The sequence below is a fragment of the Cupriavidus sp. FW306-1B-F12B genome (assembly GCF_058781795.1).
Genome location: NZ_JBYSXC010000006.1, coordinates 1 through 227,421, shown reverse-complemented (window position 1 = coordinate 227,421; position 227,421 = coordinate 1). Strand labels below are relative to the sequence as shown.

At 67.1% G+C, this 227,421-nt stretch carries 204 protein-coding genes, 4 tRNA genes, 1 other RNA gene and 1 pseudogene (1 of these 210 only partly in view); 96 read left to right on the top strand and 114 right to left on the bottom strand.

Translation table 11 applies throughout. From position 1 onward, the window contains the following. A protein-coding gene (locus AC3WLE_RS13005; protein WP_492320967.1) for an NAD(P)/FAD-dependent oxidoreductase crosses the window boundary here: on the bottom strand, nt 1-1,087 show its 5' portion. 539 nt of this gene lie to the left of the window's left edge; only the first 1,087 of its 1,626 coding nucleotides appear in the window; it begins with the start codon at nt 1,085-1,087; its stop codon lies off the left edge, out of view. Between the two features lie 67 nt (nt 1,088-1,154). Beyond that, entirely contained in the window at nt 1,155-1,526 is a 372-nt protein-coding gene (locus tag AC3WLE_RS13000) for a hypothetical protein (protein ID WP_492320968.1), read from the bottom strand. Nucleotides 1,527-1,702: 176 nt separating this feature from the next. On the opposite strand from AC3WLE_RS13000, the gene AC3WLE_RS12995 reads away from it, so the two are divergent. Beyond that, on the top strand, nt 1,703-3,139 hold the full coding sequence (locus tag AC3WLE_RS12995) for an aminotransferase-like domain-containing protein (protein WP_492357351.1): 1,437 nt from the start codon (nt 1,703-1,705) through the stop codon (nt 3,137-3,139). A gap of 420 nt (nt 3,140-3,559) precedes the next feature. Beyond that, nucleotides 3,560-5,065 (top strand): sensor domain-containing diguanylate cyclase, encoded by a 1,506-nt coding sequence (locus AC3WLE_RS12990; protein ID WP_492320970.1) that lies wholly within the window; start codon nt 3,560-3,562, stop codon nt 5,063-5,065. Nucleotides 5,066-5,076: 11 nt separating this feature from the next. Here the strand turns inward: AC3WLE_RS12990 and AC3WLE_RS12985 are convergent, their stop codons facing one another. The 5 genes from AC3WLE_RS12985 to AC3WLE_RS12965 form a co-directional block, all read right to left on the bottom strand. Continuing rightward, complete coding sequence (locus AC3WLE_RS12985) at nt 5,077-5,334, bottom strand: putative hemolysin (RefSeq protein WP_492353009.1); 258 nt, start codon at nt 5,332-5,334, stop codon at nt 5,077-5,079. An 88-nt stretch (nt 5,335-5,422) separates the two neighbouring features. Continuing rightward, on the bottom strand, nt 5,423-6,325 hold the full coding sequence (lpxO, locus tag AC3WLE_RS12980) for a lipid A hydroxylase LpxO (RefSeq protein ID WP_492357078.1): 903 nt from the start codon (nt 6,323-6,325) through the stop codon (nt 5,423-5,425). A gap of 156 nt (nt 6,326-6,481) precedes the next feature. Further along, nucleotides 6,482-6,793 carry a hypothetical protein gene (locus AC3WLE_RS12975; protein WP_010809215.1) on the bottom strand — a complete coding sequence of 104 codons (312 nt, stop codon included), beginning with the start codon at nt 6,791-6,793 and terminating at the stop codon, nt 6,482-6,484. Between the two features lie 32 nt (nt 6,794-6,825). Then, nucleotides 6,826-8,268, bottom strand: coding sequence for a DUF2252 domain-containing protein (locus tag AC3WLE_RS12970; RefSeq protein ID WP_492357087.1), 1,443 nt, complete (start codon nt 8,266-8,268; stop codon nt 6,826-6,828). A 137-nt stretch (nt 8,269-8,405) separates the two neighbouring features. Further along, the gene (locus AC3WLE_RS12965; protein WP_492321710.1) at nt 8,406-8,849 is read right to left on the bottom strand and encodes a carboxymuconolactone decarboxylase family protein; all 444 of its coding nucleotides are present in this window, start codon (nt 8,847-8,849) and stop codon (nt 8,406-8,408) included. Nucleotides 8,850-8,991: 142 nt separating this feature from the next. Here AC3WLE_RS12965 and pdxR point away from each other — a divergent pair, with 142 nt between their 5' ends. Together pdxR and AC3WLE_RS12955 are read left to right on the top strand one after the other, a co-directional pair. Beyond that, the gene (gene pdxR / locus AC3WLE_RS12960; protein WP_492357079.1) at nt 8,992-10,440 is read left to right on the top strand and encodes a MocR-like pyridoxine biosynthesis transcription factor PdxR; all 1,449 of its coding nucleotides are present in this window, start codon (nt 8,992-8,994) and stop codon (nt 10,438-10,440) included. 158 nt (nt 10,441-10,598) lie between these two features. Further along, entirely contained in the window at nt 10,599-10,907 is a 309-nt protein-coding gene (locus tag AC3WLE_RS12955) for a hypothetical protein (RefSeq protein WP_010809219.1), read from the top strand. Between the two features lie 57 nt (nt 10,908-10,964). Here AC3WLE_RS12955 and AC3WLE_RS12950 read toward each other — a convergent pair whose 3' ends face one another. After that, entirely contained in the window at nt 10,965-11,648 is a 684-nt protein-coding gene (locus AC3WLE_RS12950; RefSeq protein ID WP_492321708.1) for a Fe2+-dependent dioxygenase, read from the bottom strand. A 152-nt stretch (nt 11,649-11,800) separates the two neighbouring features. Between AC3WLE_RS12950 and AC3WLE_RS12945 the strand changes: the two genes are divergently transcribed. Then, on the top strand, nt 11,801-12,082 hold the full coding sequence (locus tag AC3WLE_RS12945; protein ID WP_035819589.1) for a hypothetical protein: 282 nt from the start codon (nt 11,801-11,803) through the stop codon (nt 12,080-12,082). 144 nt (nt 12,083-12,226) lie between these two features. On the opposite strand, the gene AC3WLE_RS12940 is transcribed toward AC3WLE_RS12945, so the two are convergent. From AC3WLE_RS12940 to AC3WLE_RS12930, 3 genes are all read right to left on the bottom strand, one after another. Continuing rightward, nucleotides 12,227-12,302: transfer RNA gene (locus AC3WLE_RS12940), tRNA-Met, on the bottom strand. A gap of 180 nt (nt 12,303-12,482) precedes the next feature. Continuing rightward, on the bottom strand, nt 12,483-12,743 hold the full coding sequence (locus AC3WLE_RS12935; RefSeq protein ID WP_013955938.1) for a hypothetical protein: 261 nt from the start codon (nt 12,741-12,743) through the stop codon (nt 12,483-12,485). A 213-nt stretch (nt 12,744-12,956) separates the two neighbouring features. After that, nucleotides 12,957-13,033 (bottom strand) — tRNA-Arg (locus AC3WLE_RS12930). Between the two features lie 156 nt (nt 13,034-13,189). Between AC3WLE_RS12930 and greB the strand changes: the two genes are divergently transcribed. Beyond that, complete coding sequence (gene greB, locus AC3WLE_RS12925) at nt 13,190-13,753, top strand: transcription elongation factor GreB (protein ID WP_492321707.1); 564 nt, start codon at nt 13,190-13,192, stop codon at nt 13,751-13,753. Nucleotides 13,754-13,864: 111 nt separating this feature from the next. Here greB and AC3WLE_RS12920 read toward each other — a convergent pair whose 3' ends face one another. The 4 genes from AC3WLE_RS12920 to AC3WLE_RS12905 form a co-directional block, all read right to left on the bottom strand. Further along, nucleotides 13,865-16,276 (bottom strand): RelA/SpoT family protein, encoded by a 2,412-nt coding sequence (locus AC3WLE_RS12920; RefSeq protein WP_492321706.1) that lies wholly within the window; start codon nt 16,274-16,276, stop codon nt 13,865-13,867. 196 nt (nt 16,277-16,472) lie between these two features. Continuing rightward, nucleotides 16,473-16,676: a DNA-directed RNA polymerase subunit omega gene (gene rpoZ / locus AC3WLE_RS12915; protein ID WP_006578656.1), complete on the bottom strand. Its 204-nt coding sequence runs from the start codon at nt 16,674-16,676 to the stop codon at nt 16,473-16,475. A 105-nt stretch (nt 16,677-16,781) separates the two neighbouring features. Then, nucleotides 16,782-17,444 (bottom strand): guanylate kinase, encoded by a 663-nt coding sequence (gene gmk / locus AC3WLE_RS12910; RefSeq protein WP_010809225.1) that lies wholly within the window; start codon nt 17,442-17,444, stop codon nt 16,782-16,784. 31 nt (nt 17,445-17,475) lie between these two features. Next, nucleotides 17,476-18,411 (bottom strand): YicC/YloC family endoribonuclease, encoded by a 936-nt coding sequence (locus AC3WLE_RS12905; RefSeq protein ID WP_492321705.1) that lies wholly within the window; start codon nt 18,409-18,411, stop codon nt 17,476-17,478. Between the two features lie 187 nt (nt 18,412-18,598). On the opposite strand from AC3WLE_RS12905, the gene AC3WLE_RS12900 reads away from it, so the two are divergent. The 5 genes from AC3WLE_RS12900 to hemW all read left to right on the top strand — a co-directional run bounded on the left by AC3WLE_RS12900 (nt 18,599) and on the right by hemW (nt 23,294). Continuing rightward, nucleotides 18,599-19,645, top strand: coding sequence for a serine/threonine protein kinase (locus tag AC3WLE_RS12900; RefSeq protein ID WP_492321704.1), 1,047 nt, complete (start codon nt 18,599-18,601; stop codon nt 19,643-19,645). Between the two features lie 56 nt (nt 19,646-19,701). Next, nucleotides 19,702-20,616 (top strand): PP2C family protein-serine/threonine phosphatase, encoded by a 915-nt coding sequence (locus AC3WLE_RS12895; protein ID WP_010809228.1) that lies wholly within the window; start codon nt 19,702-19,704, stop codon nt 20,614-20,616. A gap of 96 nt (nt 20,617-20,712) precedes the next feature. Beyond that, complete coding sequence (gene rph, locus AC3WLE_RS12890; RefSeq protein WP_492321703.1) at nt 20,713-21,432, top strand: ribonuclease PH; 720 nt, start codon at nt 20,713-20,715, stop codon at nt 21,430-21,432. Nucleotides 21,433-21,447: 15 nt separating this feature from the next. Beyond that, entirely contained in the window at nt 21,448-22,065 is a 618-nt protein-coding gene (gene rdgB / locus AC3WLE_RS12885; RefSeq protein WP_492321702.1) for an RdgB/HAM1 family non-canonical purine NTP pyrophosphatase, read from the top strand. Beyond that, nucleotides 22,062-23,294: a radical SAM family heme chaperone HemW gene (hemW, locus tag AC3WLE_RS12880; protein WP_492357080.1), complete on the top strand. Its 1,233-nt coding sequence runs from the start codon at nt 22,062-22,064 to the stop codon at nt 23,292-23,294. Before rdgB ends, hemW begins: the two co-directional genes overlap by 4 nt. 78 nt (nt 23,295-23,372) lie before the next feature. Here hemW and AC3WLE_RS12875 read toward each other — a convergent pair whose 3' ends face one another. Beyond that, nucleotides 23,373-23,870, bottom strand: a complete 498-nt coding sequence (locus AC3WLE_RS12875) for an outer membrane lipoprotein (protein WP_010809232.1) — start codon at nt 23,868-23,870, stop codon at nt 23,373-23,375. Nucleotides 23,871-24,157: 287 nt separating this feature from the next. Between AC3WLE_RS12875 and AC3WLE_RS12870 the strand changes: the two genes are divergently transcribed. After that, nucleotides 24,158-24,247 (top strand) — tRNA-Ser (locus AC3WLE_RS12870). Between the two features lie 47 nt (nt 24,248-24,294). Here AC3WLE_RS12870 and AC3WLE_RS12865 read toward each other — a convergent pair. The 5 genes from AC3WLE_RS12865 to AC3WLE_RS12845 are packed head-to-tail and all read right to left on the bottom strand — an operon-like array spanning nt 24,295 to nt 28,203. After that, complete coding sequence (locus tag AC3WLE_RS12865) at nt 24,295-24,666, bottom strand: hypothetical protein (RefSeq protein ID WP_010809233.1); 372 nt, start codon at nt 24,664-24,666, stop codon at nt 24,295-24,297. Between the two features lie 40 nt (nt 24,667-24,706). Then, entirely contained in the window at nt 24,707-25,870 is a 1,164-nt protein-coding gene (locus tag AC3WLE_RS12860) for an osmoprotectant ABC transporter ATP-binding protein OsmV (protein ID WP_492357081.1), read from the bottom strand. Then, nucleotides 25,867-26,517: an ABC transporter permease gene (locus AC3WLE_RS12855; protein WP_492321714.1), complete on the bottom strand. Its 651-nt coding sequence runs from the start codon at nt 26,515-26,517 to the stop codon at nt 25,867-25,869. Before AC3WLE_RS12855 ends, AC3WLE_RS12860 begins: the two co-directional genes overlap by 4 nt. Nucleotides 26,518-26,527: 10 nt before the next feature. After that, nucleotides 26,528-27,460 carry a glycine betaine ABC transporter substrate-binding protein gene (locus tag AC3WLE_RS12850; protein ID WP_492357082.1) on the bottom strand — a complete coding sequence of 311 codons (933 nt, stop codon included), beginning with the start codon at nt 27,458-27,460 and terminating at the stop codon, nt 26,528-26,530. Between the two features lie 26 nt (nt 27,461-27,486). After that, the gene (locus AC3WLE_RS12845; protein WP_492357083.1) at nt 27,487-28,203 is read right to left on the bottom strand and encodes an ABC transporter permease; all 717 of its coding nucleotides are present in this window, start codon (nt 28,201-28,203) and stop codon (nt 27,487-27,489) included. A gap of 690 nt (nt 28,204-28,893) precedes the next feature. On the opposite strand from AC3WLE_RS12845, the gene AC3WLE_RS12840 reads away from it, so the two are divergent. The 6 genes from AC3WLE_RS12840 (at nt 28,894) to AC3WLE_RS12815 (ending at nt 35,443) form a co-directional block, all read left to right on the top strand. Then, a complete protein-coding gene (locus AC3WLE_RS12840) occupies nt 28,894-29,826 on the top strand; it encodes a pirin family protein (RefSeq protein WP_492357084.1) in 933 nt (310 codons plus the stop codon). Between the two features lie 315 nt (nt 29,827-30,141). Beyond that, on the top strand, nt 30,142-31,704 hold the full coding sequence (locus tag AC3WLE_RS12835; protein WP_010809239.1) for an ABC transporter ATP-binding protein: 1,563 nt from the start codon (nt 30,142-30,144) through the stop codon (nt 31,702-31,704). Next, nucleotides 31,697-32,806 carry an ABC transporter permease gene (locus AC3WLE_RS12830; RefSeq protein ID WP_492321717.1) on the top strand — a complete coding sequence of 370 codons (1,110 nt, stop codon included), beginning with the start codon at nt 31,697-31,699 and terminating at the stop codon, nt 32,804-32,806. Before AC3WLE_RS12835 ends, AC3WLE_RS12830 begins: the two co-directional genes overlap by 8 nt. A gap of 18 nt (nt 32,807-32,824) precedes the next feature. Continuing rightward, nucleotides 32,825-33,745: an ABC transporter permease gene (locus AC3WLE_RS12825; protein ID WP_010809241.1), complete on the top strand. Its 921-nt coding sequence runs from the start codon at nt 32,825-32,827 to the stop codon at nt 33,743-33,745. Between the two features lie 59 nt (nt 33,746-33,804). Beyond that, nucleotides 33,805-34,950 carry a BMP family ABC transporter substrate-binding protein gene (locus tag AC3WLE_RS12820; protein WP_492353018.1) on the top strand — a complete coding sequence of 382 codons (1,146 nt, stop codon included), beginning with the start codon at nt 33,805-33,807 and terminating at the stop codon, nt 34,948-34,950. A gap of 199 nt (nt 34,951-35,149) precedes the next feature. Next, entirely contained in the window at nt 35,150-35,443 is a 294-nt protein-coding gene (locus AC3WLE_RS12815; protein ID WP_492321719.1) for a YkvA family protein, read from the top strand. 75 nt (nt 35,444-35,518) lie between these two features. Here AC3WLE_RS12815 and AC3WLE_RS12810 read toward each other — a convergent pair whose 3' ends face one another. The 4 genes from AC3WLE_RS12810 to AC3WLE_RS12795 are packed head-to-tail and all read right to left on the bottom strand — an operon-like array spanning nt 35,519 to nt 38,718. Continuing rightward, entirely contained in the window at nt 35,519-36,496 is a 978-nt protein-coding gene (locus AC3WLE_RS12810) for a quinone oxidoreductase family protein (protein ID WP_035819617.1), read from the bottom strand. A 40-nt stretch (nt 36,497-36,536) separates the two neighbouring features. Further along, on the bottom strand, nt 36,537-36,929 hold the full coding sequence (locus tag AC3WLE_RS12805) for a methylglyoxal synthase (protein WP_492321720.1): 393 nt from the start codon (nt 36,927-36,929) through the stop codon (nt 36,537-36,539). Nucleotides 36,930-36,986: 57 nt separating this feature from the next. Then, nucleotides 36,987-37,775, bottom strand: a complete 789-nt coding sequence (locus AC3WLE_RS12800; protein WP_492321721.1) for an SDR family oxidoreductase — start codon at nt 37,773-37,775, stop codon at nt 36,987-36,989. Nucleotides 37,776-37,830: 55 nt separating this feature from the next. Beyond that, on the bottom strand, nt 37,831-38,718 hold the full coding sequence (locus tag AC3WLE_RS12795) for a DMT family transporter (RefSeq protein ID WP_492357088.1): 888 nt from the start codon (nt 38,716-38,718) through the stop codon (nt 37,831-37,833). Between the two features lie 218 nt (nt 38,719-38,936). On the opposite strand from AC3WLE_RS12795, the gene AC3WLE_RS12790 reads away from it, so the two are divergent. Further along, the gene (locus tag AC3WLE_RS12790) at nt 38,937-39,413 is read left to right on the top strand and encodes a MarR family winged helix-turn-helix transcriptional regulator (RefSeq protein ID WP_011614798.1); all 477 of its coding nucleotides are present in this window, start codon (nt 38,937-38,939) and stop codon (nt 39,411-39,413) included. 59 nt (nt 39,414-39,472) lie between these two features. Here AC3WLE_RS12790 and AC3WLE_RS12785 read toward each other — a convergent pair whose 3' ends face one another. Next, nucleotides 39,473-41,743, bottom strand: coding sequence for a xanthine dehydrogenase family protein molybdopterin-binding subunit (locus AC3WLE_RS12785; protein ID WP_492357085.1), 2,271 nt, complete (start codon nt 41,741-41,743; stop codon nt 39,473-39,475). 83 nt (nt 41,744-41,826) lie between these two features. Here AC3WLE_RS12785 and AC3WLE_RS12780 point away from each other — a divergent pair, with 83 nt between their 5' ends. After that, nucleotides 41,827-42,582 (top strand): TetR/AcrR family transcriptional regulator, encoded by a 756-nt coding sequence (locus AC3WLE_RS12780; RefSeq protein ID WP_492353430.1) that lies wholly within the window; start codon nt 41,827-41,829, stop codon nt 42,580-42,582. 27 nt (nt 42,583-42,609) lie between these two features. Here AC3WLE_RS12780 and AC3WLE_RS12775 read toward each other — a convergent pair whose 3' ends face one another. Genes AC3WLE_RS12775 through AC3WLE_RS12760 form a run of 4 tightly spaced genes read right to left on the bottom strand, consistent with a single transcriptional unit; the run spans nt 42,610 to nt 45,925 of the window. Beyond that, complete coding sequence (locus AC3WLE_RS12775; RefSeq protein ID WP_492353429.1) at nt 42,610-43,245, bottom strand: N-carbamoylsarcosine amidohydrolase; 636 nt, start codon at nt 43,243-43,245, stop codon at nt 42,610-42,612. Next, nucleotides 43,238-44,317, bottom strand: a complete 1,080-nt coding sequence (locus AC3WLE_RS12770) for a 2,5-dihydroxypyridine 5,6-dioxygenase NicX family protein (protein WP_492321439.1) — start codon at nt 44,315-44,317, stop codon at nt 43,238-43,240. The genes AC3WLE_RS12775 and AC3WLE_RS12770 overlap by 8 nt, the downstream gene beginning before the upstream one ends. Before the next feature lie 13 nt (nt 44,318-44,330). Then, on the bottom strand, nt 44,331-45,161 hold the full coding sequence (locus AC3WLE_RS12765) for an alpha/beta fold hydrolase (protein WP_492353427.1): 831 nt from the start codon (nt 45,159-45,161) through the stop codon (nt 44,331-44,333). An 11-nt stretch (nt 45,162-45,172) separates the two neighbouring features. Next, nucleotides 45,173-45,925, bottom strand: a complete 753-nt coding sequence (locus AC3WLE_RS12760; RefSeq protein ID WP_010812897.1) for a maleate cis-trans isomerase family protein — start codon at nt 45,923-45,925, stop codon at nt 45,173-45,175. 348 nt (nt 45,926-46,273) lie between these two features. Between AC3WLE_RS12760 and AC3WLE_RS12755 the strand changes: the two genes are divergently transcribed. From AC3WLE_RS12755 to AC3WLE_RS12730, 6 genes are all read left to right on the top strand, one after another. Then, nucleotides 46,274-47,434 carry an FAD-dependent monooxygenase gene (locus tag AC3WLE_RS12755; RefSeq protein ID WP_492357086.1) on the top strand — a complete coding sequence of 387 codons (1,161 nt, stop codon included), beginning with the start codon at nt 46,274-46,276 and terminating at the stop codon, nt 47,432-47,434. Between the two features lie 87 nt (nt 47,435-47,521). Then, the gene (locus tag AC3WLE_RS12750; protein ID WP_492356522.1) at nt 47,522-48,019 is read left to right on the top strand and encodes a (2Fe-2S)-binding protein; all 498 of its coding nucleotides are present in this window, start codon (nt 47,522-47,524) and stop codon (nt 48,017-48,019) included. A 50-nt stretch (nt 48,020-48,069) separates the two neighbouring features. Next, a complete protein-coding gene (locus AC3WLE_RS12745) occupies nt 48,070-50,943 on the top strand; it encodes a c-type cytochrome (RefSeq protein WP_492356521.1) in 2,874 nt (957 codons plus the stop codon). Nucleotides 50,944-51,571: 628 nt separating this feature from the next. After that, nucleotides 51,572-52,972: an MFS transporter gene (locus tag AC3WLE_RS12740; protein ID WP_492321435.1), complete on the top strand. Its 1,401-nt coding sequence runs from the start codon at nt 51,572-51,574 to the stop codon at nt 52,970-52,972. A gap of 200 nt (nt 52,973-53,172) precedes the next feature. Continuing rightward, complete coding sequence (gene upp / locus AC3WLE_RS12735; RefSeq protein ID WP_010812902.1) at nt 53,173-53,823, top strand: uracil phosphoribosyltransferase; 651 nt, start codon at nt 53,173-53,175, stop codon at nt 53,821-53,823. A 127-nt stretch (nt 53,824-53,950) separates the two neighbouring features. Then, nucleotides 53,951-54,115 carry a DUF3149 domain-containing protein gene (locus AC3WLE_RS12730; protein WP_010812903.1) on the top strand — a complete coding sequence of 55 codons (165 nt, stop codon included), beginning with the start codon at nt 53,951-53,953 and terminating at the stop codon, nt 54,113-54,115. Nucleotides 54,116-54,167: 52 nt separating this feature from the next. Here the strand turns inward: AC3WLE_RS12730 and AC3WLE_RS12725 are convergent, their stop codons facing one another. Further along, the gene (locus AC3WLE_RS12725) at nt 54,168-55,694 is read right to left on the bottom strand and encodes a helicase HerA-like C-terminal domain-containing protein (protein ID WP_492356519.1); all 1,527 of its coding nucleotides are present in this window, start codon (nt 55,692-55,694) and stop codon (nt 54,168-54,170) included. A 219-nt stretch (nt 55,695-55,913) separates the two neighbouring features. On the opposite strand from AC3WLE_RS12725, the gene AC3WLE_RS12720 reads away from it, so the two are divergent. From AC3WLE_RS12720 to rng, 8 genes are all read left to right on the top strand, one after another. Beyond that, nucleotides 55,914-56,639 carry a YebC/PmpR family DNA-binding transcriptional regulator gene (locus tag AC3WLE_RS12720; RefSeq protein WP_010812905.1) on the top strand — a complete coding sequence of 242 codons (726 nt, stop codon included), beginning with the start codon at nt 55,914-55,916 and terminating at the stop codon, nt 56,637-56,639. A gap of 84 nt (nt 56,640-56,723) precedes the next feature. Beyond that, complete coding sequence (purD, locus tag AC3WLE_RS12715; RefSeq protein ID WP_010812906.1) at nt 56,724-57,992, top strand: phosphoribosylamine--glycine ligase; 1,269 nt, start codon at nt 56,724-56,726, stop codon at nt 57,990-57,992. 179 nt (nt 57,993-58,171) lie between these two features. Beyond that, nucleotides 58,172-59,083 (top strand): oxygen-dependent coproporphyrinogen oxidase, encoded by a 912-nt coding sequence (gene hemF, locus AC3WLE_RS12710; RefSeq protein ID WP_492321433.1) that lies wholly within the window; start codon nt 58,172-58,174, stop codon nt 59,081-59,083. A gap of 10 nt (nt 59,084-59,093) precedes the next feature. After that, nucleotides 59,094-59,828 carry a nicotinate-nucleotide adenylyltransferase gene (locus AC3WLE_RS12705; RefSeq protein ID WP_492321432.1) on the top strand — a complete coding sequence of 245 codons (735 nt, stop codon included), beginning with the start codon at nt 59,094-59,096 and terminating at the stop codon, nt 59,826-59,828. A 61-nt stretch (nt 59,829-59,889) separates the two neighbouring features. After that, nucleotides 59,890-60,627: a ribosome silencing factor gene (rsfS, locus tag AC3WLE_RS12700; protein WP_492321431.1), complete on the top strand. Its 738-nt coding sequence runs from the start codon at nt 59,890-59,892 to the stop codon at nt 60,625-60,627. Nucleotides 60,628-60,680: 53 nt separating this feature from the next. After that, the gene (rlmH, locus tag AC3WLE_RS12695) at nt 60,681-61,160 is read left to right on the top strand and encodes a 23S rRNA (pseudouridine(1915)-N(3))-methyltransferase RlmH (protein ID WP_011614787.1); all 480 of its coding nucleotides are present in this window, start codon (nt 60,681-60,683) and stop codon (nt 61,158-61,160) included. A gap of 33 nt (nt 61,161-61,193) precedes the next feature. Continuing rightward, on the top strand, nt 61,194-61,808 hold the full coding sequence (locus AC3WLE_RS12690; protein ID WP_010812911.1) for a Maf family protein: 615 nt from the start codon (nt 61,194-61,196) through the stop codon (nt 61,806-61,808). Nucleotides 61,809-61,894: 86 nt separating this feature from the next. Continuing rightward, a complete protein-coding gene (rng, locus tag AC3WLE_RS12685; protein WP_010812912.1) occupies nt 61,895-63,361 on the top strand; it encodes a ribonuclease G in 1,467 nt (488 codons plus the stop codon). A 67-nt stretch (nt 63,362-63,428) separates the two neighbouring features. On the opposite strand, the gene AC3WLE_RS12680 is transcribed toward rng, so the two are convergent. After that, nucleotides 63,429-63,743 (bottom strand): hypothetical protein, encoded by a 315-nt coding sequence (locus AC3WLE_RS12680; protein WP_492321430.1) that lies wholly within the window; start codon nt 63,741-63,743, stop codon nt 63,429-63,431. Nucleotides 63,744-64,014: 271 nt separating this feature from the next. Here AC3WLE_RS12680 and AC3WLE_RS12675 point away from each other — a divergent pair, with 271 nt between their 5' ends. Then, complete coding sequence (locus AC3WLE_RS12675) at nt 64,015-64,527, top strand: hypothetical protein (protein ID WP_492321429.1); 513 nt, start codon at nt 64,015-64,017, stop codon at nt 64,525-64,527. A 12-nt stretch (nt 64,528-64,539) separates the two neighbouring features. Here the strand turns inward: AC3WLE_RS12675 and AC3WLE_RS12670 are convergent, their stop codons facing one another. Beyond that, complete coding sequence (locus AC3WLE_RS12670) at nt 64,540-65,130, bottom strand: peroxidase-related enzyme (RefSeq protein WP_010812915.1); 591 nt, start codon at nt 65,128-65,130, stop codon at nt 64,540-64,542. A 180-nt stretch (nt 65,131-65,310) separates the two neighbouring features. Between AC3WLE_RS12670 and waaC the strand changes: the two genes are divergently transcribed. After that, nucleotides 65,311-66,297 (top strand): lipopolysaccharide heptosyltransferase I, encoded by a 987-nt coding sequence (gene waaC / locus AC3WLE_RS12665; protein ID WP_010812916.1) that lies wholly within the window; start codon nt 65,311-65,313, stop codon nt 66,295-66,297. A gap of 58 nt (nt 66,298-66,355) precedes the next feature. Here the strand turns inward: waaC and msbA are convergent, their stop codons facing one another. Together msbA and AC3WLE_RS12655 are read right to left on the bottom strand one after the other, a co-directional pair. After that, a complete protein-coding gene (msbA, locus tag AC3WLE_RS12660) occupies nt 66,356-68,086 on the bottom strand; it encodes a lipid A export permease/ATP-binding protein MsbA (RefSeq protein WP_492321445.1) in 1,731 nt (576 codons plus the stop codon). 91 nt (nt 68,087-68,177) lie between these two features. Further along, nucleotides 68,178-68,951 (bottom strand): glycosyltransferase family 25 protein, encoded by a 774-nt coding sequence (locus AC3WLE_RS12655; protein WP_492351763.1) that lies wholly within the window; start codon nt 68,949-68,951, stop codon nt 68,178-68,180. Between the two features lie 299 nt (nt 68,952-69,250). On the opposite strand from AC3WLE_RS12655, the gene AC3WLE_RS12650 reads away from it, so the two are divergent. Further along, a complete protein-coding gene (locus tag AC3WLE_RS12650; protein WP_492351762.1) occupies nt 69,251-70,030 on the top strand; it encodes a glycosyltransferase family 2 protein in 780 nt (259 codons plus the stop codon). Nucleotides 70,031-70,067: 37 nt separating this feature from the next. Beyond that, nucleotides 70,068-71,141, top strand: a complete 1,074-nt coding sequence (locus AC3WLE_RS12645) for a glycosyltransferase family 4 protein (RefSeq protein WP_492356518.1) — start codon at nt 70,068-70,070, stop codon at nt 71,139-71,141. A gap of 19 nt (nt 71,142-71,160) precedes the next feature. On the opposite strand, the gene dnaE is transcribed toward AC3WLE_RS12645, so the two are convergent. Beyond that, entirely contained in the window at nt 71,161-74,673 is a 3,513-nt protein-coding gene (dnaE, locus tag AC3WLE_RS12640; protein ID WP_492356517.1) for a DNA polymerase III subunit alpha, read from the bottom strand. Nucleotides 74,674-74,880: 207 nt separating this feature from the next. On the opposite strand from dnaE, the gene AC3WLE_RS12635 reads away from it, so the two are divergent. After that, nucleotides 74,881-75,729 (top strand): sulfurtransferase, encoded by an 849-nt coding sequence (locus AC3WLE_RS12635; RefSeq protein ID WP_492356516.1) that lies wholly within the window; start codon nt 74,881-74,883, stop codon nt 75,727-75,729. Nucleotides 75,730-75,741: 12 nt separating this feature from the next. On the opposite strand, the gene AC3WLE_RS12630 is transcribed toward AC3WLE_RS12635, so the two are convergent. The 5 genes from AC3WLE_RS12630 to rpsP form a co-directional block, all read right to left on the bottom strand. After that, entirely contained in the window at nt 75,742-76,422 is a 681-nt protein-coding gene (locus tag AC3WLE_RS12630) for a CoA pyrophosphatase (protein ID WP_010812923.1), read from the bottom strand. A gap of 154 nt (nt 76,423-76,576) precedes the next feature. Next, nucleotides 76,577-76,969 carry a 50S ribosomal protein L19 gene (rplS, locus tag AC3WLE_RS12625; protein ID WP_492321423.1) on the bottom strand — a complete coding sequence of 131 codons (393 nt, stop codon included), beginning with the start codon at nt 76,967-76,969 and terminating at the stop codon, nt 76,577-76,579. Between the two features lie 75 nt (nt 76,970-77,044). After that, nucleotides 77,045-77,827, bottom strand: a complete 783-nt coding sequence (gene trmD, locus AC3WLE_RS12620; protein WP_011614780.1) for a tRNA (guanosine(37)-N1)-methyltransferase TrmD — start codon at nt 77,825-77,827, stop codon at nt 77,045-77,047. 42 nt (nt 77,828-77,869) lie between these two features. Then, on the bottom strand, nt 77,870-78,493 hold the full coding sequence (gene rimM, locus AC3WLE_RS12615; protein WP_492321444.1) for a ribosome maturation factor RimM: 624 nt from the start codon (nt 78,491-78,493) through the stop codon (nt 77,870-77,872). A 111-nt stretch (nt 78,494-78,604) separates the two neighbouring features. Next, nucleotides 78,605-78,859 (bottom strand): 30S ribosomal protein S16, encoded by a 255-nt coding sequence (gene rpsP / locus AC3WLE_RS12610; protein ID WP_010812927.1) that lies wholly within the window; start codon nt 78,857-78,859, stop codon nt 78,605-78,607. A gap of 152 nt (nt 78,860-79,011) precedes the next feature. Between rpsP and AC3WLE_RS12605 the strand changes: the two genes are divergently transcribed. The 5 genes from AC3WLE_RS12605 (at nt 79,012) to AC3WLE_RS12585 (ending at nt 82,702) form a co-directional block, all read left to right on the top strand. Then, nucleotides 79,012-80,139, top strand: a complete 1,128-nt coding sequence (locus tag AC3WLE_RS12605; protein WP_492321421.1) for a PQQ-dependent sugar dehydrogenase — start codon at nt 79,012-79,014, stop codon at nt 80,137-80,139. A 153-nt stretch (nt 80,140-80,292) separates the two neighbouring features. Next, nucleotides 80,293-80,694 (top strand): hypothetical protein, encoded by a 402-nt coding sequence (locus AC3WLE_RS12600; RefSeq protein ID WP_010812929.1) that lies wholly within the window; start codon nt 80,293-80,295, stop codon nt 80,692-80,694. A 292-nt stretch (nt 80,695-80,986) separates the two neighbouring features. Further along, the gene (locus tag AC3WLE_RS12595) at nt 80,987-81,142 is read left to right on the top strand and encodes a hypothetical protein (RefSeq protein WP_492321420.1); all 156 of its coding nucleotides are present in this window, start codon (nt 80,987-80,989) and stop codon (nt 81,140-81,142) included. Between the two features lie 137 nt (nt 81,143-81,279). Beyond that, complete coding sequence (locus tag AC3WLE_RS12590; protein ID WP_492321419.1) at nt 81,280-81,771, top strand: NINE protein; 492 nt, start codon at nt 81,280-81,282, stop codon at nt 81,769-81,771. Between the two features lie 22 nt (nt 81,772-81,793). Beyond that, nucleotides 81,794-82,702 (top strand): LysR family transcriptional regulator, encoded by a 909-nt coding sequence (locus tag AC3WLE_RS12585; RefSeq protein WP_492356515.1) that lies wholly within the window; start codon nt 81,794-81,796, stop codon nt 82,700-82,702. A gap of 296 nt (nt 82,703-82,998) precedes the next feature. Here the strand turns inward: AC3WLE_RS12585 and AC3WLE_RS12580 are convergent, their stop codons facing one another. Both AC3WLE_RS12580 and AC3WLE_RS12575 read right to left on the bottom strand, forming a co-directional pair. After that, complete coding sequence (locus AC3WLE_RS12580; protein WP_492356520.1) at nt 82,999-84,219, bottom strand: PA0069 family radical SAM protein; 1,221 nt, start codon at nt 84,217-84,219, stop codon at nt 82,999-83,001. Between the two features lie 11 nt (nt 84,220-84,230). Then, nucleotides 84,231-84,734: an Lrp/AsnC ligand binding domain-containing protein gene (locus AC3WLE_RS12575; protein WP_010812934.1), complete on the bottom strand. Its 504-nt coding sequence runs from the start codon at nt 84,732-84,734 to the stop codon at nt 84,231-84,233. Nucleotides 84,735-84,842: 108 nt separating this feature from the next. Here AC3WLE_RS12575 and AC3WLE_RS12570 point away from each other — a divergent pair, with 108 nt between their 5' ends. Next, on the top strand, nt 84,843-86,147 hold the full coding sequence (locus AC3WLE_RS12570; protein WP_492321417.1) for a D-amino acid dehydrogenase: 1,305 nt from the start codon (nt 84,843-84,845) through the stop codon (nt 86,145-86,147). Between the two features lie 77 nt (nt 86,148-86,224). On the opposite strand, the gene AC3WLE_RS12565 is transcribed toward AC3WLE_RS12570, so the two are convergent. The 8 genes from AC3WLE_RS12565 to AC3WLE_RS12530 form a co-directional block, all read right to left on the bottom strand. After that, entirely contained in the window at nt 86,225-88,009 is a 1,785-nt protein-coding gene (locus AC3WLE_RS12565) for an acyl-CoA dehydrogenase (protein WP_492356514.1), read from the bottom strand. Between the two features lie 98 nt (nt 88,010-88,107). Further along, on the bottom strand, nt 88,108-89,043 hold the full coding sequence (locus AC3WLE_RS12560) for an electron transfer flavoprotein subunit alpha/FixB family protein (protein ID WP_010812937.1): 936 nt from the start codon (nt 89,041-89,043) through the stop codon (nt 88,108-88,110). 18 nt (nt 89,044-89,061) lie between these two features. Next, nucleotides 89,062-89,811 (bottom strand): electron transfer flavoprotein subunit beta/FixA family protein, encoded by a 750-nt coding sequence (locus tag AC3WLE_RS12555; RefSeq protein ID WP_340523966.1) that lies wholly within the window; start codon nt 89,809-89,811, stop codon nt 89,062-89,064. A gap of 218 nt (nt 89,812-90,029) precedes the next feature. Further along, nucleotides 90,030-90,827 (bottom strand): MetQ/NlpA family ABC transporter substrate-binding protein, encoded by a 798-nt coding sequence (locus AC3WLE_RS12550; RefSeq protein ID WP_492321414.1) that lies wholly within the window; start codon nt 90,825-90,827, stop codon nt 90,030-90,032. A 47-nt stretch (nt 90,828-90,874) separates the two neighbouring features. Continuing rightward, nucleotides 90,875-91,528 carry a methionine ABC transporter permease gene (locus tag AC3WLE_RS12545; protein WP_010812940.1) on the bottom strand — a complete coding sequence of 218 codons (654 nt, stop codon included), beginning with the start codon at nt 91,526-91,528 and terminating at the stop codon, nt 90,875-90,877. After that, entirely contained in the window at nt 91,518-92,552 is a 1,035-nt protein-coding gene (locus AC3WLE_RS12540; protein WP_492321413.1) for a methionine ABC transporter ATP-binding protein, read from the bottom strand. The genes AC3WLE_RS12545 and AC3WLE_RS12540 overlap by 11 nt, the downstream gene beginning before the upstream one ends. 164 nt (nt 92,553-92,716) lie before the next feature. Next, nucleotides 92,717-93,520, bottom strand: coding sequence for an enoyl-CoA hydratase (locus AC3WLE_RS12535; protein WP_492351754.1), 804 nt, complete (start codon nt 93,518-93,520; stop codon nt 92,717-92,719). A 12-nt stretch (nt 93,521-93,532) separates the two neighbouring features. Further along, nucleotides 93,533-94,456 carry a histone deacetylase family protein gene (locus AC3WLE_RS12530; RefSeq protein ID WP_010812943.1) on the bottom strand — a complete coding sequence of 308 codons (924 nt, stop codon included), beginning with the start codon at nt 94,454-94,456 and terminating at the stop codon, nt 93,533-93,535. 149 nt (nt 94,457-94,605) lie between these two features. On the opposite strand from AC3WLE_RS12530, the gene mltB reads away from it, so the two are divergent. Continuing rightward, on the top strand, nt 94,606-95,712 hold the full coding sequence (mltB, locus tag AC3WLE_RS12525; protein ID WP_492356513.1) for a lytic murein transglycosylase B: 1,107 nt from the start codon (nt 94,606-94,608) through the stop codon (nt 95,710-95,712). A 71-nt stretch (nt 95,713-95,783) separates the two neighbouring features. Here the strand turns inward: mltB and cysM are convergent, their stop codons facing one another. The 11 genes from cysM to cmk form a co-directional block, all read right to left on the bottom strand. Beyond that, a complete protein-coding gene (gene cysM, locus AC3WLE_RS12520) occupies nt 95,784-96,686 on the bottom strand; it encodes a cysteine synthase CysM (protein ID WP_010812945.1) in 903 nt (300 codons plus the stop codon). Nucleotides 96,687-96,821: 135 nt separating this feature from the next. After that, entirely contained in the window at nt 96,822-98,123 is a 1,302-nt protein-coding gene (locus tag AC3WLE_RS12515) for a solute carrier family 23 protein (protein WP_492356512.1), read from the bottom strand. 237 nt (nt 98,124-98,360) lie between these two features. Further along, nucleotides 98,361-98,753: a ComEA family DNA-binding protein gene (locus tag AC3WLE_RS12510; protein ID WP_492321411.1), complete on the bottom strand. Its 393-nt coding sequence runs from the start codon at nt 98,751-98,753 to the stop codon at nt 98,361-98,363. Nucleotides 98,754-98,908: 155 nt separating this feature from the next. Then, the gene (gene rfaD, locus AC3WLE_RS12505; protein ID WP_010812948.1) at nt 98,909-99,904 is read right to left on the bottom strand and encodes an ADP-glyceromanno-heptose 6-epimerase; all 996 of its coding nucleotides are present in this window, start codon (nt 99,902-99,904) and stop codon (nt 98,909-98,911) included. 28 nt (nt 99,905-99,932) lie between these two features. After that, nucleotides 99,933-100,880, bottom strand: a complete 948-nt coding sequence (gene rfaE1, locus AC3WLE_RS12500) for a D-glycero-beta-D-manno-heptose-7-phosphate kinase (protein ID WP_010812949.1) — start codon at nt 100,878-100,880, stop codon at nt 99,933-99,935. A gap of 80 nt (nt 100,881-100,960) precedes the next feature. Continuing rightward, the gene (locus AC3WLE_RS12495) at nt 100,961-102,343 is read right to left on the bottom strand and encodes a UDP-glucose dehydrogenase family protein (protein ID WP_492321410.1); all 1,383 of its coding nucleotides are present in this window, start codon (nt 102,341-102,343) and stop codon (nt 100,961-100,963) included. 37 nt (nt 102,344-102,380) lie between these two features. Further along, the gene (gene lapB, locus AC3WLE_RS12490; protein ID WP_492321409.1) at nt 102,381-103,619 is read right to left on the bottom strand and encodes a lipopolysaccharide assembly protein LapB; all 1,239 of its coding nucleotides are present in this window, start codon (nt 103,617-103,619) and stop codon (nt 102,381-102,383) included. 3 nt (nt 103,620-103,622) lie between these two features. Further along, nucleotides 103,623-103,979 carry a LapA family protein gene (locus tag AC3WLE_RS12485; RefSeq protein ID WP_010812952.1) on the bottom strand — a complete coding sequence of 119 codons (357 nt, stop codon included), beginning with the start codon at nt 103,977-103,979 and terminating at the stop codon, nt 103,623-103,625. Nucleotides 103,980-104,254: 275 nt separating this feature from the next. Further along, a complete protein-coding gene (locus tag AC3WLE_RS12480; protein WP_010812953.1) occupies nt 104,255-104,677 on the bottom strand; it encodes an integration host factor subunit beta in 423 nt (140 codons plus the stop codon). 30 nt (nt 104,678-104,707) lie between these two features. Then, entirely contained in the window at nt 104,708-106,402 is a 1,695-nt protein-coding gene (gene rpsA, locus AC3WLE_RS12475) for a 30S ribosomal protein S1 (RefSeq protein ID WP_010812954.1), read from the bottom strand. A 166-nt stretch (nt 106,403-106,568) separates the two neighbouring features. Continuing rightward, nucleotides 106,569-107,237 carry a (d)CMP kinase gene (gene cmk / locus AC3WLE_RS12470; protein WP_492317444.1) on the bottom strand — a complete coding sequence of 223 codons (669 nt, stop codon included), beginning with the start codon at nt 107,235-107,237 and terminating at the stop codon, nt 106,569-106,571. Nucleotides 107,238-107,362: 125 nt separating this feature from the next. On the opposite strand from cmk, the gene AC3WLE_RS12465 reads away from it, so the two are divergent. Further along, entirely contained in the window at nt 107,363-107,599 is a 237-nt protein-coding gene (locus AC3WLE_RS12465; RefSeq protein WP_492317445.1) for a DUF2061 domain-containing protein, read from the top strand. On the opposite strand, the gene aroA is transcribed toward AC3WLE_RS12465, so the two are convergent. From aroA to gyrA, 7 genes are all read right to left on the bottom strand, one after another. Then, entirely contained in the window at nt 107,596-108,900 is a 1,305-nt protein-coding gene (gene aroA / locus AC3WLE_RS12460; protein ID WP_492351751.1) for a 3-phosphoshikimate 1-carboxyvinyltransferase, read from the bottom strand. The two genes, AC3WLE_RS12465 and aroA, sit on opposite strands and share 4 nt — an antisense overlap. A gap of 41 nt (nt 108,901-108,941) precedes the next feature. Next, nucleotides 108,942-109,838: a prephenate dehydrogenase gene (locus AC3WLE_RS12455; RefSeq protein ID WP_454750222.1), complete on the bottom strand. Its 897-nt coding sequence runs from the start codon at nt 109,836-109,838 to the stop codon at nt 108,942-108,944. A gap of 108 nt (nt 109,839-109,946) precedes the next feature. Further along, nucleotides 109,947-111,074, bottom strand: coding sequence for a histidinol-phosphate transaminase (hisC, locus tag AC3WLE_RS12450; RefSeq protein ID WP_492317447.1), 1,128 nt, complete (start codon nt 111,072-111,074; stop codon nt 109,947-109,949). Nucleotides 111,075-111,102: 28 nt separating this feature from the next. After that, on the bottom strand, nt 111,103-112,263 hold the full coding sequence (gene pheA / locus AC3WLE_RS12445) for a prephenate dehydratase (protein ID WP_010812960.1): 1,161 nt from the start codon (nt 112,261-112,263) through the stop codon (nt 111,103-111,105). Between the two features lie 108 nt (nt 112,264-112,371). Next, the gene (gene serC, locus AC3WLE_RS12440; RefSeq protein WP_492317449.1) at nt 112,372-113,529 is read right to left on the bottom strand and encodes a 3-phosphoserine/phosphohydroxythreonine transaminase; all 1,158 of its coding nucleotides are present in this window, start codon (nt 113,527-113,529) and stop codon (nt 112,372-112,374) included. A gap of 159 nt (nt 113,530-113,688) precedes the next feature. Next, entirely contained in the window at nt 113,689-114,252 is a 564-nt protein-coding gene (locus AC3WLE_RS12435; RefSeq protein WP_010812962.1) for a DUF2059 domain-containing protein, read from the bottom strand. 94 nt (nt 114,253-114,346) lie between these two features. Continuing rightward, on the bottom strand, nt 114,347-117,013 hold the full coding sequence (gyrA, locus tag AC3WLE_RS12430; protein WP_492317451.1) for a DNA gyrase subunit A: 2,667 nt from the start codon (nt 117,011-117,013) through the stop codon (nt 114,347-114,349). Between the two features lie 433 nt (nt 117,014-117,446). On the opposite strand from gyrA, the gene ompA reads away from it, so the two are divergent. From ompA to AC3WLE_RS12405, 5 genes are all read left to right on the top strand, one after another. Next, complete coding sequence (ompA, locus tag AC3WLE_RS12425) at nt 117,447-118,100, top strand: outer membrane protein OmpA (RefSeq protein ID WP_010812964.1); 654 nt, start codon at nt 117,447-117,449, stop codon at nt 118,098-118,100. 125 nt (nt 118,101-118,225) lie between these two features. Continuing rightward, entirely contained in the window at nt 118,226-118,984 is a 759-nt protein-coding gene (gene ubiG / locus AC3WLE_RS12420) for a bifunctional 2-polyprenyl-6-hydroxyphenol methylase/3-demethylubiquinol 3-O-methyltransferase UbiG (protein ID WP_492317452.1), read from the top strand. After that, on the top strand, nt 118,981-119,655 hold the full coding sequence (gene gph, locus AC3WLE_RS12415; protein ID WP_492356511.1) for a phosphoglycolate phosphatase: 675 nt from the start codon (nt 118,981-118,983) through the stop codon (nt 119,653-119,655). Before ubiG ends, gph begins: the two co-directional genes overlap by 4 nt. 83 nt (nt 119,656-119,738) lie before the next feature. After that, nucleotides 119,739-120,097: a transfer-messenger RNA gene (gene ssrA, locus AC3WLE_RS12410) on the top strand. Nucleotides 120,098-120,411: 314 nt separating this feature from the next. Continuing rightward, nucleotides 120,412-120,633 (top strand): DUF2188 domain-containing protein, encoded by a 222-nt coding sequence (locus AC3WLE_RS12405; protein WP_492317454.1) that lies wholly within the window; start codon nt 120,412-120,414, stop codon nt 120,631-120,633. Nucleotides 120,634-120,846: 213 nt separating this feature from the next. On the opposite strand, the gene AC3WLE_RS12400 is transcribed toward AC3WLE_RS12405, so the two are convergent. From AC3WLE_RS12400 to AC3WLE_RS12380, 5 genes are all read right to left on the bottom strand, one after another. Further along, nucleotides 120,847-122,568 (bottom strand): gamma-glutamyltransferase family protein, encoded by a 1,722-nt coding sequence (locus AC3WLE_RS12400; RefSeq protein WP_492317455.1) that lies wholly within the window; start codon nt 122,566-122,568, stop codon nt 120,847-120,849. A gap of 132 nt (nt 122,569-122,700) precedes the next feature. Beyond that, a complete protein-coding gene (locus tag AC3WLE_RS12395; protein ID WP_492317456.1) occupies nt 122,701-123,237 on the bottom strand; it encodes a DUF1097 domain-containing protein in 537 nt (178 codons plus the stop codon). Nucleotides 123,238-123,274: 37 nt separating this feature from the next. Next, a complete protein-coding gene (locus AC3WLE_RS12390; protein WP_492317457.1) occupies nt 123,275-124,543 on the bottom strand; it encodes an amidohydrolase family protein in 1,269 nt (422 codons plus the stop codon). A 135-nt stretch (nt 124,544-124,678) separates the two neighbouring features. Continuing rightward, a complete protein-coding gene (locus tag AC3WLE_RS12385; protein ID WP_492317458.1) occupies nt 124,679-125,329 on the bottom strand; it encodes a response regulator in 651 nt (216 codons plus the stop codon). Then, entirely contained in the window at nt 125,326-126,393 is a 1,068-nt protein-coding gene (locus AC3WLE_RS12380; RefSeq protein ID WP_492317459.1) for a sensor histidine kinase, read from the bottom strand. The genes AC3WLE_RS12385 and AC3WLE_RS12380 overlap by 4 nt, the downstream gene beginning before the upstream one ends. Before the next feature lie 412 nt (nt 126,394-126,805). Between AC3WLE_RS12380 and AC3WLE_RS12375 the strand changes: the two genes are divergently transcribed. After that, nucleotides 126,806-127,822, top strand: coding sequence for a fimbrial protein (locus AC3WLE_RS12375; RefSeq protein WP_492317460.1), 1,017 nt, complete (start codon nt 126,806-126,808; stop codon nt 127,820-127,822). Between the two features lie 64 nt (nt 127,823-127,886). Then, on the top strand, nt 127,887-128,288 hold the full coding sequence (locus AC3WLE_RS12370; protein WP_492317461.1) for a hypothetical protein: 402 nt from the start codon (nt 127,887-127,889) through the stop codon (nt 128,286-128,288). A 62-nt stretch (nt 128,289-128,350) separates the two neighbouring features. On the opposite strand, the gene AC3WLE_RS12365 is transcribed toward AC3WLE_RS12370, so the two are convergent. Both AC3WLE_RS12365 and AC3WLE_RS12360 read right to left on the bottom strand, forming a co-directional pair. Further along, nucleotides 128,351-128,845, bottom strand: a complete 495-nt coding sequence (locus tag AC3WLE_RS12365) for a cyanophycin metabolism-associated DUF1854 family protein (protein WP_018312457.1) — start codon at nt 128,843-128,845, stop codon at nt 128,351-128,353. Then, on the bottom strand, nt 128,835-131,126 hold the full coding sequence (locus AC3WLE_RS12360) for a cyanophycin metabolism-associated ABC transporter (RefSeq protein WP_492317463.1): 2,292 nt from the start codon (nt 131,124-131,126) through the stop codon (nt 128,835-128,837). The genes AC3WLE_RS12365 and AC3WLE_RS12360 overlap by 11 nt, the downstream gene beginning before the upstream one ends. Before the next feature lie 240 nt (nt 131,127-131,366). Here AC3WLE_RS12360 and cphA (AC3WLE_RS12355) point away from each other — a divergent pair, with 240 nt between their 5' ends. Together cphA (AC3WLE_RS12355) and cphA (AC3WLE_RS12350) are read left to right on the top strand one after the other, a co-directional pair. Further along, nucleotides 131,367-134,000: a cyanophycin synthetase gene (cphA, locus tag AC3WLE_RS12355; protein ID WP_492317464.1), complete on the top strand. Its 2,634-nt coding sequence runs from the start codon at nt 131,367-131,369 to the stop codon at nt 133,998-134,000. Nucleotides 134,001-134,046: 46 nt separating this feature from the next. Next, the gene (gene cphA, locus AC3WLE_RS12350) at nt 134,047-136,617 is read left to right on the top strand and encodes a cyanophycin synthetase (RefSeq protein WP_492356510.1); all 2,571 of its coding nucleotides are present in this window, start codon (nt 134,047-134,049) and stop codon (nt 136,615-136,617) included. A gap of 61 nt (nt 136,618-136,678) precedes the next feature. On the opposite strand, the gene AC3WLE_RS12345 is transcribed toward cphA (AC3WLE_RS12350), so the two are convergent. From AC3WLE_RS12345 to AC3WLE_RS12330, 4 genes are all read right to left on the bottom strand, one after another. Then, nucleotides 136,679-137,338: an amino acid ABC transporter permease gene (locus AC3WLE_RS12345; protein WP_492317466.1), complete on the bottom strand. Its 660-nt coding sequence runs from the start codon at nt 137,336-137,338 to the stop codon at nt 136,679-136,681. A 109-nt stretch (nt 137,339-137,447) separates the two neighbouring features. After that, a complete protein-coding gene (locus tag AC3WLE_RS12340) occupies nt 137,448-138,257 on the bottom strand; it encodes a transporter substrate-binding domain-containing protein (protein ID WP_492351745.1) in 810 nt (269 codons plus the stop codon). Nucleotides 138,258-138,457: 200 nt separating this feature from the next. Further along, nucleotides 138,458-139,369, bottom strand: coding sequence for a glutamate/aspartate ABC transporter substrate-binding protein (locus tag AC3WLE_RS12335; RefSeq protein ID WP_492351744.1), 912 nt, complete (start codon nt 139,367-139,369; stop codon nt 138,458-138,460). Nucleotides 139,370-139,490: 121 nt separating this feature from the next. Then, the gene (locus tag AC3WLE_RS12330; RefSeq protein WP_492351768.1) at nt 139,491-140,774 is read right to left on the bottom strand and encodes a D-amino acid dehydrogenase; all 1,284 of its coding nucleotides are present in this window, start codon (nt 140,772-140,774) and stop codon (nt 139,491-139,493) included. Between the two features lie 126 nt (nt 140,775-140,900). Between AC3WLE_RS12330 and AC3WLE_RS12325 the strand changes: the two genes are divergently transcribed. After that, nucleotides 140,901-141,881 (top strand): LysR substrate-binding domain-containing protein, encoded by a 981-nt coding sequence (locus tag AC3WLE_RS12325; RefSeq protein ID WP_492356509.1) that lies wholly within the window; start codon nt 140,901-140,903, stop codon nt 141,879-141,881. An 82-nt stretch (nt 141,882-141,963) separates the two neighbouring features. Then, nucleotides 141,964-143,283 carry a polyamine export protein PaeA gene (gene paeA / locus AC3WLE_RS12320; protein ID WP_492317470.1) on the top strand — a complete coding sequence of 440 codons (1,320 nt, stop codon included), beginning with the start codon at nt 141,964-141,966 and terminating at the stop codon, nt 143,281-143,283. Here the strand turns inward: paeA and AC3WLE_RS12315 are convergent. From AC3WLE_RS12315 to AC3WLE_RS12290, 6 genes are all read right to left on the bottom strand, one after another. Then, nucleotides 143,165-144,295: a phosphatase PAP2 family protein gene (locus AC3WLE_RS12315; RefSeq protein ID WP_492356508.1), complete on the bottom strand. Its 1,131-nt coding sequence runs from the start codon at nt 144,293-144,295 to the stop codon at nt 143,165-143,167. The genes paeA and AC3WLE_RS12315 overlap by 119 nt on opposite strands. Beyond that, nucleotides 144,288-145,217 carry a DUF1653 domain-containing protein gene (locus tag AC3WLE_RS12310; protein ID WP_492351742.1) on the bottom strand — a complete coding sequence of 310 codons (930 nt, stop codon included), beginning with the start codon at nt 145,215-145,217 and terminating at the stop codon, nt 144,288-144,290. Before AC3WLE_RS12310 ends, AC3WLE_RS12315 begins: the two co-directional genes overlap by 8 nt. Before the next feature lie 173 nt (nt 145,218-145,390). After that, a tRNA-Ser gene (locus AC3WLE_RS12305) sits at nt 145,391-145,480 on the bottom strand. 90 nt (nt 145,481-145,570) lie between these two features. Next, nucleotides 145,571-146,875, bottom strand: coding sequence for a serine--tRNA ligase (gene serS, locus AC3WLE_RS12300; protein ID WP_492356507.1), 1,305 nt, complete (start codon nt 146,873-146,875; stop codon nt 145,571-145,573). A 126-nt stretch (nt 146,876-147,001) separates the two neighbouring features. Then, nucleotides 147,002-148,369: a replication-associated recombination protein A gene (locus AC3WLE_RS12295; protein WP_492317685.1), complete on the bottom strand. Its 1,368-nt coding sequence runs from the start codon at nt 148,367-148,369 to the stop codon at nt 147,002-147,004. A gap of 69 nt (nt 148,370-148,438) precedes the next feature. After that, entirely contained in the window at nt 148,439-149,572 is a 1,134-nt protein-coding gene (locus AC3WLE_RS12290) for an ABC transporter ATP-binding protein (protein ID WP_492317485.1), read from the bottom strand. Between the two features lie 121 nt (nt 149,573-149,693). On the opposite strand from AC3WLE_RS12290, the gene AC3WLE_RS12285 reads away from it, so the two are divergent. After that, complete coding sequence (locus AC3WLE_RS12285; RefSeq protein ID WP_010812991.1) at nt 149,694-151,337, top strand: ABC transporter permease; 1,644 nt, start codon at nt 149,694-149,696, stop codon at nt 151,335-151,337. 108 nt (nt 151,338-151,445) lie between these two features. Next, nucleotides 151,446-152,117 carry a hypothetical protein gene (locus AC3WLE_RS12280; protein WP_492356506.1) on the top strand — a complete coding sequence of 224 codons (672 nt, stop codon included), beginning with the start codon at nt 151,446-151,448 and terminating at the stop codon, nt 152,115-152,117. Nucleotides 152,118-152,148: 31 nt separating this feature from the next. Here the strand turns inward: AC3WLE_RS12280 and AC3WLE_RS12275 are convergent, their stop codons facing one another. Next, on the bottom strand, nt 152,149-153,186 hold the full coding sequence (locus AC3WLE_RS12275) for a Fe(3+) ABC transporter substrate-binding protein (protein WP_340523034.1): 1,038 nt from the start codon (nt 153,184-153,186) through the stop codon (nt 152,149-152,151). Nucleotides 153,187-153,405: 219 nt separating this feature from the next. After that, nucleotides 153,406-153,732 carry a hypothetical protein gene (locus AC3WLE_RS12270; protein ID WP_492351739.1) on the bottom strand — a complete coding sequence of 109 codons (327 nt, stop codon included), beginning with the start codon at nt 153,730-153,732 and terminating at the stop codon, nt 153,406-153,408. Nucleotides 153,733-153,988: 256 nt separating this feature from the next. Here AC3WLE_RS12270 and AC3WLE_RS12265 point away from each other — a divergent pair, with 256 nt between their 5' ends. Beyond that, nucleotides 153,989-155,089: an NAD(P)-dependent alcohol dehydrogenase gene (locus AC3WLE_RS12265; RefSeq protein ID WP_492317488.1), complete on the top strand. Its 1,101-nt coding sequence runs from the start codon at nt 153,989-153,991 to the stop codon at nt 155,087-155,089. Between the two features lie 16 nt (nt 155,090-155,105). On the opposite strand, the gene AC3WLE_RS12260 is transcribed toward AC3WLE_RS12265, so the two are convergent. The 3 genes from AC3WLE_RS12260 to AC3WLE_RS12250 form a co-directional block, all read right to left on the bottom strand. Beyond that, nucleotides 155,106-155,543, bottom strand: coding sequence for a hypothetical protein (locus AC3WLE_RS12260; RefSeq protein WP_492317489.1), 438 nt, complete (start codon nt 155,541-155,543; stop codon nt 155,106-155,108). Between the two features lie 8 nt (nt 155,544-155,551). Continuing rightward, nucleotides 155,552-156,187 (bottom strand): outer membrane lipoprotein chaperone LolA, encoded by a 636-nt coding sequence (gene lolA / locus AC3WLE_RS12255; RefSeq protein ID WP_492317490.1) that lies wholly within the window; start codon nt 156,185-156,187, stop codon nt 155,552-155,554. Between the two features lie 148 nt (nt 156,188-156,335). Then, complete coding sequence (locus AC3WLE_RS12250; protein WP_492356505.1) at nt 156,336-158,672, bottom strand: DNA translocase FtsK; 2,337 nt, start codon at nt 158,670-158,672, stop codon at nt 156,336-156,338. 235 nt (nt 158,673-158,907) lie between these two features. Here AC3WLE_RS12250 and trxB point away from each other — a divergent pair, with 235 nt between their 5' ends. From trxB to AC3WLE_RS12235, 3 genes are all read left to right on the top strand, one after another. Further along, nucleotides 158,908-159,873 (top strand): thioredoxin-disulfide reductase, encoded by a 966-nt coding sequence (gene trxB / locus AC3WLE_RS12245; RefSeq protein WP_010813000.1) that lies wholly within the window; start codon nt 158,908-158,910, stop codon nt 159,871-159,873. Nucleotides 159,874-159,987: 114 nt separating this feature from the next. Beyond that, nucleotides 159,988-160,662, top strand: coding sequence for a Smr/MutS family protein (locus tag AC3WLE_RS12240; RefSeq protein WP_492317492.1), 675 nt, complete (start codon nt 159,988-159,990; stop codon nt 160,660-160,662). A 13-nt stretch (nt 160,663-160,675) separates the two neighbouring features. Beyond that, nucleotides 160,676-161,317: a trimeric intracellular cation channel family protein gene (locus tag AC3WLE_RS12235; RefSeq protein WP_011614676.1), complete on the top strand. Its 642-nt coding sequence runs from the start codon at nt 160,676-160,678 to the stop codon at nt 161,315-161,317. A 66-nt stretch (nt 161,318-161,383) separates the two neighbouring features. Here the strand turns inward: AC3WLE_RS12235 and glnK are convergent, their stop codons facing one another. Together glnK and AC3WLE_RS12225 are read right to left on the bottom strand one after the other, a co-directional pair. Next, complete coding sequence (glnK, locus tag AC3WLE_RS12230; protein WP_006162803.1) at nt 161,384-161,722, bottom strand: P-II family nitrogen regulator; 339 nt, start codon at nt 161,720-161,722, stop codon at nt 161,384-161,386. A 246-nt stretch (nt 161,723-161,968) separates the two neighbouring features. Continuing rightward, the gene (locus AC3WLE_RS12225; RefSeq protein ID WP_492356504.1) at nt 161,969-164,017 is read right to left on the bottom strand and encodes an NAD(+) synthase; all 2,049 of its coding nucleotides are present in this window, start codon (nt 164,015-164,017) and stop codon (nt 161,969-161,971) included. Nucleotides 164,018-164,201: 184 nt separating this feature from the next. Here AC3WLE_RS12225 and AC3WLE_RS12220 point away from each other — a divergent pair, with 184 nt between their 5' ends. Continuing rightward, complete coding sequence (locus AC3WLE_RS12220) at nt 164,202-165,455, top strand: GNAT family N-acetyltransferase (RefSeq protein ID WP_492356503.1); 1,254 nt, start codon at nt 164,202-164,204, stop codon at nt 165,453-165,455. A 16-nt stretch (nt 165,456-165,471) separates the two neighbouring features. Here AC3WLE_RS12220 and AC3WLE_RS12215 read toward each other — a convergent pair whose 3' ends face one another. Beyond that, complete coding sequence (locus AC3WLE_RS12215; RefSeq protein WP_492317495.1) at nt 165,472-166,044, bottom strand: cytochrome b; 573 nt, start codon at nt 166,042-166,044, stop codon at nt 165,472-165,474. 124 nt (nt 166,045-166,168) lie between these two features. Next, complete coding sequence (gene ppa, locus AC3WLE_RS12210) at nt 166,169-166,696, bottom strand: inorganic diphosphatase (protein WP_035822416.1); 528 nt, start codon at nt 166,694-166,696, stop codon at nt 166,169-166,171. 193 nt (nt 166,697-166,889) lie between these two features. On the opposite strand from ppa, the gene AC3WLE_RS12205 reads away from it, so the two are divergent. The 5 genes from AC3WLE_RS12205 (at nt 166,890) to AC3WLE_RS12185 (ending at nt 171,808) form a co-directional block, all read left to right on the top strand. After that, the gene (locus AC3WLE_RS12205; protein ID WP_492317496.1) at nt 166,890-168,326 is read left to right on the top strand and encodes an aldehyde dehydrogenase family protein; all 1,437 of its coding nucleotides are present in this window, start codon (nt 166,890-166,892) and stop codon (nt 168,324-168,326) included. Continuing rightward, entirely contained in the window at nt 168,319-168,561 is a 243-nt protein-coding gene (locus AC3WLE_RS12200; protein ID WP_010813008.1) for a hypothetical protein, read from the top strand. Before AC3WLE_RS12205 ends, AC3WLE_RS12200 begins: the two co-directional genes overlap by 8 nt. 60 nt (nt 168,562-168,621) lie before the next feature. Beyond that, nucleotides 168,622-169,380 carry an SDR family oxidoreductase gene (locus AC3WLE_RS12195; protein ID WP_492317497.1) on the top strand — a complete coding sequence of 253 codons (759 nt, stop codon included), beginning with the start codon at nt 168,622-168,624 and terminating at the stop codon, nt 169,378-169,380. An 81-nt stretch (nt 169,381-169,461) separates the two neighbouring features. Continuing rightward, the gene (locus AC3WLE_RS12190; RefSeq protein ID WP_492317498.1) at nt 169,462-170,769 is read left to right on the top strand and encodes an MFS transporter; all 1,308 of its coding nucleotides are present in this window, start codon (nt 169,462-169,464) and stop codon (nt 170,767-170,769) included. A gap of 655 nt (nt 170,770-171,424) precedes the next feature. Next, complete coding sequence (locus AC3WLE_RS12185) at nt 171,425-171,808, top strand: hypothetical protein (protein WP_492317686.1); 384 nt, start codon at nt 171,425-171,427, stop codon at nt 171,806-171,808. Between the two features lie 140 nt (nt 171,809-171,948). On the opposite strand, the gene AC3WLE_RS12180 is transcribed toward AC3WLE_RS12185, so the two are convergent. The 6 genes from AC3WLE_RS12180 to AC3WLE_RS12155 form a co-directional block, all read right to left on the bottom strand. After that, a complete protein-coding gene (locus AC3WLE_RS12180) occupies nt 171,949-177,792 on the bottom strand; it encodes a hybrid sensor histidine kinase/response regulator (protein WP_492363577.1) in 5,844 nt (1,947 codons plus the stop codon). Between the two features lie 145 nt (nt 177,793-177,937). After that, a complete protein-coding gene (locus tag AC3WLE_RS12175) occupies nt 177,938-180,133 on the bottom strand; it encodes a methyl-accepting chemotaxis protein (protein ID WP_492317500.1) in 2,196 nt (731 codons plus the stop codon). Between the two features lie 116 nt (nt 180,134-180,249). After that, the gene (locus AC3WLE_RS12170; RefSeq protein WP_492317501.1) at nt 180,250-180,810 is read right to left on the bottom strand and encodes a chemotaxis protein CheW; all 561 of its coding nucleotides are present in this window, start codon (nt 180,808-180,810) and stop codon (nt 180,250-180,252) included. Nucleotides 180,811-180,865: 55 nt separating this feature from the next. Further along, the gene (locus tag AC3WLE_RS12165) at nt 180,866-181,237 is read right to left on the bottom strand and encodes a response regulator (RefSeq protein WP_010813015.1); all 372 of its coding nucleotides are present in this window, start codon (nt 181,235-181,237) and stop codon (nt 180,866-180,868) included. A gap of 43 nt (nt 181,238-181,280) precedes the next feature. Continuing rightward, complete coding sequence (locus AC3WLE_RS12160; protein ID WP_492317502.1) at nt 181,281-181,772, bottom strand: response regulator; 492 nt, start codon at nt 181,770-181,772, stop codon at nt 181,281-181,283. 329 nt (nt 181,773-182,101) lie between these two features. Beyond that, complete coding sequence (locus AC3WLE_RS12155; protein ID WP_010813017.1) at nt 182,102-182,272, bottom strand: rubredoxin; 171 nt, start codon at nt 182,270-182,272, stop codon at nt 182,102-182,104. A 241-nt stretch (nt 182,273-182,513) separates the two neighbouring features. On the opposite strand from AC3WLE_RS12155, the gene hemL reads away from it, so the two are divergent. The 5 genes from hemL (at nt 182,514) to AC3WLE_RS12130 (ending at nt 186,855) form a co-directional block, all read left to right on the top strand. Further along, nucleotides 182,514-183,806 carry a glutamate-1-semialdehyde 2,1-aminomutase gene (gene hemL / locus AC3WLE_RS12150; protein WP_492353364.1) on the top strand — a complete coding sequence of 431 codons (1,293 nt, stop codon included), beginning with the start codon at nt 182,514-182,516 and terminating at the stop codon, nt 183,804-183,806. 100 nt (nt 183,807-183,906) lie between these two features. Further along, nucleotides 183,907-184,533, top strand: a complete 627-nt coding sequence (locus AC3WLE_RS12145) for a LemA family protein (protein ID WP_492317504.1) — start codon at nt 183,907-183,909, stop codon at nt 184,531-184,533. A gap of 13 nt (nt 184,534-184,546) precedes the next feature. Next, entirely contained in the window at nt 184,547-185,407 is an 861-nt protein-coding gene (locus AC3WLE_RS12140; RefSeq protein WP_492357897.1) for a TPM domain-containing protein, read from the top strand. Between the two features lie 20 nt (nt 185,408-185,427). Next, on the top strand, nt 185,428-185,931 hold the full coding sequence (locus tag AC3WLE_RS12135; protein ID WP_492357156.1) for a TPM domain-containing protein: 504 nt from the start codon (nt 185,428-185,430) through the stop codon (nt 185,929-185,931). Between the two features lie 360 nt (nt 185,932-186,291). Beyond that, nucleotides 186,292-186,855 carry a methyltransferase family protein gene (locus AC3WLE_RS12130; RefSeq protein WP_492357155.1) on the top strand — a complete coding sequence of 188 codons (564 nt, stop codon included), beginning with the start codon at nt 186,292-186,294 and terminating at the stop codon, nt 186,853-186,855. Nucleotides 186,856-186,940: 85 nt separating this feature from the next. On the opposite strand, the gene AC3WLE_RS12125 is transcribed toward AC3WLE_RS12130, so the two are convergent. Further along, entirely contained in the window at nt 186,941-188,209 is a 1,269-nt protein-coding gene (locus AC3WLE_RS12125) for an MFS transporter (RefSeq protein ID WP_492357154.1), read from the bottom strand. A gap of 81 nt (nt 188,210-188,290) precedes the next feature. Here AC3WLE_RS12125 and AC3WLE_RS12120 point away from each other — a divergent pair, with 81 nt between their 5' ends. Both AC3WLE_RS12120 and AC3WLE_RS12115 read left to right on the top strand, forming a co-directional pair. Beyond that, nucleotides 188,291-189,265 carry a LysR substrate-binding domain-containing protein gene (locus tag AC3WLE_RS12120; RefSeq protein WP_439671370.1) on the top strand — a complete coding sequence of 325 codons (975 nt, stop codon included), beginning with the start codon at nt 188,291-188,293 and terminating at the stop codon, nt 189,263-189,265. Nucleotides 189,266-190,561: 1,296 nt separating this feature from the next. Continuing rightward, nucleotides 190,562-191,938, top strand: coding sequence for a sigma-54 dependent transcriptional regulator (locus AC3WLE_RS12115; protein ID WP_439671369.1), 1,377 nt, complete (start codon nt 190,562-190,564; stop codon nt 191,936-191,938). Nucleotides 191,939-192,166: 228 nt separating this feature from the next. Here AC3WLE_RS12115 and AC3WLE_RS12110 read toward each other — a convergent pair whose 3' ends face one another. Beyond that, nucleotides 192,167-193,177: a glycosyltransferase family 2 protein gene (locus tag AC3WLE_RS12110; protein WP_492357153.1), complete on the bottom strand. Its 1,011-nt coding sequence runs from the start codon at nt 193,175-193,177 to the stop codon at nt 192,167-192,169. A 1,119-nt stretch (nt 193,178-194,296) separates the two neighbouring features. Here AC3WLE_RS12110 and AC3WLE_RS12105 point away from each other — a divergent pair. The 12 genes from AC3WLE_RS12105 to AC3WLE_RS12050 all read left to right on the top strand — a co-directional run bounded on the left by AC3WLE_RS12105 (nt 194,297) and on the right by AC3WLE_RS12050 (nt 205,775). Then, a complete protein-coding gene (locus AC3WLE_RS12105) occupies nt 194,297-194,482 on the top strand; it encodes a Flp family type IVb pilin (RefSeq protein WP_492357152.1) in 186 nt (61 codons plus the stop codon). Between the two features lie 84 nt (nt 194,483-194,566). Then, on the top strand, nt 194,567-194,740 hold the full coding sequence (locus AC3WLE_RS12100) for a Flp family type IVb pilin (protein WP_492357151.1): 174 nt from the start codon (nt 194,567-194,569) through the stop codon (nt 194,738-194,740). 55 nt (nt 194,741-194,795) lie between these two features. Then, nucleotides 194,796-195,329, top strand: a complete 534-nt coding sequence (locus tag AC3WLE_RS12095; protein WP_492357150.1) for an A24 family peptidase — start codon at nt 194,796-194,798, stop codon at nt 195,327-195,329. 79 nt (nt 195,330-195,408) lie between these two features. Then, entirely contained in the window at nt 195,409-196,830 is a 1,422-nt protein-coding gene (locus AC3WLE_RS12090) for a DUF8689 domain-containing protein (protein ID WP_492357149.1), read from the top strand. 43 nt (nt 196,831-196,873) lie between these two features. After that, on the top strand, nt 196,874-197,713 hold the full coding sequence (cpaB, locus tag AC3WLE_RS12085) for a Flp pilus assembly protein CpaB (RefSeq protein ID WP_492357148.1): 840 nt from the start codon (nt 196,874-196,876) through the stop codon (nt 197,711-197,713). 64 nt (nt 197,714-197,777) lie between these two features. Then, entirely contained in the window at nt 197,778-199,652 is a 1,875-nt protein-coding gene (locus AC3WLE_RS12080; protein WP_492357147.1) for a type II and III secretion system protein family protein, read from the top strand. A 34-nt stretch (nt 199,653-199,686) separates the two neighbouring features. Continuing rightward, the gene (locus AC3WLE_RS12075; RefSeq protein WP_492357146.1) at nt 199,687-200,025 is read left to right on the top strand and encodes a hypothetical protein; all 339 of its coding nucleotides are present in this window, start codon (nt 199,687-199,689) and stop codon (nt 200,023-200,025) included. Nucleotides 200,026-200,079: 54 nt separating this feature from the next. Beyond that, nucleotides 200,080-201,273 carry a CpaE/TadZ family protein gene (locus AC3WLE_RS12070; RefSeq protein ID WP_492357145.1) on the top strand — a complete coding sequence of 398 codons (1,194 nt, stop codon included), beginning with the start codon at nt 200,080-200,082 and terminating at the stop codon, nt 201,271-201,273. Between the two features lie 50 nt (nt 201,274-201,323). Further along, nucleotides 201,324-202,694, top strand: coding sequence for a TadA family conjugal transfer-associated ATPase (locus AC3WLE_RS12065; protein WP_492357144.1), 1,371 nt, complete (start codon nt 201,324-201,326; stop codon nt 202,692-202,694). A gap of 54 nt (nt 202,695-202,748) precedes the next feature. Then, nucleotides 202,749-203,726 (top strand): type II secretion system F family protein, encoded by a 978-nt coding sequence (locus tag AC3WLE_RS12060; RefSeq protein ID WP_492357143.1) that lies wholly within the window; start codon nt 202,749-202,751, stop codon nt 203,724-203,726. A gap of 77 nt (nt 203,727-203,803) precedes the next feature. Beyond that, complete coding sequence (locus AC3WLE_RS12055; protein WP_492357142.1) at nt 203,804-204,778, top strand: type II secretion system F family protein; 975 nt, start codon at nt 203,804-203,806, stop codon at nt 204,776-204,778. A 211-nt stretch (nt 204,779-204,989) separates the two neighbouring features. Continuing rightward, a complete protein-coding gene (locus tag AC3WLE_RS12050; protein WP_492357141.1) occupies nt 204,990-205,775 on the top strand; it encodes a metallophosphoesterase in 786 nt (261 codons plus the stop codon). A 145-nt stretch (nt 205,776-205,920) separates the two neighbouring features. Here the strand turns inward: AC3WLE_RS12050 and AC3WLE_RS12045 are convergent, their stop codons facing one another. The 6 genes and pseudogenes from AC3WLE_RS12045 to groES form a co-directional block, all read right to left on the bottom strand. Beyond that, a complete protein-coding gene (locus tag AC3WLE_RS12045) occupies nt 205,921-206,187 on the bottom strand; it encodes a hypothetical protein (protein WP_492357159.1) in 267 nt (88 codons plus the stop codon). Nucleotides 206,188-206,232: 45 nt separating this feature from the next. Continuing rightward, nucleotides 206,233-206,367: pseudogene (locus AC3WLE_RS12040) on the bottom strand (TadE/TadG family type IV pilus assembly protein); the annotation flags it as partial. Further along, nucleotides 206,360-206,851 (bottom strand): TadE/TadG family type IV pilus assembly protein, encoded by a 492-nt coding sequence (locus AC3WLE_RS12035; RefSeq protein ID WP_492357140.1) that lies wholly within the window; start codon nt 206,849-206,851, stop codon nt 206,360-206,362. The gene AC3WLE_RS12035 and the pseudogene AC3WLE_RS12040, both read right to left, overlap by 8 nt. A gap of 9 nt (nt 206,852-206,860) precedes the next feature. Next, on the bottom strand, nt 206,861-208,099 hold the full coding sequence (locus AC3WLE_RS12030) for a pilus assembly protein TadG-related protein (RefSeq protein WP_492357139.1): 1,239 nt from the start codon (nt 208,097-208,099) through the stop codon (nt 206,861-206,863). Nucleotides 208,100-208,821: 722 nt separating this feature from the next. After that, nucleotides 208,822-210,465: a chaperonin GroEL gene (gene groL / locus AC3WLE_RS12025; RefSeq protein ID WP_492317531.1), complete on the bottom strand. Its 1,644-nt coding sequence runs from the start codon at nt 210,463-210,465 to the stop codon at nt 208,822-208,824. 46 nt (nt 210,466-210,511) lie between these two features. Continuing rightward, a complete protein-coding gene (groES, locus tag AC3WLE_RS12020; RefSeq protein WP_010813047.1) occupies nt 210,512-210,802 on the bottom strand; it encodes a co-chaperone GroES in 291 nt (96 codons plus the stop codon). 398 nt (nt 210,803-211,200) lie between these two features. Between groES and AC3WLE_RS12015 the strand changes: the two genes are divergently transcribed. Next, the gene (locus AC3WLE_RS12015; protein WP_492357138.1) at nt 211,201-211,638 is read left to right on the top strand and encodes a hypothetical protein; all 438 of its coding nucleotides are present in this window, start codon (nt 211,201-211,203) and stop codon (nt 211,636-211,638) included. Between the two features lie 179 nt (nt 211,639-211,817). Continuing rightward, nucleotides 211,818-213,356, top strand: a complete 1,539-nt coding sequence (locus tag AC3WLE_RS12010) for an MltF family protein (RefSeq protein WP_492317533.1) — start codon at nt 211,818-211,820, stop codon at nt 213,354-213,356. Between the two features lie 20 nt (nt 213,357-213,376). Here AC3WLE_RS12010 and AC3WLE_RS12005 read toward each other — a convergent pair whose 3' ends face one another. From AC3WLE_RS12005 to AC3WLE_RS11995, 3 genes are all read right to left on the bottom strand, one after another. Continuing rightward, entirely contained in the window at nt 213,377-213,664 is a 288-nt protein-coding gene (locus AC3WLE_RS12005; RefSeq protein WP_340527535.1) for a helix-turn-helix domain-containing protein, read from the bottom strand. Between the two features lie 269 nt (nt 213,665-213,933). Next, nucleotides 213,934-216,192: a xanthine dehydrogenase family protein molybdopterin-binding subunit gene (locus AC3WLE_RS12000; protein ID WP_492357137.1), complete on the bottom strand. Its 2,259-nt coding sequence runs from the start codon at nt 216,190-216,192 to the stop codon at nt 213,934-213,936. A 16-nt stretch (nt 216,193-216,208) separates the two neighbouring features. Further along, nucleotides 216,209-216,673: a (2Fe-2S)-binding protein gene (locus AC3WLE_RS11995; protein ID WP_010813052.1), complete on the bottom strand. Its 465-nt coding sequence runs from the start codon at nt 216,671-216,673 to the stop codon at nt 216,209-216,211. 327 nt (nt 216,674-217,000) lie between these two features. Between AC3WLE_RS11995 and AC3WLE_RS11990 the strand changes: the two genes are divergently transcribed. Beyond that, nucleotides 217,001-218,089: an acyltransferase family protein gene (locus tag AC3WLE_RS11990; RefSeq protein WP_492317687.1), complete on the top strand. Its 1,089-nt coding sequence runs from the start codon at nt 217,001-217,003 to the stop codon at nt 218,087-218,089. A 9-nt stretch (nt 218,090-218,098) separates the two neighbouring features. Here AC3WLE_RS11990 and AC3WLE_RS11985 read toward each other — a convergent pair whose 3' ends face one another. Continuing rightward, nucleotides 218,099-218,986 (bottom strand): c-type cytochrome, encoded by an 888-nt coding sequence (locus AC3WLE_RS11985; protein WP_492317535.1) that lies wholly within the window; start codon nt 218,984-218,986, stop codon nt 218,099-218,101. Nucleotides 218,987-219,085: 99 nt separating this feature from the next. Next, complete coding sequence (locus AC3WLE_RS11980) at nt 219,086-219,484, bottom strand: nuclear transport factor 2 family protein (protein ID WP_492317536.1); 399 nt, start codon at nt 219,482-219,484, stop codon at nt 219,086-219,088. Between the two features lie 341 nt (nt 219,485-219,825). On the opposite strand from AC3WLE_RS11980, the gene AC3WLE_RS11975 reads away from it, so the two are divergent. From AC3WLE_RS11975 to AC3WLE_RS11960, 4 genes are all read left to right on the top strand, one after another. Continuing rightward, nucleotides 219,826-223,209 carry a diguanylate cyclase gene (locus tag AC3WLE_RS11975; protein ID WP_492357136.1) on the top strand — a complete coding sequence of 1,128 codons (3,384 nt, stop codon included), beginning with the start codon at nt 219,826-219,828 and terminating at the stop codon, nt 223,207-223,209. 47 nt (nt 223,210-223,256) lie between these two features. Continuing rightward, a complete protein-coding gene (gene hutC, locus AC3WLE_RS11970; RefSeq protein ID WP_492317538.1) occupies nt 223,257-224,003 on the top strand; it encodes a histidine utilization transcriptional repressor HutC in 747 nt (248 codons plus the stop codon). 189 nt (nt 224,004-224,192) lie between these two features. Next, nucleotides 224,193-225,887: a urocanate hydratase gene (gene hutU / locus AC3WLE_RS11965; RefSeq protein ID WP_492357135.1), complete on the top strand. Its 1,695-nt coding sequence runs from the start codon at nt 224,193-224,195 to the stop codon at nt 225,885-225,887. Between the two features lie 82 nt (nt 225,888-225,969). After that, the gene (locus AC3WLE_RS11960; RefSeq protein ID WP_492317540.1) at nt 225,970-227,268 is read left to right on the top strand and encodes an MFS transporter; all 1,299 of its coding nucleotides are present in this window, start codon (nt 225,970-225,972) and stop codon (nt 227,266-227,268) included. Nucleotides 227,269-227,421 lie beyond the last annotated feature (153 nt).

Below are 227,421 nucleotides of genomic sequence, written 5' to 3'. Positions count from 1 at the left end.
TGTACTGGCTCATGCCATTGGTCACCACCCGGCCCGGCTCGGAAGCTGCCGCCACCACCGTGCCGCCCGGGCACATGCAGAAGCTGTACACCGACCGCCCGTTGCTGCAGTGATGCACGACCTTGTAGTCGGCCGCGCCCAGCAGCTTGTTGCCGGCGAACTTGCCGAAGCGGCTGCGGTTGATCAGCCCCTGCGGATGCTCGATGCGAAAGCCCAGCGAGAACGGCTTGGCCTCCATGAACACGCCGCGCCTGTGCAGCATCTCGAAGGTGTCGCGCGCGCTGTGGCCGACCGCCATGATGACGTGGTCGGCTTCCAGGTATTCGCCGTTGGACAGCTTCAGGCCGCGCACCTGGCCGTTGTCGATGTCGATATCGTCGACGCGCGTCTCGAAGCGGATCTCGCCGCCCAGTTCGATGATCTCGGCGCGCATCTTCTCGACCATGCTGACCAGCCGGAAGGTACCGATGTGCGGGCGCGCCTTGTACAGGATGTCCTCCGGCGCGCCGGCGCGCACGAACTCGTTGAGCACCTTGCGGCCATAGTGCTTGGGGTCCTTGATCTGGCTGTACAGCTTGCCGTCCGAGAACGTGCCCGCGCCGCCTTCCCCGAACTGCACGTTCGATTCCGGATTGAGCACGCTCTTGCGCCACAGGCCGAAGGTGTCCCTGGTGCGCTCGCGCACTTCCTTGCCGCGCTCCAGGATGATCGGGCGGAAGCCCGACTGCGCCAGGATCAGGCCGGCCAGCAGGCCGCACGGGCCCATGCCGATCACCACCGGGCGCGGATGCGAGCTGCCCGCCTGCGCGCGCGCGACGAAGTGGTACGCCATGTCGGGCGTCACGCTCCAGTTCGGCTTGCCGGCCATGCGTTTGATTGCCGCGGCCTCGTCGCCGACCTCGATATCGATGATGTAGGTCAGCTTGATATCCGAGCGCTTGCGCGCATCGTGGGCACGGCGGAACACGGTATAGCCGATCAGGCCGTCTCCCTTGACACCGATCTGCGCGGCGCTGGTGCGCACGGCGGCGTCCAGGTCGCTTTCGGTATGGTCGAGCGGGAGTTTGACTTCACTTAGACGTAGCATGGGGAACCCGAGAACTGCGGCCGGGGGGTTGGGCACACCAATGTGCCAGGCCGGCCGGAGCGCAATTTTATAGGCTTTCGGGCGCGGAGTCGGGAATCTGGCGGGATTCGGGCTGTCGGGCCGGCCCGGTGCGGCGCCACGACAACGCCAGCCAGGCTTGCAGCCGGGGCAGCCAGCCCGGCGGGTCAGTGATCGACAATGCGCCGGCGCGGCTTGCCGACAGCGTCAGCCAGCCGCGCGCGGGCACGATCCACGTGTCGCCCGCGCGCAGGCGCCGCCGCGGTACGTAGCAGGTCTCGGCCAGCCATTGCGGCGGCCCGGCCAGCTCCAGCTCACCCGCGCCGGCATGCAGCATGGTGCCCGCCGCCACGCGCAGGCGCAGGCACTGGCCGGCCAGAAGCGGCACTACGGTTGATGTGTCGTTGAGATCGCTTTGCATGGCAGGACTCCGGTAACAGGCACAGGACTCCAGCCTATCGACCTGATCTCATCCGCGGCAGGCACACCCCGGAACCGCCTGGACCGGAACAGCCAAGCAAATTCAGCCCTGTTACGATACAGCCGCCACGCGTCTGTATCTGTACTGATGCGGCCAACCGCGCCACGATGCCCCCAATGGAATCCGCCCCGCTCTACCGCCAGGTTGCCGGCCACTACCGCCGCGCCATCGAATCCGGAACGCTCGCCGCCGGTGACCGCATGCCGTCGGTGCGCGCGCTGATGGCGCTGCACAGTGTGAGCCTGTCCACCGCGCTGCAGGCATGCAGGCAGCTCGAGAGCGACGGCTTGCTGGAAGCGCGGCCGCGCTCGGGTTATTTCGTCGCGGCACCGCTGCGTTCGCCGCTGGCGGCGCTGGCCGAGCCGGCCGCGGCCTTGCCTGATCCGGCGCAGTATGTCGGCATCCACCAGCGCATTTCCGGCTTGCTGGCGCGTGGCCAGCACCAGCATGTGCATACCAACCTGGGCGGCGCCTATTGCGCGCCGTCACTGTATCCGACCGAGGCGCTGCGCAGCGCCGCGACCCGTGCGCTGCGCCGGCATCCGCTGCTGTTCGGCGAAGCGGTCGAGCCCGAGGGCTACCAGCCGCTGCGCGCCGCGCTGGCGCGCCAGGCGTTGCGGGCGCGCGTGCAGCTCGCGCCGGAGGAAATCGTCATCACCAACGGCTGCACCGAGGCGCTCAACCTGGCCCTGCGCGCGGTGGCCGGGCCGGGCGACGTGATCGCGGTGGAATCACCGACCTACTACGGCCTGCTGCAGATCCTGGAAAGTCTCGGCATGCGCGCGCTGGAGATCCCGTGCAGCCCCCAGACCGGCATCTCGCTGGAGGCGCTGGAGCTGGCCGCGCAGCACTACGACAATATCCGCGCGGTGGCGGTGGTGCCCAACCTGCAGAACCCGCTCGGCTGCATCATGCCGGACGCGCACAAGGCGCGGCTGGTGCAGTGGTGCGAGGCGCGCGGCATCGCGCTGATCGAGGACGACTGCTTCTCGGCCACCGCCGACAGCGATGCGCCGCCGGCCGCGGCCAAGGCCTGGGATGGCAGCGGCAACGTGATCCACTGCGCCTCGCTGCACAAGGTGCTGGCGCCCGGCATGCGCCTGGGCTGGATCGCCGCCGGCAAATGGCAGGCGCGCGTGGAGATGCTCAAGTTCGGCCTGTCGCGGCCCAACGAGATGCTGTCGCAGATGGCGGCCGCCGACTTCCTGGCTTCCGGCGCGCACGACCGCCACCTGCGCCGGCTGCGCACCCGGCTGTGCGCGCAGCGCGAATGGTTCACGCAGGCCATCGCCGCAAGCTTTCCCGCCGGGACGCGGCTGGGGTCCCCGCGCGGCGGCATGCACCTGTGGGTGGAACTGCCCGCCCAGGTATCGTCCGAAGCGGTGTTCGACCAGGCGCTGCAGGCCGGCATCCGCGTGATGCCGGGCGTGATGTTCTCCAACGCCGGCCGCTTCGACCACTGCCTGCGCGTCAACTGCGGCACGCCGCGCTCGGCGCAGATCGAGCGGGCACTGGGCACGCTGGCCGCCATCGTGCAGCGGCTGGCGGGCTAGCCCTGGCGCTTGCCTGCCAATATCCCTCCCCTTTTGCTGGCGCCTCGCCTATCCTAAGAACCCATTTCATAATGAAGAAGGGGACGCGTTCAAGCCAGGCGCGGCGCAGGCTAGGCGCGGGCCGCCGGCCTTGGTCATTCCAAGGTCAAGGCCCGTAACAACGCATGCGCCGCGCCTGGCTTGAACCCGAAGGGAAGGCTGCTGCCGGGCCGCATGGCGTTGTTGCGGCCTCCTTGCGTGGAATAACCACGCCGCGTCGGCCACGCCTAGCCCTGCGGCCCGGCAGCAGCCTTCGCGCCCCTTCTTCATTATGAAATGGGTTCTAAGCGCTGGTGCGCAGGGCGGCCCGGCTGGTCTCCGGGGGCGAAGACCGACCACGGGGCGCCGTGCACCACGGGAAAAAGAAAAAGGAGAAAAGCCTTGAGCAGTGCATCCGCGGCAACGTCCGTCGGCAAGGGTGCCGGCAACCCTGCCGGCAACAACCTGGACGACTATCAAACCCTGTTCCAACTGGCACCTGTCTCGCTGTGGCTGGAAGACTTCAGCGCCGTGCGCGAGTATTTTGCGCAACTGCGCAAGGAAGGTGTCACCGACCTGCGCGCCCACCTGCGCGCGGACCCGCGGCAAGCGGCGCAGTGCTCGGCGCTGATCCGCGTGATCGACGTGAACCGGCGCACGCTGGAGCTGTTCCGTGCAGCCGATCTCGACGACCTGGTTGCCAACCTCGACACAGTCTTCCGCGACGACATGCTCGACCAGCATGTCGAGGAGCTCGGCCAGTTGTGGGACGGCGGCAATCGCTTCGCCAGCCAGACCGTCAACTACGCGCTGGATGGCGAGCGGCTCGACATCCAGCTCGAGGCCACGGTGTTGCCGGGCCACGAAGACACCTGGGAGCGCGTGCTGCTGTCGATCAAGGACATCACCCCGCGCATGCGCACCGAGCGTGAACTGCGCCGCAGCGAGCAGTATGCGCTGGGACTGTTCGAGCATTCGCCGGTGTCGCTGTGGGTAGAAGACTTCAGCGCGGTCAAGGTGCTGCTCGATGAAGTGCGCGGCGCCGGCATCACCGACTTCCGCACCTTCCTCAACGTGCATCCGGACTTTGTCTCGCGCTGCATGCAGGAGATCCGCGTGCTCGACGTCAACCAGCAGACGCTGCAGATGTTCGGCGCGGGCAGCAAGCAGGCCCTGCTGTCGCGGCTGGGCGATGTGTTCCGCGACGACATGCGCATCCATTTTGCCGAGCAACTGATCGACCTCTGGCACGAGAAGCTGTGGCAGCAGCGCGAAGTCATCAACTACGCGCTCGATGGCCGCGCCGTGGACGTCTTCATGCAGTGGTCGGTATTCCCCGGGCGGGAAGCGGACTGGGACCAGGTGCTGGTGTCGCTGACCGATATCACGGCGCGCAAGAAGGCAGAAGCCTATGTCGAGTTCCTGGGCAAGCACGACGTGCTGACCAAGCTCTACAACCGCGCCTACTATGAGGACGAGATGGCGCGGCTGGGCCGCAAGGGCCCGTGGCCGGTCAGCGTGGTGGCGGTGGACCTGAACGGCCTCAAGGTGGTCAACGACCAGTTCGGCCATGCCGACGGCGACGGGCTACTGCGCCGCACCGGCGAGGTGTTGAAGAAGGCGGTGGGCGAGCAGGCCTGCGTGGCGCGCATCGGCGGCGACGAGTTCATGATCCTGCTGCCCGGGCGCGACGAGCGCGGCGCCGCGACGGTGGTCGAGCAGATCGGCAAGGTGGTGGAGCTGAACAACCAGTTCTACCCGGGCGCACGCCTGAGCCTTTCCATCGGCCACGCCACCTGCCTGCAGGGCGACCGGCTGAACGAGGTCGTCAAGCTGGCCGACAGCCGCATGTATCAAGCCAAGCGCGACTACTACACCACGCTGGCCAACGAACGCCGCCGCGATTGAAGCCTAGCGGCTCAGCCCGGCGTGCATTCGCCGCGCAGCAGCGCCCACTCCTCGCATTGCTTGCCGGACGGGAAGGTGCAGATGCCGGACTGGCCGGCGGGTGTCGACACGATCTGCAGCTTGCCGCCGCGCTGCGTGCAGTTGACGGAGGCGGGGTTGGGCTTGCCGACGGCAGCGGCGCTGCCGGCGGCACGTTCTGCAGGTGTCGTGGTGCATGCGGCGGCGCCAAGGGCGGCGGCCAGCCACAGTGCTGCGGTACGGACGCGCATCAGGATCTCCGTGGGCAAAGGAAGCTCCCAAGTGGGTGCTCCCTCTCCCGCAAGCGGGAGAGGGGAGCAAACCGTCGGTTTTTGCTTCTTACAGGAAGACGATCAGCCCCACGCCCAGCACGATCAGGCCGAACTTGGTGACGTAGTAAAGCTGGCGGTTCCAGGCCTTGAAGCGGCGGCGATACTGGCCGCCCAGCCAGACAAAGCGGAACAACCGGTTGATCATGCCGGTCTGGTCGTGCTCGTCATTGGGCGAGCTGGCCGCGGTCATGACCTTGCGGCCCATCCAGTGGTTGAACTTCGCAGCCCAGCCGTAGCGCAACGGACGCTCGATATCGCAGAACAGGATCAGCCGGTTGGCATCGCTGCGGTTCTCGGCCCAGTGCAGGTAGGTTTCGTCGAAGACCACGCCCTCACCGTCGCGCCAGCTGTGGCGCTCGCCATCGACCTCGATAAAGCAGCGGTCGTCGTTCGGCGTGGCCAGGCCCAGGTGGTAGCGCAGCGAGCCGGCGAACGGGTCGCGGTGCGGGTTGAGCTTGCCGCCCGGCGGCAGCTCGGCAAACATCGCCGCCTTCACCGTGGGCAGCTCGCGCAGCAGCGCCACGGTCTTGGGGCAGAGCTCCTCGGCCGACGGGTGCTGGGCCTCGTACCACTTCAGGTAGAAGCGCTTCCAGCCGTACTTGAAGAAGGAATTGAAGCCGGCGTCGTCGTTCTTGTCCGCGGCCTTGATCTTGCGCATCGCGGCCAGCGCCAGCCCTTCGTCGCGGATCTCGGGCCAGGCGGCGCGCAGCTTTTCCAGGTCGGGGAAGTTGTCGACCGGGATGTACGGCGTGCGGGGCACGCCCGAGAACGCATACATGAAGCAGTTGATCGGGGCCACCAGGGCCGAATGGTCCAGCAGCTGGCGCCAGATGCGCAGGCGCACCTTGCCGCGGAAGTGCACATACAGGACGGCACCGAGGTAGCCCGCGACGATAATCCACTTGATCACCGAAATCCTCCTGGTCAGCCGCCTCCGCCGCGTGTCAGTCACAGCGCGGACCGGCTGGGTGAAAACGCGTATTTTAGCGAAACGGCAGAGCCGCCGCAGCTTGAGACGATTGCGGCACATGGCCCCGGTTCGGGCCGGGAAGTCAGGTTGGCGCGTTCAGGCCCCGCCGCGCGACTGCCGCGCGATGCGCTCGATCAGCGCCTGGGCGTCGTCGGGCAGGCCCTGCAGCCTCAGCAGGCGCGCGTTCAGCACCAGGTTTTCCAGCACCAGCTTGGCGGTCGAGGCCCACATCGTGGCCAGCAGCGCTTCCACCGGCAGGCCGGACGCTTCCATCTCGCTGGAGCGCTCGGCGATCAGCCGGCACGCCAGCCGGCGCAGCGCGGCGTCGTCGAACGGCAGGTCGGCGTAGTCGATGGGGTCTTCCTTCTCGACTTCCGTCATCAGTTGCAGCAGGGTGTCTTCTGTCATGGGCAGACTCCTGGCCTGGCAAGACGCGTGGGCTAAACGCGGAAATCAGCAGCCATGTCGGCATCGGTGCGCGCCTCGAGGCGCCCCGAACGGCACGCGGCGACAAACTGGTCATAGTCGCGCTCGACCTGGTCGGCATAGCCATTGGCATAGCCTACCATCACGTCGGCCATGCGGTCGCTGCGCCCCAGGTAGCCGCTGACCTCGGCGGCCAGGCCGCTGGCCTTGGCGTGCGCGCGGGCCAGCACCCAGCCACACAGCGAGGCATAGCGGCCGAACAGCTCGGCATCCATCAGCTCGATCTGTGCCGACAGCTTCATGTCGCGCAGCTGCCGCAGATAGAAGTGCCGCCCGAACGGCCCCTTGGTCCAACCGAGGAACAGGTCGCTCGCGGCCTGCATCAGGCGCTGGCCCTCGACCACGCGCCGGCCCTCGTGCGCGGTCGGCGCGCTCTTGAAGTAACGCGCCACCACCGACCTGGTGGCCTCCTTGGCCTGCAGGAACAGCGGCTTGTCATGCTGGTCCACCATCAGCTGCACCAGGCAGCGCGTGCCCACGCTGCCCACCCCGCCCACCTTGAAGGCCACATCATGGCGCGTGAAATGGCCGAGCAGCCGGCGCCGGTCGGGGGCCAGCGTGGACAGGTAGTCGTGGTAGGCCTGGTCCAGCGCCAGGTCCGCGTCGCTGGCGGCCAGCCAGTCGTCGCCCGGCCCGAACAGCGTCTGCTCGCCACGCACGTGGAAGATCGCCGGCGGCGCATCGAGTATCGACCAGCGGTCGCCGATGCGCTCGGCCAGCTTGGGCAACAGCGACTCGTGGGTGCGGTCGGCGGCGCGCTCCATGCCGCGCCGGATGCGTTTCTGGACTTCGGGCAAGGTTTCTTCTTCGAGCAGCCGCTCGAAGGTGATGCGGTCGTACCAGGTCTCGAGCATGCCCATTTCGCCATAGGCGAGCATGCGGCGCTGGTAGCTGCCCACCGCTTCGCGCACCACGTCTTCGGCCACAGCGGACTTGTGCCGCAGGTGGCGTGCCGCTACCACGAAGCTTGCGCACAGGCGCTTGAGGTCCCATTCCCACGGACCGGGGCTGGTTTCGTCGAAGTCGTTGAGGTCGAACAGCAGCGCGCGCTCGGGCGTGGCAAAGCCGCCGAAGTTGGCCAGGTGGCAGTCGCCGCAGATCTGCATATGCAGCCCGGAATCCGCGGTGCTGGCCAGGTCGTGCGCCTGGATGATGGCGCTGCCGCGGTAGAAGGCGAATGGCGACTGGATCATGCGGCCGTAGCGCAGCGGCACCAGCCGCTCAACCCGGCCCTGGCTGCTGATTTCCAGCAGTTCGACGGGGTCGCGGTCGACGTTGCCAATGGCCTCGTGCGCACCGCGCGGCACCTGCTGGCGGGCGGCCCTGCCGCGCTCGCGCCGGGCCTCGACCGTACCCTCGGCCCCGGCTTGCCCGCCCTCCTGACGTGTCGCCACCATGCCCCCCCATGCCGGCGCCGCCAGCGGTTGCCATTTGTGCAGCATCTGCAACAGAAGCTAATGCACTGCGCCGCGGCTTGTCAATCGGCAGGCCACGGCGCGGGTCAGGCTGAGGTCGGGCGGATGTGCGCCGTGGCTCAGAGCGCGGGCGGCTGGCGACGGAAACCGACGCCGAAGCGGTTCCATGCATTGATGGCCGAGATCAGCAGCGTCAGGTCCGCCATTTCCTTTTCCGAGAATTGCTCGCGCAAGTCCTGGTAGTCCGCATCCGGCGCCTGGCTTTGCGGCAGCAGCGTCAGCGCCTCGGTCCACGCCAGCGCGGCGCGCTCGCGCGGGGTGAACCAGCTCACTTCACGCCAGGCCGGCAGCAGGTTCAGGCGGCGCTCGCTTTCGCCATGCTTGCGCGCATCGGTGATGTGCATGTCCAGGCAGAACGCGCAGCCGTTGATCTGCGAGGCGCGGATCTTCACCAGTTCCTTGAGCGTGGTCTCCAGCGAGCAGCGTGCCAGGTAGACCTCCAGGCCAACCATTGCCTTGTAGGCGTCAGGGGCCACGTCTTGCCAGTTCATCCGTTCTTCCATGATCGATCTCCGCTTTGACAGGTTGGATTCGGCGGGCACTGGTGTCGCGCCCGTTGGGATGAAAGATAGACCCATCGATTGGCCCCGTACACCGCCAATTTCCGGCAGAATCAGTAGACCAATCCTGACCGACGCGTACCTTATGGAACTGCATCTCGCCCTGGACCAAGCCAGCGACCTGACCGCGCAGATCGTCCACCAGATCCGCGACGCGATCCAGGGCGGCCGGCTCGAGGCCGGCGCACGCATGCCGCCTACGCGCCTGCTTGGCACCCAGCTGGGCGTGGCGCGCAAGACGGTGACCACGGCGTATGAACGGCTGGTGGCCGAAGGCTGGCTGCACGCGCGCGTCGGCGACGGCACCTATGTGGCCGAGGGGCTGACCCGCCCGGCCGTGCGCATGGCGGCGGCGCCGGTGCTGCCGCCTGCCGTGCAGCGCTGGATGGCGGTACCGACGCCGTTCCTGGACTCCGGCGGCGGCGCGCGCTATGCGTTCCAGCCGGGGCAGGCCGATACCACGCGCTTTCCGCATGAAGCCTGGTCGCGCTGCGTGCGCGCGGCGCTGGCCGCCGAGCGCCAGCGCCCGCCCAGCGCCGCCGATCCGGCCGGCGAGATGGTGCTGCGCCAGGCCATTGCCCGCCATATCGCCTTCACGCGCGGCGTGCAGAGCATGCCGACCGACATCCTGGTCACGGGCGGCGCGCAACAGGGCATCGACCTGCTGGCCCGGCTGCTGCTCGGGCCCGGCGCCGTGGTGGCGATGGAGGATCCCGGATATCCAATGGCGCGTTCGTTGTTCCAGGGGCTGGGCGCACGGGTGGTGCCAGTGCCGGTCGATGGTGAAGGGCTGGTGGTGGAGGCGCTGCCGAACGATGCCACGCTGGTCTATGTCACCCCATCGCACCAGTCGCCGCTGGGCGTGCCGATGAGCCTGGCGCGGCGTCAGGCGCTGCTGGACTGGGCGGCACGCCGCCACGCGGTGATCCTGGAAGATGACTACGACAGCGAATTCCGCTACGGCGGCCAGGCGCTGGACGCACTGCAGACGCTGGACCGGCATGGCCGCGTGGTCTACCTAGGCACGTTCTCGAAGACGCTGGTGGCGAACCTGCGCGGCGGCTACCTGGTGATGCCGCCCTGGCTGATGCCGGCCGCGCGCAAGGTCAAGCACCTGATGGACTGGTACACGCCGACGCTGATCCAGCAGGCGCTGGCGCGCTTCCTGTCCGAGGGTCACCTGCTGCGCCATATCCGGCGCTCGCACGCGCGCCACGCCCAGCGCCGCGCCCGCCTGCTGGCGCGGCTGCACGGCGACCTGTCGCCGTGGCTGGAGCCGCTGCCGGCAATGGCGGGCTTCCACCTGGCGGCGCGGCTGCGCGTGCCGGTGGCGTCCGAGGCACTGGTCTCGACCGCGCGCCTGGCCGGCCTGGCACTTGCCACGCTCGATCCCTGCTATGCCACGCCCCCTGCTACCTGCGCGGGGCTGCTGCTGGGCTTCGGCGCCATCGACCTGCTGGATATCGATCCTGCCCTGGACCGGCTGGCAATGGTACTCTCTGCACTGGTACCTGAGCCGGCGCACGCCACGTGATGCGGGCCGCACAGGAGCGATACCAGGTGACGCATGCCGCGCGCATGCCATCACAGCGACATGGCGCCGCAGTCATGCTGGTATTTCGCAAACCGACGTGAACAAACCGGAAGCGTGCGGGTCTCATTCGCACTTTCCACACAACCAGAGTCGCGTTCATGACCAAGCGTTTGTTGTCCGCCATGCGTCAGTACGCATGGTTTGCCGGGGTGAAGCACCATGTCGTGCAGGGCGTCGAAGCCCTGGCGGAACTGCTCAAGTCCCCTTCCGCCGCGGCGCGCGCCGTCGCGGCCATCGTTGCCGAAACCGAGCACGGCGTTCAGGTCTGGGTCTCGTACTTCGGCAAGCCGCTGGATCCGCACACCAACTACGTGCTGTGGCCCAACCGCGCGCTGCGCCCCGCGCGGCGGCGCATCCAGCCCTCTCCGATCGAACTGTTGCAGATGCAGCGACGGCGCGACGGATAGCCGCGCCTGCTTGCTGGCTGACGTTATGCAGCGCCCTCGTGAGGGCGCCGCCGGCGTTCAGGCGTCCGCCCAGCGGCGCAGCAGGTTGTGATAGACCCCGGTCAGGCCGATCACCGATTCATGCGCCTGGCCGAGTTCCTGCGCCACCTGGCGGATACGCGCGTCCAGCTCGAACAGCAGCGCGCGCTGGCCATCGTCGCGCACCATGCTCTGGATCCAGAAGAACGATGACACCCGCGCCCCGCGCGTGACCGGCGTCACGTGGTGGATGCTGGTGGCCGGGTACAGCACCATATGCCCGGCCGGCAGCTTCACGCGCTGCTGGCCGTAGGTGTCCTCGATCACCAGTTCGCCGCCGTCGTATTCCTCCGGCTCGGTCAGGAACAGCGTCGCCGACAGGTCGCTGCGGATGCGGAAGCTGGTGCCGCGCAGGTAGCGGATCGCGTTGTCGACGTGGTTGGCAAAGGTATGCCCGCCCTCGTAGCGGTTGAACAGCGGCGGATAGACCTTCAGCGGCAGCGCCGCCGAGAAGAACAGCGCGTTATTGCCGAGCGCGTCCTGGATCAGGTCGCCCACCTGGCGCGCCGCCGGCGAGCCCTCCGGCAACTGCAGGTTGCGCTTGGCCAGCGCCGACTGGTAGCCCGAGGTCTCATTGCCGTCGGCCCACGCCGCCGCGTCGATGACCTGCCGGACTTGCGCCACCTGGGCCTTGGACAGTACGTCGGGAATCTGCAGCATCATGATGGCAATAATGTCGGGATGAATCGGGCAGGTGCACATTGTATGGGAAGCGCGGCAGGGACCCGAACAAGAATCATTACTGTTTGATCCTGTGCAGGCGGCGGGCTTCACTACAATGGGTTCTGTATCCCCGTCACCGACAAGGAGCCGACATGTCCGAACCGCTACACGATGAAGCGCTGGTCAATCTCTACCTGGAACGCATCTCGGCTCTCTCGGTGAGCGCCTTCGATGGTGCCGATGTCAGCGGCGAGCTCGATGCGGTGATGCGCGAAGCGGTAACCAAGTGCCAGGCCGCGGGCGGGCCGCAGGCGCAAGGAACACTGACGGTGCTGGCCACGCGGCTGCGTGAGCATGCCGACGCCGCGGAGCGTGAAGACCAGCCGCTGGTGCGCGATACCTTCAGGCGTGCGGCGGAACTGGTGCGCACCTAGTGGTGCAAGCGCACGAACGCTGCAAGGCATGCCTTTGGGTTGCGCGGAATGACATCGGAGCAGTGAGTGAGTCAGGCCGGACGGCCTTGAGAACAACGCCTTGAAGGACTGCGGCGAATGCCGCTGGATACTAATATAAGGCGTTGGTTGCGGGGGCAGGACTTGAACCTGCGACCTTCGGGTTATGAGCCCGACGAGCTGCCAACTGCTCCACCCCGCGTCTGAAGGAGACGGATTATGGGCGATTCATCCGCGCATGGCAAGCGCTATTTTGCCGTGCGCATGAAATCGTTCGTTCCCGCCTCGCGCCGTCATGCAATGCGCCTGGCTTTGCCACCTCAATAGCAATAGATCACGGCATGATATAAGCCGTTGCGCCAACCACAATGACGCGCAGCTCTTACTCGGCGGGCCCCAGCAGCCGGTCCACCAGGGCATAGCCCGCGCCGAAGGCAGCCACCTCCGCCGCATGGCGCGTGGCGAACTGCTGCGGGCCGCTGGCAAGCAACTCGGTATCGCCCGCGTCGGCCGGGTCGGCGCCTTCCTGCGACACGCGGACTTCATAGCCCCAACGGCCGATGCTGTCCTGCCCTTGCGGCGATACCAGGACATAGACATCCATGCCGCGGTACTCTTCAACGCGCCACTCTGCGTTTTCCATGCGCTCAGCTCCCAGGGTCGAGGTTGTGCCTGATTCGAGCCTAGGAGGCCGCACGCACGACCGCAAGGCGTGACGCAGCAATCGCAGGTCTGCGCGGGTGCAGGTGGAAAGCGGGAACGGTAGCCGCGGCGCGCAAGTCGAATGGCACGACGGCGAGAGGACGGAAGCGAAAGAGGGCTTCCGTTTCCGGAAGCCCTCTTCTTTCTGCATAGGTGGCGCGGCTGGCAGGATTCGAACCCACGACCCCTTGGTTCGTAGCCAAGTACTCTATCCAACTGAGCTACAGCCGCACGCGAGAAAAAGATTATAACCCAGTTTTTATTTTTGGGAAGCCCCTTCGCAACTTTTTTGTGATCTTTCTTTGGAAGGGGCGCAGCAGATGCCCGCCGGCGAGGTTCGCCTGTGGCGTTTTCCTATAATGACAGACCCAAGAAGTGATCCGGAACATGAACAAGGCATTTGTCAAAGAGTCGTCCGGCGACGAGGACGACGATCTCCCCGAAGGCGCAACGCCGCTACCTCCCGGCACCAAGAACTACATCACCGCCGAAGGCTACAACCGCCTGCGCAATGAGCTGATGCAGCTGATCGACGTCGACCGGCCCGATGTAGTGCAGATCGTGTCGTGGGCGGCCTCCAATGGCGACCGCTCGGAGAATGGCGACTATCTCTACGGCAAGAAGCGCCTGCGCGAGATCGACCGCCGCATCCGCTTCCTGACGCGCCGCCTCGACAAGGCGGAAGTGGTCGACGCGTCCCTGCAGGGCGACAACGACCAGATCTTCTTCGGCGCCACCGTCACCTACGCCAATCGCGCCGGCGAAGAAACCACCATCACCATCGTCGGCATGGATGAAGTCGACCTGGACAGCAACCACGTGAGCTGGATCTCGCCGATCGCCAAGGCGCTGATCAAGGCGCGCGAGGGCGACACCGTGGCGCTGCGCACGCCGGCCGGGGTCGAGCAGATCGATATCCTGGAAGTCCGCTACCCGTCGCGGAAACAATAGCCTGGAGTGGAGGCCGTTTTAGGGCGGCCCTGGCTAGGCGTGCGGCCGCAGACAGTACAAGTAGTACGGCAAGGCCGCGCAACGACGCCAGGGCCGTCCTAAAATGGCCTCCTAGCCGTCGTTGCGGTCGCGGAAGATGCGGATCACATCGGGGTTGCGCCGCAAGCCCCGCATCACGTTGGCCAGGTGCAGGCGGTTCTGCACCTGGATGATGAACTGCATATAGGTGGCTTCCTGGTGGCCGGCGTCCTGCTGCTCCATGGCCACGTGCGCGACGTTGGCGTCGGCGGCGGTCAGGTCCGCCGCGACGCGCGCGACGATGCCCTTGACGTTGCGCACCATCACCTTGATCGACACGTCGAAGGCGCGCGTGGTCTTCTTGGCCCACATCACGTCGATCCAGTGCTCCGGATCCTTGCTGTGCAGGCGCTTGGCGATCTTGCAGTCCTGCACGTGGATCTGCAGCCCTTCGCCCTTGCCCAGGTAGCCAACGATGGAGTCGCCCGGGATCGGGCGGCAGCACGCCGAGAAGATCATCGACATGCCTTCGTCGCCAGTGATCGGCACCGCGGGCGCTTCTTCGCCGGCGAAGGTCTGCACCGCCGCCAGCAGCGCGCTGTCGACATCGCCGGACAGCTCCTGGAGCAGGATCTCCATGCGCTTGGCCACCACCGCCGGCACGCGCCGGCCCAGTGCCAGGTCGGCAAAGATGTCTTCGCGCTGCTTGTTGCCGGTCCACTGCACCATGCGGTCCCACACCGACTGCGGCACCGCCTTGAGCTCGAAGCCGAGCTGGCGCGCCGACTGTTCCAGCAGGCGCTCGCCGAGCTGGATGGCTTCGTCGAGCTTGGTGGTCTTCAGGTAGTGGCGGATCGCCGCGCGCGCCTTGCCGGTGCGCACGAACGACAGCCACGCCGGATTGGGCTTGGAGTACGGCGCCGTCACCACCTCGACGATATCGCCGCTCTTGAGCTCGGTGCGCAGCGGCAACATCTCGTTGTTGATCTTGACCGCCACGCACTGGTTGCCCAGGTCGCTGTGCACCGCGTAGGCGAAGTCCAGCGCAGTGGCGCCGCGCGGCAGCGCGCGGATATGGCCCTTGGGCGTGAACACATAGACCGCGTCCGGGAACAGGTCGATCTTGACGTGCTCGAGGAATTCCTGCGAATCGCCGGTCTGGCTCTGGATGTCCAGCAGCGACTGCAGCCACTGGTGCGCCTGCTGCTGGATATCGTTGGCGTGGTCGGCCTGGTGCTTGTACATCCAGTGCGCGGCCACGCCGGCCTCGGCGATCTGGTGCATGTCGCGCGTGCGGATCTGGAACTCCACCGGCGTGCCGAACGGGCCCACCAGCGTGGTATGCAGCGACTGGTAGCCGTTGATCTTGGGGATGGCGATGTAGTCCTTGAACTTGCCCGGCATGGGCTTGTACAGCCCGTGCAGCGCGCCCATCGCCATGTAGCAGTGCATCTGCGTTTCCACCACCACGCGGAAACCATATACGTCCAGCACCTGCGAGAACGACAGCTGCTTGTCGTGCATCTTGCGGTAGATGCTGTAGAGCGTTTTCTCGCGCCCGGACAGTTCGGCCACGATGCCGGCGTCGGCCAGCCCCTTCTGCGCGGCTTCCAGGATACGCTTGACCACCTCGCGGCGGTTGCCGCGCGCGGCCTTGACGGCCTTCTCGAGCGTGGCGTAGCGAAACGGCGAGCCGACCTTGAAGGACAGCTCCTGCAGCTCGCGGTAGATCGTGTTGAGACCGAGACGGTGCGCGATCGGCGCATAGATCTCCATGGTCTCCAGCGCGATGCGGCGGCGTTTCTCCGGCGGCACGAAGTCGAGCGTGCGCATGTTGTGCGTACGGTCGGCCAGCTTCACCAGGATCACGCGCACGTCGCGCGCCATCGCCAGCAGCATCTTGCGGAAGCTCTCCGCCTGCGCCTGCTCGCGGCTCTGGAATTCGAGCTTGTCCAATTTGGTCAGGCCATCGACCAGTTCGGCGACCTTGGGGCCGAATTTCTCGGCCAGCTCGCTCTTGGTGATGCCCTGGTCTTCCATCACGTCGTGCAGCAGCGCCGCCATGATGGACTGCACATCCAGCTTCCAGTCCGCGCACAGCTCGGCCACCGCCACCGGATGGGTGATGTAGGGCTCACCGCTCTGGCGGTACTGACCCAGGTGGGCTTCGTCGGAAAACTGGAAGGCCTCGCGCACGCGCGCCAGATCGGGCGCCTTCAGGTACGCGAGTTTCTCCATCAGCCGGGTGATGGAGATGACCTGCTGGCGCGGCGGCACCGCCGGCTGCGAGGTCGGGCCGAAGAAGTGCCGGTATGACTGCGCCAGCACTGCGTCGATAAACAGGCTGTCAGCCGCCGGCGCCACATCCTGCATCGCGGCCAGCTCATCCTGCAGCGCCGCGCCCCTGGACTTGCCCGGCGCCAGCGCGGGCGCGACGGCACGCTCGCCGACGACATCGTCGCCGAGCGGATCGGGAAGATTGGGAGCGCCGGTGCGCGCGTTCACGGAGGGCTGGCCCGGAATGGTGCGCTTACGCGCCGTAGGCGGGGCCGCATCGCCAAGCGCCGGCGCCACGGCAGTCGGCGACGGCTGGGAGGGAGGCTTGGAGGGCGAATGCGGCGAAGGCATGGCGGCGGCCCCTGGAATCCGGCTGGATACGTGCTGGCACGATGCGAGGATAAGCCATGGGCCGCCTGACCAATCAGGTCGGGACCTTCTTCAGCATCTCGATGCCGACCTGGCCCGACGCGATCTCGCGCAGTGCCACCACAGTCGGCTTGTCCTTTGCTTCGACTTTGGGCGTGTGGCCCTGCACCAGCTGACGGGCACGATACGTGGCCGCCAGCGCGAGCTCGAAGCGATTCGGAATGTGTTTCAGACAATCTTCGACGGTAATACGCGCCATATCAAATCCACCTTGGGACAAAACCTTACGTTGGGTTGCTATTTTACAGCACGCGGCGGAAAACGCCGGCGGCGCCCCGCGCAGCTGTCATCGGCAGGCATCGGCTCAGTGGATGCCCAGCTCGATAAACAGCTCCGTATGCCGTGCTTTCTGCGAGGAAAACCGCAGCCGCGTGGCGCTGATCACGTTGCGCAACTGCTCGAGAGCATCGTCGAAGACCTCATTGATGATGACGTAGTCCGACTCCGAGGCGTGGGCCATTTCACTGCCCGCCGCCAGCAGCCGGCGCACGATCACATTGGGCTCGTCCTGGCCGCGTTTTTTCAGGCGCTCTTCCAGAGCCGTCAGCGACGGCGGCAGGATGAAGATCTCGACCGCGTTGGAAAAGCGCTGGTGCACCTGCTGCGCGCCCTGCCAGTCGATTTCCAGCAGCACGTCGTTGCCCTGCGCCATCTGCTGCTCGATCCACACGCGCGAGGTCGCGTAGTAGTTGCCGTGGACCTCGGCCCATTCCAGGAAGTCGCCGCGGTCGCGCGCGGCGCGGAACGCGTCGACCGTGACGAAGTGGTACTCGCGCCCGTCCTGCTCGCCCGGGCGCGGGGCGCGCGTGGTGTGCGAGATCGACAGGCGGATGGCCGGGTCCTGCGACAGCAGCTTGTTGACCAGCGTCGACTTGCCGGCTCCTGACGGCGCCACCACCATGAAGAGGTTGCCGGGGTAGACGGTATCGATGGCAGTGTGAGGCGCGGATTGAGGCGTTGGGCTCATGATGATTCTTTGGTGATTCCTGGGGCTGTCTTTATTCGAGATTCTGGACCTGTTCGCGCATCTGCTCGATCAGCAGCTTGAGCTCCATCGAGGCATCGGCCAGTTCCTTGGCGGCGGCCTTGGAGCCAAGCGTGTTGGCCTCGCGGTTGAGCTCCTGCATCATGAAGTCCAGGCGCTTGCCGGCCTGGCCGCCCTTCTTCAGGATATGCCGGGTCTCGTTCAGGTGCGCCTGCAGCCGCGACAGCTCTTCGGCGATGTCGATGCGGATGCCGTAGACGGTGGCTTCCTGGCGGATGCGCTCGGCGATCTCGTCGCGGCTCATCGACGGCATGCCGGTGGGCGCGGCCAGGTTGAAGGCTTCCTGCAGGCGCTCGGTCAGCTTTTCCTGGTGGTGCGCGATCAGCTGCGGGATGGTCGGCGTCAGGCGCTCGACGATCGCCAGCATGGCGTCGATGCGCTCCACCAGCGTCGCCTTGAGCGCGTCGCCTTCGCGGCGGCGGGCTTCCAGCAACTGGTCCAGCGCCTCGCGCGCGGCGCCCAGCACCGCCTCGCGCAGTGCCTCCTGCGACAGTTCCGGCTCGACCAGCACGCCCGGCCAGCGCAGGATCTCGCCCATGCGCAGGGTGCCGGCGCTGGCGAAGGTGGCGGCGACGGTGGTTTCCAGCGCGCGGATCTGCGCCAGCAGCCCTTCATTGAGGGCCAGGGTGGCGCCGCCGGTGTCGGTGCGCTGCAGGTTGATGCGGCATTCCAGCTTGCCGCGCGACAGCTCGGCCATCAGCATCTCGCGCAGGGCCGGCTCGAAGGCTCGGCACTCTTCCGGGGCCCGGAACAACAGGTCGAGGAAACGCGAATTGACAGTGCGGAATTCCACCGAAACGGACGCGGAGCGCCCGCTGGGCTCGCCTTGCGCGTTGGTCAATGGCGCCTGGCGCGTCGCCAGGCCATAGCCTGTCATGCTGTGGATCATTGGATGTTCTCGTGAATGGCGGCGGCCCCGGGCTGGCGACCCGAGCACGCCCGCCTCGAGCGCCCCGCAAGGGATCCTGGGGACGCTCTCAATACGTTGAAAGGAGGGCAACAATGCCCTTATTTGTGTTCTTTACAAGTGACCGATTAGCCCGGACAATCCGGAGGCAAATCAGGTCCCTATTCCCATGACAGAGCCAAAGGGCACGACACAACCGAAGAGTGCACCGCTGCCCGTCGGCACGCTGTTGTCCAACTATCGTATTGTAAAGAAGTTGGCCAGCGGGGGGTTCAGTTTCGTCTACCTGGCCACCGACGATACCGGCGCACCGGTTGCCATCAAGGAATACCTGCCGTCGTCGCTGGCGCGGCGCAACCCGGGCGAACTGATCCCCGTGGTGCCCGAGGAAAACGCCGCCGCGTTCCGGCTTGGCCTGAAGTACTTCTTTGAAGAGGGCCGCTCGCTGGCCCGCATCTCCCATCCCAGCGTGGTGCGCGTGGTGAATTTCTTCCGCGAGAACTCCACCGTCTACATGGTGATGAACTATGAGCTGGGCAAGACGCTGCAGGAGCACGTGCTGGCCGCCCGCCAGCAAGGCGGCCCCAAGGTGCTGCGCGAGCATTTCATCCGCAAGGTCTTCCACGACCTGATGAGCGGCCTGCGTGAAGTGCATATCCACAAGCTGCTGCACCTGGACATCAAGCCCGGCAACATCTACCTGCGCGAGGACGAATCCCCGATCCTGCTGGATTTTGGCGCCGCGCGGCAGACCCTGACCATGGAAGCGGCCCGCTTCCAGCCGATGTACACCCCCGGCTTTGCCGCGCCCGAGCTCTATGGCAAGCATTCCGACCTGGGCCCGTGGACCGATGTCTACAGCCTGGGCGCGACGCTCTACGCGTGCATGGCCGGCATGCCGCCGCAGGAAGCCAACCAGCGCGAAAAGGAAGACCGCATGGGCGATGCCCTGGCGCGGCTGCGCAGCAGCTACACCAACGGGCTGGTGGACCTGGTCGAATGGTGCCTGCGGCTGACGCCGGCCGAGCGCCCGCAGAGCGTGTTCCGGCTGCAGAAGGAGTTGCGCGAGCAGACCAACGCCCTCGGCGAACAGGCGCTGGCGCCGCAGACGCAAGCCCCGGCCCTGGCGCCGGCGGAGCGGCCCGCGGCGACATCGCGCTTCCTGACCCTGCTGCGCCGGCGTGACGAATCCGTCCCCGGCGCGAGCGTCGACTGAATCACAAATCTGGCGCCCCGCTTGCGGCCAGTCCACTGAATTCCCTGAAAGCCAACATGCGATTCTCTGTCTACCAGGAAAGCAGGAAAGGCGGCCGCCGCGTCAACCAGGACCGCATGGGCTATTGCTTCACGCGCGACGCGCTGCTGATGGTGCTGGCCGACGGCCTGGGCGGCCATGCGCACGGCGAAGTCGCCGCGCAGCAGGCGCTGCAGACGCTGGCGCGCCAGTTCCAGGTGCAGGCGCGGCCCACGGTGCGCAACCCGGCCGAGTTCCTGCAGGACACCATCATGCTGGCCCACCGCGAGATCCACCGCTATGCCGAGGCCAACCAGATGGCGGACGTGCCGCGCACCACGGTGGTCTGCTGCCTGGTGCAGCAGGGCCAGATCTACTGGGCCCACGCCGGCGACTCGCGCTATTACCTGCTGCGCAAGGGCCGGCTGCTGACGCGCACGCGCGACCACTCCAAGATCGAGAACCTGCTGCAGCAGGAGCGCGTGCTGCCGATGCACGTGGCCAACCACCCGGAGCGCAACAAGCTCTACAACTGCCTGGGCTCGCCCAACCTGCCGCTGATCGACCTGGGCGGCCCGGTGCGGCTGGAGCCGGGCGACGTGGCCCTGCTCTGCTCCGACGGCCTGTGGGGCGCGCTGGAAGAGCCCGCGCTGGTGGACAAGCTGTCGCGCCTGTCGGTGGTGCAGGCGGTGCCCGCGCTGATCGAGCAGGCGCTGCAGAACGCCGGCGAAGGTGCCGACAACACCACCGGCATCGCCATGATGTGGGAACTGGACAGCAATGCGGCGGGGCAGGATTCGGTCATGACCGACACCCTGCCGCTGAACGCCTTCACTACCTCGATCCTGGAGCGCACCGGCTCGGAAAGCGACCTGCTGTCCGAAGAGGAGATCGAGCGCTCGATCGCAGAGATCCGCGCCGCCATCGACAAGACCAGCAACCTGATGCGGTAATGCCTTGCCCCGGCGGCGCGCCGGGGCAACTGTGCAGCGCTCCAGGGCTGGCGGCGTTAGAATCGCGGTCTCTCCCCGATTCGGACAAACCATCCCATGCGACCCAGCGGCCGCGCAGCCGATGCGCTGCGTTCCATCAGCCTTACCCGCCACTACACCCGCCACGCCGAGGGCTCCGTCCTGTGTGCCTTTGGCGACACCAAGGTGCTTTGCACCGCCAGCGTGCTGGCCAAGGTGCCGCCGCACAAGAAGGGCAGTGGCGAAGGCTGGGTCACGGCCGAATACGGCATGCTGCCGCGCGCCACGCACACCCGCTCTGACCGCGAGGCCGCGCGCGGCAAGCAGACCGGCCGCACCCAGGAAATCCAGCGCCTGATCGGCCGCGCCATGCGCTCCGTGTTCGACCTGGCGGCGCTGGGCGAATACACCATCCACCTGGACTGCGACGTGCTGCAGGCCGACGGCGGCACCCGCACCGCGGCCATTACGGGCGCCTTTGTCGCCGCCCATGACGCGGTTTCGACCATGCTGCGCGATGGCCTGATCGTTGCCAGCCCGATCCGCGACCATGTTGCCGCGGTCTCGGTCGGCATGGTCGACGGCGTGCCGGTGCTGGACCTGGACTACGCCGAGGACAGCAGCTGCGACACCGACATGAACGTGGTCATGACCGGCAGCGGCGGCTTTGTCGAGGTGCAGGGCACCGCCGAAGGCGCGCCGTTCAGCCGCGCCGACCTGGACGCCATGACGCGCCTGGCCGAAGCCGGCATCGCCCGCCTGGTGCAGCACCAGCGCGAAGCGCTCGGCCTGGCCTGAGGAGCGGGACCCGCGATGCAACGCCTGGTACTGGCTTCCAACAACGCCGGCAAGCTGCGCGAATTCGGCGCGCTGCTGGCCCCGCTCGGCTTTGACGTGGTGCCCCAGGGCGAACTGGGCATTCCCGAGGCCGAAGAGCCCTTTGCCACCTTCGTCGAGAACGCGCTGGCCAAGGCCCGCCATGCCAGCCGGCTGGCCGGGCTGCCCGCGCTGGCCGACGATTCCGGCATCTGCGTGCAGGCGCTGGACGGCGCGCCCGGCGTCTATTCCGCGCGCTATGCGCAGATGGCCGGGCAGGCCAAGTCGGATGCCGCCAACAATGCCCACCTGGTCTCGCAACTGGCCGGCAAGCTGAACCGCCACGCGCACTACTACTGCGTGCTGGTGTTCGTGCGCCACGCCGAAGACCCTTGCCCGATCATCGCCGAAGGCCTCTGGCACGGCGAGGTCGTCGACGCGCCGCGCGGCGCGGGCGGCTTTGGCTACGACCCGCACTTCCTGCTGGCGCATCTGGGCAAGACCGCCGCCGAGCTGTCGCCCGAAGAGAAGAACACGGTCAGCCACCGGGCCCAGGCGCTGCGCGCGCTGGTGGCACGGCTGCAGGCCGATGCCGCGCAAAGCGCCACCCGATGATCCCGATCGTACCGGTCTCCGCGTCCGTGCCCGTCGACAGCAAGCAGCTCTGGCTCAAGCCCGGGCAGATCAGCCTGCCCGGCTCGCCGCCGCTGTCGCTGTACGTGCATATCCCGTGGTGCGTGCGCAAGTGCCCGTATTGCGATTTCAACTCGCACGCCGCACCCGGCGCCGACAACCACGAGATCCCGGAAGACATCTACCTGGACGCGCTGCGCGCGGACCTGGAGCAGTCGCTGCCGCTGGTGTGGGGCCGGCCGGTGCATACGGTCTTTATCGGCGGCGGCACGCCCAGCCTGCTGTCGGCGGCAGGCATGGACCGGCTGCTGTCGGACATCCGCGCGCTGCTGCCGCTGGATGCCGACGCCGAGATCACGATGGAGGCCAACCCCGGCACCTTCGAGGCCGACAAGTTCGCCAGCTACCGCGCCAGCGGCATCAACCGGCTGTCGATCGGCATCCAGAGCTTCAACGACCGGCACCTGCAGGCGCTCGGGCGCATCCACGGCGGTGCCGAAGCGCGCAAGGCGATCGACATCGCCCAGGCCAGCTTCGACAACATCAACCTGGACCTGATGTACGCCCTGCCCGGCCAGACGCTGGATGAATGCCGGCAGGATGTGGAAGCCGCGCTGTCGTACGGCACCACGCACCTGTCGCTGTACCACCTGACGCTGGAGCCCAACACCCTCTTCGCCAAATTCCCGCCCGCGCTGCCGGACGACGACAGCGCGTACGAGATGCAGGCCTGGATCGAAGCGCGCACGGCCGAGGCCGGCTACCGGCACTACGAAACCTCGGCGTATGCAAAGCCGCATCGCGAGGCGCGCCACAACCTGAACTACTGGCGCTTCGGCGACTACCTCGGCATCGGCGCCGGCGCGCACGGCAAGCTGTCGTTCCCGCATCGGATACTGCGCCAGATGCGGCACAAGCATCCGGCCACCTACATGGAGCGGGCGCTGGCCGGCAATGCCGTGCAGGAAGCGCGCGATGTCGGCGCCGACGAGCTGCCGTTCGAGTTCATGCTCAACGCGCTGCGCCTGACCGACGGCGTGCCGGCATCGAGCTTCCACGACTACACCGGGCTGCCGCTGCATACCATCAGCAAGCAGCTGGCCGAGGCGGAAAAGAAAGGGCTGCTGGAAGCGGACCTGACCACCATCCGCCCCACCGAGCTGGGCCGGCGCTTCCTCAACGACCTGCAGGAGATGTTCCTGAAGGACTGAGCGCCGACGAGCACCGGTACAAGAAAAGGCCACGCGATGCGTGGCCTTTTACATGCTGGCAAACGTCAGGCTGGCATGTCAGTACGGCGTTGCCATGTCATTGGCCACGCGTGCGCGCATGCCCACCTGCAGGTTGCCCAGGCTCGACTGGGTCACCGTGGCGATGCGGCCATCATCCAGGCGCACGTTGACGCGGTACGCGGTCTGGGTGTTGCTGCCCGCGCGCTTCTCGATCTGGTTGCCGGCCACGGCGCCGACCACGGCACCGCCGATGGTCGCCGCGGTCTGCCCGCGCCCGCCGCCGATCTGGTGGCCCAGCAGGCCGCCGGCCGCACCGCCGATCACGGTGCCGAGCAGGCCCGAGCTGCCTTGCGTACTGGTGATCGGTTCAATCGATTCCACGCGGCCGTAGTACACCGCGCCAGCCGGGGCCTGCGAGGTGTTGGGAGTCTGGTACCCCGGAGGCGGGGCGTTGTAGCCGGTGTTGTAGCCGCTGTCATACGGGGCGGCACAACCGGCCAGCACAGCCGCTGCAGCCACCGGAACGATCAGCCATTTCTTGCTATGGATTCGCATTTTGAGTTCTCCTCTGTTGCCAGGCGAAAGCCGGGGATGCGGCACACACCGCGCCATCCGGCACGACAATATGAGCGATGCCGGCGTGTGAAGGTTCCGTAATGTCAGACAGACGCCGACATCCGCGGCAGCGGATGTGGCAGGAAGTTTACGCGCGCTTGCGTGCCGCAACACAAGACCACCATCGATCCACGCGAGCCTTGTATAATGCGCGGCCTGACCGTCAGGTCTGCAGGCGGCAGCGCGCCGGGCCCATGCCCTTTCGCGCTACAATGCCCGCACTTCCAGGAAGCGTGGCCGAGTGGTTTAAGGCAGCAGTCTTGAAAACTGCCGATGGGGTGACCCATCCGTGAGTTCGAATCTCACCGCTTCCGCCAGACAAGAGAAACGGCCCGCACCAGTAACTGGTGCGGGCCGTTTTTCATTAGAGATCGCCGTGCAGGTCTTGCGTCAGCAGACGGTACGCCTCGGCTTCTGAAATCCTGAGCCGGTACTTGCACGCCAGCACGCGCGCCAGGCCATGCGCCGCGCCCGGCGGGCTGTGCCGCAGTTGTTCGCGGTAGGCCTCCACTTCATAGCGCAGGCGCCAGCGCCGGCTGGCCAGGTAGAGCACGCCCATCAGGCCCCAGCTGCGCCAGAACTGGCGCACATGCACCTTCTCATGCTCGATCAGCGCCTGGCTGGCGCCGGGGCGCAGCAGGATCAGCGGACCGGGCGTGAAGCCGTCAAACCCGCGCGGTATCAGCCAGCGGGTTTCGACGACCAGGCACAAGGGCGAGCGGCAATAGCGGAGCATGCACCTAGCATAGCGCGGATGCCGCCGCCCTGCCGCTGGCTCAGGCCGCCGCCCGCAGCGGCGCGGAGGCGGCCAGCCCCCCGGCCTGCCCGCGCGAACGTCCCGAGCTCAGGTACCCGGCGATCGATTCCTGCGTGACCTCGCCCAGGTAGGCGCCGTCAGCGCCCATCACCGGCAGCCAGCTGGTGTTGTGCTGGTACATGCGCGACAGCACGATGCGCAGGTGCTCGTCGAAGGCCGCGGTGACGGCGAACGGGCGCATCACATCACTGCACTGCCCCTTGCCGGAGCGCGCATCGCGGCGCGTGACGTAGCCCAGCGCGACCTGGGCGTCGTCCACCACCGGCAGGTGGCGCACGTCGGCATCGTCAATCACGCCCAGCGCTTCGGCCAGCGGCATGTCGGGGCGGCAGCTCGGCGGCATGGTGGCAGCGTCGCCGGCGCGTACCAGCAGCAGGCGCTTGAGGGTGTTGTCGTGGCCGACGAAGGCCTGCACGAACTCATCGGCCGGATGCGCCAGCAGCGCGTCGGGGTGGTCGAACTGCACCAGCTTGCCGCGGCGGAACACCGCGACCTTGTCGGCCAGCTTGATCGCTTCGTCGATATCGTGCGAGACCATGATCACGGTCTTGCCGAGCTGGCGCTGCATCTGCAGGAATTCGTTCTGGATGCTCTCGCGGTTGATCGGGTCGACCGCGCCGAAGGGCTCGTCCATCAGCAGCAGCGGCGCGTCGGCCGCCAGCGCGCGGATCACACCGATGCGCTGCTGCTGGCCGCCGGAAAGCTCGCGCGGATAGCGCGTCAGCAGCCGGTTGGGATCGAGCTGCACCATCGCCATCAGTTCACGCGCGCGCTCGCGGCACTGCTTCTTGTCCCAGCCCAGCAGGCGCGGCACCACCATGATGTTCTCTTCGATGGTCATGTTGGGGAACAGGCCGATCTGCTGGATCACGTAGCCGATCTTGCGGCGCAGGGTCACGCCGTCAAGGCCGCGCGTATCCTCGCCCTCGATGCGCACCGTGCCCGAGGTCGGCTCGATCAGCCGGTTGATCATCTTCAGCGTGGTGGTCTTGCCGCAGCCCGAGGGGCCGAGGAAGACGCAGATCTCGCCGCGCGGCACCGTCAGCGACACGGCGTCGACGGCGCGCGTTTCGGTGCCGTCTTTCTGCGGGAAGGACTTGGTGAGTTGGTCGAGTTCGATCATGTGCGGATTCCCTTTGGCGTCAGTGCCCGCTGCAACCACTGCAGGAAGGCGTCCGCCACGATGGCGAGCAGGCTGACCAGGACCGCGCCCACGGCCAGCTTGCTCATGTTGCTCTGGCTGATCGCCTGCAGGATCAGCACCCCAAGGCCACCCGCGCCGATGATGGCGGCAATGGTGGCAACCCCGATATTCATCACCACGGCGGTACGCACGCCGCCGAGGATCACCGGCACCGCCAGCGGCAGGTCCACCAGCCGCATGCGTTGCCAGGCGGTCATGCCGATGCCGCGCCCCGCTTCCTGGATGCCGGGGTCGACATTGGCCAGCGCGGTGTAGGTGTTGCGCATGATCGGCAGCAGCGAGTACAGGAACACCGCCGTCACCGCGGGCACGTAGCCAAGCGCATGGCCGAAGCGCGCGAAGATCGGGATCATCAGCCCGAACAGCGCGATCGACGGCAGCGTCAGCACGATCGTCGCCAGCGCCAGCAGCGGCGTGGCCAGCGCGCGGAAGCGCGTGATCACGATGCCCAGCGGCACCCCGATCAGGATCGCCAGCCCCACTGCCGAGCCCACCAGCGCCAGGTGCTCGCCGGTCATTTTCAGCAGCGTGGGCCAGCTGTGCTGCAGGTAAGAGAACAAGTCCATGCGGCCTCCCTCAGATCAGTCCGTGGCTGCGCAGGAAGTCCTCCGCGACCTTGTCCACCGGCTGCTGGCCGATGTCCACCTTGTAGTTCATGTCGGTCATGCTCTCGTTGTCGAGCTTGGCAGCGAGTGCATTGAGCAGGCCGGCCAGTTCCGGATGCTTGTCGAGCACCGGCTTGCGCACCACCGGCACCGCGTTGTACGGCGGGAAGAAATGCAGGTCGTCTTCCAGCAGCACCAGGTCGAAGCCCTTGACGCGGCCGTCGGTCGCATAGACCAGGCCCAGCTCCACCTGGTTGTTCTTCAGTGCGGTGTAGACCAGGCCCGGGTCGAGCTGGATCACGTCGCGGCGCGAGAACGGCAGCTTGTACAGCGCCTTGAGCGGCTCCAGGCCGTCCGGGCGCGCAGCGAATTCCATGTCGACCGCGAACGGGTGGCTGGCGTCGGGGCCGGCGCGGCGCATCTGCTCGGCAAAGCCCGACAGCGTGGTCACGCCGCTGGCCGCGCGTTCCTTCGGCATCGCCAACGCATAGGTGTTGTTGATGTTCGAGGCATCGAGCCACACCAGCCCGCGCGCGCCGTCCATCTGCTTGACGCGCTCGTAGCTTTCCCTGGCGCCGAGTTTTTCCTGGACCTTGTTGAACACGATCAGCGCGGTGCCGGTGTAGTCCCACACCACGTCGAGCTGGTTGCTCTCCATCGCCTGGCGCATCAGCGTGCTGCCCAGGCCGGCGGTCAGTTCGGTGGTGAGGCCCTTGGCGCGCAGGTATTTCGAAGTCATCGACGACAGCAGCAGCTGCTCGGTGAAGTTCTTGCCGCCCACGCGGATCGGCGTGGCCTCGGCATGCGCTTCAGGCGCAGTGGCCAGCGCCAGGCCCGCCGCAAAAGCGGTGACGGCAGCCACCACCAGGGCGACGCGCCGGGCGCGGCGGTGGATGAATTGCATCTGGTTTTCCATTTAGGTCCCCATGTTCAGCGCGCCAGCCCGCGCCGGCGCAGGTACAGCTGGCCGGCGGCGGCAAAGAGCGCGTCCAGGGCCAGCGCCAGCAGCGCCGTGGCGGCCGCGCCCAGCAGCAGCAGTGGCTGGTTGTTCAGGTAGATGCCCGGGAAGATCAGCTCGCCCAGGCTGTTGGCACCGATCAGGAAGGACAGCGGCACCGTGCCCACGTTGATGACCAGGGCGATGCGGATGCCGGCCAGCATCACCGGCAGCGCGTTGGGCAGTTCCACGCGCACCAGGCGCTGCACCGGCGTCATGCCGATGCCACGCGCCGCTTCCAGCAGCGTGGGCGAGACATTGCGCAGGCCTTCGTAGGTGTTGCGCACGATCGGCAGCAGCGAGGCCAGCCACAGCGCCAGGATGGCGGGCCGCTCGCCGATGCCGAGCACGGCCAGGGCCAGCGCCAGCACCGCCAGCGACGGCACGGTATTGCCCACGTTGAAGACCTGCATCAGGCGGTCGGCCCAGCGGCGCATGCACGCGCGGCTCAGCGCGATGCCGGCCGGGATGCCGGTGGCCAGCGCCAGCGTCATGGACAGCACCACCAGGCGCAGGTGGTCGGCCACGTCGTAGAGCAGGCGCTCCTGGTACTGGCGAATCACATCGACGCCGATCCATGCCACCAGTGCAGCCAGCGCGGCCAGCGTCAGTCCTGCCCAGGCGAGGGCCCGTGCCGATTGCTTTGACATACTCTCCCCTTTTCCGAAACCGAAAAGCGCGCAGCACGCCACTTCCCGGCAATGGAAAACAATATGGGCTGGTGCGTGCGGAGATAGGGCGCCACCAGTCCCGGTTCAGATTGCATTGCCGCCATGACCGGCACGATTGCCGGCGGACGGTCTGTGGATTCCTCCGCCGTGGGCGGGAAGTCCGATTGACGGGATGCCGGGTTGAATTGGCAGTCCCTGAAGCGGCGCAACCGGCGACGCAAAGTTGTTTGCGATCGATTGGCCAGTGGCAGCGCAAATATTGAAGTTTTCCGACGCGCCGCCGGTCCATCGGCCGTTGACTGGCAAGGGCTGGCGAGGTTTTGATACCCCCGCATCTCGCCTCAACGGATGACAAAGAGAGCGCTATTATAGCGATCTTCATCGATCCTGTCATCTTCCCGCATTTTTCCGGCCTTCCTGCGCCGATCTTGCGCGAATTGGCGGCAGTAGGACGGCATGTTCGGTCGTGCATTAGCCGACACATGGAGACTTCCCGGATCGTTCTGAAATCGCGGAAACCGGACAGCCAGTTGGTACGCCAGCAGAACAATCTGTTGCCCGGCGACCCTCTACTCTTTCCGCGCCAAAACACTAAATTGACGAGGTAGCTGAAACGACGGGAAACCGGCCCGGCCATTGCCGCGCGGAACCCGCCCACTGGAGAAAGACATGGACACCCTTGCCACCACCTTCGCCACCGTTCCCGCCGCCGCCGCCGAAACCGTGCAGCGCTCGCGCGCCGTGGACCGCGTGGTGCGGGGCATCGCCACCTCGGACGGCGCCGGCGTCAAGCTGACCCGCGTGCTGACGCAGAACCTGCAGCGCCGGCTGGACCCGTTCCTGATGCTCGATGCCTTCGGCACCGACAGCAAGGACGACTACATCGGCGGCTTCCCCGATCACCCGCACCGCGGCTTCGAGACCATCACCTACATGCTGGCCGGGCGCATGCGCCATCGCGACAGCGCCGGCAACGAGGGGCTGCTGCAGAACGGCGGCGCGCAGTGGATGGTGGCGGGCGCAGGCGTGGTCCACTCGGAAATGCCCGAGCAGGAAGACGGCCGCATGGAAGGCTTCCAGCTGTGGCTGAACCTGCCGGCCGCGGGCAAGATGACCGCGCCGTGGTACCGCGACCTGCCCGCCGCCGAGATCCCGACGGTGGCGCTGGACCACGGCGTCACGGTGCGCGTGCTGGCGGGCGCCACGCACGGCGTGGCCGGCGCGATCACGCGCCCGGTGACCGAGCCGGTCTACCTGGACGTGCACCTGCCGGCCGGCCAGACCTTTGCGCAGGCGCTGCCGGCCGGGCACAACGCGTTCGTCTACGTGTACCGGGGCGAGGTTTCGATCGGCAGCGGCGACGACCGCGCCGTGATCGAGGCCCAGCGCATGGGCGTGCTGGACAACGCCGGCCAGTCTGACGGCGTCATCGTCAGGGCCGAAGCCGACGCGCGCTTCCTGCTGATCGCAGGCCAGCCGCTGAACGAGCCGATCGCGCAGTACGGGCCGTTCGTGATGAACACGCAGGAGCAGATCTACCAGACCCTGGCGGATTTCCGCGACGGGCGCTTCGCCACCAGCGCCGCCACCACCGGCGCCTGAGCCCTGCCGGCGGGCGGCCGCCCTGGCCGCCCGCCGCTGCTCCAGTCCAGCCGCTGGCTCCGCAAGGGGCCGGCGGCTTTTTTTCGTGCTGTGGCCGGCACGCGACTTGCAACCACCCCCAAACCGTTGCAGGGACTGGAATGACGCCGGAATCGGCCCGCCCGGTGTCCTGTCACTTATATAATCCATCACCAATATCGGGCATCACCAAACCATGATGAATGCTGCAATGCGTCGCGGCGATGCTGCGCCACGCACTGCCGCGCTGTTGACTCATCCCACGTTGCTGCCATCACAACAACCCGAGCCGCCTCAGTGACATCACAACTCCCTCCCAGGCTGGCGCTGGCCCATATCAGCAAGCGCTACCCGGGCGTCGTCGCCAATGACGACGTCAGCCTCAGCGTCGCCCCCGGCGAGATCCATGCCGTGCTGGGTGAAAACGGCGCAGGCAAATCCACCCTGATGAAGATTATCTTTGGCGCGGTCCGTCCGGATGCCGGCGAGATGCACTTCAACGGGGCGCCGGTCACCATCAACAGTCCGCACGACGCCCGCAACCTGGGCATCGCCATGGTGTTCCAGCATTTCTCGCTGTTCGACACGCTGACCGTGACCGAGAACATCGCACTCGGCCTGCCCGCCGGACAGCAAGGCAACATGAAGCAGCTGGCCGAGCGCATCCGCGCCACTGCCGAGCGCTACGGACTGCCGCTGGAGCCGAACCGCCATGTGCATACGCTGTCGGTCGGCGAGCGCCAGCGCGTGGAGATCGTGCGCGCGCTGCTGGCCAATCCGCAGTTGCTGATCCTGGACGAGCCCACCTCGGTGCTGACCCCGCAGGCAGTGGAAACGCTCTTCGTCACGCTGCGCCAGCTGGCCGCCGAAGGCACCAGCATCCTCTACATCAGCCACAAGCTCGACGAGATCCGCGCGCTGTGCCATCAGGCCACCGTGATGCGCATGGGCAAGGTCACCGGCGTGTGCGATCCGCGCCAGGAAACCGCGGCCTCGCTGTCGCGGCTGATGATCGGCGGCGAGCCCCCGCGCGAGACGCGCGTGGCTGCCGAGCGCGGCCCGGTGCGGCTCAGCGTGCAGGGCCTGTCGCTGCCGCGCGCGCATGCCTTCGCCACCGAGCTGAGCCGGATCTCGCTGGATGTCCACGCCGGCGAGATCGTCGGCATTGCCGGCGTGTCCGGCAACGGGCAGCAGGAGCTGCTGGCCGCGCTGTCCGGTGAAGACACACGCGCAGACAACATGTCGGTGCAGCTCGGCGGCAAGCCAGTCGGCCGGCTCGATGCGCGCCAGCGCCGGCGCGCGGGCCTGGCCTTCGTGCCGGAAGAGCGCCTGGGCCGCGGCGCGGTGCCGGGCATGAGCCTGGCGACCAATATCCTGCTGTCGCACCAGACGCCACCCTATGTGCGGCAAGGCATGATTTCTCCCGGCGCGGCCACCGGGCTGGCTTCGGCCGTGATCAGCCGCTTCCGCGTCAAGGCCAGCGGGCCGCACGCGCTGGCGCGCAGCCTGTCGGGCGGCAACCTGCAGAAATTCATTGTCGGCCGCGAGATCGAAAGCGGCCCTAAGGTACTGATCGTGGCGCAACCGACCTGGGGCGTGGACGTTGGCGCCGCGGCGCAGATCCACAACGAGATCCTGGCGCTGAAGGCCACCGGCTGCGCCATCCTGGTGGTGTCGGAAGAGCTCGATGAGCTGTTCGCGATCTGCGACCGGCTGCACGTGATCGCCAAGGGCCGCTTGTCGCCTTCGGTGCCTGCCGAGACCGCGACGCGCGAGCAGATCGGCCTGTGGATGAGCGGACTGTGGCAAGGCGGGCCCGCCCAGGCGCAATCCGGCGCGGAGGTGGCAAGCCATGGCTGATGTGCGACAACTGCTGCCCCGCTCCCCCCTCTCGCTGGCGCCGCGTGGCCTGCCCTCGCGCACCATGGCCTATGCCTCGCCGGTGATCGCACTGGCGCTGACGCTCCTGTTCGGCGCGCTGCTGTTCCTGGTGCTCGGCAAGGACCCCGTGGCCGCGCTCAAGGTCTTCCTGGCCGATCCGCTGCGCGACCAGCGCGCCATCGGCGAGGTGCTGCTCAAGACCGTGCCGCTGGTGCTGTGCGCGCTCGGCCTGTCGGTGTGCTACCGCGCCAACGTGTGGAATATCGGCGCCGACGGGCAGCTGATTGCCGGCGGCATCTGCGCCGGCGCCACCGTGCTTTACTTCGATGTGCCGGGCCAGGCCATGAACGGCACCGTGGTGCTGGTGCTGGCCTCACTCGCCGGCATGGTCGGCGGCATGCTGTGGGCCTCGCTCACGGCGGTGCTCAAGGACAGGTTCAACGCCAACGAGATCCTGGTCTCGCTGATGCTCACCTATATCGCGCAGCAGCTGCTGCTGTGGGTGGTCAACGGGCCGCTGAAGGATCCCAACGGCATGAACTTCCCGCAGTCGAAGGTGTTCTCGTCCGAGTACCTGCTGCCCAACCTGATGTCGGGCTCGCGCCTGCATGCCGGCTTTGCCGTGATGCTGGTGCTGGTGGCAGTGATGACCGTGTTCGTGTTCCGCAGCTTTGCCGGCTACCGCCTGCAGGTGGGCGGCACCGCGCCGGCGGCGGCGCGCTACGCGGGTTTCTCGGCGCGCAGCGCGCTGTGGAGCGCACTGCTGATCTCGGGCGCCACCGCGGGCCTGGCGGGCGCGTTCGAAGTGACCGGCCCGATCGGCCAGCTGCTGCCGTCGATCTCGCCGGGCTACGGCTTCACCGCCATCATCGTCGCCTTTATCGGCCGGCTGCATCCGGTCGGCACGGTCTTCGGCGGCATCATGATGTCGCTGTTCTATATCGGCGGCGAGATGGCGCAATCGCGCCTGGGCCTGCCGTCGGCCATTGGCTGGGTGTTCCAGGGCATGCTGCTGTTCTTCCTGCTGGCCTGCGACACGCTGATCGAAAACCGCCTGCGCTGGCGCGCCACCACGGCCTGAGCGGAGCTACAGAACAATATGGAACAACTCGCTCCCCTTATCGCCACCGCCATCAACGCCGGCACGCCGCTGCTGCTGGCCGCGCTGGGCCTGCTGATCAACGAGCGCTCGGGCGTGCTCAACCTCGGCGCCGAAGGCATGATGCTGGTGGCCGCGGTGGCCGGCTTCATGGTCGGCTACCAGACCCAGTCGCCGCTGCTCGGCTTTGCCGCCGGCGCGCTCGCCGGCATGCTGATGGCCACGCTGTTCTCGTGGCTGGCGCTGGTACTGGCCACCAACCAGGTCGCCACCGGCCTGGCGCTGTCGATCTTCGGCACCGGCCTGTCGGCCTTCATGGGCCAGCGCTTTGTCGGCTTCGCCATGCCGGCGCAGGCCAAGGCCGTGCCCGGCCTGGCCGACCTGCCCTTCTTCGGGCCGGCCTTCTTCCAGCATCACTGGATGGTGTATTTCAGCCTGCTGCTGTGCTTTGCCATCATGTGGTTCCTGTTCCGCACGCGCGCGGGGCTGACCTTGCGCGCGATCGGCGAAGCGCCCGAATCGGCGCACGCGCTGGGCTACCCGGTGCGCACCATCCGCTTTGGCGCGCTGCTGTTCGGCGGTGCCTGCTGCGGGCTGGCCGGCGCCTACCTGTCACTGGTGTACACGCCGATGTGGGTCGAGAACCTGGTCGCCGGCCGCGGCTGGATCGCGCTGGCGCTGACCACCTTCGCCACCTGGCGCCCGGGCCGCGTGCTGGTGGGCGCGTGGCTGTTCGGCGGCGTGACCATCCTGCAGTTCTACCTGCAAGGGATCGGCGTGTCGGTGCCGTCGCAGTTCCTGTCGATGCTGCCCTACGCGGCCACCATCGTGGTGCTGGCGCTGATCTCGCGCAACCCGGCCTGGATCCGGCTGAACATGCCGGCCTCGCTGGGCAAGCCCTTCCGGCCCGGCAATGCCTGAGCCTCGAGTTTTTTGACGGAAATCCCTGAGCTACCAACAATTCATCACAAGGAGAAATCATGATCGTCACGCGCAGGAAGACCCTGGCGGCCCTGGCCGCCACCGCCTTGCTGGCCCTCGCGGGCTGCGGCAAGAAAGAGGCCGACAAGCCGGCCGAGACGGCGGGCGCGGCCTCCGCGCCCGTGGCCGAGCAGAAGGCCGAGCCGCTCAAGGTCGCCTTCGTCTATATCGGGCCGGTCGGCGATGCCGGCTGGACCTTCGCGCATGACAACGGCCGCAAGGCCGTGGAAGAGAAGTTCGGCGACAAGGTCAAGACCACCTTCGTCGAGAACGTGCCCGAATCCGCGGCCGACGCCGAGCGCGTGTTCCGCGACCTGGCCAGCCAGGGCAACAAGCTGATCTTCGGCACCACCTTCGGCTACATGGAGTCGATGCTCAAGGTCGCCAAGGAATTCCCGGACGTGAAGTTCGAGCACGCCACCGGCTTCAAGACCGCCGAGAACCTGGCCCAGTACGACGTGCGCACTTATGAAGGCGCCTACCTGGCGGGCGTGGTCGCGGGCAAGATGAGCAAGACCGGCAAGATGGGCGTGGTGGCATCGGTGCCCATCCCCGAGGTGATCCGCAATATCGACTCGTTCACGCTGGGCGCGCGCAGCGTCAACCCCAAGGCCACGGTCAAGGTGGTGTGGGTCAACAAGTGGTTCGATCCGGGCAAGGAGCGCGAAGCCGCCACCACGCTGATCGGCCAGGGCGTCGACATGCTGATGCAGAACACCGACTCCGCCGCCGTGGTGCAGACCGCGCAGGAAAAGGGCGTGCACGCCTTCGGCTGGGACAGCGACATGAGCAAGTTCGGCGACAAGGCCCATCTGGCCGCGTCGGTGATCTCGTGGGGCGTCTACTACAACAAGGTGGTGGAAGACGTGCTGAACAAGCAGTGGAAGAACAGCACCACGTGGTGGGGCCTGAAGGAAGGCATGATCGACCTGAAGAGCTTCAACGCCGATGTGCCGGCTGACGTCAAGGCGCTGGTCGAAGAGCGCAAGAAGGGCATCGCCGACGGCAGCGCGCCGATCTGGAAGGGTCCGATCAAGGACAACACCGGCAAGGAACAGCTGGCCAAGGACCAGGTGGCCGACGACGGCTTCCTGCATGGCGTGAAGTTCTACGTCGAAGGCGTGGAAGGCAAGATCCCGGGCTGATTGGTGCACCAGAGCCGCCCGAGCTTGCCCAAGCAAGGTGTTCTCCCTCTCCCCTCAGCGGGAGAGGGGAGCAAACCGCCAGCCTTGGCTATCCCCAAGGCATCTCCCTGCACCTCCGGAACTTGAAGCCGCCGATAACGGCCCAAGCTATCTGTGCATGCGCCAGTGACCGGCGCGCGCTATGTGAAGGAGGCCTCTCATGTGGAAGCGATTTTCGGCCCTGTGGACGCTGGTTCGCCGCGACGGCCGCCTGTTCTGGTACGCGCTGCGCCATCCGGACGCGCCGGCCTGGCTCAAGCCCGCGGCCATCGGGCTGCTGCTCTACGCAATCTCGCCGATCGACCTGATCCCCGACGTGGTCGCGGGCCTGGGCATTGTCGATGACGTGGTGCTGATTCCACTGGCGGTGCACCTGATCCTGAAGCGCCTGCCGCCGCATATCCTGCGCCAGGCGCAGACGCGCGCCACCGCCACCACGGTCCGGCCGCACTGACGGCATCGCTCAACGACAAAGCCCCGGGGCAGCGCCTGCCGCCCCGGGGCTTTTGCTTGCCTGGCTGGCTGTTGCTCAGTTCGGCAGCAGGATGGTCGAGCCCGTGGTCTTGCGCGATTCCAGGTCGCGGTGCGCCTGCGCCACCTCCGACAGCGCGTAGCGCTGGCGGATATCGATCTTCACCTTGCCGGTGGCCACGGCGTCGAACAGGTCGGCCACCATCGGCTCCAGCAGTTCGCGGTGCACCACGTAGGTCATCAGTGTCGGCCGCGTCAGCCGCAGCGAGCCCTTGTTGCCCAGCACCGACAGGTCAAACGGCGGCACCGGACCCGAGGCGTTGCCGAAGCTGACCATGGTGCCGCGCGGCGCCAGGCAGTCGAGCGAGCCCTGGAATGTGTCCTTGCCGATCGAGTCATAGACCGCCGGCACGCCCTTGCCGTTGGTGATCTCCCTGACCCGTTCCACGAACGACTCACGCGTGTAGACGATGGTGTGGGCGCAGCCGTTGGCGCGTGCCAGTTCGGCCTTCTCGTCGCTGCCGACGGTGCCGATCACGGTCACGCCGAGCGCCTTGAGCCACTGGCTGGCAATCAGGCCGACGCCGCCGGCGGCGGCATGCAGCAGCACCGTGTCGCCCGGCTGCACCTTGTAGCTGTCGCGGATCAGGTACTGCGCGGTCAGGCCCTGCAGCATCATCGCCGCGGCGGTGTCGAACGGGATCGCGTCGGGCAGCCGCACCACGATATCGGCCGGCATCACGCGCACCTGCGCGTAGGCGCCGGTGGGACGGCCGGCGTAGGCCACGCGGTCGCCCACGGCGACGTGGCGCACATCCTCGCCCACCGCTTCGACCACGCCGGCGCCTTCCATGCCCAGCCCGCCCGGCAGCGGCTGCTTGTACAGCCCGGTGCGGAAATAGACATCGATGTAGTTCAGGCCCACCGCCTCATGGCGCACGCGCACCTGGCCGGGGCCGGGCTCGCCCACTTCGACATCGACCCACTGCATGACTTCGGGACCGCCGGTTTGCTCGATCCGGATGGCTTTGCTCATCTGTGTCGCTCCTTCGCTATGGTGTTGTATCGGTGGGAATTCAGTTGCCGGCTTCAGCCTCGCGCGTCAGCCCGGCGATCAACAGCTCGGCAGTGGCCACGTTGGTGGCACACGGCACGTTGTGCACGTCGCAGGCACGCACCAGCGCGTTGATATCGGGTTCATGCGGCTGCGGCGTCATCGGGTCGCGCAGGAACACCACGGCGCGCACCAGGCCTACGGCCAGTTGCGCGCCGATCTGCAGGTCGCCGCCCCACGGCCCCGACAGCATGCGCGTCACCTCCAGCCCGACCTCGTCGATCAGGCGCCCGCCGGTGGTGCCGGTGGCCAGCAGCTCGCACTGCGAAAGGAAGGCGCGGTGGCGCGTGGCGAAGGCGACGATGTCGTCCTTCTTGTGGTCATGGGCGATCAGCGCGATGCGGGGGCGAGTCATCAGGGGTTCCTTGTTGCGGGGTCGGTGAACGTCAGGAAACAGGAGAAAGCAGCGGGATCAGAAGGTGCCCGGATAGGCGCCGCCATCGAGCAGGATGTTCTGCCCGGTGATGTAGCCGGCATGACGGCTGCACAGGAAGGCGCAGGTGGCGCCGAACTCGGCCGGCTCGCCGAAGCGGCGCGACGGGTTCGCCGCGGCGCGGCGCTGCGCCACCTCATCGACGCTCAGGCCAGCCTTCTTGGCCCCGCCTTCCATGGTCTTGAGCAGGCGGTCGGTGTTGAACGGGCCCGGCAGCAGGTTGTTGATGGTCACGCCGTGCTGCGCCACTTCGCGCGCCACGCCCGCGACAAAGCCGGTCAGGCCCGAGCGCGCGCCATTGGACAGGCCCAGCACATCGATCGGCGCCTTGACCGCGCCGCTGGTGATATTGATGATGCGGCCCCACTGGCGCGCGATCATGCCGTCGACGGTGGCCTTGATCAGCTCGATCGGGGTCAGCATGTTGGCGTCGAGCGCGGCCAGCCAGTCGCTGCGCTCCCAGTCGCGGAAGTTGCCCGGCGGCGGGCCTCCAGCGTTGTTCACCAGGATGTCGAGATCGCCCAGCTTGGCCACCGCGTCCAGTGCCGCCTTGCGGCCTTCGGGCGTGGTGATGTCGGTCGCCACCGCGATCACGCGGCGGCCATGGCGCGCGCGCAGGCCGGCGGCGGCCTTCTCCAGCGCCTCGGCGCCGCGCGCCACGATCACCACGTCGACGCCCTCGGCCGCCAGCGCGTCGGCGCAGGCAAAGCCCAGGCCCTTGCTGGCGCCGCATACCAGCGCATGCTTGCCGCGCAGTCCCAGATCCATGTCTTTCTCCTTTGTCTGTTGTCTTTGGCGGGCCAGCCCCGGGGCCGGCCCGGAATCACGTCTTTCTTGCCGACAGCAAATACATGCCGCCCATCACCAGCGCGCTGCCGGCCAGCTGCACGCCGCTGATGGGCTCGCCCAGCAGCCAGAAGGCCAGGAACAGGGTCGACACCGGGCCGATCATGCCCGCCTGCGACGCCATCGGCGCGCCGATGCGCGACACCGCCACCATGGTCAGCGACACCGGCAGCACGGTGCAGAACACCGCATTGACGAGTGACAGCCACATCACCGGAGCCGGCTGCGCCAGTTCCGCCACCGGCCGGCCCAGCACCAGGTACTGGATCACGCAGCAGGCGGTCGAGACGCACATCGCATACGCCACCAGCCGCAGCGAGCCGATACGCCGCACCAGCTCGCCGCTCAGGATCAGGTAGATACCATAGGTCATGGCGCTGCCCAGCACCAGCGCGCCGCCCAGCCACACCTGGCTGCCGCTGATGTCCAGGTCATGCGCGAATACCAGCACGATGCCGGCGTAGGCCAGCAGCAGCGACAGCCACTGGCGCATGGCGATCGGCCGGCGGAACACCAGCGCGGTGGCCAGCAGCACGAACGACGGCGTCAGGAACAGGATCAGCCGCTCCAGCCCGGCGGTGATGTATTGCAGGCCGATGAAATCGAGGAAGCTCGACAGGTAGTAGCCGATAAAGCCGAGAAACACCACGCGGCCGCGATCCGCCCACGACAGCGGCGCCAGCCGGCGCGACTGCCACCAGCCGATCGTCATGAACAGCGGCACCGCGAACAGCATGCGCAGCGTGATCACCATCACCGCATCGACGTTGTAGCGGTACATCAGCTTGGCGACGATCGCCTTGGCCGAGAACAGCACCGCGCCGACGGCGGCGATGACAAGGCCCGAGCGCTGCGGCGACGGCAGCGCGGCAGGTGCGGCGAGAGACTTCTGGGAGGCGGGCACGGGGAATACAGGGGGAAAGCGGGCGGGCACGTGGGCCCCGCGAAACGACCCGACGATTGTATTCGAAAAGACGCAATGGCATCGGGCGTCACCCCGGCGGCCCCGGCCACCTTCCCGGCCACCTTTCCTGCCCTCTTCCTCGGTATACTCTGGGTCACCTTACCCACTGCACCAGGTTCGTGCCCCAGCCCTCCGACCCGCCTTCCGGCAAGACCGCCGCAGACTACGACTTCACCGAACAGGTGGGCCACCTGCTGCGGCGCGCCTACCAGCGCCATGTGGCGATCTTCCAGCAGACCATCCCGGATTCGCAGCTGACCGCGGCGCAGTTCGTGGTGCTGTGCGCGGTCAGGGACCGCCAGCCGTGTTCGATGAACGAGGTGGTGCGCGCCACCGCCATCGACCAGGCCACGGTGCGGGGCATCATCGACCGGCTGAAGTCGCGTGAGCTGATTGCGGTGTCGCACGATCCCAATGACCGGCGCAAGGTGGTGGTGACGGTCACGCCCGACGGGCTGGCACTGATCGACGAGACCGTGCCGTTTGCGAAGGAGATCTCGGAGCAGACCTTCGGCAGCCTGAATCCGGCCGAGCGTGTGGCGGTGACTTACCTGCTGCGCAAGATGAGTGAGATCGACGAGGGGAACGGCGTCTAGGGTCCACGGACGCCGAGGGTTTTCTCCCCTCTCCCGCTTGCGGGAGAGGGAGCAAACAGTCAGCTTTTCAGCGCCGCCAGCACCGTCTCAGGGACGAACGGCGGCCGGCGCAGCCGCACCCCCAGCGCATCGAACAAGGCATTGGCAAGCGCCGGCGCGCCCGGCAGCGAGGCCGATTCGCCCGCGCCCAGCGGCGGCTCCGACTGGCGCGGCATCAGCACCACTTCAATCGGCGGGATTTCCGGGAAGGTCAGCAGCGGATAGCTGCCCCATTCGCGGCTGGCGACCCCATCCGCATCGAAGCGCACCTGCTCCTTCAGCACCCGGCTGATGGTCTGCACCACGTTGCCGTGGATCTGGTGGCGCACGCCGTCGGGATTGACCATCATGCCGGTATCCTGCCCGACCACCACCTTCTCGATGGTGATGCGGCCGCTGCCGGCATCCACCGCCAGGTCCACCACCCAGGCCGACCAGGCTGCGCCGAAGCCCGGGAAACGGCTGTGGATATAGCGGGCATAGGCCACGCCCCGGCCGCGCAGCCGGCCATCGGCATCCGCGATGCCCCGCGACCCGGCCACGCCCCGCTGCCAGCCAGCCGCTTCAGCCACGGCACGCAGCAAGGCCGCGGCACGTTCATCCCGCAGGTGCCGCAACCGGAAATCCACGGGATCGGCACCCGCCTCTGCCGCCAGCTCATCGATCACGCACTCATGCGCAAACGCATTGGGCAGCGCCGACACGCCACGCAGCCAGGACGCGCGCACGATCGCGGGAGTGTCGTCGCAACCGATGCGGCGCGCGCCATACGCGTATGGCGGCACGGCGGTGCGATCGCCCATCTCCAGCGTGCGCGGCGCGTTGGGCACGGCACCGGTCAGCACCAGCGCCAGCGTGGGCGCATCGTTGGACGGATAGCGGCTGGTGAAGTCATAGCCAAGCAGCGCGCCGTCCGGCCCCAGCGTAGCGCTGACGTCCATCAATTGGGCCGCGCCCTTGGGCTCCCACAGGTGTTCCTGTTCGCGCGATAGCTGCACGCGCACGGGCCGCCCGACCGCGCGCGCCAGCAGTGCCGCGTCGGCGCAGACATCGTCGGCGCAGTTGCGCCCGTAGCAGCCGGCGGCCTCCATGCGCACGACCTCGATGCGGTCTTCGCCGAGCCCGCACAGCCTGGCCAGGTCGATGCGCAGCACATGCGGGTTTTGCGTGCCGGACCACACCGTCAGGCCATCGTCATGCCAGTCGGCCACCGCGCATGACGGGCCGATCGAGCCATGCATCTGGTACGGCCAGACGAAGCGCCGCTGCAAGACCTTGCCGGCGCCGCTTGCCGGCGGCTCGCCGTCGGACAGCAACTCGCGCCGCGTGGCGGGGTTGGCGCGCAGCGCGGGCTCCGGATCGTCCAGCGCGGGCAGCGGCGGCACCGGCTTCCAGCGCACGCGCAGCCGGCGCGCGGCCTGCACCGCGTATTCCTCGCGCTCGGCCACCACGCCGACAAAATCGCCCCGCACCACCACATCGACCAGGCCGGGTATATCGCGCACGGAGTCGCGGTCGACTTCCAGCAGGCTGTTGCCGACAAAGTCGCCGCTGTCGCGCCCCGCATATGGGGGCCGCACCACGCGGCCATGCAGCATGCCGGGCACGCGCACGTCGTGGACAAAAGTCAGCGCGCCGCGCACCTTGCCGGGAATATCGACGCGGCCCGCGGCGCGGCCGACGATGCGGTAGGACTCGACCGGCTTGGTCGGTATGTCTTCGGCCAGCGGCAGTTCCAGGTGCTCGCCGGCAAGCAGCGCGCCATAGCCGATGCTGGCCTGCGTGCCGGGATCGCGGAACATGCCGTCCTCTGCCTCCAGCCTGCCGGCCTCTACGCCGAGGTGCTGCGCGGCACGCGCCTGCAGCCACGCACGGGCCTGTGCCGCGGCGCGGCGCAACGGCAGCGCCGAGATCTGGATCGATGCGCTGGCGATAGTGGGACCCTGGTTGGGGGTGGCTTCGGTATGGCCAAGCACCATGCGTACGCGTTCGAGCGGCACGTCGAGTTCTTCGGCCACGATCTGCGCCAGCGCCGTGCGGATGCCGGTGCCCAGGTCGACGTGGCCGTTGAAGGCCAGCACCTCGCCGCTGTCGCGCACGGCAATGAAGATGTCCGGCAGCGCCGGCACGTAGTCCGAAGCCGCGCCGGGCTGGCCCGGCGCGGGCCGCGGCGCCGCCTGCGGGGCGCGCGTCACCAGCAGCACGCCGGTGGCCTGCAGCAGCGCCAGCCGCAGCGTGCGGGGCGTGTCGGCGTCGGCCTGTGCCGCGGGTTGCAGGTTGGTTGCCGTCATCGTTCTGCCATCTCCTTCACCGGCTGCGCCCCGGGGCGCCCGTTATACTGCAAGCCAACAGTGGAATAGCCCAAGCATCGACCATGACGATCACGACCGCGCCCAAGCCAACCGCAAAGCGGGCGCCAGCCGGCACGCGGGCCAGGCAAGCGCAGGACAGCCGCGACCGCATCCTGAAGGCTGCGATCAAGGTCTTCGCCCAGCGCGGCTACGACGGGGGCCGCATCGAACGCATCTCGTCGCTGGCCAAGACCTACGACCGGATGATCTATTACTACTTCGGCAGCAAGGAAAAGCTGTTTGTTGAAGTGCTGGAGACCATCTACCTGCAGCTCAATGAAGCCGAGCAGCAGCTGGAACATGAGCTCGACGCTGCCGACCCCGTGCGCGCGCTGTCGCAGCTGATCGACTTCGTCTGGCAGTACTACCTCGACCATCCGGAGTTCGTCGCCATCCTGATCAGCGAGAACATGAGCCAGGGCAAGCACGCGAAGAAGTCGGTGCGGCTGCGCGAGATCTCCAGCTACGCGCTGTCGGTGCTCGACGGCATCCTCGCGCGCGGCAAGGCCGCGGGGCTGTTCCGGCCCGATGCGGGCGCGCGCGATGTCTATATGGTGATCGCTTCGCTTGGCTACTTCTACAACTCCAACCATCATACGCTCAGCGCCTTCCTGGGCGAACCCATGATGAGCCCGCCCGCGCTGGCGCACTGGCGCGATGTGATCCAGCAGACGGTGCTGCGCGCGGTGGCCGTGCCCGGCGCGGTGCCGGATGTGGATGTGGCGCCGCCGGCCGCGCCGCGCAAACCGGCCCGCGGCCGGCGCGCGGCGGCAGGCTGACGCCAGGCCTGGCCGCATCGCCACGCCTCAGGCGGCGGCGCGCACGCCGGCAACCTGCGCCAGCGCCTCGTCGCGCGTCAGCACGGTGGCGTATTTCTGCGCCATGTCGAACAGGTTGGCGTCATGCGGACCCAGCGCGCGGTCGCCTACGCAATCCGACACCACCAGCGGGCGGAAGCCCAGCGACATCGCGTCGACCACGCTGGCGCGCACGCAGCCGCTGGTGACGCACCCCGCCACCAGCAGCGTCTGCACGCCGCGCTGCGTCAGCCACGCCGCCAGCGAGGTACCGAAGAACGCCGACGGCACGGTCTTGCGCACCACCAGCTCTCCCGGCGCGGGGGCCAGCTCCGGCACGATCTTGCTGTTGTGGCCATCCTCCTTCAGCGTCAGCATGCCCGGTACCTTCAGCGTGAAGATATTGTGGTCGCTGTCGTCGTCGGCAAACACGATGCGGCTATGCGCCACCGGCCAACCCTGCTCGCGCGCGCTGCGCAGCAGCGGCTGGGTATTGCGGATCGCCTCGGGGATATTGCCGCCGCCGAACACCGCCGGATCGGCGAAGCCGTTGACGAAGTCGATGATCAGCAGGCCGTATGGGGCCTTCAGTTCCATCGACGCGCCGAAGCCCTGACGCTGGTAAGTCTGCACGGCGTCATCCATGGCGCGCGTCCTTGTAGAGAGAAGCGGCCGGCGCGTGGTGGCCGTCCATCACCTTGCCGCGCACCACCACCGGCTCGCCGTCCAGGCTGACGGTGCAGTGGCGCACCGGGATATCGATATGGCAGGCGGTGGTGCGGCTGCCGCCGGCTTCGTTGTTGGGACCGAACGAGCACAGGAAGTTGCCCTCGTAGGCACGCGCATCCATGCCGATGGTGGCCTCGCGGTCGTACATCGCCAGCGCCGACCAGCTGGCGCGCGGCTGCAGCCCCCAGCCGATATGCGACATGGCATAGGCCTCGGGGTCGTTGAACGAGGCCATGTAGTCGGCCAGCAGCTCGGCGTCCACGCCGCCTTCGATGCTGCGCACGTAGCCGGCTTCGACCGTGATGCGGATCGGCGCCTGGAGATAGGACTTCATCGGCAGCAGGATGTCGCCGCGGTCCAGCACGATGGTGCCGTTGGTGCCGCCCTCGTCCGGCCAGGTCAGCACGAAGCCGCTCGGCCAGTGGTCCCAGCGGCCGGGCTCGTCGACAAAGCCGTACTCGCTGATCGCCGGGAATTCGCCCAGGCGGCAGCGCAGGTCCATGCCGGCGTCGGACACGATATGCATCTCGCGCGCCTTGCCCAGCCGCGCTGTCGCCGCTTTGACGCGGGCGCGATCGGCCTCGGTCGGCACCAGCCGCGCCAGCACTTCGGGCGGCTCCACCGCGAGCAGGATCCTGGTACCTTGCGCCAGGATCTCGTGCTGCTCGGGCGAGAACAGCAGCGTCATCAGGTCCAGCACCAGGTCGCTCGCCTTGAGCGCAGCGATGGCGGCGGGATTGCCGGTGAGCGGCGTGGTACCGAGGTAGGCCAGCGCGTCGCGGCTGAGCGCCTTTTCGCCGTTGACCGGCGGCAGGTCGAGCCGGTTGACGATGGCGCCCATCGATGCCGCCGCCACCATCGCGGTGCGCAGCGTCTGCGGATGCGTGGCGGCGCCGGTCAGCACGGTGACGGTCTGTCCCGGCTCAAGCTTCGACAGCGTCAGCACCTGCTTCCACGCCGCGGTCAGGTCGTAATCGCTTACGGGCATGTTCGCTCCTTGATCAGTTCAGCGCCGCACCCAGGAAATCGCCGAAGGCGCGGTAGAAGCCGCCCTCGTCGTCCCACGGGATCATGTGGCCGGCGTTGGCGACATGCGCAAGCAGCAGCGCGGGCAGCAGCTTGCGCATCTCCTGCACGTCTTCCTCGCGGATCACGTCGCCGCGGCCGGCGGTCATCAGCAGGGCCGGCACGGCGACGTGCGGCAGGTCGGCGTGGATATCGTCCTCATGGAAGCCATTGAAGCTGGCCAGGATCGCGCGCTCGTCGCAGGTATGCAGCCATTGCGCGCGCAGGCGCAGCTGGTCCTCGGTCCAGGTCGGGCAGAAGCGGCGCATGCCTTCCACGTCGATGCCCTGCTGCGCCAGCCGGATCGAATCGATGTACCACGGCAGTTGCGACGGATACGGGCGGCGGCCCGGGCCCGACACCGGCGGATCGACCAGCACCAGGCGCGTCAGGCCTGCCGGCTTGCTGCGCGCGGCGCGGATGCCGATGCGCGCGCCCATCGAATGGCCGACGATGGCGTAGCGCTGCAAGCCAAGCGCTTTGGCAAACGCGATCACATCGGCAGCCTGCGCATCGAGGCAGTAGTCCAGCTCAGCGCCGGCCTGCGACAGGCCGCGGCCGCGCACGTCGAGCACATAGGTATCGAACTGCCGCCCGAACTGCTCGCCGACAAAGCCCCAGGTCACCGCCGGGCTGGTGATGCCCGGCACGATGATGACGGCATCGCGCTGCGCGCGCGCGCCGCCCTGCCCGCCATAGCGCAGGTAGTGCTGGCGGATGCCGTTGGCGTTCACGTTGGCGCCGTAGAGAAAGGTGCTGTCTGCCATGGCCGCCCCCTTCAGTACGCGCCCGACAGCAGCGCGCCGGCGCCCGGCACCACCGGCTCCAGCCCCAGCCGCTTCAGCAGCGCATAGGTGGTGGCGACGGCGGCGGTGACCACAGGCTTGCCGGTCATTGCCTCGACCTTGGCCACGGCCGGCAGCGACGGCATCTGCACGCACGCCGACAGCACGATGACATCGGCGTCGGCCGTATTCATCTGCGCGACGATCTCCGGCAGCCGCGCCGGGTCATGGCGGCCCACCTCAAGGTTGTCGGGGATTTCCAGCGCGCGGTAGTCGACCACCTCATAGCCTTCATTGCGGATGTAGTCGACCACCAGCTCGGTCAGCGGCTTCATATAGGGTGCCACCACGGCGATGCGCTTCGCGCCCATCACCTTGAGCGCATCCACCAGCGCGCCGGCGCTGGTGATCACCGGCGCGTCGCCGCCGTTCTCGGCGGTATGCGCCTGCAGGCGCTGCTCGGACACGCGGTGGTAGCCGTGGCCCATGGCCATGATGGCGACCAGGCAGGCGTAGCCGAGCACGTCGACGCGGGCGTCGCTCAGTTCCACCGCGCAGCGGTCGGATTCGGCGTCCATGGCCGCCAGCTCTTCCTTGACCACCTTCTTCATCCGCATCCGGCTTGAGTGAAAGGTGAAGCGTTCCGGGCGCACCAGCTGGCGCGCGGCCAGCATCGCCGGGATCTCGGTTTCCATGGTGGTGTTGGAGCTCGGCACGATCTGGCCGATTCGGAAAACTTTCTGCACTGTCGACTCCGTCATCTGTTTGTCTGTCTACCCTGCCTGCTTCGCCCTGGCGGCCCTGCATGCTGCGATTGATTGTAGTGTACACACTTTATCTAGGCAAACAGAATCTGCGTCGCCGCGAATTCACTCGTTCAGTGCATACTTAACTAACCAGTCCCTGTTTTTGCGCGCAAATTCACCGATATAGCGCGATGTGTGAGCGTCTTCACGTTTCAGTAAGGGTTTTCCATAGGTTAATCAATTTCTTCTTTTACTTTGATATTTTGAGTGTGTACACTCGTTTTCAACGGTCGGCCGAGTGGCCGCCCCAGCCCCCATCGACCTTGTGTCATTGCCAGGAGAAAGAACGTGCAAGGCAAACCGCGAATCGCAGTTGTCGGCGCCGGACTCGGAGGGACGGCCGCGGCCGCCCTGCTGCAGCGAGCCGGCTTCCAAGTCAGGCTGTATGAACAGGCACCGGCGTTCTCGCGCCTGGGCGCGGGCATCCATGTGGGGCCCAACGTGATGAAGATCATGCGGCGCATCGGCATCGAGGACGCACTCAACGACATGGGCTGCCACCCCGACTACTGGTACAGCCGCGACGGCCTGAGCGGCGAGGTGATCGCGCAGATCCCGCTGGGCGACTACGCGGAGCGCCACTACGGCGCCAGCTACCTGACCGTGCACCGCGGCGACTTCCACAAGCTGCTGACCGACGCCGTGGCGCCCGACACGCTGTTCTTCAACAAGAAGCTGGACAGCGTCACCGACCAGGGCGACGTGGTGCAGTTGCGCTTCATCGACGGCACGGTCGAAGAGGCCGACATCGTGATCGGCGCGGACGGCGTCAACTCGCGCATCCGCGAGACGCTGCTGGGCGCCGAGCCGCCCAAGTACACCGGCTACGTGGCGCATCGCGCGGTGTTCCCGATCTCGCGCGTCAAGGGCTTCACGCATGAGCGCTGCACCAAGTGGTGGACCGACGACCGCCACATGATGGTCTACTTCGATACCAGCAAGCTCGACGAGATCTACTACGTCACCGGCGTGCCCGAGCCCGACTGGGACATGAGCAAGAGCTGGGTGCCGAGCAGCATCGAGGAAATGCGCGCCGCATTCGACGGCTGGCACGAGGGTGTGCAGTCGCTGATCGAAGGCACCGTCGAAGTGACCAAGTGGCCGCTGCTGGAGCGCGACCCGCTGCCGTTGTGGAGCCGGGGCCGCCTGGTGCTGCTCGGCGATGCCTGCCACCCGATGAAGCCGCACATGGCACAAGGCGCCGCGATGGCGATCGAGGATGCCGCGATGCTTACGCGCTGCTTCACCGAGACCGGCGTGGACGACTTCGCCTCGGCATTCGCGCTGTATGAAGCGAACCGCAACGAGCGCGCAAGCAAGGTCCAGCTGGTCTCGCACAACAACACCTGGCTGCGCAGCAACGAGAACCCCGACTGGTGTTTCGGCTACGATGTCTTCAACGTGCCGCTGGTGTCGGCCGGGACCGGGACGCTGTCCGCAGCGGCCTGACGCCTGACCAACCCTGCCCGCCGCAGCCCCTCATCGAAGGGGCGCGGCGCAGCGATGCGTGATGTTCAAACCGCCCCCAAGCCCCCGATGAACACGCCCCGCCCCCTGACGCTGCAAGTCAATCACACCGAGCACACGCTGAGCGTGGCCCCTGACACGCCGCTGCTCTACATCCTGCGCAACGACCTGTGCTGCAACGGGCCCAAGTACGGCTGCGGCCTGGGCCAGTGCGGCGCCTGCACGGTGCTGGTGGACGGCATGCCGGCGCGCGCCTGCGTGCTGCCGGTCAGGGCCGTGGTCGGGCACGCCGTCACCACGCTGGAAGGACTGGGCACCGATGCGCAGCCCGACCCGGTGCAGCAAGCGTTTATCGACGAGCAGGCCGCGCAATGCGGCTATTGCCTGAATGGCATGATCATGACCGCCAAGGCGCTGCTCGCGCAGAATCCCGATCCCGATGAGGCCCAGATCCGCGAGGCGCTGCGCTTCAACCTGTGCCGCTGCGGCACCCACGTGGAAATCGTGCGCGCGGTGCAACGTGCCGCGATGCTGCAACGGCAAGCGGCCGCGGGGGCCGCATCGTGAACGAAGGACTCGTGCCCCAGGCCACCCCTGCGACCGCGGTCGCGGGCAGCATGCCGCCGCCCGCCGCCGACTGCCTGGTTGCCCGGGTGCTGACACCGCCTGGCCTGCGCTGGATCGACGGCAAGCCACTGGCGGCACGCCTGCTGGGCGCGCAGCGCGAGGCCGCGCTGGCGCTGCCGGGCGTGCGCGCGGTCGTCATCCGCAACAACTTTGCCGGCGTGGCGGCGGCTTCCGGCGCACAGGCCGCCGACGCAATCCAGGCGCTGCAGGCACGATGGTCCGCCCCGCCCCGCGCCGGCGACGCGCCGGTAACGCGCCACGCGCTGGCCCGGCGCGGCAATGCCGATGCGGTGCTGGCCGGCGGCGCTGCGCGCCACACGCAGCACTACCAGTGGCCGCTGGCCGGCACCCGCGGCGAGGCGTATTGCACGGCCGTCGCCGACTGGCGCGACGGCAAGCTGACCGTGTGGCTGCCGAGCACGCGCCCTGGCGCGCTGCGCGCCGAGCTTGCCGCGCTGCTGGGCATCGCGCAGCAACAGGTGGTGCTGGCCTGCTGGCAGGCGCCCGACGACCGCGCGGACCCCGCCCTGCTCGCGCCGCACGCCGCCGCCGACGCGGCGCTGCTGGCCCACGCCGCCGGACTGCCCGTGATGCGTCGGCTGTGTGCCGCCGACCTGGGTCTTGCCGATGCCGCGCTCGATATGCGCGTCGACACCGCGCTGGCCGGCACTGCCATCGAAGCCTACGCCGCAACGCTGGCGGGCACCGCCGCCCCGGCCGTACCGCTGGCGCTGTGGCTGACGCATACGGCATCGCCCGTGGCGGACGGCATCGATGCCGACCATGCAGGCGACACCGCCATGCCGCCCTATCGCATCCCGCATGTCGACCTGGTTGCGACAGGCAACGCCGCCGCGTTCGATGCCGCGCCACTGGCGGCCGCCCGGGCCCAGGTGTTCGCCCGGGAATCCCATCTCGACGAGCTTGCCGCCGCCTCCGGCACCGATCCGGTCGCGCTGCGGCTGGCGCATCTCGACGATGCGCGCGGCACGGCACTGGTACGGCAAGTGGCCGAGCGCGCCGCCTGGACGCCGGCCGCGCCCCGCGCCAACACAGCGGCAGGCAACGTACAGCGCGGCCGCGGCTTTGCCTATGCCCACACCATCGATCACGAAGCCGGGCAGACCTGGTCGGCATGGGTGGCCGAGGTCGAGGTCGACGGCACCACCGGCGAGCTGGCGGTCACGCGCGTGACGGTGGGGCATGACAGTGAATCGCTGCCGCGCGCGCAAGCCGCGCCGTCCGCGCGCTCGCTGGAGCTGGCCGTGGCCGATGCTGCCCTGCAGCTGACGTCGGCCACGCCCGCCTTCGACACCTGGCCGGCCGAGGCGCCATCTGCCAGCCAGGCGCTGCCAGCCGTGCCGGGCAGCGCCCTGCCGGAAGTCCGCCTGGCCGGCACGCTCGCTCCGCATGACGCGCTGGCTGCCAGCCCGACCGGCACCATGCCCGCCGCCGCGGCCGTGGCCAATGCCATCTACGATGCCACCGGCGTGCGCCTGCGCGCGCCGCCCTTCAGCGCCGACCGCATCCGCCTGGCGCTGGCCGAAGCCAGGCCCGGCAACCAGCGCAGTAAGCGCGGCTGGATCGCCGCAGCCGCCGCTGCCGCTGCGGGCGTGTGCGCCACGCTGCTGCCCTGGCGCGCGCCGATCGCACCGGTGGCGCCGCCCGAAGCGGGCTTCTATTCCGCCGCCACGCTCGAACGCGGCCGGCGGGTGGCCGCCGCGGGAGACTGTGCGGTTTGCCATACCGTGCCGGGCGGCGTGAAGAACGCCGGCGGCCTGCCGCTGGAGACGCCCTTCGGCACGGTCTACAGCACCAATATCACCCCGGATGTGCAGACCGGCATCGGCAACTGGTCCTTCGCCGCGTTCGAGCGCGCCATGCGCGAGGGCATCCACCGCGACGGGCGCCGCCTGTATCCCGCGTTCCCGTACACCGCATTCGCGAAGATCAGCGACGGCGACATGCAGGCGCTATACGGGTACCTGATGTCGGCAGAGCCGGTGAAAGCCGAAGTCCCGCAGACGCAGCTGGCGTTCCCCTTCAACGTGCGCCCGCTGCTGGCCGGCTGGAACCTGCTGTTCCATCGCAACGAGCGCTTTACACCGGACCCGTCGCGCTCCGCGCAATGGAATCGCGGCGCGTACCTGGCCGAAGGGCTGGGCCACTGCAGCGCCTGCCATTCGCCGCGCAACGCGCTCGGCGGCGAAAAGGGCGGCCGCCAGTACCTGACCGGCGGCAGCGCCGAAGGCTGGGAAGCGCCGCCGCTGACCGCGCTGTCGCAAGCACCGCTGCCCTGGACCGAAGCGGCGCTGTTCACCTACCTGCGCGGCGGCTATGCACCGCACCATGGCGCCGCGGCCGGACCGATGGCACCGGTGGTCGAGGAACTGGCGCAACTGCCTGAGTCCGACGTGCGCGCGATTGCGCACTACGTGGCCTCGTTCGGCACGCCAGCGCCCTCGCCTGCCGTACTGGCCGCACAGGCAGCGCAGATCGAGCAGCGCAGCGCGCAGGCCGCGCGCACCCTGGGCGGTCCCGGCGAACGCCTGTACCAGAGCGCATGCGCGGTCTGCCACCAGTCGGACCAGGGCATCGCCCAGTTCGGCGTCAAGCCTTCGCTGGCGCTCAATACGAACCTGCACAGCAAGCTGCCGGACAACGTGATCCAGGTGCTGCTGCAAGGCATGCCGGCACCGCCCAACAGCGAACTGGGGGCGATGCCGGCCTATGCCGACACGCTCGACGACCAGCAGATCGCGCAACTGACGCAGTACCTGCGCGCGCGCTTTGCGCCCGACAAACCCGCATGGCAGGACCTGGAGAACACCGTCGCGCGCCTGCGCGCGGCGCCTGCCCACTAGGACTAATCCAGACCTTGCGGGGCCGGCGCGCCGGCCTTCCGCATCCACGCTGACCGCACCTACGCCGTGCCTGGCAAGGCGCTTCGCCACCGGGCAGGGACACGTGCATTCCCGCGCCGGCGCCATGCGCGCCACGCGCGGGAAAACCCCGAGGAGGGAAAACGCAATTCGGCCTTGCCCGCCAGTTTCATGTAGCTTACGCTGAACGATCATGTAGTGCGCACTACATGAGTGCCGCGTGGCTCGCAGCGGTGCCTCCCCGCACAAGGACGGCGCGCCGCAAGCGGCAGACGAGACAACAAAACTAAAAGATTGGCCCTTTACATCACCGGAAGCGCTGGCCCGGGGCTTGCATAGTCCCCCGCAGCGCCGACCGGGAGGCCGGGCCTGGACCAACCAAGGGTAGACAACAAGGAGTGACTATGTCGTATCAGAACCAAGCAGGTGTCGCGAGCGTGCTACCAGGTTAGTTCCAGCCTCGCCAATTGGAGTACTCACCACGTTTCGTTGCAATTCGGTGCGACTGCCCCGGTGTGATCATCACGCATTAGTCAGTACCGTCTGGCCCCGCTTCGATAAACGTGTGCGTCCGAGTTCAAGAACCAGCCTATAAAGACAGGTAGACAACATGTCGTCATCAATTTCATCCATGGCAACAACGACCATCCCGGAAGTCACGCTAGGCTCGGCTCCGCAGCCCAGCGCGAGGGGAGCGTCGTCTCAAACCATCACGATCGAGCAAGGCATCCGCGCGGCCGGCGTCGGCCGGTTCCAGTATCGGCTCTTTGTCATCTTCGGCCTGGTCTGGCTCGCTGACGCGATGCAGGTGCTGTCGATCGGCTTCACCGCGCCGTCGATCGCGGCGACGTTTGGCATTCCCGTACCGACGGCCTTGCAGACCGGGACGATGTTCTTTGTCGGCATGCTGATCGGCGCTTTCGTGTTCGGCCGGCTGGCTGACAGGATCGGACGCCGGCCAGTGCTGATGATGGCGGTGGTCATCGACGCCATCTGCGGTGTCGCTTCAGCCTTTGCACCGGACTTCCAGTGGCTGCTGTTGCTGCGTTTCCTGACCGGCATCGGCGTTGGCGGCACGCTGCCGGTCGACTACACCATGATGGCCGAGTTCCTGCCCTCGGACCGGCGCGGTCGCTGGCTGGTCCTGCTGGAGTCGTTCTGGGCCGTCGGCACGATCCTGCTCGCCATTCTTGCGCTGATCGCCGTGTCGCGAGGCAATGATGCCTGGCGGCTGATCTTCCTCGTCACGGGCATCCCCGCCCTGGTCGGCGTGGTGTTCCGTTTCTTTGTTCCCGAGTCTCCGCTCTACCTGAATAAATCGGGACGCTCGGCCGAGGCGCGCGCGGTGCTGCAGCGTGTCGCCACCGCCAATCGCGTGTCCGTTGAAATCGGCAACCTGGAGCCGCAGCCGATGGAGCGCAAGTCGGTCTTTGCGCTGTTCGCGCGCGGATGCCGGCGCCGCACCATCTGCCTGCTTGCCGCCTGGGCGCTCATCTCGATCGCCTACTACGGCGTCTTCGTCTATCTGCCGGTCAAGCTGGCGGGCCAGGGCTTTGGCTTCATGCGCGGCCAGGTCTTCCTGATCGTGCTCGCGCTGGTGCAGCTTCCCGGGTTCGCGCTGGCCGCGCACGGCGTCGAGCGCTGGGGCCGCAAGCCGACCCTGATCGGCTTCCTGCTGCTCAGCGCGGCAGGCTGCATGCTCTACAGCCTGGGTACGTCCACCGCGCTTATCGTCGGCTCGACCCTGCTGATGAGCTTCTCGCTCCTCGGTACCTGGGGCGCCCTCTACGCCTTCACGCCCGAGGTGTACCCGACCGACCTGCGGGCCAGCGGGATGGGCACTGCGGGTGCGATGGCGCGCTTTGGCGGCCTGTTCGCGCCGTCCATCATTGCACCGATCATGGCCAGCCAGTTCACCCTCGCCCTTGCGCTGCTTTCGTCATTTCTTGCCGTGGCGGCAATCGCCATCTACATGGTGGATATCGAGTCGAAGAACCGCGCGCTCGACTAGCGCAAGGCGCCGCCGGACGCTCCCGGCAGTTCAGGGAGCCCGCCGGCGGCGCTGGCGTGGCGGGTCCCGAAAGCGAAGCCACGGGCAGGGCGGCCCGCTTCCATTACAATCCGGCTGCAACGGCGCGGCGCGTGGTCGACCCGATCTCGCCGCCCGCTTCACCTGCTTGCCCCTATCCCGCCGAGCCCTCGCCGCCAGCCATGAAACAAGACCCGCGCTTTCCCAACCTGTTCATCCTCGACCACCCGCTGATCCAGCACAAGCTCTCGCACATGCGCGACAAGGAAACGTCGACGCGCACCTTCCGCGAACTGCTGCGCGAGATCACGCTGCTGATGGGCTATGAGATCACCCGCAACCTGCCGCTGACCACGCGCCGCATCGAGACGCCGCTGGTGGAGCTGGACGCGCCGGTGATCGCCGGCAAGAAGCTGACCATCGTGCCGGTACTGCGCGCGGGCGTGGGCATGAGCGACGGCCTGGTCGAGCTGATCCCGTCGGCGCGCATCGGCCATATCGGCGTGTACCGCGACGAGCAGCACCGCCCGGTGGAATACCTGGTGCGCCTGCCCGACGTGGAGGACCGCAGCTTCATCCTGTGCGACCCGATGGTCGCCACGGGCTATTCGGCTGCGCATGCCGTGGATGTGCTCAAGCGGCGCGGCGTGAAGGACGAGGCCATCACCTTCGTTGCGCTGGTGGCGGCGCCCGAGGGCGTGGAGGTGTTCCAGAAGGCGCATCCGAACGTGCAGCTGTTCGTGGCCTCGCTCGACAGCCATCTCGACGAGCACGCCTACATCGTGCCGGGCCTGGGCGATGCGGGCGACCGCCTGTTCGGCACCAAGAACTGAGTGGCGCGCGGCGGGCTGGCTTGCGCTTGACCGGCCTCAATAGTCCGCGCCACAGGGCTCCCTACACTGGCGGCAGGCGCCGGCGAGACCTCGCCGGCGGCCATCGCCAAAGCAAAGGGAGCCAAGCATGGAAGCCTTCAAGATCCTGTTCAGTACCAGCACCGGCCTGATGAGCCTGGGCGTGATCGTCTTCATCATCGGCATGGGGTGGTTCTTCGCGCGGATGTTCGCGCGCAAGATGCGCGAGGATGCGGCAGCGGCCAAGGCGCAGCAACAAGCGCAGCGCCGCTAAGGAAAAGGGCCGCTTCGCGCGGCCCTTTCCGTCATTGCGTCAGTCCGGGTCTTTACTTCTTCTTGCCCAGCAGGCTCCCCAGCACGCCGCGGATCAGCTCGCGCCCGACCTGCGAGCCCACCGTGCGCGCGGCCGACTTGGCCATCGACTCCAGGATCGAATCGCCGCGGCCGGTCTTGCCGGTGCCCTTGGTCAGCGTGCCGAAGATGTCGCCGGCCGTGCCGAGCCAGCCGCTGTCCTGCTCGCCCGCTGGCTGCCCCGCCGGCGCGCCGCCAGCGCCCTTGCCGTTGCCATTGCCGACCGTCGCCACGCTGCCGCGCAGCTTTTCATAGGCGGATTCGCGATCCACGGTCTTCTCGTAGGTGCCCGCCACCAGCGAACTTGCAATCAGCTGCTTGCGCTCTTCCTCCGTCGCCGGGCCGATGCGGCTGCCCGGTGCCAGCACCCAGGCGCGCTCGGTCACGCAGGGCGTGCCCTTGGCGTCAAGGAACGACACCAGGGCCTCGCCCACGCCCAGTTCGCTGATCGCGGTTTCCAGGTCCAGCTTGGGGTTGGCGCGCATGGTGGTGGCCGCCACCTTGACCGCCTTCTGGTCGCGCGGGGTAAAGGCGCGCAGCGCATGCTGCACGCGGTTGCCCAGCTGGCCCAGCACGGTGTCGGGGATGTCGATCGGGTTCTGCGTGACGAAGTACACGCCCACGCCCTTGGAACGCACCAGCCGCACCACCTGCTCGATCTTGTCGAGCAGCGCCTTGGGCGCATCGTTGAACAGCAGGTGGGCCTCGTCGAAGAAGAACACCAGCTTGGGCTTGTCCAGGTCGCCGGCCTCGGGCAGCTTCTCGAACAGCTCGGACAGCATCCACAGCAAGAAGGTCGCGTACAGCCGCGGCGCGTTCATCAGCTTGTCGGCGGCCAGGATATTGACCACGCCCTGGCCCTTCTCGGTCTGGCTGAAGTCTTCCAGGTTCAGCATCGGCTCGCCGAAGAAGACGTCCCCGCCCTGCGATTCCAGCGCGATCAGCCCGCGCTGGATGGCGCCGACCGAGGCGGCCGAGATATTGCCGTACTCGGTGGTGAACTGGCCGGCGTTGTCGCCGACGTACTGCAGCATGGCGCGCAGGTCCTTGGCGTCGAGCAGCAGCAGGCCATTGGCGTCGGCAATGCGGAACACCAGGTTCAGCACGCCCTGCTGGGTGTCGTTCAACTCCAGCATGCGCGACAGCAGCAGCGGGCCCATGTGCGAGACCGTGGCGCGCACCGGGTGGCCCTTCTCGCCGAACACGTCCCACAGCGTGGTCGGGCACGCGCCCCATGCCGGCTCCGGCAGGTTCAGGTCGGCCAGGCGCTGTTTTAGCTTGTCGGACGGCTGGCCGGCCTGCGAAATGCCGGTCAAGTCACCTTTGACGTCCGCCATGAAGACCGGCACGCCCAGTCGCGAGAAGCCCTGCGCCAGGGTCTGCAGCGTGACGGTCTTGCCGGTGCCGGTGGCGCCGGTGATCAGCCCGTGCCGGTTGCCCATCTGCGGCAGCAGCACCAGTTCATGTTCGGCGTTCTTGGCGATGAGGATGGGGTCGGCCATGATGTTCCTGGGGTTTTGAGGTCTGGCACCGCGGGACTCGCCACGGCAGCGGCGCGGGCAGGCCCGCGTGATAAAATCCTGGGCTGATTATAGCCAGCCGCCAGGCATATCCGTCACCTGGCGCGCGCTGTCCGAGGGCTTTGCCACCCCGGCCACGGCGCGCATGGCAACCCCGCACAACATCACCGCAGATCACCGCATTCCGCTTCGGAGAGAATCATGGCCGGTCACTCGAAATGGGCCAATATCAAACACAAGAAGGCCGCCGCTGACGCCAAGCGCGGCAAGATCTGGACCCGCCTGATCAAGGAAATCACCGTTGCCGCCAAGCTCGGCGGCGGCGATGTCGACTCCAACCCGCGCCTGCGCCTGTCGATCGACAAGGCCATGGACGCGAACATGCCCAAGGACAACATCCAGCGCGCGATCCAGCGCGGCGTGGGCGGCATGGAAGGCGCCAACTACGAAGAGATCCGCTACGAGGGCTACGGCCTGGCCGGCGCGGCCATCATCGTCGACTGCCTGACCGACAACCGCACCCGCACCGTGGCCGAAGTGCGCCATGCGTTCTCCAAGCACGGCGGCAACATGGGCACCGAAGGTTCGGTGGCGTTCATGTTCACCCACTGCGGCCAGTTCCTGTATGCCCCCGGCACGCCGGAAGACAAGCTGATGGAAGCCGCGCTCGAAGCCGGCGCCGACGACGTCGTCACCAACGACGACGGTTCGATCGAAGTCACCTGCCCGCCCAACGATTTCTCGGCGGTCAAGGCCGCACTGGAAGCCGCCGGCTTCAAGGCGGAAGTGGCCGACGTGGTGATGAAGCCGCAGAACGAAGTCAGCTTTGCCGGCGACGACGCGGCCAAGATGCAGAAACTGCTCGACGCCCTGGAAAACCTGGACGACGTGCAGGAAGTCTTCACCAATGCGGTGATCGAAGACTAAGCTGCAACAAGCCCCCATCGGCGGCGCCCCGGACACAGCCCAGGCCGCCGCCTTTTAGTATGTGTTTCTTTTCTGGCAGTGATCATGAAAGTATTGGTTGTCGGCTCGGGTGGACGTGAACACGCGCTGGCCTGGAAATTGGCCCAGTCCCCCAAGGTGCAGGTGGTGTACGTGGCGCCGGGCAACGGCGGGACCGCGCTCGACAAGCGCCTGCAGAATGTTCCGCTGACCGACCCCGAGGTCATCGCCGCCTTTGCCGAGCGCGAGGGCGTGGCCTTCACCGTGGTCGGCCCCGAGGCCCCGCTGGCCGCCGGCATTGTCGATATCTTCCGCGCCAAGGGCCTGCGCATCTTCGGGCCGACCCAGGCTGCCGCGCAGCTGGAATCGTCCAAGGACTTCGCCAAGGCGTTCATGGAGCGCCACGGCATCCCGACCGCCGCTTACCAGACCTTCTCCGACGCCACCCAGGCGCACGCCTACATCGACGCCCAGGGCGCTCCGATCGTGATCAAGGCCGACGGCCTGGCCGCGGGCAAGGGCGTGGTGGTGGCGATGTCGCTGGAAGAAGCGCACACCGCGGTCGACATGATGCTGGCCGACAACAAGCTCGGCGACGCCGGCGCGCGCGTGGTGATCGAAGAGTTCCTGGACGGCGAGGAAGCCAGCTTTATCGTGCTGGTCGACGGCAAGAACGTGCTGGCGCTGGCCACCAGCCAGGACCACAAGCGCCTGCTGGATGCCGACGCCGGGCCCAACACCGGCGGCATGGGCGCGTATTCCCCCGCCCCGGTGGTCACGCCCGCGCTGCATGCGCGCGCGCTGCGCGAGATCATCCTGCCGACCGTGCGCGGCATGGAAAAGGACGGCATCCCGTACACGGGCTTCCTGTACGCCGGCCTGATGATCGACAAGGACGGCAACCTGAAGACGCTGGAATTCAACTGCCGCATGGGCGACCCCGAAACCCAGCCGATCCTGGCGCGCCTGAAGACCGACCTGGTCGATGTGATGGAGCACGCCGTCAACGGCAAGCTCGACAGCATCGAGCTGGACTGGGACCGCCGCACCGCGCTGGGCGTGGTGATGGCCGCCTACGGCTATCCCGACAGCCCGCGCAAGGGCGATGCCATCACCGGCATCCCGGCCGAGACCGACGACAGCGTGACCTTCCACGCCGGCACCACCCTCAAGGACGGCACCCTGCTGACGTCGGGCGGGCGCGTGCTGTGCGTGGTGGGCCTGGCCGACACCGTCAAGGCAGCGCAGCGCGCCGCCTATGCCGCGGTCGAGCAGATCCGCTTCGACGGCATGCAGTACCGGACCGACATCGGCTACCGCGCCATCAAGCGCTGATCCTTCCCGGCAAACGCCGTTCCGGCCGGCATGGCTGATCCGCCTTGCCGGCCAGCTTTGGACCTGCGCGACCCGCCGGCCGCCTCAGCCGGTACAATCGTGACAACGCTGTGACGCGCCCGGCAGCCGCCAAGGCTGCCAGGCTGCCCTCAGCCCGGTCCATCCGCTTTCCGCCAACCATGATCGATTCCCAGGCAGTCCGTGCCTATCTGCTCGGTCTGCAAGACCGCATCACCGATGCCATCGGTGCCATCGACGGCCAGCCGTTCCTGACCGACGCCTGGGAGAAACCGCCCACCGAACGCCTGCGCGGCAGTGGCCGCACCCGCATCCTGGAAGGCGGCGCGGTGATGGAGCGCGCCGGCGTGGGCTTCTCGCACGTGAGCGGCGACACCCTGCCGCCGTCAGCCACCGCCAATCGGCCGGAACTGGCCGGGCGCAGCTTCGAGGCCATGGGCGTGTCGCTGGTGTTCCACCCGCGCAATCCCTATGTGCCCACGGTCCATATGAACGTGCGCTGCTTCCTGGCGCTCAAGCCGGGGACCGAGCCGGTATGGTGGTTCGGCGGCGGCATGGACCTGACGCCCTACTACGGCGACGCCGGCGACTGCGCGCACTTCCACCGCACCTGCCAGCAGGCGCTGGCGCCCTACGGCGACGACCTGTACCCGCGCTTCAAGCAGTGGTGCGACGAGTATTTCTTCCTGCGCCACCGCAACGAGGCGCGCGGCGTGGGCGGGATCTTCTTCGATGACTTCTCCGCGCTGGGCTTCGAGCGCAGCTTCGCCATGATGCAATCGGTCGGCGACGCCTTCCTGGACGCCTACCTGCCGATCCTGCAGGCGCGCAAGGACACGCCCTACGGCGAGCGCGAGCGCGGCTTCCAGGCCTACCGGCGCGGGCGCTACGTCGAATTCAACCTCGTGTTCGACCGCGGCACGCTGTTCGGCCTGCAGTCGGGCGGACGCGCCGAATCCATCCTGATGTCGATGCCGCCGCTGGTGACCTGGCGCTATGACTGGCAACCGGAACCGGGCAGCCCCGAAGCGGCGCTGTACACCGATTTCCTGCCAGCGCGCGACTGGGCCTGACGCCTGACCTATGGCCAATCCAGCGCAACACCGCAAGCCCGCCGCCGACGCGGGAGAACCGCCGCAACCGTCCGCCCGCCCCTATCGCTTGGGTATCCTGGGCGGCACATTTGATCCTCCCCACGTCGGCCACCTGGCACTGGCGCGGCTGTGCATCGAACACCTCGGGCTGGATGAGCTGGTGTGGATACCCACCGGCCAGTCGTGGCAAAAAGGCGACGACGTGACCCCTGCCGCCGACCGCCTGGCCATGACCGAACTCGCCGCCGCGGCGCTTGGCGACAGCGGCGCCAAAGTCCGCGTGAGCCGCATGGAAGTGGACCGCGCCGGCCCCAGCTACACCATCGACACCGTACGCCAGCTGCGCGCCGAATACGGCCCCGAAACCTCGCTGTGCTGGCTGATGGGCGCCGACCAGCTGCTGCGCCTGCACACCTGGCACGGCTGGCAGGCACTGTTCGAACACGTGCACCTGTGCACCGCCACGCGGCCGCGCTTTGAACTGGCGGCACTGGAGGGTCCGGTGCTGGCGGCACTGGCCGAACGCCAGGCTGACACGCACCTGATACAATGCACGCCCTCCGGCCGGATGTGGATCGACCAGACGCTCGCCGTCGACCTGTCTTCCACCCACCTGCGCCAGCGGCTGGCAGCCGGCCAGCCGGCAGATGACCAACTGCCGCCCGGCGTGGCACACTACATTGCCAACCACGGGCTGTACCGCAACGCCCCGGCCAGGGCATGACCGGGGTTGCACCAGTCCCGGCGCCCACCCCCAACCGATCTCAGCTGAACAAGAAGACACCATGGATATTCGTAAACTGCAACGCGCCATCGTCGACGGCCTCGAGGATGTCAAAGCGCAGGACATCAAGGTGTACGACACCAGCCACCTGACTGAACTGTTCGACCGGGTGGTGATTGCCAGCGGGACATCCAACCGCCAGACCAAGGCGCTGGCAGCGTCGGTGCGGGATACGGTGAAGGGAGCCGGCGGCCATATCGTGGCGGTCGAGGGCCTGGAAACCGGCGAATGGGTGCTGGTCGACTGTGGCGACGCCGTGGTCCACATCCTGCAGCCGCAGTTGCGCCTGTACTACAACCTGGAAGAAATCTGGGGCGACAAGCCGGTGCGCATGAAGCTGGCCGCTGGCGGCCGCGGCCTGGCCAAGGCCAGCGAGCCGATGGACGAGGACGAGGAAGAAGCCCCGGTGCGCACCGTGCGCCGCGCCAGCAACCTGCGCCCCGCGCTGGCCCGCCTGCCCGAAGGCATGAAGGAGCCGTCGCCGCCGATGGGCCATGAGGACACCGACGCGGACGCCATCGCCACCATCCGCAAGCCGGCCCGCAAGACCGCCACCAAGACGGCAGCGACCAAGACCGCCGGCACCCGCGCCGCGGCGCCGCGCAAGACCGCTGCCGGCACCACCGCGCGCAAGACCGCAACCAAGACCGCGGCCAAGAAGGCCCCGAGCAAGACCGCTGCCAGCAAGACCGCAGCAGCCAAGCCGGCCGCGCGCAAGCGCACCACCCGCTCGGCCTGAGTCCCGGCGCGCGGCCGCCCGGCGGCCGCGCAGCATGACCCATCCCCTGCCCCATGCAACTGGTGATCGTGGCCGTCGGCCACAAGATGCCCGGCTGGATCGAGACCGGCTTCAGCGAGTACGCCAAGCGCATGCCGCCCGAGCTGCGCATCGAACTGCGCGAGGTCAAGCCCGAAACCCGCTCGTCCAGCAACAACGCCGCCACCGTGATGCAGCGCGAAGCCGCGCGCATCGAGGCGGTGCTGGGCTCGCTGTCGAAACAGTGTCGCATCGTCGCGCTGGATGAGCGCGGGCGCGACTTCACCACCGTGCAACTGGCCGCGCAGCTGACCGACTGGCAGCGCGAGGGCGGCGACGTGGCCTTCCTGATCGGCGGCGCCGACGGGCTCGATCCCGCCCTGAAAGCCCGCGCCAGCACCCTGATCCGGCTGTCCAGCCTGACCCTGCCGCACGGCATGGTGCGCGTGCTGCTGGCCGAGCAGCTGTACCGCGCCTGGTCCGTCACACAGAACCACCCCTATCATCGGGCCTGATCCCGGCTGTCGCCGGTAGGCCCCTCCGCCGCGATGCCCGACACCCTGCACGACTACCTTTACCTCGCCTCGCAGAGCCCGCGCCGCCGCGAGCTGCTGACCCAGCTCGGCGTGCGCTACGAACTGCTGCTGGCCGATGACGACGAGGATGCCGAAGCGCTCGAGGCCGTCCAGCCCGGCGAGACCCCCGACGACTACGTCCAGCGCGTCTGCGCGCTGAAGGCCGAAGCCGCGCTGCGCCGCCGCGAACGCCGCGCGCTGCCCGATGCGCCGGTGCTGACCTCCGACACCACGGTCTGCCTGGGCGGCCGCATCCTGGGCAAACCCGCCGACGGCGCCGATGCCGCGGCCATGCTGGGCGCGCTCTCGGGCAGCACCCACCGCGTCCTGACCGCCGTGACGATCGTGTCGACCACGGGCATGCGGCATGCGCTGTCGATCTCGGAAGTCACCTTCCGCCCGATGCAGCCCGCCGAGATCGAACGCTACGTCGCCAGCGGCGAGCCGCTCGGCAAGGCCGGTGCCTACGGCATCCAGGGCCGGGCGGCGGAGTTCGTCGAGCGGATCAGTGGCAGCTATTCAGGTATCATGGGCTTGCCCTTGTTTGAGACGGCGGCGTTACTTCGCCAGGCCCGCCTGCAGTTCTGAGCAGCGCCCTCCGTGCCCAGACAAGACCCGGCCCAGCGCCGGGCCACCCTATACAGCCGGGCCACCGGCGACGCGTTTCACCCGCTATGACTGAAGACATCCTCGTCAACATCACGCCCCAAGAGACCCGCGTCGCCATCGTGCAGCAGGCCGCGGTGCAGGAACTGCATGTCGAACGCACGCTCACCCGCGGGCTGGTCGGCAATATCTACCTGGGCAAGGTGGTGCGCGTGCTGCCCGGCATGCAATCGGCCTTTATCGATATCGGCCTGGAGCGCGCCGCCTTCCTGCACGTGGCCGACATCTGGCATCCGCGTGATGCCGACCGCAACAATTCCACCCCGCAGCTGGCCATCGAGAAGACCCTGTTCGAAGGCCAGGCACTCATGGTGCAGGTGATCAAGGACCCGATCGGCACCAAGGGGGCGCGCCTGTCCACCCAGGTGAGCATCGCCGGGCGTACCCTGGTGTACCTGCCGCAGGACCCGCATATCGGCATCTCGCAGCGCATCGAGGGCGAAGTGGACCGCGAGGCGCTGCGCAGCCGCGTGCAGGGCCTGGTGCCCGACGACGAGCGCGGCGGCTTTATCGTGCGCACCATTGCCGAGGAAGCGACCGACGAAGAACTCGGCAACGATATCGCCTACCTGCGCAAGATCTGGGGCGCGATCCGCCAGAACGCCACTACCCTGCCCGCGCCCAACCTGCTTTACCAGGACCTGAACCTGGCCCAGCGCGTGCTGCGCGACTTTATCAACGACGCCACCGGCGTGATCCAGATCGACTCGCGCGAGAACTACCAGATGCTGCTGGAGTTCGCCAAGGAATACACCCCGGCGGTGCTGCCGCGGCTGTCGCACTACACCGGCGAGCGCCCGATCTTCGACCTGTTCAATATCGACGCCGAGATCGAGAAGGCGCTGTCGCGCCGGGTGGACCTGAAGTCGGGCGGCTACCTGATGATCGACCAGACCGAGGCGATGACGACCATCGACGTCAACACCGGCGGCTACGTGGGCGCGCGCAACTTCGACGACACCATCTTCAAGACCAACCTGGAGGCGGCCCACACCATCGCGCGGCAGCTGCGCCTGCGCAACCTCGGCGGCATCATCATCATCGACTTCATTGATATGGAGAACGCCGAGCACCGCGACGCGGTGCTGTCCGAGCTGAAGCGAGCGCTCGCACGCGACCGCACCCGCATCACGGTCAACAGCTTCTCGCAACTGGGCCTGGTCGAGATGACGCGCAAGCGCACGCGCGAGTCGCTGGCGCATGTGCTGTGCGAGCAATGCCCGGTCTGCCACGGCAAGGGCCAGGTCAAGACGCCGCGTACGGCCTGCTACGACATCCTGCGCGAGATCATGCGCGAATCGCGCCAGTTCAACCCGCGCGAATTCCGCATCCTGGCCTCGCAGGAAGTGATCGACCTGTTCCTGGAAGAAGAAAGCCAGCATCTGGCGATGCTTGGCGACTTCATCGGCAAGCCGATTTCGCTGCAGGTGGAATCGACGTTCCACCAGGAACAGTACGACATCATCCTGATGTGAAGATGCCGGCGCAGGCATGGAAAGGCCCGCTCACTGGCGGGCCTTTCTGCATTCTGGCCGGACCAGGCTAGGGCCGGATCACGACTTGCGGACTCACCACGAAGGCGGGTTCGGGCTGGTAGTACACGGCCGGCGGCGGCTGGTACACGACCGGCCGGTCCTTGCACTTGCGCTCCTCCTTGTACTCGCCGTTGTCTTTCCACTTGCGCTTGATCTTGCAGTTGCCGACCCAGAATTCTTCCTTGTAGTCGCCGCCCTTGTACCGGCGCGCGTAGCGGTGATCATCATCGTCGTCCCAGTCGTCGTCGGCCTGGGCGGCGGCGGAGAAGGTGCCAAGGAGCACGGGCAATACGATGAGGGCAACAAGGGCGCGGGGCTTCATTTTTTGGCGGCGGCGAGCGATGGTTGAGAAAGGCTAGCACGCCGCATTCCGCATCTGTGTATCAAGCTGTTTACGAACGTAACCGCGCTGCAGCGCCTGCGCGTGTCCGCTAGCGTCCGTCTCCTTACGGACTCGGTGATGGTCCTACTCCAATTCCGTTTGCCATCCGCTATAACTAAGCCAACGTAGTCAGCGGCATCCGCACGGATGCCGCGCCCGGCTTGCCGCCCCGATGCGGGGCGCGGCCCGGTCGGCAAGCAAGGAGTCCGGCATGAACGCCACGAACCATGGGACCTGTCTGCTGGCCCTTCTGTTGTCGGTGGCGTGCGCGCCATTGCCGATTGCCAAGCGCGCCCCCGCACCGCCGCCCGAGGCGAAGGGCGAAGCGGTCGCCGCCGCGCCCAAGGAGCGCGCCACCCCGATCGCGAACAAGACCATCAACATTGCCGCCGCCTGCAAGCGCACCGAGGAAGACGGCTTCCGCGAAGACGCGCTGATGGACGTCAAGGCCAACGAGGTGCGTGCGCTCAAGTGGAAGCTATGGGTATCGCGGCGCGGCAGTTGCGAATTCAACCTGGCCGAGTTCCGCCAGGTCCGCGCGACCCCGCACATCGAACTGCAGGCCATCGACGGCAGCCAGTGCAAGCTGCTGGTGTGGCAGGATCCGCGCCGCGTGACGCTGGCCCATAACCGCTGCGAGAAGCACTGCACGCCCGGCATCTACGAGCAGGCGTGGCCGGTGCTGTTCGACCCCAAGAGCGGTGCCTGCGCCGAGGTGCGCTGAGCCGCTGCGGCGTTACTTCGCTTTCGGCACCCGGCCCATCAGGTAGAACTCGTCGTTCGGGCGCATGCTGACGGTGTTGGCCATCCGGTTCGACAGGCCGAAGAACGCCGTGATGGCGGCAATATCCCAGGCATCCTCCTCGGAAAAACCGTGCTCGCGCAGCGCAGCAAAGTCGGCATCGCCGACTTCATGCGACGCCTTGCACACCTTCATCGCAAAGTCGAGCATCGCGCGCTGGCGCTGCGGAATATCCGCCTTCAGGTAGTTCACCGCCACCTGGTCCGCCACCAGCGGCTTCTTCTCATAGATGCGCAGGATCGCGCCATGCGCCACCACGCAGTACAGGCACTGGTTGGCGCCGGAAGTCGCCACCACGATCATCTCGCGCTCGCCCTTGGTCAGGCCGCCCTCCTTGAGCATGAGCGCGTCGTGGTAGGCGAAGAACGCGCGGAACTCGTCGGGACGGTGCGCCAGCGCCAGGAAGACGTTGGGGACGAAGCCGGCTTTTTCCTGGACTTCCAGGATGCGGGCGCGGATGTCGTCGGGGAGGTCGGTCAGCGCGGGAACGGGGTAGCGGCTGATGGCGAATGCCGGGTCGGACATGGTGGTCTCCTGTTGGATAGGCGTCATCGATCGTGGGCTTCTGATGCAGATACTAACGGATCGGCATGAGTGTGGCGGGCGCCATGTCGCCCATGCATCGCACGGACACATGTCCCCTGCATAAGGCATACTACGCACCTTCCGAACCAGGCGGGCACACTGCCCACCATACTGTTCCTGATGAAACGTATTCTCATCGTCAAGCTGACCTCTCTCGGCGACATGGTGTTCACCCAGCCGCTGGTCGCGGACCTGCAGCGGGCCTTTCCCGGCGTCAAGATCGACTGGATCGCCGACTCATATTGCGCCGACGTGCCGCGCTGGAATCCGAATATCGAGCGTGTGATTTCCGCGCCGCTGCGCGGCTTCAAGAAATCGCGCAATTGGGCTGGCTTGCGTGCGATCTTCAGTGCGCTGCGTGAACTGCGCCGCGAGAAGTACGATGCGGTGCTGGACGTTCACGGCGTCTACAAGAGCGCCATCGTGACGTTCCTGGCACGCACGCGCAATCGCTATGGCTACCCCGTGGCAGAGTTGGGCGAGAGCGGCGCACGCTTCGCCTACAACCATGTGTTCCAGCCATTTGTCGAAGAAGATTGCGCGCGGCAGCGGATGCGCCGCGCCGTCAGCCGCGCCCTGGGCTATGAGCTGACCAGGGACATGGACTACGGCCTGGAGATGCCCGCAGACACGCCGGCGCCGGCCGCCAAGGGTCCGTACGCGATGCTGTTCCATGCCACCTCGAGCGAGGAAAAGAAGTGGCCGGTCGCCGACTGGATCAGCGTGGGCAGCGCGATCTCGGCGCGCGGGCTGCGCGTGCTGGTGCCCTGGGGCAACGACGCGGAGCGCAAGGAAGCCGAAACCATCGCCGCCAGCGTGCCCAACGCCGAAGTGATGCCACGCCTGAGCATCACCGGCGTGGCGCAGATGGTAGGCAAGGCATCGCTGGTGGTTGGCATGGACACCGGCTTCGTGCATATCGCCGATGCGCTGCGCCGCCCGACCGTGATCCTGTTCACGACCACGTCGCGCCACCTGTACGGCGTCGATGCGCCGGGCCGCGCGGTCTCGCTGGGCGGCGGCGGCGTGGTGCCGCGGCGGGATCAGGTGCTGGCTGCCATCGATGAAGTGCTGGGCGTGCAGCCGCCCGTCACCTCGCCAAACTGAGCACGAAGGAAACGACAAAGGCCGGCGCAAGCGCCGGCCTTTGTCGTTGGCAGGTCCGTTACCCTTGCTGCGTCGCGAACTGGATCCGGTGCAGCCCGGCGTACAGGCCGTTGGCCGCCAGCAGCTGCGCGTGCGTGCCCTGCTCCGCCACGCGGCCGTGGTCCAGCACGGCGATGCGGTCGGCGTTCTCGATGGTGGACAACCGGTGCGCAATCACCAGCGTGGTCCGGCCCTTCATCAGTTCCTCCAGCGCCGCCTGGACCTGGCGCTCGGACTCCGAATCCAGTGCCGAAGTCGCCTCGTCCAGGATCAGGATGGGCGCGTTCTTATACAGCGCCCGGGCAATCGCCAGCCGCTGGCGCTGGCCGCCGGACAACTTCATGCCGTTGTCGCCGATATTGGTGTTCAGGCCCTCCGGCAGCCCCTTGACCGTTTCCGTCAGGTAGGCGGCCGCCAGCGCGCGCTCAACGCGGGCCATGTCGATCTCGCTGTCGGATTGCGCGCCATATGCCACGTTGGCGGCGACGGTGTCGTTGAACAGCACCACGTCCTGGCTGACGAAGGCAATCTGGTTGCGCAGGTCCTTCAGCGACAACTCGGTCAGCGGCGTGCCATCCAGCAGGATGCGCCCGCCAGTCGGGTCGAAGAAGCGCGGCACCAGGTTGACCAGCGTGGTCTTGCCGCTTCCCGACGGACCCACCAGCGCCACCACTTCGCCCGGACTGACGCGCAGGTCAATGCCCTCCAGCGCGGCACGCGATGCTTCACCGTAGCGGAAGCCGACTTGCTCGAAGGCAAGTTCGCCACGGGCACGATCCAGCATCTTGCCACCGTCCTGCGGCTCGATCGGTTCATCGATCAGCCGGAAGATCATCTCGGCTGCGGTGATGCCGCGCGTCAGCGGCTGGTTGATGTCGGTCAGGTGCTTGAGCGGCGAGATCAGCAGCAGCATCGCCATCACAAAGCCGGTAAAACCGCCCACCGTGGTCTGGTTGGCCTGCGCCTGCACCATCGCAATGGTGATGATCACCGACAGCGCCAGCGCGGCCAGGAAGGCCGTGACCGGCTGGTTCAGCCCGCCGGCAACCGCCATGCGCATCGAGTAGTTCTTGAGCCGCTCGGCCACGGTGCGGAAGCGGCCCATCTCGTAGGCCTCGCCGCCGTGCAGCTTGACCACCTTGTAGCCGCCCACGGCCTCTTCCACGACATAGGCAGCGTTGTTGGTAAAGGCCTGGTGATCGCGGTTGAGCTTGCGCAGCCGGCGGTTGATCTTCGACATCAGGTAGCCGATCACCGGCAGGATCACCGCCACGATCAGCGTCAGGCGCCAGTTGGTATAGAACAGGTAGATCAGCAGCGCCACAACCGTCAGCGAGTCCCGCACCAGCGTGATAAAGACGCTGGTCAGGATCTGCAGCACCTGGTTGACCTCGAAGATCACGGCATTGATCAGCGAAGCCGCCGTGTTGCGGTGGAAGAACGACGCCGGCGCCTGCAGCAGGCGCTCGAACATCTGCAGGCGCATCTTCAGCAGCACGCGGTTCGAGATCAGGTTCAGCAGGTAGCCCGAGGCAAACTGCGCCAGGCCGCGGATCAGGGCCACGCCGGTCAGGATGGCGGGGACATGCCACAGCGTGCCGGCGTAGTCGCCGCCGAAGCCCTTGTCGAGCAGGTCATTGACAACTTTGGGGATCACCCCTTCGCTGCCCGCGACCACGGCCATGGCGAGGATAGCGCCGATGAAGATGCGTAACTCGGGGCGCAGGTAAGACCAGAGCCGGCTGGCCATGCTGGACGGCACGGCGGCACCTGGCGAAATGGGCGGTTTGGATGTGGTCACTGATATGTCTTGTGTGTGGAGGCGGCGTGCCGGCCCGGCGCTAGCCCGGCCGCTTCTGCCGGGCTACCCGAAGGAAGGGCCTGACGATGAGCTGGAACAGGAAGCGCTGATAGACGTAGCGGCGCAGATAATAGCCGATGCTGCGCTGAGCCTTGTCGGTGGCGTCCAGGTCGGCGCGATGCGTTTCGAGCGACGAGGTCTCGGCCAGCTCGGTCAGGCCGATGCAATATGGCACCACCGCACTGACCGACACCAGGCCCTGCTTTTCGAAGGCCGACCAGTAGTCGGCCGCGCACCACATCGGCTGCAAGCCCGCCAGCAGCCGTTGCGCTGCGGCGCGCGTCACCACGTAGCCGTGCGCGCGCCACCATTCGCCGTAGCGCCTGACCAGGCGTCGTTCACCGCCGAGCCTGCGGGCACCCCAGCGGGTGTACTTGTCGACATGGGACAGCAGCACCACCTCGGCCCGGTCCGGATCCAGACGCGACTCCAGGTCGGCCAGCACGGTTGCCAGGTCGGGGCCGGGCGAAGCATCGTCCTCCAGCACCAGCGCAAAGGCGGCGCCGTCGTCAAGCATCTTGCGGTATACACCGAGGTGGCTCAACCCGCACCCGACCTCGCCCCGGCTCATGGGGCGGTAGCGCGCGGCGGCGGCGGCGGCATCGTACTTGCTGGCCACTTCCTGCTCCGCCAGCACGCGGCCATCCACGGCCCGGAACACCTGGAACGGGATGCCAAGGCCCGCCAGCTGGCCGGAAATGCGCTCCCGGCGTTCCCGCGCGGAGTCGAGATTGATGACGTAGGCGCCGATCATGCGGCCAGCACCTGTGTGTCCGGTCTTGCCCGGATTGCAGCCGGCGACAGAGAGACCAATGCTGCACGCGCAGGCAGAAGGAAGACTTCTTCCATCCCGGCGGAACGGAACAATTGTGCTCGTATCATCAACTTGAGTTTCAGGAAGCGGCCCGCTAGCCGACTCGATGGCATCAGGGTGCGCGGAGGGCGCCATGCGCCAGTGCGGTAGAATACGCGGTCTCGATCCAGCGCCTGGCGCCGTGGGCGACTCCGGCGGCCCGTCGGTCTTGTCCGACCTGCGTGCCTCCCCTATGTTCCATGAGAGTCTCGGCCGTCATCATTACCAGGAATGAAGCTCACAATATCGGGCCATGCCTCGAAAGCGTGTCCTGGTGCGAAGAGGCGATTATAGTGGATTGGGCCAGCACGGATGACACTGTGGCGATTGCGCGTGCCGCCGGCGCCACCGTCATCCAGACCGACGACTGGCCTGGCTTCGGCCCGCAGAAGAACCGCGCGGTTGACGCCGCCACGGGCGACTGGATCCTGAGTCTCGATGCCGACGAACGTGTCACGCCCGCCCTGCGCGACGAGATCCTGGGCCATCTGAAGCGGGCCGACGCCCACGCGCTTGCGCTGCCGCGCCTGTCAGCGTTCTGCGGCACCTTCGTGCGCCACGCCGGCTGGTACCCGGACTATGTGACCCGCGTCTTCCGCAAGGGCCGCGGCCGCTTCACGGATGACCTGGTCCACGAACACCTGAAGGTGGACGATCCGGTCACCCATCTGCGCGAGCCGCTTGTCCATTACAGCTACCGCACACTGTCGGACGTGCTGCGCAAGATCGACAGCTACTCCAGCGCAGGCGCGCAGCAGGCCTACGCGCGGGGCAAGCGTAGTTCGGTGGCGTCCGCCGCGGGGCACGGCCTGTGGGCCTTCATCCGGACCTACGTGCTCAAGCGCGGCTTCCTGGACGGCAGCGCAGGCTTCGGCGTGGCGCTGATGAATGCGCAGGCAAGCTACTACAAGTACGCCAAGCTGGCGCAGTTGCAGGCCGACACCAGCCTCAAGGCAGCCGCCCCTGAGGTCACCCGTTGAGGCGGCCGGCCGCCCCTCCCCTTTATTCCATGCATCGATGAAAGTTGGCATCTCCTGCAATCGCTTCGGCGCTGGCGGCGGCCTGGAACGCTATGCGCTCGACATCAGCCGGGCCATGGCAGGCCGCGCCGGCACCGAGGTGTCGGTCTACGCGCGCCGCTTCGACGCCGGCGTGGCAGAGTCGGCCAGCATTGCCCCGCACCGGATCGTGGTGTCGTGGCTGCCTGGCAAGCTGCGCGACCGCTACTTCTCGTGGCGGCTGCAAGCGCGCCGTCCCGCGGACGAAGTGCTGATTGGCTGCAACCGCGTGCGCGGCTCCGATATCGCCATCTGCGGCGGCACCCATCGCGGCTATCTCGGCGCGCGCGGCACGACAGCGCGCCGCTCCGACCAGTGGCAGATCGACCTGGAGAGTGCGCAGTATGCTGGCGCGCACCGCGTGGTGGCACATTCGGCGCTGATGCGCCGCGAGGTGATCGAGCTGTACGGGATGCCGCCGGACCGCGTGGAACTGATCTACCCGCCGGTCGACACGCAGCGCTTCACGCCGGTCGACGCCGACGCGCGCGCCGCGTTGCGCCGTGAGTTCGGTTTCGGTGACGATGAGGTCGTGTTCCTGTTCCCGTCCTCGGGCCATGCCCGCAAGGGTTTCGACCTGCTTGCCGACTATTTCTCCAAATCGGACCTGCCGATCACGCTTGCCGTGGCCGGCCGTCCGGTCGGGCGCACCATCCCGCGGGTACGGGAACTGGGCTACAGCAGCCGCATCGACGCGCTCTACCGCGCCGCGGACTTCACCATCCTGGCGTCGGGCTATGAACCGTTCGGACTGGTCGGCGTGGAATCGGTGCTGTGCGGCACACCGCTGGTCTTTGCCGACAATATTGCCTGCCTGGAGGTGATCCGGCCGCAGGCGGTGCATGCCTTCGCACGCGATCGCGCCGAGACGCTCGACCGCGCGATTCGCGCCGCGGTCGACGCGGCACGCAGCGGCCAAGGCCGGCTGGCGGATCCGATGGCGATGCTCGACTACGATCCGGGCATCGAGGCCCACGTCGACGCGTTGCTAGCGCTGGCGGCCAGCGCGCGCGCCGCCCGGCAGGCGGCCTGAGACCGCCGCTGCCGTCGGTTTATTCGTAGAGGGTGCTGACGCTGTCCGGCGACAGTGCCAGCCGCAACGCGGTCAGCGCCTCGTCGGAGGGCACCACCTTCCAGTCCGCTCCGAGCATGGCCTCGCACGAAGCCGCCGCCGACTGGTAGTGGATGCGCACCGGCAAACCCTGTCCACCGCTGGCGCGGGCCAGGTGCGGCATCAGCAGTTCACGCAACATCCCGGTCGACGAATTCCCATTCATCGACAACCGCACGGCGCTGGCAAACTTGACGCGTGCGGCCACCAGGTCCATCACCGATTCCGCCGTAAACCTCACCCCACCGGTAAACGTATCGTGCCGCGCATTCCCCGTGGCGATCAGCAGCTCATCCTCGCGGAACATGTGCCGGTTGGCGTCGAACAGCTCGTTGAACACCGTCATCTCGACCAGCCCCGTGCCGTCGTCGAGCGTGACGATCACCATCTTGCCGCGCTGGGTCATCTGCGTGCGGACGCCGCTGATCACGCCGGCGATGGTCTTGCCGCGCACATCGCGGCCGAAGCCGCCGCCGTTGCCCTGCACTTCCTTTTCCAGCGCGGCCAGCGTGCCCTTGTTGAAGCGGCGCACCTCGTCGCGGTAGGCATCGAACAGATGGCCTGAGAAGTAGTAGCCGAGCGCCTGCTTTTCTTCCTGCAACGTGCGCTTGGGACTCCAGCGCGGTTCGTCGAGCAGCTCGGGGCGGTGCGCATCGCCGGCATCGCCCATCAGGTCGAACAGCGACACCTGGTTGGCGGACTCGGCCTTCTGCTCGGCGGCCTCCATCGCGATCGGCACCGAGGCCAGCAGCTGGGCGCGGTTGTCGTTCAGGCTGTCGAAGGCGCCGGCGCGGATCAGCGCCTCGATGGTGCGGCGATTGACCTGGCGGCGGTCGACGCGTTCGCAGAAGTCGAACAGATCGGTGAACGGCCGCTCCTCGCGCGCGCGCAGGATATCTTCGATCGCGCCCTGGCCGCTGCCCTTGATGCCGCCCAGGCCGTAGCGGATGGTCTTGGGATCGGTCGGCGCGAAGCGGTATTCGCTGGCGTTGACGTCCGGCGGCAGCACCGCGATCTTGTTGAGCTTGCAGTCCTCGTAGAGGATCTTGACCTTGTCGGTGTCATCCATGGCCAGCGACATGTTGGCTGCCATGAATTCGGCCGGATGGTGGGCCTTGAGCCAGGCGGTGTAGTACGCCAGCAGCGCATACGCGGCCGCGTGCGACTTGTTGAAGCCGTAGCCCGCGAACTTCTCCATCAGGTCGAAGATGTCGTCGGCCTGCTGCGCGGAGAGGCCGTTCTTGTCGGCGCCTTCGCGGAACATGACGCGATGCTGGGCCATCTCCTCGGGCTTCTTCTTGCCCATGGCGCGGCGCAGCAGGTCGGCGCCGCCGAGCGAGTAGCCGCCGATGATCTGCGCCATCTGCATCACCTGCTCCTGGTAGACCATGATGCCGTAGGTCTCTTTCAGGACGGGTTCGACGCGCGGATCCGGGTACTCCACCTTCTCGCGGCCGTGCTTGCGCGCGCAGAAGCTGGGGATCAGGTCCATCGGGCCCGGGCGGTACAGCGCCACCAGCGCGATGATGTCCTCGAAGCGGTCAGGCTTGGCGTCCTTCAGCATGCCCTGCATGCCGCGGCTTTCCAGCTGGAACACGGCGACCGTGTTGGCGGTCTTGAGGATATCGAAGGCGGGACTGTCGTCGAGCGGGATATGGCTGCAATTCCAGTCGGCCTTGCTCGGATCGAGGCGGCGGATATAGCGCTCGGCCCAGTCCAGGATGGTCAGTGTGGTCAGGCCCAGGAAGTCGAACTTGACCAGGCCGGCGGCCTCGACGTCGTCCTTGTCGTACTGGCTGACCACGCCGCTCATGCCGTCGTTCTGCGCGCCCTGCGTGTACAGCGGGCAGAAGTCGGTCAGCCTGCCGGGCGCGATCAGCACGCCGCCGGCGTGCATGCCGACGTTGCGGGTCATGCCTTCGACGCGCTGTGCCAGCTCCAGCAGCTGGCGCACTTCCTCCTCGTTGTTCTCGCGCTCGGTCAGCAGCGGCTCTTCCTTCTTGGCTTCCTCGATGGTGACCAGCTTGCCCGGCTTGAACGGGATCAGCTTGGCGATGCCATCGACAAAGCCGTAGCCGAGATCGAGCACGCGGCCCACGTCGCGCACCGCGGCCTTGGCCGCCATGGTGCCGAAGGTGGCGATCTGCGATACCGCGTCCTTGCCGTACTTCTCCTTCACGTATGTGATCACGCGATCGCGGCCGTGCTGGCAGAAGTCGATGTCGAAGTCGGGCATCGAGACCCGTTCCGGGTTCAGGAATCGCTCGAACAGCAGCGCGTACTTGAGCGGGTCCAGATCGGTAATGCCGAGCGCATACGCGACCAGCGAGCCGGCGCCCGAACCGCGGCCCGGTCCCACCGGCACGCCGTTGTTCTTGGCCCAGTTGATAAAGTCCGCCACGATCAGGAAGTAGCCGGGGAAGCCCATCTTGATGATGGTGCCGGTCTCGAACTCCAGCCGTGCGTAGTATTCCGGGCGCTTGGATTCGCGCACCGCCTCGTCGGGGAACAGCACCACCAGGCGCTTCTCCAGCCCGTCCTTGGCCATGTAGACCAGGTAGTCGTCCAGCGACATGCCGTCGGGCGTCGGGAACAGCGGCAGGCGCGGCTTGCCCAGTTCCAGCGTCAGGTTGCAGCGGCGCGCGATCTCGACCGCGTTCTCCAGTGCCGAGGGGATGTCGGCGAACAGCGCGCACATCTCGTCCTGGGTCTTGAAGTACTGGTCAGTGGTAAAGCGCCGCGTGCGGCGCGGATTGGCCAGCAGCTCGCCCTCGGCGATGCACACGCGCGCCTCGTGCGCGGTGTAGTCGTCCGGCGTCATGAACTGCACCGGATGCGTGGCCACCACCGGCAGTTGCAGTTCCGCCGCCAGTTGCACGGCCTGCTGCACGTAGGCATCGGTGCCGGCGTTTTCGGCGCGCTGCAGTTCGATGTAGAAGCGTTGCGCGAATACCGTGGACCAATGCTGTGCCGCGCGGCGCGCACCGTCGGCATTGCCGTTGGCCAGCGCCATGCCGATATCGCCACCCATTGCGCCCGACAGGGCGATCAGGCCGGTCGCGAGCGGCAGGTCGTCCTCGCCGGGTTCCAGGAACCAGGCCGGATCGATCTCGGCGCGGCCGCGGTGCTGGTTGCCCAGCCACGCGCGCGACAACAGCATGCACAGGTTCAGGTAGCCGCGGCGGTCCTGCACCAGCAGCAGCAGGCGCGACGGCTTGTCGCGGTCTTCGGCGTTGGTGAGCCAGACGTCGGCACCGACCACCGGCTTCACGCCCTTGCCGCGCGCCTCCTTGTAGTAACGGATCAGCCCGAAGGCGTTGGCGAGGTCCGTCAGGGCGAGCGCGCCCATGCCGTCGGCGGCAGCGGCCTTGACGGCGTCTTCCAGGCGGACGATGCCGTCCACGATGGAGTATTCGGAATGCAGGCGGAGGTGTACGAAGCGGGGTGCGGACATGGGCGACATTGTACCGGCTCGGGCCGCTGGCATGCCTCCGATATTGCGTGCAGGCGGCCTGGCGCGAGGGCCCGGCATAGCCGATCGGAGTGCTTGGGAATGCGCGGCGGCGGCGCCCGCACGCGTTATAATTTCGCCTTTCCAATCAGGCAGTTATCGCAAGCCGTCGGCGCCCTCCGGGACGCGGCCGTGCAGGCGCAGTCTCCCATGCAGATCGTCAATATTTCCGCTTACAAATTCGTCTCGCTGGACGACATCGAGACCCTGCGCCCGGCCATGCGCGAGCGCTGCGAAGCGGCCGGCCTGAAGGGCACGATCCTGCTCGCGCCCGAAGGCATCAATATGTTCCTGGCCGGGCCGCGCGCAGCCATCGACGGTTTCATGGCCTGGCTGCACGCCGATGCGCGCTTTGCCGATATCGCGCCCAAGGAAAGCCTGTCGGAAAACCAGCCCTTCAAGCGCATGCTGGTGCGCGCCAAGAAGGAAATCATCACCATGAAGATGCCGCTGATCCGCCCCGAGGAAGGCCGCGCGCCGTCAGTGCGTCCGGCCGACCTGAAGCGCTGGCTGGACCAGGGGCACGACGACGAAGGCCGCCCGGTGGTGATGCTGGACACGCGCAATGATTTCGAAGTCGCGGTTGGCACGTTCGAAGACGCCGTGGAATATGACATCGCCAAGTTCAGCGAATTTCCCGATGCAGTGGCGGCCCACAAGGCGGAACTGGAAGGCAAGACCGTGGTGTCGTTCTGCACCGGCGGCATCCGCTGCGAGAAGGCGGCGATCCATATGCAGGAAGTCGGCGTCGAGCGCGTGTACCAGCTTGAGGGCGGCATCCTGAAATACTTCGAGGAAGTCGGCGGCAGCCACTATCGCGGCGACTGCTTCGTCTTTGACTACCGCACCGCGCTGAACCCCAACCTGGAGCCGGCCGGTCCCAAGCAGTGCTTTGCCTGCCGCGCGGTGGTCACGCCGCAGGAGCAGCAAAGCCCGCACTACGTGGTCGGCAAGAGCTGCCCCCACTGCATCGGCAGCAAGGACCAGGCCGCAGCGTAAGAAGCCGGCGGCTCAGGCCGCCAGCAGGTGGTAAAGATTGCGCAGCATGCCCGCGGTGGCACCCCAGATAAAGCGGTGGCCGCCAGTCTCGCGCGGATAGGGCATGGCGTAGAACACCCGCTCGCCGTCGACCCAGCGGAACAGCCGCCGTTCATGGTGGGACGGGTCCATCAGGAACGCGAGCGGCACCTCGAAGACATCGGCAACCTCCGAGGCATCCGGGCGCAGCGTGAAACCGTCGCGCACCAGCCCTACCACGGGGCTCACGTGGAAACCGGTGCCGGTGATGTAGTCCGGCAGCGCACCCAGCACTTCGACATAGTCGCGCGCCAGCCCCACTTCTTCCTCCGTCTCGCGCAGCGCGGTGTCGATACGGTTGACATCCCATGACTCCTGCCGCCCGCCCGGGAAGCTGATCTGCCCGGCATGCGCGCTCAGGTTGGCATTGCGCTGCGTCAGCAGCACCGTCAGGCCGTCATGGCGCTCCACCAGCGGCACCAGCACGGCGGCGTCGCGCAGCCCGCGGCTGCGGTCATAGACGCGCGATTCATCGGTCAGCTCCGGCGCCCAGGCCGGCGGCACCCGGAAGCGGTGCCGGATAAAGTCCACCTCAAGCCGCGGCGCGCTCAGGGCGCCGTTGCGCAGGTCGGTGTCGATGACGGGGAGGGATTCGGGATCGAAAGCAGGACGCATAACATCGCAAGTATGACAGAAGCGCGCATTCTGGCGCTGCAGCAAAAACGCCTGCCGCTTCCATCGTTTGTGCCGCGCCAATGCAAAAAGGGCACCCCGGGGGTGCCCTTCCTGAGGAAACGCTGGCCGGGCTGCCCCGGCCGGCGTGCCCAGCTTACTGCGCAGCCTTGGCAGCGACAGCAGCCTTCGACACCAGCTTCTCCTTGATACGTGCGGACTTGCCCGAACGCTGGCGCAGGTAGTACAGCTTCGCACGACGCACGTCGCCGCGACGCTTCACTTCGATGGCAGCGATCAGCGGCGAGTACAGCTGGAACGTACGTTCCACGCCTTCACCCGACGAGATCTTGCGCACGATGAAGGACGAATTCAGGCCGCGGTTGCGCTTGGCAATCACGACGCCTTCGTAGGCCTGCACGCGCTTGCGGTTACCTTCCACCACGTTCACGCTGACGATCACGGTGTCGCCAGGTGCGAATGCGGGGATGGTCTTGTTCGCGGTCAGACGCGCGATCTCTTCCTTCTCGATCTGCTCGATGATGTTCATCGTTTTTTCTCCGTAGCCATCGTGCCGGCGTTGTATGCCCCAGGCATTGCCCGGGCCCCGGCAGAGGATGGGGTTTTACCTGGCGGGGGTCTCCCCCCGCCCTTCCTTCGCCGCCCATTCCGACAAGAACTTTTCGTCGGCCCGGGTCAGCAAACCTTGTTTGCGAGCGGCCTCGATCAGATCGGGGCGCTTGCTCGCGGTATTGGCCAGCGCCTGCTGGCGCCGCCATTTCTCGATCTCGGCGTGATGGCCCCCGAGCAGGATCTCGGGCACCCGCACGCCTTCATATTCTTCCGGCCGCGTGTAGTGCGGACAATCCAGCAGGCCGTTGACGAAGCTGTCCTGCACGGCCGACTGCGCATCGCCCAGCACGCCGGGCAGATGCCGCACCACGGCGTCGATCAGCGCCATCGCCGGCAGTTCGCCGCCCGACAGCACAAAGTCGCCGAGGCTGATTTCCTCGTCCACGCGGCGGTCGATCAGCCGCTGGTCGATGGCCTCATACCGGCCGCACAGCAAGACCAGGCCCGGCCGTTCGGCCAGCTCCATCACCTTGGCATGCGACAGCGTCTTGCCCTGCGGCGACATCAGCACCACATGCGGCTCTGGCACGCCGGCCTGCGCCTGTGCCGCCACCGCGGCATCGATCGCGTCATCCAGCGGCTTGGCCAGCATCACCATGCCGGGGCCGCCGCCGTAAGGACGATCGTCGATGGTGCGGTAGTTGTCGACCGTGAAATCACGCGGATTCCAGGTACGCAAGCCATAGCGCTGCTGCTTGGCCGCCCGGCTGGTGATACCCCAGTCGGTCAGCGCGCGAAACATGTCGGGAAACAGCGTGATCACATCGAACTGCATCCGCTCTCTCCCTTCCGAACCCTGCACCGCGAAGGCACGGGTTCAGTAATCGAGCCCCCAGTCGACCACGATGCGCTTGCCCGCGGTATCGACCGAGCGCAGGAACGCATCGACAAACGGGATCAGCCGTTCACCGGCCTTGCCGTCAGGGAGCACGCAGGCCACCTGCAGGATCTGGTGGGCACCGTTGTCGATCAGCCCGGACACCTCGCCCAGCAACTCGCCTTGCTCGTTGCTGACGGCGCAGCCGATCAGGTCGACCCAGTAGAACTCATCTTCTTCCGGCGCGGGAAAATCCGCACGCCGGATCCACACGCGACGGCCCTTGAGCGCTTCCGCAAGATTGCGGTCGGCCACGCCGGACGCTTGCGCCACGACGGTGCCGCTGTGCTCGCGCGACTGCGCGATCTTCACGCAGACGGGCTGGGCACGCGACGCATCGGCCGCCACCAGCCCCGCCTGCGGCGGTGCCAGCAGCCACCAGCGGCGGGCATGCAGCAGGGCCGAAGCATCATCGGCATGCGGCAAGACCTTGATCCAGCCGCGGATGCCGTAGGCAGCGCCAATATAGCCGACCTCCACCAGGTCTTCCGGCAGGGGGTCGGCATACAGGAGCGCCGCGGGCAGTTTGCAAGCCTTTTGCGGCTCGCCCTGGGGCTGAACCAGCGGTCGGTTCAGCGGCCGGGCGGCGCCCTGCTTTCGTTCAGTCACGTGTGCAATAAGAACGCGCCCGGCCGGCCGTAAAAACGGCTCGACGGGGCGCGCTGCAGGCGACTATCAGGCAGCAGCCTTGGCGGCGCCTTGCTTGACCAGGCGGGCAACGGTCGGCGACAGCTGGGCGCCAACACCTTGCCAGTAGGCCAGGCGGTCTTGCGCCAGGCGCAGGCCTTCTTCACCTTCCGTAGCCAGCGGGTTGTAGAAACCAACGCGCTCAATGAAACGACCATCGCGACGGTTGCGCGAGTCGGTGGCGACGATGTTGAAGAACGGGCGCTTCTTGCTGCCGCCGCGAGCCAGACGGATAACGACCATGGAATGATTCCTCAGAAAACGGGGTGTTCGAGGACGTTCGAACACGAAACGCAAGAGTATAGCCCAATTACCGAGGCCAAACAAACACTTAGGTGATTGACGCGCGCCTGCCGTGCAGGCATCGTGGCAAAAACCGCGACAGGAGGCCCGACATGCGCCCCGTTCTGCACTTCATGGCCCGCACCTTACGGCCGGCTTCCCTGCTCGCCATTGTACTGCTGGCAGGCACCGGGTCCGCGCCGGCCGCCCTGCCGCTGGACCAGGTCCGGCTGCCGCCTGGTTTCCGCATCGAGGTGCTGACGCAGGACGTGCCGGGCGCACGCGCCATGGCGATGTCGCCGTCGGGCACGCTCTTCGTCGGCTCGCGCAGCGAAGGCAAGGTCTACGCGGTGACTGACGCGCTGGGGGCCCGGCCGCGCGTGCGCACGGTCGCCACCGGGCTGCGCATGCCGGTCGGCGTGGCGTTGCACGACGGCAGCCTGTATGCGTCCTCGCTGTCGAAGATCGTGCGGATCGACCATATCGAGGCCAGCCTCGACCAGCCGCCGGCACCAACGGTGGTGAGCGACCGCTTCCCGACAGACGGGCATCACGGCTGGAAATTCATCGCCTTCGGCCCCGACGGCTACCTCTACGTGCCGGTCGGCGCGCCATGCAATATCTGCGCGCCGGACGAGAACCGCTACGCCAACATCATGAAGATGAAGCCCGACGGCAGCGACCTGCAGGTAGTGGCACGCGGCGTGCGCAACACCGTCGGCTTCGACTGGCACCCGGCCACGCGCGAGCTGTGGTTCACCGACAACGGCCGCGACCGCATGGGCGACGACGTGCCCGACGACGAGCTCAACCGCGCCACCGCTGCCGGCCAGCATTTCGGCTACCCGTACTGCCATGCCGGCACGGTTGCCGATCCCGAATACGGCAGCCAGCGGCCCTGCGCCGAGTTCGTGCCGCCGGTGGCTCGCCTGGGCGCGCACGTCGCGGCCCTGGGCATGCGCTTCTACACCGGCACGCAATTCCCGGCGGCCTACCGCAACAACGTCTTCATTGCCGAGCACGGCAGCTGGGACCGCAGCGAGCCGTCCGGCTACCGCGTGGTCCGCGTGGCGCTGGACGATGCCGGCAAGGCGGTGCGCCAGGAGGTGTTCGCGCAGGGCTGGCTGCGCGGCGGCAGGCCGTGGGGCCGCCCGGTCGACGTCCTGGTTGCGCCGGACGGTTCGCTGCTGGTCAGCGACGACCTTGCCGGGGCCATTTACCGCATCCGCTACCGACCCTGAATCCCGCTGAAAACCCCACGGAACGGGGGTCTGGGTGGCCGAAACAATCCGTTACACCGGTAACGGGATTGGCATAGGCGCCCCGATGGCCCATGCGTACCATGAACCCATCTTCCAACAGCAACACAGCGCGTCAGGAACCTGGGAATCCGCATGCTCACCCGCTCTCTCCTGCGCGACCTGGTGGCTGGCATCCTGGTGGCCTCGGGCCTGGTCGGCGCGGTTGCCACCAGCCATGCCCAGGTCGCGTTCTGGCAACAAGTACGGCCCGATAGCCGGTCCGCACGGATGCAGCCGCAGCCCCGCGACGGCTGGCAGATGGCCAGCGTGCGCGCCGAGAGCCGCGAGCACGTGCAAGCCCAGATCGACCGCATGGAGGCACGTGCCCGTGCCGACGATCGCCTGAGCGGGCGCCGCGCCGCACTGGCTGGTGCCCGCGACGACAACCGCGGCCGGGGCCAGGAACGCGACAACCCCAATGAAGCCCGCAACGACTCCCGGCCAGGCAACGTCGGCCCCGGCTGGCAGGCACGTGGCCGCGACAATGGCCGATAAAGGTCACTGCTGACGGCTGTCGGCACACCCCCGCCCGTCGCCGCACTGCCCAACGGTCTTGCGGCGGTTCGCGGAACTCCGCCCCCGCTCCCCCGGTCTCTATTCAAGTGTGCGCCCCGCTTTGCGGGTGCCACGCACAGGCTGCCGCCCGGCGCTGCCCGGGGCTCACAGCGTGCCGTCCAGTGCAGACGGCAATCGAACTGACCTGCCTCTGCCCGACACCTCCTGCCGGACCCGATCAAGACGGCCCGGGCGCAGCCTCCAGAAAGACAATAATTCTGTGAGGTTTGTCATGTCACCCCTTCTTAGCGACCTGGCCGAACACGCGGGCCAGTTATCGCTGTCAATCCTGTTCATGGGCCTCCTGACCCTGGTCCTCTACGGCGAAACCCATATCAGCGAGCACGCGGTGGCCTTCCTGGACGGCCTGCAGTCCGGCTGGCATTAGCGCCGTCCTGCGCGTCTTCTGACGCACTTCCCTTTCTTGCGCTGACTGCCGGCGTACAATGTGGGCCGGCCGGTACCCGTGTGCCGCCGTTCCTGTGCCGGTGCATTTGCCGGCCCGCAACCGCCGGAAATCCGACCATGCCTGCAGCCACGCCAGCCCGCCATGCCTCCACACTCGCCTCGCCGCCCGCCCGCGGCAAATCGAAGCTGCTGACCGTGGCGCTGGCGTTCCTGTGCGGCAGCCTGGGCGCGCATCGCTTCTACCTGGGCGGCCTGCGCGATCCGTATGGCTGGGTGCACCTGCTGGCGCTGCTGGCAGGCGCGCTCGGCGTGGCCTCGATGGCGACCGGCGCGGGCAGCCCGGCGCTGAACTGGACCTTCGCCGTCGCCGGCGGAGCCTCCGTCATCAGCGCCTTCCTGGCGGCCATCGTCTACGGACTGCGCCCGGACGACAAATGGGACGCACGCTTCAACCAACTCGGCAAACCTACACGCTCCGGCTGGCCGGTAGTGATCCTGGTGATCCTGTCGCTGCTGATCGGCACCGGGCTGCTGATGGCAGGGCTGGCGATCAGTTTCCAGACCTTCTTCGAATCGCAGGTCGAGGCCGCCCGCGCGTTGTCGCAATAGCGGCCGCGGCGGCATTGGCGCCGTGCATTTCGACCTGCTCGACATTGCCGTCTTCGTCCGCGCCGCGGCGCTGGGCAACCTGTCGGCCGCCGCACGCGACCTGGGCTTGTCCACCTCCAGCGCCAGCGCCCGCCTGGGCCGGCTGGAACAGTCGCTGGGCAGCCGCCTGCTGCATCGCACCACACGGCGGCTGGCACTCACCGCCGACGGCGAGCGCTTCCTGCCGCATGCGGAGCAGTTGCTTGCCACCGCGGATCTGGCCAGCGCATCGGTCGGCACCAGCGCCGAGCGCCCGCGCGGGCAGTTGCGCGTGACCGCGCCGGCGTCCTTCGGGCGCCAGCATGTCTCGCCAGCGCTGCCCGAATTCCTTGCCGCCTATCCCGATATCGTGCTTGACCTGCGCCTGACCGACCAGGTGATCGGACTGGTCGATGCCAGCATCGACGTGGCGCTGCGCATGGGCGTGCTGCCCGATTCCACGCTGGTGGCACGCGCGCTCGCACCCAGCCACCGCGTGATCTGCGCCTCACCCGCCTACCTGCAGCGCCACGGCGTGCCGCGCCACCCGGACGACCTGCGCCAGCACAACTGCCTGGTGCTGGCCGACCAGTCGGCGTGGCGCTTCAATACGCCACTGGGCGAGACCGTGGTGCACGTGCGCGGCAACCTGCGCGTGGATAACGGCGAAGTGCTGCGCGACGCGGTGGTGGCCGGCGTCGGCATCTCGCTCAAGTCGACCTGGGATGTGGGCCCGCTGTTGCGCAGCGGCGCGCTCGTGACAGTACTGGACGAATACCCGGTGGTGCCGGCAGTGTCGATCTGGGCAGTGTTTCCCAGCCGGCACCTGGTACCGCCCAAGACACGCGCCTTCGTGGATTTCTTCGCCGACCGCTTCGGCAACCCGCCCTATTGGGACCGGCCCGATACCTAGAGCGCACTGCGCGCTTGCGCACGATCAAGGCCGGCGCAAACGGCGGTTCTCCTTTCCGCCAATTCGCCCATACTGGTAGAGCCGTCCGATTCCGGCGGCGTCACGCGCGGCGGGGCCACACCCTGGCGCAAAGGAGCAAGCATCGACATGCCAACCTATGAGGAAGGACGCCTGGCGGCGATCGCTGTCAGGCTGGCGCTGTCCTCGGGACTGCCGCCATCGAGCGCGAAGGCCGCGCTGGAACTCGCCAGCAGCATGATCGGCGACCAGCAGGCCACCGAACGCGCCCGGAAGACTCAGAACAGCGAACCCTGCGGATCGTCCTTGCCGCGGGGCCCCCTGACTGGCGGGCGGAAACGCGACGTATCCAGCTCGAACCGGTTGTAACGAAACCCTAGCCGTTCGGCGGCCTTGTAGAAACGCTGACGCAGCAAGTCCGCCCACACGCCCGTACCGCGCATGCGCGAGGCAAAGCTGGCATCGTAGGCTTTGCCCTCGCGCATGTCGCGCACGCGGTTCATCACCCGTTCCGCACGCTCGGGAAAATGCGCCAGCAGCCATTCCTCGAACAGCGGCCGCACTTCCCAGGGCAGCCGCAGCACGATGTAGTTTGCATAGACGGCGCCCGCTTCGTGCGCCGCTTCCAATACACGCTCAAGGTCGGGTTCGGTGATGAACGGGATCACCGGGGCGATGCTCACACCCACCGGGATGCCGGCGTCGGTCAGCGTGCGGATGGTGCGCAGCCGGCGTGACGGCGTGGCCGCGCGCGGCTCCAGCGTGCGCGCGATACCGGCGTCCAGCGTGGTGATGGTGACCGCCGCCACCGCCAGCCGCTTCGCCGCCATCGGCGCGAGCAGGTCGATATCGCGCTCGATCAGAGACGACTTGGTAATCAGCGCCACCGGGTGGTCGCACTCGTTCAGCACCTCCAGCACGCCGCGCGTGATGCGCTGTTCGCGCTCGATCGGCTGGTAGGCGTCGGTGTTGACGCCCAGCGCGATGGTCTCGCAGCGGTACGACGGCCGTGCCAGCGCCTCGCGCAGCCGCTCGGCGGCGTTGGTTTTGGCATAAAGCTGCGTTTCAAAGTCCAGCCCCGGCGACAGGTCCAGGTAGGCGTGCGTCGGCCGGGCGAAGCAGTAGATGCAGCCGTGCTCGCAACCGCGGTAGGGGTTGAGCGAGACATCGAACGGGATGTCGGGCGATGCATTGCGCGTCAGGACCGAACGGGCGCGCTCGATATGGACTTCCGTGCGCAGCGGCGGCAGCGGGGCGGCTTCCGGCGACGGTGCGGCCTTGATGGTACGCGGTGCCTCTTCCGGTGCACTGCCCCAGCCATCGTCGAACGCTTCACGCAGGTCGCGCTCGAAACGCCCCTGCAGGTTGCTCACGGCGCCCCGGCCCTTGCGCGCCACGGGCGGCCGCGGGCCTGCCTGCGGCGCGAGCGCGTCGGGGTCGGCGTCGGGCCGCGTCGGGCGGCTGCTGGCAGGCTTGGGTTTCGGCGGGGGGCGCTCCATGCTGGCCTTGGTCACACTGCCTGGCTCTTCTCCTCGACGGAAATCGCCAGCGTCTCCTTGATCTCTTCCATCACCACATAGCTTTTCGACTGCGCTGCGCCGGGCAGCTGCAGCAGGATGTCGCCCAGCAGCCGGCGGTATTCACCGATCTCGCGGATGCGCGCCTTGATCAGGTAGTCGAAATCGCCCGATACCAGGTGACATTCCAGCACTTCCGGGATACGCAGCACCTCGCGCCGGAACTGCTCGAACATATTGCCCGACTTGTTGCCCAGCGAGATCTCGACGAACACCAGCAGCGCGCTGCCCAGCAGCGCCGGGTTCAGCCGCGCGTAGTAGCCCATGATGACACCATCGCGCTCCAGGCGCTTGACGCGCTCGATGCAGGGCGTGATGGTCAGGCCGACCGCCTCGGCCAGGTCCTTCATCGACATCCGGCCGTCGCTCTGCAGCGCCGTCAGGATCTTGCGGTCGAGCCGGTCGAGGGTGCGCATGGGCTGGCGACTCGTTCTCATGAGTTTTTCCTGTTTTCCTGAGAAATTCGATAACAATGACTGGATTGGATTCAATAGTATAGAGATAAATCCTTTATCAACTTGTCACCGCAGTTGGAGCCCCCGGACATGCGCGTTCTCGTACTAGGCAGCGGCGTTATTGGCGTCACCAGTGCGTGGTATCTGGCCAAGGCCGGTCACGAAGTGACCGTCGTCGACCGCGAGGCCGGGCCCGCGCTCGGCACCAGCTTTGCCAACGCGGGGCAGATCTCGCCCGGCTACGCGTCGCCGTGGGCGGCGCCGGGCGTACCGCTGAAGGCGATCAAGTGGATGTTCCAGGAACACGCGCCGCTCAGCATCCGTCCGGACGGCACGCTGTTCCAGCTGCAATGGATGTGGCAGATGCTGCAGAACTGCAGCGCCGAACGCTACGCCGTCAACAAGGAGCGCATGGTGCGGCTGGCCGAATACAGCCGCGACTGCATCCGCGCGCTGCGCGCGGAGACGGGCATCGCTTATGAAGGCCGCCAGCAAGGCACGCTGCAGGTGTTCCGCACCGACGAGCAGCTGCAAGGCGCGGCCAAGGACATCGCCGTGCTGGAAGAAGCCGGCGTGCCTTACCAGTTGCTTTCGCGCGAGGAACTCGCCGCGAGCGAACCGGCGCTGGCCGCCGTCCGCCACAAGCTGGCCGGCGGCCTGCGCCTCCCCAACGATGAAACCGGCGACTGCGCGCTGTTTACGCAACGGCTCGCAGGCATGGCCGAGCTGCTGGGCGTGAAACTCCTGTACAACCGCTCGATCGACAGCCTGATGACCCAGGGCGATGCCGTCACCGGCGCCGTGGTCGACGGCCAGCCGATGGATGCCGACCTGGTGGTGGTGGCGCTGGGCAGCTGGTCGACGCAACTGGTCAAGCCGTTCCTGCATGGCATGTCCAACCTGCCGGTGTATCCGCTCAAGGGCTTCTCGATCACGGTGCCGCTGAGCGATCCGTCGCGCAGCCCGGTGTCCACCGTTCTGGACGAAACCTACAAGGTTGCCATCACCCGCTTCGACGACCGCATCCGGGTGGGCGGCATGGCGCAGATCGTCGGCTATGACCGCAGCCTGGATCCGGCCAAGCGCCGCACGCTCGAACACGTGGTCACCGACCTGTTCCCGGGCGCCGGCGATGTCAGCCAGGCCACCTTCTGGACCGGCCTGCGCCCGATGACGCCGGATGGCACGCCGATCGTGGGCCCGACCCAGGTGCGCGGCCTGTGGCTGAACACCGGCCACGGCACGCTCGGCTGGACCATGGCCTGCGGCTCGGGCAAGCTGCTCTCGGACCTGGTCTCGGGCACCTCGCCGGCGATCCGCGCCGACGACCTGTCGGTGGGCCGCTACCTGAAGCCGGCGCGCCATCGCCTGGCGCCCAGGCCGGCCACTGCCTGAAACAGGCGCTGCCTCGATAAGCAAAAAGGGCGACCCCGCGGGGCCGCCCTTCTTCTTTCCGGCGACTGTCAGGCCGCTCAGAACTGCTCGGCCGTCATCGCATTCACCGGTGCCGCACCACTGACGATGGCATCGCGCAAAGCCGACGACTGCGACAGGATGTGCTCCGCAAAGAAATGCGCGGTGGCGATCTTGGCGTCATAAAAGCCCGGATCCTCGGCCCGCTTCGCATCGGCGGCCAGCATCGCACGGCCGAACTGCCAGCCAGAGAACACGATGCCGCACAGCTTCAGGTAAGGCACACTGCCGGCAAAGACGGCGTTCGGGTCCGACTTGGCATTGGCCACGACAAACGCCACCACGTCTTCCAGCGCCGCGCGGCCCTTGGCCAACTGCGACTGCACAGCGGTGAACGCAGCGCAGCCATGCTTGCCCAGCGCAGCCTCGGTCTCGGCGATCTGCGCGCAGATCGCACGCGCCACGGCGCCGCCGTCGCGCACGGTCTTGCGGCCGATCAGGTCGTTGGCCTGGATTGCCGTGGTGCCTTCGTAGATCGGCAAGATGCGCGCATCGCGGTAGTGCTGCGCCGCGCCGGTTTCCTCGATAAAGCCCATGCCGCCGTGCACCTGCACGCCCAGGCTGGTGACATCGATCGACAGCTCGGTGCTCCAACCCTTCACCACCGGCACCAGGAACTCATAGAAGGCCTGGTTCTGCTGGCGCACCGCTTCGTCGGGATGCTGGTGCGCCGCGTCGCTGGCGGCCGCGGCCACGTAGGCCACGGCGCGCGCGCCTTCGGTCAGCGCGCGCATGGTCATCAGCATGCGCTTGACGTCCGGGTGGTGGATGATGGTCACCGCCTCGCGCGCCGAACCATCGACCGGGCGGCTCTGCACGCGCTCGCGCGCAAAGGCCACCGCCTGCTGGTAGGCGCGTTCGGACACGGCGATGCCCTGCATGCCGACCGAGAAGCGTGCCGAGTTCATCATGATGAACATGTACTCGAGGCCACGGTTCTCTTCGCCGACCAGCGTGCCGGTGGCGCCGCCATGGTCGCCGAACTGCAGCACTGCCGTGGGACTCGCCTTGATGCCCAGCTTGTGCTCGATCGAGACGCAATGCACGTCGTTGCGCTCACCGGTGCTGCCGTCGGCGTTGACCATGAACTTCGGCACGATGAACAGCGAGATGCCCTTGACGCCCTCGGGCGCGGTGGGCGTGCGCGCCAGCACGAGATGGACGATGTTCTTCGCCATGTCATGCTCGCCGTAGGTGATGAAGATCTTGGTGCCGAACACCTTGTAGGTGCCGTCGCCCTGCGGCTCGGCGCGGGTGCGCACCGCGGCCAGGTCCGAGCCGGCCTGCGGCTCGGTCAGGTTCATGGTGCCAGTCCACTCGCCCGAGATCAGCTTGGGCAGGAAGGTGGCCTTCTGCTCATCCGTGCCGGCCGTCAGCAGCGCTTCGATGGCACCATCGGTCAGCAGCGGGCACAGCGCGAACGACAGGTTCGCGGTGTTCAGCATCTCGTTGCAGGCGGTGGCGACCAGCTTGGGCAGGCCCTGGCCGCCAAACTCCTGCGGATGCAGCACGCCCTGCCAGCCGCCCTCGCCGAACTGGCGGAAGGCCTCCTTGAAGCCGGGCGTGGTGGTGACCACGCCGTCCTTCCAGCTGCTCGGGTCCAGGTCGCCGGCGCGGTTCAGCGGCGCGACGACCTGCTCGTTGAACTTGGCGGCCTCGTCCAGCACTGCCTCGGCCGTTTCCGGCGTGGCTTCCTCGAAGCCCGGCAGTTTGCTCACGGCCTCTAGCCCGGCCAGCTCGTTCATGACGAACAGCATGTCCTTGATCGGCGCACGGTAAGTCATCGATGTCTCCCAACATGTATGAAAAAGCCGTTCGCGGGTCACCCCCGGAACGGCTCGTACTTGCTACCAGTGCCGGCCGCCTGGCGGCCGGCAAGGCATCAGCCCAGTGCTGCCACCAGCTCCGGCACCACGGTGTTCAGGTCGCCCACCAGGCCGTAGTCGGCCACGGAGAAGATCGGGGCTTCGGCATCCTTGTTGATCGCGACGATCACCTTGGAGTCCTTCATGCCGGCCAGGTGCTGGATCGCGCCGGAGATGCCGACGGCGATGTACAGCTGCGGCGCGACGATCTTGCCGGTCTGGCCGACCTGGTAGTCGTTCGGCACGAAGCCGGCGTCCACGGCGGCGCGCGAGGCACCCAGCGCGGCGCCCAGCTTGTCGGCCAGCGGCGTCAGCACCTTGGTGTAGTTCTCGCCCGAACCCACGCCACGGCCACCCGAGACGATGATCTTGGCGGCGGTCAGTTCCGGACGGTCGCTCTTGGCCACTTCGCGCGAAACAAACTGCGAAACGCCTGCGTCGGCCACGGCCGGCAGGGTCTCGACGGCAGCCGAGCCACCTTCGGCTGCGGCGGCGTCAAAGGCGGTGCCGCGCACGGTGATGACCTTGATCTTGTCTTCCGACTTGACCGTGGCAATGGCGTTGCCGGCGTAGATCGGGCGCTCGAACGTGTCCGGGGCGTCGACCTTGGAGATTTCCGAGATCTGGGCCACGTCCAGCTTGGCAGCCACGCGCGGCAGGATGTTCTTGCCGTACGGGGTGGCCGGAGCCAGGATGTGCGAGTAGTCGTTGGCGATGGCCAGCGCCTGCTCGGCCACGTTCTCGGCCAGGCCGTCACCGAAGTACGGGGCGTCGGCCAGCAGGACCTTGGTCACGCCGGCGATCTTGGCGGCGGCATCTGCCGCGGCCTTGGCGTTGGCACCAGCCACCAGCACGTGCACGTCGCCGCCGCACTGGGCAGCGGCAGTCACGGTGTTCAGCGTGGCGGCCTTGATGGATTGATTGTCGTGTTCAGCAATGACGAGTGCAGTCATGTTATTTCTCCCCCGCGCTCAGATAACCTTGGCTTCGTTCTTCAGCTTCTGCACCAGCGTCGCGACGTCCGGCACCATCACACCCGCGCTGCGCTTGGCAGGCTCGACCACCTTCAGGGTCGACAGGCGCGGCTTGACGTCGACGCCGAGGTCTTCCGGCTTGACGGTATCGAGCTGCTTCTTCTTGGCCTTCATGATGTTCGGCAGCGTCACGTAGCGCGGCTCGTTCAGGCGCAGGTCGGTCGTGACCACGGCCGGCAGCTTGAGCGACAGCGTTTCCAGGCCGCCATCGACTTCACGCGTCACCGAGGCCTTGCCATCGGCAACCACCACCTTCGAGGCAAACGTGGCTTGCGGCAGGCCGGCGAGCGCGGCCACCATCTGGCCAGTCTGGTTGGAGTCGTCGTCGATGGCCTGCTTGCCCAGGATCACCAGTTGCGGCTGTTCCTTGTCGATCAGCGCCTTCAGCAGCTTGGCCACGGCCAGCGGTTGCAGGTCTTCGTTCGATTCCACCAGGATGCCGCGGTCGGCACCGATGGCCATCGCGGTGCGCAGGGTTTCCTGGCACTGCGTGACACCGCACGAGACGGCGATCACTTCGGTGGCAACGCCGGCTTCCTTCAGGCGCACGGCCTCTTCCACGGCGATTTCGTCGAAGGGGTTCATGCTCATCTTCACGTTGGCCAGATCGACGCCACTGCCGTCCGGCTTGACGCGGACCTTGACGTTGTAATCCACCACCCGCTTGACTGCGACGAGTACTTTCATGCGCTCACTCCACTGATAGCTGATAGTCAGAAATATTGTTCGCTCGTCATTATAACCACCGGGTTGGCGGCTCTCCTGTTTTTCGAACGATCGTACTATTTTATCGGCAAAATGATGCCGGGCATAGCCCGGCAGATCCCAGCCGTCCAGCGATTGTGCCGCAAACCGGGGCTTGCGGGCATCGTCTGATTGGATGAAAACCTCAAAGTGACGCCGGCTTACCAGGCGGTAATGACCGAGTCCTTGAAGGTCGATGTGACGTATTGCTTGATTTCCGGCGAATGGTAGGCCTTCACCAGCTTGGCCACCCAGGGCTTGCTCTTGTCGGCCTCGCGGATCGCGATCAGGTTGGCATAAGGACCCTTCGGGCCTTCGATGGCGATGGCGTCCTTGACGGGCGACAGGCCGGCCGATTCCGCGTAGTTGCCGTTGATGGCGGCGGCATCCAGGTCATCCAGCGAGCGCGGCAGCTGCGCGGCGTCCAGCTCGACGATGCGGATCTTCTTCGGGTTCTCGACGATGTCCAGCGGCGTGGCCTTCAGGCCGGCGTTGGGCTTTAGCTTGATCACGCCCTTGCTCTGCAGCAGCAACAGGCCGCGCCCGCCGTTGGTGGGATCGTTGGGCACGCCCACGCGCGCGCCCTGCTTGAGCTGGTCGAGCGACTTGATCTTCTTGGAGTACACGCCCATCGGGAAGGTCACGGTATAGGCGATATGCGCGAACTTGTAGCCGCGGTCCTTGATCTGGGCTTCCAGGTACGGCAGGTGCTGGTAGCTGTTGGCGTCCAGGTCGCCGGCAGCCAGCGCGGCGTTGGGCTGGATGTAGTCGCTGAACTCGACCACCTGGATGTTCAGGCCGTCCTTGGCGGCGACCTTCTTCACCTGCTCCATGATCTGGGCGTGCGGGCCGCCGGTCACGCCGATCTTGATCGGCTTTTCCTGGGCGACGGCGCCAGTGGCCAGCGTTGCGCCGATCGCGGCGCCGAGAATCCATTGCAGCAGGTTGCGACGTTGCATGATATGCGTTCCTGTTTCAGAAAATAATTGGCTTGGGCAGTGGCTGACTAGCGGTGGCTGATACGGCGGACAAGCCAGTCGCCGAAACTCTGCACGGCCTGCACGAACACGATCAGGATCACCACCACCGCCACCATGACCTCGGTGATATAGCGCTGGTAGCCGTAGCGGATGCCCAGGTCGCCCAGGCCGCCGCCGCCGATCGCGCCGGCCATGGCCGAATAGCCGACCAGGCTGACAAAGGTGATGGTCAGGCCGGCGACGATGCCGGGCATGGCCTCGGGCAGCAGCACCTTCCACACGATCTGGCGGGTGGTGGCGCCCATCGACTGGGCGGCCTCGACCAGGCCCTTGTCGACCTCGCGCAGCGCGCTTTCCACCAGGCGCGCGATAAACGGGATCGCCGCGATGGTCAGCGGCACGATCGCCGCGGTGGTGCCGATCGACGACCCGACGATAAAGCGCGTGAACGGGATCACCACCACCAGCAGGATGATGAACGGGATCGAGCGCACCGCATTGACCACCACGCCGATGCTGCGGTTGAACAGCGGATGCGACAACACGCCGCCGCGGTTGGTCAGGTGCAGCAGCACGCCCAGCGGCACGCCCAGCAACGAGCCGACCACGCCCGAGATTGCCACCATCAGCAGGGTCTCGTTGAACGAGGTCAGGAACAGGTCAAACATTTCAGACCACATGCTCGAACTCCTCCACCACGACGCCTTGCGCCTGCAGGTACTCCATCGCCGCCTTCACGTCGGCCAGTTCGCCCGTGGCCATGATCGCCAGCGAGCCGAAGGCCTGGCCCTGGATCTCGTCGATATGGCCATGCAGGATATTGAAGTCCAGCCCGTAGCGGCGGATCGCCTGGGCCAGCACCGGCTGGTCCACGCCCTCGCCGGTGAAGGCAAGGCGGTAGACGTGGTCGCGCCCGTTGCCCAGCCGGCTTTCCACGCGCTTGAGCACGCTGGCCGGCAGTTCCTGCGAGATGACGTCGCCGATCATGGCGCGGGTGACGTCGTGCTGCGGGCGCAGGAATACGTCGATCACGCGCCCGGTCTCCACCACCTGGCCGGCTTCAAGCACGGCCACGCGGTCGCAGACCTGCTTGATGACTTCCATCTGGTGCGTGATCATCACGATGGTCAGGCCCAGGTCGCGGTTAATTTGCTTGAGCAGATCCAGGATGGAGCGGGTGGTTTCGGGGTCCAGCGCGGAAGTGGCCTCGTCCGACAGCAGCACCTTGGGCTTGCTGGCCAGCGCACGCGCAATGCCCACGCGCTGCTTCTGCCCGCCGCTGATCTGCGCCGGATAGCGGTCCTTCAACGCCGACAGGCCCACCAGGTCCAGCAGCGGCAGCACCGTCGCGGCGATCTCGGCCTTGGGCTTGCCGGCCAGTTCCAGCGGCAGCGCCACGTTCTCATACACCGTGCGCGAAGACAGCAGGTTGAAGTGCTGGAAGATCATGCCGATCTCGCGGCGTGCCAGGCGCAGCGCGCCCGTGTCCAGCGCGGTCAGTTCCTGGCCCGCGACGATCACGCGGCCGCTCGAGGGCCGGTTCAACAGGTTGATGGCGCGTACCAGCGTGCTCTTGCCGGCGCCGCTGCGGCCGATAATGCCGAAGACCTCGCCCGCCGCTATCGACAGGCTGACGTCCCGCAATGCATGCACGTCGCCAGACGCGCCCGGGAAGCGCTGCGACAGTCCTTGCAGTTCGATCATGGAAAGGTGACCAAAAGAAAACGGCAACAGGCGAGGGATCTCCAGCGCTGTTGCCGCTCGTTATTTTTCTGAAGCGCGTATTTTATGCGATTCGCTTCATACCATAAACGACTTTTTACCGATGTCTTTATACGCTCCCGGCATATAAACGCCGAAAAAGTCGCCTATGAGCCACGCCAGGACGGCGAGCGCTTGTCAATGAAGGCCTGCACCCCCTCCAGCGCCGACTCGTCCATCATGTTGCAGGCCATGGTCTGGCCGGCGAGCTGGTAGGCGGCCTCGATGCCCATTTCCAGCTGGCGGTAGAACAGGCCCTTGCCGGCGGCCACCGCGGCGGCCGGCTTGGCGCAGATGCTGGCGGCCAGGCGCGCCACCTCTTCGTCGAGCTGGCCAGCGGGCACCACCCGGTTCACCAGCCCGCGCTCGCGGGCGGTTTCGGCGTCGATCATGTCGCCGGTCAGCAGCATCTCCATCGCCTGCTTGCGATGCAGGTTGCGCGACAACGCCACCCCGGGCGTCGAGCAGAACAGGCCCAGGTTGACGCCGGACACCGCAAAGCGCGCATCGTCGGCGGCCACCGCAAGGTCGCACATGGCCACCAGCTGGCAGCCCGCCGCCGTGGCGATGCCCTGCACGCGCGCAAGCACCGGCTGCGGCATCTTCTGGATCGCCATCATCATGCGCGTGCAGCGGTCGAACAGGCGCCGGTAGTAGTCGTGCGACGGCGAGGCCCGCATCTCGCGCAGGTCGTGCCCGGCGCAGAAGGCCTTGCCGGCGCCAGCCAGCACCACCACGCGCACGGTGTGGTCCGACGCCAGCCGGCCGAGAGCGTCGGTCAGCGCGTCGAGCAGCGTTTCTGACAGCGCATTGAACGCCTGCGGCCGATTCATGGTCAGTCGCACCACGCCCGCGGCATCGCGCGTTTCGGTCAGCAGCGGCGCGTCCACGCGCGCATCGTTCTCGGCCATGGCCATGCTCTCCTATCGTTCCAGCAGCACCTTCAGGTGCGCCAGCACGCTGCGGCCCAGCGCGCTCAGGTTGTAGCCCCCCTCCAGGCAGCTGACGATGCGGCCCTGTGCATGGGCGCGCGCAACGTCCACCAGCTGGCCGGTGATCCAGGCGTAGTCCTGCTCCACCAGGCCCATCTGGCCCAGGTCGTCCTCGCGGTGCGCGTCAAAGCCGGCGGAGATAAACAGCATCTGCGGGCGGAACTCATTGAGCCGCGGCAGCCAGATGGTCTCGACCACTTCGCGCACGGCCATGCCGTTGGTATAGGCCGGCAGCGGGATGTTGACCATATTGGGAGCAAGATGCTCGGTGCCGCTGTACGGATAGAACGGGTGCTGGAAGATGCTGCACATCATCACCTGCTCGTCGCCACGGAATGCCGCTTCGGTGCCGTTGCCGTGGTGCACGTCGAAATCGATGATGGCCACGCGCTCCAGCCCGTGCGCCCGCAGCGCGTGGCGCGCGGCGATGGCGACGTTGTTGTAGAAGCAGAAGCCCATCGCGCGGTCAGGCTCGGCGTGGTGGCCGGGCGGGCGCACGCAGCAGAACGCGTTCTCGAACTCGCCCGCGATCACCGCATCGGTGGCCGCCACCGCCGCGCCCGCGGCCAGCGTGGCGGCGGCGAGCGTGTGCGAGTTCATCGAGGTATCCGGATCGATCGCGTGATAGCCGCTGGCCGGGCTGGCGCGTTCGAGCGAATCGACATAGTCGGGCCGGTGCACGCGCTCAAGCTGCTCGCGCGTGGCGGGCGGGGCTTCGCGGCGCTCCAGCAGCCCGTCCAGGCCGTGCGAAATCAGGTGATCCTCGATCGCCTGAAGGCGTTCCGGGCACTCCGGATGGAAATGCCCCATCTCGTGCCGCTGGAACTCGGGGTGCGTGTAATAGCCTGTCGGCATCTCTTATCGTCGCGATGTTGTCTCCAATCGCTACGTTAGCACACGCCAGCCCAAGCCACCCAGCGGCGCCGGCGCGCGATGTCGTGACGGCTTGCCCATAGTTGCCGCAGTGGCATCCGCTATACTCGGTGCGACTTGCAAAGGACATCATGACCGACACCCAGCGCTCACTGCGACGCCCCCTGCTGGGCGCCGCGCTTTCCGCTGCCGCACTCGGACTCTGCGGCCTCTCCCCCAGCCTGCTCGCCGCGGGCAAGCGCCGCGTCAGCATGCGCGAGGAAGAGATCGAACCCGGCCGCTACCGCGACAATCCGCAGACCCGCGCATTTATCGACGAGATGGTGGCCCGCCACCGCCTTGACCGTGGCATGCTGCAGGAGTGGTTTGGCCAGGCGGCCTATTCCGCCACCGTGGTGCGCCTGATCATGCCGCCCGCCACCACCGGCCGCAAAAGCTGGCGCACCTACCGCTCGCGCTTTATCGAGCCGATCCGCATCAACGCGGGCGTGCGCTTCTGGCAGGACAACCGCGACACGCTGCGCCGCGCCGAAGCCGAGTTCGGCGTGCCGGCATCGGTCATCGTCGGCATCATCGGCGTGGAAACCATCTATGGCCGCGACATGGGCACCTTCCGCGTGCTCGATTCGCTGTCCACGCTCGCCTTCGACTACCCGGACACGCCCAACCGCGAAGCCCGCACCACGCTGTTCCGCAACCAGCTGGCCGACTACCTGCTGTGGTGCCGCGACACCCGCACCGACGTGTACTCGGTGCTGGGCTCCTTCGCGGGCGCGATCGGCATCCCGCAGTTCATGCCGACCAGCCTGCGCGAATACGCCGTCGACTACGACAACAACGGCCGCATCGACCTGCGCAACAGCCCTACCGATGCCATCGGCAGTGTCGCGCGCTTCCTCCAGCTGCACGGCTGGGAGCCGGGCCGCCCGGTGGTGTGGCGCATTGCCGGCGACGCCGGCAGCCTGGGTGTCGCCACCGCGGCGGCCGACGGCGAGCCGTGGCCAACGCGCACGCTCAACCAGCTGACCCGCGCCGGCCTGCGCGTGGACGAGCCGATCGACCCCGCGCGCGAAGGCGAGACCGGCGTGCTGGTGGTGGACTTGCCCACCCCCGACCAGCCCACGGAGTACCTGCTCGGCCTGCGCAACTTCTACGTGCTGACGCGCTACAACCGCAGCTTCTTCTATGCGCTGGCGGTGTACCAGCTGGGCGAGGCGGTCAAGGCGGCGATGGGCTGATGCCAGCTGCCCGCCAAAGCAAGAAAGGCCTCGCATTTGCGAGGCCTTTCTTGCTTTGGCACCGGTTCAGGTCACGCCGGGAACACGCCGGTCGACAGGTAGCGGTCGCCGCGGTCGCACACCACGAAGACGATAGTGGCGTTCTCCACTTCCTCGGCAATGCGCAGCGCCACGCAGAGCGCGCCCGCGGCCGAAATGCCGCAGAAGATGCCCTCTTCGGACGCCATGCGCCGCGCCATGTGCTCGGCATCGCCCTGGCTCACCGGCTCGGTGCGGTCGATGTAGCTGGCATCGTAGATCTTGGGCAGATACGCCTCGGGCCACTTGCGGATGCCCGGGATGCGCGAGCCTTCGGCCGGCTGCGCGCCGATGACCTGGATCTCCGGGTTCTGTTCCTTCAGGTAGCGCGACACGCCGGTAATGGTGCCGGTGGTGCCCATCGCCGAAACGAAGTGGGTGATGCGGCCGTCGGTATCGCGCCAGATCTCCGGCCCGGTGCCCTCGTAGTGCGCCTGCGGGTTGTCCGGGTTGGCGAACTGGTCGAGGATCACGCCCTTGCCGTCGCGCTCCATCGAATCCGCCAGGTCGCGCGCGTACTCCATGCCGCCCTTGACCGGGGTCAGGATGATCTCGGCACCGTAGGCCGCCATGCTCTGGCGGCGTTCGAGGCTCAGGTCCTCGGGCATGATCAGCACCATCTTGTAGCCGCGGATGGCGGCCGCCATGGCCAGCGCGATGCCGGTATTGCCGGAAGTCGCCTCGATCAGGGTGTCGCCCGGCTTGATGCGCCCGCGCGCCTCGGCCCGGGCGATCATCGACACCGCGGGGCGGTCCTTGACCGAACCGGCCGGGTTGTTGCCTTCGAGCTTGCCGAGGATCACATTGCCGCGCGCGTCGTTGGCGGCACCGGGGATGCGCTGCAGTCTGACCAGCGGCGTATTGCCGATGGTGTCTTCAATTGTCTTGTAGGCCATGGAGCGAGGGGTCGCGAAAGGGGGTCGCAAACGGGGGATTCCAATTCGCCGGCCATTGTAATCCAGACACCTATCCCTCGCCGGCAGGCGGGATTTACGCTGCCCCCCGCCCGCCTGCGCCCATCCTGCCCTGGCTCAGCCCTCTTCGTGGTTGCCTTCGCCCAGCAGGTGGTACAGCAGGATGCAGCCGAAGGTGGCGGTCCCGATGCCGCCCAGCGTCATGCCGCCCAGTTTCAGCGTCAGGTCGCCGGCGGCCACGGTCAGCGTGGCGCCGACCGTGATCAGGTTGCGCGAGCTGGAGAAGTCCACCTTGTTCTGCACCCAGATCCGGCCCGCCGTCGCCGCGATCAGGCCGAACACGACGATGGTCAGCCCGCCGATCACCGGACCCGGGATGGTCAGGATCAGTGCACCGAACTTGGGCGAGAAGCCCAGCAGGATGGCCACCGCGGCCGCGACCACGAAGATCAGCGTCGAGTAGATCTTGGTGACCGCCATCACGCCCATGTTCTCGGCATAAGTGGTCACGCCGGTGCCGCCGCCGCTGGCCGACAGCATGGTCGCGATGCCGTCGCCGATAAAGGCACGGCCGATATACGGGTCCAGGTTGCGCCCGGTCATCACGCCGATGGCCTTGATATGGCCCAGGTTCTCCGCCACCAGCACAATCGCCACCGGGGCGATCAGCAGCATGGCGCTTAACTCGAAGGTCGGTGCGGTGAACGCCGGCAGCCCGAACCAGCTGGCCGCAGCCACGCTGGAGAAGTCGATCGGCTTGCCCAGCCCCATCACGTTGGTGCCCAGGTAGTAGGCGAGGTAGCCGGCCAGGCCGCCGATCAGCACCGGCAGGCGCCCGATCATGCCGGGCGCACGCACCGCCACCAGCCCCACGGCCACCACCGTCAGCAGGCCCACCCAGGTATCGAGGGCCGCGCCGCTGACTGCCTTGACCGCCACCGGGGCCAGGTTCAGCCCGATCGCCGCGACGATGGCCCCGGTCACCACCGGTGGCATCAGCTTTTCGACCCAGGCGTAGCCCACCGCCTGCACGATCAGGCCGATCACCGTGTACAGCGCACCGGCGGCGATGATGCCGCCCAGCGCCACCGGGATATTGAGGTTGGGGCCGCTGCCCGCGTAGCCAGTGGCGGCGATCACCACGGCGATGAAGGCGAAGCTGGAGCCAAGATAGCTCGGCACCCGCCCGCGCACGCACAGGAAGAAGATCAGCGTGCCGATGCCGGAAAACAGGATGGCGATATTCGGGTTGAAACCCATCAGGATCGGTGCAATGGCGGTCGAGCCGAACATCGCCACCACGTGCTGGATGCCGGCCAGCAGCGCCTGCCCGGCGGGCAGCCGCTCATCCGGCCCGATCACGCCTTCGGTCTTGAGCCGCCATTGCGGCAGGAATCCCGCGTCCTCGCCATTCGCCATACTGTTCTGCTCCCTGTGGTCCGGGCTGGCCGCCTGGTCGGCGGCCGCCGCGTTTGTGCCTGGTTGTTTGGTAGATGCGTGCCTGTCGGCAGCCGCGCGCGGCAGATCCTGCCGGCGCGGCGTCCGCATGATACTCCGCCGCCACGGGGCGTGCGAAGCGGCAAGGGTCTAGCACAACCCATACCAGCAAGGAGAGCGCCCGGCCACGCGGCAGCCGGGCGCCAGCCCATGCGCCTGCTAGCGCGCCGGCTTCGCGGCCGCCGTGGGCGCTGCCTTACCGGCTTTGGCTGGGGCCGGGACCGCCGCCGCTGCCGGCGCCGCTGCTGCGGCTCCCTTCGGGCCAATGGCGAGGCCAGCGTCCTGCAGCTTCGCCACGGACTTTGGCCCGATGCCGCTGACGCGCTCGGCCAGGTCCGCGGCGTCCTTGTAGGGCCCACGCTTGTTGCGTTCGTCGATGATGTTGCGGGCGGTGGCGGCTCCCACGCCCTTGACCGAGGTCAGCGCCGCCTCGTCCGCCGTGTTGACATCGATGGCGGCATGCGCGGCACCGCCAGCGAACAGGCAGATGGTTGCAGCGAAGGAAACCAGGGAAAAACGCCGGGCAAGTTGCCGGACCCAATGCTTGAACATGAAGGCTCTCCTTTCCTGTGGATGGTCTGAGGTACCACCCCCGCCGGGGCGGCGAGGTCAGGTCAGGATAGGGGCGGGCCGCAGCGGCGGCCCATGCGGCAACAAAAGTTGACACCGGCCGCACGAAAGCGTGTCGGCCGGCTGCGCGCCGATTGTCAGCCGGCGCGTTCGATCAGCCAGCGGCAGTAGCGCGCCACGCCTTCCTCGACGGACAGGAACGGCTCGCTGTAGCCGGCGCTGCGCAGCTTCGACACATCCGACTGCGTAAAGCACTGGTACTTGCCGCGCAGCGCATCGGGGAACTTGACGTACTCGAGCAGGCCTTCCTGCACCAGTTCATCGAGCGACAGGCGCGGCTTGCCTTCGGCCTCGCGCAGGGTGTTGACCACGGTGGCGGCGATGTCGTTGAACGGCTGCGCGCGGCCGGTGCCGAGGTTGAAGATGCCGGACTTGTCCGGATGGTCGAAGAAGTGCAGGTTGACCTTGACCACGTCCTCGACCGAGATGAAGTCGCGGCTCTGCATGCCGGGGGCATAGCCACCGTACTCGCCGAACAGCTTCACCGTGCCGTCGGCGCGGAACTGGTTGAAGTTGTGGAAGGCGACCGAGGCCATGCGGCCCTTGTGCGTTTCACGCGGGCCGTACACGTTGAAGTAGCGGAAGCCCACGATCTGCGACAGCGCCGACGGCAGCCGGCGCCGCACGATCTGGTCGAACAGGAACTTGGAGTAGCCGTACACGTTCAGCGGGCGCTCGAACTCGCGGTCTTCGCGGAACACCTGCGAAGCACCGTAGGTAGCCGCCGACGACGCATACAGGAACTGCGTGCCCTGTTCCAGGCAGCTCTCCATCAGAGACAGCGTGTAACGGTAGTTGTTCTCCATCATGTAGCGGCCGTCGGTCTCCATGGTGTCGGAGCACGCGCCTTCATGGAATACCGCCCGCACCTTGCCGAACTCGCCGCGGGCAAAGCGCGCGAGGAAGTCCTGCTTGTCCAGGTAGTCGGAGATCTCGCAGTCGACCAGGTTGTGGAACTTGTCGGCACGGGTCAGGTTGTCGACAGCGATGACGTTGGTCTCGCCGCGGTCGTTCAGGCCTTTGACGAGGTTGCTGCCGATAAAGCCAGCGGCGCCGGTGACGATGATGGTCATGGTCGGATCAGGATGGGGGCGCCACGCCTCACGGGGCGGCGCCGAACAATTCAGAATAAGAGACGACGGCGGTACCAAGCTTGCCCACCACGATGGCGCCGGCACGATTGGCATGCTGCACGGCTTCCTTGAGCGGCACGCCGGCACCCAGCATGGTGGCGAGCGTGGCGATCACGGTATCGCCCGCACCCGATACATCATAGACCTCGCGCGCCTGGGCGGAGACGTGCAGCACCTCGGCCTCGGTGTAGAGCGTCATGCCCTCTTCCGAGCGCGTCAGCAACAGCGCCTCAAGCTGCAGCCCGCGGCGCAGGTTCTGCGCGCGGATGGTCAGGTCGGCCTCGGTCTTCCAGGCGCCGACCACGGCACGCATCTCGGCCCGGTTGGGGGTGATCAGGGTGGCGCCGCGGTAGCGCGAGTAGTCGTCGCCCTTGGGGTCGATCAGCACCTTGCGCCCGGCCGCGCGGCTGGCGTCGATCATGCGCGTGACGTGGGTCAGGCCGCCTTTGCCGTAATCGGACAGCACCAGCACCTGGTAGTCGTTGATCAGGGCCAGGAAACGGTCCTGTACCGCGGCCAGCACTTCATGCGCCGGCGCGCTCTCGAAATCCACGCGCAGCAACTGCTGCTGGTGCGCCACCACGCGCAGCTTGATGGTGGTGTTGAGCTTAGGATCGCGGTGCAGGTAGGGCTGCACATGGCTCTCGCCCAGCAGCGCTTCAAGCGTGCGGGCCGGCTCGTCGTCGCCGACCACGCCCAGCATGCCCACGCGTGCGCCCAGCGCCGCGGCGTTGCGGGCCACGTTGGCGGCGCCGCCCAGGCGCTCGTCGCTGCGCTTGACCTGCACCACCGGCACCGGTGCTTCCGGCGAGATGCGCTCCACATCGCCGAACCAGTAGCGGTCCAGCATCATGTCGCCGACCACCAGGATATGGGACTGCCGGATCTGCTCCTGCGGAATGACGGTCTTGTTCATGAAGATCCTTGGCAATATCGCGACGGCCGCGGCCGCCGCGTTAGCTTATCGGTTGATGAGTCCGTTGACCCGCCGGCGCCTCATTCGTTCACGGCCTGCCGGGTCGGGCGGCCGATGGCGTGGTACTCCACGCCGGTCTCGACCATGGCCTCGGGCTCATACAGGTTGCGCCCGTCGAAGATCACCGGGGCCTTCAGGCGCCGCTTGATCTGGCCGAAGTCGGGGCTGCGGAACACCTTCCATTCAGTCACGATCACCAGCGCGTCGGCGCCGTCCAGCGCATCCATCTGGTTCTCGTGGAAACTCACGCGCGCGGCGCCGCCCGGCAGGTCGGCCAGGTCGGCATCCAGCACGCGCCGGGCTTCGGCCATCGACACTGGGTCGTGCATGCGCAGCGACGCGCCGCGCGACACCAGTTCGCGCGCCAGCACGCGCGACGGCGCTTCGCGCATGTCGTCGGTATTGGGCTTGAAGGCCAGGCCCCACACGGCAAAGGTGCGCCCGCTCAGGTCATCGCCGAAGCGGCGCACGACCTTGTCGCCCAATACGCGTTTCTGCGCGCCGTTGACCGATTCCACCGCTTCCAGCACGCGCATCGGCTTGCCATGGTCGGCGGCAGTGCGCATCAGCGCCTGCACGTCCTTGGGAAAGCATGAACCGCCGTAGCCGGCGCCGGCATACAGGAAGCTGTAGCCGATGCGCGGGTCCGATCCGATGCCCATGCGCACCAGTTCGATATCGGCGCCGACCTCGTCGGCCAGGTTGGCCAGCTCGTTCATGAACGAGATGCGCGTGGCCAGCATCGAATTGGCGGCGTACTTGGTGAACTCGGCCGAGCGCACGTCCATGTAGAAGGTGCGCTCGTGGTGCCGGTTGAACGGCGCGTAAAGCTGGCGCATGGTGGCCTGCGCGTGGCGGCCGGCGACGTCGGCGCTGCAGCCCAGCACGATGCGGTCCGGGCGCATGAAGTCCTCGACCGCGGCGCCCTCCTTCAGGAACTCGGGGTTCGACACCACCGAGAACTGCAGGTCCTCCAGGCTGCGCGCGGCCAGCTCCGCGCGGATCGTGGCGGCCACGCGGTCGCCGGTACCCACCGGCACGGTGGACTTGTCGACCACGACCTTGAAGCCGGTCATATGGCGGCCGATATTGCGCGCCGCCGCCAACACGTACTTCAGGTCGGCAGAGCCGTCTTCGTCCGGGGGCGTGCCCACGGCGATGAACTGCACATCGGCGTGCTCGACGCTGGCCGCCACGTCGGTGGAAAAGGTCAGCCGCCCGGCGGCACGGTTGCGCTGGATCAGCTCCTGCAGGCCCGGCTCGTAGATCGGCACGCCGCCTGCGTTAAGCAGCGCGATCTTCTGCTCGTCCAGGTCCAGGCAGAACACGTCGTTGCCAAGTTCCGCCAGGCAGGCGCCGGTGACAAGGCCGACATAGCCGCTGCCGATGATGGTGACTTTCATAGCGTCAATTCAATTCTGTTGCACAGGCCGCCCGGGCTCAGCCGAGCGTCTCGGAGCGCCGCGGGGCATAGGTTTCCCAGCGGTTGCAACCCGGGCATTGCCAATAGAAAAGCCGGGCGCGGAAGCCGCACTCGCGGCAGGTGTAGCGCGCGAGGTTGCGCGTGCGCAGCTGCAGCAGGTCTCGGATGGCCGTGGTTTCCTGCGCTTGCTCGCCATTGCCGTCGTTGCCGTCGGCACCCTCTGCCGGGGCATCGGCACCCGCCGGCTGCGCGGACGGGGCGCCGGCCGTGACCACCGCCGCCTGCGCCTCGAAATACTTGGTCAGCGCCAGCAGCGTGGGCTGGCGGCGCAGCTGTTCGCGCATCAGGCGCGCGGCGGCTTCCGGGCCGTTCACGTCCAGTTCCGCCTTGTAGGCGGTATCGAGCACCTCCGGCGCCAGCTTGCCCTTGAGCAGGCCGCGCAGCCATTCCAGCGCGGCGCCCTCCTCCTGCAGGCTGGCGTAGGCCTTGACCACGCGGTCCGCCACCAGCGGCAGGAAGGATGCATCCTGCCGCTCGATGCCAAGCCAGTGGCCAAGCGCCGCGCGGGCGTCGCCCGCGGCCGCGGCCACGTCGCCCAGCAGGATCGGGGCGCGCACGTTGGCAGGATTCTCGGCAACGGCCTGGTTGAGCCACTTCACCGCATCTTCGGGGCGCTTGCGCTGCAGCGCGTCCTGCGCCAGCTCGCAGCAGAACTGGGCAATCTGCAGGCTGTAGCTGGTCTGCTCCAGCGTCTGCAGCTCGCGCGCGGCCTCGATCGCCTTCTGCCACTCCTTCTCCACTTCGTAGAGCTCAAGCAGCACGCGCTTGGCCGACGCCGCGTACGGGCCCGACATCAGCCGGCGCAGCGATTCCTCGGCACGGTCCAGCAGGCCGGCGCGCAGGAAGTCCTCGCCCAGTTCAAACAAGGCATGCTCGCGCTCGGGCTCGGGCAGGTCGGGGCGGGTCGCCAGGTTCTGGTGCACGCGGATGGCACGCTCGGTTTCGCCGCGGCGGCGGAACAGCGCGCCCAGCGCGAAGTGCAGCTCGGTGGTTTCCGGGTCCAGCCGCGCGACCTCGATAAAGGCGTCGATGGCCTTGTCGGGTTGCTCGTTGAGCAGGAAGTTGAGGCCCTTGAAATACGAGCGCGGCAAGGCGCCCTGCTCGCTGATCAGCTGGCGCACATCGAAGCGCGCCGCCATCCAGCCAAGGCCAAAGACAAGTGGCAGCGCCAGCAGCCACCAGGTTTCAAACATCATGGATCAGACCTTCGGGCCGACTACGTTATAGGGAACAGGCTTGCCGTCGCGCGGCGCGGCGGCTGCTGCCGAGGTTGGCGACGGCGGCGATGCCGCTGACGCGCTCGCCTGCGCGCCGGCATCGGCCAGGGCGCGGCGCAGCCGGGCAAGCTCCATGCGCTGGCGCATCAGGTTGGGCGCGATCGATGCCAGTGCCGCGACCGCGCCGAGCACGAAGGCCGCGAACAGGATCAGGATCAGCGGGGCATGCCAGACGGCATTGAAGAACAGCTGCAGCGAGGCTTCGGCGGTATTGCGCAGCGCCAGCACGAACAGCAGCACGAATACGACGATGCGGACGATCCAGGCGAACAGTTTCATGCGGTTGGCAGCGTTTCAGCGTGACGTGGAAGCGGCACCGGCGCACTCGCGCGAGGTCCGGCAAAGACCCCGGCATTGTAACGGATACGCTTCACCTATTCGGTAACCGGGCCGTAATGCGGCCCGGGCTGCGGCCCGGCGCCAGACGCCGGCAAGCCGCTTGCGCACGATGCGCCACCCGTCTCGGTGCGCGCGTAAGGCCGGCAGAAATAGAAAAAGCGCCCCGAAGGGGGGCGCTTTTTTCAACCACACAAGCAGCAGGCAAAACCCGGCAATCAGGAAGAGCGGACAAAATTCAGCCCACCCTCGTGCAATCCCGCCGCTGCAGCGGGAGCGCTGCCCTGGCCTACCTTGCCCGGCACGGCCTGGGCCGTGCCGGCGGCATGACCGTTGCCATTGGCGCCCGGAGGCGCCGGCTGGCTGCGGTCAACCCGTTCGCGCAATTCCTTGCCCGCCTTGAAGTGCGGCACCCGTTTCTCGGGAACCAGCACACGCTCGCCGGACTTGGGATTGCGCCCCACGCGAGGCGGACGCTTGTTCAGACCAAAACTGCCGAATCCGCGGATCTCGATGCGGTGGCCATCGGCCAACGCCTCGGACATCGCGTCGAGTATCGTTTTGACCGAGATGTCCGCGTCCCGCAGCAGCAGCTGGGGGAAGCGGGCAGCCAGTTTTTCGACGAGCTCCGACTTGGTCATGGGCATACGCGCAAGCGCGGGGGCCTGCGATTACTGGTTGTCCTGGCCGAGCTTGGCCTTCAGCAGGGCGCCGAGGTTGGTCGTGCCAGCCGTGCCGGTGTCAGCCTGGAACTTCTGCATCGCTTCTTGCTGCTCTGCGCTGTCCTTGGCCTTGATCGACAGGTTGATGTTGCGCGACTTGCGGTCGACGTTCACCACCAGGGCGGTGATCTGCTCGCCTTCCTTCAGCACGTTGCGGGCGTCTTCCACACGGTCAGCGGAGATTTCCGAAGCACGCAGGTAGCCTTCCACATCGTCAGCCAGCTGGACCACGGCGCCCTTGGCGTCAACCGCCTTGATGGTGCCCTGAACCAGCGAACCCTTGTCGTTGGCCGAGATGAAGTTGTTGAACGGATCGCCCGACAGCTGCTTGATGCCCAGCGAGATGCGTTCCTTGTCGACGTCGATGCCCAGGACCACGGCTTCGACTTCGTCGCCCTTCTTGTACTTGCGAACGGCTTCTTCGCCAGTCTCTTGCCACGACAGGTCCGACAGGTGCACCAGGCCGTCGATGCCGCCCGGCAGGCCGATGAACACGCCGAAGTCGGTGATCGACTTGATCTGGCCGGCCAGCTTGTCGCCCTTCTTGTGGTTACGCGAGAAATCGTCCCACGGATTGGCCTTGCACTGCTTCATGCCCAGGCTGATACGACGCTTGTCTTCATCGATATCCAGCACCATGACTTCGACTTCGTCGCCCAGCTGGACAACCTTGGACGGGGCAACGTTCTTGTTGGTCCAGTCCATTTCCGACACGTGCACCAGGCCTTCGATGCCGGCTTCGATCTCGACGAACGCGCCGTAGTCGGTCAGGTTGGTCACCTTGCCGAACAGGCGGGTGCCTTGCGGGTAGCGGCGCGAGATGCCGACCCACGGATCTTCGCCCAGCTGCTTCACGCCCAGCGAGACGCGGTTCTTTTCCTGGTCGAACTTGAGGATCTTGGCGGTGATTTCCTGGCCAACCGACAGCACTTCGCTCGGGTGGCGGACACGGCGCCAGGCCAGGTCGGTGATGTGCAGCAGGCCGTCAATGCCACCCAGATCCACGAATGCGCCGTAGTCGGTGATGTTCTTGACGATACCGTTGACGATGGCGCCTTCCTTCAGGGTTTCCATCAGCTTCTGGCGCTCTTCGCCCAGGGTCGCTTCGACCACGGCGCGGCGCGACAGCACCACGTTGTTGCGCTTGCGATCCAGCTTGATGACCTTGAATTCCAGGGTCTTGCCTTCGTACGGGGTGGTGTCCTTGATCGGGCGCACGTCAACCAGCGAACCCGGCAGGAACGCGCGGATGCCGTTGACCATCACCGTCAGGCCGCCCTTGACCTTGCCGGTCACGGTACCCGAGATGATCTCGCCGTCTTCCAGCGCCTTCTCGAGGTTCAGCCACGATGCCAGGCGCTTGGCCTTGTCGCGGGAGAGGATGGTGTCGCCATAGCCGTTCTCGAGCGCATCGATGGCCACGGAGACGTAGTCGCCGGCCTGCACTTCGAGTTCGCCCTGGTCGTTCAGGAACTCCTCCACCGGCACGAATGCCTCGGACTTGAGGCCGGCATTGACGACCACGAAATTGTGGTCGATGCGCACGACTTCAGCGGAGATCACTTCGCCAGCCTTCATATTGGAGCGGGCGACGGATTCCTCGAACAGTGCGGCAAAGGATTCGTTAGTTTGCAGGTCGGACATAAACGTAAGGTGAAATCCGCAATACGCTGGCCGGCGCGACTATCGCGCTCAGTCTGCCAGTGCAGCGGGGTCAGGTTTGACACAAGCCAGCCACAAGCCTTGCCCGGGCTGGCGCCATCTGGTGCCGTCGGGGTACACCGCTTCTACTGATGCGCCCGCATGCATCTCATGCATCGGGCCGCACAGCGGCAAACCACTCCAGCACCTGCGCCACTGCCTGGTCCACCGTCATATCGGAGGTATCCAGCAGCTTTGCATCCTCGGCGGGACGAAGCGGCGCGGCGGTGCGGGTGCGATCCCGTACATCGCGCGCTTCAAGGTCACGCAAAAGGTCTTCAATATTAGCAGAAATTCCCTTATCAATCAATTGTTTATAGCGCCTGCGAGCGCGCGCCTCAACACTTGCGGTCAGGAACACCTTGAGCGGCGCATCCGGGAAGATCACAGTGCCCATGTCGCGGCCGTCGGCGACCAGCCCCGGCAGCTTGCGGAAGCTGCGCTGCAGCTGGGTCAGCGCGTCGCGCACCGGCTGGTGCACGGCGATGGCCGAGGCCCGGTTGCCGATCGCCTCGGCACGGATTGCCAGGCTGACTTCCTCGCCTTGCATCCAGACGCGGTCAGGGCCGAACTTCACATCGAGGCGGGAAGCGATCTTTGCAAGCGCGTCCACGTCCGCCAGGTCAATCCCGGCGCGGTCGCTGGCCAGCGCCACGAGCCGGTACAGGGCGCCGCTGTCGAGCAGGTGAAAGCCCACGGCGTCCGCGACCTTGTGCGCGACAGTGCCCTTGCCCGAGGCAGTCGGCCCGTCAATGGCGATGACGTTGACGATAGTCATTGTTTATAAAACCAAGAGAAACGATTGATTGTGAATTCAATTGAGAATCATTATCATTTGATTCATGGCACTTCGCCGCAGCCGCGGCACCATGCCCTTTCCGTCCAGTCGCGAGGCAATCTACCATGGCAAAAACCCTGACTTTCGGCATCATGCACCTCGGCATCGCTTTCAGCGTGACGTATGCGCTGACCGGCAGCCTCGCCATCAGCGGTGCCATCACCTTCATCGAGCCGGCCGTCAATACCGTGGCCCACTACTTCTTCGACCGCTACTGGGAGAAGCGCGAGCGCCGCCAGGCCGGAACTGCCCGCGACCGCGCCCCGGCGCAGCGCGACCACGCCAACCTGGCCAGCGCTTAGACGGTCACGCCCGCAAACACGCTGAAGTAATCCGGGAACGTCTTCGCCACACAGCCCGGATCATTGATCCGCACCGGCAGCGGCCCAAAGGCTGCCAGCGAGAAGCACATCGCCATGCGATGGTCATCATAGGTGCCAATGCCGTCGGCCGGAGTCTGCCACGGTTGCGGCGGCGTCACACGCAGATAGTCGGCCCCTTCTTCCACGACTGCGCCGAGCTTGCGCAGTTCCGTCGCCATCGCCGCGATACGGTCCGTTTCCTTGACGCGCCAGCTGGCGATATTGGTCAGCGTGGTCGTGCCTTCGGCAAATAGTGCCGCCACCGCCAGCGTCATCGCCGCATCGGGGATATGGTTGCAGTCCAGCTCGATGCCGTGCAGGCGCCCGTCGTCGCGTTCCGTGCCGCGCACTTCGATCCAGTTGTCACCTGCCATCACATTGGCGCCCATGCGGTTGAGCGCCTCGGCGAAGCGCACATCGCCCTGGATGCTGGCCATGCCCACGCCTTCCACCCGGACCGGGCCACCGCCGATCGCACCGGCCGCCAGGAAGTAGGAAGCGGACGACGCATCGCCCTCAACAAAGATCTCGCCTGGCGAGCGGTAAGCCGCGCCGGCCGGCAGCACGAAGCGCTCCCAGCCCTGGCGCTCGACCTCGATGCCGAAGCGCGCCAGCAGGTTCAGCGTGATCTCGATATACGGCTTGGAGATCAGCTCGCCTACTACTTCGATCTCGATGCGGCCGCTGTCGGATTGCGCCATCGGCAGGCTCATCAGCAGCGCGGTCAGGAACTGGCTCGACACATCGCCGCGCACGCGGATCGGCGCGTCGATGCGAATGCCGGCCGGCTGGATATGCAGCGGCGGAAAGCCTTCATTGCCAAGGTAGTCGATCACGGCGCCCACCTGGCGCAGGCCGTCGACCAGGTCGCCGATCGGCCGCTCATGCATGCGCGGCACGCCCGACAGCTTGTAGCTGCCGCCCTGCAGCGCAAGCGCGGCAGTCAGCGGGCGGATCGCGGTGCCGGCATTGCCCATGAACAGTTCGGCCGACTTGTTCGGAAAATTGCCCCCGGCGCCGGTGACGATGTAGTCGTCGCCTTCCTGCCGCCACGCCACGCCGAGCGTGCGCAACGCTTGCAGCATCACGCGGGTGTCGTCGGAATCGAGCAGGTCGCGCACGCGGGTTTCGCCCGTGGCCAGTGCGGCCAGCAGCAGCACGCGGTTGGAGATGCTCTTCGAGCCCGGCAGCCGGACGGTGCCGTTGGCGCGGGTCAGGGGGCCTAGCGTCAGGTGTTCCATGGTTTTCGTGGGCGCCGGGGCGCCGCGGTCAGGCTATTGGTTCAGGGTTCGGTATGGTTGCCCGCGGCACGCTCTGCGCCCCAGGCCAGCCGGGTCTTGCTGGCGCGCGCGAAGATGCGTTCGAGCGCGTCGCCGTCGCCCTTCTCGATCTGCGCCTTCAGGTGCGCCAGCACCGACTGGTAGGTATTCAGCTCACGCAGCAGCGCGTCGCGGTTGGCCACGCAGATGTCGCGCCACATCTCAGGCGACGAGGCCGCGATGCGCGTGAAATCGCGGAAGCCGCCGCCGGCGAAGCCCAGCTTCAGCGCGGCATCTTCCGCATTGGCGACCTGCGCCACCAGCGCGTACGACAGCACGTGCGGCAGGTGGCTGACCGCGGCAAACACCGCGTCGTGCTGCACTGCCGACATCACATGGCATTCTGCGCCGGCGCTTTCCCACATGGCGCGCACCGCGGCGACATCGGCGCGCGAGTTTTCCTGCAGCGGGCACAGCACGGTCTTCTTGCCGAGGTACAGGTCCGGCAGCGCCGCCTCCACGCCGTTGAGCTCGCGCCCGGCGATCGGGTGTGCCGGCACGAACTGCGCGACCTTGTCGCCGAGCGCCGTCTTGGCCGCCATGATCACGTCTGACTTGGTGCTGCCGGCATCGGTGACGATGGTGCCCGGCTGCAGGTGCGGCTCCAGCGCGTGCAGCAGCGCAAAGTTCTGCGCCACCGGCGCGCACAGCACGATCACGCTGGCGCCGCGCGCGGCATCCGCCAGCGTCGCGGCCTCGTCGATCACGCCAAGATCCAGCGCCTTCTGCAGCGACGCCGGCGAGCGCCCCACCCCGACCACCGTGCCCACCACGCCGGCGCGCTTGAGCGCCAGCGCGAGCGAGCCGCCGATCAGGCCGACACCGACAATGACAACACGGGAAAAATGCAATGCACTCACAATCTCAGGCCGCTAGGGGCAGTGGCTCGGACCAGGCCGAGGTAAATCGATGATTGGCAACGAGGCAGGCAAGCAGCCTGCAGCGAAACGCCGCGATTGTAGCCGCGCTCACGCCAGCGCCCGCTCCAGCGCCGCGATGAAGGCTGCGTTCTCCTCGGCCAGGCCGATGGTCACGCGCAGCCAGCGCGGCAGGTTGTAGTTGCCCACCGGCCGCACGATCACGCCCTGCTTCAGCAAGGCCAGGTTGACGCGCGCGCCGGCGCCGTCGTCATCGCCCACGCGCACCATCACGAAGTTGCCGGACGACGGCACGTATTCCAGCCCGAGCCGGTCGAAGGCATCGGTCAGCTGGCGCTTGCCGGCACGGTTCAGCTCGGCGCTGCGGCGCAGGAACCCGGCATCGCCCAGCGCCGCGATGGCCGCGGCCTGCGCCACGCTGTTGACGTTGAACGGCTGGCGGATGCGGTTCAGCAGGTCCGACAGCTCCGGTTGCGCCACCGCGTAGCCGATGCGCAGGCCCGCCAGGCCATAGGCCTTGGAGAACGTGCGCGACACCATCAGGTTCGGGTAGCGGCGCACCCAGGCGAGCGAATCATATTGCTGGTCGGCATCCAGGTATTCGTTGTACGCCTCGTCCAGCACAACCACCACATTGGCCGGCACCCGCTGCAGGAAGGCTTCGATCTGCGCGGCCGGCACGAACGTGCCGGTCGGGTTGTTCGGGTTGGCGATAAAGACCAGGCGCGTATCCGGCGCGATCGCCGCGGCCATCGCCTCCAGGTCATGGCCGTAGTCGCGCGCGGGCACTTCGATGGCGCGTGCGCCGATCTCCTGCGTGGCCAGCGCGTAGACCGCGAACGAGTACTGGGCATAGACGATCGACTGACCCGGCTCCACCAGCGCATGCGCGGCCAGCTCCAGGATGTCGTTGCTGCCGTTGCCCAGCGTCAGCCAGTCGGCGGGCACGCCGAAGCGCGCCGACAGCGCGCCCTTCAGCGCAAAGCCGTTGGAATCCGGGTAGCGGCCGAGTTCAGCCACCGCATCGGCGACCGCGCGGCGGGCCGACTCGGGCATGCCGAGCGGATTTTCATTAGAGGCGAGCTTGACGATGCCGGCCTCGTCCAGGCCGAACTCGCGCGCGACTTCCGAAATCGGCTTGCCGGCAACGTACGGCGAAATCGCCCGCACATAGCCGGGTCCGAACACCGTGCCGCCTTGCTTACCCTGCTCTGCCATCTCGTCTCCTTGTTCTTGCCTGGCTGCCTTACTTGCTCGACGGATACGAGCCCAGCACCTTCAGGTAAGCCGCGTTGCGGCGCAGCTCTTCGATCGCGCGCGCCACTGCCGGCTCATGCTGGTGCCCTTCCACGTCGACGTAGAAGTAGTACTCCCACGCGCCGCTGCGCGCCGGGCGCGACTCGAAGCGGCACATTGAAACACCGTTCTCCGCCAGCGGCGCCAGCAGCTGGTACACCGCGCCGGCCTTGTTGGGCACCGACAGGATCATCGAGGTCTGGTCGCTGCCCGACGGTTCGGTCTCATAGCGGCCGATCACGGCAAAGCGCGTGCGGTTGTGGGGATCGTCCTGGATATGCGTGCGCACGATATGCAGGTGATAGCGGTTGGCGGCGGACTCGCCGGCAATCGCGGCCACGGTCGGGTCTTCGCTGGCCATGCGCGCGGCCTCGGCATTGCTCGACACCGCCTGGCGCTCCAGGTGCGGATAGTTGGCGGTCAGCCAGTGCTGGCACTGCGCCAGTGCCTGCGCATGCGCGCGCACCACCGTGACGCCCTGCATGTCGGGCGTGGATGCCATCAGGTTGTGGTGCACCTTGAGCGCGATCTCGCCGCTGATCTTCAGCGAGGTCTGCAGGAACAGGTCGAGCGTGCGCGACACCGCGCCCTCGGTGGAGTTCTCGACCGGCACCACGCCGTACTCGACCGTGCCCGCCTCGACGGCACGGAACACCTCGTCGATGCTCGGGCAAGGCACGCCCGACACCTCATGGCCGAAGTGCGCATACAGCGCCTGCTCGGAGAACGTGCCGGCCGGGCCGAGGAAAGCCACTTCCAGCGGCTTTTCCAGCCCGCGGCATGCGGACATCACCTCGCGCCAGATCGCCGCAACGCTTTCGCCCAGCAACGGGCCGGGGTTGGCGCCCTGCACCTTGCGGATCACCTGCAGCTCGCGCTCCGGGCGGAACACCGGCGCGCCGTACTTCTTCTTGACCTCGCCGACCTCGAGTGCCAGCTTGGCGCGGCGGTTCAGCATCGCCAGCAGTTCGCGGTCAACGGTGTCGATCTGCTCGCGCAGCGGGCTCAGCTCGACCGACAGCTTGCGCTCGGCTTCGCTCAGGTGGCTATCGTTCTGCTGCTCGTTGGGCGGCGTCTCCTCGCGCGCGGGGGTGCGGTCTTGGCTTGTCATTTTGTATGAATCCGGTGGGCCGCCGGGGCGCGGCGGCCGGAGAAAAACTGACCTCTGCCTGCCGGCGCACTGTGCCTGACGTGCGCGGGCAGCCAGCGGGAATGCGCGTCAGGCGGACGTACGCTCGAACTCGCGCATGAAATCGACCAGCGCCATCACGCCTTCCAGCGGCATCGCGTTATAGATGCTGGCGCGCATGCCGCCCACGGTCTTGTGTCCCTTGAGCTGCACCAGGCCGTTGGCCCGCGCCTGCTGCAGGAACGCTTCATTGCGCGATTCGTCGCCCAGGAAGAACGGCACGTTCATGCGCGAGCGGCAGCTCGGATGGATCTCGTTGCGATAGAAATCGCTCTGGTCCAGGTAGTTGTACAGCGCCGACGCCTTGGCGATATTGCGCTGCTCGATCGCGGGCACGCCGCCCTGGCGCTTGAGCCACTTGAAGACCAGGCCGGCGATATAGATCGCATAGGTCGGCGGCGTGTTGTACATCGAGTTGTGCTCGGCCACCAGGCGCCAGTTGAATGCCGACGGGCACAGCGGGTGGGCATGACCGAGCAGGTCGTCGCGCACGATCACGATGGTGACGCCGGCCGGGCCGATATTCTTCTGCGCGCCGCCGTAGACCACCTGCACGCGCGACCAGTCGATCGGGCGCGACAGGATATGGCTGGAAGCGTCCGCCACCACCACGCGGTCGCCCTTGACCTGGCCGATATCGGGAATGTCCTGGAACTCCACGCCGACGATGGTCTCGTTGGTGCACAGGTGCACGTAGCCGGCATCGTCCGACAGTTTCCAGTCCGCAACGTCGGGGATGCGGTGGAATTTCTGCGCCTCGCTGGTGGCAGCGATATTGACCGCGCCATAGCGGCGGGCTTCCTGCTCGGTCTTGACCGACCAGGTGCCGGTGACGACGAAATCGGCCTTGGGCTGCTCGGCGCTGCGCAGCCGCATCAGGTTCAGCGGCACGATGGCGTTTTCGCCGATGGCGCCGCCTTGCAGGAACAGCACCTTGAAATTGGCGGGGATGTGCAGCAACTCGCGCAGGTCAGCGATCGCTTCGTTATGGATGCTTTCGAATTCGCGGCTGCGGTGGCTCATCTCCATCACCGAAACCCCGGTCCCGTGCCAGGACAGCATCTCCTCGGCAGCCTGTTGCAGCACTTCGGCGGGCAGCGCCGCCGGGCCAGGGGAGAAGTTGTAGACACGTTCGGCCAATGCACGCTGCATCATGCCGGCAAGAGCGGGATTCTGGGGATCGTTCATGAGACGGGGAATGGAAAAATGGCTGCCGGTGTTACCCAAGCAGCCATTATCCCTCAAACCCGCGCCCCGTTGGGCACCCGGGGCCAGGCCCCGGGGCCGCACTTGCCTGCAAGGCTGCAGGCGGGCGGCGGTCTGATTCAGTCGCGGATCACGCCAGCATCACTTCGAAGCGGCGGTGATTTCCTTCTCTGCGGCGTCGCGCATCGACTTGCCGACCTGCGGGCCGTACTTCTGCATCATCGAACCCCAGATCTCCTGGGTCGCCTTGCCCTGGTTGGCCATGAACTTCTGGCCGGTCGGCGACTTAAGGAAGGTGGTCAGGTCCTTGAGTTCCGCCGTCGAGTAGTACTTGCCGAAGGCATCGTAGTGCGCCTGGATCGCGTCCTTGCGGAAGCCATCGGTGCTGAACGCCGAGCCGGCGCCGTCAACCATGCGCTGCACCGCGCCGTTCTTCTTCAGCTTTTCGACAGCGGCCTGCTTCTGCTTGTCGTTCAGGGTCTTGTTCTCGACCAGCACTTGTTCCAGCACCAGCGGAGCTTCCTGCTTGGCGCCTTGCTGCCAGTTTTCGGCCTGGCCCTTGACGGCCTGGTCAGCCTGCATGACGGAAAGCAGTTCCTTGATGGCTGCTGTCTTTTCCGCATCCTGCGCATGGGCGTGCTGCGCCATCATGAAGGTCGGAACGAAAGCGGCCAGAACTGCGATACGTCGATAGGTTTTGAGCATTGTGACTCCCTGGTAAATACGTCCGTTTTAGTCCGGACAGCCGCGAGGCGAGTTCCGGCTGGCGTCCTATTGTTGCAACAATTTACGATTTGTCTTACGGATTAGCGTCCAAGTCGGCCCCGGCAGCACCTTCTGCACCGTCGGCGTCTTCAGCCTCGTCGCCACCGGCACCGTTGTCGGCATCGCTTTCGACGATGCGCTGCAGCCCGGACAACTTGGTGCCTTCGTCAACGTTGATCAGCGTGACACCCTGCGTGGCGCGGCCCATTTCGCGGATTTCAGCCACGCGGGTACGGATCAGCACGCCGCCGGTGGTGATCAGCATGATCTCATCCTCGGGCGAAACCAGTGCTGCCGCCACCACACGGCCATTGCGCTCGCTCGTCTGGATCGCAATCATGCCCTTGGTGCCGCGGCCGTGTCGAGTGTACTCAGCAATGGGGGTGCGCTTGCCGTAGCCGTTCTCGGTCGCGGTCAGCACGCTGCCGCGCATGCCCGCCTCAGCCTCTTCGGCGGTCTCGGCCGGCGCCACCAGCATGGCGATTACGGTCTGGCCGTCTTCAAGGTTCATGCCGCGCACGCCGCGCGCCTGGCGGCCCATCGGACGCACGTCGTTCTCGTCGAAGCGCACGGCCTTGCCGGCATCGGAGAACAGCATCACATCGTGCTGGCCGTCGGTCACGGCCGCGCCGATCAGGTAGTCGCCCTCGTCCAGGTCGACCGCAATGATGCCGGCCTTGCGCGGATTGGAGAACTCGGTCAGGGCGGTCTTCTTGACCGTGCCGCGGGCGGTGGCCATGAAGATGAAGTGCTCGGCGTCAAACTGCTTGACCGGCAGGATCACATTGATCTTCTCGCCTTCGGACAGCGGGAACATGTTGACGATCGGGCGCCCGCGCGAGTTGCGGGAGCCCTGCGGCACCTCGTACACCTTCAGCCAGTAGAGCCGGCCGCGGTTGGAGAAGCACAGGATGTAGTCGTGGGTATTGGCCACGAACAGCGTGTCGATCCAGTCGTCTTCCTTGGTCGCTGCCGCCTGCTTGCCGCGTCCGCCACGCTTTTGCGCGCGGTACTCGGAAATCGGCTGGCTCTTCATGTAGCCGCTGTGCGACAGCGTGACCACCATGTCCTGCGGCGTGATCAGGTCTTCGGTGTCCAGCTCGGTCGCGTTCAGCTCGATCTGCGAACGGCGCTCGTCGCCGAATTCGGCGCGGATAGCGGTGAGTTCGTCGATGATGATGGCAGTAATACGCTCCGGCCGCGCCAGGATATCCAGCAGGTCGGTGATTACCGCCATGATGTCGCGATATTCCTGGACGATCTTGTCCTGTTCGAGCCCGGTGAGGCGTTGCAGGCGCATTTGCAGGATTTCCTGCGCCTGGCCATCCGACAGGCGGTACAGGCCGTCTGCCTGCATGCCGAACACCGGCGGCAGCCCGTCCGGACGATAGGAGGCGCGGCCGCCCGGGGTCTCGCCTTCGGCGCGCGCAAGCATTTCGCGGACCAGGGCCGAATCCCATGCCTTCGCCATCAGTTCCTGCTTGGCGATCGGCGGCGTCGGTGCGGCCTTGATGATGGCGATGAATTCGTCGATATTGGCCAGCGCCACGGCCAGGCCTTCCAGCACGTGGCCGCGCTCGCGCGCCTTGCGCAGCTCGAACACCGTGCGGCGGGTGACGACTTCGCGCCGGTGCGCCAGGAAGTACTCCAGCATCTGGCGCAGGTTCAGCAGGCGCGGCTGGCGGTCGACCAGCGCCACCATGTTCATGCCGAAGGTGTCCTGCAGCTGGGTGTTCTTATATAGGTTGTTGAGAACAACCTCAGGCACCTCATTGCGCTTGAGCTCGATCACCACGCGCATGCCAGACTTGTCCGACTCGTCGCGGATGTCGGAAATGCCCTCGATCTTCTTTTCAGTGACCAGTTCGGCGATGCGCTCGAGCAAGGTGCGCTTGTTGACCTGGTAGGGCAGCTCATCGACGATGATCGCCTGGCGCTGGCCGCGGTCGATGTCCTCGAAGTGCGTCTTGGCCCGCATCACCACGCGGCCGCGGCCGGTGCGATAGCCTTCGCGAACGCCCTGGATGCCATAGATAATCCCGGCGGTCGGAAAATCAGGCGCCGGAATCAATTCAATCAGCTCATCCACCGTCGCCTGCGGGTTGCGCAGCAGGTGCAGACAGCCATCGACGATTTCATTCAGGTTATGTGGTGGGATATTGGTGGCCATGCCCACCGCAATACCGGACGAACCGTTGATTAGCAGATTGGGAATACGCGCCGGCAGAATCGAAGGCTCTTTTTCAGAGCCGTCGTAGTTGCTGTCGAAATCGACGGTTTCCTTGTCGATGTCGAACAGCATCTCGTGGGCGATTTTCGCCAGGCGGATTTCGGTATAACGCATGGCCGCGGCGTTATCGCCGTCGACCGAACCGAAATTACCCTGGCCGTCGACCAGCATGTAGCGCAGCGAGAAGTCCTGCGCCATGCGGACGATGGTGTCGTAGACTGCGGTATCGCCGTGCGGGTGATACTTACCGATCACATCACCGACGATACGGGCCGACTTCTTGTAGGGTCGGTTCCAGTCGTTGTTGAGCTCGTGCATCGCAAACAGCACGCGCCGGTGCACCGGTTTCAGGCCGTCCCGCACATCAGGAAGCGCCCGGCCCACGATCACGCTCATGGCGTAATCGAGATAGGAGCGGCGCATTTCCTCTTCGAGGGAGACCGGAAGGGTTTCTTTTGCGAATGGATCCATTGCGGCGTGGTTTATGCGGCAGGTTTAAGCGAATGACAGGCCCTTTAGCGCGCGGCACGGTGGGCGCCTGACGGCTGGGCAACGTGCCATTCTAACATGCCGCCACCCCCCGCCTGCCGCTCTCCGGACAGCCCTTGCGCACACCTCCCGAGGCCCTGACTGAAACCCGGAATCCCTGATGCCACAAGGCTTTGCGGGCGATACAAGACCCATGTTGCACAAACACCACAGGCCCAAAACCCATGCGGCGAATCGAATATATTTACTTCTTAGGAAACGACCCTTGTGGCACAATTCCCCAGCGAAGAGCCAGACATTGTTCGAAGTGGAGCATCCACCACATCGAGAATGTTATACTCCGAAGAATGTATGACTTGTTTTCGTCCATTTGCTCGCAGTAACCCTGCGGTGATCTCATCCTGAGAGGAGAAATATGAAAAAATTTGCCAAGCTCGCGCTCGTTGCAGCTACCGCAGTAATGGCTGCATCCGCTCAAGCTCAGTCCGTCCCTTATGAAAAGAAGGCAGTGAACGACAACTGGGGCAACGGTACGAGCGAGTACGTGTGGAAGAATGGCACGAACGAGCTCTGCTGGCGCGACAGCTCCTGGACCCCGGCCACCGCCAACGCGCTGTGCGACGGCGCCCTGGCCCCGGCCGCACCGGCACCGGCACCGGCTCCGGTGGCTCCTCCGGTCGTCTCGAGCGAGAAGGTCACTTTCGCTGCTGACACCCTGTTCGACTTCGACAAGGCTGTCCTGAAGCCGGAAGGCAAGGCCAAGCTGGACGACCTGGTCTCGAAGCTGCAAGGCATCACCCTGGAAGTCATCATCGCCGTTGGCCACACCGACTCGTTCGGTTCGGACAAGTACAACGATCGCCTGTCGATCCGTCGTGCTGAATCGGTCAAGGCTTACCTGGTGAGCAAGGGCGTTGAAGCCAACCGCGTCTACACCGAAGGCAAGGGCAAGCGCCAGCTGAAGGTCGATCCGAAGTCGTGCAAGGGCAACCGCAAGTCCCAGATCGCCTGCCAGCAGCCGAACCGCCGCGTGGAAGTCGAAGTGGTCGGCACCCGCAGCGCACGTTAATCGGATTCTTTCCGACGACGAAAAGCCCAGCGCAAGCTGGGCTTTTTTTTTGGTACAGTTGCCCGGACTGTCCCTCTCTTCCCTTCACACCGCCGGCGCGGCTAGTGCCGCCGGCCCCGCATACGATGACGTTGCAATCGCAAACCCTTTCCGCAGCCGGTGCCGCCAATCAGGACCTGCCGCGCCGCAATGCCGATCCGAAGGAAATCGACAAGTTCAGCGAACTGGCCCACCGCTGGTGGGACCCGGAAAGCGAGTTCAAGCCGCTGCATGAGCTGAACCCGCTGCGCCTGGGCTGGATCGACGGCATCGCCGGCCTGGCCGGCAAGCGCGTGGTCGACGTGGGTTGCGGCGGCGGCATCCTGTCCGAAAGCATGGCACGCCTGGGTGCCACGGTGCGCGGTATCGATCTCTCGACCAAGGCATTGAAGGTAGCGGACCTGCACAGCCTGGAGACCGGCGTTGCCGTCACCTACGAAGAGATCGCCGCAGAAGCGCTGGCCGCACGTGAACCGGCGAGCGTCGATGTGGTGACTTGCATGGAGATGCTGGAGCATGTGCCCGATCCGGCGTCGATCGTGCAAGCCTGTGCCACGCTGGTCAAGCCCGGCGGCTATGTGTTCTTCTCGACCATCAACCGCAACCTGAAGGCCTACCTGCTGGCCATCGTCGGCGCGGAATACGTGCTCAATATGCTGCCGCGCGGCACGCACGACTACGACAAGTTCATCACGCCGTCCGAGCTCGCGCGCTTTGCCCGCCAGGCCAGGCTGGACCTGTTGGAAATGCGCGGCATGACCTACAACCCGCTGTCGCAGGTGTATGCGCTGGGCCGCGACACCGATGTGAACTACATGATGGCGTTCCGCCGGGTGGCAGCATGAGGGCCGGCATTGCAGGGGTCTTCTTCGACCTGGACGGCACGCTGGCAGATACCGCGCCGGACCTGGCGGCGGCCGCCAACCGGCTGGTCGTCGAACGCGGCCAGGCGCCGGTGGCCTATGAAAAACTGCGTCCCCTCGCCTCGCACGGCGCGCGCGGACTGCTGCGTGCAGCCTTCGGCCTGCGTCCGGAGGATGCAGAGTTCCCGGCGCTGCGCGATGTCTTCCTGGACTACTACGAGGCCGACATCGCGGTGCACACGCGCCTGTTCGACGGCATGCCGCAAGTGCTGGCCGCGCTCGAGGCAGCGGGCATCCCGTGGGGCATCGTCACCAACAAGATCGCCCGCTTCACCGTGCCGCTGGTCGCCGCGATCGGCCTGGCCCCGCGCGCCAGCGCGGTCGTCAGCGGCGACACCACGGCCCACGCCAAGCCGCACCCCGCCCCGCTGCTGCATGCCGCGGCAAGCGCCGGCGTCGACCCGCGCCAGTGCGTCTACGTGGGCGATGACCTGCGCGACATCCAGGCCGGCAAGGCCGCCGGCATGATCACCGTCACCGCCGCCTATGGCTATTGCGGCGACGCCGAACCGCCCGAGACCTGGGGCGCCGACCACCTGATCCGCCACCCGGCCGAGCTGATCCCGCTGCTGTTGCCCGCCGCGGTCGCCTGATTGTGTCGCAGGGGTATCCTGGCCGAGCCAGGAACTCCCCGCGACAGCTTGCGTCCAACCGGGTACAATCCAGCTTCCTCACTGGGGCCGACCTGGTTTCGACGTGGGTTACAAAGCAGTGGAGGGCATACCGAGGACCCGTCACCTCGTTAATCAATGGGAATGCAATAACTGCTAACGACGAACGTTACGCACTGGCCGCTTAATTGCGGCCGTCCTCGCACTGGCTCGCTGACGGGCTAGGGTCGCAAGACCACGCGAGGTCATTTACGTCAGATAAGCTCCGGAAGGGTCACGAAGCCGGGGACGAAAATCTAGTGACTCGCCGTTGCAGAGCGTGTTCGTCCGCGATGCACCGGTTAAATCAAATGACAGAACTAAGTATGTAGAACTCTCTGTGGAGGGCTTACGGACGCGGGTTCGATTCCCGCCGGCTCCACCAGTATTCAGTCCGATGCAATACCAGCAGGTCTAGAAACCCGCGCAAGCCCAAGGCTTCGCGGGTTTTTTCTTTGGCGGCCGGATCCCCCGCCATCTGCCTTCCAGGACGGCATCCGTATCGCACCGCCGCGTTTGCAGTTGTTTGCAGTCATTACCCCAGCGCTGGCCTACGCTGGAATTGCTGCAGGCCGGGCAACGCACGGCATCAGCAACACAGTGCTCCACAGGCGGGCTGGCCTGGCACCGGCTCCCGTTGCCAGGCCCTTTCTCCACGCCCGCGCGAACGCACATCGTCCACATGAAACGGAGTTGGCGATGCCAATCAAGTCCATCGAGGTCATGCTCACGCGAGACGCGCAGTGGGCCCTGGAATACGACCGCGATAACCCCGGACCGGTCTACCCGTCCCGCGATGCCGCGATTGCCGCAGGCCTGCAGCTGGCGATGACCCACGATGCTGTCCTGACGATTCATGGCATCAATGACAAATCGGACGCGTTCGATTTCAGGGAATTGCACGCTCCTTTGCTCCATTGATGGTTGGTGCTATCAGCGCGCAATGGAAAGCAACATCCCCAGAATTGGGGATGCCCGGATCGCGTAGCGGCACCATCATGGCATGCGGGCGTACTGCGACTCGCCCGCTACCACTTGTGGCCCTCGTCCTCCCTGGCCGAGGGCTTTTTCTTGGGTGACGCACCGGCACCGCGCAGCGTCAGCGGGAAGCGCGGCAGGCGCTGGTGCGCCGGTTTATACCCCCAGCGCCCGGCCATCGCTGCGCGGGTCGTGCGCGCCGGCAAGCTGCCCGCCGGCATCGATCCGGATCGCACCCGGATGGCCGGCCAGCTGGCTTTGCGCAGGGATCGGGCTCAGTTGATGGCCGCGCGCGGCAAGCTCGCTGAACACCGGCAGGCCGGCATCCTGTTCCAGCTTGAGGCTGTCGCGGCTGTCCGAGAAGGTCTTGCCCAGCAGGAAGCGCGGGCGGCGCAGAGCCGTCAGCGGATCCATGCCGTAGTCGATCATCCGTGTCAGCACCGCGGCCAGTGTCTGCGGCTGGCCGTCGGCGCCTTGCGTGCCGTACAGCAGGTGCGGCCGGCCCTGCTTCAGGTAGATGCCGGGATTGAGGGTATGGAACGGCCGCTTGCCGCCGCGCAGCACGTTGGGGCTGGCGGGATCGAGGCTGAACGATGCGCCGCGGTTGTGCCAGAGCACCCCCGTGTCGCCGACGACCAGGCCGCTGCCCCAGTCGAAATAGACGGTCTGCAGCATGCTCACGCAGCGGCCCTCGCGGTCGGCGGCGCCGATGTAGACCGTGTCGCCGGGCTTGAACACATGCGGCCACGCCATGGCGCGGTCCATGCGGATGCGGCGCGCGTGGGCATCGAGATTGGACCTGGACAACAGCCGGTCCAGCGGCACGTCGACAAAATCGGGATCGGCGACATAGCGGTTGCGGTCCAGGAACGCCAGCTTCACCGCCTCGACCAGCAGGTGGTAATAGTCTGCGCTGCCTTCCGGGATACCGGACAGATCGAACCGGTCGAGGATGCCCATGATCTCCAGCGTGGTCACGCCTTGCGTGGGCGGACGCAGGCCGAGCAGTTCGCCGTCGCGGTAAGCGACGCGCAGCGGCACTTCTTCGCGCGCCTGGCAGCGCGCCAGGTCCTGTTCGCGCAACGGCGAGCCGGCCTTGGCCAGCCCGGCGGCAAGGCGACCGGCGAGGTCGCCCTCGTAGAATTCGCGCCCGCCTTGTGTCGCCACCCGGTCCAGGGTGCGGGCCAGCTCGGGCTGGCGGAACATTTGGCCCGGCCTGGGCATGCGCCCGTCTGGCATGAAGACCTGTCCGAAGCCATCCCAGCCTGACAGATCCGCCGAGCGGAACTCCTGCCAGAAGCACTGTGACGGCGTGACCGGGAATCCGTTGGCGGCGTACTCGGTGGCCCGCGCCAGCAGCGCCGACCACGACTGCGTGCCGCCCCACTGGTCCCGGCTGAAGGCAAAGGCGCGGTCCCAGATCGCAACGGTGGCGGCGGCAGTGAGGGCCGCTGCCGGGCCCCTCAGCGGAATGGTGCCGGCATAACCCGAGGTCTCGGACGCGGCCTGGCCGATGCCGGAGAACGTGCGCACATTGCCGCCGCGGTCGCTGACCACCAGGAAGGCGTCGCCCCCCAGGCCGGTAAAGTGAGGATATGTCACGCTCAGCACTGCACCGATGGCAATCGCCGCCTCGATGGCGTTGCCCCCGGCCTTCAGTACCTCAAGCCCCGCCTGGCTGGCCAGTCCATGCGGGCTCGTGACCATGCCCGTGGACGAATGCGCCAGCCCCGCGCGCCCGGATTGCGCCGGCTCCTGCGCCAGTTCCTGCCCGACAGCGGGCAATACTGTGCTGCCCGCCAGCGCGGCCGAGCCGGCCAGGAATGCCCGACGCGACGTGCCGGTGCCGCAAGGATCCACTTCACCCAGAAATTCCATACTCACTTCCCCCGGATACGCGGCGACCGTCCGACGCTGACATTCCCTACGCGCCGGCCGCCGCGATAACGATTCGATGATGGCGCCGGGTCAAGCCGCGCCTTGCACGCAGACCCGGCAGGACACGTCGGCTCAGGTCTCGGTCTTCCAGCCCTGCCATGGGCGTTCGGCAACGGATTCCGGCGCGGCATAGTGATGCTTGATCCAGGCATAGGCCGGCCCGAGCGCATTCATGGCGATCACCGCCCCGAGCGCGACAACGGGATCGCCCGGCACCGGGCCGAAGCCGCCGAACAGCGTTGCAAAATACGAGGCAAAGCCAAAGAACATGCCGGGGATGAAGCGCAGCCTGACGAACACGCGTGCGAGGTACATCATCGAAGCGTTGAGCGTGAACAGGATCACCATCTCCGCCACGATCAGCGCAGGGCCGGAGAACTGCTCGGCTGCCTGGCGGAAGCAAAGCACGATGACAAAGGCAAAGAGCGAGCCCACCGGCAGCGTCGGCCAGATCTTCTTCAGGTTCTCCGGCGTGGGACCGCCCATGGCAAAGGTCGCGGCCCAGCTGATGAAGATGGCCCATGGCGGCAGGTGCGAGGCATGCGCGGCGATGGGAACAGTGGTGATGGCAAGCAGTGAGGCCACGACTTCGGCAGGCAGCTTTCTCATGATCGACTCCTTGATGGACGGGGAACGGGCATTGCTGTCAGTGCGGGCAGCACCGGTGCCGATGGATCTCGCAGCGATGCTGCGTGACCACGGTGATCTTGCCGCGCTTCACCACCCAGAGCCGCGGCGGGATGTCGATCAGCGCATCGGCCACCTGGAAGGTATCGAGCACGACCAGGTCCGCCTGGCGCCCGACCTTGAGGCCATAGGTGTCGTGCAGGCCGATCGCGCGCGCGGCGTTGTGCGTGCCCATGTCGAGCACCGCGAGCTGGTGCTCGGGCACGCCGAACTGGGCCACGTGCGCCAGCATGTTGCCGATCTGCAGCATGTCGGCCTTGCCGAACGGGGTGAAGGCATTGCGGATATTGTTCGAGGAATACGCCACGTTGACCCCGCCGCTGTGCAGGGCCTTCACCGGCGTCAGCCCGCGGCGCTGGTTCTGGACGTCCTTGCGGCCGCCGAGATAGAGATCGGTGGCGGGCAGCGTGACGATGCTGATGCCGGCCTCGCGGATCTGCTCGATCAGCGGCTGCAGCTGCGCCGCGTCAAGCGCGCCCAGGCTCGTGACATGGCCCAGCGACACGCGCCCCTGGTAGCCGGCTTCGATGGTCTTCTGCGCGATATATGACACTGCGGCAAAGCGCTGGTCGCCGGTGTCGTCGGCAAAATCGGCATGCATATCCACCGGCGCGTCATAGCGTTGTGCCAGTTCGAAGACCATGTCGATATGGCGCATGGTGTCGGCCCAGCTCAGCTCGTTGTACGGACAGCCGCCGACCACATCGGCGCCCATGTCCATGGCCTCTGTCAGCAGCTCGCGGGTGCCCTGCGATTTCAGGATGCCCTCTTGCGGGAAGGCCACGATCTGCAGGTCGAGCAGATCGTGGTACTCCGATTTCAGCTCAAGCAGCGTCTCCACCCCGATCAGCCCCTGGATCAGGTCGACATCGGGATGCGCGCGGATCGCCACCGTGCCGTTCCTGACCGCCATGTCCAGCACCTGGCGCGAGCGGTCCAGCACATCCTGGCGCTGCTGCTTGCTTTTCAGGATACCGGTGACGCGGATGGCTTCGTCCAGCGTGCCGAAGCGCGCCGGCAGGCGGCGGTGCAGCAGAGCCTTGTCCAGGTGCAGGTGCGCTTCGACCAGCCCCGGGATGACGGCGCGGCCGCCGGCCTCGATCACTTCATGCGCCGGCACGTCGATGCCGGGCTCGATGGCTGCGATGCGGCCGTCGCGGATGGCGATATCGGTCAGGGGCGCGTCGTCGCGAACGCAGGCGTCCCGGATCAGCAGATCCAGCTGCATGGCTTGTCTCCTCAGGTCTTGTTATGCAGGCGAAGTCAGGGCTTCGCTACCTGAAGCGTAGGTGCCGGGCCGGCATCGCTACATCAGGATTGGCTGAATTCGACCTAAGGATTTTCCTAGACGCACCGCAGCAGACTAGGCCGCGTCCCCGGCTTCGGCGAGCAGGCCGTGGCGGATGGCGTAGTGCACCAGCCCGGCCGTCGATGCGATGTCCATCTTGCCGAGGATGTTGGCCTTGTGGGTGCTTACCGTCTTGGCGCTGAGCAACAGCGCCGCGGCGACCTCATTGATGCCCAGCCCCTCGGCCAGCATCTGGAACACCTGCAGTTCACGCGCCGTCAGCCGTGCATGCGGCAGCATGGCATCGGGCTGCCGGGCCTGGCTGAGGAGCTTGTCGGCAATCGCCGGCGAGACCGCGGTACCGCCGCGCGCCACCTTGCGGATGGCACCGAGCAGCTGGTCGGACTCGACATTCTTGGTCAGGTAGCCAGCCGCGCCCGCGCGGATAGCCTGCACCGCGTATTGCGACTCGCGGTACATGCTCAGCACCAGGACCGGCAGCGCCGGATAGCCGGCCCGTATCTGCTGGATCAGCAGGATGCCGCTGCGCCCCGGCATCGACATGTCCAGCAACAGCACGTCCGGCGCCTGCGCGCGCAGCAGCGCCAACACTTCGCAGCCGTCGGCGGCTTCGGCCACCACCTGCATGTCGGGCACGGTGGAGAAGATCTTCTTGAGCCCGTCGCGGATGATAGTGTGGTCGTCGGCAAGCATCAGGCGGATCATCTTGCCCCTCCGTTGCCGGCAGCGCCGGCATTGGGAATCTGCGCCTCGACCCGGGTGCCGCCGCCCTTCTCGCCGGTTACCGCCAGCTTGCCGCCCAGCATCAGCGCACGCTCGCGCATCCCCAGCAAACCCAGGCTGCGGCGATGCCCGGCCCTGGACGCATCGATGCCGCGGCCGTTGTCGGCAACCACCAGCCGCAAGGTTCCGCCGGCCTCGCTCAGTTCCACCCGCACGCGATCGGCGCGGCCATGACGGCAGGCATTGGTCAGCGCTTCCTGCGCGATGCGAAAGACCGCGGTGCTGAGTTCGGCGCCGAGCTCGCCAACGGGCTGCAGCGCCAGCTCGCAGGCGATGCCGCCGCGCTCGGAAAAGGACTCGGCCAGCCACTCGATCGCAGCGGTCAGCCCCAGCTCATCCAGCAGCGGCGGGCGCAGGTCTGCCGCGATGCGCTGCACCGCGTCCACCGTCGAATCCGCGATCTGCTTGAGCATCTGCAAATGCTTGCGGCACGCGTCGCCAGCATCGGGGCCCTGCTGCGCTTCGATAAAGCTCAGACCCAGGCGCAATGCCGTCAGGGACTGGCCAAGCTCATCGTGCAGCTCGCGTGAGATCCGGGTGCGCTCCGCCTCGCGCACGGACTGCAGGTAGGCGGACAACTCACGCAACTGCGCGCGCGAGTCCAGCAGTTCCTGCTCGGAGCGCTTGCGGTCGGTAATGTCGCGCGAGATGCCGACCGTGCCGACGACCGCGCCGTCCTGGCCCCGAATCGGCATCTTGATCGTATCGAACCAGTGCAGGCTGCCGTCCTGGCCGTGACGGCATTCCTCATAGCGCCGGCGGATGCCGCTGGCCACCACGGCCTTGTCGGTGCCCAGGTAGACCTGTCCCCATTCCTCCGACCACACCTTGTCCGGCGTGCTGCCCAGGATCTCGGCCTCGGACCGCCCGCATGCGGCCATGAAGGCGTCATTGACCAGGACGTAGCGGGAGCCGACGTCCTTCAGCCAGGCCTGGTCGGGTATGTTGTTCAGGATGGCCCGCTGCAGGTCGACATACGTATCCATGACTTCTCCTTGCCGGGCCCTTGCCTTGCCGGCAGGCGCCCGATTCATGACAGACAAGTATCGATTCATGCATTGCATTCATCAAACGGCATGGCCTGTCTGCATCCCCTCGCAGACTATAGCCAGCAACCGGCGGCCATGCGCTTGTCGTTTTCCTCAATGGCTGGACGAAAGCGAACGTCCGGATCACAGAGCCTTGCGGCATGGTGTGGATCAAGGAGCTGTTTGGCAGTTCTTCCGTTCCGGTGGCGTGAAATCTCTGACCCGGGTTTAAGGCAAGCCTTATTGCCGCCGGACTGCGCCAAACCTATCGTAGTAGCGCAACTTCAACCGGCATGCCGGAAAGCCGGAGGGCCGGCCCGCAACCTGGCCGTTTGTGCACGCCGCGCATGCCATCACGGCGAGCCCTGCTATGAACGGAAAACAACTAATCAGCACCCTGCGCCACTGGCTGGTGGTACTTGCATGCTTTGCGGTCCCGCATTTCGCTCATGCGACCTGCAGTGCCACGCCGGCAATGCCATATCTGCAGGCACTAAGCAACATTGCAGTCGCCGCCAACCTTGCCGTTGGCAGCACCATTCCCGGAACGGTGCACTACTATTCATTCAGCGGCACCTGTGCCTACGTGCCGCCGTACGTGGTGGCCGGCGCTCCCATCATCTCCTGCTACTACGGCAGCGGCACTGAAGTCATGCCCGGCGTCTACTCCACCGGCGTCGCCGGCATCGGCATCCGGCTGCGCAATGCCTCTGGCCAGCCCATGACGAATGCCGCTGGTGTCTGGTGCGATACCCGCGGCGCTAACCTGGGAAACCTGGACGCAAACCTGAACTATGCCGTGTCGGTATCGGTGGAATTTGTCAAGACCGGCCCGATCACCTCAGGCAATCTCGATCCAAGCCAGACCGAGTTCGGCTTCGGTGTCTACAACGGCAGCTTGGCCGGCGCGCTAGGCGGCTCTGGCAACAACTACATTGGCTTCTCCGGCAATGTGACCCCCCGGGAAATTGCCTGCAATCTCAACTACCCAACGGTGGTCAACTTGCCGACGATCAGCGCCAGCACGCTCGCGAGCGGGCGCGCGGGTGGCAGCACACCATTCGCCATCCAGTTGACCTGCAGCGGCGCGGCCATAGTCGGCATGACACTCGACGGCGCCGCAGGCACACCCGTGGTCTCGGCCGCAACCGGCATACTCGGCATCAGCGGTGGCGGGACGGGCGGCATGGCCAGTGGCGCTGGCGTGCAGATCGTCAATGCGAGCGGCACCGCGCCCGTTCCGCTGCAGGTGCGCAATGCGATGGGCAACATCACGGCCAACGTTCCCGCCACATACCGCTTCGGCGCGCGCTACATCGGACTGGGCGGCACGCCCTCCCCGGGGACGGTGTCGAGCGCGATGGTCTTTACCATGGATTATCAATAGCCGGCATGGAAGCGGCGCGCCGAAGGACTACAATAGCCGGCTGCAGTCCTTGAAGGCTTTCGCCATGTCTGACCATCCCCGCTTCACCATCAACCGTTCCATGGTCGCCCTGGTCCCGGAACAGCCGTTCCTGGACTGGATCCAGGCGGTCGATCCCCAGCCGGTGGCCGGCCTCACGCTAGAGCAGGTGCGCGAGGATCAGAGCGTGTTCCTGCTGCCGGAAGAACTGGCCGATACGCACGACAACGCCGTGCGCTGGGTCGAGAAGCGCTGGCAGGAATTCTTTGAATTCATGCTGGGCGAGTGGTTCGACGACTCGATGTGGCCCGAGGAACTGTCGCTGCAGATGTTCCGCGAGTGGTTCAGCGTGCGCTACCACTCGATGGTGTTCGACATGGCGCCTGACGTGCCGGTCATGCACGATGACTGGGACGACGCGGACGACGCGTCCGAGATGCTGCACTAGGGCCCGGATCGGGAACCCGGCCGGCAGAGCTCCGGCCCGGGGTCAGCGTCGCCAGGGACGCCTCAGAGGAAGCGGTCGAGGATCTTGCGGCTGTGCTTGTCCAGCGCCATCAGGTCGCGGATCAGGTAGTGGATGCCGTGCGTGTCCGATATCAGCAGCGTGCTGCCGGCCAGGCGCCGGATCGCCTCTTCGCCGCGCAGCACCAGTTCGGTCTGGCCGCGATCGGTCTGCACCGTCCACACGCTGGGCGTGGCATAGGTCGACACGCTGACGATACGCTGAATCTCCGGCATGAACTCGCGCGAGGCGAGTTCCGCTTCGATCATGCTGCGCTCTGCCAGCGGCAAATCCTCCAGCCGCGGAATCCACACCACTTCATGCCCGTCGGTGCTCATCAGGCCGATGCCGCCCTGCGGTGCGGAAATCGGGAAGGCGCGCACCGGCACCACGCCTTCGTGGACGGTGCCGTCCTCGGCGATCAGGACCAGGCGGCCAAAACGATTGCGATCTAGCGTAAACATGGGCGTCGGCGTGGTGGCGGGGATGTCATTGGGCATTGGCGGCCTCCGGCGTTTCGATCGCTTCGTCTTCGCCGTCCTCGGTGTCGACATTGCGCGCCTGCGCCTGGTACAGCTTGTAGTACGCACCTTCGCGCAACAGCAGCTCATCATGGCTGCCGACCTCGACGATCTGGCCGCGGTCCATCACCACCAGCCGGTCGGCCTTGCGCAGCGTCGACAGGCGGTGCGCGATGGCGATGGTGGTGCGGCCCTGCACCAGGTTGTCGAGCGCCTTCTGGATTTCCTTCTCGGTGGCGGTGTCGACCGACGAGGTGGCCTCGTCCATGATCAGGATGCGCGGGTTGATCAGCAGTGCGCGCGCGATCGAGATGCGCTGGCGCTCGCCGCCTGACAGCGCCTGGCCACGCTCACCGACCAGCGAGTCATAGCCGTGCGGCAGGCGCAGGATGAACTCATGCGCATGCGCGGCGCGCGCGGCGGCGATGATCTCTTCGCGCGTGGCGTCGGGCTTGCCGTAGGCAATGTTGTCGGCAATCGTGCCGAAGAACAGGAACGGCTCCTGCAGCACCAGGCCAATATGGCGGCGGTACTCCGACACCGGCAGCGAGCGGATATCGACGCCGTCGACGCGGATCGCGCCCTCGGAAACATCGTAGAAACGGCAGATCAGGTTGACCAGCGTGCTCTTGCCCGAGCCGCTGTGCCCCACCAGGCCAATCATCTCGCCCGGCTCGATCGACAGGTTCAGCCCGCGGATCACCGCGCGGTTACCGTAGCGGAAGCCCAGGTCGCTCATGTCGATGGCGCCTTCGACCTTGTCCAGCTTCGCCGGGCGCACCGGCTCCGGCACGCTCGACACATGGTCGAGGATGTCGAAGATGCGCTTGGCGCCGGCAGCGGCCTTCTGCGTCACCGAGACAATCCGGCTCATCGAATCCAGCCGGGTATAGAAGCGGCTGATATAGGTCAGGAACGCCACCAGCACACCCACCGTGATGGCGCTGTGCGACACCTGCCAGATGCCGAACACCCACACGATCAGCAGGCCGATCTCGGTCAGCAGGGTCACCGTCGGCGTGAACAGCGACCATACCGCGTTGACGCGGTCATTGATCGCCAGGTTGTGCTTGTTGGCCTCGCGGAAGCGCGACACCTCACGCTTTTCCTGGGCAAAGGCCTTGACCACGCGGATGCCGGGGATGGTATCGGCCAGCACATTGGTGATCTCGGACCAGATCCGGTCGATCTTCTCGAAGCCGTGGCGCAGGCGGTCCCGCACCAGGTGGATCATCCAGGCAATGAACGGCAGCGGCACCAGCGTGACCAATGCCAGCCACGGGTTGATCGATACCAGGATCACCGCCGTCATGAGGATCATCAGCACGTCGGTGGCAAAGTCCAGCAGGTGCAGCGACAGGAAGACGCAGATGCGGTCGCTTTCCGAGCCGATGCGCGCCATCAGGTCGCCGGTGCGCTTGCCCCCGAAGTATTCCAGCGACAGCTTTAGCAGATGTTCGTACGTGGTAGTGCGCAGATCGGCGCCGATACGCTCCGATACGCGCGCGAGCAGGTAAGTGCGCGCCCACCCCAGCGACCAGGCCACCAGCGCCGCCCCCAGCAATCCCGCCAGGTACAGACGCACCAGCCCGTAGTCGATTGGCACCCCGTTCTGGAACGGGATCAGCACCTTGTCCATCAGCGGCATGGTCAGGTACGGCGGCACCAGCGTGGCCGCGGTGGACAGCAGCGTCAGCAGGAAGCCCGCCAGCAGCTGCCACTGGTACGGCCGGGCAAAGCGCCACAGGCGCAGCAGCGCCCAGGTCGACGGCGGGGTTTCCAGCTCCCGGCTGCATTGGGGGCACTGTTCCTCGTCCGGCGGCAGCGGCGCCTTGCAGGTCGGGCACAGCACTTCGCCCGCCTCGCCGGCCGGGCGCGCGCCGGCGGCATCGCGCTGGAATTCGAACTGGTCGGCCAGCCGCAGCGCGGCCGGATTGTAACCAAGCGTGTATCGCCAGCTGGCCAGCCGGCCCTCTGGACCGCTCAGTTCCAGCGCGCCCACGCCCGCGTGGTCGGTGTGCGAGAGGCGCAGGGAGGTCCCGATGTTCCATTCCCGCACATTTTTTTCACCGGGAGCCCGGGCAACGATGCGCTGGTCGGTCACAACCAGCCACCCTTGGGTAAAATGCAGCTTCGCGTCGAGGTCCAGAACCAGTCCGGCCAGGACGGTCTCGCCGGGTCGGAGCCACGATCCGGATTCGGTCCGCCAGGGCTCGTCGGCAGCAGGGGCGGTAGGGACAGGCAGGGAGGACTGGGTCATGGATGGCGCGGCGTGCGTCCAGGGGGTACGGACATAACTTGAAACAAATTTAGGCCGGGCACGCTCTGGCGGCCCGCGAATTCGCCCGCAGTATACATAACGACGAACGCGCGGGTACTCCTGATGCACTGCACAATCACTTTTACACGAAGAAAGTCAACCCGCTCTGTGCTGTAACGTTACTGAAAGGTTAGGCTTCCATTTCTCGGGCGGTTCCGCCCACTGCCTCAAGCTAATTCAATGAAAAAGAAGGACATTGAGATTTTCGATGTCATGTCGCTGCGCGGCCCGAATATGTGGACATATCGGCCCGTACTGGAGGCATGGGTCGATATCGGGGAACTGGAGGACTTTCCCTCCAACACGATTCCGGGGTTCTACGAGCGCCTGTCGGCCTGGCTGCCGTCGCTGATCGAGCATCGCTGCAGTATCGGCGAGCGCGGCGGCTTCCTGCAGCGCGTGAAGGACGGCACCTGGCCCGGCCATATCCTGGAACACGTGACGCTTGAGCTGCAGAACCTGGCAGGCATGCCCGGCGGCTTCGGCAAGGCGCGCGAGACCCCGGTGCGCGGCGTCTACAAGGTGATCGTGCGCGCCTGGCACGAGCAAGTCACCCGCGTCGCCCTGTTCACCGCCCGCGACCTGGTCATGGCCGCGATCGAGGACCGTCCCTTCGACGTCCCCGCCGCCGTGGACAACCTGCGCCGCCTGGTGGACGAGCATTGCCTGGGCCCCAGCACCGCCTGCATCGTCGATGCCGCGGACGACCGCGACATCCCGGCGATCCGCCTGTCGGACGGCAACCTGGTGCAGCTGGGCTACGGCGCGCGCCAGCGCCGCATCTGGACCGCCGAGACCGACCGTACCAGCGCCATCGGCGAAAGCATCTCGCGCGACAAGGACCTGACCAAGAGCCTGCTTGAGTCCTGCGGCGTGCCGGTCCCCGAGGGCCGCATGGTCGATTCCCCGGCAGACGCCTGGGACGCCGCCGAGGACATCGGCGTGCCGGTGGTGGTCAAGCCCTATGACGGCAACCACGGCCGCGGCGTGTTCACCAACCTGATGACCCGCGAGGAAGTCGAGACCGCCTACGGCGTGGCCATCGACGAAGGCAACGGCGTCATCGTCGAACGCTTCATCCCCGGCAACGAGCACCGCCTGCTGGTGGTGGGCGGCCGCCTGGTGGCCGCCGCCATGGGCGAGACCGCGAGCGTGGTCGGCGACGGCAAGTCCACCATCGACGAGCTGATCGAGCTGCAGATCAATTCCGATCCGCGCCGCGGCACCACCGAGGATCATCCGCTGAACCGTGTGCGGCTGGACTCGGCCGCGCGCCTGGAACTGAAGCGCCAGGGCATGGACGCCAGCTCGGTACCGCCCGAAGGCCGCACCGTGCTGATCCAGCGCAACGGCAATGTCGCCTTCGACGTCACCGACCGCGTGCACCCGAGCGTCGCAGCGCATGCGGCGCTGGCCGCGCGCGTGGTCGGGCTGGACATCGCCGGCGTGGACCTGGTGGCCGAGGACATCTCGCGCCCGCTGGCCGAGCAGCGCGGCGCCATCGTCGAGGTCAACGCCGGCCCCGGCCTGCTGATGCATATCAAGCCGGCCGAAGGCACGCCGCGTCCGGTCGGCCGCGCCATCGTCAACCACCTGTTCCCTGAGTCCGATGACGACCAGGGCCGCATCCCGGTGGTGGGCGTGACCGGCACCAACGGCAAGACCGTGGTCGCGCGCCTGGTGGCGCGCCTGCTGCAGCTGTCGGGCAAGCATACCGGCCTGGCCTGCAGCGACGGGCTGTTCCTGGACCGCCGCCAGGTGGAAAGCGGCGACCGCGCCAACTGGGAATCGGGCCATCGCATCCTGATGAACCGCGCGGTCGAGGCCGCCGTGTTCGAGAACGACAGCGGCAGCATCCTCTCCGAAGGCCTGGCCTACGACCGCTGCCAGGTCGGCGTGGTCACCAATTTCGACCAGCCCGACCACCTCGGCGACTACTACGTCGAGGACGAGGACCGCATGTACAACGTGCTGCGCACGCAGGTCGACGTGGTGCTTGAGACCGGCGCGGCCGTGCTCAACGCGCGCGACGAACGCCTGGTGGAGATGGCCGGGCTGTGCGACGGCGACGTGATCTTCTTCGGCCTGACGCCGGAGCTGCCCGCGATCGTGTCGCACCGTGCCGCCGGCAAGCGCGCGGTGTACCTGCGCGAAGGCAAGATCGTGCTGGCCACCGGCAGCAGCGAAACCGCGCTGGTGGACGTGGCCGCGGTGCCGCTGACCTATGCCGGGCGCGTCGCGTTCCAGGTCGAGAACGTGCTGGCGGCCGTGGCCGCGGGCTGGGCGCTGGGCATTTCCAACGACCTGATCCGCGCCGGCGTGGTGACCTTCGATGTCGGCCAGGTCGACGTGCCGGGCCGCTTCACGCTGTTCGAGCGCAACGGCGCCACCGTGGTGGTCGACGACGCCCACAACGCGCCCGCGCTGGAAGCCCTGGCGACCGCGCTGGAGCGCTTCCCGGCCGAGCGCCGCATGGTGGTCTACGGCGCCGGCATGCAACGCCGCGACGAAGACCTGGTGCGCCAGGGCATGGCGCTGGGCCAGCATTTCGACCGCGTCTTCCTGTGCGAGGACCGCAGCGTCAAGCGCGCCCTGCCCGATGCCGAGGCGCGCGCGCTGCTCAAGCAGGGCCTGTACGAAGGCCGGCGCGTCACCAAGATCATCGACGAAGGCACGCGTGCCAGCGCCATTGAAACCGCCCTGAACCAGCTGGTGCCGGGCGACCTGCTGGTACTGCAGTGCGACGAGGCCGCCACCGGCGCCACCGTCGACCTGGTGCACCACTGGATGGGCCAGCCTGCGCGCCGCGCCTGACGCGGCCCCAAGCTCAACCGCGCATAGAAGACACGGAAACCGTTCTATGGAAGTCTCACGTATCCGGGCCCTGCGGGGCCCGAACCTGTGGTGCCGCCACACCGCCATCGAGGCGATCGTGGCCTGCCAGGATGCCACCAACATGCTGTCGGCGCTGCCCGGTTTTGAAGACCGGCTGCGCGCCCGTTTCCCCGAGATCGGGCCGCTGCGCCCGGACGAGGAGTCGGGCGAGCTGTCCCTGGCCCACGTGCTGGAAGTGACCGCGCTGCGCCTGCAGGCCGCTGCCGGCTGCCCGGTCACCTTCAGCCGCACCGCGCAGACGGTCGAGCCCGGCACCTACCAGGTGATCGTGCAATACAGCGAGGAAGAAGTCGGCCGGCTTGCGTTCGAGCTGGCCGAGGCCCTGTGCCGCGCCGCGCGCAACGACACCCCGTTCGACCTGGCCGACGCGCTGCACCGCCTGCGCGAGCTGGACGAGGACGTGCGCCTGGGGCCCAGCACCGGCTCCATCGTCTACGCCGCCGTGGCGCGCGGCATCCCCTACCGGCGCCTGACGCAGGGCTCGATGGTGCAGTTCGGCTGGGGCAGCAAGCAGCGCCGCATCCAGGCCGCCGAGACCGACCGCACCAGCGCCGTGGCCGAATCGATCGCGCAGGACAAGGACCTGACCAAGACCCTGCTGCACGCCGCCGGCGTGCCGGTGCCGCTGGGCCGCTCGGTGCGCAGCGCCGAAGAGGCCTGGGCCGCAGCGCAGGAAATCGACGCCCCGGTGGTGGTCAAGCCGCGCGACGGCAACCAGGGCAAGGGCGTGGCGGTGCGCATCCGCACCCGCGAGGAAGTGATGACGGCCTACGAGGTCGCCTCGGACATCAGCTCGGATGTGATCGTCGAGCGCTATATCCCGGGCCATGACTTCCGCCTGCTGGTGGTCGGCAAGCAGCTGGTGGCGGCCGCGCGCCGCGATCCGCCGCAGGTCATCGGCGACGGCGTGCATACGGTGCGCCAGCTGGTCGAGGAAGTGAACCGCGACCCGCGCCGCGGCGAGGGCCATGCGACCTCGCTGACCAAGATCCGCTTTGACGACATCGCGCTGGCCACGCTGGCCAAGCAGAACCTGACCGCCGATTCCGTGCCGGCCAACGGCACGCGCGTGGTGTTGCGCAACAACGCCAACCTGTCCACCGGCGGCAGCGCCACCGACGTGACCGACGACGTCCACCCGGACATCGCCGCGCGTGCCGTGGCGGCGGCGCAGATGGTGGGCCTGGACATCGCCGGCGTCGACGCCGTGTGCGAGACCATGCTCAAGCCGTTCGAGGAACAGGCCGGCGGCATCGTCGAGGTAAACGCCGCGCCGGGCCTGCGCATGCACCTGCAGCCGTCTTACGGCAAGGGCCGCGCGGTCGGCGAAGCCATTGTCTCGACCATGTTCTCCGATGGCGACGATGGCCGCATCCCGGTGGTGGCCGTGTCCGGCACCAACGGCAAGACCACCACGGTCCGGCTGATCACCCACATCATGGCCACCAGCGGCCTGCGCATGGGCATGACCGGCACCGATGGCGTGTATATCCAGGGCGAGCGCATCGACACCGGCGACTGCAGCGGCCCGCGCAGCGCGCGCAACGTGCTGCTGCACCCGGACGTGGACGCCGCCGTGTTTGAAACCGCGCGCGGCGGCCTGCTGCGCGAAGGCCTGGCATTCGACCGCTGCGACGTGGCGGTGGTGACCAACGTGGGCGAAGGCGACCACCTGGGCCTGTCCTACATCAACTCGGTGGAAGACCTGGCGGTGCTCAAGAGCGTGATCGTGCAGAACGTCGCGCCGCACGGCATGGCGGTCCTGAACGCAGCCGACCCGATGGTGGTGCGCATGGCCGACGCCTGCCCCGGCAGCGTCACCTTCTTCGCCCACGATCCCAACCAGCCGGCCATGGCCACGCACCGCGCGCAGGGCAAGCGCGTGGTGTTCGTGGACGGCGCCGACATCGTCGCGTCCGAAGGCGAGACCGAAGTGCGCATCGCTCTGGCCGAGATCCCGCTGACGCGCAACGGCACCATCGGCTTCCAGGTCGATAACGCGATGTCGTCGATCGCGGCCGCGTGGGCGCTGGGCATCGACTGGTCCATCATCCGCCGTGGCCTGGCCACCTTCGTCAACGACGCGCAGACCGCCCCGGGACGCTTCAACGTGTTCGACTACCGCGGCGCCACGCTGATCGCCGACTACGGCCACAACCCGGATGCCATCCTGGCGCTGTGCAACGCTGTCGAGACCATCCCGGCCAAGCGGCGCATGGTGGTGATCAGCGGCGCGGGCGACCGCCGCGACGACGACATCCGCCGCCAGACCCAGATCCTGGGCGGCGTGTTCGATGAAGTCATCCTGTACCAGGACCAGTGCCAGCGCGGCCGCGCCGACGGCGAGGTGCTGGCGCTGCTGCGCGAAGGCCTGCAGGGCGCGCAACGCGCCGGCCAGGTCGAGGAGATCCGTGGCGAGTTCCTCGCCATCGATACCGCGCTGTCGCACCTGCAGCCGGGCGACCTGTGCCTGGTCCTGGTGGACCAGGTGGAAGAGGCGCTGGGGCATATCGCCAGCCGCATCGCGCAGGGCTGACCGGCCCGGCGATAAAAAAAAGCCAGCTCCGCGGAGCTGGCCTTTTTCTTTTGCGCGCCGATCAGTGGCGCCCGGGCAGCGACAAGCGCCGCTCCAGCATATGCTGCACGCCCGACAGCCCGGTGCTCAGCACCCAGTAGATCGCCGCTACCGCCAGGTACAGGGGCAGCGGCTGGTAGGTGGCCGCGATCACCTCCTGCGCAGTGCGCAGCAGCTCGGTCACGGTGATGACCGATACCAGCGAGGTGTCCTTGATCAGGCTGATCAGGCTGTTGGACAGGCTTGGCACCGCCAGCCGCAGCGCCTGCGGGCCGATCACGTAGCGCAGTGCCTGCACCGGCGTCAGGCCCAGGCTGTAGGCTGCCAGCCATTGGCCGCGCGACACGCCCAGGATGGCCCCGCGCATGCTCTCGGACAGGTAGGCGCCGACGTTCAGGCTCAGCGTCAGCACGCCCGCGGGGGTGGGCTCCAGCGCGATGCCGATGCCCGGCAGCCCGTAGTAGACGACAAAGATCTGCACCAGCAGCGGCGTGCCACGCATGATGCTGACGTAGGTGCGCGCCACCGCCTTGAGCACGCGGCTATGGCTGATGCCCATCAGCGCCACCACCGTGCCCAGCATCAGCCCGAACACCATCGACCACAACGCGAACTTGATGGTCAGCAGCGCGCCCTGCAGCAGCACGGGCATGGAGTCGATGACGAGTTGGAGAGCTGGCATAAGGAAGGCTGAGGCGTGAACAATGAACGCGTGGCGCAAATGGCAAACGGCGCGGCAGCCCTCTGGCCGCCGCGCCGCGACATGATACCGCCCGGCTTACTTCACAGGCTTACTTCACCGGCTTGGTCACATCGGTGCCGAACCACTTCACCGACAGCTTGTTGAGTGTGCCGTCTTTGCGCAGGTCATCCAGCGCATGGTTGATGGCCTGCGCAAACTTGGGATTGTCCTTGCGGAACGGGATGGCGACTTCCGAACCCGCACCCGGCACCACCGCGCCCGGGCGCAGCGGCAGGTTGGCCGTCTTGATCAGGTAGCCCACCATCAGCCGGTCATTGAGCGCGGCATCCACGCGCTGCGCCGCCAGGTCGCGCAGGTATTCGGGCGCGCCGGGGTAGGTCTTGACGTCGATGCCCGCCACGGACTTGGCCAGGTCGTTGTAGTTGCTGCCCAGGCTGACGCCGAGCTTGTGGCCCTTGAGCGCTTCCAGCGACTTGAACTCGCGCTTGTCATCCTTGCGCTGGATCAGCTGCGCTTCGGAGTAGACATAGGGCGTGGAGAAATCCAGCACCTGCTTGCGCTGCGCCGTGGCGGCAACCTGGTTGACGATGACATCGAACTTGCCGGCCTGCAGGCCGGCAATGATGCCGCTCCACTCGGTGGTGACGAACTCCGGCTTCACGCCCAGCTTGCCCGCCACCGCACGCGCCACGTCCACGTCAAAGCCTTCCAGCTCGTTCTTCGCGCCGCGGAAGCCGAACGGCGGATAGGTGCCCTCCAGGCCGATCCTGAGCACGCCGGCCTGCCTGACGGTATCGAGCAGGTCGGCGGCCTGCGCCGCGGTGGACGCCAGCCCGGCGCCGGCAAGCAGCGAGGCAGCCAGCAGGGATTTGAGCCAGCCAGTACGAATCGATCGCATATGTTCTCCAGTGGATGCGGATAAGCAGTATGGGGGGCAGACAGAGCCGGAGGCCGCTTGTGAGGGCCGCCGGCCAGTTGTGCTGCTATGAGCCTATATCGGCCTCAACACTACCGCAAACACTATCGAGCGCTAAATATTGATTCATTATGGCTAAATAACCACCGGACCTGATACGCCCCTGCGTTGGCGCCCTGCCCTTACTGGTAGGCCTTGTCGTTGGGCGCCGCGAACAGCGCCTTCATGTCGGCCGAGAGCGGGTAGTTCATGTTGATGCCGCGCGGCGGAATCGGCGACATGAACCACTTGTTGTACAGCTTCTCGGCACGGCCGCTGGTCTGCAGGTCTGCGATCACGCCATCGGCCAGCTTCTTGAACGAGGGATCGTCCTTGCGGAACATGCAGGCGTAGTTCTCGGTCTGCAGCGGCGCGCCGACCACCACCCAGTCGGCTGCGCTCTTGGCCTTGGTGCGCTCGCCGTACAGCAGCGGCTCGTCCATGACGAAGGCAGCGGCACGGCCGGTCTCCAGGATCAGGAAGGACTGGCCGTGGTCCTTGGTGCTGATCAGGTTCATGTTCATGGCCTTCTCGCCGTTCATCTTGACCAGCAGGCGCTCGCCGGTGGTGCCGGCGGTGGTGACCACATTGCGGTCCTTCAGGTCAGTGAACTCCTTCACGCCCGAATCCTTCCTGGTCAGCATCTTGATGCCGTAGACAAACATGCTGTTGGAGAACGCCACCTGCTTCTGGCGCTCCAGGTTGTTGGTGGTGCTGCCGCATTCGATGTCGATGGTGCCGTTCTGCACCAGCGGGATGCGGTTCTGCGAGGTGATCGGGGTCAGGCGCACCTGCAGGCCGGGCATCTTCAGTTCGCTCTTCACCTTGTCGACAATCTGCAGCAGGATCTCGTGCGAATAGCCCATGACCTCCTTGCCATCGGTGTATGAGAACGGGATCGACGATTCGCGATAGCCAAGCGAGATCACGCCGCTGTCCTTGATCTTCTTCAGCGTGTCGCCATCGGCGGCATGGGCGGCGCCGGCGGCCAGCAGCAGCGTGGCGGCCGCAAGCGCGCGGCGGGTCGCGGATCGGTGGGTGTGCAGTGATTGCATGTGGCGCTCCTTGTAGTGGGGCTTGGTCATTGAGGCATGTTTCGTGGACGGCGTCGTGGCTTGCGGACGCACGGGTACGGCATGAACCAACACTTGCCTGCGGCGCTAGCGGGACAGGACACTAGGCGCACACAGCATCAAAATCCTCTGCTTCGATGGCCGGACGGCGCCCTGCCAGCCGGTCGGCCAGCAGGCCGGCGCTGCCCATCGCCAGCGTAAAACCGAGTGCGCCGTGGCCCAGGTTCAGCCATAGCCCGGACACGCGCGACGGCCCCACCAGCGGCAGGCCGTCCGGCGTGGCCGGGCGCAGCCCGGCCCACGGCTGCAGCTGCGCCAGCGGCAGCTCGGGCACGATGCCCTCGAACAGCGCGCGTGTCTGTGCCACCAGCGTGCCGACCCGCTCCGGGTCGATGCGGGTGCCGCCGCGCACCAGGTCGGCCATGCCCGCCACCCGCAGTGTATTGCCGATGCGCGCGTAGACGATCTTGTTGGCAAAGTCCGTCACGCTGATATGCGGCGCGCGCGTGCCGCTGGCCAGCGGCACCGTGATGCTGTAGCCCTTGAGCGGCCACAGCATCGGCCGCACGCCCAGCGGGCGCAGCAGCGGCACGCTGCCGATGCCGCCGGCCACGATCACCACGTCGGCCGGCACCACGCCGCTGGCGGTCCGCACGCCGGTCACGCGCCCGCCCTGCTGCACCAGCTCTTGCACCACGGTGCCGAAGCGCATCGACACCCCGGCGTGCGCCCCGTCTTGCAGCAACCGTGCCAGCGACAGGCAGAAGCGGTGGCAGTCGCCCACTTCCTCGCTCGGCGTGTAGATGGCGCCGGCAATCTCGTTGCGGATGCCGGCCAGCGCGGGCTCCAGCGCCACGCAGGCATCGCGGTCCAGCGCCTGCTGCTCGCAGCCCAGGCTGGCCTGGTAGTCCAGCAGCCGGCAGGCCGCGTCGAACGCCGCCGCATCGCGGTGCACAACCAGTTTGCCGCGCCGCGCAAAATCGAAACCGGCGCCAACATCGTCATGCTGGTGCCGGGCCACGAAGGCCTGCATCAGGTCGCGTGAATAGAACCCCAGCCGCAGCAGCTTGCGCGTGGTGGCTTCACTGGTGGCGGCATTGCAGGCGCCCATGAAGGCTGCCAGCCAGCGCCACTGCGCCGGGTCGGCCGCGGGCCGGAAGCGCATCGGCGAATCGCGCCGCAGCAGCCAGCCCGGCACCTTGGCCATCACGCCCGGCCCGGCCAGCGGCGCCACATAGCTGTAACTGAGCTGCCCGCCATTGGCAAAGCTGGTCTCCTCGGCCGGCCCGTCGTGGCGCTCCAGCACCGTCACCTGGTGGCCGTCTTCGGCCAGGCGCCACGCCGTCGTCATGCCGACCACGCCGGCGCCCACGATCACTACCTGCATTGCCATCCCTTGATTGCTTTTTCCCGATCCGGCAAAGCGTAGTGCAGGCGGCGCGGATTGCCCAATGCGAATACGTGCCAGAATATGTCATCAGGCTATGGATGCCTGCCCGCTTCCCGGATTGCCATGCGCTTGCGCCAGATCGAAGTCTTCCGCGCCGTGATGCTGACCGGCACCGTCAGCGAGGCCGCGCGCCTGCTGCACGTGTCCCAGCCGGTGGTCACGCGCGTGCTGCAGCACGCCGAGGCCTCGCTCGGCTTTCGCCTGTTCGAGCGGGTGCGCGGCCGGCTGCAGGCCACGCCCGAGGCCAATGCGCTCTATGGCGATGTCGAAAGGCTATATGGCGAGATCGAGCGCGTGCGCCGGGTCTCGGAAAGCCTGCGCCACAAGGGCGCCGGGCGGCTGCGCGTGGCCGCCACCCCCAGCCTGGCCAACCCGCTGCTGGTGCCGGCGGTGCGGCGCTTCTGCGCGCGCCACCCGGACACGCAGGTGCAGGTGCTGACCCACCATACCGACGAGATCGTCGGGGCGCTGCTGGCCAACCAGATCGACCTGGGCTTTGCCTTTGCGCCGCCGGGCCACGAGGCCATTTCCAGCGAGCCGGTGGCCAGCGGCCGCATGCTGCTGGCGGTGCCGCGCGGCCAGCCGCTGCCCGCCGGCGGGCGCCGCCAGGTGGTGCCGATGCAGCGGCTGATGGAGCGCGCCTTCATCGGCTATGACGACAACAGCTCGCTCGGGCTGCTGGTGCGCCAGACCCTGGCCCGGCACGCGCTGGAGCCGCGCTCGACGCTGGAGGTGCAGACCTATTCGCTAGCGCTGGCCCTGGTCGATGCCGGGCTGGGCGTGACCCTGCTGGACCAGTACACCGCGCTCAGCGCCAGCCCGGAGCGCGTCGCGCTGCATGACGTGGCGCCGGTGCTGCCGTTCGAGATCCAGATGCTGCGCGCCAGCCACCGCGCCGGCTCCAGCCTCGCCGACGACCTGCGCGCGCAGTTTGCGCTGGCCGCCGCGGAACTGGCCGCAACGCTGCCGCAGCGGCTGGAAGCGCCAGCCGCCAGCTTTGACGCCACGCCCCGGAGCCGCGATCGGGGTCCGCCTGATGTCTGATTGATGTCCGATTGACAGCCGCGCGCGGCGTGCACCATCATCAAGCCGCCTGCAGGCACAACCTGCGTGCGCCAAACCGCCTATGTTCGTCCTGACCCTGATCGCCCTTGTCCTTGTCAGCGCCTTTTTCTCGGTCTCCGAGATCGCGCTGACCGCCGCGCGCCGCACCAAGCTGCAAGTCTTGTCGGAGCGCGGCGATGGCCGCGCCACGCGCGTGCTGCGGCTCAAGGAAGAGCCCGGGAATTTCTTCACGATCGTGCAGATCGGCGTCAACAGCGTGGCCATCCTGGCCGGTATCCTCGGCGAGAAGCATGTGTCGGACCTGCTGCTGGAAACGCTGTCGCCCTATATGCAGGTGATCCACGCCCAGCGCGTGGCCAATATCGGCTCGTTCCTGATCGTGACGCTGCTGTTTATCCAGTTCGCCGACCTGATCCCCAAGCGCATCGCCATGACCTTCCCCGAGCGCTGCGCGGTGGCGGTGATCGACCCGATGCTGACGCTGCTGCGCGTGCTCAAGCCGCTGGTCTGGATCTTCAACGCCGCCGCCGATGCCACGCTGCGGCTGCTGCGCCTGCCGACCAAGCCGGTCGACCAAATCACCACCGAGGACATCGCCGCGATGGTCGATGCCGGCGCCGAAGCCGGCGTGCTGCACAAGCATGAACTCCACCTGATCGAGAACGTGTTCGAGCTCGAGTTCAAGAGCATTACCGCGATCATGACGCCGCGCGACGACGTGGTCTACCTGAGTCTCGACGAACCCGCCGACAGCGTGCGCCGCAAGCTGGTCAACCAGCCGCACGCGCAATACCCGGTGTGCGGGCACGACCTCGACGACGTGCAGGGCTATATCGATTCCAAGGACATCCTGCAGCTGCTGCTGGCCGACGAGAGCGCCACCGTGATCAACAATATCGGCCGCCACCACGACAAGAACGTGCTGGTGATCCCCGACACGCTGACCCTGTCCGAGGCGCTCACGCGCTTCCGCGAGATGCACCAGAACTTTGCCGTGGTGATGAACGAATACGGGCTGGTGGTGGGCGTCGTCACGCTGGACGATATCGTCGGCGCGCTGATGGGAGACATCCTGTATTCCAGCGAGGACGAGCAGATCGTGCGGCGCGACGACAGCTCCTGGCTGGTCGACGGCCTCACCCCGCTGGTGGACCTGAAGAAGGCGCTGGATCTGGACACCCTGCCCGGCGAGGACTATGTCGACACCGCGGCCGGGCTGGTGATCTATTCGCTCAAGCGCATCCCGAAGAAATCCGAGTCGATCACCGTGGCGGGCTATCGCTTCGAAGTGCTGGACATCGACCATCACAAGATCGACCAGCTGCTGGTGTCGCGCCTGCCGCAGGCGCCGGAAGCCGAAGCGCCAGCACGGCTGGCGTAGGCGCGACGGCCTGCCGGTAGCGCTCCAGCGTATCCGGCAGCCGGAACCACGCCACATAGCTGAACGCCACCACCACCGCTGCCGCCGCCACCGCGCCCAGCCGCCATGGCGCCACCGATTCCTTCGGCGCCGGCACGTGCAGCGTGCGGTAAGCCGTGCCGAGCAGCGCGATCCATGCCAGCCCCAGCGCATAACCTGCAGCGACGTCCGACAGCCAGTGCATGCCCAGGTACAGCCGCGATACCCCGATCGCCGCCACCGCCACCACGGTCAGTGCCAGCACCGGGATGCGCACGCGCCACGGCTGGCGCAGGCACATCAGGAAGGCCAGGAAGCCATAGGTGACCATGCTGCTGGTGGCGTGTCCGCTGGGGAAGGAATACGATTCCAGGCCGCTGTAGATGCTGGCCGGGCGCACGCGCGCCATGCCCAGCTTGAGCGCCATCACGCAGGCGCGCGCACCCAGCAACGCGGCGGCCCAGTACAGCGCCACGGTCCAGGCGCGCCGCCAGCACAGCCACGCGAACACCGCCACGCCCACCGCCAGGGAAATGCGCGCGCCGCCCAGTTCGGTCACGGCAACCATCGCGATGTCGAGCCAGTCGGTGCGCAGGGCACGCAGCCATGCAAACACGATCTGGTCGATGCGCACCACGCCCCCCCTTTCGGCGACCTCGCCGGCCAGCCAGAACAGGGCGCTGCCGCAGGCCAGCAGCACGGCACCGGCCAGCAGCACCACCAGCAGCTCGGCCATGTCGCGTTCGAGCACGCGCAGCGTGAGCGTGCTCAGCCGGCGCGGCTGTGCGGCCACGCGCGCGGACAGCGCGCCGCCCCCCCACACGCGCCACCGGTCCAGCCAGCGCACCACCGGCCGCAACAGCGCCACCAGCAGCGGCACCAGGCTCAGCAGCAGCACCGTCACCAGCGTGAACAGCGCCAGCAGCCCGAGCGCCGTGCCCGGCGTGAGCCAGGCCTCGGCGAAGGCGCTCGCGCGTGCCGGCACGTCAATCACGGGACGCGCCCGCGGCGCCGACGATGCGGGCGATATTGGCGCGAGCCGGCGCCTCGCAGTCGGCAAAGGCGTCGGTCAGGAAGAGTCGCGGGCGCTGCGCCAGCTTGCCCAGGAACGCCGCGCGGCGGCGCATGAATTCAGTCTCCAGCGCCTCCCCCTTGAGACCGGTGCGCGCGGCCAGCAAGGCGCGGTTCTCGGCGAACACGTCCTGGCTATGGGCATCGAGCATTTCCGGCGCCGCGGCCAGCCTGAGCAGGTCGAGATCGAGCACGGTGTCGGCGCCGGCAATGCTCGGGCCATGGCCGCGCGTATCGAGCACGATCTGCGCGGCACGGTCCAGCACCGCGCGGTCCTCGCCGGGCGCCACCGTTTCGATCAGCGCGGCTGAGGCGGCTTCGTTGTGCTCGCATCCCGCCACATAGACCGCGTCGTGGCACAGCACCGCCAGCGCCTGCGCGCGGTCCAGCGCAATGCCGCGCACGTGGGCGGTCTCGAACATCTCCAGGATATGGCGGCGGTCGTGGTAGTGCCGGTACGGCGTGTCGTGCAGCGCCAGCACATCGAGCACCGCCTGGCGCGGCAGGAAGTCCAGGCAGGCCAGCGCCGCGGGCCAGGCGGGCGCAAAGCGCGGCACCTCGCCCTGCGGCGTGGCCACCGGTTCGCTGAACACATCGGAGCGGCGCACCCACAGCAATGAGGGATCGCGCATCGCGCGATAGACCACCACCGGCGCGAGATCGGCCTCGAAGCGGCCGATGCCGACTGCCGTGTAGGCGCCGCCCTTGTAGTGTCGGTACGGCATGCCGGCGACCAGGTTGGGGTCGGCCGGCAGTTCGGCCGGATCGCCGTGGAAGACCGGTGCTGGGGGTTGGCTGGCGGGTGGCTGTGTCATGGTGCGGCATCCTGCGTTGCGGATCGCCATGATAGTGCACCTGGCAGTGCGTCCGGTATGGAGGCCGGTGCGGCGGCCCATGCCCGCCGCATGAAAACCGGCCGCGGAAAAAACAAAACCGACGCGCACTGTCGTGGGCGTCGGCCTGAGTTTTACTACACTGTTGTTGCCTGCCGGTGGTCGATTCCGACAGCTTCTTGTTTTGGCGGAGAGGGTGGGATTCGAACCCACGGTACCGTCGCCGGTACGCCTGATTTCGAGTCAGGTACATTCGACCACTCTGCCACCTCTCCGGTAACTTGTTGCCGTGTGGCGAAACCAAGATTATAGCCATGTCCGGCCAGCCGATGCAATAGGCTGGCAGCGGATTTTTTCGGTTCGCTTTACAGCTCCGGTTCCAGGCGGGTGATGCCGCCCATGTACGGCTGCAGCGCGGCCGGCACCGTGACCGAGCCGTCTGCGTTCTGGTAGTTCTCAAGGATCGCCACCAGCGTGCGGCCCACGGCCAGCCCGGAGCCGTTGAGGGTGTGCACCAGCTCCGGCTTGCCCTGCCCCGCGCGCATGCGCGCCTGCATGCGGCGCGCCTGGAAGTCGCCCATGTTCGAGCACGAGCTGATCTCGCGGTAGGTGTTCTGCGCGGGGATCCACACTTCGAGGTCGTAGGTCTTGGTGCTGCCGAAGCCCATGTCGCCGGTGCACAGCACGATGGTGCGGAACGGCAGCCCCAGCTTCTTCAGGATTGCCTCGGCGTGGCCGGTCAGTTGTTCCAGCGCCTCGAACGACTGCGCGGCCGGCACCACCTGCACCAGCTCGACCTTGTCGAACTGGTGCTGGCGGATCATGCCGCGCGTGTCCTTACCGTACGAGCCGGCCTCCGAGCGGAAGCACGGCGTATGCGCGACAAAGCGCAGCGGCAGCTTCTCGCCGGCGACGATGGCGTCGCGCACGATATTGGTCAGCGGCACCTCGGCGGTCGGGATCAGGTAGAAGTTCTCGATGCGCTCGCCGTCTTCGCTGCCGACCTTGCGCGGCACCTTGAACAGGTCTTCCTCGAACTTGGGCAGCTGGCCGGTGCCGCGCATCGAGGCGGCGTTGACCATGTACGGCACGTACATCTCGGTGTAGCCGTGTTCCTGCGTATGAGTGTCGAGCATCAGCTGGACCAGCGCACGGTTCATGCGCGCCAGGCCGCCACGCAGCATCGAGAAGCGCGAACCGGTGACCTTGACCGCGGTGTCGAAGTCCAGGCCCAGCTTCTCGCCCACGTCGACGTGGTCGCGCACGGCGAAATCGAACTGGCGCGGCTCGCCCACGCGGCGCACTTCGACGTTCTGGGTTTCGTCATTGCCCACCGGCACGCTTTCATGCGGCAGGTTGGGGATGGCCAGCATCAGCTCGGCCAGGTGCGCCTGGATCTCGTCCAGCCGCGCGGCCGAGGCCTTGAGCGTGTCGCCGATGCCGCCCACTTCCGCCATCACGGCCGAGGCGTCCTCGCCCTTGCCCTTGAGCATGCCGATCTGCTTGGACAGGCTGTTGCGGCGGGCCTGCAGTTCCTCGGTCTGGGTCTGCAGTTGCTTGCGTTCGGCCTCAAGTGCCTGGAACGCCGCAACGTCGAGTTGGTAGCCGCGCGTGGCAAGGCGTTGCGCCACGGCGTCGATGTCTTTGCGGAACAGCTGGATGTCGAGCATGTTGCTTTGGTGAAGTGCAGGGCCAGCGACATGCCGGCGGACCCGCCATTTTACTGCACCGGCCCCGTCCGGCGCGAACCGGGCGATGCCAGGCCAGAGGGCCGTGTCGCCGGCTCACGCCACCGCTCACTCCCCGCCCTTGCCGCCGTCCTTTGCCTTGGCCACGCGCTGCTCGCGATGCCAGGCGGCATCCAGCTCGCGCAGGTGGCGCAGCTTCTCGGCAATCTTGCCCTCCAGCCCGCGCGGCACCGGCTGGTACCAGTCCTGGGCCTTGAGGTCGTCCGGGAAGTAGTGCTCGCCGGCGGCGTAGGCCTCGGGCTCGTCGTGCGCGTAGCGGTAGGCGTGGCCGTGGCCAAGCTCCTTCATCAGCTTGGTCGGCGCGTTGCGCAGGTGCACCGGCACCGCGCGCGACTTGTCCTTGCCGACGAAGGCGCGAGCCGCGTTGTAGGCGTTGTAGCCGGCGTTGGACTTGGGCGCCACGGCCAGGTAGATCAGGGCCTGGCCCAGCGCCAGCTCGCCCTCGGGCGAGCCAAGGCGCTCATAGGTCTCGGCCGCGTCCAGCGTGATGCGGGCGGCACGGGGATCGGCCAGGCCGATATCCTCCCACGCCATGCGCACGATGCGCCGCGCCAGGTAGCGCGGGTCGGCGCCGCCGTCGATCATGCGGCAGAACCAGTACAGCGCCGCGTCCGGGTCCGAGCCGCGCACGGACTTGTGCAGCGCGCTGATCTGGTCGTAGAAGGCGTCGCCGCCCTTGTCGAAGCGGCGCAGGTTTTCCGACAGCGCGCTGCCCAGCAGCGCGGTATCGATCTGCGCGGCGCGGGCGGTGCGCGCGGCGCGCGCCACGATCTCGATATTGTTCAGCAGCTTGCGCCCGTCGCCATCGGCCGAGGCCACGATCAGCTGCAGCGCTTCATCCTGCCAGCTCAGGTCGCCCGCCTGTGCGCCAAGTTCTTCGCTGGCGCGCAGCGCCAGCTGGGTCAGCTCGGCATCGTCCAGGCTCTTGAGCACATAGACCGCCGCGCGCGACAGCAAGGCGCCGTTGACTTCGAACGAGGGGTTCTCGGTGGTGGCGCCGATAAAGGTGAAGAGCCCGCTTTCCACATGCGGCAGGAAGGCATCCTGCTGGCTCTTGTTGAAGCGATGGACCTCGTCGACGAATACCAGCGTGCGCCGCCCGTGCGCGCGGAACTGCTCGGCGCGCTCGACCGCCTCGCGGATGTCCTTGACCCCCGACAGCACCGCCGACAGCGCGATGAACTCGGCGTCGAAGGCACTGGCCATCAGCCGCGCCAGCGTGGTCTTGCCCACGCCCGGGGGGCCCCACAGGATCATCGAATGCGGCTCGCCGGACTCGAACGCCACGCGCAGCGGCTTGCCCGCACCGAGCAGGTGCTGTTGCCCGATCACCTCGTCGATGGTGCGCGGGCGCAGGCGCTCGGCCAGCGGTTGCCGGGAACGGTCGGGAGTATCGGAAAACAGCGTGTCCGCCACGGTATTCAAGCCTTGTGAATGCAGAACGCCACAGTGTAGACCATCGGCGCCCTGCCCCTGCGTGGCAGGCTAGGCGGCAAATGCCACCACGTCCTCGATCTCGACACGGATGCCGATGCGCTCGCCCACGGCATGGTTGTGGTGGGACGGCACCAGCGCCAGCACGCGGCCGCCGCTGGCCAGGCGCAGCGTGTACAGGATCTCGGCGCCGCGGAAGGCCTTGTGGACCACCTCGGCGCGCATCGGGCTGGCGTCGTCGTGGACGATGTCATCGGGGCGCACCAGCACGTCGACGGCGGCGCCGGCGGGCAGCGCCAGCGGCGCCGCGGGGCGCAGCAGGCCCAGTTCCAGTTCAATCTCCGCGGTCCCGCGCAACCGCCCCGCCATCAGCACGCCCTGCCCGATAAAGCCCGCGACAAAGCGCGATGTCGGCCGGTGGTAGAGGTCGTGCGCGCTGCCCCACTGCTCGATCACCCCGTCGTGCATGACGCCGATCTCGTCGGCCATGGCAAAGGCCTCGTGCTGGTCGTGGGTGACCAGGATCGCGGTGGTGCCCTGCGCCTTCAGGATCGCGCGCACCTCCAGGCTCAGGCGTTCGCGCAGGTCGACGTCGAGGTTGGAGAACGGCTCGTCGAGCAGCAGCAGCTCCGGGCGCGGTGCCAGCGCGCGCGCCAGCGCCACGCGCTGCTGCTGGCCGCCGGACAGCTCATGCGGATACTTGCGGCCCGCGCCGGCCAGTCCGACCAGCTGCAGCACCTCGTCCACGCGCGCCGCGCGCCCGGCGCGGCTGGCCCGCACCAGGCCGAAACCCACGTTGGCCGCCACGTCCAGGTGCGGGAACAGCGCATAGTCCTGGAACACCATGCCGATGCGGCGCTGCTCCGGCGCCAGCATCGCCCCGGACGACGACACGACCTGCCCGTCCAGCACGATGCGGCCATCCTGCAGCGGCTCGAAACCGGCGATGGCGCGCAGCACCGTGGTCTTGCCGCAGCCGCTGGGCCCCAGCAGGCAGGCGATATTGCCGCGCGCCACCGAGAACGACAGCCCCTTGACCACCACATGGCGGCCAAAAGCGTGACGGATCTGGTCGACCTCGATGACAGCGGCGCCAGCGCCAGTGACGTCAGCAACGCCTGCGCGGGTCGCCGGCCGGCTGCGGGCCTGGGCGCCGGGCAAGCGTGAATAGGAATCGGTTCGCATGTGCGCATTATAGGGACGCGGCCGGGGCCGGGAGCGCCTTTCGGGGCAAATGCGTGCCCCACATTGCTAGAATGCGGCAGCCCGCACGCTGTGCGCGGCACTTCCGCCCACTTTCCGACGCATGCTCCTGTCCAGCCGCCGCCGCTTCCATCCCCTGACCCTGGCCACCCTGGTGATGGCGCTGCTGATCGCCGTGCCGGTGCTGGTGATCGCCTCGGCAGTGCTGCTGCCTGCCGGCGACACCTGGCGCCACCTGATCGACACGGTGCTGGCGGAATACGTGCTCAACACCGTCTGGCTGCTGTGCGGCGTCGCCGTGGGCGTATTGCTGCTGGGGGTGACCACCGCCTGGCTGGTATCGACCTACCGTTTCCCGGGCCACGCCGTGATGGAATGGGCGCTGGTCTTGCCGATGGCGATGCCCGCCTACGTGATCGCCTATGCCTACACCGACGCGCTGCAGTTTGCCGGGCCGGTGCAGGGCTGGCTGCGCGAGCTGACCGGCTGGAAGGCGCGCGAGTACTGGTTCCCGGATATCCGCTCGCTGGGCGGCGCCATCGCCCTGTTCTCGCTGGTGCTGTACCCCTACGTCTACCTGACCGCGCGCGCCGCCTTCCTGCAGCAGACCCAGAACACGCTGGAAGCCGCGCGCCTGCTCGGCCACGGCACCTGGAGCCGGCTCTGGCGCGTGGTGCTGCCGCTGGCGCGTCCCGGCATCGTTGCCGGCACCGCGCTGGCAATGATGGAAACGCTGGCCGACTTCGGCACCGTCGCCTACTTTGCCATCCCGACTTTCTCCACCGGCATCTACCGCGCCTGGTTTTCGCTTGGCGACAAGAACGCCGCGGCGCAGCTGTCGGCATGCATGCTGCTGTTCGTCGCCGCCATCCTGCTGATGGAGCGCGCCAGCCGCGGCCGCGCGCAGGTCTACGGCAACCAGCGCCGCGCCGTGGCCTGGACGCTGGACGGCGCGCGCGGCTGGCTGGCGCTGGCTGTATGCATGGTGCCGGTGCTGCTGGGCTTCCTGATTCCCGCGCTGATGCTGTGCCGCATGGCCTTCACCGACGGCGATGCGCAGTTCGGCGCGCGCTTTGTCGGGCTGGTGCGCAACAGCTTCCTGCTGGCCAGCGCCACCGCGCTGGCCGCGGTGACGGTCGCGCTGGCAGTGGGCTACGCCGCGCGCGCGGCCAACGGCAAGCGCAGCTGGCTGATGCGCGGCCTGACGCGGCTGTGCGGCATGGGTTATGCGCTGCCGGGCTCGGTCATTGCCGTGGGCGTGCTGGTGCCGGTGGCGCGGCTAGACAACGCGCTGTCGGCCTGGCTGCAGCAGCAGTTCGGGCTCTCGGTGGGGCTGCTGCTGACCGGCGGCATCGCCGCGCTGGTCTATGCGCTGCTGGTGCGCTTCCTGGGCGTGGCGCTGCAGACCGTCAATGCCGGGCTGGGCAAGATCACGCCCAGCATGGATGCGGCCGCGCGCAGCCTCGGCCACGGCCCCGGCGCCACGCTGCGGCGCGTGCATTTCCCGATGCTGCGCGGCAGCCTGCTGACCGCGGCACTGATCGTCTTTGTCGACGTGATGAAGGAGTTGCCGGCCACCTTCGTGATGCGCCCGTTCAACTTCGACACGCTGGCCGTGCAGGCCTACAACCTCGCTGCCGACGAGCGCCTGACCGAGGCCGCCACCGCCTCGCTGGTGATCGTAGCCGTGGGCCTGCTGCCGGTGATCGTGCTCTCGCGCACGATCCGGCGCGAAGCGCAGCGCTGAGCCTCCCGCGCTTCTTGCCCTAAAGTCGCGCCGCAACGCGCCGATAGCCTTTTATGGCCCGGCGTCCGCCCGGGAGCGAACAGCGGCATGCCTGCCGCGCAAGAACCTATGCTGCGATATCACATCCTGCTGTTCAAGTTGAACCGGCTCAGCCGCAACAAGCTGAGCGGCGTGGAAGAAGTCTCGCTGGCCGGCCAGTTGGCGGAGAAGGTCAATTCGGCCGACACGGCCGCGCGCGTCATCGCCGACCTGTTCGATCACGCCAACCCGCAGGTGCGCCGCATCGCGCTCAACGCGATCCGCCGCGCGCGGCAGTTCTCGTCGCCCGAACTGCAGCCCGCGCTGGTGCGCCGCATGGCCGATGCCGAAGCGGTGCTGCGCCATGACGCCGTCTGGATCGTGCAGGAAACCCGGATGGATGGCGCCGAACTGCGCGCCGCGCTGCGCCGCCTTGCCGGCAAGGTGCAGCTGCCTTGGGACGCCGAGCGTGCCCGCGCCAATCCCGGCGACATCGCGCTGGCGGCGCAGGTGCGCGCACGCATGGCATTGGACAAGCTGCTGGAAAAGAGTGCGGCGCAGCGCAACCAGGCGCTGGCCGCGATGGCGCTGGGCGGGACGCCAGACCAGCCTTATGCGGAAGGCACGGTCGGACACAAGGGCCTGCTGCACCGGGCGCTGGTACGGCGCCAGGCGGGGCGGCGGCTCAACAGCAGCGTGAAGCTGACGTTCCGCAAGGTCGAGCCGACCGAGGGGACGGGGAACAAGCGGTTCCTGCTGTAGCAAGAACCGCTACTGCAAAGGCCGTGGCGGCTTACTTGAAGCCGGCGCGGTCCACCAGCTTCTGTGCCTGCGGCTGGTACTTGCCCAGTTCGGCCACGTTGATGGTGTCGGACTTGAACGTGCCCAGCGCTTCCAGCGCCGGGTTGCTGACCTTCACGCCCTGCACCACCGGCCACTCGTTGTTGCCGTCGGCAAAGTAGCGCTGAGCCTCGTCGCTGGCCAGGTACTCCAGGAACTTGACCGCCGCTTCCTTGTTGGGCGCATGCTTGAGCATGCCGCCGCCCGAGACGTTCATGTGCACGCCCTGGCTCGACTGGTTCGGCCACAGCACGCCCAGCTTGTCGGCCACGGCTTTGTCTTCCGGCTTGGTCGACTTCAGCAGGCGCGCGATGTAGTAGGTGTTGGCGATGGCCACGTCGCACTCGCCGGCGGCAACCGCCTTGAGCTGGTCGGTGTCGCCGCCCTTGGGCACGCGCGCCAGGTTGGCGGCCACGCCGCGCGCCCACTGCTCGGTGCGTGCCTCGCCATCATGGGCGATCAGGCTGGAGACCAGCGACAGGTTGTAGACATGGCCGCTGGAACGCGTGCAGACCTTGCCCTTCCACTTGGGATCGGCCAAGTCTTCATAGCTGGCGATATCGCCGGCCTTGACCGCGGTCTTGTTGTAGGCGATCACGCGGCCGCGCGCCGAGAAGCCGAACCATTCGCCATTGGGGTCGCGATAGTTGGCCGGGATGCGCGATTCCAGCGCCTTCGACTTTACCGGCGCAAACACGCCAGCCTGCTGGGCGCGCCACAGGCGGCCGATATCCACCGTGATGAACACGTCCGCCGGGCTGTTGGCACCTTCATTGCGGATGCGCTCCAGCAGCGGGTCTTCCTGGCCTTCGATGCGGTTGATCTTGATGCCGGTCTGCTTGGTGAAGTTGGCGTACAGCGCTTCGTCCGTCTGGTAGTGACGCGCGGTGTAGAGGTTGAGCACCTTTTCCTGCGCCGCCGCGGCGAGCGGCAGGGTCAGCAGGGCCAGCGCCGCAGCGCGCGGCAGCAAGGTTCGGATAGTGGTCTTCACGCGGTTGGCTCCCCAGCATGGTTTGGGCAGCCGCCGGGGACCCGAGGCCGCCCGGTTATTGGATTCCGGTCAGCGGGAAACAATATTGATTCTTGTTCAGGCGGTCAAATTACATTTCTGTCATGTTGACGCCCGTTGACCGCTCAAGATCAGGGAGATGCCCGCACTAACCTAATCGCCCCTTGTGCGAAGGCGAACCGGCAAGGCGGGCGCCGGATCTCAGCCGCGGCGTACCCAGACCACCTTGCCAGCCTTGACGCCGAGCGCGCGGCGTTGCGGGTTGTAGTCCATGGTGCCGGGGAACTGCTGGCCGTCGCGCTCGCCCAGGCGCCACGCGCAGCCCTGCAGCAGGCCGATGGCCTCGGCCTCGGGCTTGCCGACCAGGGCATCGTCGGCCAGCTTGTCGGCGGCACAGCCCTGCGGCGTGCCACGCGCGCCTTGCGGGCCGGTCGGCGCGGGCGCCGCGCAAGCCGCCAGCAGGGCCCCGCCCGCCGCCAGCATGGCGGACTGGCGCAGCCAACGGCGGATGGTTCGCTTCGCAATCATGTCGTTCTCCTGATGGGTATGGCGAGTATGTGGATGCTGGGACACGCGGCACACCGCGGCGTTCAGCTTCTTTGCACACCGATGTGAAACCTTTGCCAGATTGCCATGTATTGTGCACATTTTCTGTATGGCCTCGGCTTGATCTGGATAAACCGACCTATAACCCAGGCGTGCTATCAGTGAGGAAGCGGGCCGGCAACGTCCCGCACCACTCCACCCACCGCGCGTCCCCCTGCGCCTTCCCTGGGAGCAACGCATGACCGCAATGATGAAAGCCGCCGTTTTTGTCGAGCCTGGCCGGATCGAACTGGCAGACAAGCCAATCCCGGATATCGGCCCCAACGATGCCCTGGTGCGTATCACCACCACCACCATCTGCGGCACCGACGTGCACATCCTCAAGGGTGAGTACCCGGTGGCGAAGGGCCTGACCGTGGGCCATGAGCCCGTCGGCATCATCGAAAAGCTCGGCAGCGCGGTGACGGGATACCGAGAAGGCCAGCGCGTGATCGCCGGCGCAATCTGCCCCAACTTCAACTCCTACGCGGCGCAGGACGGCGTGGCCTCGCAGGATGGCAGCTACCTGATGGCCAGCGGCCAGTGCGGCTGCCACGGCTACAAGGCGACCGCGGGCTGGCGCTTCGGCAACATGATCGACGGTACCCAGGCGGAATACGTGCTGGTGCCCGACGCCCAGGCCAACCTGGCGCCAATCCCCGATGGCCTCACCGACGAGCAGGTGCTGATGTGCCCCGACATCATGTCCACCGGCTTCAAGGGCGCGGAAAACGCCAATATCCGCATCGGCGACACCGTGGCCGTGTTCGCGCAGGGTCCGATCGGGCTATGCGCGACCGCCGGCGCGCGGCTGTGCGGCGCCACCACCATCATCGCCGTCGACGGCAACGACCACCGGCTGGAGATCGCGCGCAAGATGGGCGCGGACGTGGTCCTGAACTTCCGCAACTGCGACGTGGTGGACGAGGTCATGAAGCTGACCGGCGGGCGCGGCGTGGATGCCTCGATCGAGGCACTGGGCACGCAGGCAACCTTCGAGCAGTCGCTGCGCGTGCTCAAGCCCGGCGGCACGCTGTCCAGCCTGGGGGTCTATTCAAGCGACCTGACCATTCCGCTGTCGGCCTTAGCCGCGGGGTTGGGCGACCACAAGATCAATACCGCGCTGTGCCCCGGCGGCAAGGAACGCATGCGGCGGCTGATCAATGTGATCGAGTCGGGGCGGGTCGACCTGGGCGCGCTGGTGACGCACCAGTACAAGCTGGACGACATCGTCGCGGCCTACGACCTGTTCGCCAACCAGCGCGACGGCGTGCTGAAGATCGCCATCAAGCCGCACTGACGGCGGCGCCTCGGGTTCAGCCCTTGGCCCGGGCGGCCAGCGCCTGCATGGCGTCGGCCGGCAGCGGCCCATGGCAGGTGCGCTCGCCGCCGGACTCGCCGACCACCAGCCATACCTGGTCCGGCTGGCCCTTCGGATGCAACAGCCAGGCCGGGCCGCGCGCATTGCTGCTGGGCGGCAGGTCTTCCAGCACGCCGGTGCTGGCCGACTGCAGCATCACCGCGCACTCGGTGGCGGGCACGCGCGTGGCCTTGAGGAAGCCCGGATTGCCCAGCACTTCGGGCAATCCCGAGTCCGGTGCGCGCAGGAAGGAATCGACATCGAACTTGCTGGCGCCGCCGCCGCTGCTGGCACATGCCGCCGTCAGCAGCGCGCCGGCACTGGCCAGCAACACGGCGCGCTGGCCGCGCCGGGAACGGATGGTGACTGCGGGACCTTCCTGCGGATCGTTCATGGCGGGCCTCACTGCTTCATCACATCGGCGCCCTTGGGCACCGTGAACCGGAATGCATCGGCCGCCAGCGGCGGGTTCTTCTGCATGCCCGTGAAGGTCAGCAGGGTGGTGTTGCCGAACGCGTCGCGCAGTTCCATGGCTTCAAGATTGCCGGCCTTGAAGCCGATGCCGATGCGCTCGAACTGCGTGTCCTTGGCCTTGGGCGTCAGCTCCAGCCACTCTACGCCGTCGCGGGTCGGGCCGTTCTTGACCATGAAGTTCTTTTCCAGGTCGTTGCTGCCGAACAGGATCGCCGCCGGGCTGGAGCCGAGTGCACCGTCGAGCTTGCGCTCGGTGACCTGGTTCAGGTCCTTGTCGTAGATGTACAGGGTCTGGCCGTCGGCCTGCAGCAGCTGGTCGTAGGGCTTGGTATAGCGCCAGGTGAACTTGCCCGGGCGCGAGAACACAAAGGTGCCGCTGGAGGTGCCGGTCACCTTGCCGTTGGCGCCCTGCCCCTTGACCTGGCGCTGCGTGAACTCGCCGCGCGCGCTCTTCACGCCGGTGACAAAGCTCTGCAACTGGTCAGTGGCTGCGGCATGGGCCGGCGCCTGGATGGCAAACATCGCCAGCGCGGCGCAGGCCGACACGATGATGCGGTTGCGCATGGTTCGGGTCCTGGTAGTTGTAGGGTGCGTTGCCTGCGCCGCGTCGGGCGCTGGCAACCTGTCCTTTTAGAGCCGCCGGCAGCCCGGGGATTCCGCGCGCCGCAAGCCGGCGGGTAACCGGATATTACGAAGGCTGCGCGAGCGGCGCTCAGTCATCTTCGCGGGCGGCACCGCCACCCTGCACCAGGATGTCGCGGTTGCCATTGCCCGACATGGCCGAGACCATGCCGGCCTTTTCCATGTCCTCCAGCAGCCGCGCGGCACGGTTGTAGCCGATGCGCAGGTGGCGCTGCACCAGCGAGATCGACGCGCGCCGGTTCTTCAGCACCACCTCGACCGCCTGGTCGTACAGCGGATCGGCCTCGCCGCCGCCACCGCCAATGCCGGCACCGCCGCCAAACCCGTCGCCACCGCCGGCGTCATCGGTCAGGCCGCCCTCGAGGATGCCCTCGATGTAGTTGGCTTCGCCGGATTCCTTGAGCTTTTCCACCACGCGGTGGACTTCCTCGTCCGAGACAAAGGCGCCGTGCACGCGCACCGGCAGGCCGGTGCCCGGCGCCAGGTAGAGCATGTCGCCCATGCCCAGCAGCGCTTCGGCGCCCTGCTGGTCGAGGATGGTGCGCGAGTCGATCTTGCTGCTGACCTGGAACGCGATCCGGGTCGGCACGTTGGCCTTGATCAGGCCGGTGATCACGTCCACCGACGGGCGCTGCGTGGCCAGCACCAGGTGCAGGCCGGCCGCGCGCGCCTTCTGCGCGATGCGGGCGATCAGCTCTTCCACCTTCTTGCCGACCACCATCATCAGGTCGGCCAGCTCGTCGATGACGATGACGATGGTGGGCAGCCGGTCCAGCGGCTCCGGGGCGTCCGGGGTCAGGCTGAACGGGTTGGGGATCCTTTCTTCGCGGGCCGCGGCCTCGTCGATCTTCTTGTTGTAGCCGGCCAGGTTGCGCACGCCCAGCTTGCTCATCAGCTTGTAGCGGCGCTCCATCTCGCCGACCGCCCAGTTCAGGGCATTGCCGGCCTGGCGCATGTCGGTCACCACCGGGCACAGCAGGTGCGGGATGCCCTCGTAGACGCTCATTTCGAGCATCTTCGGGTCGATCAGGATCAGGCGTACGCTTTCCGCCTTGGCCTTGTACAGCAGCGACAGGATCATCGCGTTGATGCCGACCGACTTGCCCGAGCCGGTGGTGCCGGCCACCATGCAGTGCGGCATGCGGGCCAGGTCGGCCACCATCGGCTTGCCGGCGATGTCCTTGCCCAGCGCCATGGTCAGGCTGGACGAACTCTCGTTGTAGACCTGCGAGCCGAGGATTTCCGACAGGCGCACGGTCTGGCGCTTCGGGTTGGGCAGCTCCAGCCCCATGTAGTTCTTGCCCGGGATGGTCTCGACCACGCGGATCGACACCAGCGACAGCGAGCGCGCCAGGTCGCGCGCCAGGTTCACCACCTGGCTGCCCTTGACGCCGGTGGCCGGCTCGATCTCATACCGCGTGATAACCGGGCCCGGGTAGGCCGCCACCACCTTGACCTCGACGCCGAAGTCCTTGAGCTTTTTCTCGATCAGGCGCGAGGTGAACTCCAGGGTCTCGGCGCTGACAGTTTCCTGGTGCGGCGGGATCGGGTCCAGCAGCGACAGCGGCGGCAGGTCCGAGTCCTGGATATCGGCAAACAGCGGCTGCTGCTTCTCGCGCTCGACGCGCTCATGCTTGGGCACCGCCTGCGGGCGCACGATCTGCACCGGCGCCGCCTCTTCGATGCGCACGCGCTGCACCTCGACGGTTTCCTTGCGCTCGGTCTTGGCGGCCTCGCCGATGATGCGGTCCTGCTTGCTCTCGCGGCGGGCCTTGAAGCCCAGGAACAGGGTCTCGACAAAGCCGCCGACGTGCTCGGCCACGGTCAGCCAGGAGAAATGGAAGAACAGCGACAGCCCGATCGCCAGCAGCAGCAACAGCAGCAGGGTCGCGCCGGTGAAGCCCAGCGCCACCTGCAGCCAGCCGCCCAGCAGGTCGCCCAGCACCCCGCCCGGCGCGCGCGGCAGCGCGGCGCGCAGCGGGTACATGCGGATCGCCTCCAGGCCCATGCTGGAGAACAGGGTCAGCCCGAAGCCGATCCAGCTGACGGTCACGCCCTGGCGGTGCAGGCCGGGATCCGCGCGCTCGGGCAGCTCGGCAGTCAGCGTGCGCCAGCCGCGCCAGCAGCGGCGCACCAGCAGCACCGCCAGCCAGTAGGCGGAAAAGCCGAAGATGAAGAACAGCACGTCGGCCACCCAGGCGCCGACGCGCCCGCCCAGGTTGTGGATATCGGCCACCTGGTTGGCATGCGACCAGCCGGGATCGGTCTTGCTGTAGCTGGCCAGCACGCACAGGAAACCCAGCGTGACGGCAAGCAGCAGGAACCAGCGGACCTCTCCCAGCAGTTTGCCGATGCGGGATGGCAAGGCTGAGGGATCGGTGCGGGTGGTCGTGGTAGCTCGGGCCATGCCTGGTTAAGACTCGCGTGTAAGGTGATTCCGGACGTGTTTCGGGCCGATGCCGGCAGCGGTCAGTGGTCGCTCACCAGGTGACTGACGGTCATCGTGGCGGCCATTTTAACGTGGCCCGAGACTATCGCACTCATTGGAATTTGCAACAGTGAGCAAATGCGGCTCCTCTTATAATGTCGCTTTCGAGCAAATGCCGGTGGGCAGCATGCCGCACCGGCCACAGGAACGCATCATGGCAAAACACGCAAAAGTGCTGATTCTCGGTTCTGGTCCCGCCGGCTATACCGCCGCGGTCTACGCGGCCCGCGCCAACCTGGAACCGGTGCTGATCACCGGCCTGGCACAGGGCGGCCAGCTGATGACCACCACGGACGTCGAGAACTGGCCGGGCGATGCCAAGGGCGTCCAGGGTCCTGAACTGATGCAGCGCCTGCTGGCGCACGCCGAGGAATTCAAGACCGAAATCATCTTCGATCACATCCACACCGCCAAGCTGGTGGACGACAACGGCCAGCCGGCCCGCCCCTTCCGCCTGATCGGCGACGCCGGTGAATATACGTGCGACGCGCTGATCATCGCCACCGGCGCCTCGGCGCAGTACCTGGGCCTGCCGTCCGAAGAGTCCTTCATGGGCCGCGGCGTGTCGGCCTGCGCCACCTGCGACGGCTTCTTCTACAAGAACCAGGAAGTGGCCGTGGTCGGCGGCGGCAACACCGCCGTGGAAGAGGCGCTGTACCTGTCGCATATCGCCAGCAAGGTCACCGTGATCCACCGCCGCGACAGCTTCCGCGCCGAGCCGATCCTGGTCGACCGCCTGCTGCAGCGTGAAAAGGAAGGCCGCGTGGTGATCCGCTACGACAGCGTGCTGGACGAGGTGCTGGGCGACGAATCCGGCGTGACCGGCATCCGCGTGCGCGGCACCAAGACCGGCCAGGCCGAGGACCTGAAGCTGGCGGGCGTGTTCATCGCCATCGGCCACAAGCCCAACACCGACCTGTTCGAAGGCCAGCTGGCCATGGAAAACGGCTACCTGGTGACCAAGTCGGGCCTGCAGGGCGACGCCACCGCCACCAGCGTGCCGGGCGTGTTTGCCGCCGGCGACGTGCAGGACCATGTCTACCGCCAGGCTATCACCAGCGCCGGCACCGGCTGCATGGCCGCGCTGGATGCCCAGCGCTTTGTCGAAGCCCTGAAGTAAGCACCGCCCCCTCCGCCGGCCGGGCCGCCACGGCCCGCCGGCGCGTCCCCCTGCGGCATCTCCTGCCGCCCCGCCAGTCGATATAATCTGCGCCGAGCCCCCGGAGATTTTTCAATGACGCACGGCGCCCGCAAACCCGACCGACCGCCCCAACGTTTCGGCCTGAACGACCTTGCCAGGCTGCGCGACACCCTCAAGGCCGATACCGAGCGCCGCGAAGCCGAGCGCGTGGCCGCCGAGCAGGCCGCCCGGCGCGCCCGTGAAGAGGCCGACGTCTTCCGCACCAGCGTGGGCCAGGTCAGCCAGCTGCGCGACCGCAACCGCGCCCCCGTGCCCGCCAGCAAGCCCGCCCCGGTGCCGGTGCAGTCGCGCCGCAACGACGAAGCCGTGCTGGCGGCCTCGCTGTCCGATGATTTCGACGTGGAAAGCCTGCTGGAAACCGACGAGACCCTGTCGTTCCGACGGCCCGGCATCGGCATGGACGTGATCCGCAAGCTGCGCCGCGGCGAATGGGTGCCGCAGGACAAGGTCGACCTGCACGGCCTGCGCAGCGACGAGGCGCGCGAGGCGCTGGCCGAGTTCCTGCGCCGCTCGGTGCGCAACGGCGTGCGCTGCGTGCGCGTGATCCACGGCAAGGGCCTGGGCTCGCCCGACAAGCTGCCGGTGCTCAAGGGCAAGGTGCGCAGCTGGCTGGTGCAGAAGGAGGAAGTGCTCGCCTTCGTGCAGGCGCGCGAGGCCGAAGGCGGCGCCGGCGCGCTGATGGTGCTGCTGCGCCAGCCGCGCACCTGACGCATCGCCACGGATGCACGTTCCGCTTGAATTGCTGATGGGGCGGCTGCCCCTGATCCTCCACATCATGGAGGTGATCGGCGTGCTCGCCTTCGCGGTCTCGGGCGTGGTCGACGCACGCAAGCAGCGCCTGGACGTGGTCGGCACCTTCGTGGTGGCCTTTGCCACCGCCTTTGGCGGCGGCACCGTGCGCGACGTGCTGCTGGACCGGCGCCCGTTCTACTGGGTCGACCACGAAGGCTACGTGCTGCTGATCTTCGTGATGTCGTTCGGCGCCTCGTTCGTGCTGCGTGTGGTCAGCCGCGTGGCCTCGGACCGGGCCATGATCGTCGCCGACGCGATCGGGCTGGGGCTGTTCTCGGTGACCGGCGCTTCGCTGGCGCTGGTGGCGCAGATGACGCCCACCGTGGCGGTGATGATGGGCATCATCTCGGCCGTGTTCGGCGGCGTGGTGCGCGACGTGCTGTGCAATGAGGTGCCGATGATCCTGCGCGACCGCTCGCCCTACGCCACCTGCTCCTTTGTCGGCTGCTGGATCTATGTCGGCATGACCTGGCTGGCGGTGCAGCAGGAAGCGGCGCTGCTGACCGGGGCGGTGGCGATCATCGCCATGCGGCTGGTGTCGGTGCGCTACGGGTGGAAGCTGCCCAGCTGAACCGCACGCACCAATGAAAACGCCGCCCTGCAAGGCGGCGTTTCGCTATCCTGGCCCACCCGAGGCTCAGACCGCGGCTTCGTCCTGCTCGCCGGTGCGGATGCGGATCACGCGCTCGATCTCGGTGACGAAGATCTTGCCGTCGCCGATCTTGCCGGTGTGGGCGGCCTTGACGATGGCGTCCAGCACGGTGTCCAGCTGATTCTCGGCCACCACCACTTCGATCTTGATCTTGGGCAGGAAGTCGACTACGTACTCGGCGCCACGGTAGAGCTCGGTATGCCCTTTCTGGCGGCCAAATCCCTTCACTTCGGTCACCGTCAGCCCGGTCACGCCGACGTCGGCCAGGGCTTCACGCACCTCGTCGAGCTTGAACGGTTTGATGATGGCGGTAATCTGCTTCATGACTGGCCCCTGTTTATCGTTTGTTCACGCGCCTAGCGGCGCATCGCCGCGGTCGCGGCGCTCTCCGGGTGGCATTTTACCAGCCCTTGGCCGCTTGCAATTCCGCCTGCCCCACAGCCGGCGCGGCCGCAGCATTGGCTAGCGCGCATCCGGGCACGCCCCGGCCCTGTGGATAAACCTGTGGACAGCCACTGGAGAAGCTGTGCACAAGCCGCCACCCAAGAGGCGGGGCTACCGGCGCTGCGCTCAATCCGGCACCTTCTCCAGGTCCGCCAGCCACACCACCGACTCTGAATCGCTCGGCGCGCGCCAGTCACCGCGCGGCGACAGCGATCCGCCCGAGCCCACCTTGGGCGCGTTCGGGATGCATGAGCGCTTGAACTGGCTGGTGCGGAAGAAGCGGTCCAGGAAGATCGCCAGGTTGCGCTTGATCTCCGGCAGCCCGTACTGGTTGCGCACCACATGCGGGCCATTGGGCCAGACGCCGCGCTCGCGGTCGCCCCAGGCATGCAGCGCCAGGAAGGCGATCTTGGACGGCGTGAAGCCGAAGCGCAGCGTGTGGTAGAGGTTGAAGTCCTGCAGCTCATACGGGCCGATGGTGCTCTCGGTCTTCTGCTCGGGGCCGTGGTTGCTGTCGCCCGGGACCAGCTCGGGGCTGATGTCGGTGTCGAGCACGGCCAGCAGCACGTCGGAACCGCCCTCGCCCACCTGCCCGCTCTCGGCCACCCAGCGCACCAGGTGCGAAATCAGCGTCTTGGGCACGCTGGCGTTGACGTTGTAGTGCGACATATGGTCGCCCACGCCATAGGTGCACCAGCCCAGCGCCAGTTCGCTCAGGTCGCCGGTGCCGATCACGATGGCGTGGTGGAAATTGGCCAGACGGAACAGGTGGTTGGTGCGCTCGCCGGCTTGCACGTTCTCGAAGGTCACGTCGTAGACCTTCTCGCCGGCGGCGTACGGGTGGCCCAGGTCCTTCAGCATGGCCAGGCACGACGGGCGGATATCGATCTCGGTCGCGGTGCAGCCCACCACCTGCATCAGCTGGCGCGCCTGCAGCAGGGTGCGGTCGCTGGTGGCAAAACCCGGCATGGTGTAGGCCAGGATATTGGCGCGCGGCAGGCCCAGGCGGTCCATCGCCTTGGCGCAGACCAGCAGCGCATGGGTGGAATCCAGCCCGCCGGACACGCCGATCACCACCTTGCTGATCTTGCTGGCCGACAGGCGCTGCACCAGCGCCTGCACCTGGATGTTGTAGACCTCCATGCAGCGTTCGTCGCGCTGGCGCGGATCGGCCGGCACGTACGGGAAGCGCGCCACGCTGCGCGCCAGCGGCAGCGACTTCTCCAGCGTCAGGTCGAGCAGGAAGCGCACCACGCGGAACTTGTCCACTTCTGCCTTGTGCCGGCGCACCGAGTGGCCGAAGGTGACCTGGTGCATGCGCTCGCGCGACAGCCGTTCGACGTCGATATCGGCGCAGAGCAGGTGCGAGGTATCGGCAAAGCGCTCGGATTCGGCCAGCAGCTCGCCGTTCTCGCAGATCAGCGCCTGGCCGTCCCAGGCCAGGTCGGTGGAGGACTCGCCCTTGCCGGCCGAGGTGTACAGGTAGGCCGCCAGGCATCGCGCCGACTGCTGCGAGACCAGCTGGTGCCGGTAGCCGGCCTTGCCGACCACGATATTCGAGGCCGACAGGTTGACCAGCACCGTGGCCCCGGCCAGCGCCGCGAACGACGACGGCGGGATCGGCACCCAGACGTCTTCGCAGATTTCTGCGTGGAAGCGGAAGTCGGGGATGTCTTCGACATCGAACAGCAGCCCGGCGCCGAACGGCACGTCCTGGCCCAGCAGCCGGATCGTCTCGACCGCGGCGTTGTCGGCGGCGCTGAACTGGCGCGCCTCGTAGAACTCCCAGTAGTTCGGCAGGTAGGACTTGGGCACCACGCCCTGGACATGCCCACGCGCCACCACCACGGCGCAGTTGAACAACTGGTGCTCGACCCGCAGCGGCATGCCGACGATCAGCGCCGCCGGCAGCTTGCGCGAGGCCTCGACGATGGTGGCCAGCGCCGCCTCGCAGGCGTCCAGCAGCGCGCGCTGGTGGAACAGGTCGTCGCAGGTGTAGGCGGAGATGCCCAGCTCCGGGAACGCCACCAGCACGGCGCCCTGCTGCGCCGCCTGCGCCGCCAGGGCAATGGTCTCGGCGGCGTTGAAGGCCGGGTCGGCCACCCGGCAGACGGGCACGCCCACCGCGACACGCGCAAAGCCGTGGGAATACAGGTTGAAAAACGGGTTCTTCATATCGGGCCTTGGTTATCGAACCATGCGGACCATGCCGCCGCCTGAGGCATCCCGGGATGCCTCGGCAAGCACTGGTGACGAGGATGCTCCATTTTACGACGCCCGCCCCGCGCCTGCCGTGCGGCGCAGCAACGGCGCATCGTTTCCGGTAGACTCGATCGATCCACAGACGGGAACTGGTGCAATGCAGTCTGAATCATGCGTGCCCGGCGAGGGCAAGGACCAGCGCCAGCCGGCACAGCACAAGCGCAAGTCGGCAGGCGACCCTGCGCAGGAATACCGTACCGAAATCATCTCCGACCTGGGCGAGATCGATGCCGCCGCCTGGGACGCCCTGGTGGCGCACCACGCCGACGCCACGCCGTTCCTGAAGCATGCCTTCCTGCACGCCCTGCACACCAGCGGCAGCGCCTGCGCCGAGACCGGGTGGAACCCGCGCTACCTGACGTTGTGGGCGCCGGCCAAGGACGGCCGCCCGGAACGGCTGGCCGCGGCCATGCCGCTCTACGCCAAGGCGCATTCCTATGGCGAATATGTCTTCGACTGGGCCTGGGCCGACGCCTATGCCCGCAACGGGCTCGAGTACTACCCCAAATGGCTGGCGGCAATTCCCTTCACGCCGGTGCGCGGCGCGCGGCTGCTGGCCGAAGACGCCCATGCGCGCCGCCTGCTGCTGCGGATGGCGCTGGCGCTGGCCGCCGAAAGCCAGATGTCGTCGCTGCACATCCTGTTCCCCGACGAGGCGGAAGCCGCCCTGATGCAGCAGGCCGGCATGCTGATGCGGCACGGCGTGCAGTTCCACTGGACCAATGACGGCTACGGCAGCTTCGACGACTTCCTGGCCACGCTGTCGCAGAAAAAGCGCAAGAACATCCGCGCCGAGCGCCGGCAGGTGGCGCAGGCCGGCATCAGCTTTCGGCGCCTGCGTGGCGCGCAGATCGACGACGACGCGTGGAAATTCTTCAACCGGTGCTATCGCCAGACTTACCGCGAGCACCATTCCACGCCCTACCTGAACCTGGATTTCTTCCGGCGCATCGGCGCCGCCATGCCGCAGCACCTGCTGCTGGTGATCGCCGAGCGCGACGGCCAGCCCATCGCCAGTTCGCTGCTGGTCTATGACGATACGCCGGAAGTCAGCACGCTCTACGGGCGCTACTGGGGCGCGCTGGAGCACTACGCCTGCCTGCACTTCGAAACCGCGTACTACCAGCCGCTGGAATTCTGCATCGAGCAAGGCATAGGCACCTTCGAAGGCGGCGCCCAGGGCGAGCACAAGATGGCGCGCGGCTTCCTGCCGGTGGCCACGCGCTCGGCCCACTGGCTGGCGCATCCCGCCTTTGCCGATGCCGTCGAGCGCTTCCTTGAGCGCGAGCGCCAGGGCATCGACGCCTACCTGGACGAACTGGGCGAACGCAACCCGTTCGCCCGCGCCTGAACACGCAAGCCGGCGCTCAGCGCCACATCCGCCGCAGCGTGTTGTCGCCCAGCATGTAGTGGTGGAACAGCGACGCCATCGCGTGCAGGCCGATCACCAGGTAGAAGGCGGTGCCCAGGGTCTCGTGGACCTCCTTGACGGTGTCCTTCAGTGCCGGGTCGGCCGCCACCAGCGCCGGCACTTCCAGCCCCAGCGAAGGCAACGCCAGCAGGTGGCCGCCAGCGTTCATCGCCAGCAGCCCCAGCAGCGGCTGGGCCAGGATATACAGGTAAAGCACCCAGTGCATGGCCTCGCCGGCCAACTGCATCCAGCGCGCGCCCGGCTCCGGCGCGGGCGCGCCGCGCACCAGGCGCCACAGCAGGCGCGGCACCGCCAGCAGCAGCACCAGCGCCCCCGCCCATTCATGGACTGTCATGGCCAGCGCGCGCGGCGGCGTGCCCTTGGCAAAACTGCCCTTCAGCTCGATCGCGGCATAGGCCAGCGCCACCAGCAGGAATACCGCCCAGTGGAAGCACACCGCCAGCCGGTCATAGCGACGCAGCGGCGACAAGGCCTGCGGCAATGCCTGGATTTCGGTGATGGGATTCATGAGGACTCCTCTTGTCAGCACCCGCATAGCGTAGCGCAAGGCGCTTGCCCGGATGCTGCCGTGCATCAAGCGCGCGGCAACAAAAAACCCCGCCGGAGCGGGGCTTCTTCAGCGGCGGTTCAGCTTACTTCTTGTAGTTGGCCACGCCGTCGGTGATTTCCTTGTGGGCTTCCTCGATGCCAGCCCAGCCTTCGACCTTGACCCACTTGCCGGCTTCCAGTGCCTTGTAGTGCTCAAAGAAGTGCTTGATCTGGTCCAGCTGGTTCTGCGGCACGTCCGACAGGCCCTTCATGTAGGCCGTGGCCGGCGACAGCTTGTCCACCGGAACAGCCACCAGCTTGGCATCCACGCCTGCCTCATCGGTCATCTTCAGCATGCCGAGTGCACGGCAGCGCACCACGGCACCGGCCAGGATCGGGAACGGCGACAGCACCAGCACGTCCACCGGGTCGCCGTCGCCCGACAGCGTCTGCGGGATGTAGCCATAGTTGGCCGGATAGCGCATGCCGGTGCCGATAAAGCGGTCGACGAACAGCAGGCCGGTTTCCTTGTCTGCCTCGTACTTCACCGGATCGCTCTGGGCCGAGATCTCGATGATGACGTTGAAATCGTTGGGGATGTCCTTGCCCGGGGACACGAGATTGAAGCTCATGCGGTTCTCCAGATGCCTGCGGTGTGTTGTTGGATGGCGGGCATTATAGCGGCTCATGCCTGACCGCAGGCTGACACGCGGGCCAGGCATGGCGCATTGCACGCTGGCCGCTGTCGGCGATAATGGCACATTCTTCAGCCGTCACTGAATAGCGCAGCCCCCGTGCTGCCCCCATGCCGCCCCGGAGCCACCCATGCACGCCCAGCACTTCGTCGCCAACCGCCTGATCGCGCCCGACAACGGCCTGCGCATCAAGGTCTTCGATCCGTCCAACGGCGAGCCGTTCGCCGAGATCGCACGCGGCAACGCCACCGATATCAACGTCGCCGTCCATGCGGCGCGCCAGGCCGCCGAAGGCGCCTGGGGCCAGATGGCGCCGGCCGAGCGGGTGCGCCTGCTCAACCGCGTCGCCGTGGCGCTAATCGCGCACGAGGACGAACTGGCCGCGCTCGAGGCCCGCGACACCGGCAAGCCGCTGCGCCAGGCGCGCGCCGATGCCCGCGCCGTGGCCCGCTATTTCGAGTTCTACGCCGGCGCGGTCGATAAGCTGCACGGCCAGACCATCCCCTACAACCCCGGCTACACCGTGCTGACCGTGCGCGAGCCGCATGGCGTGACCGGCCACATCATCCCGTGGAACTACCCGCTGCAGATCTTCGGGCGCAGCGTGGGCGCGGCGCTGGCCACCGGCAACGCCTGCGTGGTCAAGCCGGCCGAGGACGCCTGCCTGTCGCTGCTGCGCGTGGCCGAGATCGCCGCCGAGGCCGGCCTGCCCGAAGGCGCGCTCAATATCATCACCGGCTACGGCCATGAAGCCGGCGCCGCGCTGGCGCGCCACCCGGGCATCAACCATATCTCGTTCACCGGCTCGCCCCAGACCGGCAAGCAGGTGGCCCAGCTGGCCGCCGAGAACCACGTGCCGGTCACGCTGGAACTGGGCGGCAAGTCGCCGCAGATCGTCTTTGCCGATGCCGACCTGGATACGCTGGTGCCGGTGGTGGTCAACGGCATCGTGCAGAATGCCGGCCAGACCTGTTCGGCCGGCAGCCGCCTGCTGGTGGAGCGGCCGGTCTATGACGCGCTGCTCGACCGGCTGGCGTCGGTGTTCGAGTCGCTGCGCGTGGGCCCGTCCGAGCTCGACCTGGAATGCGGGCCGCTGATCAGCCGCAAGCAGCAGCAGCGCGTGTGGGACTTTGTCTCGGATGCGCAGCACGCCGGCGTGGCCGTGATGGCGCAAGGCCAGATCGTGGCCGAGGCGCCCGAGGCCGGCTACTACCAGGTGCCGATGCTGTTCCGCGACGTGCCACCCGCACACCGGCTGGCGCAGGAAGAAGTGTTCGGCCCGCTGCTGGCGGCGATGCCGTTCGACACCGAGGCCGAGGCCATCGCACTGGCCAACGGCACGCCCTACGGGCTCGTGGCCGGCGTCTGGACCCGCGACGGCGGGCGCCAGCTGCGCCTGGCGCACAAGCTGCGCGCGGGCCAGGTCTTTATCAACAACTACGGTGCCGGCGGCGGCGTTGAACTGCCATTCGGCGGCACCGGCCAGTCCGGCTACGGCCGCGAGAAGGGCTTCGAGGCCCTGTACGGATTCACCACCCTGAAAACCATCGCCATCCAACATGGGTAACATCAATTTCCTGTCCGTCGCCTTTGCCATCTTCTTTTTCTGGATGGCATGGCATGTCCGGAACAAGCGCGCCACCAATCCTTCCGGCATGCCGCGGCTGCAGGTCTTCAAGCGCAAGTGGGGCGACGTCGTCGGCGACCGCGTGCACTGGTGCCTGTATGTGGCACTGCCCTTCCTGCTGGCACTGATGATGGTTGCCAATGCCCTGCGCGGGCGGGGGCCGTTCTCGCACTAGGCATTGAGTACCCCGCAGCACGGATCACCAGAACATAACCACAACACCAGGAGACAAGCCATGAGACTGGCCAACAAGGTAGCGATCGTCACCGGCGGCGGTTCCGGGTTCGGCGAAGGCATTGCCCACACCTTTGCGCGCGAAGGCGCCAACGTGGTGGTCGCCGACCTGCGCGAGGAAGCCGCCGAACGCGTCGCCGCCGCGATCCGCGACGCCGGCGGCCGGGCCCGCGCGGTGCGCGCCGACGTTTCGCGCGAAGCCGGCACCGAGGCCATGCGCGAAGCCGCGCTGGCCACCTTCGGCGACGTCCATATCGTGGTCAACAACGCCGGCACGACCCATCGCAACAAGCCCATCCTCGAAGTCACCGAGGAGGAGTTCGACCGCGTCTACGCCGTCAACGTCAAGAGCATCTACTGGTCGGCGCGTACCTTTATCCCGCATTTCCGCCAGCGCGGCGGCGGCGTGTTCGTCAATATCGCCTCCACCGCCGGCATCCGGCCGCGCCCGGGCCTGGTCTGGTACAACGGCAGCAAGGGCGCGGTGATCACCGCCAGCAAGGCCATGGCCGCGGAACTCGGCAAGGACAACATTCGCGTCAACTGCGTCAACCCGGTGATCGGCGCCACCGCCCTGCTCGAAGAATTCATGGGCATGCCCGATACGCCCGAGAACCGCGCCAGATTCCTTGCCACCATCCCGATGGGCCGCATGTCGACCCCGCAGGACGTGGCCAACGCCTGCCTGTACCTGGCCTCGGACGAGGCTGCCTTTATCACCGGCACCTGCATCGAAGTGGACGGCGGCCGCTGCGTCTGAGCCGGTGCCGGCCACCTGCCTTCCCCTTTAGTCGTAGCTGTAAACGCGTCACACAGAAGCGCCATATCCTCAGGAGACAGCATGACAACAACCGCAGTAAACCCCGGCATCAGCGACGCCGCCTTTGAAGACGCCACCTACCGCAAGGTCAGCTGGCGCCTGGTGCCCTTCCTCTTGCTGTGCTACGTGGTGGCCTACCTGGACCGCGTCAACGTGGGCTTTGCCAAGCTGCAGATGCTCAACGACCTCCAGTTCAGCGAGACCATCTATGGCTTGGGCGCCGGCATCTTCTTTATCGGCTACTTCCTGTTCGAAGTGCCCAGCAACGTGATCCTGCACAAGGTGGGCGCGCGCATCTGGATCGCGCGCATCATGATCACCTGGGGCGCGATCTCGGCGGCGATGATGTTCGTCACCACGCCGACCATGTTCTACGTGCTGCGCTTCCTGCTGGGCATTGCCGAGGCCGGCTTCTTCCCCGGCATCATCCTGTACCTGACCTACTGGTACCCGGCCAACCGGCGCGGGCGCACCACCACCTACTTCATGACTGCGGTCGCGCTGGCAGGCGTGATCGGCGGGCCGCTGTCGGGCTGGATCATGCAGTCCTTCCACGGCCACAACGGCTGGTCCGGCTGGCAGTGGATGTTCCTGCTCGAGGGCATTCCGTCGATCCTGGTGGGGCTGTGGGTGCTGGCCTACCTGGACGACCGCATCGCCCACGCCAAGTGGCTGTCGCCGGAAGAGAAGGCGCTGCTGGAGCGCAATATCGCCAGCGAGGATGCGCACAAGGAAGACCCGCCGATCCGCACCGTGATGTCCAGCCCGCGCGTCTGGCTGATGAGCGCGATCTACTTCTGCTTCGTGATGGGCCTGTACGGCGTCAGCTTCTGGCTGCCGACCATCATCAAGCAGACCGGCGTCAAGGGCGCGCTCGATATCGGCCTGCTGACCGCCATTCCCTATGGCTGCGCAGTGGTCGGCATGGTGCTGGTGGCCTACAGCGCAGACCGCAGCGGCGAGCGCCGCTGGCATATCGCGCTGCCCGCGCTGGCCGGTTCGCTGGGCCTGCTGCTGTCGGTGCAATGGCATAGCGACACCACGCTGGCAATGGTGGCGCTGACGCTGGCCACCATCGGCATCCTGACCACGCTGCCGCTGTTCTGGAGCCTGCCGACTTCCTTCCTGGCCGGCACTGGCGCGGCCGCGGGCATCGCGCTGATCAACTCGCTGGGCAACCTTGCGGGCTTCCTCAGCCCCTATGCGGTGGGCTGGCTCAAGGACCTGACCCACAGCACCGATTCGGGCATGTACCTGCTGGCCGCCTGCCTGGTGGTGGGCGCGGCGCTGACGCTGTCGGTGCCCAAGCGGCTGGTGAGCCGGAAGTAGCCAGCTGCAAGCAGCACAAGCGAGCGCCGGCCCTTTTCCACGCGGAAAAGGGCCGGTTTTGCTTGCGGCACATGCAAAGTCCCTCGCACGCCGCTTGCGGGCCACAATGCGCCGTCGGCTGACGCGGATGTAGGACCAAGCCCGGCAGTGTTGCCCATCCGTGGGCCCTAGGATGGAAAGGAGACACCCGGAGTGATCCCACGGGGTCCTCCGGGGCATCTGATTCCGAAGCTCGCCCAAGGAGGCCACGATGCCGCAACTGCCCCCGTTTGCCCCTACCCGTTCGCTGGAACTTGTCGAAGCGCGCCTGGCACGGCGCTCGCGCGTCAAGCGCCTGGTGATCGCGCTCAGCGCCGGCGTGGTCGCGCTGCTGGCCCTGGTGCCGGCGGCCAGCCATGCGCAGGCGCCGGTGGTGGACGCCAACCCTGCGCCTGCCACACCGGCACCCGCTGCCCCGGCGCCCGCTGCCCCGGGCAGCACCATGGCGCCGACCCCGGGTGTCACGATGCCGGCCGCGCCGCCGGCAGAAACCATGCCCCCTGCCACACAGCCCGCACCGGGCATAGCGGCGCCTGCCACGGCAGCACCGCCGCCGACGGCGTCCCCGGCACCCGCGCCCACCGTCCCGCCGCCGGCCGCACCGGCGCCACCGCCGATGGCAGCGCCCGCGCAGCCACGTCCGCCGCTGACCACGCCGCCCCCGCCGCCGCCGCGTGATGCGATGGTGCAGCGTACGGCCGGCTCGGTCGCCTATATCTGCGGCGGTGTCGCCGAAGACGAGCAGGTCGCGCTGCAATCGGAAGCGCGCAAGTACAACATGAGCCTGCTGTTCACGCAGGGCGCGCGCGGCGAGTACCTGTCCGACGTTGACGTCAAGCTGATGCGCGGCGGCAAGGAAGTCGCCAGCTTTGTCGCCGACGGTCCGCGCTGCCTGCTGAAGGCGCCGTCTGGCACGTACAGCGTGCGGGCGACTTACCAGGGCCGGACCAAGAGCGCGACGGTAAGCACCGGCGGCAAGAACGCGCAGATGCGCTGGTAGTCAGTTGGGAGGGCGCGCCGGGTGGCGCGCCCGTGGAGGAGGGAGGAAAAAAGGCCCTTGAGTAAGCCGCTGTCCGTTGCATGCCAACCGCAGGCTCCCCTCTCCCGCTTGCGGGAGAGGGGAGCAAACCGTCAGCCCGCCTAGCCGTCCCCCAGCATCTGCCCCACCGACCCCGCCGTACCGGCCGCCCGCTCACCCAGCAACCGATGCAGCGTGCCCAGCAGCTCATCCTCGTTGTAAGGCTTGCCCAGGTACACGTTGACGCCGATCTCCTCGGCATAGCGGCGGTGCTTGTCGGCCGTGCGCGAGGTGATCATCACCAGCGGCATATGCGCGGTGCGCGCGTCGGAGCGCACGTTGCGGGTCAGGTCGAAGCCGTCCATGTGCGGCATCTCGATGTCGACCAGCATCGCGTCCGGCATGACATCCTGCAGTTGCTTGAGCGCATCCACACCGTCGCGCGCCAGCACCACCTGGTAGCCGGCGCGGCCCAGCAGGCGCTGGGTGGCCTTGCGCACGGTCAGCGAGTCATCCACCACCATCACGGTCGGCTGCACCGCCAGGCCGCGCACCGGCTCGGTGGTGCCGTCGCCCGCCAGTTCCGCGACCGCGCCCATCCGCGCCTGCACGGCAGGCGTCTGCGGCAAGGCCTGCGGCACCGGCTGGCCGCGTTCGCGCACCAAGCGCTGCGCCAGCACCACCGGGTTGTAGATCAGCACGATCTCGCCATCGCCCAGCGTGGTCGCGCCGGCAATGCCTTCCAGGCGTGCCAGGTGCGGGCCGATATGCTTGACCACCACTTCGCGGTTGCCGACCACATCGTCCACATGCACCGCCACGCGCTCGGCGCCGCTGCGCACCAGCACCACCGGCGAATACTTGCGCCCGGCCGCGACCGCGTTGCCTTCCTCCAGCAGCGCGCCGAAGTAGAAGAACGGCACCTCGGCGCCGGCCACAGTGAGGCGGCCCTGGTTGTAAGCGTCCAGCAGTGCCGGGGCGCGCAGCTGCTGGACCTGGTCGATCATGCCGCTGGGCACGGCATAGCGCCGCGCGCCCAGCGAGATCACCAGCACCTGCGTGATCGCCGTGGTCAGCGGCAGGTGCACGGTGAAGGTGGTGCCCTGCCCGGGCTTAGACTCCAGCGTGATGCGTCCGCCCAGCGCCACGGTCTCGGCGCGCACCACGTCCATGCCCACGCCGCGGCCGGCCAGCTCCGACACCGCGTCGGCGGTGGAGAAGCCCGGCGCAAAGATCAGCTCGGTCAGGCGCGCTTCGCTGGCGTCGTCGTCCGGCGCCAACAGGCGGCGCTCGACTGCGCGCGCGCGGATGCGCTCCAGGTCCAGCCCGCCGCCGTCATCGACGAAATGCAGCACCACCTCGTTGCCTTCCTGCTGCACCTCCAGTGTCAGCGCGCCGGTGGCGGCCTTGCCCGCGGCGCGGCGCTGCGCGGTTGCCTCGATGCCATGCACCACCGCGTTGCGGATCAGGTGCTCGATCGGGCCGGCCATGCGGTCCAGCACCGAGCGGTCGATTTCCACGGTGCCGCCCTTGATCAGCAGGCGCACTTCCTTGCCGGTCTCGGCCGCGGCCTGGCGCGCCACGCGATAGAGGCGCTCGGCCAGCGCGTCGAACTGCACCATGCGCGCCTGCATCAGCCCGCGCTGCAAGCCGCGCGTCAGGCGCGCCTGCGCCGCCAGGTCGCCGGCGGCGCGGTCAAAGCCGCGCTGCAGGTTCTGCTCGACGGTGGCCACGTCGTTGACCGACTCGGCCATCATCCGCGTCAGCTCCTGGAAGCGCGTGAAGCGGTCGAACTCGAGCGGGTCGAATTCCTGCTTGTGCTGCGCGTCGGCAATGCGCGACGCCATCTGCGATTCGGCCTGGATCTCGATTTCACGCAACTGCCCGCGCAGACGCGCGACGTTGTCGTTCAGTTCGCCCAGGTAGGCGCGCATCGCCTCCAGTTCGCTGTCCAGGCGCGCGCGCGTGGCGCCGACTTCGCCGGCTTCGTTGATCAGCGTGTCGAGCGCGCGCGCCTGCACGCGCACCAGCGCGCGTTGCGGCTCGGCGGGCACGGCCGGCGGCATCGCCACCATCACGTCTGCCGGCCCCGGCATGGCGGGCAGGCTGGCGGCGGGCACCGCCTCGACGACGGTATCCGCCTGCGGCAGCGGCGCATCGGCCTGCGCTTGCTCGGGCACCTCGGCCAGGCCGTTGACCACGTCCGGATCGTCCGCGGGCAGCAGGCGGCCAGTCGGCAGCGCCTCGACATGCGCCAGGATGCGGTCGTACCAGGCATAGAGCCGCTCGAACAGCTTTGGCCCGACGGCCTGCTGCCCCTGCCCGCGCAGACTGGCGTCGAGCAGCGTCTCCATTTCATGCGCGGCCTGGCCCAGCGCCATGGCACCCGCCATGCGCGCACTGCCCTTGAGCGTATGCAGCGCGCGCAGCACCAGGCCGCCGTGGCGCGAGTCTTCCGGGGCGGCTTCCCAGCCGCGCAGCAGCTTGCCCAGCTCGGGCAGCGTGCCTTGTGCCTCTTCCAGGAAGATCTGGACCAGCGCGGGATCCGGCGCGGCGCCCTCGTCCGCTACCGGCGCAGCGGGCGCCCGGTGCGGGGTCGGCAGCGCGATAACCACCGCGTCATGCGGCACGACCGGCGGCTGTGCGGCCTCCGGCCCGGGCAATGCCGGCGGCTCCGGCTGGTCTTCCTGCGCGGGCGGCAACTGGCCCAGCAGCTGCGCCACCGAACCATCCGGCTCGGCCGGCGCCTGCGGCACGGGCACCGCCACGCGCGGACGCAGCAGCGCGCGCTCGCCAAACTCAACCAGGCTGCGGCGCAGGCCGGCATCGGCATCCGGCCAGACGCCCGCGGCAAACTGGTGCAGCATGCCGCGCAGGCGCTCGACCGCCTGCTCCAGCAGGCGGAAGTCGCCCGGGTGCATCGCCACCGGGTGCGAGCCCAGCTGCAGCAGCAGGGCCTCGAGCGCCTCGGCGATCTCACGCACGGGCTCCAGGCCGACGGTGGACGCACTGCCCTGCAGCGTGTGGGCAACGCGCAGTCCCAGCTCGCTCGGGCACGGATGGCCTTCATGCCGCCATTCCGAGATGTCGGTGGCGAACTGGCGCAGCAGGTCGTCGGCCTCCTGCAGGTAGACGTTGTAGAGCGCCAGGCCGATGCGCACCGGCCCGATCACCTTGTAGTGGTCGTCCTCGTCCGACAGCCCCCCGGACAGGCGGAACGGGATCACATTGTCTTCGCCGTGCCCGACCGCATCGGCGCCGGTGTGACCGGCGGCTTCGGCGGCCGGCCCGGGTGGCGCTTCCGCAGCCGCGCCGGGCAGTACTGGCAGTTCATCCGCGGCCTGCGCGGCGCCCGGATCGCGCACCGCTTCGGCGGCTGCCACCAGCGGCGCGATGTCGTGCCAGGTCGCCGCGTCGCGATGCAGCTGTGCCACCCACGCCGACAGTTCGGCATGCGCGCGGCGCAGCAGCGACAGCAGCGCGGGCACCGGCTCGCGCGCTTCGGCAATCCACAGGTTCATGACCTGCTCGACCGCCCAGGCCGCTTCGCCATAGCGATGCAGGCCGACCATGCGGCTGGAGCCCTTGAGCGTATGGAAGGCGCGCCGCACGCGGCTGAGGGTATCGGCATCGTGCAGCGCCTCAACGCCCGAGCCGAGGTCGCCGGCGATACCGCCCAGCACCTCGTCGGCTTCGTTCAGGAAGATGCCGAGCAGTTCGGCGTCCAGCGCCGCCTTGTCGCCGTCAGCCGGCAGGCCTTGCGCCGCGGGCGGCGCGGCTGCGGGTGCGGCAGCCCGTGCCGGCTCGGCCAGTGCCAGTGCCAGCCTGTCGGCCGCATCATCGCTGCCGGCCAGCCAGGCATTGCATTGCATGGTGGCTTCGGCGGCCTGGCGGCGCAGCGCGGCATCGTCGTCGATGGTGGCCTGGTCGGCCAGCGCCTGCAGCGCGGCACGCAGGCGCTGCACTGGCGGCGCATCGGGAACGGGGCCAGCCTGGATCGCCTCGGCCGCGGCGGCGCGCGCGGCGGCCAGCGGATGCTGCGCAGCGCGCGGCGCATCGGGCTCGCCGGCCTCGGCAAGCGTATCGGCCCGCCGCACGCGGCCGAATTCCAGCGCATCGGCAAAGGCATGGACCGCGCCCAGCTCGGCTGCGACCTCGCCCAGCAGCGCGGCGCGCGCACTGGCATCGGCGAGTTCGCCCGAAACGGCCAGCCGCGCATTGACGGACTGCACCGCGGCGGCGGCCTGCGCGGCATCGTCCACCAGCGCTGCAGGCAGCGCGGCGGACGACTGCAATTGCGCCAGCGTGGCGCCAAGCGCGGCGAAGGCCTGGCACGCATCGCGCAGGTGGCCGGCGCCTTCGGCGCGGGCCGCGTTGCGGTCGAAGCTGTCCAGCCACGATTCGCCGCTGTCCAGCTGCGCCCGCAGCTGCGTCACGGCCTCGCTGCGCAGCGCCTGGGCGCGCGCCTCGTCGACCATGCCCGCAAGCCACGCGGGCGCGCTCGCGGCGGGATCGGCCAGGCATGTCGCCAGCGCCTCGCACTGCGCGGCAAAACGCGCCGCCGCCGGATGGGCGGATTGCCCGTGCACGCGCCACGGCAGCGCCAGCGCGCGCGCCAGGAACAACGCGATGCCGGCGGCGCCCAGCGCGTCGCCGCGGTGATGCTGCCCGCCGTGCATGGCCACCTGCGCCAGGCAGCGCTGCAGCGCCGGCTGCCCGAGCGGCTGCGCGGCTTCGGCCAGCGCGGCCAGTGCGGTTTCCCAGCCGGCCGGTTCGCCCGCGGCGGCGTGCTCGAGCCCGGCGGCGGCCTGCTGCAGGTTGCGCGTGTCGATCGGGTCGAGCCAGCCGTAATAGCGCTGGCGGAAGTCCGCATTGGCAAGCGCGTGCGCGGGATCGAGGCGGAACGCCGCGAGCGTGCGCGCAATATCGGCACGCAATGCGGCACGCGGCTCAGCCACGCCATCGTCGTCCTGGTCGCGGGCCAGGCCGGTGCAGACCAGCAGGAACACTGCATCGTTGAGCAGCGCCTGCGGCACGCGCACATGGCCCTGCAGATACTGGCGCAGCAGCAGGTTGGCGCGGCCCGCAAAGCGCTTGGCCAGCAGGTCCGAAGGCAACAGGCCAAGGCCCAGCACGCGGAACACCAGCGCCAGCACATGCCAGACCCCGCGGTCCGGGTGATCCGCCGCGCGGCGCGCCTCCTGCTCGTTGGCGCGCACCTCGTCCAGCGCCGCGCACAGCGGCAGCCAGGCTTCGCGCAGCAGCGCCGCGTCGGTGCACGACGCAGGCAGGCGCAATGCCTTGAGCAAGGCCGATTCAAACTGCTGGCGCGCACGCATGACCGGCGCCGGGCCCTTTGCCGGCAGCAGCATGCCGGGCAGCATCTGCAGCTCATCGAGCCACAGGTCGGCCGGATGCACGCGCTCTTCGCCCAGGTGCGCCAGCACGCCCGCATAGGGCTGGAACAGGCGCAGCGGCGTCTCATCGTCGCCGGCCATCAGGTCGTCGACATACTCGGCCAATGCCTGCACGCCGGCGCGGAATACCGCCAGCGCCTCCGGGCCGGCGGCAACGGTGCCGGCGTCGATGGCTTCGAGCAGGCGGCGCAGGGCCTGGCAATACGGATCGGTGCCGCGCAGCCCGACGATATGCACCGCGCCGGCGGCCTGGTGCAGGTGCTGGCCGGCCAGCCGCAGCGAGGTGGTGTCGCGCGCGCCCAGCGCTTCGGGCGCCTGGCGGACCTCGTCGACATAGTGGCCAAGCTCGGCGGCGGCGTCTTCGAGCGCGCTGCGCAGGCTCGGCGCAAGCCACGCCAGGCCGGACAGGTCGCGCGCGGGGGCGCCTGGATCGGAAACAGCTGGCGCGCTGGCGGACGGCGGCGCCGGAGCCGGCTCGGGCACGGCGCTGGCTTCAGCCGGTGCGCCGGCTGCGGCGCCATCGCGCGGGACAGGGAAATTCAGGGACATGACGGCTTCCAGTGCGGCGCCCGGAGGGCGGCCGCGGGCAACCTGCCGCAACAGGCGGCAGGCGCGGAGTTGGCATGGAGCGCGTGGCCGCTAAGCCCGGTAAGGCCGCGGTGCGCGGAAGCGGTCGCAGGCGTCATCCGGCCACTCAGGCGATCTTGAATCGCGACACGGAGTTGCGCAGCTCTTCGGTCAGCAGCGTCAGCTGGCGCACCGACTGCGCGGTCTGCCGCGTGCCGGTGGTGGTCTGCTCGGTGACCTGCAGGATGCGCTCGATATGGCGGGCCACGGTGGTGGCCAGGTCGGCCTCGTGCGAGGTGGACTGCGAGATCTGCTCGATCAGCTCGGCCAGCTGGCGCGACACGCGCCCGATCTCGACCAGCGCGGCGCCGGCATTGTCGGACAGCCGCGCCCCTTCCACCACGCCCTGGGTGCTGCGCTCCATGGCGTGCACCGCGTCCTGGGTATCGGTCTGGATGGTGCGGATCAGCGCGCCGATCTGCTTGGTGGCCTCGCCGGAACGCTCGGCCAGCCGCTGCACTTCTTCGGCCACCACCGAGAAGCCGCGCCCGGCCTCGCCCGCGGACGCGGCCTGGATGGCGGCGTTCAGTGCCAGCACGTTGGTCTGCTCGGTAATGTCCGAGATCAGCTCGACGATTTCACCGATCTCCTGCGACGACTCGCCCAGGCGCTTGATGCGCTTGGAGGTTTCCTGGATCTGCTCGCGGATGTCGTTCATGCCGGTGATGGCGTTCTGCACCGCCTGCTGGCCCTGCTCCGCGGCAGAAAGCGAGGCACGCGCCACGTTGGCGGACTCGGCCGCGCCGCGCGACACCTGCGTGATGCGGTCGGCCATCTCCACCACCGATTCGCCGGTCTGGCGGATCTGGCGCGACTGCTCTTCGGTGGTCGACACCAGCTGGGTCGAGGTGGACTGCACCTGCCCCGAGGCCTGCGTCACCTCGCCGGCGGTCTGCTGCACCCGGCCGACCAGCTCGCGCAGTTCTTCCACGGTGTAGTTGACCGAGTCGGCGATGGCGCCGGTGATGTCCTCGGTCACCGTGGCCTGGCGCGTCAGGTCGCCGTCGGCGATGTCCTGCAGCTCGTTCATCAGCTGCAGAATCGCCTTCTGGGTGTTGTCGTTGTTGCGCTTTTCGTCCAGGCGGCGGGACTCGGCCTCGCGCTCGCGCGCCTCGGCTTCCAGCGCGCGCATGCGTGAATCGCGCAGGTACAGCGCCGCCAGGCCTACCAGGCACAGCAGCGTCATGGCCGCGGACACCACGGTCGCGCCCAGCGTCACCGGGCGCACGCGCGCCGACTGCGCGTAGGCGCGCTGCAGCGCCGAGAGCTCGCCGCGCAGCGCCTCGTTGTCGTTGAAAATCTGCTGCTGCGCGCGCTTGGCGGCAATCAGGCCGGGCAGGTTCTGCAGGATGGTCTGCGTGGTTTTCTGCACCGCCTCAAAACGCTGCGACAACTGCTGCAGGTAGCCGCGCGTCTCTTCATCGGCGGCCGCCGACAGGCGCAGCGCCTCGCTGCCGTTGAGCAGGCCGTCCAGCGATTCGCGGAAGGTGTTGGTGTCCTTGCCCAGCAGGAATGCGGTTTCAGGGTTGACGCCTTCGCCGGCCAGGAACTCGTTCAGGTTCTTGCCCAGGCGCTGCGTCAGCATCACCAGCTGCGCGGACGCCGCCACCTCGCGCGCGTTGGCGCCGGACTGCAGCTTGATTGCCGCGACCTGTTCGGCGGATTCCAGCAGCTCGGGGTTGGAAGCGTTGAAGATCTGCAGCGTCTGGCCGATGGTGGTCAGCACGGGCTGCTGCGCCAGCACGTCGGCGGCGCTTTTCTCGGAGCGCTTCCACGATTGCATCGCGGTCTCGAGCAGCGGTTCGGCCGCGCCGGTGGTGGCGCGCACGCGCTTCTCGTCGCTGCCTTGCTGCAGCGCCTTCAGGTCGCCCGCCAGCGCGTCTTTCGACTGGCGCAGCTGGGTGAAGGCCTGCGCATTGCCCAGCAGCGCCACCGGCACCGCCTTGCCCAGGCGCTGCGAGTGCATCAGCATGTCGCCGGCGATCTCGATCTGCGCGGCGGCGTTGTTGGCGATGCGGTTGTCCAGGTACACCGAGCCAAGCAGCGCCACCAGCGACACCACCACGCCCACCGTCAGCAGCCGCTGCTGCGACGAGAACGGCATGCGTCCAAGCCAGCGCGTGACATGCTCCATTGGCGTGGCGCCCAGGCCGTCGGCGGATGGGGGTGCCGGTGCGGGTTCCGGGCCGCCGGCATAGGCCATGCCGGCGGCTGCTTCGGCTGCCGGCGTGCGCCGGCCCAGGCTGAATTTCTTGAAACCCATGGCACCCTCTTCCATTTAATCGTTGTCATGCCCGGCGGCTCGTGCCGGGTGCGGCAGGCCCTGGCCTGCGCGTCATTCTTGTTTCTTGTTATTGGCGCGGCGGCCGGCCCCAGGCCTCAGGCCGCAACCCGTCCCACCTGCAGGAAGGCCGGCGCGTCCAGCAGCGCGCGCACGTCCAGCACCTGCCAGTCACGCCCGTCGCGGTCGGCAAAGCGTTGCCCTTCCCATGCCGGCGTGCCGGCCGGTGGCGGCGCCGCATCGCCGTGCGGCAGGCTCAGGTCGGCGGCATGGCGCAAACCCGCCACGCGCGTGGCCAGGATCGCGCAGGCGCGCTCGACCTGGCGCGACAGCACCACGATCTTGCTGCCGGGCTGCAGCGGCGTTGGCGCGCCACCGCAGAACAGGCTGAAATCGATCACGCCCAGCAGGCTGCCGCGCGCATTGACCAGGCCGCTGTACCACGGCTGCGTCAGCGGCACCGGGCTGGGCGGGCGCATGTCGAGCACTTCGCCGGTATCGGCCAGCGGCAGCAGCCAGTTGCGCGCGCCCACCTGCAGCGCGAGGTAGCTGTCGGCCGCGGGCAGGCTGCGCGCCTCGCGCAGGCGCCGGGCCAGCATGGCCTGGTAGTCCTGCAGGCGGGTCTGGCGGGCGCGGAGGTCTTGGCGTGGCGCGTTCATCTGGCGGTCCCCGGAACAGGTGGCAGTGGCTTCCCGTACGGCCTGCGCTGGCAGCTCAGTGCGCCAGCGCGGCGATCTTGCCCAGCAGCTCTTCGCCGTCGACGGGCTTGACGATGTAGTCCGACGCGCCCTGGCGCATGCCCCAGATGCGGTCGGTGTCCAGGCCCTTGCTGGTGCACATGATCACCGGGATGTCCTTGAAGCGGTCGTCGCGCTTGATCGCGCGGGTGGCCTGGTAGCCGTTCTGGCCGGGCATCACCACGTCCATCAGGATCAGGTCGAAGCTCTCGGCCTGCAGGCGCGCGAAGGCCTGGTCGCTGTTGCTGGCAACCGAGACCTTGAAGCCGCGCTTGCCGAGCAGGTCGGACATGAACAGGGCTTCTGTGGGGGAGTCGTCGACGATCAGGATCTTGTTGATGGCAGTCATGAGGTTTTCCTTCGATTCGTACATGGCGTCGCGTGCATGCGCTTCAGGCAGGCAGCACGTGGCCCGCGGCCTGGCATGGCAGGCAGGCCTGCACGGCGTGCAGCAGCGCTTCGCGGGTAAAAGGCTTGGCAAGATGGTCGTGCGCGCCGACCAGGCGGCCGCGCGAGCGGTCGAACACGCCGTCGCGCGAGGACAGCATGATCACGGGGATGGCGTGAAAGCGCGGACTCTTCTTGATCAGGGAGCAGGTCTGGTACCCGTCCAGGCGGGGCATCAGGATGTCGCAGAAGACCAGGTCCGGGTGCAGCTCGCCCACCTTGGCGAGCGCCTCGAAGCCGTCTTCGGCCAGCACCACCTGGTATCCCGCCTGCGACAGGAAGATTTCCGCGGTGCGGCGGATGGTGCTGGAATCATCGATGACCAGCACCTTGCGGCGCGGCTGCGCCGTGGTGTCCGGAATGGAAACGCCAGGCGCCAGACCCTGGGCGCCGGCGGTATTGACCCGCTGGTATTCTTCTGTTTGAGCGACCCGCATTGTTGTTCCCGCGACCAGCTGCCCCTTGCGGAGCGCCGGCAAGCACTAGAGAACACCCGTGCGGAGCAGCGCGACCCATGCGCGCTCCGACGGACCCCCGACAATTCTTGTTTCCCTTCCAAGGCCGGGCTATGCCCGGCAGTGGCGGTGCGTGGAACCCGCACCTGCCTACCGTCCTCCCCACCAGCGGCAGGGGGACGGGCAGTCATTTTGCAACAGAGTGTGACAAGACGCCGGGGGGCCGTCAATCGGGGCCGGCCGCGGCCGGCCGGCGTTTTGTCGCATCGGCGCGACGCGCGCCCGGTTATTGTTCTTCTGGGGACGCCGCCTCAGATGGCGACCATCTCGAAATCTTCCTTGCGCGCACCGCATTCCGGGCAGGTCCAGTTGATCGGCACGTCTTCCCACCGGGTTCCGGGGGCGATGCCGTCTTCCGGCGCGCCTGCGGCTTCATCGTAGATCCAGCCGCAGATCAGGCACATCCAAGTCTTGTATTCCATAACAGGCTCTGGCCACTCTCCATTAAAATCCAGCGCAGATGGTACCGAAACCGTGCCGCCGGCGCCAGCCGGCGGCCGCCAGAATCGTGCCAGATCCGCCGTGTTCGCGCATGTTAGCGCCCTGTTAGCGCCTGATTGGCCGGCAATTGCAGCGAATTTCCGCTGTTTTTGCCGCATGTCAACGATAAGTCCCGGGGCCGCCGCACACGATCCCTGCAGTCCTTGTCCTCACCTCAACGCCATGTCCCGTAATCAGCAGCTCTTCGACCGCGCCCAGCAGACCATTCCCGGGGGCGTCAATTCGCCCGTGCGCGCCTTCCGCTCGGTGGGCGGCACGCCGCGCTTCATCACGCGTGCCGAAGGCGCCTATATGTGGGACGCCGACGGGCAGCGCTATATCGACTACATCGGATCCTGGGGCCCGATGATCGTGGGCCACGCCCACCCCGAAGTGGTGCGTGCGGTACAGGAAACCGCCGCGCACAGCTTCTCGTTCGGCGCCCCGACCGAGGCCGAGATCACCATGGCCGAGGAAATCTGCAAGCTGGTGCCGTCGATCGAGCAGGTGCGGCTGGTCTCCTCCGGCACCGAAGCCACCATGAGCGCACTGCGGCTGGCGCGCGGCTTCACCGGGCGCGACCTGATCATCAAGTTCGAAGGCTGCTACCACGGCCACGCCGACAGCCTGCTGGTCAAGGCCGGCTCCGGCCTGCTGACCTTTGCCGACACCACCCAGAACGCGCCGTCGTCTGCGGGCGTACCGGCCGACGTGACGCGCCACACCATGGTGCTGGAGTACAACAACGTCGAGCAGCTGGAACAGGCCTTCGCCAGGCACGCCGGCGAGATCGCCGCGGTGATCGTCGAGCCGGTGGCCGGCAACATGAACCTGGTGCGCGCCAGCGATGCCTTCCTGAAGGCCATGCGCGAGCTTTGCACCCGCGACGGCGCAGTGCTGATCCTGGACGAGGTCATGACCGGCTTCCGCGTGGCGCTGGGCGGCGCGCAGGCGCACTACGGCATCCGGCCCGACCTGACCTGCCTGGGCAAGGTGATCGGCGGCGGCATGCCGGCGGCGGCCTTCGGCGGGCGCCGCGACATCATGGCCAAGCTGGCGCCGCTGGGCGGCGTCTACCAGGCCGGCACGCTGTCGGGCAACCCGCTGGCGGTGGCCGCGGGCCTGGCCACGCTCAAGCTGATCCAGGCACCCGGCTTCTATGACCGCCTGGCCAGCCAGACCCGCAAGCTGGCCGACGGCCTGGCCGAGGCCGCCAAGGCCGCGGGCGTGCCGTTCGCGGCGGACGCTATCGGCGGCATGTTCGGGATCTACTTCCGCGAGGGCGTGCCGGGCAGCTTCGCCGAAGTGACCAAGAGCGACACCGCGCGCTTCAACCGCTTCTTCCACGCCATGCTGGATCACGGCGTCTACCTGGCGCCGTCGGCCTTCGAGGCCGGCTTTGTCTCGGCGCAGCACGACGACGCCATTCTGGCGGCCACGCTCGAGGCCGCGCGCAAGGCGTTCGCGGCGGGCTGAGGCCTTGCCAGGCAGGCGGCGCACCAGTGCGCAGCCTGCACCTCTGGCGACAAGGGCGGTGCGCTACACTTGGGTTTTCGTCCAACCCGCGGAGTCTCCGATGCGCGCTTCTTCGTCCCCCTCCTTGCCCGGCAGCTCGCCGATGCCGGTCTTGCGCTGGCTGCTGCTGGCGCTCATGGCCAGCCTGCTGTCCGCCTGCGGCTACAACGACTTCCAGGCCAAGGACGAGGCGGTCAAGGCCGCCTGGGGCGAAGTCATCAACCAGTACCAGCGCCGCGCCGACCTGATCCCCAACCTGGTCAACACGGTCAAGGGCTATGCCTCGCACGAGCGTGAGACCCTCGAGGCCGTGACCAAGGCGCGCGCCGCCGCCACCAGCATCCAGGTCTCGCCCGAGACCCTGAACGACCCCGAAGCCTTCAAGCGCTTCCAGCAGGCCCAGGGCGAGCTGTCCGGCGCGCTGTCGCGCCTGCTGGCGGTTTCCGAGAACTACCCGCAACTGAAGGCCGACGCCTCGTTCCGCGACCTGCAGTCGCAGCTCGAGGGCACCGAGAACCGCATCACCGTGGCCCGCCAGCGCTATATCGCCGCCGTGCAGCAGTACAACGTGCTGGCGCGCAGCTTCCCGACCAACCTGACGGCGATGATCTTCAAGTACCCGGTCAAGCCGTCGTTCACGGTGGACAACGAGAAAGCCATCTCCACGCCGCCCGCAGTCAAGTTCTGAGGCGCGCCACACCATGGGCCAAACCCCGCGCTCGCCCTGGCGGCACGCCTGGCTGGCGGCCGCCCTGCTCTGGCTGGCGGCCTTGCTGGCCGGCCCGGCGCTGGCGGCAGACGGCTTCGTCGCGGTGCCGCCGCTGACCCAGCGCGTCACCGACCTGACCGGCACGCTGACGCCACAGCAGCGCGGCGCGCTCGAGAACGTACTGGCGGAATACGAGCAGCAACGCGGCAGCCAGATCTTCGTGCTGATGGTGCCCACCACCGATCCCGAGCCGATCGACGCCTACAGCATCCGCGTGGCCGACGCCTGGCGCGCCGGGCGCAAGGGCATCGACGACGGCGTGATCGTGCTGATCGCCAAGGACAACCCGCCCGGGCTGCGCAAGATGCGGCTGGAGGTCGGGCGCGGCGTGCAAGGGTCCCTGACCGATGCCATGTCCAAGCGCATCCTGCAGGACGTGATGGCCCCGCACTTCCGCCAGAACGACTTCTACGGCGGGCTGGCGGCGGGGATCTCGGCGATCCAGGCCACCATCGACAAGGAAGGCCTGGCGGCACCGCAGCGCAAGGCGCAGCAATCGTCCGCGCTGGCCGAGTGGCTGCCGGCACTGCTGCCGCTGGCGATCATCGTGTTCTTCTTCCTCAGTGCCATCCTGCGCCGGCGCGGCCCGCAGATCGTCACCTCCCGGCGCGGGCGCGACGTGATCGCCGGCGGCCTCGGCGGACTGGGCGGCTACACCATGGGGCAGGACTGGGGCCGCCGCGGCGGCTGGGGTGGTGGCGGAGGATTTGGCGGGGGCGGTGACAGCGGCGGCAGTTTTGGTGGCGGGGGCGGCGGCGGCTTCGACGGCGGCGGCGCCTCGGGCAACTGGTGACAGCACAAGGAACGAAGACAATGCCGAATCTCCGACGTGCCCTGCACCATATCGCCACCACGGCCAGCGCAGCCCGCAAGCACTTTCCGGCCGAAGCCCAGCAGCAGCTGCATGCAGCCGTGCATGCCGGCGAAGCCAGCCACCGCGGCGAGATCCGCGTGGTGATCGAAGCCAGCCTGCCGGTGGGCGATGCCTGGTCCGGCGTCACGCCGCGCGAGCGCGCCCGCTTCCTGTTTGGCGCGCTCGAGGTCTGGAACACCGCGGACCATACCGGCGTGCTGCTCTATATCAACCTGGCCGACCATGCGGTCGAGCTGCTGGCCGACCGCGGCATCGACGCCTGCGTGGGGCCCGCCACCTGGCGCGAGCTGTGCGACGAACTGGTGCTGGGGCTCAGGCAGGACCTGTCGGTACGGCCGGTGCTGGCCACGGTGGCGAGCATCCATGCGCTGCTGGCCACGCACTTCCCCTCCGACGGCGGGCACAACCCGAACGAGCTGGACGACCGCCCGGTTTTTCTCTAGGGGCTGTTCAAATCGCCAAGTTTGGCCCAATCGCAATGGCGAACGATGTGACGGCCAGATAGCGATCCGCAAGCTCGTTGTCGATTTCCATCTGGCCTTTCCCTTGGCCTGCGCCATCGACCAGGCAATGGGCGGTTCATCGGCGAAACATCCTTTTGCCCGATAGGACGTCTGGCATTCGCAGGCTACGCTTGGTCAACAACTGCACGACAGCCAGTGAGGCGGAGCGCCAAGACTCCACCAAAACAAGGGGAAGCCATGCCAGAATGCCCAGCGGACAAGGCCCAAGGGGGCCCTGCGCCCAGAACAGAACTTCGAGAATTCCTCTTGGAGGCTAGTCTCAGAAGTACCACCGCCATCATGTTTGCAGCGTTCGCGTACGCGGCAATCCGGCACTGGCTCGCGGACCCGACGCGAATCACCTTGCTGCTGCTCGTGTTGGCAAACTGCCTGAACGTTGGCCTATCTCTATTCGCCCGGGTTCCGAAGAGACGAGACTGGAATCCGGTCACCGTCATCTGCTCGCTAGGCGCCACATACTATTTCCTCGCAATTCAGCTGGCGCCAGGGCAGCACCTTGTACCGGAATTACTTGGCGCTGGCCTCCAGGTCATAGGAATCACCTGGCAAATCTACGCAAAGATCTCGCTCCGGTTCTCGTTCGGAATACTGCCGGCCAATCGCGGAATCGTGTCGAGCGGGGCTTATCGATTCGTGCGACATCCGATCTACCTTGGCTACCTCATCGCCGACGTCGGCTTCTTGCTCACAAACTTCGGGCTGCAGAACTTGCTTGTCTATGCCGGGCTGTACGCGCTGCAGGCTGTACGGATAAATCGCGAGGAAAAGCTACTGTCCGACGACCCCGAATACTGTCGGTATCGTGAAAAAGTGCGATTCCGTGCGTTGCCAGGCGTGTTCTGAGTTGCCCAACTCTTCCTTGGAATTGCGATAGGCCGCCTACCGGGGGGACGACGAGGCGAAGGGGATTCACGTCGGGCAGTCCGCTTCAGCGCAGGCGGCGCGCACCCATCAGGTACCACACGGCCGCAGCTATTTGCAGCGCCACCAGTCCGCCCCACGCCGTCAGGTGTGCGGCCTTAGGATAGTGTCCGGCCGTGGAGGGCCACAGATCCAACACCAGCCCCACACCCACCTGGCAGGCAAAGGTGGACAGGAACACAGTCAGCGTCAGCGCCGTGGTAGCCCTTCCGATCAGCGCATCCGGAAAGCTGCGCGCCAGCACCGCATAGGTCAGGATGCCGCTGGAGCCGAACACGCCATAAGCCACCCACAGCAGCACCGGCGGCAGCGGGACCTGCGCCATCAGCAGCAGCTGGACCACGATAAAGGCGGTCATGCCAGTGCCGGCAAAGGCATACAGGCTTACGCCGACACGCTCCAGGTGACGCGCAGCCCAGCCCGCGCCGACGCAGCCGGCCATCATCGCGAAGCCGATCACCGAGACCAGTTGTGCGCTGCTGGCCGGATCGAAGCCGGGCACGTCGCGCAGGAACGCACCCACCCATAGCGTCTGCACCGCCATGAACACGCCCTGGTTGAGCAGTGTCAGCGGCACCACGCGCCAGAAACGTTCGCTGGACAGGATCTGGCGCGTGCCGCGCAGTTGTTCGCGCAGGCTTTCCTTGCCGGCGCGCGGCTTGTCGGGCACGCCGAACCACAGCAGCACCGCCATCGCCAGCGATATGCAGGTCAGCCCCATGCTGACCGTGCGCCAGTCAGTCAGTGACAGCAGCCACGACAGCGGCGCGCCGACCAGCACCGCGCCCAGGCCGCCGATGGCCATCACCACGCCGTTGAGCAAGGGCATGCGTGACAGCGGGAACCACATCGACAGCGCCTGGATGGTGGCGCCCAGGCACACCGACACGCCCACCCCGATCAGCAGCCGGCCGGCGGCCAGCCCGGCCATGCCGGGCGCCAGCGCGAACACCATCGAACCGGCCACCGCCACCAGCAGCATCACGGCCTCGGTGCGGCGCGGGCCGTAGCGGTCCAGCAGGATGCCCGCCGGCAACTGGGCGCAGGCAAAGCCAAGGAAGTAGAAGCTGGTGAGCAGGCCCAGGTCGCCGGCATTGAGCCCGAGCTCGCGCGTCAGGTGCGGCGCAAAGCCCAGGTTGACGCCGCGGAACAGATAGGACACCAGGAAGCCCAGCGAGAATACCGCCAGCACGCGCCAGCGGGCGCCGGCAGCAGCGCCAGGGGCAAATCGCGCTTGCGAGGGCGCGGAAGACAAGTTTGAAGTCGTAGTCGTCATGATGGCCCGAATTGTCGTTCCTCCGGCAAACCAAAGCCAACGAAAGATACCCGCGGCAATTGTGAGTAGAATTTGACGGCCATGGCCAAATCCCCCGCCAAACCCGCCCAACGCCCCGTCCACCTGCCGCCGCTGCAAGCGCTGCGTGCGCTCGAGGCTGCCACGCGCCACCGCAGCTTCTCGCGCGCGGCCGAGGAACTGGCCCTGACGCACAGCGCCATCAGCCACCATATCCGCGCGCTCGAGACCAGCCTGGGCACCAAGCTGTTCCAGCGCACCGGCAGCCAGATGACCCCCACCAGCGTGGGCGCGCGGCTGGCGGAACAGGTGCGCGGCGCGCTCGACAGCATCGAAAGCGCGCTGCGCGAGGCCGGCAACAGCGCCGCGCCGCCGGTAACACGGCTGCAGGTCAGCGTGATGGCCGACCTGGCCAATGCCTGGCTGATCCGGCGCCTGCCCAGCCTGCACGCCCAGGTGCCGTCGCTGGACCTGCACCTGCGGCTGCATGCGGAGATCACGCCGCCCGACCCGTACAGCGTCGATGTCGGCATCTGGCACCAGCGCATCGACCTGCCCGGTTTTGAATGCCACAACCTGATCGAGGACCATGTGATCGCGGTGGCCAGCCCGGCGCTGCTGGCGCGCTACCCCGGCTTCACGCTGGCCGACGTGCCGCGCATGCCGATGCTGCGCTTTGCGCTGCGCCCCTGGCGCGACTGGCTCGAAGCCGCCGGCCTGCCAGGCGACGAGCCCGAACGCGGCCCGATCTTCCAGGATGCCGGCCTGATGCTGCAATCCGCCGTCGCCGGGCTCGGCGTAGCCACTGCGCGCGCCCAGCTGGCGCACGATTACCTGGCCAGCGGCGAACTGGTGCAGATCGGGCCCACCCGCATCCCGTCCAGCCTCCATTACTGGGTCACCTGGCGCGAAGGCAATCCGCGCGAGAAGGCCATCCAGCAGTTCCATGCCTGGCTGGAGGAACAGGTCCGGCAGGAAGCCGGCCACGTCCACCCTGGCGCCGACGGCAACACGCCCGCCAAGCGGTTTCATGCATGAAATTGTTTGAGGCGCAGATGTTGGCAATACGAATCATTTTCGTCTAGACCAGTGAAATCAAGGGCTTGGCGGATGCCGCAAGCCTTCCGATGGCTTGCCGTACGCGCGTGCCGCGCCCTTGCCAGAGCCGTCCGGGTTTCACGAATGCAACCAGTTGGCACACCGTGCCAGCGTCCGTGAAAAATCTACCCGCCCCATCCAAAGAGATGAGATACGGCCGGGCCAGCCCGGCGCCGCATCGTGCAAACGCTTGTCAACGCGTCGATTCCGTCCACCCAACCGCGCCCGCAACCGCGTGCGCGGCGCCAAAAGGCTGAAGACAACCGCGGGACGCCGGGGTGGCTACCGAGGTACAGAGTTCAAAACGTTGTAACGGAAATGAAACTACCTGGCAGCTTCATTCGCGTGCTGCATTCGAGCCCTGACGCCTGTCCGTTTGAAATTTTGCTCTCCCTCCTTCGGATGGGCATTGCCGGTGAAAAGTAGGTTTTCCGGCACCCATTTGCCCGGCACTGTGATCCCTGTGTCTCATCGCCCGCCCACCAAATGCTGCGCCGCAATATAAAAATCCCGCCGGATGTATCAAAAGCGGAACGTTATTGATCGCCAGCAGCGGCTCAAAGCCAGCCGGAAATTTCTTTTTCCTTTTGTTATCAAAGAATTAGCCATATCTGGCACGTTCGTCGCACATATGTCCGCGCGAACAGAAGCCCGGAACAGGGGGATGTCTGAAACCGAAGCGGCAACACACTGGCACGCGTTCGCCGAAGATCAGTTTCAGGACGACCCCGCATCCCAGGGCGGATTCGGACTGGCGCTGTAAGCGTGGGCCACGCGGCAGGAACTGGCCCGCATCGGCTGGCCAGGTTGCAGGGGTCGTCGACAAGATTAGCGGAGGTCGTTCAGGAACACGGGCCGCAAGCGGACGAAAAGCGGCCCGTGGTACCTGGACTATGCGGCATGCCACGGATAAACGGGGCAGCACGCAGACAACAAGCGGACGCATCGGCCGAGCCGGCGTATCCGGACAAGAAACGGGGTGAAGCAACAGCCTGCCATGCAGGCGATGCGAAGCGGCAGCCGCCGCGACCGATACCAGGGAGGTGAGGTCGCGGCGGCGGCGAAAACGGGCCCACCGGCCCGCGCAGCGCAGCGCCGCCGGCAGCAACTTTTAGGGAGAGCGCCAGGCCGCGGCATTGACATGTTGTGGCAGGCGCGAGCCTTAGAGCCAACGAAGCCAGTGACCCGCGACAGCAGGCCGCCGGCTTTGTAAAAACAAAGATCCGGGGAAATTCTATGAGCGCGTACACCAACCGCCCGCTGCTGTACCTGTCGCAGCACCACGACGCCATGCTCTGCAGGATGCTCGCACAGCGTGGCTGGAAGATCAGCTTCGCCTCCAACCTGCAAGATCTCCACGCGCTGCCCCCGGGCAACCAGCCGCTTGCGGCGATGCTCGACCTGCAAGGCGGCTTCAGCGATGCCGACCTGGAATCGTTCGAGCCCTGGCTCTCGCTGCCGCATATCGGCTGGATCGGCATCATCGCCGGCCAAGAGTCCCTGACCGAATCCGCGCGCCGGCTGCTGGGCCTGTACTTCGTCGACTATTACACCGCACCGGTCGAGCACTCCCGCCTGGCGGAATCGCTCGGCCACGCGCTCGGCATGGCGCAACTGCGCCCGGGCGCCCAGCATGCCCGCCCCGGCACCGCACGCCCGGACGGCATGATCGGCAGCTGCCCGGCCATGCAATCGCTCTTCCGCGGTATCGAGAAGGTGTCGCGCTGGGACACGCCCGTGCTGATCTCCGGCGAGTCCGGCACCGGCAAGGAACTGGCCGCTCATGCCATCCACCGCGCCTCGGAGCGGGCCTCGCGCCCCTTCGTCGCGGTCAACTGCGCGGCGATCCCGCCCACGCTGCTGATGTCAGAGCTGTTCGGCTATGAGCGCGGCGCCTTCACCGGCGCGACCAAGCGCAAGCCCGGCCGCATCGAGATGGCACAGGGCGGCACCCTGTTCCTGGATGAAATCGGCGACATGCCGATCGAAAGCCAGACCAGCCTGCTGCGCTTCCTGGAAACCGGCCGCATCGAGCGGCTGGGCGGCACCGAATCGGTGGAGGTCGATGTGCGCATCATCTCGGCCACCCACGTCGACCTGGAAGCCGCGATCGCCGCCGAACGCTTCCGCGGCGACCTCTACCACCGGCTGTGCGTGCTGCGCGTGCGCCAGCCACCGCTGCGCGAACGCGGCAGCGACATCCTGCTGATCGCCGAACACGTGCTGGACAACGTGCGCAAGCAGTCGCCGGCACGCATCCGCGGCTTCTCGCCGATGGCGCTGCGCGCGATCCAGCAGCACAACTGGCCCGGCAACGTGCGCGAGCTGATCAACCGCATCCGCCACGCCGCCGCCATGTGCGAAGACGGCGTGATCCAGCCCGACGACCTGGAGCTGGCCACCCCAGCCGACGACCGCCCGCTCACGCTCGCGGCCATCCGCGAAGCGGCCGAGCAGACCGCGATCGTCGAGGCGCTGCAGCGGCATCATGAACGGCTGATCGACGTGGCGGCAGAGCTGGGGATTTCGCGGGTGACGCTATTCAGGCTGATGCGGGATTACAAGCTGCAGGTGAAGAAGGGGGATCTGGGGTTGATCTGCGTGCAGGGCTGACAGCGGCATGTCACCTTGCAGCGAACTTTCGGGCTCGCGCAGCGCCACGGCAGGCGTATCCACGCGCCGCCGCTGGCCGGCCAGTCTGGCGCCATCTGTACGCGCGTTCAAGCGGACAGACGATAAATCCGGCGTTCACGTCCATGTGTGCGCCGGCTACGGCCGCATCAGTGGCTACGCCCGTTGGAACAGGGCTGCAAGCCGCACCACCTCCTGGCCGACTGGCCCTTAGTTTTGCTTGCTCGCGACCAGGGAGATGACTCTGGCCTCCCTCCCCGCGCGCTCCTGTGGGCGGCGCGCCTGATAGCGTCGCCTGATCAGGTAAATCGGGCGCCCCTTCGATTCGTCGTGGATGCGGACAACATACTCCCCCATTACCCCCAGGCCGATTAGCTGCAATCCGCCTACCAACAGCATCAGCGTGAGCACCGGCGCATAGCCCGGCACGTCCACGCCAGATATGAGGTTGCTGGCAACGATGTATACGCCGTAGCAGCCTGCAAGCACGGCGCTGCAAATACCCAGGTACGTCCAGCTGCGCAGCGGCACTGCGCTGAACCCGGCAACACCCTCGAGCGCTCGAACCCGTGGCCCCCAGTCTGGACGTCCAGTCCGGCCCGCGTTGCCCAAAGGCTGTTCATACTGCACGGTCACCGTGTTGAAGCCGACCCATGCAAACAGACTCTTCATGAAACGGTGCCGCTCCGGAAGCTGTTTCAGCGCATTGACCACGGCACGGTCCAGCAATAGAAATTCGCCGACGCTCCTGGGGCTCTTCTGAGCCGACACATAATCCTGCAACCGGTAGCGGGCGATCCGGCCCAGTCGCTTCAAGACCGAGCCGTTTCCGCCCCCCTCGCATTGGGCCAGTACAACCTCAGCGCCTTGGCGCCACCGACGAACCAACGTCGGAATAAGCTCAGGCGGATCCTGAAGGCCGACATCGATCGGAATCACCGCGTCACCAATTGCCTCATCGATGCCGGCGGTCAGCGCCGCTTCTCTGCCAAAGCTGCGTGTCAGGTCCAGCACCCGTATCCTGGCGTCGCAGCGCGCCGCATCGACAAGCTTGGCCAGCGTGTCGTCCGAACTGCCGTCATTGACGCAAACGATCTCGCACTGCATGGCGGGAAGCAACTCCAGAATTGGCAGCACGCGCGCAAAGAATGCAGGCATCGCTGCCCCATCGTTGTAGCACGGCACTACCAGGGACAGCAGCCTGGCGTCATTGTTAGACATACTCTGTTTCCTCCCCGGCACGCACAGCAAGAAGCCTGGCTGCGAGCCACGCGCGGAAAATTGTCATCAGCGGGAAAGTCCGGCACAGCGGCGGCACGGACTCATGCTCTCCTCGCTCAGTGTTATCGCGCCATCTAGCAGAACGCAAGGCGGCGAGCATCTTCCGCACAGGCACGACCGCCGTGAATCATCGGCACGATTTGCGATGTTTCTGCTCTGAATCACGCGGCTCCACCTGTCGACGAGCCACGCGTACACAAGGATTGCAGCGAATCCGTCCGCCCTTCCGGGCTCGGGCGGAGGGTCAAGGGAACCGCTCGACGTTTCGCTCCAGAAACGCTGTCCCGACAGGCAGCGCCCTCGTCCATCAGACGGCCACACATTGAGACCAGCCGCCGCAGGCTGCAATCGCCTCCTTCGTCTGCGGTATGCGCGGCACGCATCCGTTCGCGCCACATCATGCTTTTGGCTGAAAGGAAAGCCTCGTCCTGACCAACCGTGCGCGCGGCGTTGCAACGCGCCCTCATCCATTGGTCGCCCCATCCACATTGGCTTGTGTGGCGCGCGTTTCCAGCCGGCAACGAAGAGCGGCCAAAACACCGCTTCAGAGACGGCAGGACCGGATCCGGGCACGCTCCGCTTCCCGGAAAGCCTTGTGGCAGAACGGTTTCTCGTGGGCTGGCCCGTGGATTGCCTATGTCCTGGCACGCAGCAACGCCATCAGGATCGAATTGCCGCGATGCCGGAGCAACTGGCCGGCACTAAGAACGATACGGGGAATTTCACCATGCCTGCCGTCCGCCAACCCGCGCTACCGCATCGGAACGCTTGCCACGCTGGCACTGCCCGCATTGGCCCCAGCGCACCGTTTCGCCGCATGGCCCGCATGGGGCATGCACAACGTGCGGCGCGATGCATGCACGCCTCCGCCGAACGCCGGTTGCAGGCACGCAGCCCACAGGGCGTGCGCGGCGGACCCGGCCGCTGGCCGTTCCACGCATGCGCGATCTGCGCACCGCCCTGCTGCCGCGTTCCCCGGCATTGATATCCGGTGCCGGAGTTGCCTGATCCGTAGTTCCGTAGTCCTGCAGTGCTTGTTCCCAACCCAAGGAGTTAGTCATGCAAAACCTGACCACCATGCTCAAGCAATTCATCCGTGATGAAGACGGTGTGACCGCCATTGAATATGGCCTCATTGCTGCGCTCATTGCAGTTGTCATCATCGCGTCGGTAAAGCTCGTCGGCACGGAACTGGTTGACGTGTTCACAGCAATTAGCGACGAACTCGCGGCTGTCGCCCCGTAATCGCCGATAGGCATGCAAGTAAGACCGGCCTCCTTCGGCCGGTCTTGCGGTGCACTTTCGGCCCACGAACACTGGAGATGCCAAATGCCCGAGCTCCTCGCCATCTCAAAGGATCTTCTGCATGACGACCAGGGCGTCTCCTCCATCGAGTATTCATTACTCGGCATCCTGATAGCGATGGCGATCATCGGCTCCGCCATCGTGCTCAGCGATACCGTGAAAGCCATGTATGAGTTGATCGCCTCCAAGATGCCTTGAGGCATCCGACTAGCGCATGCCCTGAACACAACCCAAGCTGCCAGCCACTATCGCTATGCAAGCCGCCACTGCCCTCGCCCCCCTCGTCGGCCCTGCCACGATCGGCATCGTGCTCACAGCCGCGGCCATCGACCTGGACCGGCGCCGCATTCCCAACTGGCTCACCTTCGGCGCCTGGATCACCGCACTGCCCGTGCTGGCAGCCATTCACGGCCTCGCTGCCGGGTCGCTGGCGTGGCTGTGTGGCTGGACGGTGGGCCTGGTGCTGTTTCTGCCCTTCTATCTAATGCGCGGCATGGCGGCCGGCGACATCAAGTTGATGGCAGCCGTGGGCGCCTGGCTTGGCGTAAGCATGGTGCTGAAAATCGCGTTGGCAACCTGCGTGATTGGTGGGGTCTGGGCACTGGTACTGCTGCTCGCTACAGGACAAGGACGGGCGACGCTCACCCGCGTGGGCCACATGCTGATCGCCACCCTGGTGCCTGGTGCCCGGCCGGTGCAACCTCAAGCTGGGGCTTCCGCCGGCTCCATACCCTACGGCGTAGCGATTGCCGCCGGGACGCTGACCATGCTCTTTGCCGGCACATGACACAGACGACACAACGCGCCGGCCAGTCGCAGGCGCCTTCAGGAACGAGAACACACTGAGCAGCGAACAGGGGACGGCAATGAACGAGCATCACGACACAGGTCACGCAGCACCACGGCTCCTCGAGCCCGTCGCGACCGGCAGGAATGCCCATGCCGAGCATGGCACGCTGCCGCTGCCGCCCTGGCACGTGCTGCCGCGCACGATTGCCGATACCGGCCTGGAGATCGCGCAGTTGCTTGGCTTGCTGATGAAGGCTGCCTACCAGCACCGCACCGTCACGCTGGCGGTACTGACCGACACGCTCAAGCTGCCGGCCCTGGTGGTCAATGAAATTGCCTCCGTGGCCGTGCGCGAGCGCCTGCTTGAAATCGCGCACCGCGGCGCCAGCGACCTCGATGTGCGCTTCCGGCTTACCGACGCCGGCTATACCCGCGCGGCGGAAGCGTCGGCGCGCTGCAGCTATGTCGGCACGGCGCCGGTTACGCTGGATGCATACCTCGATGCCGTCAAGCGCCACTCGGTCAACCACGCTTCCGTGACCAAGGCGGACGTCACCGCGGCCTTCCATGACTTGGTGATCCCGGTCCATCTGCTGGACGCTATCGGCATGGCACTGAACACCTGCCGCGCGCTGATGATCTACGGCCCGGCCGGCAGCGGCAAGACCTACCTGGCACAACGACTAGGCACGCTGCTGCCCGGCGCGGTGCCGGTGCCGCACGCCATCACCGTGGCCGGCGAGATCATCCAGGTGTTCGACCCGCTGGTTCATGTGCCGTTCGACGACAGCCAAGCCTCACTGGCGCGCCGCTCGCTGGACCGCCGCTGGGTCCTGTGCCATCGCCCGGTGGTGCTGTCGGGCGGCGAACTGACGCTGTCCATGCTGGACCTGCGCTATGACCGCACGTCCGGCTTTTACCAGGCGCCTCCGCACATGAAGGCCAACAACGGCATCTACATCATCGATGACCTGGGCCGCCAGATGGTTGGTGTCAGCGACCTGCTGAACCGCTGGATCGTGCCGCTGGATCGCAGCATTGACATGTTCACGCTGCAAACCGGCGTGCGCTTCTCGGTGCCGTTCGATGTCTGGCCCGTGTTCTCGACCAATCTCGAACCGTCGGAGTTGAGCGACGACGCCTTCCTGCGCCGCCTCGGCAGCAAGCTCTACGTGGGCCCGCTGTCGGTGGACGACTACCGCGAAGTCTACCAGCGCACCGCCGCTGACTTCGGGCTGGCCAGCACGGATGCGATGTTCGATTTCCTGGTCGACAGCCTGCACTACTCCAGCGATACGCCACTGCTGGCCTGCATTCCGCGCGACCTGCTGCGCCTGGTGGATTCAGGCGTGCGCTATCACGGGCAAGCCGCGCAGGTCACAGAGGCCGGCCTGGTGGCTGCCTGGCAGAGCTACTACGGACTGCGTACCTCGGCCGACGCCATGCCGCCACCTGGCGCCGGCCATCGATGGTCGGACGATCACCGCGCCGCAAGCTGAACTGCACCACCGAATACTCGGACAACTGTAGGGGAGAGTCATCATGAAGAACACACGTGCAATCCTGATGCTGCTGATTGCCCTGGTCGCCGGCGTGGCGGCAGTGGTGTCGGCGTCGCGATGGCTGGTCCAGCAGTCATCCAGTTCGGTCAGGCAGGTGGTGGTTGCCGCCAACGACCTCAATCTCGGGCAGCCGCTCAATGGCAGCCAGTTGCGGCTGGTCAGCTGGCCGGCGGGTAGCGTGCCGCCCGGTGCGTTCGAAGACCTCAAGGTGCTGGAGGGGCGCGTGGTGCGCACCAGCCTACAGCGCGGCGAGCCCGTCCTGGATGCCAAGCTGGCGCCTGTCGGCACCAAGGGTGGCCTCTCGGCGGTGATCAATGACGGCAAGCGCGCCATCACGGTCCGCGTCAACGATGTGGTGGGTGTGGCCGGCTTTGCGCTGCCGGGCAACCACGTCGACGTGATCGTCAATACCAACGAGGAAGCGAAGACCACGCAGAACAGCAGCATCTCGAAGATCGTGCTCGAGAAGATCCTGGTGCTGGCGGTAGCGCAGCAGGTCAGCCGCGACGACACCCAGCCTAAGGTAGTCAATGCGGTGACGCTGGAAGTCACGCCAGAGCAGGCCGAGAAGCTGGACGTGGCCCGCAGCGTCGGCACACTGTCGCTGGTGCTGCGCAACCAGATGGATGTGGCCGACATCAACACGGGCGGCGCAACCAAGGGGACTCTTCTGGGCAAGGCGCCCGAAGCACCCGTCAAAGTCGTCACCCAGACGGCGACGCGCACTGTGGTGAAGACCCGCACGGTTGCTGCGCCAGCACGCTCCGGCAATTGCATCGGCGTGCTGGCGGGCATGCAAGGCGGCATCGAGTGCTTCTGAGCGCGTACCACCAGCCATCCAACAAATTCTGAGCTGCAACAGCCTCTCCGGGGGGAGATTCAAAATGAACCAGAAACGATCCGAAGCTGCAGGCGGCACCCGCATCCTGGTGCTGGCCGCCATCCTCTGCACGCCGCTGGCCGCCGCGGCACAGGCTGCCATCGAGGCCGGCAACCTGACCAAGGCGACCGCGCCCGCCGCCAAGGCACCCCAGGGTCCGATGCAGATGACCATCAGCATGACGCCTGGCGGGGCCATTGCGGCCACCTCGGCCCCGCCCGCGCCGTCCGCGGAGGCGCGCGGCCCCAATTGCACTGGTGCGATCCGCAGCGAGTCAAGCGTGATGGTGCCGGTCGGCAAGTCGCAGCTGATCACGCTGCAGGAGCCGGTGCGCAACCGCACCCTGGGAAACCCCAACGTGGTCCAGGCCACGATGGTGTCGCCGCAGACCCTCTATGTGCTGGGCCGCAGCGTGGGCACCACCAACATGATCGTCCAAGGCCGCAGCGGCAGCTGCAGCATCATCAACGTGGTGGTCAATGCCGATGCCGGCGGACTGCAGACTTCGCTCGGCCAACTGCTGCCGGGCGAACCCGGCATCCGCGTGATGACGGCCGCCGACAACCTGGTGCTGACCGGCAGCGTCACCAACGCGCAGTCCGCGCAGCAGGCCATGGACATCGCCCAGGCGTATGCCAACGCTGCGCAGGGCGACGGCAGCAAGAATGGGAACGGCAACGGCAACAAAAAAGGCGGCGTGCTCAATATGCTGTCGGTCGACAGCCCGCAGCAAGTGATGCTGGAAGTCAAGGTGGCCGAAGTTTCCAAGACGCTGCTGAACCAACTCGGCTCGACGGTGAACCTGCAGGGCGGCTTTGGCTCCTGGAGCGGCGGGCTGGTGACGTCACTGCTGACCGGCGCCTCGACTGCGATCTTCGCCAGCAAGGCCAACAACCGGCCATTCGACATCGCTCTGGACGCGCAGAAGAATGACAGCCTAGTCAAGATCCTGGCCGAGCCTAACCTTGTCACCATCAGCGGCCAGGAGGCCAGCTTCCTCGCCGGCGGCAAGATCTACATCCCGGTGGCGCAGAGCAATGCGATCGGCGGCAACGCGACCATCACGCTGCAGGAAGAAGAATTCGGCGTCGGACTGAAGTTCACGCCTACCGTGCTGGCGAACGGCCGCATCCACCTGAAGGTGTCGCCCGAAGTGTCGGAGCTGTCGCCCACAGGCGCCACCGTACGCGGCAGCAGCCTGACCGGCCAGACCGTGCTGCCGGTGATCACCACGCGGCGCGCCTCCACCACTGTGCAGATGCGCGACGGCGAGAGCTTTGCCATCGGCGGCCTGCTGACTGACAGCGCGCGCGGCTCGCTCAAGGCGGTGCCGGGTGCCGGCGAGGTGCCGGTCCTGGGTACACTGTTCCGCAGCACGCAGTACCAGCAGGACCTGACCGAGCTGGTGTTCATCATCACGCCGCGCCTGGTCCAGCCGATGCAGACCAACAACTACCCGCTGCCGACCGACAGCTTCTCCACGCCCAACCCGCTGTCGCTGTACTTCATGGGCAATATGGAAGGCAGCGGCAAGCGTCCGCCGCAACCCGCGCCGGCACCGTCGCAGCCCGCCGCACCGGCCGCAGCGCCCGCCACGCCGCCCACGGCACCGCGCAGCGAAGGCGCGCCCGGCACCTCGGTCTCGGTCGTGCCGAATGGCAAACCGCTGGATGAGCCCGCGCCGCCCGCACAGGAACCAGTTGCCGCCGCAAGCACGCGCCCTGCCCTGCCAGCCCCGGCGCCCGCCCGCAACACGACGGCCGCGCCGTCTGTAGAGGACACCACCGCGCGCATCGCCCGCATCGAAGCCACCGCCGCCCGCCTGGCCCAGGCCAGGGCAGCGGCTACGGCCGGCCGCACCGCCTCGGGCGGCAACTGATCCGCCGCGCCACCAGCAGAATCGGAGAACGATCATGAACAAGACACTGAAGCTTTCGCGCGGCGCTGCCGTCCTGGTGCTCGGCAGCCTGGCCTGCCTGGGGCTGTCGGCCTGCATGACCTCGACGCCGGTGTGGGACGGCCAGCGCGGCGTGGCGCTGGCCACCGTCACGCAGATGCAGATCATCAATCCTGATGCACCCGCCGGGCTGCCGACCGTCACCGGCACTGACGGCAAGACGGCCGTGGCGGCGATGAAGAACTTCGACCGTTCGCTGTCAAAGGGCCAGCAAAGCGGCACGCCCGCCATGACTATCGACTTCGGCGCGGGCGGATATGGCGGCGTGGGCATGGGCGGCGGCGGCTCGCGCTGAGCTCAGTGCTCATGGAGTGAGGTTCGAAGATGACCGAAGAATGGAGATGACACCATGCTGAAGATCCTGATCGCATCCGAAGACGCCGACCGCCTGGCAGAGATCAACCGGCTCAGCGTCGTGGTCGGGAACTTCCAGGCCATGTTGCTGCAGGAGGGCCTGGCTCGCTTCCCGTTCCATGCCAATCGCCTGCGCATGGCCGATCTGCTGGTCCTGGAGCTGCCCGCCATCGGACCTGCCCAGATTCAGGCCATCGAAACCCTGCGCCAGCAGCATCCCGATCTGCCATGCATCCTGATCACGCAGGCACCGGGCACCGACGTACTGATCAAGGCCATGCGCGCCGGCATCCGCGACGTGTTGTCGTGGCCGCTGGACAAGGGCCAGCTGTCTGAGGCGCTCAAGCGCGTGGAAGCGACCCACGTGCCGCGCGTCCACGAGATCGCGCAAGTGATTTCCGTGATCTCCTGCAAGGGTGGCGCAGGCACCAGCTTCGTGGCGGCCAACCTCGCCGACGCGCTGGCCAGGCATCAAGGTAAGCGGGTGCTGGTGGTGGATCTGAACCGGCACTTCGGCGACCTCACCCATATCGTCAGCGACAAAACCCCGCCCTCGACGCTGCCCGACATCTGCGCTCAGATAGATCGCATGGACGCCTCCTTCCTTGATGCCTGCCTGGTCCACGTGGACAAAGGCTTCGACCTGCTCGCCGGGGCCACGGATCCTGTCAAGGCTACGCAGATCCAGAAGGACAAGCTGGAGTGGATCCTCGCCGTGATGCAGCCCAACTACGACTTCGTCGTCTTCGACATCGGCCAGAGCATCGATCCCTTGTCGATCAGCGTGCTGGACCAGAGCGACCGCATCTGCGTGGTGGCCGAGCCCACGGTCGCCTTCGGGCGTCCCGGCCGCCGCCTGGTCGACATCTTGCGCGCGCTGCACTACCCGGCGGACAAGATTCAGCTTGTGCTGAACCGCACTGGCCGCAAGAACGAACTACCGCGCGCGACGATGGAGGAAATCTTCGGCATGAAGGCGGCGATTTCCCTGCCCGACGATCCCTCGGCAGTGGAAGAAGCCGTGAGCCATGGCGAGCCTGTTGCCAAGCTGAGCCGGCGTAGCGCCATTGCACGTGCGCTGCAGTCCCTGTCCACGCAGCTGTTGGCCACGCCGGAACTCGAACGCCGTAGCCGCCCTGAACCTGTATCCCCGCTGCGCCGGCTGATGCTGCGTGCGAAGAGTACCTGATTGCAGCCGGCATGGTCCGGTCAACAGATTCCGACTTAAAGGAGCCCAACATGTCAATCCGCGAACAGCTGGCTGGTGCCGGCCCCGCACTCATCGCCAACGGCCACGCCGCGATCCAGTTTTCTGCATCCGCGGGGCCGGCCTCGCCGGGCTATCACACCCTCAAGCGCGATGTGCATGAAACCGTGCTGGACCGAGTAGAGCTTGAGCGGCTGGCGCGCTATCCGCAGGAGCAGGTAAAGCAGGAGATCGCAACGCTGGTCAACCTGATCATCGACGAGCAGAAGGTGCTGCTCAACGACAGCGAACGCCGCCAGCTGACCGTGGAGATCTATGACGAGATGTTTGGCTTCGGTCCTCTGGAGCCGCTGCTGAAGGATCCCACGGTGTCGGACATCCTGGTCAACACGGCGCGCCAGACTTATGTGGAACGACGCGGTAAGCTGGAACTGACCGACGTGCTGTTCTACGACGACGCGCACCTGATGAAGGTGATCGAGAAGATCGTGTCGCGCGTGGGTCGCCGCATTGACGAGACGAGCCCGATGGTGGACGCGCGCCTGCCGGACGGCTCGCGCGTCAATGCCATTATCCCGCCCTCTGCAATCGACGGGCCGCTGCTGTCGATCCGGCGCTTCTCCGTGAATCCGCTGCAAGTGTCCGACCTGGTCGAGCTGCGCAGCCTGACGCCGCCGATGGCGCAGATGCTGCAAGCGCTGTCGCAGGCCAAGGTCAACGTGCTGGTGTCGGGCGGCACCGGCAGCGGCAAGACCACGCTGCTTAACATCCTGTCGGGTTTTATCCCCGAGGACGAACGCGTGGTCACTATCGAAGACGCGGCCGAACTGCAGCTTCGCCAGCCCCATGTATTACGGCTGGAAACGCGCCCGCCCAATATTGAAGGCAAGGGCGAGATCACGCAGCGCGCGCTGGTGCGCAATGCCCTGCGGATGCGCCCGGATCGCATCATCCTGGGCGAAGTGCGCGGCGGCGAGGCGCTGGACATGCTCAACGCGATGAACACCGGCCACGAGGGCTCGCTCACCACCATCCACGCCAACACGCCGCGCGATGCGCTAACGCGCCTCGAGAACATGGTCAGCATGGCCGGCCTGACCATGCCCGCCAAGGCGATGCGCCAGCAGATCGCGTCGGCCATCACGGTGATCGTGCAGGCGGCGCGCATGACCGACGGGCGGCGCAAGATCATCAGCATTCAGGAGATCACCGGCATGGAGGGCGACATCATCAACATGCAGGAGATCTTTACGTTCCAGCGCACCGGCGTGGACAAGGACGGCACGGTGCGCGGGCACTTCCGCGCCACCGGCGTATATCCCAAGTTTGCCGAGCGGCTGCGCGTGTTCGGGGTGGGGCTGCCGGACGAGACTTATGACCCGGCGAAGCGCTACGAAGTCTGATTCCGGCACCGGACCAACAAGACCAACACGACAGAAACCCCCGGGGAGACGCACATGAGCATGATCTTCTATGCCTTCGGCATCCTGCTGTTCGCGGCCGTGGTGCTCTGTGTCGAGGGCATCTACCTGTGGTGGAACAGCACCCACGGCCCGGCGGCAAGGCGCATCGAGGCACGGCTCCGGGCACTGTCCGCGGGTGGACACGTCAGCGCTGAGCAGCTATCGATCCTGAAGAAGCGGCTGCTGGCCGGATCGCCACGCATGCAGCGCTGGCTGATGAGCGTGCCCCGCATCGGCGCGCTGGACCGCTGGCTGGAACAGTCCGGCAGCAGCTGGTCGGTAGGGCAGCTGCTGGGTTACTGCGCGATGGTATCGCTGTGCACGGTCGCGCTGATCCCGCTGGTGCCGGTGCCGGTGCCGCTGATGCTGGGCGGCGCGGCGCTGGCCGCGCTCTTGCCGGTGCTGCATGTGGTACGCCTGCGCGGCAAGCGGCTCAAGCAGATGGAGGCGCAACTGCCGGATGCCGTCGATATGATCAGCCGCGCGCTGCGCGCCGGCCACTCGTTCAGCGGGGCGCTCGGTATGGTCGGGCAGGAAATGAAGGCACCGATCGGGCCGGAGTTCCGCACCACCTTCGAGGAAATCAACTACGGCGTGGCGCTGGACGAGGCCATGACCAACCTCGCCATTCGCGTGCCGGTGGGCGACCTGCGCTACTTCGTGATCGCGGTGCTGATCCAGCGCGAAAGCGGCGGCAACCTGGCGGAGATCCTCGACACCATCGGCACCATGGTACGCGAGCGCCTGAAGCTGTATGACAAGATCCGCGTGCTGTCGGCGGAAGGCAAGATGTCCGCGTGGGTGCTGGGCCTGCTGCCTTTCTGCACCGCGGGGATGGTCATGGTGGTCAATCCGGGCTTCATGGAGGTGCTGTGGAAAGACCCGATTGGCTTGAAGATGGTCGGCGGCGCGCTGGTGTCGATGGTCTTTGGCGTGCTGTGGATGCGCAAGATCATCCGCATCCACGTATGAGGCCCCAAAGCCAGGACAGAAGAAACGCAGGGTCTCAACACGCAGGGCTTGGACAGCCATCCTGACGGGAGTCCATCATGCAAGGCATTATCCAGGGGTTTCAGGCAGGCCAGTTTGTCGTGCTGGCGCTGATTTTTGTGGCGGCGTTCGGCGCGGTGTTCGGCGTGCTCTATGTGTTCTCGCCGAACCGCATGCGCGGCCGGGCGGAGCAGCTCGCAGGCCAGGCGGGGCAACCCGGCGTGGACCCGGGCAGGCAGCAGGCGCTGATCGAGAAGCTCGTGCAATGGGCGCACCCCGTATCGCGGCTGTCGCTACCCAAGGAAGGCTGGGATAACTCGCAGCTGCGCGTGCGCTTCATGAACGCCGGATGGCGCAACGCCAGCGCCGCGCCGCTGTACTTTGGCGCCAAGACGGTGCTGGCCGTCACGCTGCCGATGATCGGGCTGGTGGCAGTAGGCGGGCGTCCGGGGTTCCAGGACCAGTACATGATGTTCTCGCTGCTCGCGGTGCTGGGCGCCATCGGCTACTACCTGCCGAATGTCGTGCTGGCGCGCAAGCTGTCGCAACGCCAGCGCACAGTGTTCGAAGAGTTCCCTGATGTCATCGACCTGCTGACCGTCTGCGTGGAGGCAGGCCTCGGGCTTGATGCGGCGCTGATGCGCGTGGCCGACGAGCTGGCGCTGCGCTGCCCGGTGCTGGCCGATGAGCTCCAGCTGATGCTGCTGGAGTTGCGCTCAGGTTTCTCCAAGGAAAAGGCACTGTCGAACCTGTCGCTGCGCACCGGCGTGGAAGACGTCGACAAGTTCGCCTCCATGCTGATCCAGGCCGACCGGTTCGGCACCAGCCTGGGCGAGTCCCTGCGCGTGCTGTCCGACATGCTGCGCACCAAACGCCGCATGCGAGCCGAGGAGCAAGCCGCCAAGATCGCGCTCAAGCTGTTGTTCCCGCTGATCTTCACCATCTTCCCGTCGCTGCTGCTGGTGCTGCTCGGGCCAGCCTTTATCCAGATTTATCGCGTCCTCCTGCCGACCATGGCCGGACAGGGAGGGTAATACATCCGGGAAACCGCGATCGTTTCCCCCGGCTGTCTCCCGGTGCAATGCCGGCTAGACAGTCACTTGCCCGGACCTGGTTCCGGGCTTTTTTGCTTTTCGGCCGGATCCGCAGGACTTGACCAGACAGGCTGGCTTATTAAGAATGCAGGCAACCGCCTGCCGCCGTAGCGGCCCATGCAGCAAGCCCCATGCGCCTTCCGGAGTCCCCATGAAGCTACGCATCCTGAGCGACCTCCACATCGAGCACAACATGCCACAGGCCGTGCCCGCCTGCGATGCCGACATCGTGGTGCTGGCCGGCGACATCGCCAACGGGCGCGATGGCATTGACTGGGCCGCGCGCACCTTCAGCCAGCCGGTGATCTATGTGCCGGGCAACCACGAGTACTACGAAAGCAACTTCGATACCGTGGATCGCCTGATGGCCGAAGCCACCGAGGCGCACCCCGGCATACAGGTGCTCAATGGCGCCGTGGCCGAATTCAATGGCGCACACGGACGCGTACGCATCATCGGTACCACCTGGTGGACGGATTACACGCTGTTCGGCACCGACCGGCGCGAAGACGCGATGCAGGCTTGCGCGGCGGTGATGCTGGACCACCGGCTGATCGAACTCCACGGCGACGACGGCCGTCCGCGCCATTTCACGCCCCTGGACGCGCTGGCACGCCACCAGGCCGCATCGGCCTGGCTGGCGGCGCAGCTGGCGCAACCCTACGATGGCAAGACCGTGGTGGTCACGCACCACGGTCCAGACCTTGGCAGCCTGGACCCGCGCTACTCGCACGACCTGGTCTCCGGCGGCTTCCTGTCGCGCCGGCCCGACCTGGTGGCGCAGGCGGACCTGTGGATCCATGGCCATACCCACACCAGCTTCGACTACTGCATCGACGATTCGCGCGTGGTCTGCAACCCGCGCGGCTACGTCAGCCGCCGCACCGGCGAGCTGGAAAACAAGCGCTTCGACTGGTGCTGCGTGGTGGAGGTCTGAAGCGGTGCCATCATCTTATCGCTCGCTGATGGAGCCGCAGCGCAGGTGCTGCTGTAGGCCACGGTCGAATTCCGACCAGCCGCCGGGGCCACAAAAGAAAAACCCCCGCGGACTCGCACCGGCGGGGGTTTTCAGGACCAGGTTTTCAGCTGTCGCAGATAGCGCTACTGCCCGCGTCCTGTCCCATGATTTCCCTGGGAAGGTAAGTCAGGAATCCGGGTACAGCCAGGCTGGAAAATCCGACCCAGGCCGCCGGAGAGACCGAGGAAACGGCCAATCCCGTCACGCTGACAGCGACTCCCGTGCAGGAGGCGCTGTCGCAACTGGCGCTCAGTCCGTTTGCGTCGTACCAGTTGACCGAGACATTGGCAGACTTGAGGCTTGGCAGAATTTCCTGCATGCGGTTGAGCACTGACGGCGATCCTCTGCCGCAGACTACCGCTTGCCTCGCTCCCCACCGGGTGGCTTCTGCGACGGCGTTCCACGTATACAGCACCCGTCCGAACTCCAGTATGCCAAGCAGTAACGCAAAGAAGAGCACTGCCGCAATGGCAAACTCCACCGCTGTCGCACCTCGCTGACGCCTATTCATAAGCCTGCCTCATCGTAGCTGAGATATCACTGAAAGGAATCGACGTAAGTGAAGCGCTGCCGCCGGTATAAAACCGCGTAAATCCGAGCAGGTCCAGGATAGGCGTGAACGTATAGCCGGAAATCCGGACCGTCACCGTATTGATTGCAGGACTGGCGCCCTGGCCCATATTGGAAGTGCATGCCGGATCCGCGGCGTCGCAGACGGTTACCATGCTGGTTTTCAGGCCAGGCGCCAGGGTCGACTGACCGTCGGTAGCCACCGGCGTACCGTACACGACCAGTTGCTTCGCCATAGCGTGCGCAGCCGCGTTGCCCGCCGCCTGCGTACTCAGGTAGCGGGTCGCATCACGGACTGATTTGGCCAGTGTGTTGTACGTGTAGATTGCCCGGCCGAACTCAGTGACGGCGAAGCAGATCGCCAGCAGTAAGGAAATCGTGATGGCGAGCTCAACGAGCGCCACACCTTTTTGTCGCCTTTTCATCGATATCCCCTACTGGACAAGCGCCGGGATCATGGGGCCGAAATTGCCGCCGGCAAGGCCGTTGGTCGTGCACGGGCTACTGATCGTCGCCGCATTACCCAGGTATTCGAACTGAACCGATTCAGTAGGTCCGCTGATCGGCTGCAGCATGAGCATGCAAGCGAAATCCAGGACTTTCGAAGCCGTCGACACCACTGGCACGATCACAAGGCGGCGACTCATTCCCAGCTTTGCATGATCGCCATTGCCGCCTGGCACGGCCAGATCCTTGTAGCCGCCTTTCATGTTCAGGTTGGTGATCGTGTCGCCGACCTGGACATCTGTGCCCGTATCCGCGTAGCTTGCGAACGTCAGCCGCTTGCTCTTGAAATTGGTCGCAGTCGGGTCAGTGCCACCTGATGAACCGGAATATGCCTGCTTGCCATTCGGCCAGTTCGTGGTTGTGTAGGCGTACCCCGTAAAGTCCGGCCGCATGAGCGACTTGTCCCCGTTGTTCTTGTAGATGCCAAAGCGGCTGTTCCACTGGTCATCCACGGCGACCTTCGCCCCAGGGGTCCGGAGCGTATCGTTGACCTTGGAGTTGCAGTACCCAACGGCCATTTCTTGTTTTGTCTCGTTGGCGTTGGTGGATCCATCGAGGTTGTACCAGCCCATTTCCCCGGGAGCAGCCGTCTTGGTGCCGTCGTAAAGCACAGTTACCCATTCACCAATCGCAAATCCATAGTCAGGGGCGCTAGCCCCCGATTTGGGAAGCAAGCCAACAGGGATGGGGCAGGTGCTCTGCGCATGAGTGCGGGTGGCAACACCAACGGCAGCAACAGCATTGCTGGAGGGGCCTCCGACCAGCTGGATCAGGTAGGCCGAAATCCCACTCGTAAGATGACCGCATTTCACGTAGCGCGCGTTGGCGACAGGCGTGAAGGTCGAACTGTAGGATCCGTTGAGCGTATCGCTAAAGGTGACGTCAGTGTCGACGAGGGCCGCCGAGCTCTTCTGGTACCTGACCTTGTTGGCGTTCCCAGCGGTCAGCCCAGCGCTCGTAGCCCGTGTCAGGGCGTCTGCAGCGCCGTCGAGTTCCTGCGCCGCGGCCAGCGCACAGCTATCGACTGCCGACTGTAGCTCGGTCTTCGCAACAAACATGCCTCCCAGGTCGATGACCAGACCGGCCATGCCCAGCAACACGGCCAGGGTCAGGCCCACAATCGGGAGAATGACCCCTTTTTCCTTCCCTTTGCTATACCTGGACATATGTGTCGCCCTTGGATAAGAGACATAAGCACCCAGCTTGCGTGGATAACGGGAGAAGCCTCACAGGCCCGCTGTCATTGCCGAGGCCCACGGCTGCCACCCACACCCTTAGGCGTCCGGCTGGCTACGCCTGGAACATCCCGATACCTAGCTTCGTACATGCATTCTTGGTCATGCCAACGGCAATTGGTATCGGCCCAATGGCGGAATCAGTAGGTAGGGATACAGCCTGAAGAGGGTACGCTGGACAACTCGCCAGGATATTGAAGCCCCCGACCAGCGAGTCCGGCTTCCGGCCCACTGCCGATGCAAATCGGCATGCTTCACCTCTATGGTGCGATCAAGATCACTTACCGGGCTCAGAAACCCGCTTACCTTGGCTGCTCGGTTCTGCAAGCAAGGGGAAGGCCTGCCTGCTGCACAGACGTGCGTTTCAGTTTTGACTCATACCTCGGCCACGAATTGAGCGACAGGCAGAGGACGCTCTCCGTGAGTCCGGCACCAAAGCAAGCGCTCTCGCGAGCGGTTTCCTTGCTGGTTGTGGACTAGTCGATCCACGGCCATACCCGCACCAGCTTCGACTGGTGCTGCGTGGTCGAGATCTGACCTGGCCGCCCCAGCGAGAGCCTGCTGCCGCGCCCCAAAGAAAAACCCCCGCGGGCTCGCGCCCGCGGGGGTTTTCCAAGACAGCCTGCCCTTGAGGGCAGTCGGTCGGCGATGAATTACATCATGCCTTCCATGCCGCCCATGCCGCCCATGCCGCCCGGCATTGCCGGAGCCGACTCTTCCTTCGGCGATTCGGCAACTGCGCAGTCGGTGGTCAGCATCAGCGAAGCCACCGAAGCGGCGTTCTGCAGTGCGGTGCGGGTGACCTTGGTCGGGTCCAGCACGCCCATTTCCACCAGGTCGCCGTACTCGCCCGAAGCGGCGTTGTAGCCGTAGTTGCCCTTGCCTTCGATAACCTTGGCAACGACCACCGAAGCTTCTTCACCGGCGTTCAGCACGATCTGGCGCAGCGGCTCTTCCATGGCGCGCAGCACGATCTTGATACCGGCGTTCTGGTCGGCGTTTTCGCCGGTCAGTGCCGAGATCGCAGCGCGGGCACGCAGCAGGGCCACACCACCGCCGGGGACGATGCCTTCTTCCACCGCAGCGCGGGTGGCGTGCAGGGCGTCTTCCACGCGGGCCTTCTTTTCCTTCATTTCGACTTCGGTGGCAGCGCCAACCTTGATCACGGCAACACCGCCGGCCAGCTTGGCCACGCGCTCTTGCAGCTTCTCACGGTCGTAGTCCGAGGTCGCTTCTTCGATCTGGGCGCGGATTTGCTTGACGCGGCCTTCGATCGCAGCTGCGTCGCCGGCGCCGTCGATGATGATGGTGTTTTCCTTGCCGATCTCGATGCGCTTGGCCTGGCCCAGGTCGTTCAGGCCAGCCTTTTCCAGCGTCAGGCCGATTTCTTCAGCGATGACGGTGCCGCCGGTCAGGATGGCGATGTCTTCCAGCATGGCCTTGCGGCGGTCGCCGAAGCCCGGGGCCTTGACGGCGGCGGTCTTCAGGATGCCACGGATGTTGTTGACCACCAGGGTCGCCAGGGCTTCGCCCTCGACGTCTTCAGCGACGATCAGCAGCGGGCGGCCGGCCTTGGCCACTTGCTCCAGCACCGGCAGCAGGTCGCGGATGTTGCTGATCTTCTTGTCGAACAGCAGCACGAACGGGCTGTCCAGCTGGACAACCTGCTTTTCCGGGTTGTTGATGAAGTACGGCGACAGGTAGCCGCGGTCGAACTGCATGCCTTCCACGACTTCCAGCTCGTCGGCCAGCGACTTGCCGTCTTCAACCGTGATCACGCCTTCCTTGCCGACCTTGTCCATGGCTTCGGCGATGCGCTCACCGATGGAGGTGTCGCTGTTGGCCGAGATCGCGCCAACCTGGGCGATTTCCTTGCTGGTGGTGGTGGGCTTGCTGACCTTCTTCAGCTCTTCCACGGCGGCGGCAACAGCCTTGTCGATGCCGCGCTTCAGGTCCATCGGGTTCATGCCGGCGGCAACGAACTTCATGCCTTCGCGCACGATCGACTGGGCCAGCACGGTTGCGGTGGTGGTACCGTCACCGGCGTTGTCGCTGGTCTTGGAAGCCACTTCCTTGACCATCTGGGCGCCCATGTTCTGCAGCTTGTCCTTCAGCTCGATTTCCTTGGCCACGGACACGCCGTCCTTGGTCACGGTCGGGCCGCCGAAGCTGCGCTCCAGCACCACGTTGCGGCCCTTCGGGCCCAGGGTCACCTTGACTGCGTTGGCGAGGATGTTCACGCCTTCGACCATCTTGGCACGTGCGGCGTCGCCGAACACTACGTCTTTAGCTGCCATTCTTGAATCTCCTGAAATCTGTACGGGGTGGCGGTCAGTTGGTGAATTACTTGTTCACCACGGCCATGATGTCTTCTTCGCGCATGACCAGCAGTTCCTGGCCTTCCACCTTCACGGCCTGGCCGGCGTACTTGCCGAACAGCACGCGGTCACCGACCTTGACGTCGAGGGCGATGTTGTTGCCCTTGTCATCCTTCTTGCCAGGACCGATTGCCAGCACTTCGCCTTGATCGGGCTTCTCGGCAGCGTTGTCGGGAATCACGATACCGGACGCGGTCTTGGTTTCGTTGTCCAGACGCTTCACGATCACGCGGTCGTGCAAAGGACGCAGATTCATACGGACTCCTAGATACAAAGTGAGTTTTTGATCACAAATCGGCCGGCTACCGAGGCGACGGCCGTCAGAAATGTTCAGGTGTCGCAGGAGGCTGTTAGCACTCACCCCTGACGAGTGCTAATTATAGGGACGGGGTAGGGGCATTTCAAGACGCGGGGGTGATGCGGGTTTTCCCGAGGGGCTGTCGATGCCTTGCGCGGCATGGGCTCCCGGCCGGCAACGACCCGCCTGTAGGAATAATCCCGGCACCCATTCGGGCGTGTGCCTGACAGCGCAACGTGGTGCCGCTGCCTAGACTGGGCTTGTCGCCGCGCGCCCGTCTTGGCCGGATGTACGGCGTACGCCGCGCCGAGCGCTTCCGTTGCCGGCGCCTCAGACAGCGACTCTGGAGGTATTCCATGGATACGAAACAGCCCGCTCGCCTTACCCGAATCGCCAGCGTGATTGCCGCAGGCCTGGCTGGCCTCAGCTGCGCTGCTGCGATTGCCCAGATAAGCGCCACCCCCGCCACTCCGGCCACCCCGGCCACGCCGGCAACCCCTGCTGCCCAGGGCATGCCCGCGACCCCGGCGACCCCGGCGATGCCAGCAACCTCTGCCACGCCGGCAGGCAGCCAGGGCGTGCCGCCGGGCATGACCCAGGTCGAACCGCCGAAGGACCCGCTGGTGGAACGCCGCGAGGCACGCCAGAAGGCCGCCGCCGAGTACAAGGCCAAGAAGAAGGCAGCCAAGGGTGAGTACAAGGAAGAAGTCGGCGCTGCCAAGCAGGAGCGCAAGGTAGAGAACAAGGCAGCAGATGCAACGGCCAAGCAGGAAATGGCCGCACCAAAGCAATAGCGCCGGCCTTTGCACGACGGGTGGCCGGGATCAACCGGCCACCTTCTTTTTGCCGGACATACCCCTCCCGTTTGTCCTTCGGCAGCACCCGGACCCTGGCGGCTTGCAAGCGGCGGGATCGCGCCTAGACTCGATACGAGCAAGTCGCGCGCCTTTCTGCCCGGCTTGCCATCCGCGCCATGCCCGCTGCCCACCCACGCCACTGGTTCGCAGGCCTTCTCCTGTCCGGCCTGGTGGGCGCGCTCAGCCTGTGCAGCACGTTTGCCGTAGCGCAGCAGAAGCCGGCGCCGGCGTCCGCGCCTGTTGCTGCCCCCACGGCGAAAGCCGCAACCGGCAAGGCCGATTCTAGGCCGCGCGGCCTCAACCTGGCCAACAAGCCGCGCAAGGGCGACTTCGACGTGATGGTCAACAGTCGCGTCATCCGCGTGCTGGTGCCTTACAGCCGCACCCTCTACTTCAGCGACAAAGGCCACGAGCGCGGAATTACCGCAGAACTGGTGCGGGAATTCGAGCGCTACCTGAACAAGACCTACGCCAATCGACTTGGCAAGCGCCCGCTCACTGTCCTCATCATCCCCACCACGCGCGACCGGCTGCTGCCCGACCTGGCGGCGGGCCTGGGCGATATCGCCGCAGGCAACCTGACCGAGACCGAGGCACGGCTGAAGCTGGTCGACTTTGCCGCACCGCGTGACCGCAAGCCAGTGCGCGAGCTGATCGTGACCGGCCCGAAGTCGCCGGCGCTGAAAAGCCTGGACGACCTGGCGGGCAAGACCGTGCACGTGCGCCGCGCGAGCAGCTACTACGAAAGCCTGACTGCACTGAACAACCGCCTGCGCCAGTCCGGCAAGGCGCCAATGCAGCTGGTGCTGCTGCCCGACGCGCTTGAAGACGAAGACGTGCTCGAGATGGTGAATGCGGGCCTGCTGGAGATCGTCGTGGTCGACGACTGGAAGGCCGCAATGTGGGTGCAGATCCTGCCTGACATCAAGGTGCGCCAGGACCTGGCGGTGCGCGAAGGCGGCTATGTCGGCTGGGCCTTCCGTAAGGACAGCCCGCAGTTGCGGCAGGTGATCGACGACTTCTATGTCAACTACGTCAAGAAGCAGGGCGTGGCGGAATACCTGCTCAAGCAATCCATGCGCCGGATCAAGCAGATCAGGAACAATACCGAGGACGCCGAATACAAGCGCTTCCAGCAGACCGTTGCCTTCTTCGAAAAGTACGGCAAGGACTATGGCTTCGACCCGCTGATGCTGGCGGCACAGGGCTTCCAGGAGTCACAGCTCAACCAGCAGGCGCGCAGCCGCGTGGGCGCCGTCGGCATCATGCAGATCATGCCCGCCACCGGCAAGGAACTGAACGTAGGCAATATCCAGATGGTCGAGTCCAACATCCACGCTGGCGCCAAGTACATGGACCGGCTGATGACGAAGTACTTCCCTGACGCGCATTTCTCGGAATCCAACCGGCCGTTGTTCGCCTTTGCCAGCTACAACGCCGGGCCCGGCAATATCGCCAAGATGCGCAAGGAGGCTGCGGCGCGCGGGCTGGACCCCGACAAGTGGTTCAACAATGTCGAGATCGTGGTGGCCGAGAAGATCGGCATCGAAACCACCACCTATGTGCGCAACATCTACAAGTACTACGCAGCCTACCGGCTCACGCAGGACCGGGAGGCCGCGCGTGAGCGGGCACTGAAGGAAGTCCGGAAGTAGCGGCGGCCACGCCGCATGGATCAGTCGGCCAGTCCGCTGGCGTCGATATAGCCCAGCGCCTCGGTCACGGCGCGGCGCGCCTTCAGCACATAGCAAACGCGGCGCTCCTGGATCGACAGCGCCAGCACATCGGCCTGCACCAGCTCCAGGAACACATGGCCGGCGCGCGCCAGGCTCAGCCGTGCAACCTGCGCCAGGTCAGTGGCCGGCAGGCCCGCCTCGCCGGCATCCAGCAGCGCACGGCAGATCCGGATCCGCGCGGGCTCGGTCATCAGCGCAAGGGTCAGCGTACTTTCCTGGGTCTCCATGGTCACACCTCGGTCTCCGGGCACGCCTCCGGTCCGCGACAGGCGGCGGCCGGGCGGTGCTGGCGCAGTTTTCTTCCGCGCGGTTTTTCCCGCGCAGTTTTCCCCGTTCTACGCGGCTCGCCGCGCAAACGCAATAGGGTGGAGCCACGGCCCTGCAAACACTGGTGCGATTACAACAAACTGCGCAGCGGACAGCGAACGCCAGCCGCATTCGGGGGATGCGCGGTGCGGCTGCACCTCCCCTTCGGCGGCTGGCTGCCATCACACCATCAAGCCATCACGAAGGGCAGTTGGCGTTGGCGCTTGCCGGTCAGCGTGAACAGCGCATTGGCCACCGCCGGCGCGATTGGCGGCACGCCCGGCTCGCCCAGGCCGGTGGGGTTCTCCTGCGAGGGCACGAAGAACACGTCCACCACCGGCGCATCGGTGATGCGCGGCGGCGGATAGTCCGCGAAGTTGCTGTTCTTCACGGCGCCGTTCTCGATCTCGATGGCAAACCCCGGCCTGGTCATGGCCAGCCCGAACACGCAGGAGCCCTGGATCTGGGCCTCGGCGGACATCGGGTTGACCACGCGGTTGGCATGCACGCCGGCGGTGACGCGATGCACGCGCGGCTCGCCCTTCACCACCGAAACGTCGACCACATACGCCACCACGGTGTTGAACGACTCGTGCACGGCCACGCCCCAGGCATGGCCCTTGGGCAGCTTGCGCTTGCCATAGCCGGACTTGTCCACGGCGAGCTGCAGCGCGGCGCGGTGGCGCGCGTGCTTCTTCTCGTCGAGCCGGGCCAGGCGGAATGCCACCGGGTCCTGCTTCGCGGCGGCGGCCATCTCGTCGGCCAGCGTTTCCTTGACGAAGGCGGTGTGGGTGTTGCCCACCGAGCGCCACCACAGCACCGGCACGTCCACCTGCGGGTGGTGCACCGACATCTGCAGCGGCAGGTCGTAGTCGTTCTCGACGATGCCCTCGGTCATGGTGGCGTCGACGCCGTTCTTGACCATGAAGGGCTCGAACGGCGTGCCCTTCAGGATCGACTGGCCGACGATGGTGTGCTGCCAGCCCACCACCTTGCCCTGCGCGTCCAGCCCGATGCGGGCGCGGTGCAGGTGCAGCGGGCGGTAGTAGCCGCCGCGGATATCGTCCTCGCGGCTCCACACCACCTTGAGCGGCTCGGTGTGGCCGGCGGCCACCCAGGCCTTGAGCACGTTGGCCGCCTCGACGATGTAGTCCGAGGTCGGCACCGCGCGCCGGCCGAAGCCGCCGCCGGCCATCATGGTGTTGAGCACCACCTTGTCCGGCGTCAGCCCCAGCGTGCGCGCCACCGCGGCCTGGTCGACGGTCTGGAACTGCGAGCCCACCCAGACCTTGACCGACTGCACCTTGCCGCCGGCCACTTCCGGCTGCAGCGTGCAGTTCAGCGGCTCCATCGGCGCGTGCGCCAGGTACGGGAAGCGGAAGTCGGCCTCGATCTTGCGCGCGGCACCGTTGATGGCCGAGCCGATATCCCCGCTCCCCGCGCGCGCCACCATGCCGGGCTGGCCGGCCAGCTTTGCGTATTCATCGAAGAGCGCCTGCGACGACACCTTCGAGCCCGCGTCTTCCCACTGGATGTCGAGCGCGTCGCGGCCCATCTTGGCCGGCCAGTAGCCGCTGGCAATCACGGCCACGCCGCTGCCGCCGCGGTCAACCGGCACCTGCAGCACGCCGCGCACGCCCTGCACCGCGCGCGCCTTGTCGGCGCTGAAGCTCTTGACCTTGCCGCCAAAGCGCGGCGGGCGCGCCACCACGGCCACCCCCATGCCTTTCAGGTGCGTGTCGATGCCGAACGGCGTGGTCGCGTCCATCTTGCCGCGCGCATCCAGCCGCGGCGTGGGCTTGCCGACGATGCGGAACTGCGACGGGTCTTTCAGCGTAACCCGCTGCGGCACGGGCAGCTCCATCGCCGCCGGCGCCAGTTCGCCGAAGGTGGCCCGGTGGCTGCCGGACGTGACCACGCCCTGCTCCACCTTGCAGCTGGCCGGATCGACCTTCCATTGCTGCGCGGCCGCCGCCACCAGCATCGCGCGGGCGCGCGCGCCCAGTTCGCGGTACTGCTGGAACGAGTGGTTCAGCGCGGTGGAGCCGCCGGTCATCTGCATGCCGAAGCCAGGGTCCTTGTACGGATCGCCGGCCGGCGCCAGCGTGGCGCGCACGTTGCGCCAGTCGGCGTCCAGCTCTTCGGCCAGCGCCATCGGCAATGCGGTGTGCACGCCCTGGCCGAATTCGAGCCGGTTCACGGCCACGGTCACGGTGTTGTCCGGCGCGATGATCAGGAATGCCTGCGGCGCCGGCGGCGGCGCCTTGGGCTTGGCGCCCTCCTGTGCCTGCGCCAGCGGGGCCACGCCCAGCGCCAGGCCGCTGCCGGCGAGGCCGGTCAGCTTCAGGAAACTGCGGCGGTCCAGCGTGGCCACGCCGGTGTTCGGGCGCGCTTCGCCGCTATTGCCGGCCTGGCCGCCTGCCAGGGCTTCGATGCCTCGGATACGCATATTGGTTTCCTCCCGCTCAGGCCAGCGCACGGGCGGCGTCTTTGATCGCCGCGCGGATGCGCTGGTACGTGCCGCAGCGGCACAGGTTGCCGGCCATGGCCTGGTCGATGTCGGCGTCGGTGGGCCGCGGCTTGGTGCGCAGCAGGCCGATGGCGCTCATCACCTGGCCGTTCTGGCAGTAGCCGCATTGCGCCACGTCGTGCTTGAGCCAGGCGTCCATCACGGCGCGCCCGACCTTGTCAGTGCCGATGCCTTCGATGGTGGTGATGCGCGCGCCGGCAGCGGCGGATACCGGCGTCACGCAGCTGCGCGTAGCCTGGCCGTTGACGTGCACGGTGCAGGCACCGCATGCGGCCATGCCGCAGCCGAACTTGGTGCCGGTCATTTCAAGGTTGTCACGCAGCGCCCACAGCAGCGGCGTGGACGGGTCCACGTCGACTTCACGGGTCTTGCCGTTGACGTTGATATTGAGGGTGGTCATGGGGGGACACTCCTTGGGTACGTTGCCCGCTGGTTCTTTCCAGTGCCCCGCCGGGCGCGGTGCGGCGCGCGGGCACTGCCCATGCGCCGCAGCCTGGCGCAAAGGACAAATGAGGATAGTGCAATTTCGGTCACCTTGCCGGACACCGTGCGCACTACCCTGCCCCCGAAGCCGTTTTGCACGAACTTTGGGCATGTGGCGGCTGTCCCTCATGAATCCCTTCGCTTTCCGATTTCTGTCGCCGCAACAGTGCCATCGACTATTCCAGAACACACTTATTCCGGCGCCTCCGCGGCACCGGTCCCGCGCGCCACCGCTGCCACGCGCGTGCCGGCGGCCCAGTCCCCGTCAGTGGCGCGGCTCGACAGCATCCAGGCCCTGCGCGGGCTGGCCGCCGCGTTCGTGGTGGTCTACCACTCCGGCCTGGCGCTGGGCGGCGCCGATGCGCCGGCGCTCAACTGGCTGACCGACAACGTGATCAAGCGCGGCCATGTCGGCGTGGACGTCTTCTTTGTCATCAGCGGCTTCATCATCGCCTGGGTCGCGGTGCTGGCCCGGCCCCAGCCTGAGCGCCCGCTCAGCTTCATGATCCGGCGCTGCTGCCGGCTGGCGCCGCCGTACTGGATCATGTCGGCCATCCATGCGCTGCTGCTCAATCCGGTCACGCCGGCGGTATTCGCGGCGTCGCTGGCCTTCCTGCCGACTGCAACCGACCACGCGCCGTACTATGGCTACCCGGCGCTGTACGTGGGCTGGTCGCTCAACTATGAGCTGGCGTTCTACGCCGCCTTCGCGCTCGGCCTGCTGCTGGCCGGGCGGCGCGCGCTGCTGGTGGTGCTGGGGGTCTTCGCGTTGACCACGCTGGTGCTGCCGTGGTGGCGCTTCGGCGCGCTGGCGGCCGATCCGGCGCAGGGCTACCCGTTCGCCACGCCGTGGCTGGCCATGGCCAGCAATCCGCTGGTGCTGGAATTCCTGCTGGGCTGCGGACTGGCATGGGCCTATGCGCGCTGGCGCCACCTGCTGACGCCGGCCATCGCCGTGGGCATGCTGGCAACCGGTTGCGCCGCGTTCGCGCTGTCGCTGCCGCTGGTCGGGCCCGATTTCAGCCTGGCCGGACGCGGGCTGCCCGCGGCGGCGCTGCTGGCCGGCGCCGTGGCGGCCGAGCACGCCGGCGTGCTGCGCGTACCGCGCGCACTGGTCTGGCTGGGCGAGCTGTCGTATGCGCTGTATCTGACGCACCCCACCGTGATCGAGGGCGTCAAGCGCCTGATGCCCGAACTGGCGCCCGGCCAGACCGCGCTGCAGCTGCTGCGCTTTGTCATCGATGCCGGCCTGGCGCTGGCGCTGGCGCTGCTGCTGCACCGCTGGGTGGAGCTGCCCGGCATCGCCGCCGGCCGGCGGCTGGCGCGGCGCTGACGCGCGCGCTCAGCGCTGCGGCATGCCGGCCAGGAACAGATAGAGCGCGGTCAGGTCGGTATCGTTCATGCGTCCGAACGAATCGAACGGCATCACGCGGCTCACTTCGGTGCCATCGGGCCGCTTGCCGCTGCGCATCATCGCGATAAAGGCCGAAGCCTGGCCGTAGCGCGACATGGCACCGCCCGGCACTGGGCGCAGGTCCGCCGCGGGCGGCCAGTCGGGCGGCGCGCCCGGGATCTTGCCGCCGCGGAAGTCCGGCCCGTGACATCCCAGGCAGGCATTGGCGACGTAGCCGCCGTACCTGGCCGTGGACGCCGGCACCATTGCAGGCTGCACCGGCAAGCTGTGGTCGATCTTGGCGGCCGCGTCCTGCACGATGCCCACGCCGTACAGCGCCCGCACCAGCCATGGCATGCGGATTTCCGCGGGCGCCCCCATCGCCGGCGGCAGGCTGCGCAGGTAGCCCACCAGCGCGCCCAGGTCCTCGTCGCTCAGGCGGTTGTAGTCCTCGCTGGGCATGATCAGCAGCGGCCGGTGCGAGGGCGCCACGCCATGGCGGATGCTCCGTACCCAGTCAACCGGCTGGTAGGCGGCAATGTCCGGATTGGCGCGCGTCAGGTCCGGCGCGCGCACGCGCAGGCCGCCGGGGTCGTCGATCACCTGCTTGCCGCCGCCGCCGGCACCGTGGCATTCCATGCAGCCGCGCGATTCAAACAGGTACTTGCCGAGGGCGATGCCGGCGGCGTCTTCACGGATGGCGACGGGTGAAACCTTGACCTCGACAATGCGCGCCGCCTTGCGCTCGCCGACCCATGCCGCGGCATAGGCCGCCACGGCCACGGCGACAGCCGTGCCGGCCAGCCCCCACGCCGCCACCCGCAGAAATCGCGCCATTTGCCTTCCCCTGTCCGCCGCACTGGATGCAGCAGCTTGCCGCGAGTGGGCGGGGGGCTGTCGGTGGGGCAGGCCACATAGCGGCGGCGCGCGCCGCGGTCAGGCCAGCCCGGCCGGGGCCCGGTCGATGAAGCCGGTCATGCGCGCGAGCCGGCCATCGGCGGAAATCGTGGCGAAGTCGGTGCCGACCACCAGCGCCGGCTCTCCCGCCGGGGCCAGTTCCCACGTAAAGCGCAGATGCTCGCCGTGCGCATCGACCGGGCTCACGCGGGTAAAGCGGAACCCGGGGAACTTCGCCTGCACCGCGGCGATCATCGCGTCGATGCCACCATGGCCGTCCCCGCGCATCAGCGGATCGACATAGCTTGCCGATTCGGTCCACGCCAGCGCGATCAGCTCGCGCCGGCGCGCGGCATCGGTCTCGTTCCAGGCGGCGAGGTAGCGGTCGGCAAGGGTGGCGGGATCGGCAGTGACTTGGGCTTGGATGGCGGCAGACATGGCGTACTCCTGGTCTTGGTTGGGAATCCGTATAGCGGCCTGAGGTCAGGCCATGGCTGCATGATGGGCGCGGCGGGGCCGCGGCGCGATTACCCGTGAGGTTATGAACTGGCTTACCCGCATGCCTGACGGTCCCTACCAAAAAATCGCCCCCAGCACCAGTGGCAAGATAGCCCCCAACCTGCCCCCTGTCCTGCCAATGGCCGCGTCCTTATCCTCGCTACATTGCCCCTACGCTGGGCGGCATTCCGTCCCCGCATCCGGGGCCGTGCCGCCCGGGCGCGCCGGGCAAGCCGCCTCCTCCCACCCAGACGCACCGCCTTTTTGCATCGTTCTCGTCCATGACGCCCGACACGGCCCCGCCGAGCCACCAGGCCGCCAACGACCATCCTGCCGCGCAGCGCCGCTGGCTGCCCTTGCTGCTGGCCGGCGCCGGCTATTTCGTGCTGGCGGCGGCTGCGCTGTGGCTGGCGCGGCTGCCCGGTACCGTGGCGGCGGTGTGGCTGCCCAACGCCTTCGGGCTGGGCCTGCTGCTGCACCGGCCGCGCGCGGAGGGGCCGTGGCTGCTGGCCGGCATGCTGGGCGCCAGCGTGCTGGCCAACTATGCGGCCGGCGACAGCGTCGCCACCGCGCTGATGCTGACCGGCGCCAACCTGGCCGAGATGCTGTTCGCGCTCGGGCTGCTGCGCCTGCTGGACCGGCATGCCGTCCTGGGGCGCCACGGTCCGCTGGCCGCCTTCGCGGTGATGCTGGCGGTGGGCGGCATCCTGGCGCCGGCACTGGGGGCCACCGCCGGGGCCATGGCCATCGCCACGACCCATGGCACCAGCTTCGCCTCGGTCTGGTGGACCTGGTGGCAGGCCGACGCGCTCGGCATGGCGCTGTTGCTGCCGATGATGTTGTCGATGACGGCGGTGCGCGTGCGCGCCGCCGTCGCGCGGCCGGTGCTGGCGCCGCAGGCGGGCGCGCTGGCGCTGTGCCTGGCCATCGGTGCCTTTGCGCAGTGGCAGGGCCACGACCCGTTTGCCGCGATGTCGCTGCCGCTGGTGCTGGTGGCGCTGGCCGGCAATCCGTTTGCGACCGCGCTGCTGACGCTGGTGGCCACGCTTTGCCTGCAGGCGCTGATGCTGCTCGCGCACCGCCATCAAGCAGTGCCGTTGTCGGCGGCGGTGATCATGGTGTTGCCGGTCTGCATTGCCTACCTGACCGAGCAGAACCGGCACGGCCGCGCCAGCCTGCGCAGCAGCGACAAGCGTTTTCGCCAGGCCATGGAGCACTCGGCCATCGGCATGGCGCTGGTCGACATGGACGGCCGCTGGCAGACGGTGAACCGTGCCATGACCGAGTTGCTGGGCTACAGCGCGGCCGAGCTGCGCGAGCTGAGCTACCAGCAACTGACCCACCCCGACGACCTGAGCGGCGGCCTGCTCCAGGTCGACAACCTGCTGTCCGGGAAGATCGAGTCCTACCGCCTGGAAAAGCGCTACCGCCATAAGGACGGCCATTACCGCTGGGTTCTGTTGGCGGTGTCGCTGGTGCGCGACGAACAGACCGGCGAGCCGCAGCACTTCATCACCCAGGTGGAAGACATCCACGCGCGCAAGCTGGCGCAGCAAGAGCTGGAACGGCTGTCGCGCCGCATCCAGCTGGCGGCCGAAGCCGGCGGCGTGGGCATCTGGGAGTGGGACTTCACCAGCGCCGGCGTCACCTGGGACGCGCGCATGCACGCGCTGCACGGCACCGACCCCGCGGGCGGCACGCCAGTGGTGGAGCAATGGATCGCGATGCTGCATCCGGACGACGTCAGCCGCGTCAGCGGCGAGATGCGCCAGGCCATCCGCGGCGAGGCGCCGTTCGATACCGAATACCGCATCGCGCGCCCCGGCGGCAACGTGCGCCACGTACGCGCGATGGCCATGGTCACGCGCACCGACGATGGCACCGCGCAGGCCCTGGTCGGCACCAACTGGGACATCACCGAGCAGCGGAGCCTGACCGAGGCACTGTTCGAAGAGAAGGAACGCCTGCACATCACGCTGCGCTCGATCGGCGATGCGGTGATCTGCACCGATGCGGCCATGCACGTGACCTTCATGAACCCGATCGCCGAACAGCTGACCGGCTGGACCATGGCCGGCGCCACCGGCCTGCCGCTGGAGCAGGTCTTCCGCATCGTCGACGAAGCCACCGGCGACCCCATCCCAAGCCCGGTCGAAGCCTGCCTGCGCACGCTCGCGCCGGCCTACCTGCAGGACGGCGCCGTGCTGCAGAGCCTGACCGGCGAGCGCCACGACGTGCAGGACTCAGCCGCTCCCGTGCTGACCGCGCGCGGCGAGGTACTGGGCGCGGTGCTGGTGTTCCAGGACATCACCACCGCGCGCGCGCTGCAGCGCGAGCTGGCGCGTTCGGCCATGCACGATGCGCTCACGGGCCTGCCCAACCGCACCTGGTTCGAGAAGCGCCTGCGCGAGGCCTGCGACGCGGCGCGGCTGCACGGCCATCGCGCCGCGCTGTGCTTCATCGACCTGGACCGCTTCAAGATCGTCAACGACACCGCCGGCCACGGCGCCGGCGACGTGCTGCTGCGCGAACTGGGCTACATGATCCGCAACCACGTGCGCCCCGACGATGTGCTGGCGCGCCTGGGCGGCGACGAGTTCGCGCTGCTGCTCAAGGACTGCACCGTCGACCAGGCCGAACAGGTCTGCCAGGGCGTGATCGACGCCATCAGCGGCCGCCGCTTCCCGTGGGAAGGACGCGTGTACGACATGGGCGCCAGCATCGGCATCGCCGCCATCGACCTGGACGTGCCCCCGGTCAGCGAACTGATGAGCCGCGCCGACGTGGCCTGCTACGCCGCCAAGGCCGCCGGCCGCAGCCGCGTCTCGGTCTACCGCCGCGACGAGAGCGACGCGCGCCGCCACCACCGCGAGCTGGAAGTCGCCGCCGGCATCCATTCGGCGCTTGAAGCCAACCGCTTCCGCCTGTTCGCGCAGGAGATCCGCGCACTGCAGCCCGAGGAGAACGAAGACGGCGCCGAACACTGCCATATCGAGATCCTGGTGCGCATGGTCGACGAGCACGGCGATCTGATCATGCCCGGTGCCTTCATTCCCGCCGCCGAGCGCTACGACCTGATGGGCCACGTCGACCGCTGGGTCATCCGCAACGTGCTGCGCGGCTACGGCGAACGCCTGGGCGCCGTGCCCGGGCTGTCGGTATCGATCAACCTGTCCGCCAACTCGCTCGGCGAGCCCTTCCTGCTGCCCTTCCTGCATGCCGAGCTGGAGGCCAGCGCGCTGCCCGCCAGCCGCATCCGGCTGGAGATCACGGAAACCGCGCTGATCAACAACATGGCCGCGGCCAACCGGCTGGTGACAGAGATGCGGCGCGCCGGCTGCACCGTGTCGCTGGACGACTTTGGCTCGGGCCTGTCCTCGTTCGCCTACCTGAAGCAGTTCCCGGTGGACTTCCTGAAGATCGACGGCAGCTTTATCCGGCAACTGGCCGACAACGCGGTCGACCGCGAGATCGTCAGCTCGATCAACGACATCGGGCACCGGCTGGGGGTGCGCACGGTGGCGGAGTGGGTGGAGGATGAGCGCACCCTCGATGCGCTGCGCGCGATCGGGGTGGACTATGCGCAGGGGTATGTGATCGGCCGGCCGGTGGCACTGGATGTGTTCCTGGCCGGATGCCGGCAGCGTGACGCGCAGGCATCGTAGCCAGGGTGCCGGGCCATGATAAATTCGGCGCCTGTCGCATTGGCCGCATGGCCGCACCCAAGGGGAACCCGTTGTCGCTCGTGTCCGACTCTATGCCGGCGCCGCTCTATGCGCGCGTCAAGCAGCACATCAGCAGCAGGATCGCTGACGGCAGCTGGCCGCCGCATCACCGCGTGCCGTCCGAGACCGAATTGGTCGAGTCCCTGGGCGTAAGCCGCATGACCGTGCATCGCGCGCTGCGCGAGCTGACCGCGGAAGGCATGCTGGTGCGGCTGCAGGGCGTCGGCACCTTCGTCGCCGAACCCAAGCGGCGGACCGCGCTGTATGCGGTCAACAATATTGCCGAAGACATTGCTTCACGCGGGCACCGGCATCACGCGCAGGTCATTAGCCTGGAGGCGGAACGCGCCGGCCCGGCACAGGCCGCGGCACTGGAGGTGGCACTGGAGGAGCGGGTGTTCCATTCCGTGATCGTGCATTATGAGGACGACGTGGCGATCCAGCTGGAGGACCGCTATGTCAATGCCGCGGTGGCACCGGACTACCTGGCGCAGGACTTCACCAGCGAAACCCCCTACCAGTACCTGTCCCGCATCGCACCGCTGACCGAAGGCGAGCACGTGGTCGAGGCCGTGCTGGCACTGCCGGAAGAGTGCGGGCTGCTGGCCATCCAGCGGGGCGAGCCGTGCCTGCTGATCCGGCGCCGCACCTGGTCCGCGGGCCGGGTCGTGACGTCGGTGCGGCTGGTACATCCCGGCTCGCTGCATCGCCTGGAAGGCCGGTTCACGTCCTAGGCCCGGAACTGGCCGCCCGCCAGGGCACAAGGGACTCCAACATCATTTTGTGATTAAAGCGCTGTGCGGGTGCAGGCCGCCCTACGGGATTACCCCGATTTATACGTACTTGTATATACAGGAATATACATCCCTATGCGTCGCCCGAAAAAGCGAGCGTTCCAGACCAGCACGACCGAAGGAGTTCCCGTGACCAAGACCACCACCACCACGCGTTTCCGCGACACCGAAATCCGCGCTCCCCGCGGCACCACGCTGACGGCCAAGAGCTGGCTCACGGAAGCCCCGCTGCGCATGCTGATGAACAACCTCGACCCTGAGGTGGCGGAGAACCCGAAGGAACTGGTGGTCTATGGCGGCATCGGCCGCGCCGCCCGCAACTGGGAATGCTATGACCGCATCGTGGAAGCGCTGACCCGCCTGGAAGACGACCAGACCCTGCTGGTGCAGTCGGGCAAGCCCGTGGGCGTGTTCCGCACCCATCGCGACGCGCCACGCGTGCTGATCGCCAACTCCAACCTGGTGCCGCACTGGGCCAACTGGGAACACTTCAACGAACTCGACGCCAGGGGCCTGGCCATGTACGGCCAGATGACCGCCGGCAGCTGGATCTACATCGGCAGCCAGGGCATCGTGCAGGGCACCTATGAGACCTTCGTCGAGGCCGGCCGCCAGCACTTCGGCGGCAACCTGAAGGGGCGCTGGGTGCTGACCGCCGGCCTCGGCGGCATGGGCGGCGCGCAGCCGCTGGCCGCAACGCTGGCCGGCGCCTGTTCGCTCAACATCGAATGCCAGCAAAGCCGCATCGATTTCCGCCTGAAGACCCGCTACGTCGACGAACAGGCCACCGATCTGGACGACGCACTGGCCCGCATCGACCGCTACACCTCGCAAGGCAAGGCGATCTCGATCGCGTTGTGCGCCAACGCCGCCGAGGTGCTGCCCGAACTGGTGCGCCGCGGCGTGCGCCCGGACATGGTCACCGACCAGACCAGCGCGCATGACCCGCTCAACGGCTACCTGCCGGCCGGCTGGAGCTGGGACGAATACCGCGAGCGCGCGCAGCGCGAGCCGGCGGCAGTGGTCAAGGCCGCCAAGGCTTCGATGGCCGCGCATGTGCGCGCCATGCTGGCGTTCCAGCAGATGGGCGTGCCGACCTTCGACTACGGCAACAATATCCGCCAGATGGCCAAGGAAGAAGGCGTGGCCAATGCCTTCGACTTCCCCGGCTTCGTGCCCGCGTACATCCGCCCGCTGTTCTGCCGCGGCATCGGCCCGTTCCGCTGGGCCGCGCTGTCGGGCGACCCGCAGGACATCTACAAGACCGACGCCAAGGTCAAGGAACTGATCCCCGATGACGAGCACCTGCACCGCTGGCTCGACATGGCGCGCGAGCGCATCAGCTTCCAGGGCCTGCCGGCGCGGATCTGCTGGGTGGGTCTGGGCCTGCGCGCCAAGCTGGGCCTGGCCTTCAACGAGATGGTGCGCAGCGGCGAGCTGTCGGCGCCGGTCGTGATCGGGCGCGACCACCTGGATTCGGGCTCGGTCGCCAGCCCCAACCGCGAAACCGAGGCCATGCAGGACGGCTCCGACGCCGTGTCCGACTGGCCACTGCTGAACGCGCTGCTCAACACCGCCAGCGGCGCCACCTGGGTTTCGCTGCACCATGGCGGCGGCGTGGGCATGGGCTTCTCGCAGCATTCCGGCGTAGTGATCGTGTGCGACGGCACCGATGAAGCCGCCGCCCGCATCGCCCGCGTGCTGCACAACGACCCCGCCACCGGCGTGATGCGCCATGCCGACGCCGGCTATGAGATCGCCGTCGACTGCGCGCGCGAGCAGGGCCTGGACCTGCCGATGCTGAACCACGCATCGCGCGACTGATCCCGCGGCCAGCAAGAGCCGTTTTGCCGCCGGGCCGCCGCGTGCGCCCCGGCCGGCGCCTTATCGTTTTACGGAGACACCCATGTCCATCGACACCACCGCCGGCGTGGCGGTCGCTGCGCCCCAGGCGCAACTGTCACGCACGCGCGCCATTGCCGCCATCACCATCGGCAATGGCCTGGAGTTCTACGATTTCGTCGTTTACAGCTTCTTTGCCACGCTGATCGGCCGGCTCTACTTCCCGGTCGACAACCCTACCGGGCAACTGCTGATGTCGTTCGCCACCTTTGGCGTCGGCTTCCTGATGCGCCCGCTGGGCGGCCTGCTGATCGGCATGTACGCCGACCGCGCCGGGCGCAAGCCGGCGGTGGCGCTGACCTTGTGGCTGATGGGGCTGAGCTCGCTGATCTTCGTGGTGACGCCGCCGTACGCGCAGATCGGCATCCTCGCGCCGGTGCTGGTGGTGGTGGCGCGGCTGGTGCAGGGCTTTGCCATCGGCGGCGAAATGGGCGCATCGACCGCGCTGCTGCTGGAATACGCCGATGACCGCACGCGCGGCTTCTATACCGCGTGGCAGCCGTTCAGCCAGGGGCTGGCGGCGCTGCTGGGCGCGATCACCGGGCTGGTGCTGAGCAACGTGCTGGCGCCGGCGGACCTCGAAGCGTGGGGCTGGCGCCTCGCCTTCCTGATCGGCATCCTGGTGATTCCCGTCGGCCTCATCATCCGCCGCCGGCTGGAAGAAACCGCCGCGCCCGTGCGCCACGGCGAGCACGCCGCGCAATGGCCGCTGCTGCGCCGCCATGGCCGCGAGATCATCGCCAGCATCCTGCTGATGATCGGCCTGGCCTCTTCGACCTATATCGTCGTGTACTACCTCAGCAACTACGCGGTCAGCGTGCTGAAGATGCCGCTGTCGCTGGGCATCTGGGCCGCGTGCGTGGCGGCACTGGTGCAGGTGGTGCTGTCGCCGTTTGCGGGCTGGCTGGCTGACCGCATCGGCCGCAAGACCGTGGTGCTGTGGTCGCGCGTGGCGCTGCTGGCAATGGTCTACCCGGCCTTCGTGCTGATCAACGCCGAGCCGTCGCTGACGCGCCTGCTGCTGGTGGTGGGCTGCCTGTCGGTGCCGATGTCGATGACCGCGCCGGCCTCGATGGTGCTGGTCAGCGAGGTGCTGCCGCAGCGGCTGCGCGCCACCGGGCTGTCGATCGCGTATTGCGTGGCGATCGCGATCTTCGGCGGCTTTGCGCAGTATTTTTCGACCCGGCTGATCCAGGTCACCGGTGACGCCAATGCGCCCGCGCTGTATGTGATCGGCTGTGGCCTGGTATCGCTGATCGGCCTGGCAATGGTGCCGGAAACGCTGGGACGGCGGCTGAAATGAGTTCCCCGGCGCCTGCAAAGGGTGCACCAATGCCGCCCGAGCTAGCCTGAGCAAGGTGCTCTCCCTCTCCCCTCATGGGTGTATAGACCGGGGACATAGGTAACACCTGTTCGGGGACATGGGTAACACAACTAGACTGGCTGGCAGTGTCTT

Coding starts and splice junctions, on each gene's coding strand:
- AC3WLE_RS12575 (WP_010812934.1), bottom strand. CDS start 84,734: ATGAGAACGAGTCGCCAGCCCATGCGCACCCTCGACCGGCTCGACCGC.
- AC3WLE_RS12290 (WP_492317485.1), bottom strand. CDS start 149,572: ATGCGAACCGATTCCTATTCACGCTTGCCCGGCGCCCAGGCCCGCAGC.
- AC3WLE_RS12560 (WP_010812937.1), bottom strand. CDS start 89,043: ATGACTGCACTCGTCATTGCTGAACACGACAATCAATCCATCAAGGCC.
- AC3WLE_RS12075 (WP_492357146.1), top strand. CDS start 199,687: ATGAACAAGACACTGAAGCTTTCGCGCGGCGCTGCCGTCCTGGTGCTC.
- AC3WLE_RS12185 (WP_492317686.1), top strand. CDS start 171,425: ATGGCAGCGCCCGCGCAGCCACGTCCGCCGCTGACCACGCCGCCCCCG.
- AC3WLE_RS12820 (WP_492353018.1), top strand. CDS start 33,805: ATGATCGTCACGCGCAGGAAGACCCTGGCGGCCCTGGCCGCCACCGCC.
- AC3WLE_RS12810 (WP_035819617.1), bottom strand. CDS start 36,496: ATGAGCAAAGCCATCCGGATCGAGCAAACCGGCGGTCCCGAAGTCATG.
- AC3WLE_RS12690 (WP_010812911.1), top strand. CDS start 61,194: ATGCCCGACACCCTGCACGACTACCTTTACCTCGCCTCGCAGAGCCCG.
- AC3WLE_RS12555 (WP_340523966.1), bottom strand. CDS start 89,811: ATGAAAGTACTCGTCGCAGTCAAGCGGGTGGTGGATTACAACGTCAAG.
- AC3WLE_RS12110 (WP_492357153.1), bottom strand. CDS start 193,177: ATGTCTAACAATGACGCCAGGCTGCTGTCCCTGGTAGTGCCGTGCTAC.
- rpsP (WP_010812927.1), bottom strand. CDS start 78,859: ATGGTCGTTATCCGTCTGGCTCGCGGCGGCAGCAAGAAGCGCCCGTTC.
- AC3WLE_RS12545 (WP_010812940.1), bottom strand. CDS start 91,528: ATGTGGTCTGAAATGTTTGACCTGTTCCTGACCTCGTTCAACGAGACC.
- AC3WLE_RS12600 (WP_010812929.1), top strand. CDS start 80,293: ATGCTCACCCGCTCTCTCCTGCGCGACCTGGTGGCTGGCATCCTGGTG.
- AC3WLE_RS12995 (WP_492357351.1), top strand. CDS start 1,703: ATGGAATCCGCCCCGCTCTACCGCCAGGTTGCCGGCCACTACCGCCGC.
- AC3WLE_RS12535 (WP_492351754.1), bottom strand. CDS start 93,520: ATGGCCGAGAACGATGCGCGCGTGGACGCGCCGCTGCTGACCGAAACG.
- groES (WP_010813047.1), bottom strand. CDS start 210,802: ATGAATCTGCGTCCTTTGCACGACCGCGTGATCGTGAAGCGTCTGGAC.
- AC3WLE_RS12740 (WP_492321435.1), top strand. CDS start 51,572: ATGTCGTCATCAATTTCATCCATGGCAACAACGACCATCCCGGAAGTC.
- rlmH (WP_011614787.1), top strand. CDS start 60,681: ATGCAACTGGTGATCGTGGCCGTCGGCCACAAGATGCCCGGCTGGATC.
- AC3WLE_RS12855 (WP_492321714.1), bottom strand. CDS start 26,517: ATGGACTTGTTCTCTTACCTGCAGCACAGCTGGCCCACGCTGCTGAAA.
- AC3WLE_RS12775 (WP_492353429.1), bottom strand. CDS start 43,245: ATGGATGACGCCGTGCAGACTTACCAGCGTCAGGGCTTCGGCGCGTCG.
- upp (WP_010812902.1), top strand. CDS start 53,173: ATGAAACAAGACCCGCGCTTTCCCAACCTGTTCATCCTCGACCACCCG.
- rpoZ (WP_006578656.1), bottom strand. CDS start 16,676: ATGGCGCGTATTACCGTCGAAGATTGTCTGAAACACATTCCGAATCGC.
- AC3WLE_RS12970 (WP_492357087.1), bottom strand. CDS start 8,268: ATGGTGGCGACACGTCAGGAGGGCGGGCAAGCCGGGGCCGAGGGTACG.
- AC3WLE_RS12065 (WP_492357144.1), top strand. CDS start 201,324: ATGTCAATCCGCGAACAGCTGGCTGGTGCCGGCCCCGCACTCATCGCC.
- cmk (WP_492317444.1), bottom strand. CDS start 107,237: ATGACTATCGTCAACGTCATCGCCATTGACGGGCCGACTGCCTCGGGC.
- AC3WLE_RS12670 (WP_010812915.1), bottom strand. CDS start 65,130: ATGTCCGACCCGGCATTCGCCATCAGCCGCTACCCCGTTCCCGCGCTG.
- AC3WLE_RS12955 (WP_010809219.1), top strand. CDS start 10,599: ATGACCAAGCGTTTGTTGTCCGCCATGCGTCAGTACGCATGGTTTGCC.
- AC3WLE_RS12360 (WP_492317463.1), bottom strand. CDS start 131,126: ATGACCCAGTCCTCCCTGCCTGTCCCTACCGCCCCTGCTGCCGACGAG.
- AC3WLE_RS12270 (WP_492351739.1), bottom strand. CDS start 153,732: ATGATTGCGAAGCGAACCATCCGCCGTTGGCTGCGCCAGTCCGCCATG.
- mltB (WP_492356513.1), top strand. CDS start 94,606: ATGACCGACACCCAGCGCTCACTGCGACGCCCCCTGCTGGGCGCCGCG.
- AC3WLE_RS12205 (WP_492317496.1), top strand. CDS start 166,890: ATGCACGCCCAGCACTTCGTCGCCAACCGCCTGATCGCGCCCGACAAC.
- AC3WLE_RS12385 (WP_492317458.1), bottom strand. CDS start 125,329: ATGATCCGCCTGATGCTTGCCGACGACCACACTATCATCCGCGACGGG.
- AC3WLE_RS12595 (WP_492321420.1), top strand. CDS start 80,987: ATGTCACCCCTTCTTAGCGACCTGGCCGAACACGCGGGCCAGTTATCG.
- AC3WLE_RS11985 (WP_492317535.1), bottom strand. CDS start 218,986: ATGGCGCGATTTCTGCGGGTGGCGGCGTGGGGGCTGGCCGGCACGGCT.
- serS (WP_492356507.1), bottom strand. CDS start 146,875: ATGCTCGACATCCAGCTGTTCCGCAAAGACATCGACGCCGTGGCGCAA.
- rpsA (WP_010812954.1), bottom strand. CDS start 106,402: ATGTCCGACCTGCAAACTAACGAATCCTTTGCCGCACTGTTCGAGGAA.
- AC3WLE_RS12770 (WP_492321439.1), bottom strand. CDS start 44,317: ATGCCCGTAAGCGATTACGACCTGACCGCGGCGTGGAAGCAGGTGCTG.
- AC3WLE_RS12340 (WP_492351745.1), bottom strand. CDS start 138,257: ATGCGATCGATTCGTACTGGCTGGCTCAAATCCCTGCTGGCTGCCTCG.
- AC3WLE_RS12105 (WP_492357152.1), top strand. CDS start 194,297: ATGCAAAACCTGACCACCATGCTCAAGCAATTCATCCGTGATGAAGAC.
- AC3WLE_RS12815 (WP_492321719.1), top strand. CDS start 35,150: ATGTGGAAGCGATTTTCGGCCCTGTGGACGCTGGTTCGCCGCGACGGC.
- AC3WLE_RS12070 (WP_492357145.1), top strand. CDS start 200,080: ATGCTGAAGATCCTGATCGCATCCGAAGACGCCGACCGCCTGGCAGAG.
- ompA (WP_010812964.1), top strand. CDS start 117,447: ATGAAAAAATTTGCCAAGCTCGCGCTCGTTGCAGCTACCGCAGTAATG.
- AC3WLE_RS12170 (WP_492317501.1), bottom strand. CDS start 180,810: ATGAACGCGCCACGCCAAGACCTCCGCGCCCGCCAGACCCGCCTGCAG.
- AC3WLE_RS12000 (WP_492357137.1), bottom strand. CDS start 216,192: ATGCGTATCCGAGGCATCGAAGCCCTGGCAGGCGGCCAGGCCGGCAAT.
- AC3WLE_RS12985 (WP_492353009.1), bottom strand. CDS start 5,334: ATGCGCGTCCGTACCGCAGCACTGTGGCTGGCCGCCGCCCTTGGCGCC.
- AC3WLE_RS12605 (WP_492321421.1), top strand. CDS start 79,012: ATGCGCCCCGTTCTGCACTTCATGGCCCGCACCTTACGGCCGGCTTCC.
- AC3WLE_RS12285 (WP_010812991.1), top strand. CDS start 149,694: ATGCTCCTGTCCAGCCGCCGCCGCTTCCATCCCCTGACCCTGGCCACC.
- AC3WLE_RS12580 (WP_492356520.1), bottom strand. CDS start 84,219: ATGGAGCGCCCCCCGCCGAAACCCAAGCCTGCCAGCAGCCGCCCGACG.
- AC3WLE_RS12055 (WP_492357142.1), top strand. CDS start 203,804: ATGCAAGGCATTATCCAGGGGTTTCAGGCAGGCCAGTTTGTCGTGCTG.
- trmD (WP_011614780.1), bottom strand. CDS start 77,827: ATGCAGTTCGATGTGATCACGCTGTTTCCCGACATGTTTCGCGCGCTG.
- AC3WLE_RS12375 (WP_492317460.1), top strand. CDS start 126,806: ATGAACGGAAAACAACTAATCAGCACCCTGCGCCACTGGCTGGTGGTA.
- rng (WP_010812912.1), top strand. CDS start 61,895: ATGACTGAAGACATCCTCGTCAACATCACGCCCCAAGAGACCCGCGTC.
- AC3WLE_RS12390 (WP_492317457.1), bottom strand. CDS start 124,543: ATGCAGCTGGATCTGCTGATCCGGGACGCCTGCGTTCGCGACGACGCG.
- AC3WLE_RS12530 (WP_010812943.1), bottom strand. CDS start 94,456: ATGCCGACAGGCTATTACACGCACCCCGAGTTCCAGCGGCACGAGATG.
- AC3WLE_RS12730 (WP_010812903.1), top strand. CDS start 53,951: ATGGAAGCCTTCAAGATCCTGTTCAGTACCAGCACCGGCCTGATGAGC.
- rplS (WP_492321423.1), bottom strand. CDS start 76,969: ATGAACATCATCGAGCAGATCGAGAAGGAAGAGATCGCGCGTCTGACC.
- AC3WLE_RS12540 (WP_492321413.1), bottom strand. CDS start 92,552: ATGATCGAACTGCAAGGACTGTCGCAGCGCTTCCCGGGCGCGTCTGGC.
- AC3WLE_RS12720 (WP_010812905.1), top strand. CDS start 55,914: ATGGCCGGTCACTCGAAATGGGCCAATATCAAACACAAGAAGGCCGCC.
- rdgB (WP_492321702.1), top strand. CDS start 21,448: ATGCAACGCCTGGTACTGGCTTCCAACAACGCCGGCAAGCTGCGCGAA.
- hemL (WP_492353364.1), top strand. CDS start 182,514: ATGTCCCGTAATCAGCAGCTCTTCGACCGCGCCCAGCAGACCATTCCC.
- rsfS (WP_492321431.1), top strand. CDS start 59,890: ATGGATATTCGTAAACTGCAACGCGCCATCGTCGACGGCCTCGAGGAT.
- gph (WP_492356511.1), top strand. CDS start 118,981: ATGAGGGCCGGCATTGCAGGGGTCTTCTTCGACCTGGACGGCACGCTG.
- ppa (WP_035822416.1), bottom strand. CDS start 166,696: ATGAGCTTCAATCTCGTGTCCCCGGGCAAGGACATCCCCAACGATTTC.
- AC3WLE_RS12265 (WP_492317488.1), top strand. CDS start 153,989: ATGACCGCAATGATGAAAGCCGCCGTTTTTGTCGAGCCTGGCCGGATC.
- AC3WLE_RS12310 (WP_492351742.1), bottom strand. CDS start 145,217: ATGGCGATCCGCAACGCAGGATGCCGCACCATGACACAGCCACCCGCC.
- serC (WP_492317449.1), bottom strand. CDS start 113,529: ATGAACGATCCCCAGAATCCCGCTCTTGCCGGCATGATGCAGCGTGCA.
- hisC (WP_492317447.1), bottom strand. CDS start 111,074: ATGGCAGAGCAGGGTAAGCAAGGCGGCACGGTGTTCGGACCCGGCTAT.
- AC3WLE_RS12370 (WP_492317461.1), top strand. CDS start 127,887: ATGTCTGACCATCCCCGCTTCACCATCAACCGTTCCATGGTCGCCCTG.
- rph (WP_492321703.1), top strand. CDS start 20,713: ATGCGACCCAGCGGCCGCGCAGCCGATGCGCTGCGTTCCATCAGCCTT.
- AC3WLE_RS12250 (WP_492356505.1), bottom strand. CDS start 158,672: ATGGCCCGAGCTACCACGACCACCCGCACCGATCCCTCAGCCTTGCCA.
- AC3WLE_RS12800 (WP_492321721.1), bottom strand. CDS start 37,775: ATGGATCTGGGACTGCGCGGCAAGCATGCGCTGGTATGCGGCGCCAGC.
- AC3WLE_RS12155 (WP_010813017.1), bottom strand. CDS start 182,272: ATGGAATACAAGACTTGGATGTGCCTGATCTGCGGCTGGATCTACGAT.
- aroA (WP_492351751.1), bottom strand. CDS start 108,900: ATGGAACACCTGACGCTAGGCCCCCTGACCCGCGCCAACGGCACCGTC.
- AC3WLE_RS12280 (WP_492356506.1), top strand. CDS start 151,446: ATGCTGCGATATCACATCCTGCTGTTCAAGTTGAACCGGCTCAGCCGC.
- AC3WLE_RS12010 (WP_492317533.1), top strand. CDS start 211,818: ATGCCCGCTGCCCACCCACGCCACTGGTTCGCAGGCCTTCTCCTGTCC.
- AC3WLE_RS12680 (WP_492321430.1), bottom strand. CDS start 63,743: ATGAAGCCCCGCGCCCTTGTTGCCCTCATCGTATTGCCCGTGCTCCTT.
- AC3WLE_RS12945 (WP_035819589.1), top strand. CDS start 11,801: ATGTCCGAACCGCTACACGATGAAGCGCTGGTCAATCTCTACCTGGAA.
- AC3WLE_RS12060 (WP_492357143.1), top strand. CDS start 202,749: ATGAGCATGATCTTCTATGCCTTCGGCATCCTGCTGTTCGCGGCCGTG.
- AC3WLE_RS12215 (WP_492317495.1), bottom strand. CDS start 166,044: ATGAATCCCATCACCGAAATCCAGGCATTGCCGCAGGCCTTGTCGCCG.
- AC3WLE_RS12705 (WP_492321432.1), top strand. CDS start 59,094: ATGGCCAATCCAGCGCAACACCGCAAGCCCGCCGCCGACGCGGGAGAA.
- AC3WLE_RS12895 (WP_010809228.1), top strand. CDS start 19,702: ATGCGATTCTCTGTCTACCAGGAAAGCAGGAAAGGCGGCCGCCGCGTC.
- gmk (WP_010809225.1), bottom strand. CDS start 17,444: ATGAGCCCAACGCCTCAATCCGCGCCTCACACTGCCATCGATACCGTC.
- hemF (WP_492321433.1), top strand. CDS start 58,172: ATGATCGATTCCCAGGCAGTCCGTGCCTATCTGCTCGGTCTGCAAGAC.
- AC3WLE_RS12200 (WP_010813008.1), top strand. CDS start 168,319: ATGGGTAACATCAATTTCCTGTCCGTCGCCTTTGCCATCTTCTTTTTC.
- AC3WLE_RS12175 (WP_492317500.1), bottom strand. CDS start 180,133: ATGGGTTTCAAGAAATTCAGCCTGGGCCGGCGCACGCCGGCAGCCGAA.
- AC3WLE_RS12165 (WP_010813015.1), bottom strand. CDS start 181,237: ATGACTGCCATCAACAAGATCCTGATCGTCGACGACTCCCCCACAGAA.
- cphA (WP_492317464.1), top strand. CDS start 131,367: ATGAAAAAGAAGGACATTGAGATTTTCGATGTCATGTCGCTGCGCGGC.
- AC3WLE_RS12195 (WP_492317497.1), top strand. CDS start 168,622: ATGAGACTGGCCAACAAGGTAGCGATCGTCACCGGCGGCGGTTCCGGG.
- lapB (WP_492321409.1), bottom strand. CDS start 103,619: ATGATGTTTGAAACCTGGTGGCTGCTGGCGCTGCCACTTGTCTTTGGC.
- AC3WLE_RS12325 (WP_492356509.1), top strand. CDS start 140,901: ATGCGCTTGCGCCAGATCGAAGTCTTCCGCGCCGTGATGCTGACCGGC.
- AC3WLE_RS12480 (WP_010812953.1), bottom strand. CDS start 104,677: ATGACCAAGTCGGAGCTCGTCGAAAAACTGGCTGCCCGCTTCCCCCAG.
- AC3WLE_RS12335 (WP_492351744.1), bottom strand. CDS start 139,369: ATGCAATCACTGCACACCCACCGATCCGCGACCCGCCGCGCGCTTGCG.
- msbA (WP_492321445.1), bottom strand. CDS start 68,086: ATGGCCAGCCGGCTCTGGTCTTACCTGCGCCCCGAGTTACGCATCTTC.
- AC3WLE_RS12745 (WP_492356521.1), top strand. CDS start 48,070: ATGCCGCCGCCCGCCGCCGACTGCCTGGTTGCCCGGGTGCTGACACCG.
- AC3WLE_RS12875 (WP_010809232.1), bottom strand. CDS start 23,870: ATGCGAATCCATAGCAAGAAATGGCTGATCGTTCCGGTGGCTGCAGCG.
- AC3WLE_RS12145 (WP_492317504.1), top strand. CDS start 183,907: ATGCGCGCTTCTTCGTCCCCCTCCTTGCCCGGCAGCTCGCCGATGCCG.
- AC3WLE_RS12160 (WP_492317502.1), bottom strand. CDS start 181,772: ATGCGGGTCGCTCAAACAGAAGAATACCAGCGGGTCAATACCGCCGGC.
- AC3WLE_RS12865 (WP_010809233.1), bottom strand. CDS start 24,666: ATGCTCCGCTATTGCCGCTCGCCCTTGTGCCTGGTCGTCGAAACCCGC.
- AC3WLE_RS12235 (WP_011614676.1), top strand. CDS start 160,676: ATGCACGTTCCGCTTGAATTGCTGATGGGGCGGCTGCCCCTGATCCTC.
- AC3WLE_RS12515 (WP_492356512.1), bottom strand. CDS start 98,123: ATGGCGAATGGCGAGGACGCGGGATTCCTGCCGCAATGGCGGCTCAAG.
- AC3WLE_RS12550 (WP_492321414.1), bottom strand. CDS start 90,827: ATGCAACGTCGCAACCTGCTGCAATGGATTCTCGGCGCCGCGATCGGC.
- dnaE (WP_492356517.1), bottom strand. CDS start 74,673: ATGTCCGCACCCCGCTTCGTACACCTCCGCCTGCATTCCGAATACTCC.
- lolA (WP_492317490.1), bottom strand. CDS start 156,187: ATGCGCAACCGCATCATCGTGTCGGCCTGCGCCGCGCTGGCGATGTTT.
- AC3WLE_RS12655 (WP_492351763.1), bottom strand. CDS start 68,951: ATGATCGGCGCCTACGTCATCAATCTCGACTCCGCGCGGGAACGCCGG.
- AC3WLE_RS12465 (WP_492317445.1), top strand. CDS start 107,363: ATGGCAAAAACCCTGACTTTCGGCATCATGCACCTCGGCATCGCTTTC.
- glnK (WP_006162803.1), bottom strand. CDS start 161,722: ATGAAGCAGATTACCGCCATCATCAAACCGTTCAAGCTCGACGAGGTG.
- AC3WLE_RS12380 (WP_492317459.1), bottom strand. CDS start 126,393: ATGGATACGTATGTCGACCTGCAGCGGGCCATCCTGAACAACATACCC.
- AC3WLE_RS12400 (WP_492317455.1), bottom strand. CDS start 122,568: ATGGAATTTCTGGGTGAAGTGGATCCTTGCGGCACCGGCACGTCGCGT.
- AC3WLE_RS12345 (WP_492317466.1), bottom strand. CDS start 137,338: ATGCCAGCTCTCCAACTCGTCATCGACTCCATGCCCGTGCTGCTGCAG.
- AC3WLE_RS12975 (WP_010809215.1), bottom strand. CDS start 6,793: ATGACAGAAGACACCCTGCTGCAACTGATGACGGAAGTCGAGAAGGAA.
- ubiG (WP_492317452.1), top strand. CDS start 118,226: ATGACGTTGCAATCGCAAACCCTTTCCGCAGCCGGTGCCGCCAATCAG.
- AC3WLE_RS12765 (WP_492353427.1), bottom strand. CDS start 45,161: ATGGCAGACAGCACCTTTCTCTACGGCGCCAACGTGAACGCCAACGGC.
- groL (WP_492317531.1), bottom strand. CDS start 210,465: ATGGCAGCTAAAGACGTAGTGTTCGGCGACGCCGCACGTGCCAAGATG.
- AC3WLE_RS12950 (WP_492321708.1), bottom strand. CDS start 11,648: ATGATGCTGCAGATTCCCGACGTACTGTCCAAGGCCCAGGTGGCGCAA.
- gyrA (WP_492317451.1), bottom strand. CDS start 117,013: ATGGATCCATTCGCAAAAGAAACCCTTCCGGTCTCCCTCGAAGAGGAA.
- rfaE1 (WP_010812949.1), bottom strand. CDS start 100,880: ATGAACAAGACCGTCATTCCGCAGGAGCAGATCCGGCAGTCCCATATC.
- AC3WLE_RS12405 (WP_492317454.1), top strand. CDS start 120,412: ATGCCAATCAAGTCCATCGAGGTCATGCTCACGCGAGACGCGCAGTGG.
- AC3WLE_RS12495 (WP_492321410.1), bottom strand. CDS start 102,343: ATGAAAGTCACCATCATCGGCAGCGGCTATGTCGGCCTTGTCACCGGC.
- AC3WLE_RS12130 (WP_492357155.1), top strand. CDS start 186,292: ATGTTTGCAGCGTTCGCGTACGCGGCAATCCGGCACTGGCTCGCGGAC.
- AC3WLE_RS12725 (WP_492356519.1), bottom strand. CDS start 55,694: ATGGCCGACCCCATCCTCATCGCCAAGAACGCCGAACATGAACTGGTG.
- AC3WLE_RS12180 (WP_492363577.1), bottom strand. CDS start 177,792: ATGTCCCTGAATTTCCCTGTCCCGCGCGATGGCGCCGCAGCCGGCGCA.
- AC3WLE_RS12860 (WP_492357081.1), bottom strand. CDS start 25,870: ATGATCGAACTCGACCAACTCACCAAGTCCTTCCCGCAGAAAGACGGC.
- greB (WP_492321707.1), top strand. CDS start 13,190: ATGAACAAGGCATTTGTCAAAGAGTCGTCCGGCGACGAGGACGACGAT.
- AC3WLE_RS12905 (WP_492321705.1), bottom strand. CDS start 18,411: ATGATCCACAGCATGACAGGCTATGGCCTGGCGACGCGCCAGGCGCCA.
- cphA (WP_492356510.1), top strand. CDS start 134,047: ATGGAAGTCTCACGTATCCGGGCCCTGCGGGGCCCGAACCTGTGGTGC.
- AC3WLE_RS12590 (WP_492321419.1), top strand. CDS start 81,280: ATGCCTGCAGCCACGCCAGCCCGCCATGCCTCCACACTCGCCTCGCCG.
- pheA (WP_010812960.1), bottom strand. CDS start 112,263: ATGACAAGCCAAGACCGCACCCCCGCGCGCGAGGAGACGCCGCCCAAC.
- cpaB (WP_492357148.1), top strand. CDS start 196,874: ATGAAGAACACACGTGCAATCCTGATGCTGCTGATTGCCCTGGTCGCC.
- AC3WLE_RS12900 (WP_492321704.1), top strand. CDS start 18,599: ATGACAGAGCCAAAGGGCACGACACAACCGAAGAGTGCACCGCTGCCC.
- AC3WLE_RS12485 (WP_010812952.1), bottom strand. CDS start 103,979: ATGAAACTGTTCGCCTGGATCGTCCGCATCGTCGTATTCGTGCTGCTG.
- AC3WLE_RS12825 (WP_010809241.1), top strand. CDS start 32,825: ATGGAACAACTCGCTCCCCTTATCGCCACCGCCATCAACGCCGGCACG.
- AC3WLE_RS12850 (WP_492357082.1), bottom strand. CDS start 27,460: ATGCAATTCATCCACCGCCGCGCCCGGCGCGTCGCCCTGGTGGTGGCT.
- AC3WLE_RS12935 (WP_013955938.1), bottom strand. CDS start 12,743: ATGGAAAACGCAGAGTGGCGCGTTGAAGAGTACCGCGGCATGGATGTC.
- AC3WLE_RS12565 (WP_492356514.1), bottom strand. CDS start 88,009: ATGACTTACCGTGCGCCGATCAAGGACATGCTGTTCGTCATGAACGAG.
- AC3WLE_RS12015 (WP_492357138.1), top strand. CDS start 211,201: ATGGATACGAAACAGCCCGCTCGCCTTACCCGAATCGCCAGCGTGATT.
- AC3WLE_RS12080 (WP_492357147.1), top strand. CDS start 197,778: ATGAACCAGAAACGATCCGAAGCTGCAGGCGGCACCCGCATCCTGGTG.
- AC3WLE_RS12115 (WP_439671369.1), top strand. CDS start 190,562: ATGAGCGCGTACACCAACCGCCCGCTGCTGTACCTGTCGCAGCACCAC.
- AC3WLE_RS12125 (WP_492357154.1), bottom strand. CDS start 188,209: ATGACGACTACGACTTCAAACTTGTCTTCCGCGCCCTCGCAAGCGCGA.
- AC3WLE_RS12120 (WP_439671370.1), top strand. CDS start 188,291: ATGGCCAAATCCCCCGCCAAACCCGCCCAACGCCCCGTCCACCTGCCG.
- AC3WLE_RS12750 (WP_492356522.1), top strand. CDS start 47,522: ATGAACACGCCCCGCCCCCTGACGCTGCAAGTCAATCACACCGAGCAC.
- AC3WLE_RS11980 (WP_492317536.1), bottom strand. CDS start 219,484: ATGTCTGCCGCCATCCAAGCCCAAGTCACTGCCGATCCCGCCACCCTT.
- AC3WLE_RS11975 (WP_492357136.1), top strand. CDS start 219,826: ATGACGCCCGACACGGCCCCGCCGAGCCACCAGGCCGCCAACGACCAT.
- purD (WP_010812906.1), top strand. CDS start 56,724: ATGAAAGTATTGGTTGTCGGCTCGGGTGGACGTGAACACGCGCTGGCC.
- AC3WLE_RS12190 (WP_492317498.1), top strand. CDS start 169,462: ATGACAACAACCGCAGTAAACCCCGGCATCAGCGACGCCGCCTTTGAA.
- AC3WLE_RS12260 (WP_492317489.1), bottom strand. CDS start 155,543: ATGAACGATCCGCAGGAAGGTCCCGCAGTCACCATCCGTTCCCGGCGC.
- AC3WLE_RS12435 (WP_010812962.1), bottom strand. CDS start 114,252: ATGCTCAAAACCTATCGACGTATCGCAGTTCTGGCCGCTTTCGTTCCG.
- AC3WLE_RS12225 (WP_492356504.1), bottom strand. CDS start 164,017: ATGAAGAACCCGTTTTTCAACCTGTATTCCCACGGCTTTGCGCGTGTC.
- hemW (WP_492357080.1), top strand. CDS start 22,062: ATGATCCCGATCGTACCGGTCTCCGCGTCCGTGCCCGTCGACAGCAAG.
- AC3WLE_RS12570 (WP_492321417.1), top strand. CDS start 84,843: ATGCGCGTTCTCGTACTAGGCAGCGGCGTTATTGGCGTCACCAGTGCG.
- AC3WLE_RS12365 (WP_018312457.1), bottom strand. CDS start 128,845: ATGCCCAATGACATCCCCGCCACCACGCCGACGCCCATGTTTACGCTA.
- cysM (WP_010812945.1), bottom strand. CDS start 96,686: ATGGCCTACAAGACAATTGAAGACACCATCGGCAATACGCCGCTGGTC.
- AC3WLE_RS12805 (WP_492321720.1), bottom strand. CDS start 36,929: ATGACTCGCCCCCGCATCGCGCTGATCGCCCATGACCACAAGAAGGAC.
- paeA (WP_492317470.1), top strand. CDS start 141,964: ATGTTCGTCCTGACCCTGATCGCCCTTGTCCTTGTCAGCGCCTTTTTC.
- AC3WLE_RS12140 (WP_492357897.1), top strand. CDS start 184,547: ATGGGCCAAACCCCGCGCTCGCCCTGGCGGCACGCCTGGCTGGCGGCC.
- waaC (WP_010812916.1), top strand. CDS start 65,311: ATGAAACGTATTCTCATCGTCAAGCTGACCTCTCTCGGCGACATGGTG.
- AC3WLE_RS11995 (WP_010813052.1), bottom strand. CDS start 216,673: ATGACCACCCTCAATATCAACGTCAACGGCAAGACCCGTGAAGTCGAC.
- AC3WLE_RS12240 (WP_492317492.1), top strand. CDS start 159,988: ATGACGCACGGCGCCCGCAAACCCGACCGACCGCCCCAACGTTTCGGC.
- rfaD (WP_010812948.1), bottom strand. CDS start 99,904: ATGACCATCATCGTCACCGGCGCCGCTGGCTTTATCGGCAGCAACCTC.
- AC3WLE_RS12510 (WP_492321411.1), bottom strand. CDS start 98,753: ATGTTCAAGCATTGGGTCCGGCAACTTGCCCGGCGTTTTTCCCTGGTT.
- trxB (WP_010813000.1), top strand. CDS start 158,908: ATGGCAAAACACGCAAAAGTGCTGATTCTCGGTTCTGGTCCCGCCGGC.
- AC3WLE_RS12090 (WP_492357149.1), top strand. CDS start 195,409: ATGAACGAGCATCACGACACAGGTCACGCAGCACCACGGCTCCTCGAG.
- AC3WLE_RS12095 (WP_492357150.1), top strand. CDS start 194,796: ATGCAAGCCGCCACTGCCCTCGCCCCCCTCGTCGGCCCTGCCACGATC.
- AC3WLE_RS12645 (WP_492356518.1), top strand. CDS start 70,068: ATGAAAGTTGGCATCTCCTGCAATCGCTTCGGCGCTGGCGGCGGCCTG.
- AC3WLE_RS12630 (WP_010812923.1), bottom strand. CDS start 76,422: ATGCGTCCTGCTTTCGATCCCGAATCCCTCCCCGTCATCGACACCGAC.
- AC3WLE_RS12785 (WP_492357085.1), bottom strand. CDS start 41,743: ATGACGGCAACCAACCTGCAACCCGCGGCACAGGCCGACGCCGACACG.
- AC3WLE_RS12035 (WP_492357140.1), bottom strand. CDS start 206,851: ATGAAAAGGCGACAAAAAGGTGTGGCGCTCGTTGAGCTCGCCATCACG.
- AC3WLE_RS12220 (WP_492356503.1), top strand. CDS start 164,202: ATGCAGTCTGAATCATGCGTGCCCGGCGAGGGCAAGGACCAGCGCCAG.
- hutC (WP_492317538.1), top strand. CDS start 223,257: ATGGCCGCACCCAAGGGGAACCCGTTGTCGCTCGTGTCCGACTCTATG.
- AC3WLE_RS12050 (WP_492357141.1), top strand. CDS start 204,990: ATGAAGCTACGCATCCTGAGCGACCTCCACATCGAGCACAACATGCCA.
- AC3WLE_RS12030 (WP_492357139.1), bottom strand. CDS start 208,099: ATGTCCAGGTATAGCAAAGGGAAGGAAAAAGGGGTCATTCTCCCGATT.
- AC3WLE_RS12395 (WP_492317456.1), bottom strand. CDS start 123,237: ATGAGAAAGCTGCCTGCCGAAGTCGTGGCCTCACTGCTTGCCATCACC.
- AC3WLE_RS12635 (WP_492356516.1), top strand. CDS start 74,881: ATGCAGATCGTCAATATTTCCGCTTACAAATTCGTCTCGCTGGACGAC.
- AC3WLE_RS12135 (WP_492357156.1), top strand. CDS start 185,428: ATGCCGAATCTCCGACGTGCCCTGCACCATATCGCCACCACGGCCAGC.
- AC3WLE_RS12650 (WP_492351762.1), top strand. CDS start 69,251: ATGAGAGTCTCGGCCGTCATCATTACCAGGAATGAAGCTCACAATATC.
- AC3WLE_RS12845 (WP_492357083.1), bottom strand. CDS start 28,203: ATGTCAAAGCAATCGGCACGGGCCCTCGCCTGGGCAGGACTGACGCTG.
- AC3WLE_RS12840 (WP_492357084.1), top strand. CDS start 28,894: ATGGACACCCTTGCCACCACCTTCGCCACCGTTCCCGCCGCCGCCGCC.
- AC3WLE_RS12005 (WP_340527535.1), bottom strand. CDS start 213,664: ATGGAGACCCAGGAAAGTACGCTGACCCTTGCGCTGATGACCGAGCCC.
- AC3WLE_RS13000 (WP_492320968.1), bottom strand. CDS start 1,526: ATGCAAAGCGATCTCAACGACACATCAACCGTAGTGCCGCTTCTGGCC.
- AC3WLE_RS12830 (WP_492321717.1), top strand. CDS start 31,697: ATGGCTGATGTGCGACAACTGCTGCCCCGCTCCCCCCTCTCGCTGGCG.
- AC3WLE_RS12780 (WP_492353430.1), top strand. CDS start 41,827: ATGACGATCACGACCGCGCCCAAGCCAACCGCAAAGCGGGCGCCAGCC.
- AC3WLE_RS12100 (WP_492357151.1), top strand. CDS start 194,567: ATGCCCGAGCTCCTCGCCATCTCAAAGGATCTTCTGCATGACGACCAG.
- AC3WLE_RS12330 (WP_492351768.1), bottom strand. CDS start 140,774: ATGCAGGTAGTGATCGTGGGCGCCGGCGTGGTCGGCATGACGACGGCG.
- AC3WLE_RS12965 (WP_492321710.1), bottom strand. CDS start 8,849: ATGGAAGAACGGATGAACTGGCAAGACGTGGCCCCTGACGCCTACAAG.
- pdxR (WP_492357079.1), top strand. CDS start 8,992: ATGGAACTGCATCTCGCCCTGGACCAAGCCAGCGACCTGACCGCGCAG.
- AC3WLE_RS12675 (WP_492321429.1), top strand. CDS start 64,015: ATGAACGCCACGAACCATGGGACCTGTCTGCTGGCCCTTCTGTTGTCG.
- AC3WLE_RS11960 (WP_492317540.1), top strand. CDS start 225,970: ATGTCCATCGACACCACCGCCGGCGTGGCGGTCGCTGCGCCCCAGGCG.